160 protein-coding genes, 2 other RNA genes and 2 pseudogenes (1 of these 164 cut by a window edge) are annotated in these 179,243 nt (G+C 63.2%); 112 read left to right on the top strand and 52 right to left on the bottom strand.

Annotation, left to right across the window (positions count from 1 at the left end):
* From NKI39_RS07660 to NKI39_RS07630, 7 genes are all read right to left on the bottom strand, one after another.
* Nucleotides 1-517 (bottom strand): ABC transporter permease family protein (locus NKI39_RS07660; protein ID WP_502898550.1); only part of this gene is annotated, 517 nt, incomplete at its 3' end.
* Nucleotides 510-1,361: a sulfate ABC transporter permease subunit CysT gene (gene cysT, locus NKI39_RS07655; RefSeq protein ID WP_352473514.1), complete on the bottom strand. Its 852-nt coding sequence runs from the start codon at nt 1,359-1,361 to the stop codon at nt 510-512. The genes cysT and NKI39_RS07660, both read right to left, overlap by 8 nt.
* 18 nt (nt 1,362-1,379) lie before the next feature.
* On the bottom strand, nt 1,380-2,408 hold the full coding sequence (locus NKI39_RS07650; protein ID WP_352473515.1) for a sulfate ABC transporter substrate-binding protein: 1,029 nt from the start codon (nt 2,406-2,408) through the stop codon (nt 1,380-1,382).
* 218 nt (nt 2,409-2,626) lie between these two features.
* Nucleotides 2,627-3,313 (bottom strand): M15 family metallopeptidase, encoded by a 687-nt coding sequence (locus NKI39_RS07645; RefSeq protein ID WP_352831270.1) that lies wholly within the window; start codon nt 3,311-3,313, stop codon nt 2,627-2,629.
* A 54-nt stretch (nt 3,314-3,367) separates the two neighbouring features.
* Complete coding sequence (gene pbpC / locus NKI39_RS07640; protein WP_352831268.1) at nt 3,368-5,458, bottom strand: penicillin-binding protein 1C; 2,091 nt, start codon at nt 5,456-5,458, stop codon at nt 3,368-3,370.
* An 11-nt stretch (nt 5,459-5,469) separates the two neighbouring features.
* Nucleotides 5,470-5,649: a hypothetical protein gene (locus NKI39_RS07635; protein ID WP_352769180.1), complete on the bottom strand. Its 180-nt coding sequence runs from the start codon at nt 5,647-5,649 to the stop codon at nt 5,470-5,472.
* Nucleotides 5,650-5,659: 10 nt separating this feature from the next.
* On the bottom strand, nt 5,660-11,140 hold the full coding sequence (locus NKI39_RS07630) for an alpha-2-macroglobulin family protein (RefSeq protein ID WP_352831266.1): 5,481 nt from the start codon (nt 11,138-11,140) through the stop codon (nt 5,660-5,662).
* A gap of 273 nt (nt 11,141-11,413) precedes the next feature.
* Between NKI39_RS07630 and NKI39_RS07625 the strand changes: the two genes are divergently transcribed.
* From NKI39_RS07625 to NKI39_RS07600, 6 genes are all read left to right on the top strand, one after another.
* Nucleotides 11,414-13,339, top strand: a complete 1,926-nt coding sequence (locus NKI39_RS07625; RefSeq protein WP_352831264.1) for an autotransporter assembly complex protein TamA — start codon at nt 11,414-11,416, stop codon at nt 13,337-13,339.
* Nucleotides 13,339-19,389 carry a translocation/assembly module TamB domain-containing protein gene (locus NKI39_RS07620; protein WP_352831262.1) on the top strand — a complete coding sequence of 2,017 codons (6,051 nt, stop codon included), beginning with the start codon at nt 13,339-13,341 and terminating at the stop codon, nt 19,387-19,389. The genes NKI39_RS07625 and NKI39_RS07620 overlap by 1 nt, the downstream gene beginning before the upstream one ends.
* A 260-nt stretch (nt 19,390-19,649) precedes the next feature.
* Nucleotides 19,650-21,302, top strand: a complete 1,653-nt coding sequence (locus NKI39_RS07615; protein ID WP_352473524.1) for an ABC transporter substrate-binding protein — start codon at nt 19,650-19,652, stop codon at nt 21,300-21,302.
* A gap of 220 nt (nt 21,303-21,522) precedes the next feature.
* The gene (locus NKI39_RS07610; protein WP_352453204.1) at nt 21,523-22,557 is read left to right on the top strand and encodes an ABC transporter permease; all 1,035 of its coding nucleotides are present in this window, start codon (nt 21,523-21,525) and stop codon (nt 22,555-22,557) included.
* A gap of 12 nt (nt 22,558-22,569) precedes the next feature.
* Nucleotides 22,570-23,727 (top strand): ABC transporter permease, encoded by a 1,158-nt coding sequence (locus NKI39_RS07605; protein ID WP_352503177.1) that lies wholly within the window; start codon nt 22,570-22,572, stop codon nt 23,725-23,727.
* A 79-nt stretch (nt 23,728-23,806) separates the two neighbouring features.
* On the top strand, nt 23,807-26,215 hold the full coding sequence (locus NKI39_RS07600; protein ID WP_352769165.1) for a dipeptide ABC transporter ATP-binding protein: 2,409 nt from the start codon (nt 23,807-23,809) through the stop codon (nt 26,213-26,215).
* A gap of 14 nt (nt 26,216-26,229) precedes the next feature.
* Here NKI39_RS07600 and NKI39_RS07595 read toward each other — a convergent pair whose 3' ends face one another.
* A complete protein-coding gene (locus NKI39_RS07595; protein ID WP_352453201.1) occupies nt 26,230-26,820 on the bottom strand; it encodes a transglycosylase SLT domain-containing protein in 591 nt (196 codons plus the stop codon).
* 217 nt (nt 26,821-27,037) lie between these two features.
* On the opposite strand from NKI39_RS07595, the gene NKI39_RS07590 reads away from it, so the two are divergent.
* The 3 genes from NKI39_RS07590 to NKI39_RS07580 all read left to right on the top strand — a co-directional run bounded on the left by NKI39_RS07590 (nt 27,038) and on the right by NKI39_RS07580 (nt 32,059).
* Nucleotides 27,038-28,576, top strand: coding sequence for a trimethylamine methyltransferase family protein (locus tag NKI39_RS07590; RefSeq protein ID WP_352684725.1), 1,539 nt, complete (start codon nt 27,038-27,040; stop codon nt 28,574-28,576).
* 83 nt (nt 28,577-28,659) lie between these two features.
* Nucleotides 28,660-31,101 carry a GcvT family protein gene (locus NKI39_RS07585; protein ID WP_352831260.1) on the top strand — a complete coding sequence of 814 codons (2,442 nt, stop codon included), beginning with the start codon at nt 28,660-28,662 and terminating at the stop codon, nt 31,099-31,101.
* A 151-nt stretch (nt 31,102-31,252) separates the two neighbouring features.
* Complete coding sequence (locus tag NKI39_RS07580; RefSeq protein ID WP_352473532.1) at nt 31,253-32,059, top strand: class I SAM-dependent methyltransferase; 807 nt, start codon at nt 31,253-31,255, stop codon at nt 32,057-32,059.
* Between the two features lie 20 nt (nt 32,060-32,079).
* Here the strand turns inward: NKI39_RS07580 and NKI39_RS07575 are convergent, their stop codons facing one another.
* Both NKI39_RS07575 and NKI39_RS07570 read right to left on the bottom strand, forming a co-directional pair.
* The gene (locus NKI39_RS07575; RefSeq protein WP_352473533.1) at nt 32,080-32,472 is read right to left on the bottom strand and encodes a DoxX family protein; all 393 of its coding nucleotides are present in this window, start codon (nt 32,470-32,472) and stop codon (nt 32,080-32,082) included.
* 155 nt (nt 32,473-32,627) lie between these two features.
* Complete coding sequence (locus NKI39_RS07570) at nt 32,628-33,404, bottom strand: VOC family protein (RefSeq protein WP_352453197.1); 777 nt, start codon at nt 33,402-33,404, stop codon at nt 32,628-32,630.
* A gap of 173 nt (nt 33,405-33,577) precedes the next feature.
* Between NKI39_RS07570 and NKI39_RS07565 the strand changes: the two are divergent.
* The 6 genes and pseudogenes from NKI39_RS07565 to NKI39_RS07540 form a co-directional block, all read left to right on the top strand.
* Nucleotides 33,578-33,700, top strand: a pseudogene (locus NKI39_RS07565) (gamma-glutamylcyclotransferase); the annotation flags it as partial.
* 215 nt (nt 33,701-33,915) lie between these two features.
* Nucleotides 33,916-35,280 carry an NAD(P)-dependent oxidoreductase gene (locus NKI39_RS07560; protein ID WP_352820330.1) on the top strand — a complete coding sequence of 455 codons (1,365 nt, stop codon included), beginning with the start codon at nt 33,916-33,918 and terminating at the stop codon, nt 35,278-35,280.
* Nucleotides 35,281-35,282: 2 nt separating this feature from the next.
* The gene (preA, locus tag NKI39_RS07555; protein WP_352831257.1) at nt 35,283-36,596 is read left to right on the top strand and encodes an NAD-dependent dihydropyrimidine dehydrogenase subunit PreA; all 1,314 of its coding nucleotides are present in this window, start codon (nt 35,283-35,285) and stop codon (nt 36,594-36,596) included.
* Nucleotides 36,597-36,697: 101 nt separating this feature from the next.
* Nucleotides 36,698-37,216 carry an RrF2 family transcriptional regulator gene (locus NKI39_RS07550; RefSeq protein WP_352831255.1) on the top strand — a complete coding sequence of 173 codons (519 nt, stop codon included), beginning with the start codon at nt 36,698-36,700 and terminating at the stop codon, nt 37,214-37,216.
* 13 nt (nt 37,217-37,229) lie between these two features.
* Nucleotides 37,230-37,688, top strand: a complete 459-nt coding sequence (locus NKI39_RS07545; RefSeq protein ID WP_352708071.1) for a carboxymuconolactone decarboxylase family protein — start codon at nt 37,230-37,232, stop codon at nt 37,686-37,688.
* 58 nt (nt 37,689-37,746) lie between these two features.
* Nucleotides 37,747-38,124, top strand: coding sequence for a DoxX family protein (locus NKI39_RS07540; protein ID WP_352831292.1), 378 nt, complete (start codon nt 37,747-37,749; stop codon nt 38,122-38,124).
* A gap of 23 nt (nt 38,125-38,147) precedes the next feature.
* Here NKI39_RS07540 and NKI39_RS07535 read toward each other — a convergent pair whose 3' ends face one another.
* Entirely contained in the window at nt 38,148-38,870 is a 723-nt protein-coding gene (locus tag NKI39_RS07535; protein ID WP_352831254.1) for an SDR family oxidoreductase, read from the bottom strand.
* Nucleotides 38,867-39,718: an SDR family NAD(P)-dependent oxidoreductase gene (locus NKI39_RS07530; RefSeq protein WP_352820336.1), complete on the bottom strand. Its 852-nt coding sequence runs from the start codon at nt 39,716-39,718 to the stop codon at nt 38,867-38,869. The genes NKI39_RS07535 and NKI39_RS07530 overlap by 4 nt, the downstream gene beginning before the upstream one ends.
* Before the next feature lie 107 nt (nt 39,719-39,825).
* Here NKI39_RS07530 and NKI39_RS07525 point away from each other — a divergent pair, with 107 nt between their 5' ends.
* Nucleotides 39,826-40,698, top strand: coding sequence for a helix-turn-helix transcriptional regulator (locus tag NKI39_RS07525; protein ID WP_352750218.1), 873 nt, complete (start codon nt 39,826-39,828; stop codon nt 40,696-40,698).
* Between the two features lie 101 nt (nt 40,699-40,799).
* Here the strand turns inward: NKI39_RS07525 and NKI39_RS07520 are convergent, their stop codons facing one another.
* Entirely contained in the window at nt 40,800-41,441 is a 642-nt protein-coding gene (locus NKI39_RS07520; RefSeq protein ID WP_352503191.1) for a TetR family transcriptional regulator C-terminal domain-containing protein, read from the bottom strand.
* A gap of 241 nt (nt 41,442-41,682) precedes the next feature.
* Between NKI39_RS07520 and aptA the strand changes: the two genes are divergently transcribed.
* From aptA to NKI39_RS07495, 5 genes are all read left to right on the top strand, one after another.
* Nucleotides 41,683-43,011 (top strand): omega-aminotransferase AptA, encoded by a 1,329-nt coding sequence (gene aptA, locus NKI39_RS07515; RefSeq protein ID WP_352831253.1) that lies wholly within the window; start codon nt 41,683-41,685, stop codon nt 43,009-43,011.
* 139 nt (nt 43,012-43,150) lie between these two features.
* Nucleotides 43,151-43,570 carry an endonuclease domain-containing protein gene (locus NKI39_RS07510; RefSeq protein WP_352831251.1) on the top strand — a complete coding sequence of 140 codons (420 nt, stop codon included), beginning with the start codon at nt 43,151-43,153 and terminating at the stop codon, nt 43,568-43,570.
* 3 nt (nt 43,571-43,573) lie between these two features.
* The gene (locus NKI39_RS07505) at nt 43,574-44,824 is read left to right on the top strand and encodes a Zn-dependent hydrolase (RefSeq protein ID WP_352831250.1); all 1,251 of its coding nucleotides are present in this window, start codon (nt 43,574-43,576) and stop codon (nt 44,822-44,824) included.
* Between the two features lie 58 nt (nt 44,825-44,882).
* Nucleotides 44,883-46,334, top strand: a complete 1,452-nt coding sequence (gene hydA / locus NKI39_RS07500; protein WP_352621211.1) for a dihydropyrimidinase — start codon at nt 44,883-44,885, stop codon at nt 46,332-46,334.
* Nucleotides 46,335-46,363: 29 nt separating this feature from the next.
* Nucleotides 46,364-46,705 carry a hypothetical protein gene (locus tag NKI39_RS07495; protein WP_352831248.1) on the top strand — a complete coding sequence of 114 codons (342 nt, stop codon included), beginning with the start codon at nt 46,364-46,366 and terminating at the stop codon, nt 46,703-46,705.
* Between the two features lie 35 nt (nt 46,706-46,740).
* Here the strand turns inward: NKI39_RS07495 and NKI39_RS07490 are convergent, their stop codons facing one another.
* Complete coding sequence (locus tag NKI39_RS07490; RefSeq protein WP_352831246.1) at nt 46,741-47,145, bottom strand: cupin domain-containing protein; 405 nt, start codon at nt 47,143-47,145, stop codon at nt 46,741-46,743.
* Between the two features lie 161 nt (nt 47,146-47,306).
* On the opposite strand from NKI39_RS07490, the gene NKI39_RS07485 reads away from it, so the two are divergent.
* The 5 genes from NKI39_RS07485 (at nt 47,307) to NKI39_RS07465 (ending at nt 52,161) form a co-directional block, all read left to right on the top strand.
* Nucleotides 47,307-48,098, top strand: coding sequence for an ABC transporter ATP-binding protein (locus tag NKI39_RS07485; protein ID WP_352453396.1), 792 nt, complete (start codon nt 47,307-47,309; stop codon nt 48,096-48,098).
* A 448-nt stretch (nt 48,099-48,546) separates the two neighbouring features.
* Nucleotides 48,547-49,425, top strand: coding sequence for an ABC transporter permease (locus NKI39_RS07480; RefSeq protein ID WP_352831244.1), 879 nt, complete (start codon nt 48,547-48,549; stop codon nt 49,423-49,425).
* On the top strand, nt 49,422-50,558 hold the full coding sequence (locus NKI39_RS07475; RefSeq protein ID WP_352501093.1) for an ABC transporter permease: 1,137 nt from the start codon (nt 49,422-49,424) through the stop codon (nt 50,556-50,558). The genes NKI39_RS07480 and NKI39_RS07475 overlap by 4 nt, the downstream gene beginning before the upstream one ends.
* A gap of 40 nt (nt 50,559-50,598) precedes the next feature.
* Nucleotides 50,599-51,570: an ABC transporter substrate-binding protein gene (locus NKI39_RS07470; RefSeq protein ID WP_352471510.1), complete on the top strand. Its 972-nt coding sequence runs from the start codon at nt 50,599-50,601 to the stop codon at nt 51,568-51,570.
* Between the two features lie 147 nt (nt 51,571-51,717).
* Nucleotides 51,718-52,161, top strand: coding sequence for a CHRD domain-containing protein (locus NKI39_RS07465; protein WP_352471512.1), 444 nt, complete (start codon nt 51,718-51,720; stop codon nt 52,159-52,161).
* A 40-nt stretch (nt 52,162-52,201) separates the two neighbouring features.
* Here the strand turns inward: NKI39_RS07465 and NKI39_RS07460 are convergent, their stop codons facing one another.
* The 3 genes from NKI39_RS07460 to NKI39_RS07450 all read right to left on the bottom strand — a co-directional run bounded on the left by NKI39_RS07460 (nt 52,202) and on the right by NKI39_RS07450 (nt 56,037).
* Nucleotides 52,202-53,851: a thiamine pyrophosphate-binding protein gene (locus NKI39_RS07460; RefSeq protein WP_352831243.1), complete on the bottom strand. Its 1,650-nt coding sequence runs from the start codon at nt 53,849-53,851 to the stop codon at nt 52,202-52,204.
* Nucleotides 53,848-55,023 carry a CaiB/BaiF CoA transferase family protein gene (locus NKI39_RS07455; RefSeq protein ID WP_352571797.1) on the bottom strand — a complete coding sequence of 392 codons (1,176 nt, stop codon included), beginning with the start codon at nt 55,021-55,023 and terminating at the stop codon, nt 53,848-53,850. The genes NKI39_RS07460 and NKI39_RS07455 overlap by 4 nt, the downstream gene beginning before the upstream one ends.
* A gap of 78 nt (nt 55,024-55,101) precedes the next feature.
* Nucleotides 55,102-56,037, bottom strand: coding sequence for an alpha/beta fold hydrolase (locus NKI39_RS07450; protein WP_352831241.1), 936 nt, complete (start codon nt 56,035-56,037; stop codon nt 55,102-55,104).
* A 266-nt stretch (nt 56,038-56,303) separates the two neighbouring features.
* On the opposite strand from NKI39_RS07450, the gene NKI39_RS07445 reads away from it, so the two are divergent.
* From NKI39_RS07445 to NKI39_RS07430, 4 genes are all read left to right on the top strand, one after another.
* On the top strand, nt 56,304-57,089 hold the full coding sequence (locus NKI39_RS07445; protein ID WP_352539492.1) for an alpha/beta fold hydrolase: 786 nt from the start codon (nt 56,304-56,306) through the stop codon (nt 57,087-57,089).
* Entirely contained in the window at nt 57,086-57,535 is a 450-nt protein-coding gene (locus tag NKI39_RS07440) for a MarR family winged helix-turn-helix transcriptional regulator (RefSeq protein ID WP_352709703.1), read from the top strand. The genes NKI39_RS07445 and NKI39_RS07440 overlap by 4 nt, the downstream gene beginning before the upstream one ends.
* 120 nt (nt 57,536-57,655) lie before the next feature.
* Nucleotides 57,656-58,669 (top strand): ribonuclease T2 family protein, encoded by a 1,014-nt coding sequence (locus tag NKI39_RS07435; RefSeq protein ID WP_352709702.1) that lies wholly within the window; start codon nt 57,656-57,658, stop codon nt 58,667-58,669.
* Nucleotides 58,670-58,743: 74 nt separating this feature from the next.
* Nucleotides 58,744-59,358, top strand: coding sequence for a hypothetical protein (locus tag NKI39_RS07430; protein ID WP_352471520.1), 615 nt, complete (start codon nt 58,744-58,746; stop codon nt 59,356-59,358).
* A gap of 27 nt (nt 59,359-59,385) precedes the next feature.
* On the opposite strand, the gene NKI39_RS07425 is transcribed toward NKI39_RS07430, so the two are convergent.
* Nucleotides 59,386-60,681, bottom strand: a complete 1,296-nt coding sequence (locus tag NKI39_RS07425) for a GGDEF domain-containing protein (RefSeq protein WP_352831239.1) — start codon at nt 60,679-60,681, stop codon at nt 59,386-59,388.
* 345 nt (nt 60,682-61,026) lie between these two features.
* On the opposite strand from NKI39_RS07425, the gene ettA reads away from it, so the two are divergent.
* From ettA to NKI39_RS07395, 6 genes are all read left to right on the top strand, one after another.
* The gene (gene ettA / locus NKI39_RS07420) at nt 61,027-62,676 is read left to right on the top strand and encodes an energy-dependent translational throttle protein EttA (RefSeq protein ID WP_352453385.1); all 1,650 of its coding nucleotides are present in this window, start codon (nt 61,027-61,029) and stop codon (nt 62,674-62,676) included.
* A 58-nt stretch (nt 62,677-62,734) separates the two neighbouring features.
* Nucleotides 62,735-62,968 carry a type II toxin-antitoxin system RelB family antitoxin gene (gene relB / locus NKI39_RS07415; protein WP_352471524.1) on the top strand — a complete coding sequence of 78 codons (234 nt, stop codon included), beginning with the start codon at nt 62,735-62,737 and terminating at the stop codon, nt 62,966-62,968.
* Between the two features lie 2 nt (nt 62,969-62,970).
* Nucleotides 62,971-63,234: a type II toxin-antitoxin system RelE family toxin gene (locus tag NKI39_RS07410; RefSeq protein WP_352501113.1), complete on the top strand. Its 264-nt coding sequence runs from the start codon at nt 62,971-62,973 to the stop codon at nt 63,232-63,234.
* Entirely contained in the window at nt 63,231-64,022 is a 792-nt protein-coding gene (tam, locus tag NKI39_RS07405) for a trans-aconitate 2-methyltransferase (protein WP_352831237.1), read from the top strand. The genes NKI39_RS07410 and tam overlap by 4 nt, the downstream gene beginning before the upstream one ends.
* A gap of 109 nt (nt 64,023-64,131) precedes the next feature.
* Nucleotides 64,132-64,467 carry a hypothetical protein gene (locus tag NKI39_RS07400; RefSeq protein WP_352471527.1) on the top strand — a complete coding sequence of 112 codons (336 nt, stop codon included), beginning with the start codon at nt 64,132-64,134 and terminating at the stop codon, nt 64,465-64,467.
* A 121-nt stretch (nt 64,468-64,588) separates the two neighbouring features.
* Nucleotides 64,589-65,710: a beta-ketoacyl-ACP synthase III gene (locus NKI39_RS07395; protein ID WP_352831235.1), complete on the top strand. Its 1,122-nt coding sequence runs from the start codon at nt 64,589-64,591 to the stop codon at nt 65,708-65,710.
* 84 nt (nt 65,711-65,794) lie between these two features.
* Here NKI39_RS07395 and NKI39_RS07390 read toward each other — a convergent pair whose 3' ends face one another.
* Nucleotides 65,795-66,358 carry a methyltransferase family protein gene (locus tag NKI39_RS07390; RefSeq protein WP_352831233.1) on the bottom strand — a complete coding sequence of 188 codons (564 nt, stop codon included), beginning with the start codon at nt 66,356-66,358 and terminating at the stop codon, nt 65,795-65,797.
* Between the two features lie 207 nt (nt 66,359-66,565).
* Here NKI39_RS07390 and NKI39_RS07385 point away from each other — a divergent pair, with 207 nt between their 5' ends.
* A complete protein-coding gene (locus NKI39_RS07385; protein ID WP_352831232.1) occupies nt 66,566-67,183 on the top strand; it encodes an MOSC domain-containing protein in 618 nt (205 codons plus the stop codon).
* Nucleotides 67,184-67,474: 291 nt separating this feature from the next.
* On the opposite strand, the gene NKI39_RS07380 is transcribed toward NKI39_RS07385, so the two are convergent.
* Both NKI39_RS07380 and tsaA read right to left on the bottom strand, forming a co-directional pair.
* Nucleotides 67,475-67,786, bottom strand: coding sequence for a DUF2293 domain-containing protein (locus NKI39_RS07380; protein ID WP_352456194.1), 312 nt, complete (start codon nt 67,784-67,786; stop codon nt 67,475-67,477).
* Entirely contained in the window at nt 67,786-68,304 is a 519-nt protein-coding gene (gene tsaA / locus NKI39_RS07375; protein WP_352501079.1) for a tRNA (N6-threonylcarbamoyladenosine(37)-N6)-methyltransferase TrmO, read from the bottom strand. The genes NKI39_RS07380 and tsaA overlap by 1 nt, the downstream gene beginning before the upstream one ends.
* A gap of 142 nt (nt 68,305-68,446) precedes the next feature.
* Between tsaA and NKI39_RS07370 the strand changes: the two genes are divergently transcribed.
* From NKI39_RS07370 to NKI39_RS07355, 4 genes are all read left to right on the top strand, one after another.
* Complete coding sequence (locus NKI39_RS07370; protein ID WP_023676796.1) at nt 68,447-69,469, top strand: ArsR/SmtB family transcription factor; 1,023 nt, start codon at nt 68,447-68,449, stop codon at nt 69,467-69,469.
* The gene (metF, locus tag NKI39_RS07365) at nt 69,469-70,386 is read left to right on the top strand and encodes a methylenetetrahydrofolate reductase [NAD(P)H] (protein WP_023676795.1); all 918 of its coding nucleotides are present in this window, start codon (nt 69,469-69,471) and stop codon (nt 70,384-70,386) included. The genes NKI39_RS07370 and metF overlap by 1 nt, the downstream gene beginning before the upstream one ends.
* Nucleotides 70,387-70,990: 604 nt before the next feature.
* On the top strand, nt 70,991-71,428 hold the full coding sequence (locus NKI39_RS07360) for an antitoxin Xre-like helix-turn-helix domain-containing protein (RefSeq protein WP_352831230.1): 438 nt from the start codon (nt 70,991-70,993) through the stop codon (nt 71,426-71,428).
* Between the two features lie 84 nt (nt 71,429-71,512).
* A complete protein-coding gene (locus NKI39_RS07355) occupies nt 71,513-72,118 on the top strand; it encodes an RES family NAD+ phosphorylase (protein ID WP_352831228.1) in 606 nt (201 codons plus the stop codon).
* Between the two features lie 111 nt (nt 72,119-72,229).
* On the opposite strand, the gene NKI39_RS07350 is transcribed toward NKI39_RS07355, so the two are convergent.
* Nucleotides 72,230-73,147, bottom strand: a complete 918-nt coding sequence (locus tag NKI39_RS07350; RefSeq protein WP_352831226.1) for a DMT family transporter — start codon at nt 73,145-73,147, stop codon at nt 72,230-72,232.
* Nucleotides 73,148-73,372: 225 nt separating this feature from the next.
* Between NKI39_RS07350 and NKI39_RS07345 the strand changes: the two genes are divergently transcribed.
* On the top strand, nt 73,373-74,593 hold the full coding sequence (locus NKI39_RS07345; RefSeq protein WP_352831225.1) for an alanine racemase: 1,221 nt from the start codon (nt 73,373-73,375) through the stop codon (nt 74,591-74,593).
* A 136-nt stretch (nt 74,594-74,729) separates the two neighbouring features.
* On the opposite strand, the gene NKI39_RS07340 is transcribed toward NKI39_RS07345, so the two are convergent.
* Both NKI39_RS07340 and NKI39_RS07335 read right to left on the bottom strand, forming a co-directional pair.
* A complete protein-coding gene (locus NKI39_RS07340; protein WP_352831223.1) occupies nt 74,730-75,902 on the bottom strand; it encodes a lytic murein transglycosylase in 1,173 nt (390 codons plus the stop codon).
* A gap of 80 nt (nt 75,903-75,982) precedes the next feature.
* Entirely contained in the window at nt 75,983-76,780 is a 798-nt protein-coding gene (locus NKI39_RS07335) for a glycoside hydrolase family 25 protein (RefSeq protein ID WP_502898549.1), read from the bottom strand.
* Nucleotides 76,781-77,185: 405 nt separating this feature from the next.
* Here NKI39_RS07335 and NKI39_RS07330 point away from each other — a divergent pair, with 405 nt between their 5' ends.
* A complete protein-coding gene (locus NKI39_RS07330) occupies nt 77,186-78,565 on the top strand; it encodes a serine hydrolase domain-containing protein (protein WP_352831221.1) in 1,380 nt (459 codons plus the stop codon).
* A 24-nt stretch (nt 78,566-78,589) separates the two neighbouring features.
* Here the strand turns inward: NKI39_RS07330 and NKI39_RS07325 are convergent, their stop codons facing one another.
* The 5 genes from NKI39_RS07325 to NKI39_RS07305 form a co-directional block, all read right to left on the bottom strand.
* Complete coding sequence (locus tag NKI39_RS07325; protein WP_352820363.1) at nt 78,590-78,898, bottom strand: HigA family addiction module antitoxin; 309 nt, start codon at nt 78,896-78,898, stop codon at nt 78,590-78,592.
* 8 nt (nt 78,899-78,906) lie between these two features.
* Entirely contained in the window at nt 78,907-79,209 is a 303-nt protein-coding gene (locus NKI39_RS07320; protein ID WP_352831220.1) for a type II toxin-antitoxin system RelE/ParE family toxin, read from the bottom strand.
* A gap of 135 nt (nt 79,210-79,344) precedes the next feature.
* Complete coding sequence (locus NKI39_RS07315) at nt 79,345-80,010, bottom strand: class I SAM-dependent methyltransferase (RefSeq protein ID WP_352501072.1); 666 nt, start codon at nt 80,008-80,010, stop codon at nt 79,345-79,347.
* The gene (locus NKI39_RS07310) at nt 80,007-81,254 is read right to left on the bottom strand and encodes a BtaA family protein (protein WP_352831218.1); all 1,248 of its coding nucleotides are present in this window, start codon (nt 81,252-81,254) and stop codon (nt 80,007-80,009) included. Before NKI39_RS07310 ends, NKI39_RS07315 begins: the two co-directional genes overlap by 4 nt.
* 82 nt (nt 81,255-81,336) lie before the next feature.
* The gene (locus NKI39_RS07305; RefSeq protein ID WP_352831216.1) at nt 81,337-85,290 is read right to left on the bottom strand and encodes a hydantoinase B/oxoprolinase family protein; all 3,954 of its coding nucleotides are present in this window, start codon (nt 85,288-85,290) and stop codon (nt 81,337-81,339) included.
* 181 nt (nt 85,291-85,471) lie between these two features.
* On the opposite strand from NKI39_RS07305, the gene NKI39_RS07300 reads away from it, so the two are divergent.
* The 7 genes from NKI39_RS07300 to NKI39_RS07270 all read left to right on the top strand — a co-directional run bounded on the left by NKI39_RS07300 (nt 85,472) and on the right by NKI39_RS07270 (nt 89,468).
* Entirely contained in the window at nt 85,472-85,678 is a 207-nt protein-coding gene (locus NKI39_RS07300; RefSeq protein WP_023676780.1) for a hypothetical protein, read from the top strand.
* Between the two features lie 186 nt (nt 85,679-85,864).
* Nucleotides 85,865-86,584 (top strand): TerB family tellurite resistance protein, encoded by a 720-nt coding sequence (locus NKI39_RS07295; RefSeq protein ID WP_352471547.1) that lies wholly within the window; start codon nt 85,865-85,867, stop codon nt 86,582-86,584.
* On the top strand, nt 86,581-87,348 hold the full coding sequence (locus NKI39_RS07290) for an N-acetylmuramoyl-L-alanine amidase (protein ID WP_352471548.1): 768 nt from the start codon (nt 86,581-86,583) through the stop codon (nt 87,346-87,348). The genes NKI39_RS07295 and NKI39_RS07290 overlap by 4 nt, the downstream gene beginning before the upstream one ends.
* 184 nt (nt 87,349-87,532) lie before the next feature.
* Entirely contained in the window at nt 87,533-88,282 is a 750-nt protein-coding gene (locus NKI39_RS07285) for a lytic transglycosylase domain-containing protein (RefSeq protein WP_352471549.1), read from the top strand.
* 59 nt (nt 88,283-88,341) lie between these two features.
* An RNA gene (gene rnpB / locus NKI39_RS07280) (RNase P RNA component class A) lies at nt 88,342-88,740 on the top strand.
* Between the two features lie 153 nt (nt 88,741-88,893).
* Nucleotides 88,894-89,169: a type II toxin-antitoxin system ParD family antitoxin gene (locus NKI39_RS07275; RefSeq protein WP_352831214.1), complete on the top strand. Its 276-nt coding sequence runs from the start codon at nt 88,894-88,896 to the stop codon at nt 89,167-89,169.
* Entirely contained in the window at nt 89,166-89,468 is a 303-nt protein-coding gene (locus NKI39_RS07270; protein ID WP_352831213.1) for a type II toxin-antitoxin system RelE/ParE family toxin, read from the top strand. Before NKI39_RS07275 ends, NKI39_RS07270 begins: the two co-directional genes overlap by 4 nt.
* Nucleotides 89,469-89,476: 8 nt before the next feature.
* Here NKI39_RS07270 and NKI39_RS07265 read toward each other — a convergent pair whose 3' ends face one another.
* Nucleotides 89,477-90,592, bottom strand: coding sequence for a cystathionine gamma-lyase (locus tag NKI39_RS07265; protein WP_352831211.1), 1,116 nt, complete (start codon nt 90,590-90,592; stop codon nt 89,477-89,479).
* Nucleotides 90,593-90,996: 404 nt separating this feature from the next.
* On the opposite strand from NKI39_RS07265, the gene mraZ reads away from it, so the two are divergent.
* The 24 genes from mraZ to NKI39_RS07145 all read left to right on the top strand — a co-directional run bounded on the left by mraZ (nt 90,997) and on the right by NKI39_RS07145 (nt 119,401).
* Nucleotides 90,997-91,455: a division/cell wall cluster transcriptional repressor MraZ gene (gene mraZ / locus NKI39_RS07260; RefSeq protein ID WP_352456172.1), complete on the top strand. Its 459-nt coding sequence runs from the start codon at nt 90,997-90,999 to the stop codon at nt 91,453-91,455.
* Nucleotides 91,452-92,483: a 16S rRNA (cytosine(1402)-N(4))-methyltransferase RsmH gene (gene rsmH, locus NKI39_RS07255; protein ID WP_352831210.1), complete on the top strand. Its 1,032-nt coding sequence runs from the start codon at nt 91,452-91,454 to the stop codon at nt 92,481-92,483. Before mraZ ends, rsmH begins: the two co-directional genes overlap by 4 nt.
* 4 nt (nt 92,484-92,487) lie before the next feature.
* Nucleotides 92,488-92,865 (top strand): cell division protein FtsL, encoded by a 378-nt coding sequence (gene ftsL, locus NKI39_RS07250; RefSeq protein ID WP_352501064.1) that lies wholly within the window; start codon nt 92,488-92,490, stop codon nt 92,863-92,865.
* A gap of 14 nt (nt 92,866-92,879) precedes the next feature.
* Entirely contained in the window at nt 92,880-94,607 is a 1,728-nt protein-coding gene (locus NKI39_RS07245; protein ID WP_352471555.1) for a peptidoglycan D,D-transpeptidase FtsI family protein, read from the top strand.
* A gap of 54 nt (nt 94,608-94,661) precedes the next feature.
* Nucleotides 94,662-96,116, top strand: coding sequence for a UDP-N-acetylmuramoyl-L-alanyl-D-glutamate--2,6-diaminopimelate ligase (locus tag NKI39_RS07240; protein ID WP_352614293.1), 1,455 nt, complete (start codon nt 94,662-94,664; stop codon nt 96,114-96,116).
* The gene (locus tag NKI39_RS07235) at nt 96,113-97,546 is read left to right on the top strand and encodes a UDP-N-acetylmuramoylalanyl-D-glutamyl-2,6-diaminopimelate--D-alanyl-D-alanine ligase (protein WP_352471557.1); all 1,434 of its coding nucleotides are present in this window, start codon (nt 96,113-96,115) and stop codon (nt 97,544-97,546) included. Before NKI39_RS07240 ends, NKI39_RS07235 begins: the two co-directional genes overlap by 4 nt.
* A 24-nt stretch (nt 97,547-97,570) precedes the next feature.
* Complete coding sequence (gene mraY / locus NKI39_RS07230) at nt 97,571-98,653, top strand: phospho-N-acetylmuramoyl-pentapeptide-transferase (RefSeq protein WP_023676767.1); 1,083 nt, start codon at nt 97,571-97,573, stop codon at nt 98,651-98,653.
* A gap of 8 nt (nt 98,654-98,661) precedes the next feature.
* Nucleotides 98,662-100,062 (top strand): UDP-N-acetylmuramoyl-L-alanine--D-glutamate ligase, encoded by a 1,401-nt coding sequence (murD, locus tag NKI39_RS07225; protein WP_352831208.1) that lies wholly within the window; start codon nt 98,662-98,664, stop codon nt 100,060-100,062.
* Nucleotides 100,062-101,213: a putative lipid II flippase FtsW gene (gene ftsW / locus NKI39_RS07220; protein WP_352456168.1), complete on the top strand. Its 1,152-nt coding sequence runs from the start codon at nt 100,062-100,064 to the stop codon at nt 101,211-101,213. The genes murD and ftsW overlap by 1 nt, the downstream gene beginning before the upstream one ends.
* A gap of 1 nt (nt 101,214) precedes the next feature.
* Nucleotides 101,215-102,342, top strand: coding sequence for an undecaprenyldiphospho-muramoylpentapeptide beta-N-acetylglucosaminyltransferase (murG, locus tag NKI39_RS07215; RefSeq protein ID WP_352453155.1), 1,128 nt, complete (start codon nt 101,215-101,217; stop codon nt 102,340-102,342).
* Complete coding sequence (murC, locus tag NKI39_RS07210) at nt 102,339-103,745, top strand: UDP-N-acetylmuramate--L-alanine ligase (RefSeq protein ID WP_352471560.1); 1,407 nt, start codon at nt 102,339-102,341, stop codon at nt 103,743-103,745. Before murG ends, murC begins: the two co-directional genes overlap by 4 nt.
* Nucleotides 103,742-104,707, top strand: coding sequence for a UDP-N-acetylmuramate dehydrogenase (gene murB, locus NKI39_RS07205; protein WP_352471562.1), 966 nt, complete (start codon nt 103,742-103,744; stop codon nt 104,705-104,707). Before murC ends, murB begins: the two co-directional genes overlap by 4 nt.
* A gap of 314 nt (nt 104,708-105,021) precedes the next feature.
* Complete coding sequence (locus NKI39_RS07200) at nt 105,022-105,948, top strand: D-alanine--D-alanine ligase (protein ID WP_352471563.1); 927 nt, start codon at nt 105,022-105,024, stop codon at nt 105,946-105,948.
* On the top strand, nt 105,936-106,877 hold the full coding sequence (locus NKI39_RS07195; protein WP_352501059.1) for a cell division protein FtsQ/DivIB: 942 nt from the start codon (nt 105,936-105,938) through the stop codon (nt 106,875-106,877). The genes NKI39_RS07200 and NKI39_RS07195 overlap by 13 nt, the downstream gene beginning before the upstream one ends.
* The gene (gene ftsA / locus NKI39_RS07190) at nt 106,874-108,181 is read left to right on the top strand and encodes a cell division protein FtsA (protein WP_352471565.1); all 1,308 of its coding nucleotides are present in this window, start codon (nt 106,874-106,876) and stop codon (nt 108,179-108,181) included. The genes NKI39_RS07195 and ftsA overlap by 4 nt, the downstream gene beginning before the upstream one ends.
* A 68-nt stretch (nt 108,182-108,249) precedes the next feature.
* Complete coding sequence (ftsZ, locus tag NKI39_RS07185) at nt 108,250-109,920, top strand: cell division protein FtsZ (protein WP_254818983.1); 1,671 nt, start codon at nt 108,250-108,252, stop codon at nt 109,918-109,920.
* A gap of 279 nt (nt 109,921-110,199) precedes the next feature.
* Nucleotides 110,200-111,147, top strand: a complete 948-nt coding sequence (lpxC, locus tag NKI39_RS07180; protein WP_352471566.1) for a UDP-3-O-acyl-N-acetylglucosamine deacetylase — start codon at nt 110,200-110,202, stop codon at nt 111,145-111,147.
* A gap of 204 nt (nt 111,148-111,351) precedes the next feature.
* Complete coding sequence (locus NKI39_RS07175; RefSeq protein WP_352501057.1) at nt 111,352-112,221, top strand: outer membrane protein assembly factor BamD; 870 nt, start codon at nt 111,352-111,354, stop codon at nt 112,219-112,221.
* A 13-nt stretch (nt 112,222-112,234) separates the two neighbouring features.
* The gene (recN, locus tag NKI39_RS07170) at nt 112,235-113,908 is read left to right on the top strand and encodes a DNA repair protein RecN (protein ID WP_352471568.1); all 1,674 of its coding nucleotides are present in this window, start codon (nt 112,235-112,237) and stop codon (nt 113,906-113,908) included.
* Nucleotides 113,909-114,150: 242 nt separating this feature from the next.
* Nucleotides 114,151-116,358 (top strand): NAD-dependent DNA ligase LigA, encoded by a 2,208-nt coding sequence (gene ligA / locus NKI39_RS07165; RefSeq protein ID WP_352831206.1) that lies wholly within the window; start codon nt 114,151-114,153, stop codon nt 116,356-116,358.
* Nucleotides 116,358-117,050 (top strand): DUF2461 domain-containing protein, encoded by a 693-nt coding sequence (locus NKI39_RS07160; protein WP_352831205.1) that lies wholly within the window; start codon nt 116,358-116,360, stop codon nt 117,048-117,050. The genes ligA and NKI39_RS07160 overlap by 1 nt, the downstream gene beginning before the upstream one ends.
* A 122-nt stretch (nt 117,051-117,172) precedes the next feature.
* Nucleotides 117,173-117,901: an AzlC family ABC transporter permease gene (locus tag NKI39_RS07155; RefSeq protein ID WP_352501053.1), complete on the top strand. Its 729-nt coding sequence runs from the start codon at nt 117,173-117,175 to the stop codon at nt 117,899-117,901.
* Nucleotides 117,898-118,194 (top strand): AzlD family protein, encoded by a 297-nt coding sequence (locus NKI39_RS07150; protein ID WP_352501052.1) that lies wholly within the window; start codon nt 117,898-117,900, stop codon nt 118,192-118,194. The genes NKI39_RS07155 and NKI39_RS07150 overlap by 4 nt, the downstream gene beginning before the upstream one ends.
* 316 nt (nt 118,195-118,510) lie before the next feature.
* The gene (locus NKI39_RS07145) at nt 118,511-119,401 is read left to right on the top strand and encodes a LysR family transcriptional regulator (protein WP_352831203.1); all 891 of its coding nucleotides are present in this window, start codon (nt 118,511-118,513) and stop codon (nt 119,399-119,401) included.
* On the opposite strand, the gene NKI39_RS07140 is transcribed toward NKI39_RS07145, so the two are convergent.
* The gene (locus NKI39_RS07140; protein ID WP_352767760.1) at nt 119,391-121,235 is read right to left on the bottom strand and encodes an aminopeptidase P family protein; all 1,845 of its coding nucleotides are present in this window, start codon (nt 121,233-121,235) and stop codon (nt 119,391-119,393) included. The two genes, NKI39_RS07145 and NKI39_RS07140, sit on opposite strands and share 11 nt — an antisense overlap.
* A gap of 200 nt (nt 121,236-121,435) precedes the next feature.
* Between NKI39_RS07140 and NKI39_RS07135 the strand changes: the two genes are divergently transcribed.
* On the top strand, nt 121,436-121,615 hold the full coding sequence (locus NKI39_RS07135) for a hypothetical protein (RefSeq protein ID WP_352450114.1): 180 nt from the start codon (nt 121,436-121,438) through the stop codon (nt 121,613-121,615).
* Between the two features lie 39 nt (nt 121,616-121,654).
* Here NKI39_RS07135 and NKI39_RS07130 read toward each other — a convergent pair whose 3' ends face one another.
* Both NKI39_RS07130 and NKI39_RS07125 read right to left on the bottom strand, forming a co-directional pair.
* Nucleotides 121,655-122,527 carry a 50S ribosomal protein L11 methyltransferase gene (locus NKI39_RS07130; RefSeq protein ID WP_352767762.1) on the bottom strand — a complete coding sequence of 291 codons (873 nt, stop codon included), beginning with the start codon at nt 122,525-122,527 and terminating at the stop codon, nt 121,655-121,657.
* A gap of 11 nt (nt 122,528-122,538) precedes the next feature.
* The gene (locus NKI39_RS07125) at nt 122,539-123,117 is read right to left on the bottom strand and encodes an SCO family protein (protein ID WP_352831201.1); all 579 of its coding nucleotides are present in this window, start codon (nt 123,115-123,117) and stop codon (nt 122,539-122,541) included.
* A gap of 204 nt (nt 123,118-123,321) precedes the next feature.
* Between NKI39_RS07125 and NKI39_RS07120 the strand changes: the two genes are divergently transcribed.
* The 3 genes from NKI39_RS07120 (at nt 123,322) to NKI39_RS07110 (ending at nt 125,150) form a co-directional block, all read left to right on the top strand.
* Nucleotides 123,322-123,810 (top strand): CreA family protein, encoded by a 489-nt coding sequence (locus tag NKI39_RS07120; protein ID WP_254818969.1) that lies wholly within the window; start codon nt 123,322-123,324, stop codon nt 123,808-123,810.
* A gap of 96 nt (nt 123,811-123,906) precedes the next feature.
* Nucleotides 123,907-124,548 carry a DapH/DapD/GlmU-related protein gene (locus NKI39_RS07115; protein ID WP_352471576.1) on the top strand — a complete coding sequence of 214 codons (642 nt, stop codon included), beginning with the start codon at nt 123,907-123,909 and terminating at the stop codon, nt 124,546-124,548.
* A gap of 170 nt (nt 124,549-124,718) precedes the next feature.
* Nucleotides 124,719-125,150, top strand: a complete 432-nt coding sequence (locus NKI39_RS07110) for a low affinity iron permease family protein (protein WP_031211766.1) — start codon at nt 124,719-124,721, stop codon at nt 125,148-125,150.
* A gap of 69 nt (nt 125,151-125,219) precedes the next feature.
* Here NKI39_RS07110 and NKI39_RS07105 read toward each other — a convergent pair whose 3' ends face one another.
* On the bottom strand, nt 125,220-126,092 hold the full coding sequence (locus NKI39_RS07105) for an SDR family NAD(P)-dependent oxidoreductase (protein WP_352831199.1): 873 nt from the start codon (nt 126,090-126,092) through the stop codon (nt 125,220-125,222).
* 130 nt (nt 126,093-126,222) lie between these two features.
* Here NKI39_RS07105 and NKI39_RS07100 point away from each other — a divergent pair, with 130 nt between their 5' ends.
* A complete protein-coding gene (locus tag NKI39_RS07100; RefSeq protein WP_023676741.1) occupies nt 126,223-126,504 on the top strand; it encodes a hypothetical protein in 282 nt (93 codons plus the stop codon).
* 7 nt (nt 126,505-126,511) lie between these two features.
* Here the strand turns inward: NKI39_RS07100 and NKI39_RS07095 are convergent, their stop codons facing one another.
* A complete protein-coding gene (locus tag NKI39_RS07095) occupies nt 126,512-127,087 on the bottom strand; it encodes a TMEM175 family protein (RefSeq protein ID WP_023676740.1) in 576 nt (191 codons plus the stop codon).
* A 156-nt stretch (nt 127,088-127,243) separates the two neighbouring features.
* Here NKI39_RS07095 and NKI39_RS07090 point away from each other — a divergent pair, with 156 nt between their 5' ends.
* Nucleotides 127,244-128,452, top strand: coding sequence for an MFS transporter (locus tag NKI39_RS07090; protein ID WP_352831197.1), 1,209 nt, complete (start codon nt 127,244-127,246; stop codon nt 128,450-128,452).
* A 9-nt stretch (nt 128,453-128,461) separates the two neighbouring features.
* On the opposite strand, the gene NKI39_RS07085 is transcribed toward NKI39_RS07090, so the two are convergent.
* Nucleotides 128,462-129,934 carry an MATE family efflux transporter gene (locus tag NKI39_RS07085; RefSeq protein ID WP_352767769.1) on the bottom strand — a complete coding sequence of 491 codons (1,473 nt, stop codon included), beginning with the start codon at nt 129,932-129,934 and terminating at the stop codon, nt 128,462-128,464.
* Nucleotides 129,935-130,125: 191 nt separating this feature from the next.
* Between NKI39_RS07085 and NKI39_RS07080 the strand changes: the two genes are divergently transcribed.
* Nucleotides 130,126-130,911 (top strand): L,D-transpeptidase, encoded by a 786-nt coding sequence (locus NKI39_RS07080; protein ID WP_352501044.1) that lies wholly within the window; start codon nt 130,126-130,128, stop codon nt 130,909-130,911.
* Between the two features lie 146 nt (nt 130,912-131,057).
* Here the strand turns inward: NKI39_RS07080 and NKI39_RS07075 are convergent, their stop codons facing one another.
* Nucleotides 131,058-132,536, bottom strand: coding sequence for an esterase-like activity of phytase family protein (locus NKI39_RS07075; RefSeq protein ID WP_352831195.1), 1,479 nt, complete (start codon nt 132,534-132,536; stop codon nt 131,058-131,060).
* Nucleotides 132,537-132,783: 247 nt separating this feature from the next.
* Here NKI39_RS07075 and NKI39_RS07070 point away from each other — a divergent pair, with 247 nt between their 5' ends.
* From NKI39_RS07070 to NKI39_RS07045, 6 genes are read left to right on the top strand one after another with little or no spacing between them, the layout of a single operon-like run.
* Nucleotides 132,784-133,773: a TIM barrel protein gene (locus NKI39_RS07070; protein WP_352831194.1), complete on the top strand. Its 990-nt coding sequence runs from the start codon at nt 132,784-132,786 to the stop codon at nt 133,771-133,773.
* Between the two features lie 41 nt (nt 133,774-133,814).
* Complete coding sequence (locus tag NKI39_RS07065; protein ID WP_352831192.1) at nt 133,815-134,873, top strand: sugar ABC transporter substrate-binding protein; 1,059 nt, start codon at nt 133,815-133,817, stop codon at nt 134,871-134,873.
* A gap of 56 nt (nt 134,874-134,929) precedes the next feature.
* Nucleotides 134,930-136,456: a sugar ABC transporter ATP-binding protein gene (locus tag NKI39_RS07060; protein ID WP_352831190.1), complete on the top strand. Its 1,527-nt coding sequence runs from the start codon at nt 134,930-134,932 to the stop codon at nt 136,454-136,456.
* A gap of 16 nt (nt 136,457-136,472) precedes the next feature.
* Nucleotides 136,473-137,450 carry an ABC transporter permease gene (locus NKI39_RS07055; RefSeq protein ID WP_352831188.1) on the top strand — a complete coding sequence of 326 codons (978 nt, stop codon included), beginning with the start codon at nt 136,473-136,475 and terminating at the stop codon, nt 137,448-137,450.
* Nucleotides 137,447-138,322 (top strand): MurR/RpiR family transcriptional regulator, encoded by an 876-nt coding sequence (locus NKI39_RS07050; RefSeq protein WP_352831186.1) that lies wholly within the window; start codon nt 137,447-137,449, stop codon nt 138,320-138,322. Before NKI39_RS07055 ends, NKI39_RS07050 begins: the two co-directional genes overlap by 4 nt.
* Before the next feature lie 31 nt (nt 138,323-138,353).
* Nucleotides 138,354-139,271: a ribokinase gene (locus tag NKI39_RS07045; protein ID WP_352831184.1), complete on the top strand. Its 918-nt coding sequence runs from the start codon at nt 138,354-138,356 to the stop codon at nt 139,269-139,271.
* Between the two features lie 10 nt (nt 139,272-139,281).
* Here NKI39_RS07045 and NKI39_RS07040 read toward each other — a convergent pair whose 3' ends face one another.
* A complete protein-coding gene (locus NKI39_RS07040) occupies nt 139,282-140,307 on the bottom strand; it encodes a LacI family DNA-binding transcriptional regulator (RefSeq protein WP_023676728.1) in 1,026 nt (341 codons plus the stop codon).
* 196 nt (nt 140,308-140,503) lie between these two features.
* Between NKI39_RS07040 and NKI39_RS07035 the strand changes: the two genes are divergently transcribed.
* The 5 genes from NKI39_RS07035 to NKI39_RS07015 all read left to right on the top strand — a co-directional run bounded on the left by NKI39_RS07035 (nt 140,504) and on the right by NKI39_RS07015 (nt 145,552).
* The gene (locus NKI39_RS07035) at nt 140,504-141,538 is read left to right on the top strand and encodes a Gfo/Idh/MocA family protein (RefSeq protein ID WP_352505622.1); all 1,035 of its coding nucleotides are present in this window, start codon (nt 140,504-140,506) and stop codon (nt 141,536-141,538) included.
* Nucleotides 141,538-142,443, top strand: coding sequence for a sugar phosphate isomerase/epimerase family protein (locus NKI39_RS07030; protein ID WP_352505670.1), 906 nt, complete (start codon nt 141,538-141,540; stop codon nt 142,441-142,443). The genes NKI39_RS07035 and NKI39_RS07030 overlap by 1 nt, the downstream gene beginning before the upstream one ends.
* A gap of 165 nt (nt 142,444-142,608) precedes the next feature.
* Nucleotides 142,609-143,622, top strand: coding sequence for a substrate-binding domain-containing protein (locus NKI39_RS07025; protein WP_023676725.1), 1,014 nt, complete (start codon nt 142,609-142,611; stop codon nt 143,620-143,622).
* 86 nt (nt 143,623-143,708) lie between these two features.
* Nucleotides 143,709-144,506: an ATP-binding cassette domain-containing protein gene (locus NKI39_RS07020; RefSeq protein ID WP_352505623.1), complete on the top strand. Its 798-nt coding sequence runs from the start codon at nt 143,709-143,711 to the stop codon at nt 144,504-144,506.
* Nucleotides 144,503-145,552 (top strand): ABC transporter permease, encoded by a 1,050-nt coding sequence (locus tag NKI39_RS07015; protein WP_352505624.1) that lies wholly within the window; start codon nt 144,503-144,505, stop codon nt 145,550-145,552. The genes NKI39_RS07020 and NKI39_RS07015 overlap by 4 nt, the downstream gene beginning before the upstream one ends.
* 12 nt (nt 145,553-145,564) lie before the next feature.
* Here NKI39_RS07015 and NKI39_RS07010 read toward each other — a convergent pair whose 3' ends face one another.
* Entirely contained in the window at nt 145,565-148,288 is a 2,724-nt protein-coding gene (locus NKI39_RS07010; protein WP_352614311.1) for an ATP-dependent helicase, read from the bottom strand.
* A gap of 252 nt (nt 148,289-148,540) precedes the next feature.
* Between NKI39_RS07010 and NKI39_RS07005 the strand changes: the two genes are divergently transcribed.
* Entirely contained in the window at nt 148,541-150,853 is a 2,313-nt protein-coding gene (locus NKI39_RS07005) for a glucose/quinate/shikimate family membrane-bound PQQ-dependent dehydrogenase (protein ID WP_352815405.1), read from the top strand.
* Nucleotides 150,854-150,863: 10 nt separating this feature from the next.
* Here NKI39_RS07005 and NKI39_RS07000 read toward each other — a convergent pair whose 3' ends face one another.
* Nucleotides 150,864-151,295: a hypothetical protein gene (locus tag NKI39_RS07000; RefSeq protein ID WP_352815403.1), complete on the bottom strand. Its 432-nt coding sequence runs from the start codon at nt 151,293-151,295 to the stop codon at nt 150,864-150,866.
* Between the two features lie 9 nt (nt 151,296-151,304).
* Nucleotides 151,305-151,475, bottom strand: coding sequence for a hypothetical protein (locus NKI39_RS06995; RefSeq protein WP_352471599.1), 171 nt, complete (start codon nt 151,473-151,475; stop codon nt 151,305-151,307).
* A 253-nt stretch (nt 151,476-151,728) separates the two neighbouring features.
* On the opposite strand from NKI39_RS06995, the gene NKI39_RS06990 reads away from it, so the two are divergent.
* On the top strand, nt 151,729-152,628 hold the full coding sequence (locus tag NKI39_RS06990) for a dienelactone hydrolase family protein (RefSeq protein ID WP_352831181.1): 900 nt from the start codon (nt 151,729-151,731) through the stop codon (nt 152,626-152,628).
* Here the strand turns inward: NKI39_RS06990 and NKI39_RS06985 are convergent, their stop codons facing one another.
* Complete coding sequence (locus NKI39_RS06985; protein ID WP_352831180.1) at nt 152,629-153,531, bottom strand: EamA family transporter; 903 nt, start codon at nt 153,529-153,531, stop codon at nt 152,629-152,631.
* Between the two features lie 90 nt (nt 153,532-153,621).
* Here NKI39_RS06985 and NKI39_RS06980 point away from each other — a divergent pair, with 90 nt between their 5' ends.
* Nucleotides 153,622-154,101, top strand: coding sequence for an Lrp/AsnC family transcriptional regulator (locus NKI39_RS06980; RefSeq protein ID WP_352831290.1), 480 nt, complete (start codon nt 153,622-153,624; stop codon nt 154,099-154,101).
* 72 nt (nt 154,102-154,173) lie between these two features.
* Here the strand turns inward: NKI39_RS06980 and NKI39_RS06975 are convergent, their stop codons facing one another.
* Together NKI39_RS06975 and NKI39_RS06970 are read right to left on the bottom strand one after the other, a co-directional pair.
* Nucleotides 154,174-154,371 carry a hypothetical protein gene (locus NKI39_RS06975; RefSeq protein WP_023676715.1) on the bottom strand — a complete coding sequence of 66 codons (198 nt, stop codon included), beginning with the start codon at nt 154,369-154,371 and terminating at the stop codon, nt 154,174-154,176.
* A 147-nt stretch (nt 154,372-154,518) separates the two neighbouring features.
* Entirely contained in the window at nt 154,519-155,004 is a 486-nt protein-coding gene (locus NKI39_RS06970) for a thioesterase family protein (protein ID WP_352831178.1), read from the bottom strand.
* 119 nt (nt 155,005-155,123) lie between these two features.
* Between NKI39_RS06970 and NKI39_RS06965 the strand changes: the two genes are divergently transcribed.
* Nucleotides 155,124-156,539: an FAD-binding oxidoreductase gene (locus NKI39_RS06965; protein ID WP_352796734.1), complete on the top strand. Its 1,416-nt coding sequence runs from the start codon at nt 155,124-155,126 to the stop codon at nt 156,537-156,539.
* A gap of 94 nt (nt 156,540-156,633) precedes the next feature.
* Nucleotides 156,634-160,707, top strand: coding sequence for an AsmA family protein (locus NKI39_RS06960; protein WP_352831176.1), 4,074 nt, complete (start codon nt 156,634-156,636; stop codon nt 160,705-160,707).
* Between the two features lie 29 nt (nt 160,708-160,736).
* Here the strand turns inward: NKI39_RS06960 and NKI39_RS06955 are convergent.
* A pseudogene (locus NKI39_RS06955) lies at nt 160,737-161,024 on the bottom strand (MarR family winged helix-turn-helix transcriptional regulator); the annotation flags it as partial.
* Between NKI39_RS06955 and NKI39_RS06950 the strand changes: the two are divergent.
* Nucleotides 160,991-161,395, top strand: coding sequence for a hypothetical protein (locus NKI39_RS06950; RefSeq protein WP_352831174.1), 405 nt, complete (start codon nt 160,991-160,993; stop codon nt 161,393-161,395). The pseudogene NKI39_RS06955 and the gene NKI39_RS06950 overlap by 34 nt on opposite strands.
* A gap of 3 nt (nt 161,396-161,398) precedes the next feature.
* Here the strand turns inward: NKI39_RS06950 and NKI39_RS06945 are convergent, their stop codons facing one another.
* From NKI39_RS06945 to NKI39_RS06930, 4 genes are all read right to left on the bottom strand, one after another.
* A complete protein-coding gene (locus NKI39_RS06945) occupies nt 161,399-161,620 on the bottom strand; it encodes a ribbon-helix-helix domain-containing protein (RefSeq protein WP_352450079.1) in 222 nt (73 codons plus the stop codon).
* A gap of 20 nt (nt 161,621-161,640) precedes the next feature.
* The gene (locus NKI39_RS06940; RefSeq protein WP_023676708.1) at nt 161,641-161,844 is read right to left on the bottom strand and encodes a DUF4169 family protein; all 204 of its coding nucleotides are present in this window, start codon (nt 161,842-161,844) and stop codon (nt 161,641-161,643) included.
* An 18-nt stretch (nt 161,845-161,862) separates the two neighbouring features.
* Nucleotides 161,863-162,399, bottom strand: a complete 537-nt coding sequence (locus NKI39_RS06935; protein ID WP_023676707.1) for an SspB family protein — start codon at nt 162,397-162,399, stop codon at nt 161,863-161,865.
* A 134-nt stretch (nt 162,400-162,533) separates the two neighbouring features.
* On the bottom strand, nt 162,534-163,223 hold the full coding sequence (locus tag NKI39_RS06930) for a TetR/AcrR family transcriptional regulator (RefSeq protein ID WP_352815396.1): 690 nt from the start codon (nt 163,221-163,223) through the stop codon (nt 162,534-162,536).
* Between the two features lie 168 nt (nt 163,224-163,391).
* Here NKI39_RS06930 and NKI39_RS06925 point away from each other — a divergent pair, with 168 nt between their 5' ends.
* Together NKI39_RS06925 and NKI39_RS06920 are read left to right on the top strand one after the other, a co-directional pair.
* A complete protein-coding gene (locus tag NKI39_RS06925; protein ID WP_023676705.1) occupies nt 163,392-164,597 on the top strand; it encodes a multidrug effflux MFS transporter in 1,206 nt (401 codons plus the stop codon).
* 101 nt (nt 164,598-164,698) lie between these two features.
* Nucleotides 164,699-165,634 (top strand): LysR family transcriptional regulator, encoded by a 936-nt coding sequence (locus NKI39_RS06920; RefSeq protein WP_352831172.1) that lies wholly within the window; start codon nt 164,699-164,701, stop codon nt 165,632-165,634.
* Here the strand turns inward: NKI39_RS06920 and NKI39_RS06915 are convergent.
* On the bottom strand, nt 165,588-166,328 hold the full coding sequence (locus NKI39_RS06915; protein WP_352831170.1) for an SDR family oxidoreductase: 741 nt from the start codon (nt 166,326-166,328) through the stop codon (nt 165,588-165,590). The genes NKI39_RS06920 and NKI39_RS06915 overlap by 47 nt on opposite strands.
* Before the next feature lie 405 nt (nt 166,329-166,733).
* Between NKI39_RS06915 and NKI39_RS06910 the strand changes: the two genes are divergently transcribed.
* The gene (locus NKI39_RS06910) at nt 166,734-168,524 is read left to right on the top strand and encodes an acetolactate synthase 3 large subunit (RefSeq protein ID WP_352831168.1); all 1,791 of its coding nucleotides are present in this window, start codon (nt 166,734-166,736) and stop codon (nt 168,522-168,524) included.
* A gap of 98 nt (nt 168,525-168,622) precedes the next feature.
* On the opposite strand, the gene ssrA is transcribed toward NKI39_RS06910, so the two are convergent.
* Nucleotides 168,623-168,978, bottom strand: a transfer-messenger RNA (tmRNA) gene (gene ssrA / locus NKI39_RS06905).
* 161 nt (nt 168,979-169,139) lie between these two features.
* On the opposite strand from ssrA, the gene NKI39_RS06900 reads away from it, so the two are divergent.
* From NKI39_RS06900 to NKI39_RS06875, 6 genes are all read left to right on the top strand, one after another.
* Entirely contained in the window at nt 169,140-169,451 is a 312-nt protein-coding gene (locus NKI39_RS06900; protein WP_023676702.1) for a DUF2853 family protein, read from the top strand.
* A 113-nt stretch (nt 169,452-169,564) separates the two neighbouring features.
* Nucleotides 169,565-170,359, top strand: a complete 795-nt coding sequence (locus NKI39_RS06895) for a thymidylate synthase (RefSeq protein WP_352471610.1) — start codon at nt 169,565-169,567, stop codon at nt 170,357-170,359.
* Between the two features lie 285 nt (nt 170,360-170,644).
* Complete coding sequence (gene modA / locus NKI39_RS06890; protein WP_352831166.1) at nt 170,645-171,436, top strand: molybdate ABC transporter substrate-binding protein; 792 nt, start codon at nt 170,645-170,647, stop codon at nt 171,434-171,436.
* 15 nt (nt 171,437-171,451) lie between these two features.
* Nucleotides 171,452-172,156 (top strand): molybdate ABC transporter permease subunit, encoded by a 705-nt coding sequence (gene modB / locus NKI39_RS06885; RefSeq protein WP_352831164.1) that lies wholly within the window; start codon nt 171,452-171,454, stop codon nt 172,154-172,156.
* Nucleotides 172,153-173,265 (top strand): molybdenum ABC transporter ATP-binding protein, encoded by a 1,113-nt coding sequence (gene modC / locus NKI39_RS06880; protein WP_352831163.1) that lies wholly within the window; start codon nt 172,153-172,155, stop codon nt 173,263-173,265. The genes modB and modC overlap by 4 nt, the downstream gene beginning before the upstream one ends.
* Nucleotides 173,266-173,346: 81 nt before the next feature.
* On the top strand, nt 173,347-173,688 hold the full coding sequence (locus tag NKI39_RS06875) for a winged helix-turn-helix domain-containing protein (protein WP_023676697.1): 342 nt from the start codon (nt 173,347-173,349) through the stop codon (nt 173,686-173,688).
* A gap of 33 nt (nt 173,689-173,721) precedes the next feature.
* Here NKI39_RS06875 and cobF read toward each other — a convergent pair whose 3' ends face one another.
* On the bottom strand, nt 173,722-174,495 hold the full coding sequence (gene cobF / locus NKI39_RS06870) for a precorrin-6A synthase (deacetylating) (RefSeq protein ID WP_352539563.1): 774 nt from the start codon (nt 174,493-174,495) through the stop codon (nt 173,722-173,724).
* A 141-nt stretch (nt 174,496-174,636) separates the two neighbouring features.
* On the opposite strand from cobF, the gene NKI39_RS06865 reads away from it, so the two are divergent.
* The 5 genes from NKI39_RS06865 to NKI39_RS06845 form a co-directional block, all read left to right on the top strand.
* Nucleotides 174,637-175,647, top strand: coding sequence for a DUF4424 domain-containing protein (locus NKI39_RS06865; protein ID WP_352471617.1), 1,011 nt, complete (start codon nt 174,637-174,639; stop codon nt 175,645-175,647).
* A complete protein-coding gene (locus NKI39_RS06860) occupies nt 175,647-176,165 on the top strand; it encodes a dihydrofolate reductase (RefSeq protein ID WP_352471618.1) in 519 nt (172 codons plus the stop codon). The genes NKI39_RS06865 and NKI39_RS06860 overlap by 1 nt, the downstream gene beginning before the upstream one ends.
* 161 nt (nt 176,166-176,326) lie before the next feature.
* A complete protein-coding gene (gene hflK / locus NKI39_RS06855; protein ID WP_352471619.1) occupies nt 176,327-177,421 on the top strand; it encodes an FtsH protease activity modulator HflK in 1,095 nt (364 codons plus the stop codon).
* Entirely contained in the window at nt 177,421-178,383 is a 963-nt protein-coding gene (gene hflC, locus NKI39_RS06850) for a protease modulator HflC (protein ID WP_352471620.1), read from the top strand. Before hflK ends, hflC begins: the two co-directional genes overlap by 1 nt.
* 145 nt (nt 178,384-178,528) lie before the next feature.
* On the top strand, nt 178,529-179,243 hold the start of the coding sequence (locus NKI39_RS06845) for a DegQ family serine endoprotease (RefSeq protein ID WP_352539566.1). The gene runs 803 nt beyond the window's last position; 715 of the gene's 1,518 nt are visible here — the first part of the coding sequence; its start codon is at nt 178,529-178,531; its stop codon lies off the right edge, out of view.

Here is a 179,243-nt window from a genome sequence, read left to right as displayed (position 1 = left end):
ATTCGCGGGCGACGAAGGGGAAGGTGACGAAGACGGTGGCCAGCACGATGCCCGGCACGGCAAACAGGATGACGATGCCATGCGCTTTCAGCCAGGCGCCGAGCAGGCCTTGCGCGCCGAACAAGAGCACGTAGACAAGCCCCGAAATGACCGGCGAGACGGAAAAGGGCAGGTCGATGAGTGTGGTCAGGAACGCCTTGCCCTTGAACTCGAACTTGGCGATCGCCCAGGCGGCGGAAATGCCGAAGACGATGTTGAGCGGCACCGAGATCGCCGCGACCAGAAGCGTCAGGCGGATCGCTGAGCGCGTATCCGGTTCGCCTAGCGCCTGTGTGTAGGCCTCGATGCCCTTGGCGAAAGCTTCCTTGAAGACGATGATCAGCGGCAAGAGCAGGAAGATGGCGAGGAACGCAAACGTTACCGCCATCAGCACGGCTTGCGCAGGGCGGCTTTCGGTTACCGCCGCCGAGCGGCTTTCGTGGTGCGGCGCGTAGGATTTGATCTCCGGGTCAGCCATAGCGCTTGCGGCTCCAGGTCTGCACCAGGTTGATGACCAGCAGCATCACGAAGGACAGCGCCAGCATGATCGCCGCGATCGCGGTCGCCGCGGCATAATTATATTCCTCGAGCCGGATGACGATCAGAAGCGGTGCGATCTCGGATTTGTAGGGCAGGTTGCCGGCGATGAAGATAACCGAGCCGTACTCGCCGACGCCGCGCGCGAAGGCCAGCGCGAAACCGGTGACGATGGCCGGTGCCAGTCCGGGAAGCAGAACACGGCTGATGATCTGGAAGCGATTGGCGCCGAGCGTGGCGGCCACTTCCTCTACCTCTTTGTCGATTTCCTCCATGATCGGCTGCACAGTGCGCACGACGAAGGGCAGCCCGATGAAGATCAGCGCGATGACGATGCCGAGCGGCGTATACGCGACCTTGATGCCGAGCGGCGTCAGCAGGCTTCCGATCCAGCCATTCGGTGCGTAAAGCGTGGTCAAAGCGATGCCGGCAACCGCCGTCGGCAGCGCGAAGGGCAGGTCGACCATGGCATCGGCGATGCGGCGGCCTGGAAAGCTGTAGCGCACCAGCACCCACGCGACGATCGTGCCGAAGACGACGTTGACCGCAGCGGCAATGAAGGCGGTGCCGAAGCTGATTTCAAGCGCGTTGATGGTGCGGCGGTCGGTGACGATCGCCCAGAAGTCGGTCCAGCCGAGCGCCGCCGAGCGCCAGACCAGCCCGGACAGGGGAATGAGGATGATGAGGGTGAGGTAGGCAAGCGAGAAGCCGAGCGTCAATCCGAAACCCGGAATGACGCTCGGCTGCCTGAATCGCCACCCCGCCTTGGCGGGTGCTGTGGTCATGTCGTCCTGATCTAAATGCTACTGGGCCGGCTTGTAGATCTGGTCGAATATACCACCATCGCCGAAATGATAAGGCTGTGCTTTCTTCCAGCCGCCAAAAAGCGGGTCGTCGATGGTGACCAGCTTGATCTCGGGCAGCTTGGCCAAGTCCTCCGCCGGCACCAGTTCGGGCTTCGAAGGGCGATAATGGTTTTTGGCGATGAGCGTCTGGCCTTCCTTGGAATAGAGGTAGCTCAGATAGGCTTCGGCAACTTTGCGCGTGCCTTTGGCGTCGACATTGGCGTCGACCACGGCTACCGGCGGCTCGGCCAGGATCGAGGTCGGCGGGTAGACGATATCGAAATTGTCGGCGCCGAACTCGTCGAGCGCCAGATAGGCCTCGTTTTCCCAGGCGAGCAGCACGTCGCCCAGCCCCTTTTGCGCGAAGGTCACGGTGGCGCCGCGCGCACCGGTGTCGAGAACCGGGACATGCGCATAGAGATTGCCGACGAATTCCTTGGTCTTGGCCTCGTCGCCGCCATCCTTGGCGCTGGCATAGGCCCAGGCGGCAAGATAGTTCCAGCGCGCGCCGCCGGAGGTCTTCGGATTGGGCGTGATCACCTGGACATCGTCCTTGACCAGATCGCCCCAATCATGAATGCCCTTGGGGTTTCCCTTGCGGACGAGGAAGATGATCGTCGAGGTGTAGGGCGCCGAATTGTTTTCGAATTTCGTTCGCCAGTCGGGATTGATCTTCTTCGTTTTCGAGACAATGGCGTTGATGTCGCCTTCGAGCGCCAGCGTCACCACGTCGGCGTCGAGCCCGTCGATCACGGCGCGCGCCTGGGCGCCGGATCCGCCATGCGACTGCTGGACGGTGACGGTCTCGCCTGTCTCGGCCTTCCAGTGGGCGACAAAGGCCTCATCGAATTGCTTGTAGAGCTCACGCGTCGGGTCATAGGACACGTTGAGAATGGTGGTGTCGGCAAACGCGAAACCGAGCGTGCCGAACTGGACAGATGTGGCGACCAGTGCGCCGAGCAGTTTCCTGAAATGAGGTTTGGTCATTTCCGCCTCCGTTGAACTCGCGCCAATCTACCGAATTGATAGAATTTAGATGCATTCAATGTTGCCTTTTTTGGCCTATTGAAGCAATTTTTCGCCTAGTTTCGGCGATGCGAGAAACTATTTTCCCCGTATGGACCATGATTGCGCTCCCGACGCGATTATCTAGAGACGGCTAGCTCTTCGGCAATGGCTGTGTCGCGCCCGAAGGTTGCGGCCGGCTATTCGGCGGTAACGGGAAAGTTGAAGCGCTCTTTTGGAAACGGCTCGTTCTCCAGCGTGAAGTGCCACCATTCGCGGGCGTAATTCTTGAAGCCGCGGGCACGCATCGCCTCGACAAGTCTTTTGCGGTTAGCCGCCGCTTCACTGGCTATCGGTCGGTGAGCCGTTTCGCTCGCTGGATCGAAACAGTCGAAACCCGTGCCGAAATCGAGCGTGTCGGCATCGGTCGCGCCGCAGGCCGGTTTCGGAGCGCTCTTGCGGTCGGCTCGCGCGATCGCGACATCGACCGTCGATCCGCGCGAATGGGTGGACAGTTCGCCGATATAGCCCTTGGCGATGAGATCCTTGCGCTTGACCTTTGGGTACCATTGCGGGTCCGGTGGTCCACTCTCTTTTGTCCAGTCACGCATGTCGGAGACAGCCCGCGCAGGGCGATAGCAGTCGAACACGACCAGCGTCAGTCCTTCGGCGGCAATCGCTTTCTGCACTTCCGAAAGCGCTTGCGCCGCTTGCCTGGTGAGGACGCATACCGGCGCATCGTAGCCGCTTACCTTGCGATGCAGGAAATTTTCGAGGCCGGCATAGCGGATATCCTGCCGGATTTTGGGATCGATGTCGGCTAGCCGAACAAAGCTGGCGGGGAGGGTGTCAGCAAAGGCCGAGGAAATACCGGCGGCCGAAAGCAAGACGTAAAACCCAATCCCCTGAATCACCTGCCGGAAATTATTCAAGGGAAACTTTCACTCGACGAAAACCTTCACACTGGCCGCGCGTCCCGCCGCGTCGATCACGGTCAGGGTCGAATAACCGGCGCCGTCCGGCTGCCAGGTCGCGGTGCGCCGCCGGTCGATGCCGACCAGCGGCTTGCCGTTGGCCAGCCAGCGGAATGGTGCGCGGCCGCCTTGCAGCTTGAGCACCAGCGGCGAGGCGTCGGCCGAGGAAGTGCCGAGATCGACGCGAGCGCCGTCGGGCGGAAAGATGATGGTTGGCGCAGGTTCGGTCTGCGTCGCCTGCACCAGCCCATCGGTGCCGGCGCCGAAGCGCGTCAGCGTCACCGGCAGTTCCTCGCGTTTCGGACGCCGGACGCCGGACGGCTGGCTCGGCAGTGGTACGGCGGCCAGGCCGGAACGGACAAAACCTTCGAACAGGATGGGCGCAGCCGAGACATAGCCGGACAGGCCGGGCACCGCACCGGCGTCGGGGCGGCCGACCCAGACGCCGAGCACGTAGCGGCCGTCGAAGCCGACCGACCAGGCGTCGCGATAGCCGTAGGAGGTGCCGGTCTTGTAGGCGATGCCGCGTTGGGCGGCACCCTGGGGAGGCTTGACGCCTGACAGGATGTCGGTGATCTGCCAGGTCGCCTGCCCGTCGAGGATGGTGGTGGTCGAGCGTTCGGCATTCGCCGGCTCGGTGCCGTCATGCAGCGTGTGTGCCTTGCCGCCACTGGCAAGGCCGGCATAGAGTTGGACCAGGTCGCGCAGGGTCACCCCGACGCCGCCGAGGCCGATCGCCAGGCCGGGCGCTTCGTTGACGGGCAGGATAGGGGTCACATCGGCCTGGCGAAAGCGTGCCATCAGGCGGGCCGGGCCGACCGCGTCGAGCACGCGGATCGCCGGCACGTTGAGCGACAATTGCAGCGCCTGCCTGATGCTGACATCGCCCTGATAGCCCATGTCGAAGTTCTTCGGCCGATACCCGGAGAAATCGGCTGGGCTGTCCTCGATCAGCATCTCCTGCGCCACCAGGCCTTGTTCGAAGGCGAGGCCGTAGATGAACGGCTTCAGCGTCGAGCCAGGCGAGCGAACGACCTTGGTCATGTCGATCCAGCCGGAACGGCTGGCATCGAAGAAATCGGCAGAGCCGACCTCACCAAGAATATCGCCGGTACGGGCATCGGCCAGTACCATGGCCACCGAGAGGCGAGGGCCGAGCCTGGCGGCCGCATCCTTGGCCACCTGCTCCAGCCCTTCCTGGACACTCTTGCGGATCGTCAGTTGCAGCTTCTGGCCGGGAATGGCCTTGGACAGCATCGTATAGGCCGCATGGGCAGCGAGCGCCGGCAAGGTCCGCCGCAGCCCCGACACATCGTCGAGCGCAGCACGCGCGGCCTCACGTTCGCCGAGCAGGCCTGCCGAGACCATGCGGGTCAGCACGCGGTCGCGGGCAGCATGGGCGACGTCGAGGTTGCGGTCAGGGCGCCGCTTTTCCGGCAATTGCGGCAAAGCGACGAGCAGGGCCGCCTCCGAGACCGTCAGCCGTTTCGGCTCCTTGCCGAAATAGGCAAGCGAAGCGGCGCGCACACCTTCGAGATTGCCGCCATAGGGCGCCAGCGTCAGATAGCGTTCGAGGATCTCGCGCTTGGAAAGCCGCCGTTCGATCTGGAGGGCGCGCAGCACCTGCTTGATCTTCGAGCCGAGGCTGCGGCTGTCGCGCGGTTCGATCAGCCGGGCGAGTTGCATCGGCAGCGTCGAACCACCGGAGACGATATGGCCGCTGGTCGCGAACTGGCCGGCGGCACGCGCAAGTGCCAGCACGTCGACGCCTTGATGATCCCAGAAACGCTTGTCCTCATAGGTGACCAGCATGTCGACGAACTGCTTGTCGACCTGGTCCAGGCTGGTAGCGAGCCGCCAGTAGCCATCCGGCGTAGCGAAGGCGCGCAGCAGCTGGCCGTCTCGGTCCTGCACCTCGGTCGAGACCGTCAAAGCAGCCGGCAGCGGCGGCGGAAATGCGCGGTCGAGCTGCCAGAGGGCGACGGCGGTGATTGCCGCGAGACCGGCCAAGGAAATGCCCGTGATGGCCGCTCGGCGCAGGAATTTTCTGGAGAGCATGGCGCCGCCCCTCATCCGCCTGCCGGCACCTTCTCCCCGTTTAGTGACGGGGAGAAGCGGGCTGTCGCGACCCTTGGCGCCTTTTCTGCGACGTTAAAGTTCGGCGAAAACTTCGGCGCATGGCTCTTTCTCCCCGTCTCTATACGGGGAGAAATGCCCGGCAGGGCAATGAGGGGCAGCGCCACCGCCATATTCCTATCCTTACGGCGCCTTGACCTCCATCATGCCGGTGGCGGTGCGGGCCGAATATTGCGGCCGGTACATGTCCTCGATCGTTGCCGCCGGGTGGGCATAGGTGCCCGGCGTCACCGCGCGCACGACGTAGGCGAGCGTGATGTTGCGGTCGCCGTCGCCGTCGTTGGGATTGAAAGCCGCGACGAAACGGTCGTCGCGGAATTCGAGATGAGCGGCATCGGTCTGCGCCAGCCAGGAGAAGTTCGTCAATTGGGCGCTGGAGACCAGGCCCGGATTGTCGATCTCGAAGCCGGCCGGCAACAGGTCGGTGATCAGCAGTCGCGAAGGCCAGGTGTTCTGCTCGTAAACCTTGAGCACGACGACATAGCGTTCGTTCTGCTTGACCTCCGTCACGTTGGCCTCTGTGCCGTCTAGCTTGTAGTAGGTACGGCTGATGGTAAAGCCGTTGCCGCCGGCCGGCAGAGGCTGGATCGGCGAGGCCACGGTGGTGACGACCGCCTGCAGCGGATTTCTGCCGGTGTTGACGATGGTCAGCGGACTGTCGGCCAGGTCGCCACCAGCGATCTGGTCCGAATAGCCGCCGGCATGCGGTGCGCCGTTGACGGTCAGCGCGATCGAATCATTGCCGGCCTTCAGCGCGCGGGCCGCCAGCAGCATCCAGGACTCGTCCTGTGTGCTGGTCCACCTGGCGTCGGCGCGTTCCCTGGTCACTAGTTGGATCAGCGCCGGCACGATGGTCGGCACCGGCTTGCTTTCCGCGGCAAGCGCCAGGATCGCCGCGCCGTCGCGCAGCGGCGAGCCATAGTCGGACCGGTAATAGTCATATTCGGGCGTCGACTTGGCCAGTTGCAGCGCGGCCTGGAAGGTTGCCTCCGAGCGCTGGGTGTCACCGTAGAGCGCGAGAGACGCCGCCAACTGGGCGACGGCCATCGGGCTGGTAAAGGCTTCGAGCTGGGTGTCGGCATAATAACGCAGATCGCCGACCGAGGCCTTCTTGTTGCGGGCAAGCACATAGAGCGCATAGGCGATCTCGCTGCCGCGATCCTGGACGTCCTGATCGTAGCCGATCGCGTTCTGCAGATTGCTCAGCGCCTGGTTCATCGCCAAGGCCGGCACGTCGTATTTCTGCTCGCGCGCCCGGGTCAGGAAATCGGTGACATAGGCGTCGAGCCACAGATCGCCGGAACCCGGACCCCACAGGCCGAAGCTGCCGGCCGATGCCTGGTAGCTCAGCACCTTGTAGATAGCGTCCTGGACGCGGCCATGCAGATCGGGGTCGCTGGCCATGCCGATGCCGGAAGCCATCTCGTTGACGTAGAGAAGCGGCATGGCGCGGCTGGTGGTCTGTTCGGCGCAACCATAGGGATAGCGGTCGAGCGTCATCAGCAGCGACGGTACATCGAAGGCAGCCGCCTGCGAAACGCCGACGCTGACCGAAGCGCCATCGAGCAGGCTTGCCGCCAGCAGTTCCTTGTCGACGCGCAGCGCGCCGCCATTGCCCTTGAGGTCGACGACCATGCGGGTGGTCACCGGCAGTTGCGCTGGGCGCACCGGCACATAGAGCGTCTGCTCGACAGCGGTGCCGTCGGCATGCGCAAGCTTGATGGTGATCGAGGCGTTGCCCGCGGTCCGCGCAATCAACGGCACGGTCAGCGTCTGCCGCTTGCCTTTGGCCAGCGTCAGCTTTTCAGGCAAGGCGGCACTGCCGGTAGACAGGTCGCCCGTCGTGTCGATGGTCAGCTTGTAGTCGCCAGCAGGGCCGTCGGTGTCGGCGACATCGAGCCGCATGACGGCGGAATCGCCGGGCGCCAGGAATCGCGGCAGGCCGGCGGTGATCACCACCGGATCGCGAACGATGACGTCGGACTGGGCATGGCCGACTGCTTCCTTTGTCCAGGCGACGGCCATGACGCGCACGGTGCCGTTGAACTGCGGTATGTCGAAGTCGATCCGCGCCTTGCCGTCGGAGTCGAGCTGGACCGGGCCGGAGAAGAAGGCGACCAGCTTTTCGGTCGGCGGACTGCCTTGCGATTGCATGTTGGCGCCGTCGCCGCCGGTGCGCAGCTTACCGGTTGTGCCCAGCGAGCCGTCGATCAGCCGGCCATAGATGTCGCGAACCTCGAGACCGAGCATGCGCTGGCCAAAGAACCAGTTCTCCGGATCCGGTACCTTGTAGTTGGTCAGGTTGAGGATGCCGACGTCGACGGCCGCGACCATGACATAGGCGTTGGTGCCGGGCTGCACGCCGGCTACGGCCACCGGGATCGACAGCTGCTGGCGCGGCATGGTCTTGTCCGGCGGCGCCAAGCTGACGGCAAGCTTCCGCGAGCCGGGATCGAGCTTCAGCCATTTGACGCCGATGGCGCGCGCCGGCATACGCGTCTCTTGCGCATCGCCCGGCCTGAACAGCGTTGCCGTGACGTAGGCGCCGGCACCCCAGTCGTCGCCGACCGGGATGTCGACGGTGCTGCCGCCGGCCGGCACGCTGGCGGTGACGGTCTTCAGGAGCTTGTCGGCGCCGATGGTGACGAGCAGCTCGCCGGCAAAGTGCGGCGACACTTTGAGCTTGGCCACTTCACCCGCCGCATAGGTATCCTTGTCGAGGGCGATCTCTAGGCCGTCGGGCGTTTCGGTGGTGGTGGAACTGACATACCAGCCGGCGTCGAACTCGTAGCTGGTGGCCGGGCCTTCCGGATCCGCTGTCTCGATCTCGAGCCGGTAGCGGCCCCAGTCGACCGGCAGCGACACCGTCGCCTCGCCATCGGCGCTCAGGTCGACCTGGCCGTTGGCCACCGTCTTGGTGAAGGTGACCGGCTCATAGTTCCAGGAGTTGCTCGAGCGGTACCACTGGTAGCTGCGCTCGACCTTGACCAGCGACCACTGCGCGCCCTTCAGCGCCTCACGCTTGCCGTCTGGGTCGACAGCGATCAGGCTGAACTTGGCCGTGCCGCCTTGCGGCACCTCGTCGTCGTCGAAATCCGGGCGGATGCCGATCATGTGGCCCTGCGGGCGGATGCCGATATTCAGCGAGCGCTCGACGGCACGGCCGCCGGTTTCACGCATCCTGACAGTGACCTTTGCATCGACCAGCTTGGTGGTGGATGGCAATTGATCGACGGAGACCGGGAAGGTCGCCTTGCCGTGCTCGCCGACCACCGGCAGGCCGGTGAAGGGCGTCACAGTCGGTTCAGCCGACTGTTCGTCGGCCAGACCGAAGGAATAGCCTTTGAAGCGGTCCCAATCGCTGGCGGTCGACAGCGTCAATTCGCCTTCGAGCGCGAGGCCCGCGGCCGGCGCGCCGTAGAGAAAGCGGCCGTCGACGGTAATGTTGGCGGTCTCGTCCTGGGCGATCTCCTGCTTGTCGGAGGACAGGTCGAACTCGATGCGGTCCGGTACGAAGTCCTCGACCAGGAACATCTGGCTGGCGACCGCCGCCTGCTTGGGATCGGTATGGATCGCCACCGTCCAGGTGCCGCGCATGGCGTTGGGTTCCAGCGGCAGGTCGACTGCGTGACCGCCGGCCGATGCGCCATCGCTGACGATGCGGCGGTCCTCGACGCCGTCGGGCCGCGAAAAGATGAAGGTCAGCGGCAGGTTCTCGACCGCCTTGGCGGCACTGTCGCGGGCAAGGGCCACGACATGGACATCTTCGCCGGCGCGGTAGATGCCGCGCTCGGTCCAGGCATAGACGTCGAGCGCGCCAGGTGCCGGCCGTCCGGCGACGCCACGGTCGGACAGGTCGAAGCCGGCGCGGCCCATATCGAGGAAGACGAAATCGTCGTCGCCCTGTTTGGCCATCAGCACGGCCGGCGCCATGCCGCTGTCGCCGCGCGTCAGGCCGGGATTGAACACCGCCCGCCCTTCCGCGTCGGTGGTCGCGGTGCCGAGGATTTCATTGTTCCTGGCCAGCAGCGTCAGCTCGGCGCCGGCGATCGGCTTGGCGGTTGCGAGCGAACGGGCAAAGACGTTCAGCCCATCCTGTCCGGTATAGGTCGACAGGCCGATATCGGAGACGACGAACCATTGCGTGGCGTGCGAATCATAGTCGTCGCTGCGATCGTCGACGGCTTGTGCGGTCAGCACATAGACGCCGGGCTTGCGCTTCGGCAAAGCCTCGTCGATTGGGAAGGAGGTGGTGACTTCCTTGTTGAGGTCGTTGGCGATGTCGAGCTGGCCTTGCCAGACCGGCTCGCCCATCTGTTCGGAGATGTTCGAAATGTCGTAGCCGTCAAGCTGGCGCAGGAACTGATATCCCGACAGAAGCTGGGCCAGCGAGCGGTCGCCGATGCGGAAGAGCTTCATTTCGGCGGCATTCATGTTGACGGTGACGACCGGTATGCCGCGGCGTGCGCCTGCGGGCAGCACGAAGCTGTCGCCGGTGAAGCGGGCCGAAGGCGCGCGGTCCTGCACGTAGATCGACAGAACCACCGGTGCCGCGGTGACTTCGCCAATGGCGGCCGGCAAGCCGGCGCGGAAGGTCACGTCGTAATGTTGCCCGTGCTCGAGTCCTTCGACGCAGATCTGCTTGTCCTTGGCTTCGACGCCCTTGGGAGCGGCGTTGTCGACAGTAACGAACTGCGAGTAGTCGACGCCGGTCTTGACCAGTTCCTCGGAGAACTGCGCGCAGATGCGTGGCGCGCTGGTGTCGGCATCGACGGTATGATCGATGACGCGGAAGCCCTTGCGAGCCTTGAGATCCTGATAGGCGGCCCTGACTGCCGGCGAATTGACGAGAGCGAGGCTCGCCTCGTAGGCCTGCAGAGCCGGCCTGTAGAGATCGCGGCGATCAAGGCCGTCCCCGAGCAGCGCCAGCACGTCGGCGCGCGTCTTGGTGGTGCGCAGCAATTTGTAGGCGTTGAAGGCGGCGGAAGTGGCGTTCGCCGGCAGGGTCGACGGCTCCGAGCTGTTGGCGGTCGGATGGACGGCAAGCGTTTCGCGCGCCAGCTCGAGCCAGAGCTGGCCATCATCCGGCAGCACCGAAACCGCCGCTTCGTATTTGTGCATGGCCGAGCGATGGTCGCCCGTCAGCGCCGACCGTTCGGCGGCGGCCCTCAGCGCCGTCAGCCCCTCGGTCGGCTTGGTGTAGGTCGGGCCAGTGAGGTTGTTGCGGTATTGCTGGGCCTGGTCGGCCATCCAGTTGGGGAAGAAGGCGAGTTCGGGTGGCGCGCCGATGTCGGGATCGCCATCGATGTTGACGACCTTGCCGGCGACGGCGCCACCGAAGGGTTTCAACGAATTGTAATCGGATTTAAGGAAGCACCATTTGGCCTTGAGGTTGTAGGTGAAGGCGCGGCAGGCCGGGTCGCCGAGGCAGGTGGTCTTGCACTGGTCGAGGCTGACATTCTGGTCGGATCTGAGATCGAAACCGAAATAGTCGGAATTGTCCGATGTCACCACCCGCCGGGCTTCGGCCGCTTGCGCGACACCGCTCCAGGCAAAAAAGAGAAGGAAAAGAATCGATAGACCACGAGCCGCGCGCATTGCCATAAACCCCTCCAGACAAGTGCTTACGTCCAGAAATCTTCAAGCTTCAGTCGCGCTTGTCAACATCGGGACGCGGCAGGATCCGCCTGCCAACGGTTTGCTTTCCGGCCGGTGACCGGTAGTAGCTCCATAGGACAGGGGATCACGCTTTCTTGCGGCGACGCAGAAGGTGTGAGTTCCAAGCCCTGTCTATTTCAGCAATTGGATTGTGGCCCCTTTACGAGTGCTTCAGAACTTCATTCCAATTTTAGGTTTGCGAGCTAGGCTAGGAGCGTAATGCCGGCGTATGAAAGGCAGATGTCGGGAGGAACCGCGCCACGGCGCGCGCTTTCGCGCGCCCTGCTTTTCGCATTGTTGTGCTCTACGGCACTTGTTGCCGAAACCGGAAGTGCGGCGGCCTTCGAGATTTTCGGCATCAAGCTGTGGGGATCCAAAGACGAAGATGCCGATATCGTCGACCCGCTGCGCTATGCGGTGACGATCGAGGCGCCGGACGCCGACAAGGATCTCGCCGAGAAGCTCGAAAACGCCTCGGCGCTGAAGGCCGACGAGGAACACCCGGTATCCGGTTCTCTCGGCCTGCTGGCCAAGGCGCGCAGCGACCGTGAGCAACTTGTTGCCGCACTCTACAGTGACGCCCGCTACGAGGGTGTCGTCACCATCACTATTCAGGGCAAGCCGCTCGACGATCTGCCGCCCGATGCCGAGTTTTCGGGTCCGCAGCCGATACCGGTGGTGATAAGCATAGCAGCCGGGCCGAAATTCACGCTTGGCAACATCAGACTGGAAGGCGATGCGGCGGGGCTGGCAAGTGCCGATTTCGGTCTGATCGCCGGCGGTGACGCCAGTTCGGGCGCCGTGCTCAAGGCCGAGGCGGCGATCGTGCGGGCACTCAAGCAAGAAGGCAGGCCGCTGGCCAAGGTGACGGGCCGCGAGATCGTCGCCGAGCACGCCGGTTCGACGCTCGACGTGACGCTTGCCGTCGCGGCCGGCCCGGTCGCCGGCTATGGCGACACCACTGTCGAGGGCACGGAAAAGGTCGACCGCGACTTCACCGAATATATGACCGGCCTTAAGCGCGGTCGCCAATATTCGCCCGATGAGATCGACGATGCGCGTGACCGGCTGCTCGGGCTCGAGGTCTTCAACAGCGTGACGGTGAAGGAAGCCGACGCACTCGACGCCGAGGGCAACATCCCGATCGGTGTCCAGGTAAGCGAACGCAAGCCGCGCTATTTCGGCATTGGCGGCAGCTTCTCAAACACCGAAGGGCTGGGCCTCGAAGGCTATTGGGGGCATCGCAATCTGTTTGGCCGCGCCGAAAAGCTGCGCATCGACGGCAAGATCAGCGGCATCGGCAGCAACGACTTGACCCAGCTCAATTACAATGCCGGCGTCATGTTCGAAAAGCCGGGCGTGGTCGGGCCGGCGTCGAAATTCATTGCCAGCGTCAATACCGTGCTGGAACACCCCGACGCCTACGACCATTTCTCGGTCAAGGGCAGCACCGGCCTATCCTACGAATTGGACAAGAAGCAGACGGTTTCCGCGCAAGTCGCGCTGGATTATTCGAGGATCCACGACGCTTTCGGCAAGCACACCTATCTGATCGCCAGCATTCCACTGCAATATGTCTACGACAATCGCGACAGCAAGCTCAATCCGACCCGGGGCTTCAGGGTGCTGGCCTATGGTGAGCCGAGCTACGACATTTTGAGCGGGGCTGCGTTTGTCAAGCTGAAGGGCGAGGGGTCGGCCTACCAGTCACTCGATTCGGCCTCGAAATTCGTTTTCGCCGAACGTGTCGCCATCGGCTCCATCATCGGCGCCAGTCTTCAAGATGTTCCGGCAGATCGACGCTTCTACTCAGGCGGCGGCGGTTCGGTGCGCGGCTATGCCTATCAAGGCATCGGCCCGAAGGACAGCAATGGAGAACCGATCGGCGGGCTTTCCTTCTTCGAGACCTCGGTCGAGATGCGCATCGCCGTCACCGACAAGATCGGCGTCGTGCCGTTCGTCGATGCCGGCACGGTGTCGACCAGGCAGGTCCCCGATTTTTCGGACATGAAGGTCGGCGCGGGTGTAGGCTTGCGCTATCTGACGGCGTTCGGGCCGCTGCGCGTCGACGCGGCGGTGCCTCTCAACCGCGGTCCTGACGATCCTCATTTCGGCATTTATGCCGGCATCGGCCAGGCATTCTGATGGCAATATTCAGGCGCATCCTCCGTATTCTTTTCTACACGCTGCTCATCGTCGTGGCAGCGGCGGTGGGGGCGGTCGTCGTGCTGACCAAAACCGAGCGCGGCCGCGAAAACCTTGCCGGCATCATCTCGACCATGGCCTCGACCGGCGACCGCAAGGTGACTGTCGTCGGCATCGACGGCATCTGGTCGGGCGCGCTGAGGGTCGATCATGTCGTTCTGGAGGATCGCGAAGGCGCCTGGATGGTGGCGCGCAACGTGGCCGTCGATTGGTCGCCGCTGGCACTCCTGTCGAAGAGCTTCAGCGCCGATCGCATTGGGGCCGAGCGTATCGAGTTGGCAAGGCTGCCGGTGGCCAATACACAGCCGAGCCAAAGCGGAGCGACGACGCTGCCGGTTTCCATCGACGTCAGGCAACTCGACCTTCCCGAAATCGCGCTCGGGCAGGCTCTGGCCGGCAGCGGTGTGGCCGAACTTGCAGCCAAGGGAGCGCTCAAGGCGGACGCCTCTCCATTGGCGATCGAGACCAACCTCAACATCGTTCGCCACGACGGCAAGCAAGGCACGGTCGACGCCAAAGCCCATTTCGCGCCGGCCGACAACAAGCTCGACCTCGACCTTAAGGCATCCGAGCCGGCCGGCGGCATCATCGCCAACCTGCTCAACCTGCCGGGCGCGCCGCCGGTCAACATTGTCGTTTCCGGCACCGGACCGCTCGCCAACTGGAATGGCATCGGGACCTTCGTTGTCGACGGCCGGATCGTCACCCAGCTTACCGGTCGCCATCAGCTCACCGACAAGGGTCATTATGTCGAGGCCAACGGCGATGGCGAATTCGAGCGCTTCCTGCCCGAAACCCTGAAACCGCTGTTTGCCGGCAAGACCACCTTCGACCTCGCCGGCACGGCGACCGCGGCCGGCGGCGTCGATGTCGAGCGCGCCAATATCGACAGCGGCGCCTTGCACGCGACCGCTGCCGGCATTGTCGATCCGAACGGCGCCAGCGACCTTTCGGTGAAGCTCGCCGCAAAGGGGCCGCCGATCGTGCTCAGCCTCGGCAGCGAGGCGCAACCGATAACCGTGGCAATCAAGGATGCCACGGCCCGCGCTTTCGGCGATGGCAAGGCGCCGATGATGGATATCGGCGCGTCGCTGGTCTCGGTGGTGGCGGGCGGCACGCGGGTGGACGACCTGATCGGGCAAGTGCATTCCGATGGTTTCGACATCCAGAACCGTAGCGGGCCGGTCACCATCAAGCTGACGGCGGCCGGCCTGAACACCGACGTCGCGACTTTGGCGCCGCTGATAACGGGCAGGGTCAGCGCCGGTCTCGCCGGCTCCGTCAGCAAGGAACAGATTGTCGTCGACGAAGGGACGCTACGCAGCGACGCGCTCAATGCGTCCGTAACAGCCACAGTGGCGCTTGCCGATCTGTCGATGACGCTCAAGATGAATGCCGACGCGGCTTCGACGGCGCTGCCGCCGCAAATCAGCTCGGTTCTCGGTGAGCGCGTGCAGTTTTCCGCAACCGCGACACGCGACCCGGACGGTGCGTTCGCCGCCAACGCATTGCAACTCACCTCCGGTACGCTTAGCGCCAGCGGCACCGCCAGTGTGCAAGGCACCGATATCCGAGCCGATATCAAGGGTACGCTGGGCGACGTGTCGGTGCTGTCGCCGCTGGTCGGCGCCAACGTCGGCGGCGCCGTCGGTTTCGGGCTTACCGCAAGCGGCGCGCGCAGCGCACCGGATTTCTCGGTTTCGGCCAACAGCGACAGCCTGACGGCGTCCGGCCATACGGTGAAGCAGATCAGGCTGAGCGCGAGCGGCAAGGCCGATATCGCCAGTCCCGCCGCCGATGTCTCGCTGACCGGCTCGGTCGACGACCAGCCGCTCGACCTCAAGGCATCGCTGGTCACAACCGACGGCAAGCGCTCCATCAATGGACTTGCCGTCTCGTTAGCCGACAACAAGGTCTCCGGCGACCTCGGGCTCGACGACAACCTGCTGCCGCTCGGCACGTTGACCCTCGATGCCGCCGATATTGCTCCGCTGGCCGCACTCACAGGCCAGTCGGTAGCCGGCGACGTGCGCGGCACCATCCGCTTTGCGAACGACAACGGAGCGCCGACGGTCGCGATCGATGCGACGAGCACCGTGATTTCGCGCGGCGAACTGGCGGCGAAGACAATCGCCGTCAACGCGCTGGTCGCCAATTATCTCAAAGCACCGGCAATCGCCGGCAAGATCAAGGCCGACACGATCACCTCCGGACCCACGGTGATCAGCGGCATCGATGTCGACCTGAAGCGCGATGGCGACTGGACCGGCTTTAGCGGCGGCGCCACGGTCGCCGGCATTCCGGCCAGCGCGTCCGGGCGGGTCAGGGTTGCGAACGGCACCACCAGCATCGAGCTTGCCTCGGGCGAGGCGACCATCCGCGGCATCAAGGCAGCTGTCGCGCAGCCATCAGCGCTGACAATCGCCAATGGCAGGGTGAGCATAGAGAAATTGGCGCTCGGTGTCGGCGGTGGTTCGGTTGCCGTGTCGGGTACGGCCGGCCAGACGCTTGATCTCGCTGCCACCTTGTCGGCGGTGCCGGCAGCGCTTGCCAATGATTTTTCACCGGGTCTCGATGCCGTGGGCGTGCTCAGCGGCACCGCGCAGGTCACCGGATCGTCGGCTGCCCCAGATATTCGCTTCACCGCCCGGCTCAACGGCGCCGAAACCAGCCAGACCCGGCAGGCTGGGCTCGGGCCGCTGGATCTCGACGCAGCAGGCCGTTTCTCGTCGGCCAGCGGCCTGGCCATCGAGCAGGCGACGCTTGCCGGCGAGAAGATCTCCGGCAAGGCAGCCGGCACCATCAATCCGAACGGTGCCAGCGATTTTTCGCTCCACCTGGCCTCTACCGGTCCGAGCCTGCCGTTGTCGCTTGGCAGCAAGGAGAGCCCGATCAAGCTCGAGCTACAGGCGATATCGCTAACGGCGGCCGGGCAGGGCGCCCAGCCGAAGCTCGACATTTCCGCGACGCTGCCATCGGCCGCCACCAATCTAGCTATGATCGAGGGCATCACGCTTGCGCTGCACTCCGATCGCTTTGACGTGAAAGCCCGGAGCGGGCCGATCTCCGGCACCGTGACTGCCGAAAAAATCGGCATCGACAATCCGACTATCGCGCCGCTGATCGCCGGCAAGGTCACCGCCAAACTCGCCGGCAGCCTTGCCGCCGATGCCATCGTCATCGATAGCGGCACGGTGACCAGCGACGCATTGAACAGCGGCTTCAACGGGCGGGTCTCGCTGGCCGACGGCGCCATCGACCTCAATGTCAAGGCGGACGCCGCCTCGGCGGCGCTGCCGGCGGCGGTGCGTGGCGTGCTCGCCGAGCGAACGCAATTCAGTGCCGCGCTGAAGCGGGATGCCAACGGCAATGTCACCGCCAACGCGATCAGGCTGTCATCAGGCGCGCTGACCGCAGACGGGCAGGCGAGCCTTGCCGATAACAAGCTGAGCGCCGACGTCAAAGGCGCACTAGGCGACGTCTCGCTGCTATCCAAGGATGCCGGAGGCGCTATTTCTTTCGCGCTGAATGCGCAAGGCGCCAGTACCGCACCGGATCTATCGCTGACTGTCAACAGCGACAAGCTTTCGGTGGCCGCGCGTGAGATCACGGGATTGAAGCTCACCGCCACCGGCAAGGCTGATGCGGCCAACCCCGCCGCGAATGTGCAACTCACCGGAAACGTCGGCGGCCAACCGCTGCAGGGTAGTGCCGTGCTGGCGACATCGGACGGCAAACGCGCCATCAACGGGCTTTTGCTGTCGCTCGGCAAGAACCGTATTTCCGGCGACCTGGCGCTTGACGATGCCTTCCTGCCGGCCGGCACCGTGGCGCTCGACCTGCCCGATATCGGTCCGCTTGCGGCCCTGGCACTGGAAAAGGCCGATGGCGATGTGCGCGGCACGATCGCCTTCTCCAAGGCGGGTACCGTGCCGCAAGTCGCCGTCAAGGCGACGACGGCCTCGATCTCGCGCGGCGATGTCTCGGCCAAGGCCGTGAGCATCGATGCGCTGATCGCCAACTATCTGGCGGCACCGGTGATCTCGGGCAAAATCCGTGCCGACAGCGTAACTTCCGGCGGAACGGCTATTCGGGGCGTCAACGTCGATCTCAAGCGCGACGGCGAATGGACCGGCTTTTCCGGTGGCGCCACCGTCAAGGATATTCCGCTGAGGGCGGCCGGCCGGGTCAAGGCGGTCAAGGGCACGACGACGGTCGAACTTGCCTCCGGCGAGGCGACCATCCGCGGCATCAAGGCGGCCATCGCCCAGGCCTCGACCATCAACATCGCCAATGGAGTGACCAGCCTCGACAGGCTGGTGCTCAACCTCGGCGGCGGCACGGCGACGATCACGGGCAAGGCTGGGCAGGCGTTCGACCTCAACGCGACGCTGGCCCGCGTCCCGATCTCGATAGCCAACAGTTTTTCGCCGGGCCTCGATGCCGCCGGTTCCATCTCGGGCACGGTGAAGGTGACGGGCGCGCCGGCCAATCCGGCCGTTGCCTTCAAGATCGACGCCGCAGGCGTTCAGACGTCGCAGACCCGTGGTGCAGGTTTCGGCGGCATGGGCGTTTCATCCTCAGGTACGTATTCGGGCAACAGACTGACCTTCGACGCCAACATGAGCGATGCCGCCGGCCTCGGCCTCAAGGGCGGCGGCACGATGACGACATCAGGCGCGCCCACCCTTGATCTCAACTTTTCCGGCAAGGTGCCGTTCGCCTTCCTCACCAGGACACTCGCCGCGCAAGGCCTGTCCCTCAGCGGCACGGCCGACGTCGATGTGCAGGTGCGCGGCCCGGCGACGTCGCCGGTGATCTCAGGCACGGTCCGCACGTCGGGCGCCCGTCTGGTCGATGCGCGATCGGGGCTTGCGATCAACGACATCACTGCCGATGTCGCTATCGGCAATGGCGTGGCCAGGATCAACCGCCTGACCGGCACGCTGTCGACACGCGGCAGCCTTTCGGCCAGCGGCACCGTCGGCATCGATCCGGCAAAAGGTTTTCCGGCCGACCTGTCGGTCAAGCTCGTCGATGGCCGCTATACCGACGGCAAGGTGGTCACCGCCAATCTTGGCGGCGACCTGACCGTCAAGGGACCGCTCACCTCCGCGCCGGTGATTTCCGGTACGGTCAACCTGGCCAAGACCGTCATCACCGTACCCGAAAAGCTGCCCGGCTCGCTGGCCGAGCTCAACGTCAAGCACAAGAATGCGCCGGCCGCCGTGCGTGCGCAGGACAAGGCGTTGCGCCCGGCCGCTGCAAGCAGTGGCGGCGGCGGCAACGGCCTCAATCTCGACGTCACGGTCAATGCGCCGAGCCAGATCTTCATCCAGGGCAGGGGTGTCGACGCCGAGCTCGGCGGTTCGCTGCGGCTGACCGGCCCGGCATCGTCACCCCAGGCGGTCGGCACCTTCACCTTGCGGCGCGGACGGTTGACGATCCTTGCCAAGCGGCTGACCTTCACGGAAGGCACCGTCGGCTTTTCCGGCTCTCTGGTGCCCTACCTCAATCTCACGGCGCAATCGAAGACGACCAGCGCCACCGTGACTATCGTGGTGTCAGGCGAGGCGAACAACCCGAAATTCACCTTCTCCTCGGTACCCGCGCTGCCGGAGGATGAGGTGCTGGCGCAGCTGATCTTCGGCCGTTCGATGTCGAACCTGTCGCCGCTGCAGATCGCGCAGCTTGCCGAGGCTGCCGGACAACTGGCCGGCGTCGGCGGCTCGACCTCACTGCTGCAGAACCTGCGCAGCGCAATCGGCGTCGACGATCTCGACGTAATCACCGATGAACAGGGTGGCACCGCCGTCTCGGCGGGCAAGTATCTCAACGACCGTACCTATGTGACGATCCAGAAGGGCGACAGGCCGGGCTCGGGCAAGGCAACCGTCGATCTCGACGTTGGGCGCGGCGTCAAGCTGCGTGGCGAGGCAACCGACGCCGGCGAAGCAAAAGGCGGTGTTTTCTACGAACGGGAATATTGAAACCGGCCGTTCGCGCAGAACAACTGGTTGCCTGAGAACGAGTGGCGCAGCGGCGAATGTCCCAGTTTAATTGCCTGTGGGGATTTCGGACGAAATCCCTGGCGCAGTAGCAAATTTGCGCCAAGACTGTCGTTATCGCGCGAACCGCCCTGCTTTCAAAGTTGCACATTCCTTGGCATGTTCCCAATCCCTGCCGTCTTTGACATCATGGCGAGGATGCGGAATGTTAAAAGGCAGAAAGCCAACAATGGGAGTAAGTCATGACGATCTACAAGAGTAACGGCGACCGCGTTCCCGATCACATCCTGGCCATGGCCGAAGACGCCAAGGCAGGCAAGATGGATCGTCGCGAATTTCTAGCTCTCGCCAGCGTCTTCGGCGCGTCGACGGCGATGGCCTATGGCATGCTTGGCCTTGCAGACCCGACGCCGGCCAAGGCGGAAGAGGTCCAGGGCAAGAAAGGCGGCGTATTGAAGGTCGCGCAATGGATCAAGGATCCGAAGGATCCGCGCAAGGCCGACTGGTCGGAAATCGCCAATGCCGAGCGCCAGGCGCTCGAGCCGCTGGTCAAATACACCACCGAATACACGTTCCGCCCCTATCTGCTGGAGAGCTGGGACGTGAATGACGACGCTACCGAATACACGCTGCATGTGCGCAAGGGCGTCACCTGGAACAACGGCGATCCGTTCTCCGCAGACGACGTCATCTTCAACCTCAAGCGTTGGGCCGACAAGAAAGCCGAAGGCAATTCCATGCCCGGTCGCCTCGGTTCGCTGGTCAAGGATGACAAGCTGGATGAGAGCGCGGTTACCAAGGTCGACGATCACACGGTCAAGCTGACGCTCAGCAAGCCGGATATCGCCCTCATTCCCAACGTGTGCGACTATCCCGGCCTTATCGTCCACAAGACCTTCGACGAGAAGGGCGGCGACTTCAAGTCCTGCCCGATCGGAACCGGCCCGTTCGAGTTGGTCTCCTACGATGTCGGCCAGAAAGTGGTCTACAAGCGCCGCGAAGACAACAAATGGTGGGATGGTGACGTCTTCCTCGACGGCATCGAGTTCATCGACTACGGCACCGATCCGGCGGCGATGGTCAGCGCTTTCGAGGCAGGCGAGGTGCACACCAACTTCGAGACGTCGGCCGACTATGTGTCGATCCTCGACGGCATGGATTTGGTGAAGTCGGAGATCGTCACCGCCTCGACGATCGTCTGCCGTACCAATGTGACCAACAAGCCTTACGGCGACCAGAAGGTTCGCAACGCCCTGCAGCTCGCGGTCGACAACAATGTCGTCCTGCAACTCGGCTACGGCAATGCCGGCACGGTTGCCGAAAACCACCATGTCGCCCCGATCCATCCGGAATACTATGAATTGCCGAAGATTGCTCGCGACCCGGCCAAGGCAAAGGCGCTGATGGCCGAAGCCGGCCAGGCCGATTTCGAGCACGAACTGATCACGGTCGACGAAGACTGGCACAAGAACACAGGCGATGCGATCGCCGCGCAGATGCGCGACGCCGGCATCAAGGTCAAGCGTACGGTGCTGCCGGGTTCGACCTTCTGGAACGACTGGACGAAGTATCCGCTGTCGATGACCAACTGGAACATGCGGCCGCTCGGCGTCCAGGTTCTGGCGATCGGCTATCGCACAGGTGAGGCCTGGAACGAGACGGCCTGGTCGAATCCGGAGTGGGATGCCAAGCTCAACGCTGCGCTGGCAGTTGCCGACGCCGCCAAGCGCAAGGAAATGATGAAGGATATCGAGCAGATCCTGCAGGATTCCGGCATTATCATCCAGCCTTATTGGCGCAAGCTCTACAGCCATTCGGTCAAGGCGGTGCAGAACTACAAGATGCACCCGACCTTCGAGCGCGACTACGGCAAGGTCTGGCTCGACCAGGCCTGACCGGACGATCCGGAAGGGGGCGTCTCGCCCCTTTCCCTCGCTCTTTGCATGGTCCTTGGACCGGAAGTCGGCGCAGCAAAAAGTTGCGGACTCTTCGGCCTGGGTCTGCAATAAAAAGGGTATTGCATCTGGGACTGGTCTGAAGGCTTGTTCTGCCGCTGGCGGCAGCGCACGGCTTGCAAACCGGTTCCACCCCCAACCCGACCGGCAGGGGACCGCCATGCTTTCTTTCGTTATCAGGCGTCTCGGCACCATGGCAGTGACGATGCTGTGCCTGACGATGATCGTCTTCTTCCTGGTCAATCTCGGGCCTAATCTGAAGAAGCTCGCGATCAGCCAGACCGAAATGCACACATCCGCCGAGCAGCTTGAGGCTTGGCTGGTCAACCATGGCTATCGGCAGAATTTCTTTATCCGCTACGGTCAATGGCTGGGCATCATGCCCAAGCAGCCGGTGACCGACCCGGCGACCGGCAAGCCCGCACAGCGTTTCTCCTTCTGCAACGATCCGGTCGTGCCGACATTCTCCGGCATCCTGCAAGGCGATTTCGGTTGCTCGACCAAGTTCAAGACGACGGTCGCTTCGAAACTCTTTCCGGCGCTCAGCGCCACCGGCATCCTGATGCTCTGCGTGCTGGCCGTAATGGTGCCGATCTCGCTTTTGATCGGTATTCTCGCCGGTATGCGCGAGGGTTCACGCACCGACCGCACATTGTCGGTGGCTTCGATCGCCTCGACGGCGACGCCCGAATATGTTTCGGGCGTCATCTTCACCGTGATCTTTGCCTCCTGGCTCGGCGTGCTGAACGGTTCGGCGGCCTCGGCCAGCCAGGGCATCACCTTCTATAATTTCACCTTGCCGGTGATGACGCTGGCGATCTACGGCATCGGCTACATCGCTCGCATGACCCGCGCCTCGATGGTCGAGGTGATGACCCAGCAATATATCCGAACCGCCCGGCTGAAGGGCCTCTCCTTCGGCAGCGTGGTGATAAAGCACGCTCTGCGCAACGCCCTGATCGCGCCATTCACGGTCATCATGCTGCAGTTCCCCTGGCTGCTCACCGGCGTCGTCATCGTCGAGGTGATGTTCCGCTACCAGGGGTTCGGCTACACCCTGGTCGAGGCCGCCGGCAACAACGACATCGATCTTCTGCTCGGCTGCTCGCTGGTCTCGGTGTTTATCGTCCTGATCACACAGCTCATCTCCGATGTCGGCTACGCGTTCCTCAATCCGCGCATCAGAGTTCAATAGGAGACCGGGCGGATGCAGGTCGAATATCTCAGCGCCTTCAACGTCGTACTCGGCGTGCTTGCCCGCTTCTGGCCGGTCTGGATCGCTCTCGCCCTGGTGATGGGGGCGAGCTTCGGCTACAAGAAGAAGCTAGGCCTTTACGGCCAGCTTTTCGACAGCGGCGTCGGCATCGTCGGCGTCGGCATCTGCCTGTTCTGGCTGTTTACGGCGATCTTCGCGTCGACCATCTCGCCCTTCGATCCGCTCGCCCAAGTGCCGATCATGAAGGACGCGCTGCCGGGCGCAATCGAGCCGGGGTCGAAACTTGTATACTATTTCGGCGGCGACAAGCTCGCCCGCGACGTGTTCTCCCGCATGGTCTATGGCAGCCAGATCGTGCTGATCATCGCGCCGGCGGCGACCGGTTTTGCGCTGATGGTCGGCATTACGCTCGGCCTGCCGGCCGGCTATTATGGCGGCAAGATCGATACGGTGCTGTCCTTCCTCGCCAACCTTGTGCTGGCCTTCCCGGTGATCCTCCTGTTCTACCTGCTGGTGACGCCGGGCATCATGGACACGCCGATCCCCTACGCGATGGCAGGGCTGTTCTTCCTGTTTCCGATCATCTTCTTCAGTGTGCTGTTCTGGACGCGCTACAAGAACCGCCCCGACCGCCTCTATATCCTGCTTGGCCTGACGTTGGTACTTGGCGGCTGGATCTATGCGGGCCTTGTCTTCGATGCCGATCCGTTCAAGATCATCCACATCGATCCCAACCAGCTCAACATCTTCGTGGCGGTGGTGTTCGCCTCCAGCCCCGGCGTGTTCCGCATCGTGCGCGGCCTGGTCATGGACATCAAAACGCGCGACTATGTTGCGGCGGCACAAACGCGCGGTGAATCGCCCTGGTACATCATGCTGTGGGAGATATTGCCCAATGCGCGCGGGCCGCTTATCGTCGACGCCTGCCTGCGCATCGGCTACACCACGATCCTGCTCGGTACGCTCGGCTATTTCGGGCTGGGACTGGCGCCGGAAAGCCCGGACTGGGGCACGGCGATCAAGGATGCAAGCCGGCTGCTGCGCTCCTTCATCCACCCGGCGCTGCCGCCGACGATCGCATTGATGTCGTTCGTGCTCGGCCTCAACCTCCTGGCGGATTCGCTGCGCGAACAGTCTATGAAGGATTGATGCCGGCAAAGATTGACGCCGGGAAGATCGATGCCGGGTTCGGCCCGACATGCCTGAAGAACAAGGATTGGAGCGACCCATGAATGAGGCAGTTCGAAATCCCGCCAAGCCGACGAATGGCCCGATCATCGAGATCGAGAACCTGTCGATCTCCTTCTTCACCCGCAAGGGCGAGATCCCGGCGGTCATGGATTTTTCCTGCACGGTCATGCCCGGCGAGGCGATGGGTATTGTCGGCGAATCCGGCTGCGGCAAGTCGACCGTGTCGCTCGGCATCATGCGCGACCTCTCCAACATCGGAAAGATCGTCGGCGGAAAGATCAAATTCCAGGGCAAGGACATGGGAGAATTGTCCGACGAGGAACTGCGCGCCATCCGCGGCAACAAGATCGCGATGATCTACCAGGAACCGATGGCCAGCCTGAACCCGGCGATGAAGGTCGGCCAGCAGCTGATGGAAGTGCCACTGATCCACGACAAGGTGTCGAAGGACGAAGCTTACAAACGCGCCTTGGAAATGGTGCGCGCGGTGAAGCTGCCGGATCCCGAGCGCATGATGCGTTCCTACCCGCACCAGCTTTCCGGCGGTCAGCAGCAGCGCATCGTCATTGCCATGGCGCTGCTGTCGAAGCCGGCGCTGCTTCTGCTCGACGAGCCGACGACAGCGCTCGACGTGACGGTGGAGGCCGGCATCGTCGACCTGGTCAAGGGGCTGGGCGAGAAGTTCGGCACCTCGATGATCTTCGTGTCGCACAACCTCGGCCTGATCCTGGAGACCTGCGACCGCATCACGGTGATGTATTCGGGCGAAGCGGTGGAGACCGGCAAGATCAAGGACGTCTTCGACCGGATGCGCCATCCCTACACGCAAGGCCTGTTCCGCTCGATCCCGTTGCCGGGCGCCGACAAGAATTCGCGGCCGCTGATATCCATCCCAGGGCAGTTGCCGCTACCGCACGAGCGGCCGAAGGGCTGCAATTTCGGCCCGCGCTGCCACCATTTCGTCGAGGGCGTCTGCAACGCCGCCGAAATTCCGATGATCGCGGTCGAAGGCCATGACGGGCATTTCTCGCGCTGTGTGCGCTTCAACGAGATCGACTGGGAGGCGCTGCCACCCGGCGCCAAGAAGGTCAACGAGCGGGTGGTGCCCGGTGCGCCGGTGCTCCAGATCGAAGACCTCCGGAAGTACTACAAGGTCGGCGGCAGCGAAGTGTTCGGCTCGAGCGAGGGCCGTGTCGTCAAGGCCAACGAGACGATCTCGTTCATGGCGCGCGAATCCGAGACCGTCGCTATCGTCGGCGAATCCGGCTGCGGAAAATCGACCCTGGCCAAGGTGCTGCTCGGCCTCGAAACGGCAAGCTCCGGCCGCGTCAAGCTCGGCAACAAGGAGATTCAGTCGACCGGGATCGAGAAGCGCAGCGTCGACACGGTGTCATCGATCCAGATGGTGTTCCAAAATCCGTTCGACACGCTCAATCCCAGCCATTCGGTCGGTTCGCAGATCATCCGTACGCTGGAAAAGTTCAACGTCGGCGACACAGTGGCCGACCGCCGCAAGCGAATGCTGGAATTGCTCGACCTGGTGAAGCTGCCGAGGGCGTTCGAGTCGCGCAAGCCGCGCCAGCTTTCAGGCGGCCAGAAACAGCGCATCGGCGTTGCGCGTGCCTTTGCCGGCGACGCCAAGGTGGTGGTGGCCGACGAGCCGGTCTCGGCACTGGATGTGTCGGTCCAAGCCGCGGTGACCGAGCTCTTGATGGACATCCAGCGCAAGAACAAGACGACGATGCTGTTCATCAGCCACGATCTGTCGGTGGTGCGCTACATCGCCGACCGCGTCGTCGTCATGTATCTCGGCTATATCGTTGAGCAAGGCACGACCGACCAGATATTCGCGCCGCCCTATCACCCCTATACCGAGGCATTGCTGTCGGCGATCCCGATCGCCGACACAAGCGTGGTCAAGAAGCACATCGTGCTGGAGGGCGACATCCCTTCGGCGATGAACCCGCCGTCCGGCTGTCCGTTCCAGACGCGCTGCGGCTACAAGAAACTGGTGCCGGACAACCTTTGCGAAACCATGGTGCCGCCAGTCAAAAATCTCGGCGACGGCCATATGAGCCTGTGCTGGCTGTCCGACGACGTGCTGGCGAAAATGGAGCCGGTGATCAAATTCGACAAGGAGCACGCCGCAAATGAGGGCGTGCCGGATGATGCAAACCACGGTGTTGGCCCGGGCTTTGCCGGAGATCCGCCCAAGCGCCCGCATGGAAAGACTGGCAGCGTTGAAGCCGATGCCGAGGGCCAGGCAGTGGAGAATGCCGAAGCGGTCGCCAAAGCCCGCCGTCACGAGGTTCGCGACGAGGTTTCAGAGACCGGCACCTCAAGCTCTGCCGACAGCGCGGTGGCACCAATCATGCCGCCGACTGTCGGCGACGGCCGACAGGCCGAGGACGCCACGCGCAAGCCGCGCAAACCCAAGGGCGGCTGAGAGCCGTTAATAGGCTAGGGCGCGCATTGCCGTAGCTGCGCGGCGTAGTCCTGCGCCATCTGTTCGGTGGCATGCGCATAGCGCTGCACGTCGGCGTCGCCGCGACTGCCGCGCTTGTAGGCATTCCAGCCGAGATAGTAGGCGAGATACAGATTGTAGGTGTCGTTGCGGGCGACGCCGAGCGTGTCGGCGGTCTTGGAATGATACCAGCCGACGAAATCGACGGCATCGGCAAACCTGGTGCGGCGCGCCGCCCAGCTTCCGGTCTCGTTCTGGTATTGCGCCCAGGTGCCGTCGAGCGCCTGCGAGAAGCCGGTGGCGCTGGAGATATGTTTCCAGGGAATGAAGCCCAGCAGCTTGGTGCGCGGCGGCCTTGCGTTGCTCTTGAAGCCGGATTCCTTGCGCACCGTCGCCATCAGCACGGGAACCGGCACACCGTATTTCTGCTCGGTGCGTTGTGCCGCCGCCTGCCAATTGTCGAACCAGCCGTCATTCTGGTCGAAAACGGCGCACACATCGTTGATATGGTTCGGTGGCGTCGCGCAGGCCGAAAGCGCCAGCGGCGCGGCAATCGCTATAATTTTACTAAAACTCGACCTACGCATCGGAAGAGCATTAGGCCGAAAACATAAAAGGAATCTTGCTGTCTTCCTTAACGGCTCATCGGCGCTTTGCCTGACGCGGAACAAGTATAACCATTCCGACGTTTGTTGTCGCTTTTGCCGATGTGAAATTCCCGGAATGCCGCCTTGGCTAAAATCACGCCCGCAGGTGGCGGATTCTTGACAGCTCGATCCTCGTGCCGGCGCTTTGATGCGCGGCATGAGCGAACCAAGACGCAAGCGCGGCGCCGAGCGAACCAGCAACAGGGGACCGACCGCCATCCCGCAACTGCCGTTGCGCCGCGTCACCAATCCCTATCCGCCAATGGCGATGCTCTCGGCCGACCAGATCGAGGCGATCCACCAGGCGTCGATGCATATCTTGGAGAATTTCGGCATCGAGGTGATGAGCCCGCGGGCGCTGTCGCTGTTCGAGAAGGCCGGGGCCAAGGTCGATCATGCCACGATGAACGTCCGCATCGATCGCGGCATGATCGAGGAAGCGCTGAAGACGACGCAGTCCAGCTATACGCTGACGCCGCGCAATCCCGCCCATGCCGTCCACCTCGGCGGCAATACCATCAACTTCACGCTCGTCGCCGGGCCGCCGAATGTGCACGACATGGAGCGCGGCCGCCGTGCCGGCAATTTGCGCGATTATTCCGATCTCGTCCGGCTGGCGCAGCATTTCAACTGCATCCACATGCTAGGCAACCAGGTCTGCGCGCCGGTAGAATTGCCGGCGAATTCCCGTCATCTCGACACTTATTTCGCCAATCTGACACTGACCGACAAAAGCTTTCACGTCTCGGCCATCGGCCGCGGCAGGGCGCTCGACGGCATCGAAATGATGGCAATCGCGCGCGGACTGACGCTTGACGAGATGCGCCACGATCCCGGCGTCACCACGATCATTTCGGTCAATTCGCCGCGCCGCTTCGACGAGATGATGGCCGAGGGGCTGATGACGATGGCCGAGTTCGGCCAGTCGGTGGCGGTAACGCCATTCACGCTGATGGGAGCGATGAGCCCGGTGACGCTTGCCGGCGCGCTCGCCCAGCAGAATGCCGAGGCGCTGTTCGGCGTGGTGCTGACGCAGCTCGTCCGCCCCGGCGCGCCGGTGATGTATGGCGCCTTCACCTCCAATGTCGATATGAAATCGGGAGCGCCGGCGTTCGGCACGCCTGAAAACACCAAGGCGAATATCGCGTCCGGACAGTTGGCGCGGCGTTACAACCTGCCTTATCGCACAACGCCGGGCTCGGCTTCCAATGCCGCCGACGCGCAAGGCGCCTATGAGACGCTGATGGCGCTGTGGGGCGCGGTGCTCGGCCATGGCAACCTCGTCTACCATGCCGCCGGCTGGCAAGAGGGCGGACTGACAGCGTCGTTCGAAAAGTTCATCATCGACGTCGAGATGATCCAGCACATGATGGAGTTTTTGCGCCCGATCGAGGTCAACGAGGCCGAGCTTGCCGTCGAGGCTCTGGGTGCGGTTCCGACCGGCGGCCACTTCTTCGGCGAGCCGCACACGCTGGAGCGCTACGCCACGGCCTTCTACCAGCCGATGCTGTCCAACTGGCAGAATTTCGAGGCCTGGCAGGAGGCTGGCGGGCTCGATGCCACGGCGCGGGCGACGAGGCTTTGGAAGAAGGCGCTGGAGGACTATGTCGAGCCGGTGATGGAAGTCTCCAGGCGCGAGGCGCTTGAGGCGTACGTGGCCAAGCGCAAGGAAGCGATCGGGGCGGGCGAGCCTTAAGCGCCGCTCGTCTTGTTCGGCTTCATTCTCTTCTCCTCCAGAATCATGAAACCCATCCAACTCTTTGAAACGACGAGAATCCCATGAAATCGCATGCAAAGGTCGTGGTTATCGGCGGTGGCGTTGTCGGGTGCTCCGTGCTGTTCCATCTGGCCCGGCACGGCTGGACAGACATCGTGCTTCTGGAGCGCGATGAATTGACCTCCGGCTCGACCTGGCATGCCGCCGGCGGCATGCACACGATCAATGGCGATCCCAATGTCGCCAAGCTGCAGAAATACACAATCTCGCTCTACAAGGAGATCGAGGAACTGTCCGGCCAGGCGACCGGCGTGCATTTGACTGGCGGCGTCTTGCTGGCAGCGACGGAGGCGCGGCTCGACTGGCTGCGCGGCGTCGTCGCCAAGGGCCGCTATCTCGGCATCGAGCTCGAGGAGATATCGCCTGATGAGGCGGCCGAGCTGATGCCGTTGCTCGATCCCAAGCAGTTCGTCGGTGCCGTGCGCAACAAGGAGGACGGTCATCTCGACCCGTCCGGCGTTACCCACGCCTACGCCAAGGCGGCGAGGAAGCTTGGTGCCGAGGTCGAGCGTTTCACCAAGGTCGAGGACATTGTGCGGCGCGCCGACGGGTTGTGGCGCGTCATCACCAACAAGGGCGAGGTTGTGGCCGAACATGTCGTCAATGCCGGCGGCCTGTGGGCGCGTGAGGTCGGCCGCATGGTCGGGCTGGAGCTGCCGGTGCTGGCGATGGAGCACATGTACCTGATCACCGAGGACATGCCGGAGGTCGCCGCCTGGAACCAGAAGACCGGCACGGAGATCATCCATGCGGTCGACTTCGACGGCGAACTCTATCTGCGCCAGGAACGCGGCGGCATGCTGATGGGCACTTATGAAAAGGCCAACAAGCCATGGTCCGAATTCCAGACGCCATGGAATTTCGGCCACGAACTGCTGGAGCCCGATATCGACCGCATCGCACCGTCGCTGGAGGTTGGCTTCCGGCATTTCCCGGCGTTCCAGAACACCGGCATCAAGCAGATCATCAACGGACCCTTCACCTTCGCGCCGGACGGCAATCCGCTGGTCGGGCCGGTGCGCGGCCTGCCGGGGTTCTGGGTGGCCTGTGGTGTCATGGCGGGGTTCTCGCAGGGCGGCGGCGTCGGCCTGGCGCTGTCGAACTGGATGATCGAGGGCGATCCCGGCGCCGACATCTGGGCGATGGATGTGTCACGCTACGGTGACTGGGCCACGATGGCCTATACCAACGCCAAGGTGCGCGAGAATTATTCGCGGCGGTTTTCGATCCGCTTCCCGAACGAGGAACTGCCGGCTGGGCGACCGCTCAAGACGACGCCGGTCTATGATCTGTTGTCGGCCGAGGGCGCGCAATGGGGCGTCGCCTATGGGCTGGAAGTGCCGCTGTGGTATGCGCCCGAAGGGGTCAAGGACGAATTCTCCTGGCGCCGCTCGAGCGACTTCGAGCATGTCGCGAAAGAAGTGGAGACGGTTCGGCAACGCGTTGGTCTGTCGGAAATCTCGTCATTCGCCAAATACAGAGTCACCGGTGAGGACGCAGCAACCTGGCTCGACAGTATGCTCGCGTGCAAATTGCCAAGGCCCGGCCGCATGACGCTGGCGCCGATGCTGAAGGAAGACGGCAGGTTGATCGGCGATTTCACGCTGGCCAATCTCGGCGGTCCAAATTCTGCAAGCAAGGATTGGTTCCTGGCCGGCAGCGGTGTCGCCGAGCAGTACCACATGCGCTGGTTCGAAGCGCATCTGCCGAAGGACGGCTCTGTTAGCATCGAGGCGCTGGGAGCAAAACTCACCGGCCTGTCGATCGCCGGGCCGAGCGCGCGGAACCTTCTTGAAAAGGTCACACGATCTGACGTGTCGAATACGGCCTTTCCGTTCATGGCCATCAGCAGGATGGATATCGGCATGGCACCGTGCCTGGTCGGGCGCGTCAGCTACACCGGCGACCTCGGCTACGAAATCTGGGTGGCGCCGGAATATCAGCGTGCCGCCTATCAGGCGCTGATGGCGGCGGGCGAGGAATTCGGCATCGGCCTGTTCGGCTCGCGCGCGCTCAATGCGCTGCGGCTCGAGAAGAATTACGGCTCATGGGCGCGCGAATACCGGCCGATCTATGGGCCGCTGGAGGCCGGCCTCGACCGCTTCGTCGCCTATGGCAAAGAGGCCGATTTCATCGGCAAGCAGGCAGCGCTGGCGGAGCGCAAGCAAGGCGGCAGACTGCGGTTGCGGGCCTTTGTCGTCGATGCTGCCGATGCCGACGTCATCGGCGACGAGCCAATCTGGTATGGCGGTGCCGTGCGCGGCTGGGTCACGTCAGGCGGCTACGCACATCATTCAAAAAAATCCGTCGCCATGGGTTATGTGCCGAAAGAGATCGCCGATGAGGCCAACGGTTTCGAGATCGAGCTATTGGGCAAGCGTTACGCCGCACGTATGCAGCAGACACCGCTGTTCGACGCCAATTTCGAGCGGATGCGCGGTTGAGGAACCGAGTGGCATGGCGAAGTCGCCGTGCCGGTGGCACGATGAAAGGGGGAGGACGATTTCGCGATAGTGAAAATTCTTTCGCGCGGTGACCTTTGGTTTTATTGTCGAGCTGCGGCGGAAGGCTGGGCAATTGCTTCGGAGGTCCACCATGCCCGACGTGTATGCGCAGATCACAACCGCTGATCCGGCTGTTGTCGCGGTTCTTATCAACGCGATGGAGTTGCGGGCCGCAGACCCGCGCCAGAAGGCAATTCGCCACTCGTTTTTCTCGTCGATCGATTTTCCGGAAAGGGCACGCGTCCTCGAAGGCGGCTGCGGCTCGGGACCGATCAGTCGCGAGCTTGCGCGCTGGCCGGGGGTGAACGAGGTTGTTGGGCTCGATCCGTCGCCGATATTTCTGGCGAAGGCGCGCGAGCTTGCCGCGGATATCCCCAACCTGAACTTCGTCGAAGGGGATGCCAGGTCGCTGCCGCACGAGGACAACTCGTTCGATGTGGTCATCTTCCATACCTGCCTGACCCATGTGCCCGGTCCCGAAAAGGCCCTGACGGAATCGTTGCGCGTGCTTCGCCCAGGCGGCTGCCTGGCGATCTTCGACGGCGATTACGCGACGACGACGGTCGCCATCGGCGATCATGATCCGCTGCAGGATTGCGTGGATGCCGCAATGGCGGCGCTGGTGAATGACCGCTGGCTGACGCGCCGGCTGCCGCTGCTGGCGAAATCGGCGGGCTTTGTCGTCGAAAAATTCGACAGCTACGGCTACGCCCAAATTGCCGCGCCCGACTACATGCTGACTCTGGTCGATCGCGGCGCCGATATTCTGGCCGGCTGGAAGCGACTCGACAAGGCGCTTGGCGACGGGCTGAAGCACGAGGCGCGCCGGCGTGTCGAAGCCGGAGAGTTCTTCGGGTTCATCGCCTTCGCGGGCCTGATTGCGCGCAAGTCGGCCTGAGCGCGCGCTGATCCGCCCGGCTACGATGTTTTGCGGTTGTCCAGTGCCAGGGCGCCGGGGCCGGCGAATACCAGATAGAAGAAGATGAAGCAGAAGGAGATCGCGGCATCGCCGCCATTGTTGACCGGGAAGAAGCTCTGCGGCATGTGCGCCATGAAATAGGCGATCGCCATCTCGCCGCTGAGAAGGAATGCCACCGGCCTGGTGAAAAGCCCCAATACCAGCAGGATGCCGCCTCCGAATTCCAGGATGGCCGCGGTCAGCGATAGCGCGCTCAGGGCGCCGGCATGGTCGCCGACGGGGAAATTGAACAGTTTCTGGGTGCCGTGCTCAATGAACTGCAGCGCCGTCATGATGCGCAAGGCGGCAAGGGCGAACGGTTGATATCCGGCGAGGCCTTCGAAAAGCTTCATCTACGACTCCATTTTCACCTAGCCCGGCCATAGGTCATCGCCAAAGGCCGGACCATTCACATAGTCCGGCCTTCATTCAACTGTCGGTGAGTGAGTCGTGAGGCGTGCTGCAGCCTTGGGGCCGCACGATGGCGGCCCCCAATTGGCGCGGCCTGTTACCGCGTCGGTGCCATTAGCGCGAAATGGGCGCCTTGCGGATCCGTGCACTGTACGATCCAGCTGCCGCCGGGGACCTCCATCGGACCCATCAGGATCTTGCCGCCATTGTCGGTGACGCGCTTGGCTGCCGCGTCGATGCCGGGCACGTTGAAATAGAACTGCCAGACCGGCGCCGGGATCTGCTCGGGCTTGTTCATCATGCCGCCAACGGGCTCGCCGCCGAAGGCGAAAAGCTGGTAGACGCCCATCGGACCCATATCCATGGCGTCGCCCTTCTCCCAGCCGAACTGGCTGGAATAGAAATCGAACGCCGCCTTCCAGTCTGACGTGTAGAGCTCATGCCAGCCGATGTTGCCGGGGGTCGCCAACGGTAGCGGCGGCTGGTCGGGGCCGCTGGGCTGCAGGAAGTTGAACATCGCGCCTTGCGGGTCTGCAACGACGGCGAAGCGGCCGACGCCAGGAATGTCGTCGGGCTCGCGGTGAACCGCGCCACCAGCCTTCTTGAGGGAGGCCGTTGCGGCATCGATGTCCCTGGTGAGGATATAACCGACCCAGGCCGGCGGCATGCCCATCTTGCGCGCGTCATCGGGCAGCGTCATCATCCCGCCGACGCCGCGCTCGCCGACATTCATGACGATATAGCGCGGCATGCCCTGGGCCCCTTCGAAAGGCTGCCCCCTCCAGCCCACCACGGAGGTGTAAAACGCCTCGGCGGCGTCGAGATCGGTGGTCATCAGCTCGTACCAGAAGAAGGGCATGGGGGACTGTGGCATTGTCGTGCTCCTTGCGGTTTGTACATCGATCATGCGCGATCCATTCTAGGACGATCTTCACGACGAAAATCCGACAGCCAACCAAAAAAGATGACGGCAAATTGGAAATGTTACCGGGTTGCGCGCCCTGCGGTTTTCGACTTTGCTCGCAGTCAACGAGGGGTTGTTGATCCATGCGCCGGATGTCGCTCACTTCCGAACTTGTCGCGCTGTGCCATCGGGAGGAGGCCGATCCCGGCCCCGATGGCAGCTGGACGCAGCTGACGGACGAAGACTTCAGGGCCCTTTGCCTTCGGTGATCAAAACCAACGCTAAGCTTACCAGGCTGACCACTCAGTCCAGCAACGGCAGTGCCGCTATGGCCAAGCTTCCCTGTCGGCGGCTTTGGTAACATGAGTACACTTGTCATGTTTATTCGTGGCTTTTCAGCAGTTTGCGCCGAAAATTGACCAATTGATAAAAAAACAAAACGTGCTAGCCTTCCCCAAAACAAGAACATGGGGAACTGACGATGCCAGAAGGCCAGTTCAAGCAAGGCATTGCCGGCGGGCGGCTCTCGCCAGACCAATATGCCGACAATTTCGCCGACCTGCACCCGCCACTCGATCATCACGAGGCGCTGGTCGAGTCCGACCGCTGCTATTTCTGCTATGATGCGCCGTGCATGAATGCGTGTCCGACCTCGATCGACATCCCGCTGTTCATCCGCCAGATTTCGACGGGCAATCCGATCGGCTCAGCCAAGACCATTTTTGACCAGAACATTTTGGGCGGCATGTGCGCCCGCGTCTGCCCGACCGAGACGCTATGCGAAGAAGTCTGCGTGCGCGAGGTGGCCGAAGGCAAGCCGGTGCAGATTGGTCGCCTTCAGCGCTACGCCACCGATGTCGCCATGGCCGAAAACAAGCAGTTCTACAACCGCTCCGAACCGACCGGCAAGACGGTCGCTGTGGTCGGCGCCGGACCGGCCGGGCTTGCGGCCGCGCATCGGCTCTCCCGCTACGGCCACGACGTGACCATCCTGGAAGCCCGCCCGAAGGCCGGCGGCCTCAATGAATACGGTATCGCCGCCTATAAGAGCGTCGACAATTTCGCCCAGGCTGAAGTCGACTATGTCACGTCGATCGGCGGCATCGACATCCAGAACGGCAAGGCGCTCGGCCGTGATTACCAGCTGTCGGACCTGACCAGGAATTACGATGCGGTGTTCCTCGGCATGGGGCTTGCCGGCGTCAATGCCTTGCGAGCGGATGGCGAGGAGGCGCAAGGCGTCAGCAATGCCGTCGAGTTCATTGCCGAGCTTCGTCAGGCCAGTGATCTGGCCAGCCTGCCGGTCGGCCGGCGTGTTGTCGTCATCGGCGGCGGCATGACGGCGATCGACGCGGCGGTGCAATCGAAGCTGCTCGGAGCCGAAGAGGTGACGATCTGCTATCGGCGCGGCCCGGAGCACATGAATGCCTCCGAATTCGAGCAGGATCTGGCTGCCGCCAACGGCGTCATCATCCGGCACTGGTTGCAGCCGAAGCGGGTCATTGCCGATGCCGGCAAGGTGTCGGCGATCGAGCTCGAATACACCGCGATGGACAGCGACAGGCTCGTCGGCACCGGCGAGCGGCTGACGCTCGTCGCCGATCAGGTGTTCAAGGCGATCGGCCAGAGCTTTGTCCCGGCTGCGCTCAACGGCAGCGGTGCGGAGGTCGCGCTGGAAGCCGGCCGCATCAAGGTCGATGCGGAAGGGCGCACCTCGCTAGCCAATGTCTGGGCTGGCGGCGACTGCATTTTCGGCGGCGACGACCTGACTGTTTCAGCCGTCGCGCAAGGCCGCGATGCGGCGGAGAGCATTCATCGGGCACTGACCTCGAACGGGAGGGCATGAGCATGGCAGACATCCGCAACAATTTCGTCGGCATCAAGTCGCCGAACCCGTTCTGGCTGGCTTCGGCGCCGCCGACCGACAAGGCCTATAATGTCATTCGCGCCTTCAAGGCGGGCTGGGGCGGCGTGGTATGGAAGACGCTCGGCGAAGAGGGCCCGCCGGTGGTCAACGTCAACGGTCCGCGCTATGGCGCGATCTGGGGCGCCGACCGTCGTCTGCTCGGCCTCAACAACATCGAGCTGATCACCGACCGCGACCTGCAGGTCAATCTGCGCGAGATCAAGCAGGTCAAGATGGACTGGCCCGACCGGGCGATCGTCGTCTCGCTGATGGTGCCTTGCGAGGAGCATGCCTGGAAGGCGATCCTGCCGGTAGTCGAGGAGACCGGCGCTGACGGCATCGAACTCAATTTCGGCTGCCCGCATGGCATGTCGGAACGCGGCATGGGTGCGGCGGTCGGCCAGGTGCCGGAGTACATCGAAATGGTGGTGCGCTGGTGCAAGGCCAACACCCGCATGCCTGTCATCACCAAGCTGACGCCCAACATCACCGACATACGCAAGCCGGCACGAGCTGCCCTTGCCGGCGGCACCGACGCGGTGTCGCTGATCAACACCATCAATTCGATCACCGGCGTCAATCTCGACAATTTCGCACCGGAGCCGACGATTGACGGCAAAGGTTCGCATGGCGGCTATTGCGGTCCGGCGGTGAAGCCGATCGCCATGAACATGGTGGCCGAGATCGCGCGCGATCCGGAAACGCATGGCCTGCCGATCTCCGGTATCGGCGGCATCACCACCTGGCGCGACGCCGCCGAGTTCATGGCGCTCGGCGCCGGCAATGTGCAGGTGTGCACGGCGGCGATGACCTACGGCTTCAAGATCGTGCAGGAGATGATCGCCGGCTTGGAAAACTGGATGGACGAGAAGGGCCATGCCACGCTCGACGACATCGTCGGCCGTGCCACGCCCAACGTCACCGACTGGCAGTATCTCAATCTCAACTACGTCGCCAAGGCGCATATCGACCAGGAGGCCTGCATCAAATGCGGCCGCTGCCACATCGCCTGCGAGGACACTTCGCACCAGGCGATCACCGCAATTGTCGACGGCGTCAGGCATTTCGAGGTGATCGAGGCCGAATGCGTCGGCTGCAATCTCTGCGTCAATGTCTGTCCGGTCGAGAACTGCATCACGATGGAGGCGCTGGCGGTCGGCGTGATCGATGAGCGCACTGGTAGGCCAGTGTCGCCGATCTATGCCAACTGGACGACGCATCCCAACAATCCGATGGCCAAGGTGGCGGCGGAATAGCATTGCGAAAAAAAGCGGCGTTCATGGGCGCCGCTTTTTGACTTTCCTATTGCAGATAAAATTTATCCACGATAATCTATATCCATGAACAGGAGAGCGAAATGAAGCTGGGCGAGGGCGTCGAAGCGGCCATCCACTGCGCCGCGATGCTCGCCGGCGTTGATGGCGCCGCGACCTTGCCAGGTGCTGCCATGGCCGAGGCGTTCGGGCTGTCGCCGAGCTATCTGCTTAAGCATCTCAACGCGCTGACTGCGTCCGGCATTCTGGAATCAGTGCCGGGGCCGTCCGGCGGCTACCGGCTGGCGCGGCCGACGGAACGCATAACGCTGCTCGATATCGTGCTGGCCGTCGAGGGGCGTGAACCGGCGTTCCGCTGCGCCGAAATCCGCCAGCGCGGCCCAGCGAAGCTCGATGCCTCGGTCTATGTCAAACCCTGCGGCATCAACGTAGCCATGCTGAAGGCCGAGCGTGCCTATCGCGCCGCGCTCGCCGACGCCCGGCTGTCCGACATCGTTGCAGAATACACCGCCGATGCCGATCCCCGTTCGGTCGCCGCGAACTGCGCCTTCGTCGAGCGCCATCGGCGGCCGCAGAAATCAAGTTCAACCAAGCAAGCATGAAAGGCTACAGACGATGAAACAGAGGCTGCAATTTTTCGGCGCGGCGCCGGAGATCATGAAGGCGGTGTCGGCGCTCAACAAGGCAGTCGACGAATGCGGGCTCGAAAAAAGCCTGTTGCATCTGATCAAGCTCAGGGCGTCGCAGATCAACGGCTGCTCGTATTGCGTCGAGATGCATAGCCGCGAAGCGCGCCGCGACGGCGAAAGCGAGCAGCGGCTCTATCTCGTCTCCGCCTGGAAGGAATCGCCGCTGTTTTCAGAGCGCGAACGCGCGGCCTTGGCCTGGACCGACGCGCTGACCAGGATCGCCGACAACGGTGTTTCGGACGAACTCTATGCAAGGACGCTTGAGCATTTCTCGGAACAGGAGCTGGTCAAGCTGTCGGTTGCGCTCGGCATGATCAACACCTGGAACCGGCTTTGCGTTCCGTTCCATGCAATCCATCCGATGCCAGCGGTCTTGGCCGCCTGAGGACCAGGTGCGCGGCCTTGCGCCGCGCGCCTCTTTTCTGCCCAAGGACCCCCACAGCATGTTTTTAAACTTTGACAGTGAGATCCTTTTCGCCGCCCGCCTGCTGCTTGGCGGCGCCTTTGTCTTTGCCGGCCTGCGCAACATCCAGAATGCGGCGTTGGTGAGCCAATTGATGACGACGCGCGGCGTGCCGCAGGCACGGCCGGTGCTGTGGCTGGGGATCGTCCTGCAGATCATCGCCGGAGCACTGGTGATCGCGGGCATCTGGACCGCTGCGGCGGCGGCATGCCTGATCCTGTTCCTTATCGTCGCCACGCCGATGTTCCATAACTTCTGGGATCATCAGGGCGTGGAGCGCGCGTCCCGCATCAATGGCTTTGTCGGCAACGTCGCGCTGGCCGGAGGATTTCTGGCGCTGATCGCGCAGTCGCTTTGACACGCCTCGTGGAGGCAGCCGCCTTACGCCGCATACCGCAAGCCGCCGTCGCAGGTCAGCACCTGGCCGGTGACGAAGCTGTTCGAGACCAGGAACGCAATTGCCTCGGCGACGTCCTCGGCGCGGCCGATACGGCCGACCGGTGTCTTGCCGGCATAATCGGCAAACACCGCATGGCGCTGTTCATCGGGTAAAAAGTCCCACCAGGGCGTGTCGATGACGCCTGGCGCCACGACATTGACGCGTAACGGCTTCAGCTCCATTGCCAGGATCGGCACCACGGTCAGCAGCATGCCGTTGACGGCGGCGATGCCGGCGACACCCGGCGCCGACAATTGCGCCGACACTGCCGAGATGAAAGTCACCGAGCCGCTCTTGTTCAGCGTCGGCAAGGCGGCCTGCAGGCAGGAGAGCTGTGGCCGGACCTTCTCGTCGACGCCGCCGCCGATATCGGTCAAGTCAAGTGTTTCGAACGGGCCGAGCCCCTTGCCGCCGCTGGCGGCCAGCACCAGGTGATCGAAAGGCCCGAGTTCGTTGAAAAACCGGCGAACCTCGTCCGGCTTCGCGGCATCGAAGGCAGCTTTTTCGACCGCGCCGCCAAGGCTTTGCCATGCGTTGTCGAGCCTTTCCCGGTTGCGCCCGGTGATCGTCACCTTCATGCCCGGGCCAAGCAGCTTTTTCGCGGTGGCGAGGCCGATGCCGGAGGAGCCGCCGACGATCACGGCGTGCTGCGTTTTCTCGGTCATGAATTTTCTTTCTTCGATGTTGCGGAAACGGGTGCGAGCCCGACAAGGCCGAGACTCAATTCGCGCAACTGCTGCCTCGCCTTCACGTCATAGGCTTGCGCATCGGCACGGGATTCTCTCTGGCCGTCGAAATAGAGGCCGCTTCGCCCTTCGAGTGCCGGCGACGTGGCGAGGTTGATGATGGCTTCCGCGCCGGTTTCGACCGAGCTCCACGGCGTGATGCCCGCCTGCCGCACCATCGTGGTGTTCATGTAGCTTGCCGGATGCAGGCTGTTGACGGTCACATTGGTGCCGTGCAGCTGCTCCGCCAGGTCGATGGTGAACATGATCTGCGCCAGCTTGCTCTGGCAGTAGGCACGGACGCCGTCATAGGAGCGGGTCAGCATGACGTCGTCGAAGTCGATCGCCTGCTGGCCGGCCGAGGCGACATTGACGATGCGCGACGGCGCGCTGGACTTGAGCAGCGGCAGCAGCTCCATGGTGAGCAGGAAGCCGGCGAGATAATTGACGGCAAAGCGCAACTCGTAGCCGTCGGCGCTAACCTGTCGTTTGGAGTTGGGGCCGGCTGTGCCGACGCCGGCATTGTTGATAAGGATATCGAGCCGCTTGGTCCTTGCGCGCACCGCCTCGGCGAGGCGGCGGACTTCCGCCAGGGAGGAGAGGTCGGCGACCAGCAGCTCGGCCTTGCCGCCGGCGGCTTCGATTTCGGCCACGGTCGCCTTGCCCCTAGTCGCGTCGCGGCCATGCACCAGGATACGGGCACCGCCGGCGCCGAGCCTTTGCGCGACGACGCGGCCGACGCCGTCGGTCGATCCTGTGATGAGGATTGTCTTGTCTTTCAGTTCCATATGTTCAGAGCCTCCATGTCATCGCTCTGAACGGAAAGATGGGGCACCGGCCACTTGCCAAACAGTTCAAACTTTATCCTGGTATCGATACTGCTATAATAGCACCGATGGATTCACCGACACACTCCGCCGAAGACAGCCGCCGCCGCGAGCTTGGCGCCTTTCTGCGCTCGCGGCGCGAAAGGCTGACCCCTTCGGCCACCGGCATTTCGACCGGCCTGCGCCGGCGCACGCCCGGGCTGCGGCGCGAGGAGGTGGCGATGATCGCCGGCGTCGGCACGACCTGGTACACCTGGCTGGAGCAGGGCCGCGACGTTCGGCCGTCGGTGGAAGTGCTGACGGCGCTCAGCCGGGCGCTGCGCCTGGACACGGCCGAGCAACGGCATCTGTTCATTCTTGCCGGCCGCCCGCAGCCGGAGCGTCGCGTCGACGCGCCGGAAAAAGTCGATAGCCCGTTGCTGCACATGCTGCAGAGCCTGGTCCTGCAGCCGGCCTATGTCCTTGGGCGGCGCTGGGACGTGCTGGCCTGGAATTCTGCTGCGGCAGCCGTGTTCGGCGACTATGGCCTGCTGGAGGGCGACGCCCGCAACATCGTCCATATGGTTTTCACCAGCCCGCAGCATCGGCGCCTGCTCGTCGACTGGGAGGAACTGGCACGTGCCGTGCTGGCGTCATTCCGGGCAGAAAGCGCCAGATATGTCGGCGATCCGGATTTCGAGCGGCTGATCGCGCTGATGACGCGCTCGAGCCCGGAGTTTCGCGCCTGGTGGCCGCTGCGCGACGTGGCCCGTAACCTGTCGGGTGTAAAGCATGTCAGGCATCCGACAGCGGGTGCCATGGCGTTCGAGCATATGAGCCTGTCGATCGACGACGGCTCGGACATGAAGCTGATCGTCTACACGCCGCTCGCCGAGCAGAACTCGATCGCCAAGCTGCAGAAGCTGCTCGATGCGCTGCCGGCCGAGCGGCGCAGCGCGTGAGCCCAGCTTCGTCATCCTGGGGTCTGCGCTGCGTCGCTCCGCTCCTTGCTGCGCCCCAGGATGACGAAGCAATGGGGGAGGTTTGCGACAGCCGAGCTGCCTCAGCCCTTCGGCTTCAGCCCGTCGATGAACAGTTGCTCGAGAAATCTTGCGGCATCCTCGAAGCGGCCGTCGCCGCCGCGGTCGGGGCCGAGCACGGCGCGCACCTGGACGTCGAAATCGGCGTAATGCTGCGTTGTCGCCCAGATCGAGAAGATCAGGTGCCAGGGGTCGGTGCGGGCAATCTTGCCGGCGCGCATCCAGCCCTTGATGACGTTGGCTTTCTCGTCGACCAGCGTCTTCAACTCGCCTTCCAGCATCGGCATGATGCGCGGCGCGCCCTGCAGGATCTCGTTGGCGAACAGCCGGCTCTCGCGCGGGAAATCGCGCGCCATTTCGAGCTTGCGCCTGATGTAGCTGCGCAGTTCGGTCAAGGGATCGCCGATATCGTCGAGTTCGCGCAGCGGCGCCAGCCAGGTGTCGAGAAGCCGCTGCATCAGCGTCTTGTGGATGTCCTCCTTGCGGCGGAAATAATAGAGCAGGTTCGGCTTCGACATGCCGGCGGCTTCAGCGATCTGGTCGATTGTCGAGCCGCGAAAACCGTTGGTCGAGAAGACTTCGAGCGCCGCCTCGAGGATGAGCTCGCGCTTTTCCACCTGGATGCGGGTGCGGCGAGGAGCAGAGCTTTCGACCGCATCCGTCACCTCGAAAAACCTTCGCTGCGAGGAGTGTCTGGACCAATTCTCTGGACCAGTTTTTCTCCGCCCTGTGGAGCGCACTTCGAAAGCCGCATTTCCGCTAGTAATCCCTTGACCGCTGATAAGGCGGTGCTAACGTTTGTCCAACCGGTCAAAAATTTGCGTAGCACGAAAACGTCGCGAAGACCAAGTTGGAAAGACCAGGCGTTAGCCGCACCGAAACAGGTTACAAGGGGAAGTCTCGGTCATGTCCAACCGGCTGAAAGTCACGCCGAACGATCTCAGTGCATTCTGGATGCCGTTCACGGCAAACCGGCAGTTCAAGCAGGCGCCGCGCATGATGGTGTCGGCCAAGGACATGCATTACACGACCAGCGACGGGCGCAAGGTTCTCGACGGCACCGCCGGCCTGTGGTGCGTCAATGCCGGCCACTGCCGCCGGAAGATCACCGAGGCGATCCAGAGCCAGGCGGCCGAGCTCGACTATGCGCCGGCGTTCCAGATGGGCCATCCGATCGTGTTCGAGCTGGCGAACCGGCTGGTCGACATCGCGCCGAAGGGCATGGACCATGTGTTCTTCACCAATTCCGGCTCGGAATCGGTCGAGACCGCGCTGAAGATGGCGATCGCCTATCACCGCGTAAAAGGCGAGGGCTCGCGTACCCGCCTGATCGGCCGCGAACGCGGCTATCACGGCGTCAATTTCGGCGGCATCTCCGTCGGCGGCATTGTCACCAACCGCAAGATGTTCGGCACGCTGCTCGGCGGCGTCGATCACATGCCCCACACGCATCTGCCGGAAAAGAACTCTTTCACCAAGGGCGTGCCGGAGCATGGCGCGGAACTGGCGAACGAGCTGGAGCGCATCGTCGCCTTGCACGACGCCTCGACCATCGCCGCCGTCATCGTCGAGCCGGTGGCCGGTTCCACCGGCGTCATCCTGCCGCCGAAGGGCTATCTCGAGAGGCTTCGCGAGATCTGCACCAAGCACGGCATCTTGCTGATCTTCGACGAAGTCATCACCGGTTTTGGCCGCCTCGGCACGCCGTTTGCCGCCGACTATTTCGGCGTCACGCCGGATATCATGACCACCGCCAAAGGCGTCTCCAACGGCGTCATCCCGATGGGCGCGGTGTTCGTGAAGAAGGAAATCCACGACGCCTTCATGACCGGGCCCGAGCACATGATCGAGTTCTTCCACGGCTACACCTATTCGGGCAATCCGATCGCCTGCGCGGCAGCGCTGGGCACGCTTGACACCTACAAGGAAGAAGGGCTGCTGACGCGCGGCGAGGAACTGGCGCCGTACTGGGAGGACGCGCTGCACTCGCTGAAGGGCGAGCCGAACGTCATCGATATCAGAAACATCGGCCTGATCGGCGCGATCGAGCTGGCGCCGATCGCCGGCCAGCCAACGAAGCGGGCCTTCTCGGCTTTCGTCAAGGCGTTCGAGCGCGGTGCATTGATCCGCACCACCGGCGACATCATCGCGCTGTCGCCACCGCTGATCATCACCAAGGGCCAGATCAACGAATTGATCGACCACGTGCGCGAAGTGCTGAGGGCGGTGGATTGAGGAACGCGCTGCAGCTTTCCCTCCCCCTTGAGGGGAGGGTGGCCGCGAAGCGGCCGGGTGGGGTCGGCGCGGCAGCGCGCCAGCCTGACCTTCGGCCGCATAGGTGCCTGTGATGCCCCGGACCCGCGTGAGCTTCGAAATGCGCCAGAAGGCGTGCGCGCTTCGAGTTCATGCGACCAAAGGCGAATCGCTGCTTTGGTATGAACTGCGCGAATTGAAATCGGCCGGGATGAAATTCCGGCGCCAGTGTCCGATCGGGCCTTATATCGTTGACTTTGCCTGCCTTGCGGTAAAGCTGGTCGTTGAAGTCGATGGTGATCTGCACGAACAGGAGAAGGGCAAACGGCACGACGCCGTCCGTGATGCCTATCTGCGGTCGCTCGGGTTCGATATCTTTCGCGTCGATGAGCCCGATGTCATAAACAGCGCTTGGCATGTCGCACAGGTGGTCAAGGAGAAGGTCGCGCGCATGTCAGCCGACCCCACCCGACCGCTTCGCGGCCACCCTCCCCTCGAGGGGGAGGGGGACGCTGGCGTGCCGCAACCAATGAGGTTTTAGAATATGGCCGCCCCCGGCGAGAATCTGCGGATCAATTCAGACCGTTTGTGGGATTCGATAATGGAGATGGCGAAGATCGGCCCCGGCATTGCCGGCGGCAATAATCGCCAGACTGTTACTGACGAGGACGGCGAAGGGCGGCATCTGTTCAAGCGCTGGTGCGATGAGGCGGGGCTCGAAATGGGCGTCGACGAGATGGGTACGATGTTTGCCCGTCGCGAAGGCACCGACCCCAGCCTGCCGCCGGTCTATGTCGGCAGCCATCTCGACACCCAGCCGACCGGCGGCAATTATGACGGCGTGCTCGGCGTGCTCGGCGGCCTGGAGGTCGTGCGCTCGCTCAACGATCTCGGCATCAAGACTAAGCACCCGATCGTCGTCACCAACTGGACCAACGAGGAAGGCGCCCGCTTTGCGCCGGCGATGATGGCGTCCGGGGTGTTCGCCGGCGTGCTCGACCAGGCCGACGTCTATTCACATGTCGACAAGGACGGCAAGAAATTCGGCGAGGAGCTCGAACGGATCGGCTGGAAGGGCACCGAGAAAGTCGGTGAGCGCAAGATCCACGCCTTCTTCGAATTGCATATCGAGCAGGGCCCGATCCTCGAGGACGAGGGCATCGACATCGGTGTCGTCACCCATGGGCAAGGGTTGAAATGGCTGCAGGTGACGCTGACCGGCAAGGAGGCGCACACCGGCTCGACGCCGATGCCGAAGCGGCGCAATGCCGGGCTCGGCATGGCGCGGGTGATCGAACTGGTGCACGAGATCGCCATGGACTACCAACCCGACGCCGTCGGCGCGGTCGGCCATATGGAGGTCTATCCGAACTCGCGCAACATCATCGCCGGCCGCACCGTCTTCACCATCGACATCCGCTCGCCGGAAAAGGAAGTGCTCGACGCCATGGACGGGCGCATCCGCGAAGGCATCGACACGATCTGCGAAGCGCTCGACATCCAATATCAAATCGAGCAGGTCGGCCATTTCGATCCGGTCACTTTCGATCCGGGCTGCGTCAAGGCTGTGCGGGATGCGGCGGAGCGCCTGGGGTATACGCATCGCAATATCGTCTCGGGCGCCGGCCATGACGCTTGCTGGATCAACCGCGTCGCACCCACCGCAATGGTGATGTGCCCCTGCGTCGACGGTCTCAGCCACAACGAGGCCGAGGAAATCACCAAGGAATGGGCAGCGGCCGGCGCCGACGTGCTGTTCCATGCGGTGGTGGACACGGCGGTCATTGTCGAATGATGGGATAGCCTCGCAACGCCGCTCACAAGAAGCGCGAAGAGAATAAGGGAACAAGAAAATGTCCAAAGTCATCAAGAATGGCACCATCGTCACCGCCGACCGCACGTGGAAGGCCGACGTGCTGTTCAAGCACGGCAAGATCATCGGCATCGGCTCGGATTTGCATGGCGACCATGAGTTCGACGCCAGCGGCTGCTATGTGATGCCGGGCGGCATCGACCCGCATACCCATCTCGAAATGCCGTTCATGGGCACCTATTCGGCCGACGACTTTGAATCCGGTACCCGCGCGGCCCTTGCCGGCGGCACGACGATGGTCGTCGATTTCTGCCTGCCGGCGCCGCAGCAATCGCTGCTCGAGGCCCTGCAGATGTGGGACAACAAGACTTCGAAGGCGTCCTGTGACTATTCCTTCCACATGGCGATCACCTGGTGGGGCAAGCAGGTGTTCGACGAGATGGCCACCGTCGTCGACAGGGGCATTACCTCGTTCAAGCATTTCATGGCCTACAAGGGCGCGCTGATGGTCGATGACGACGAGCTCTATTCGTCGTTCCAGCGCTGTGCCGATCTTGGCGCGCTGCCGCTGGTCCATGCCGAGAATGGCGACGTGGTGGCGGCGCTGTCGCAGAAGCTGCTGGCGGCGGGCAACAGCGGCCCGGAGGGGCACGCCTATTCGCGCCCGCCTGAAGTCGAAGGCGAGGCGACCAACCGCGCCATCATGATCGCCGACATGGCCGGTGTGCCGCTCTATGTCGTGCATGTCTCCTGCGAGCAGGCGCACGAAGCCATCCGCCGGGCGCGCCAGAAAGGCATGCGGGTATTCGGCGAGCCGCTGATCCAGCACCTGACGCTGGACGAGAGCGAATATTTCAACAAGGACTGGGACCATGCGGCGCGCCGGGTGATGAGCCCGCCCTTCCGCAACAAACTGCACCAGGATTCGCTGTGGGCCGGCCTGCAGGCCGGGTCGCTGCAAGTGGTGGCGACCGACCATTGTGCCTTCACCACCAAACAGAAGCGCAACGGCGTCGGCGACTTCACCAAGATCCCGAACGGCACGGGCGGGCTCGAGGATCGTTTGCCGGTGCTGTGGACGACCGGCGTCAAGACCGGCCGGCTGACGATGAACGAGTTCGTCGCGGTGACCTCGACCAACATCGCCAAGATCCTCAACATGTACCCGAAGAAGGGCGCCATCGTCGAAGGCGCGGACGCCGACATCATCGTATGGGACCCGAAGCGCAAGAAGAAGATCACGGCCAAGAAGCAGCAGTCGGTGATCGACTACAATGTCTTCGAAGGTTTTGAGGTAACCGGCCTGCCGCGCTTCGTCTTCTCGCGCGGCGAACTGTCGATCGAGGAAAACGAGGTCAAGGCGAAGCCCGGCCATGGCGAGTTCGTCGCTCGCGAGCCGAACGCGGCGGTCAACCGGGCGCTGTCGACGTGGAAGGAGATTTCCGCGCCGCGCAAGGTGGAACGGACGGGCATCCCGGCGACGGGCGTTTGAGCTTGGCGAGCCACGGAGCGATTATCTCGATGGCCGCGGTGATCCTTGCCGCCGGGCCGGCGGCGGCTGACGTCCTTGCCGGCTCCTTTGGCAATGAGGTCGGTTGCGCTGATGTACGGCTCGGTTATCAGGACAGCGACGATTATGTCGTGCTGACCGCCGACGGCGTCGAAACCTATGGCAGCGGCTGCCAGTTCGCACAGCGATTGACGACGGCGCCTGGCACCCTGTTGTTGAGCTCCAGCTGTTTCGCCGAGGGCGAGGAGGGCACGACGACGGATGTCGTCAAGGTCATCAACAGAGGAGGGGACGGTTTCTTCGTGACCATTCCCGGCCTTGAGGAGATAGGGCCGCTGAAATCATGTTCGTGACGGTGCCGATGACGACCGCTGCCTCGATGCCGGCGTCAGGCGACCAACCCGTCCAGTTCCGGCAGCAGGACGACGCTTTCCTGTTCGTTGGGATCGGTGCGGGCAATGACCGCCGAGGCGGGGCCGTCGCTCAGATTGGCCGGCAGATGCGGCACGCCGGGGGGAATATAGAAAAGATCGCCGGCCTTGACCACGATATGCTGTTCGAGCCGGTCGCCATACCAGGTATGGACTTCGCCGGAGAGCACATAGATCGCGGTTTCATGGTTTTCGTGCATATGCGCCTTGGCGCGGGCACCCGGCGGCATGGTCAGCAGATGCATGCAGATGCCGGACGAGCCGACTGTTTCGGCGGCGATACCGCCGAAATAACTCAGGCCCTGCTTGCCTTCATAAGAGCTTTCAGGGCGGATAAGATGGCAAGTCGGTTTGGGCGACATCGGGGCAACTCCGGGCGTCTATCTGATGGGACAAGGGCGTGTAAAACTGGGGCGCGTAAAACTGGGGCGAGTAGGACTGGGCGAGTGGAAAGCAACATCGGGGTAAAATCAATGGGATTCCGGCCGGCGCCGCAGTGGCCGGAAGCGACAGGCTACGGCCGATGACGGGAGTATCGCCAGCCGTTGTTTCGGCAAGCAAGCTTGGCCTGACCTTCCAGACCAATGATGGTCCGGTGCAGGCGCTGTCGAATGTCGACCTGACGATCGGCAAGGGGGAATTCGTGTCCTTCATCGGGCCCTCCGGCTGCGGCAAGACGACCTTGCTGCGCGTCATCGCCGATCTGGAGAAGCCGACATCGGGAGCCATCTCCGTCAACGGCATGACGCCCGAGCAGGCGCGCCAGAGCCGCGCCTATGGCTATGTCTTCCAGGCGGCCGCACTTTATCCGTGGCGCACGATCGAGCGCAATGTGGCACTGCCGCTGGAGATCATGGGCCTGTCCAGGGCGGAGCAGGCGGCGCGCATCAAGCGCACCCTCGACCTTGTCAACCTCAGCGGCTTCGAGAAGAAATACCCCTGGCAGCTTTCGGGGGGCATGCAGCAGCGCGCCTCGATCGCGCGGGCGCTCGCCTTCGACGCCGATCTTTTGTTGATGGACGAGCCGTTCGGCGCGCTGGACGAGATCGTGCGCGATCACCTCAACGAACAGCTGCTGGAGCTTTGGGAGCGCACCAACAAGACTATCTGCTTCGTCACCCATTCGATCCCTGAGGCGGTCTATCTGTCGACGCGCATCGTCGTCATGTCGCCGCGCCCGGGGCGTGTCAGCGACGTCATAGAATCGACGCTGCCGAAAAAGCGACCGCTCGATATCCGCGAGACGCCGGAGTTCCTGGCCATCGCGGCACGCGTGCGCGACGGGCTGAGGGCAGGGCACAGCTATGATGATTGAGGGCGCGCGCGACGGGCTTGCGCGTTCGACGCAGGAGGTGCATCGCCCTCGCGAGGGACGCGCTAACCGTGCTTTCGTCATCCTAGGGCGGAGCCGCCGCGAAGCGGCGTGCGCAGACCCTAGGATCCATGCCGTGATGTCGGGCGAAACGCGCAAGCGGTCGAGAATAAGCGTTACGCAGAGCGGTGCGGAGGGAGCCATTTTCAGCACCGTTGCGGAGCGGGAAGATAATGGCATGGATCCTAGGGTCTGCGCCGCGTCGCTTCGCTCCTTGCTTCGCCCTAGGATGACGAAAGCGTGGTGGGGCGCTCCCGATACGCACGCCGCTTCGCGGCGGTTCCGCCCTAGGATGACAAAAGCGCGGTCACCCTCACCCGGCCTCCGCTTCGCTCCAGTCACCCTCTCCCCGTTGGGGAGAGGAGGGCGCTTACCCGGCGAGGCCTGCTAGATGGACTCGTTTCGCGACAAGATCGTTCCGGTGACCTCGATCCTCCTGGGCGTTGTCGTCGTCTGGTACGTCATGGCCGTCATCCTCAACACGCCGTTCCAGCGCGATCTCGACCGCCGCGCCAATCAGACGCCGGGTATTGTGGAATTCATCGGCAAGACGCTGGTACAGCCGAAGCCGACGCTGCCGGCACCGCATCAGGTGGCGGTGAATTTTTTCGAAAACACCTTTCTGCGCAGCATCACCTCGAACCGCAGCCTTGTCTACAATGCCTGGGTGACGCTGTCGTCAACGCTGCTCGGCTTTGCTTTCGGCACGGCGCTCGGCATCGTCATCGCCGTCGGCATCGTCCATGTGGCGACGCTCGACCGCAGTCTGATGCCGTGGATCATCGCCTCGCAGACCATTCCGATCCTGGCGGTGGCGCCGATGATCATCGTCGTGCTGGCGGCGGTCGGCATCACCGGGCTTATCCCGAAGGCGCTGATCTCGACCTATCTGTCGTTCTTTCCGGTGGCAGTCGGCATGGTGAAGGGACTGCGCTCGCCCGAGCTTACCCATCTCGACCTGATGCACACCTATAATGCCAGTGCCTCGCAGACCTTCTGGAAATTGCGGGTGCCGGCTTCGGTGCCGTTCCTGTTTACCTCGATGAAGGTGGCGGTGGCCGCCAGCCTGGTCGGCGCCATCGTCGGCGAGTTGCCGACCGGCGCCGTCGCCGGCATCGGCGCCAAATTGCTCGCCGGCGCCTACTACAGCCAGACCATCGACATCTGGTCGGCTCTGGTTGCCGGGTCGGTGGTCGCGGCGCTGCTGGTGATGGTCGTCGGCATCGCCGGGCGCCTTGTCGACCGCGCCATGGGCGGGAGGCCGGCATGAGCTCCATCCTGAGCCTTTCCTCAATCACGCCTCGATCCTGGCAGGGGTATGCAGCGCTTGTCCTGCTTGCCGGCGCGCTGCTTCTTTGGCCGCTCGTCAGCGCTACGCCCGGTTACGGCATGGCAACTGCGGTTTTGATTTTCATTTTGCTGCTCGTGGCAATCGAGGCCGACAACTTTCCACCGATGATCGGGGTGGTGTTGCTGTTCCTTGGCGCGCATGGCGCAGCGTGGATGCTGCTCGCCGGCATAACCGGCAATGAGGGCAGCGCTCGCGCATCCTTCTATCTGCTGCTCGTCGCGGCGTGGTTTTTGGCCTGGCGCTGCGTAACGGTCTTGTCGTCGTTTCGCCCGACGTCGCGCTGGGCGTCAACCGCCCTGCGCCTGATCATTCCGGCCATCTTCGGCGCCTGGATCCTGATCATCTGGGAGGCGGTGACGCGTGGTGCCGGCATTCCCTTCATCCTGTTGCCGCCGCCAAGCGCCATCGGTGCACGCATCGTCGGCTCGTTGCCGGTGCTGGGGGCCGATGTCAGGCAGACCATCTTCAAGGCTGTTATCTTCGGCTATGTGGTGGGGAGCAGCGCCGGCTTCCTCGTTGCCATCGCCGCCGACCGCGTGCCGTTCCTGCGGCGCGGGCTTTTGCCGATCGGCAATATGGTGTCGGCGCTGCCGATCATCGGCGTCGCGCCGATCATGGTCATGTGGTTCGGCTTCGACTGGCAGTCGAAGGCAGCGGTGGTCATCATCATGACCTTCTTCCCGATGCTGGTGAACACCGTCGCCGGGCTTGCCGCCTCCGGCCATATGGAGCGCGACCTGATGCGCACCTATGCCTCGAGCTACTGGCAGACGCTGTTCAAGCTGCGGCTGCCGGCGGCGGCACCCTTCATCTTCAATGCGTTGAAGATCAATTCGACGCTGGCGCTGATCGGCGCCATCGTCGCCGAGTTCTTCGGCACGCCGGTGGTCGGCATGGGATTCCGCATTTCGACGGAAGTCGGGCGGATGAACATCGACATGGTGTGGGCGGAAATCGCAGTTGCAGCACTTGCGGGTTCGGTCTTTTATGGCGTGGTCGCTCTTTTCGAGAGAGCAGTCACGTTTTGGCATCCCTCTGTCCGTGGTGGATAGGGGCGGTGGGTTTAGGGCGCTAACTTCAGAGGGTAAAAACATGAAAAGACTTGTTGTTTCGATGCTGGCCGGCGCGATGTCGCTTGCCGCGTTCCAGGCGATGGCCGCGGACAAGGTGACGCTGCAGCTGAAATGGGTCACCCAGGCACAGTTCGCCGGCTATTATGTCGCCAAGGCCAAGGGCTTCTATGAAGCCGAGGGCCTCGACGTCGACATCAAGCCCGGCGGCCCGGACATTGCGCCCGAGCAGGTCATCGCCGGCGGCGGCGCCGACGTCATCGTCGATTGGATGGGCGGTGCGCTGGCTGCGCGCGAGAAGGGCGTGCCGCTGGTCAACATCGCCCAGCCATTCAAGAAGGCCGGCATGGAGCTGGTCTGCCCGAAGGACGGGCCGGTCAAGACGGAAGCCGACTTCAAGGGCCACACGCTCGGCGTCTGGTTCTTCGGCAACGAGTATCCGTTCTATGCCTGGATGAACAAGCTTGGCCTCAAGACCGATGGCGGGCCGGACGGCGTCACCGTGCTCAAGCAGAGCTTTGACGTGCAGCCGCTGATCCAGAAGCAGGCGGATTGCATTTCGGTCATGACCTATAACGAGTACTGGCAGCTCATCGACGCCGGCTATAAGCCGGAAGAGCTGACCGTCTTCAACTATTCCGCCATGGGCAACGATCTGCTCGAAGACGGGCTCTATGCCCTGGAGGACAAGCTCAAGGATCCGGCCTTCGAGGACAAGATGGTGCGTTTCGTGCGCGCTTCGATGAAGGGTTGGAAATACGCCGTCGACCATTCCGACGAAGCGGCCGGCATCGTCATGGACAATGGCGGCCAGGACGAGAATCACCAAAAGCGCATGATGGGCGAAGTCGCCAAGCTGATCGACAATGCCGATGGCAAGCTCGATCCGGCGACCTACGAGCGCACCGCCAAGGCGCTGCTCGACCAGAAGATCATCAGCAAGGAGCCTACCGGCGCCTACACGACGGCGATCACCGACAAGGCCATCAAATAGGGCTGTCAAACTGGCTTGTAGCGGAAAAGGGGCGGGCGACCGCCCCTTTTTAGTGGGAGGTAAAATAAACGTTACCGGCGGAAACATCCGCTCGCAAAATCGTTGTGCCGGTGCATCCGCCTCAAGGGTGTCACAACGGAGGTTTCCATGCGCATCCAGTCCTTCACGCCGATGCTTTCGGCGCTGGCCATTTCTGCAGCCATCTTCTCTGCTTCACCGGCCTTGGCCGAAACCATGAAGATGACGGCGACGCTCGATGGTGCTCAGCAGAACCCGCCCGTCACCACGAAGGGCAAGGGCACCGCCACGCTCAGGTTCAACACCGCCACCAAGAAACTCAGCTGGACCGTGAGATATTCCGGCCTCAGCGGGCCGGCGAAGGCCGCACACATTCACGGCCCGGCGGCAAAGGGTCAAAACGCCGATCCGGTGGTGCCGTTCGAAGGCAAGCTGAAGAGCCCGATCAAGGGTTCGGCGACATTGACCGATGCCCAGGCCACCGATCTTGAGGCTGGCAAATATTACGTCAACATCCACACCGCGGCCCATGCGGACGGCGAGATCCGCGGCCAGATCGAGAAGGCCAAATAGGCAGATCACGACGACAAAACAGGGCAATCATCCTGTTTTGTCAGGCCTTGTCGCGAATCTGGGACATCGTGCGGGTCGGCGTGATGGCTTCAGGGTCGAGCCGGATCTCTACGATCGACGGCTTGCCGCTGGCCCGCGCTCGCTCGAAGGCCGCCGCGAAGTCGGCGGTCTTTTCCACCGTCTCGCCATGGCCGCCATAGGCACGAGCCAAAGCAGAAAAGTCGGGATTCTTCAAGTCCGTGGCGACGACACGGCCGGGATATTCGCGCTCCTGATGCATGCGGATGGTGCCGTAGATGCCATTGTTGACGACGATGACGATGATCGGCAGCCCGTATTGCACGGCGGTGGCGAATTCCTGGCCGTTCATCAGGAAACAGCCGTCGCCGGCGAAGGCGATCACGTCGCGGTCGGGGAAAAGCTGCTTGGCGGCGACCGCCGCCGGCGTGCCGTAGCCCATCGAGCCGGATGTGGGTGCTGCCTGCGTGCCGAAACGCCGGAAGCGATGGTAGCGATGCACCCAGGTGGCGTAGTTGCCGGCGCCATTGGTGAGGATGGCGTCGTCCGGCAGCATCGTTTCGAGATAATTCATGATCGGCCCCATCTGGACGGCGCCGGGGCCGCTCTCCGGAGGCGTCGACCAGTCGAGATAGGCGGCGTGCAGCTTCGCTGCCTCAGCCGCCCACACCGGTGTTGCGGCCGGCTTGCGTCCGGCAAAGGCTTCGACGAAAGCGGCAGGCGAGGCATTGATCGCCAGCGCCGGCCGGTAGACGCGGCCGAGTTCGCCGGCGTCGGCATGGATATGGACCAGCGTCTGGTCGGGGTAGGGACTCTTCAGCAGCGTGTAGTCGGATGACGGCATCTCGCCCATGCGGCCGCCGATCAGCAGTACAAGGTCGGCCTGCTTGATGGCGGTTGCTACCTTGGGATTGATGCCGATGCCGACATCGCCGGCATAGTTCGGGTGGAGATGGTCGAACAGCATCTGGCGGCGGAAGGAGCAGCCGACCGGCAGCGACCAGGCTTCGGCTATCGTCCGCATCCGTGCAACGGCCTGCGCGTCCCAGCGCGTACCGCCGAGGATGACGAAGGGCCGCTTTGCCTGGTTGAGCAACAGTTCCAGTGCGTCGAGCTCGACTTCGCCAGGCCGCGTCTCGACAGGGGTATAATGCCGGGCGTCCGGTGCCTCCGCGAGGCTGGTCAGCATGTCTTCGGGCAGCGAGATGACGACCGGGCCCGGGCGACCGGACGTCGCCACCGCAAAGGCGCGTGTGACGAATTCGGGTATGCGTGCGGCGTCGTCGATCTCGACCACCCATTTGGCGATATCGCCGAAGAACCTGACGTAGTCGACCTCCTGGAAGGCCTCGCGCCCCTTGGCGTGGCTGGCGACCTGGCCGATGAACAGGATGAGGGGGACCGAATCCTGCATCGCGATGTGGATGCCGGCCGAGGCATTGGTGGCGCCTGGGCCGCGGGTGACAAAGCAGATGCCGGGCCTGCCGGTCAGGCGGCCGTGGCAGTCGGCCATCATTGCGGCACCGCCCTCCTGGCGGCAGACGATTGTGCGCATCGGTGAATCATGCAGCGCGTCGAGCACCGCCAGATAGGATTCGCCAGGTACGCAATAGATACGGTCCGTTCCGTTGGCTTCGAGCGCATCGACGATGAGTTGTCCGCCGGTCTTCATTTTCCTGACCTCTCCAGTTCGGCAAGGATTTCTTCGGTGTGTTCGCCGAGACGCGGTGACGGACGTTCATAGACCAGCGGCGTGCCGGACATGACCATCGGCGCCCGCACCGAGGGCAAGAGATTGCCATGGCCGTCATCGAGGTCGAGCCGCATGCCGCGCGCGATGGTCTGCGGGTCGGCAAACATCTGGCCGATGTTGTTGATCGGGCTGGCCGGCACTCCGGCAGTCTCAAGTCTGGCCAGCAACGGGTCGCGATCGAAGGCTTTCAGCGCCTCGATCATATGCTCGCGCAGCTTTGCCCGGTTGGCGACGCGGGCGGGATTGGTGGCGAAGTCAGGGTTCGACGCCAGCTCATCGAGGCCGACGGCAGCGCAGAACTTTGCGAACTGGCCATCATTGCCGACCGCCAGGATGATGTGGCCATTTTTCACCGGCACCACTTCGTAGGGCGCGATGTTCATATGCGCATTGCCCATCTGCACCGGCGACTGTCCGGAGACGAGATAGTTGAGGTTCTGGTTGCCGAGCGTCGAGATCTGGGTGTCGTAGAGCGCCATGTCGATATGCTGGCCTTCGCCGGTCTTCTCGGCATGGCGAAGCGCCGCCTGGATGGCGATGACCGAATAAAGCCCGGTGAAAACATCTGAAATAGCGACGCCCGCCTTTTGCGGTTCGCGGCCGGCTTCGCCGGTGATCGACATCATGCCGGCCATGCCCTGGATGATGAAATCATAGCCGGCACGCGGCGCATACGGTCCCGACTGGCCAAAACCGGTGATCGAGCAATAGATCAGCCGCGAGTTGATTTTCCTCAGGCTGTCATAGTCGAGGCCGTATTTCTTCAGTCCGCCGACTTTGAAGTTTTCGATCAGCACATCCGATGTCGCGACCAGCCGGCGCACCGTCTCGGCACCCTCGGGCGTCGAGAAGTCGATGGCGATGGAGCGCTTGCCGCGGTTGCAGGAATGGTAATAAGCGGCCGAAAGGTTCTCGCCGTCATGGCCGATGACGAAGGGCGGTCCCCATTTGCGGGTGTCGTCGCCGCCGTCCGGGCTCTCGACCTTGATCACGTCGGCGCCGAGGTCGGCAAGCAGCTGTCCGGCCCATGGCCCGGCGAGGATGCGTGCGAGTTCGATGACGCGGATGCCTTTGAGCGGAGGCTCAGTCATGGATCACCGTGGTTGATCGAAAGCGCAGCCTCTATCAATCCCGCGCGCCGCTGTCACGGCCCTTGCAATGGGCCAGTATCACTGTGCCCTCAGCACGCGGTCGGCCCAGGCGGCAAAATCCTCCATGATGATGTCTCGGTTGACCTCGTTCAGGCTTTCGTGGCGGGTTTTGGCGTAAACCTTTGAAACAAGATTCGAAAAACCCATCATGTGCATCCGGCCGGCAAGATGGCTGACCGCCTTGCCGCCGTCCGAGGCCGGATCTTGCTCGCCTCCGACCAGATTGACGAACAGGTCGCGCCGCACGCCGGAAAAATTGCGGTCGCTGCCGCAATGCAGCGTCATCATGACGATGTCCTGCCACATCGACACCGATGCGTCCCAGCCGCAAAGCGGGTCGGCGATGTATTTCTCGACTTCAACGGCATCGCGCGACAGCCAGTCGAACGGCGTCCGGTGATTGGGCACCGCCTTGCCCCAGGCCCGGAACGTCAGCCGGGGCAGCAGGCGCGACGGCACGTCTGAGCCAAGCCGGAACTTTTCCCAACCAAGCATGGCCAGCGCGATTTGGCTGAGCAGTCCGGCCGAGAAATTGCCGTTCCAGATCGCGGCGGCATGGATGCGCGCCGAGTGGCGGAGGACAAAATTCAGCGCGACCGACGCGCCCAAGGAGTGGCCGAAGACGATGATCGGCAGACCAGGTTGTTCCCTGGCGATGAGATCATGGACGGCGGCGACATCGGCGATGACCTTGGCACCGCCATCCGCATCGGCGAACCTGCCAGGTGGCGCGTCGGGCGCCTTGGTGGCGCCATGGCCACGGTGGTCGTGCGCGTAGACCTGGTAGCCGCGCTCGCCAAGGAAATCGGCGAAACGGGCATAGCGCGCCGCGTGCTCGGCCAACCCGTGATTGACCTGGACAATGGCGCGCGGTTGGCCGATGGCGTGTTTCACATAAAGGTTGAGCTCGGCGCCGGTCGGCGATGCCAGCATCCTCTGCTTGTCAAATGGCATGTCTCGCTCCCGTCGGCGACTGTTGGGCGACGCAGCGATCGACGTCAAGGGACGTAGGGTACCCATTCGACGGTAGTTGACAGCATGCTGTCAATGTGATTACATGACAGCATGCTGTCAAATGGTCAGCGGCAGATTGGGGGTAAGACTATGAAAACCACCGGGCCATTTCGCGGCGTGCAATCTTGCTGGCGGGCTTCGCCTTCACGACGGCCACTCTGTTGTCAGGGATTGCTGCGTTCAGTCAGGAAACCAGGGAGATGACCATGATGACGTCCACTGTTCCAGGCCCGCAAGGCCAGCTTGCCACTTATAGGATCAACGCCGGCAATGGCCTGCCGATCATGTTCCTGCATGGAGATTGCAGCCGCGCTTCCCACTGGGACCGGGTGATGCAGCTCTCCGTCGAAGGCCGCGAGGCGGTAGCCTTCGATTTTCGCGGTCATGGCGCCTCCGCGCCGGCGCAGGACGGTGACTATGGTTATGACGGTCGTGCAATGGATGTCGGTGCCGTGGCCGACGCGTTTGGCCTGAAGCGGTTTCTCATTGTCGCGCACAGCGGCGGCGGTGGCGTGGCGCTCGCTTATGCCGCCAGCCATGCCGACCGGGTCGCCGGTGTCTTGCTCGTCGACCCGGCGACCGATCCTCGTGCGCTGCCGCAGGCGATTCGTGACGGCTTTGTCCGCGATCTGGCCGGTCCGCAAGGCCGTGATGTCCTGAACGCCTATTACACGTCGATTGCCGGCCCTAACGCGGTTGTTCGCCAGCGTGTTCTGGCCGATGCGGCAGTGGTCGATCCGGCGGCGAGGGCAGGTGTCGGCAAGGCACTGGCCGAATGGAACCCGGAGCCGGCACTCGATGCGTATCGCGGGCCTATGTTCGTATTGGCTACCGAGGCCAGTGACACTCCAGCCGCGCTCTACCGGCTGCGCACGGACATTCCGCGCCAGATCGTGGCGGGCAGCGGCCATTGGGTGATGCTTGACAAGCCCGAGGTCGTAGCCGAAGCCGTTAATAATTTCGTCGCGACCATCGAGGCCGGCCAGAAATGACGACCAGGACCGAAGCGGCAAATGTGCTCACCGAACTGGTGCTTGCCGTGTTCAGGATGAACGGCAGTTTTCTGGATGCGGCCGACCGGCTGGCCGCTCCAACCGGGCTGACGGCAGCGCGCTGGCAGGTTTTGGGTGCAGTTTTGAAGGAGCCGAAATCTGTGGCCGACATCGCCCGCGACATGGGTCTCGCCCGTCAGAGTGTACAGCGGCTGGCCGACATACTGGCTGCGGAGGGGCTTGCCGCCTACGCCGACAACCCGGCGCATCGCCGCGCCAAGCTGTTGTCGATAACCGATGCCGGCCGGGCAGCGGTCAAGAATATCGGCACACGCCAGCATGTTTGGGCGAACCGCGTTTCGGAGGGTATGGACGCCGACGTGCTGAAAGCCTCGCTTGATCTGCTGCGCACCCTGACGGAACGGGTGGAGGCGAGCGGATCCTGATCGACCACGCGGGAGCCGTCTCAATGCGCTGGCGATTGTTTTTACGGCCGGCGAAAGAAATCGTAATTCTGACATGTCGCAAGTTTCTAGCTTGCGGCGTGAATCACGAGGAGTGCCGGAATGCGGATTTGGGCGATATGGGGGGCGGTGTTTCTTGCGTTTGCTGGCGCAAGCGCGGCGCGGGCCGATGTGAAGATGACCGGCTCTTTCGTCGCCGATGCCGCCTGTCCGGCAACGCAGGCGATCAAGAGCGGCAAGAATCCCGGCAATGTCTCGACCGCGGCTGGTCAGAGTTATGATCTGCTGGCCGGCAACAAGGACGCGCCCACGCACTACCTCATTCGCGTGCCGGGCGCCGATCCGGAGCGCCGCTGGGTCAAGATCAGCTGCGGTCATGTTTCGGGCGGCAGCGCGTCGACGATGCCGGCTGCACCGGCGCCTGCCGAGCCGAACAAGCCATCGGCGTCCGGAAAGCCGGAATATGTCTTCGCGCTGAGCTGGCAGCCGGCTTTTTGTGAGACCAAATCCAGCAAGGCCGAATGCCGTGCGCAGACCGCCGCCGGTTTCGATGCGACCCACTTCACCTTGCATGGATTGTGGCCGCAGCCGAACGGAAATTTCTATTGCCAGGTCGCGGCAAGCGACAAGGCGAACGACGATCCGGCACACTGGCGGGATTTGCCGTCGGTCACTCTTGACCCGAAAACGCGAGCGGAACTCGACCAGGTGATGCCGGGCACCGCGTCCGCCCTCGAAAGGCATGAATGGATCAAGCACGGCACCTGCTACGGCAAGAGCCAGCAGGAGTATTTCGCCGACGCCTTGAACCTGATGCGCGCGATGAATGCGTCGCCGGTGCGCGATCTCTTCATCAAGAACATCGGCAAGCAACTGACATCCGATCAGATACGCAGCACCTTCGACAGTGCCTTCGGCAAAGGCGCGGGCGACCGGGTCCGCGTGTCCTGCGTGGTCGATCCCTCGAACGGCAGGCGGCTGATCGGCGAACTGACGCTCGGCCTGACCGGCCCGATCGCTTCGAACGCTTCGCTCGGTGCCCTGCTGCTTGCCTCGGCGCCGACAGCCAAGGCTGGCTGCCCGAAGGGCGCGGTCGATGCCGTCGGGTTCCAGTAAACAGGCCGTACGCGACTGTCGCTTTGCACCGGGGATGGTATGATCCCGGGGGGCATCATTCATAGGGGGTGGCGATGAGTGGTATGACGGGCGGCGCGCTGGCGCGGCTGGCGTTCTGGGCCAAGGGCATGACGGCGATCCGCGACGGCCATATGGAGTGGCCGGGCTTTTCCTACACCGAAGTGGAGTGGGCTCGCATGACCACGCTCGCCAAACCCGTCGGCGGCGGCACCTACCAATTGTTTACGCTGGTCAACGCGGCGATCTTCATCGCCATCGCCGCGCTCGGGATGTTCTGTGTCTTCCTGCCGCTGGCGGCGCTGCTGTTCCCGGTACCGGCCGAAACCAGTGCGCTCAAGTTTTCGCTGCTCCTGGCGGCATGCGCCTTCCTGATCATCGGCATCGGCCTGCCGATTTCGCTGCGTCTTTCGACCACGCTCGTGGCGCCGAAGGCAATGCGGGCCGCGCTTGTCGCCGTGCCCGGCGACCAGGCGCTTGCGGCAAAAGTGTCATGGCAGATCAATCGGATCACGCTCGTGCTCTGCGGCCTGCTGGTACCGGGCATTCTTCTGTTCATTGCCTACGATATCGAAGCCGGCCCGATTATTACCGCGTTGAAATGGCTGGCGATCGCGCTGATGGCGGTTTCGGTTGCGATCGGCGGATGGCAGCGGCGCAAACAATCCTGATTGAGCCAATCGCAGGCCTGGGCAGCGTTACGCGCCGGCGCTGCGCTCCGGCCTGGTCCATGTGTTGCGGGCGTCTGCTTCGTTGCCGCCCGGTTCCCCGACAACGCGATCGCGTCCCGTGGATTTGGCCTTGTAGAGACGCTGGTCGGCCAGCGCAAAGAGATCGGCAAGGCAACGGGTCGTCTCGCTGACCGTCGAGATGCCGGCGCTGACGGTAATGTCGAACCGGCTGGTGCTCGCGGACGTCTTGACCGCTTGCCTGACGGTTTCACCCAGCAGCCTGGCGAGCGGCTGCGGACGCCAGCCGAGGATGGCGAATTCCTCACCGCCGATCCTGAACAATTGATCTTCGGTCCCGACAAGTTCGCCAAGCAAAATCGCCAGGGCTTTCAGCACCTTGTCTCCCTCGGCGTGGCCGAAGCGGTCGTTGATCGATTTGAAGTGGTCGACATCGATGATCAGCAGGCTGAGCGGCCTGGCGGTCCGCAGGCTGGCGGCGACGGCGGCCTCGCCATCGCTGTCGAAGCGCCCCCTGTGCAGGAGGCCGGTGAGGCCGTCGCGACCAACATGCTCGACCAGCGCCTCATAGCGCTCGCGATAGGTCAGCGTGTCGAAAATGTCGGAAAGCCCGCGCGGCGCCGGCACCTGCCGCGCCTCGAACCACCTGATATAGGCGACCAGCATGGTGCTGTAGACCAGGGCCGCTGCCATCTTGGCGAACCAGCCGCCGAAGAACACCGCGACCGGCGCACCGGTGACGAAATGCAGCGCCGTGAAAAAGCCTGCCTGGTCGAAGGTGAGCACGCAGGCGACGGAGACCAGGATGCGGGTGAAAAGCGCCTCGCGCAGGTATTTGCCGAGCTTTTCATAGAGCAGAATGATCAGGATGGCATCGACGAACAGCAGCGTCGTGCCCCACACCATCAGCCAGCCCATCTCATCGATGAAGCCGATGTCGGGAAGCTTGCCGTCGGGCAGCGGTGCGATGTCGTGCAGGCGCAGGATCAGCACGAGCCCGACCATCAGGGCATTGCCGAGCAGCAGGCCGTAAATCGGCTGCCGGACAGTTGCCGCGTCCTCCTTGATGTAGAGCAGGAGAAGCATCACCAGCTTGCCGGAAAACAGCACGGCCGAACCCGGCGATACCATGCCGAACGGCAGCGCGACGTAGAAGACGCTGGCGAGATAGGTTTCCAGGAAATGCATGACGCCAAGGGCGCAAACAAAGACGCCGAGGCCGATGCGGCCCCTGAACCGGAAAAGCGTGACCATGATGCCGAAATAGAGAACCGCTTCGGCAAAAAGCAGGAAACTGTTCAACACGGCCCGATCTCTCTCCCCGAAATCGCGGCTGCCAGCGATTTCCCATCCAACATTGTTTGACGCGGAATGATTAACCGGAGCTTTCGCCTGGGCGCCGGCACGAAATGAAGCGGCTAAGCGTTTGCGGCTGCGACCAAATCCGCCTGGAGCGGGTCATCGTTTCACGGAACCGCTGAACCGCTCCATCTTTTTTGTTTTGACGCAATTCCGGACGGAAAACCGTTTCACGGTTTTTCCTGGAATTGCTTTAGGGCCAAAACTGTTTGCCGTTCGCGGCTGCATCGCTTACATAGCCCCCAACTTCCATCCAATCCGACATCAGTCGACTTTTCAGGGAAAGCGCGCGTGGCACGCCAGTTCATCTATCACATGGCCGGCCTCAACAAGGCCTACGGCACCAAGAAGGTGCTCGAGAACATTCATCTGTCCTTCTACCCGGACGCCAAGATCGGCATCCTCGGCCCCAACGGCGCCGGCAAGTCGACGATCCTCAAGATCATGGCCGGCATCGACAAGGAGTGGAGCGGCGAGGCCTGGCTGGCCGAGGGTGCTACCGTCGGTTACCTGGCGCAGGAGCCGGCGCTCGATCCGAACAAGAACGTGTTCGAAAACGTCATGGAAGGCGTCGCCGCCAAGACCGCCATCATCGAGCGCTACAACGAATTGATGATGAACTATTCCGACGAGACGGCGGACGAGTCGGCCAAGCTGCAGGACGAGATGGACCGGCTCAACCTGTGGGATCTCGAACAGCAGGTCGAGATGGCGATGGAGGCACTCGGCTGCCCGCCCAAGGAGGCCGATGTCACCAAGCTGTCGGGCGGCGAACGCCGTCGCGTCGCGCTCTGTCAGTTGCTGCTGCGCCAGCCCGACCTTCTGCTGCTCGACGAGCCGACCAACCATCTCGACGCCGAGACGACGGCGTGGCTGGAAAAGCATCTGCGGGCCTATCCGGGCGCGGTGATGATCATCACCCACGATCGCTACTTCCTCGACAATGTCACCGGCTGGATCCTCGAGCTCGATCGCGGCCGCGGTATCCCCTACGAAGGCAACTACACCAAATATCTCGAAGCCAAGGCCAAGCGGCTCAAGCAGGAAGGCCGCGAGGACGATGCGCGCCAGCGGGCGATCGGCCGCGAGCGCGAGTGGATCCAGTCCAGCCCGAAAGCCCGGCAGACCAAGTCGAAAGCCCGTATCCAGGCCTTCCAGGATCTGCTGGATGCAGCCGACAAGCGGCGTCCGAGCGATACCCAGATCGTCATTCCGCATGGCGAGCGGCTCGGCAATGTGGTGATCGAGGTCGAGGGCCTGTCGAAGGGCTTTGGCGACACGCTTTTGATAGACGATCTCGAATTCAAGCTGCCGCCCGGCGGCATCGTCGGCGTCATCGGCCCGAACGGCGCCGGCAAGACGACGCTGTTCCGCATGATCACCGGCCAGGAAAAGCCCGATGCCGGCACCATCCGCGTCGGCGAGACGGTCAAGCTCGGCTACGTCGACCAGAGCCGCGACGCACTCGACCCGACCAAGACGGTCTGGGAAGAGATCTCGGGCGGCGCCGAAGTGGTCAAGCTCGGCAAGTTCGAAGCCAACACCCGCGCCTATTGCGCGTCGTTCAATTTCCGCGGCGGCGACCAGCAGCAGAAGGTCGGCAACCTGTCCGGCGGCCAGCGCAACCGCGTGCATCTGGCAAAAATGCTGAAGACCGGCGGCAATGTGCTGCTGCTCGACGAACCGACCAACGATCTCGATACCGAAACGCTGGCCGCGCTCGAAGACGCGCTCGAGAGCTTCGCCGGCTGCGCCGTCATCATCTCGCACGATCGCATGTTCCTCGATCGCCTGGCGACGCACATCCTCGCCTTCGAAGGCGACAGCCATGTCGAATGGTTCGAAGGCAATTTCGAGGACTACGAGCAGGACAAGATCCGCCGGCTTGGGCCTGAGGCGGTCAATCCGCACAGGATGACGTATAAGCGGCTGACTCGGTAACAACGGATTGGTTGCAAGCGCCCCAGGCTGCTCGTAGAATTACCGGAAGGAGATAAACATGCTTAATGTCGAGCTTCCTACCGCGCTGGAAAAACGCCTCGAGATCGTCGCAAGGAAAACTGGCCGGACAAAACATGACGTAGTCGTTGAGGCCATTGTCGAGCAAATTCAGGATCTGGAAGACGGACTAATCGCCCTCGAGCGCCTTAACGATGGTGAAGGTGAATGGCTTTCTCTGGCCGAAGCTAAGGAACGACTGGGATTGGACGCAAGCGACCGCAGTGACGGTTGATCGTGTGGACAATTCGTGTCGAGAAGCGTGCACTGAAGGATATCTCCAGATTGCAAAGGTCCGATCAGCGTCGGATTGTGGACTTCCTGGAAAACAGGCTCGCCTCGCGCGATAATCCACGCGAACTTGGCGAAGCGCTAACAGGACCACTGGCAGGTCTCTGGAAATATCGTGTGGGCTCATTCCGAGTTCTGACAAGGATCGATGATAGCGCTGTCGCGATTTGGGTGGTTCAAGTAGGCGACCGTCGCGAGGTCTATCGATGAATACAGTCGCGAAGGTGAGGCCCGACTGGTCCGCCGCCCTCTACCTGAAATTCGAGGATGAGCGCACCCGGCCGGCGCGCGATCTCGTCGCGCAGGTGCCGGTGCCGGAACCGCGCCGGGTGGTCGACATTGGCTGCGGGCCGGGCAATTCGACCGAATTGCTGGTCGAGCGCTGGCCGCGGGCGCAGATCAGTGGCTTCGATACCTCGCCCGACATGATCGAGAAGGCCAGGGCGCGCCTGCCCGGTGTCAGCTTTGCCTTGGCGGATGCGGCGGCGTGGCAGCCGAACGAACCGGTCGACGTGATCTTTGCCAATGCGGTGTTTCAATGGCTGCCGGAGCATCCGGCGGTCTTCCAGCGGTTGATGGGATTTTTGGCGCCCGGCGGCGCGCTTGCCGTGCAGATGCCGGACAATATGGCCGAACCTTCGCACCGGCTGATGCGGGAGACCGCGGCCGAGATGCCGTTTGCCGAAAAGCTCGAGCGCGCGGCCCGCGCGCCGCTGCCGCCGGTCGCGTTCTATTACGACCTTTTGTCGCCATTCTCGGATCGGCTCGATGTCTGGCACACGATCTACAACCATCCGCTGGCCGATGCCGAGGCGATCGTCGAGTGGGTGAAATCGACGGGGCTGAAGCCGTTCCTCGATCCTCTCGACGAAAACGAGCGGCAGCTTTTCCTGAAGCACTACGCGGCCGGGATCAGCGAAGCCTATCCGAAAACGGCAAGCGGCAAGGTGTTGCTGCGCTTTCCCCGTCTCTTCATCGTGGCGCGGCGTTCCGCTTAGAAACTCTTAGCTACACCCAAAAAACAGCCAGCAGCGGATGCTTGACCGGCCTTCGCCGTCATGCGCATCTCGCTGGGGCACGGCCCTTCATGGGCCATGGGGGTGGATGATGACACTGAAAAAGATGGGTTTCGGCGGCAGCATTTGTGCGGCCGCTGTGCTTGCCTTGTCTCTATCGGCGGAGGCCAAGCGAGCGCGCTGCTTCACCAGCGACGACGGCTATTTCTCGTGCAGCTATCGGGCGCTGGACGATGCCGGCAGCTTTCGCATCTCGGCGCCGGGCTATCCGACCTACGTCCTGGAAATCGACGGACCGGGTTTTGCCTATGGCTATGTCAATCTCGGCCGCCGCAACGTGCCGCTGCCCGGGCAATTCGTGCGCAGCCGCGATGACGGTGCCTGCTGGAACAACCCGCAGACCAATACCAAGCTCTGCGCCTGGTAAAGACCCGTCCCAGGGACTTGATTTAAGCCGGCATAAACTGGCTAGGTGCAAAAGAGGTTGCGCCGAGCTTTTTGCGGCGTCGACATGAAGCCGCAACGCCTGCGCACGGGACGAACTGGAAATGCATCGCGTCATCATCAGCGGCATCGGCGTTGAAATCCCCGAAGCCTTGATCACCAATGAGGAACTCGTCGCCAGCTTCAACAGCTGGGTGGATATGGAAAACGTCCGCCGCGAGGTGTCGGGCGAGCCGCTTCTGCAGAAATCGGACAGTGCCTTCATCGTCCATGCCTCGGGCGTCCAGACCCGCCATGTCATCGAACGGGAAGGCATCCTCGATCCGACCCGCATGGCGCCGCGTTTCGCGGCGCGGCCCGACGATGCGCTGTCGCTGGAGGCCGAGTTCGGCATCGCTTCGGCCCGCAAGGCGCTCGATCATGCCGGGCTGAAGCCTGGCGACATCGACCTGGTGATCTGCTCGGCCTCGCACCATCAGCGGCCCTATCCGGCGATCGCCATCGAAATGCAGCAGGCGCTGGGCACGAAAGGCGCCGGCTTCGATATGGGGCTTGGCTGCTCTTCGGCAGCGGCGGCGTTGCACATCGCCGTCAATCTGGTGCGGGCAGGGGCGCATAAACGCGTGCTGGTGACGACGCCGGAGATCATCACCGGGCATCTCAATTTTCGCGACCGGCAGACGCATTTCATCTTCGGCGACGCTTCCGTGTCGATGATCGTCGAAGGGCTCGCCCAGGGCGAGAAGCGGCCGGGCCGCTTCGAGGTGCTGGATACGCGCGCCTGGACGCAGATGTCGAACAGCATCCGCACCAATCTCGGTTACTATACCCGCGCCACCCAGGACGATCCGTACATGATCGATCTGGAAGGCAATCTGATCAAGCAGATCGGCAACAAGGTGTTCAAGGAAGTCACCGTTGCCGGCCACAAATTCATCGTCGAGTTCCTGGCCGAGCACGGGCTGACGCCGCAAGCGATCCGGCGCTTCTGGCTGCATCAGGCCAATGCGCGGATGAACGCCATGATCCTGAAACTGTCGTTCGGCCATGACGTCGACCACGACCGCGCGCCGATGGTGCTGGAGCGCCTCGGCAACACCGCCGCCGCCGGCGCCATCATCGCCCTGTCGGAGAACCATGCCGACATGAAGGCCGGCGACTACGGCCTGCTCTGCGCCTTCGGCGCCGGCTACTCGATCGGCGGCGCGCTATTGCGCATGCTTTAGATTTTTTGTTTTACGCATGTCGTGTCCCAAAACCACTGCACACCCTCGGTTCAAGCCCGAGGGCATGCTTTTGGGCGACATGCATTAGCCCGGCGCGAACGGCACCAGCATCGGAACGCGCCTGGCATAGTCGTCGTAAGCGCTACCCAGTTCACCGCGCAGAAAACGCTCCTCCAGCCTTGCCTTCATGACGATGCCGACGGTGATGAGGATGGCGCCGGCAACGCCCCAGACAGTGCCTTTCGCCGCCATGGTGGCGAGGATCGCCAGAAGCAGGCCGGTATAGATCGGGTGGCGCACCAGCCGGTAAGGGCCGGTGTCGACGACGCGATGCGCGGCCTTGGCGGTGACCGTGGCCGACCACAGGCGGCCAAGATGCAGCCGCGCCCACCAGGCAAATGCCAGACCGGCGGCAATCAGCGCCACGCAGATCCACGCTTCGGCAAGGTTCGGCGTCCAAAGCCTCAGCGGGCCGGCATAACCGTGCGCCGGGATGAGCAGGATCGTGCCGAGCACCATGACGGCGCGGGATGGAAGCTCCACCCCGAAGCCGGCGCGTTTTTCGGCCCGGTCGGCCCAGAAGGCGGCCGCGGCCCATGAAACCACCCAGAGCAGCCAGAGCTGTGCGATTGCCGATGCGGGATGCATGATAAACCTCAGCGGGCTTGACCTGACCGATATTATCAACCGATGCAGCGCGGCAGCAATGCGGCACGCTTTTGCATGAGGCTGGTTCAACCATGACGCTGGTGGTGCCGACCCGTATCAGCCGTCTTGATTGGAGCATCAACGCTTTCGACTGGACCCTATGAATCGACTTCGGCTAACTGCATCCGGCAGCTAGGAATGAAACCAATGCCGGATATGTTTCCCGAAGCCGAAACTCCGGTCGAGATCGTCCCGTCGCGAAAACTCGCCGCCAGGGTGGCGGCGCTCTATCTCGCATCATTCGATCGTTTTGAGACACGAGCGGTGGATACGCTGCAACTCGGTTTCGACGGCATCGACGGCGATTTCCACGCCGGCACGACGCGGCGCTCCGGCGGGCGGGAACCCTGGTATCCGCGCGGCACTGAGATGCGCAACGAACGGCAATTGTCGATCGTGGCTGCGGACGAACTGGCAATCGTCGCCGAACGGATGGGCATCGCCGAGATCAAGCCGGAATGGATCGGCGCCAATCTCCTGATCGACGGCCTGCCGCGCCTCTCCATGCTGCCGTCCGGCACGCTGCTGTTCTTCAAAGGCGGCGCGACCGTCAAGATCAACGCGCAGAACGGGCCTTGCCGGATCGCCGGGCGATCGGTCGCCGAAAATGCCGGGATGGCCGACCATGAGGCCGGCGCGCTGCTGTTCCCGAAGGCGGCGAAGCGGTTGCGCGGGCTCGTCGCCTGGGTCGAGAAGCCCGGCACGATCGCGGCCGGCGAGGAGATTTCGGTGCGCGTGCCCGAGCAGTGGATTTACCGGGCCTAGTCCAGGCAAGGCGACCTCTAGTCACGGCGTATTTTGTTCTTGCTTTGTGCCGGCAGCTATGCTACTAATTTGGGTATGGTGCCAATTGGGCTCCAACGACCCGCCCGCGAGGCGGGTTTTTTATTTCAGGCTTTGAAAGTTCCGATGCTGCCGACCTGAGGTCGGCGGGACAGCGCCCCTCTGTCCTGCCGGACATCTCCCCCACGAGGGGGGAGATTGGCCGTCACCTCTCGATTTCGCTAATCACAACAGTGAAGAGCGCAGAACTCGACGCGTGTGCCTGCCGTCGCTCTACGCCTCATCCTCATCGTCGAGCAGACGGGTGGCGCGCCAGCGGGTGAGCACATTGTTGGTCTGTTCGATGACGAAGAAGCGCGCGGAATCGCGGTCATAGCCTTCGGCCAGCAGCTTTTCGTAGTCGGTGTGGGCGTGGCGAATATGCGCTATCGTCGCCAGCCACACGGCAATGCTCGGCGGCAAGGTCTTCATGTGCACGGCGCCGGCATCGGCCCGGATCTTTTCCATGTCGGCATAGGGCGCCAGCGGCAGCAGCGCTGTCAGTGCCTTGGCGATGGCGCGGCGGCGGCCGGTCGGCGCGCTCATCACTCCACCGGCCCTGGCTCGTCCCGCCCGGCGATGGTCGCATCGGCAAAGGCATCGGTCGAGGCGAAATAGGGCTTGATGTCGATGACCGGCGTGCCGTCGAGCACGTCGATGGCGTCGAGATCGATGCGGCCGGTGTCGATGTCGAGGGCAACCAGCTTGGCGACATGCAGTCCGACAGGATTCGGCCGGGCAGGGGAGCGCAGTGAAAAGACGCCTTTCGGCCCTGTGGCATGGCGGGGTTTCTGGACAATCAGTTGCCGCGGCGCATGGTGCAGCCAGGACAGGACGATCACGTGGCTGGCGCGTTCCAGCCCAAGCAGGCCATCCCGATAAAGCGGGTCGATGACCAAGTGCGCCGGCTGTTCCGTCTCCCGCGCCGCCTTCATGTTTTTGGGGCAAGTCTCCCGCGTGATCCAAGGCGAAGCGATGCGGCCGATGAAGACGACATGGCCATCCGGCGGCATCGTTGCCGGGTCGGTTTCCAGGAGCTTTTCGCCGCTGCGCGTTTCGAACATGGTTCTCGCCCCGATCATGCGTCCGTTTTTGCGCGATCCGCCACGCATGCGTCATTTTCTTGTCCGGAAGCGACATAGCGCTTGCAAGCCTATCCAAACCGACATAAACATATGTTTATATCTTTTCAAAGAGAATGCTCGCATGCATGTCGCTCTCGACACGATGGTAGATACATTGAAGGCGGCGGCGGAATCCAGCCGGCTGCGCATATTGGCGCTGCTGTCGCGCGGCGATCTGACCGTGTCCGATCTCACCGAAATCCTCGGCCAGTCGCAGCCGCGCGTCTCGCGCCATTTGAAATTGCTGCTGGAGGCCGGGCTGATCGGCCGCTACCAGGAGGGCTCGTGGGCGTTCTTCCGGCTATCGGATTCCGATGCGTCGCGCGATTTCGTGCTCAGGCTGGTCTCCGGCATCCGCGGCGCCGATCCGCAGGTCGAGCGTGATCTCGAACGGCTGGCCGCAGTCAAGCGCAAGCGGCAGGACCGGGCTGCCGAATATTTCTCGGTAAACGCCGCAAGCTGGGACCATATCCGCTCGCTGCATGTGCCGGATCGCGCCGTCGAAGCAGCTCTCATCAAGCTCGTCGGCAAACGGCCGTTCCAGTCGATGCTCGATCTCGGCACCGGCACCGGACGGCTGCTCGAGATCTTTTCGCCGCTCTATCGGCGCGGTGTCGGCATCGACATGTCGCGCGAGATGCTGACGGTGGCGCGCGCCAATCTCGACAAGGCCGGCGTTTCGAATGCGCAGGTGCGCCAGGGCGACATTTTCGCGCCGCCGGTCGAACGCGACGCCTTCGATCTCGTTACCATCCATCAGGTGCTGCACTATCTCGACGATCCCGCCCGCGCCATCCGCGAGGCGGCGCGTCTGCTGCGCCCGGCCGGCCGGCTGGTGATCGTCGATTTCGCGCCGCACGCGCTGGAGTTCTTGCGCGAGGAGCACGCGCATATGCGTCTCGGCTTTTCCGACCGGCAGATTGGCGACTGGTTTTCCGAGGCCGGCCTCGACCTCGAGGACAGTCAGGAATTCGAGCCGCGCGGCGGCAACGAGGCCAAGCTCACCGTCAAACTCTGGCTCGGCCGCGATCGGCGCATGCTGATTGCCGAGCCTTCCAACGACAGACAACCGGCCAATGCGTATCCGATAGGGGAAACCGCCTGATGAACCAGTTCCGCTTCTCCCGCCGCCCCGACATCGGCGACAAGGTCAGGGTTTCGTTCGAGTTCTTTCCGCCGAAAAACGATGAGATGGAAGCAAGGCTGTGGGACACGGTCACCCGGCTTGAGCCGCTTAAGCCGAAATTCGTCTCGGTCACCTATGGCGCCGGTGGTTCGACCCGCGAGCGGACGGCCCGCACCGTCAAGCGCATCCTCAATGAAACGACGCTGACGCCGGCGGCGCACATGACTTGCGTCGATGCGGCGCGTCACGAGGTCGATGCGGTGATCCGGGAGTTCGCCGATATGGGCGTCAAGCGTTTCGTCGCCCTGCGCGGCGATCCGGCCGAGGGCGTCGGCGCGGCCTACCGGCCGCATCCGGAAGGCTATGCCAATGGCGCCGAACTGGTTGATGCGCTGAAGGGCGCCGGCGATTTCGACATATCGGTCTCGGCATATCCGGAAAAGCATCCGGAAAGCCCGGATTTCGCCACCGACTTCGACATGCTGAAGCGCAAGGCCGACAACGGAGCGACGCGGGCGATCACCCAGTTCTTCTTCGACAACGATCTCTATGAGCGCTATGTCGAGCGGGCACGGCGGGCCGGCATCTACATACCCATCGTGCCGGGCATATTGCCGGTGCACAATTTCACCCAAGTCGCCAACTTCTCGGCGCGGTGCGGCGCCTTGGTGCCAGCATGGCTGGCCGAGCGTTTCGATGGGCTGCAGAACGATCCGCAAACGCATGCGCTGGTGGCATCTGCCGTGGCCGCCGAGCAGGTGCTGGACCTTGTCGAGCGCGGCGTCGGCGATTTCCACTTCTACACGATGAACCGAGCCGATCTGGTCTTCGCCATCTGCCACATGATCGGCATCAGGTCGCACGAAGTCGAGGCGGCGGGATCAGCCGCGGCGTAAGGCGGCAAGCTCCTTTTTAAAATGTCAAAGATCGGGGGAATGCAAAAGGCCGGGCAAAATGCCCGGCCTTTTCAAATGGTTTGGAGTATTCGGTGCTGGTCTTCCCCCGCTCAGCGGCCTTATGGAAGGACGCCCATAATGAGGGCGCCGATGAATGCAAACGCAGCACAAATCATCAATGCGTTGATCGGCCTCGTCAGTCCCATGTCATAGCCTCCTCTTAAAGAGCTATGGCGAGAGTCTAGGGTCATTTGTGCCACAGGCAAGCAGAAACTTTGCTGCAATGCGACGAGATTGTGGAATTTGCGACCTGCCGTTTGCCGTTAGGCATTGAAACTCTTTGTCAAAAGCCGGCTCGGGACCTGTGAATAATTTGTGGCAAAGCCGTGGCAGCAGCGAGAATGGCAGCGCTACCGCGGCGGAAAATCGGAATCGATTTTCGAATGGCTGAAGATTCGACGCATCCTTTGCGCATCCAACCGGATGCTGCACGCTATACGCACGCTATAGAATGCGGTGGGCAACCGGCACCGTTGTGAGATAGCCAGGACTTGAATTTTCTGCCAATTGGCAGTATATTGCCTGCCAATTGATGGAGGCCGGAATGAGTGTCGCTTATGCGGTTCGCGATCCTGCAAATCAGGCTTTGCCGGCAAATCTGGCGGATGCCTCGGTACGGGCGCGGCTCACGCCAGCGGCTGTTGCCGGCATCGTCAGGCTCGCAGACATCTGGCATCTGACCAGCACCGAGATCTGTACTTTGATCGGCGACGTGTCGGAGAGAACCTGGTTCCGCATGAAGAAAGGCGAGTGGGAGGGCGTTCTCTCCCAGGATTCGCTGACACGCATCAGCGCCCTGATCGGCATCTTCAAGGGACTGCGGCTTCTGTTCTCCGAAGCGCTTGCCGATGAATGGGTGCGGTTGCCGAACAAAGGGCCGCTTTATGGTGGCCGGCGCCCCTTGGACGTGATGATCGAGGGCGGCATTCCGAAGCTGCTGCAGGTTCGCCAACATATGGACGCTTTGCGCGGTGGACTTTGAATGCAGATCCCACCACGCGCTGACATTTCCCAGCGCGACACGATCCGGCTGATTTCGACAGGCAGGTTCAAGGAACCGGTCCTGATGCCGTTGGCCAGGAATCATGGAGATTTGGAGGACCTTGCGGAGCTCGAAGGAGCCACCAGCGGCCGCCTTCAGGCGCAGCAGGGAGGATTGCCCGACCTCGATCCGCGCGAACTGGTTTTCGGGAGACCGGGCTACACCTTCATCAATGCGGCGTTCGCTTACACCCGTCCGGGCGGCAATCGTTTCAACGATGATGCCAGGGGCGTCTGGTACTGTGCGTTCGATGCGGAAACCGCACTCGGCGAGGTCTCTTTTCATCTGACGCGCGAGCTTGCCGCAATCGAACGTTTCGAAAACGTCACCGACTACGCGGAGCTCGTTGCCGACTTCATAGGCTCGTTTCACGATCTGCGCGGTGCTGAGTTCAGCAAGGACCCGGTGCTCGATCCGGATACTGTCTTAGCCTATCCTGCCGGTCAGGCGCTGGCGAAGCAACTCCGCAAGCAAGACGCCGCGACCGGTCTTGTGTATCCTTCCGTGAGACATGTCGGCGGGACCTGCCTTGCCGCCTTCCTTCCCGATCTCGTTCAGAATCTCAGGCAAGGCGGTATCTGGCGTCTGGAATGGCAGGGTTCATCTGTTCCCGCGATCACGCCCATATAGCGCCATCTCTAAAGCGCGTCGCGTTCGACCGGCCTCGTGCGACGCGCTTTAGGTTCTTTTTCTATGCATGTCGTTACCGCAAAACCGCTGCACATCTTTGCGCGACATGCATTAGCGCCGCCCGAACAGGCGACCATCGATGGTGACGAGGCCGAGCGCGATCAGCGCCATGCCGCCGAGTTCGAACAGTTCGAGCCGCTCGCCCAGGAACAGGAAACCGAGCAGGATGGCGCTTGCCGGCACGATGAGCGTGACCAGCGAGGCATTGGTGGCGCCGGCCGAGGCGACGAGATTGAAATAGAGGATGTAGGCGAAGGCCGTCGACAGCAGCGCCAGCGCCAGCACCGCCGCCCAGACCGGCGGCGAGGCCGAAAACAGATTGGCAGCGTCATAGGTGAACAGAACGACCGGGATCATGATGATGGTCGAGCAGGTCAATTGTCCGGCGGCAATGACCGGTGACGGCACACCCTTGAGGCGGCGGGCAATCATCAGCGCAACCGCATAGGATAGCGACGCTCCGATCAGCGCGAATTTCGCCCAGACCGGACCGCCGAGCCCGGCGACGAGGCCGGGGCCGATCATCACCGCCGTTCCCGCGATACCGAGGGCGATGCCGGCAAGCTTGTTCCACGACAGCTTTTCGTCGCTGGTCAGGGCGTTGGCGAGGATCAGCGTCCAGAACGGCGTCGTCGAATTGAGCACCGAGGCGACACCGGCGCCAAGCTCGGTCTGGCCGGCAAAGATCAGCGAGAAAGGGATGACGTTGTTGGCGAGCGCCAGCAGGAAGAACAGGCCGGCATGCGGCAAGGCGAGGCGAAACGACGGGCCACGGACCGCAAGATAGAGCTGCAACGCGATCGCAGCTATGGTGACGCGGAACAGCACCAGCACCAGCGGCGGAAGTTCCGCTACCGCAATACGGGCAAAGAAGAACGAGCCGCCCCAGATGGCGCCGAGCAGCAGAAGCTGCGCCCAGTCCTTGAGCACCATCGGACCGCGCATCGTGGTGGTGGCAGCTATCGCCATTGGTCGTCCTCCCAGACGAGATGCCTTGCTCTTCAGGCGTCTGTTCACGCCATACCCGATCCGGCCGCAAGGGCCACCCGAAACCTGAGCGATGGCCTAGCTCGCTCATAACCGGCGTGCAGCACCGGCGTAGCGCCGCGAAGCCAGGGCGGCGAGACATAGAATTGTTTTCATTAGCCGCTAGCTTGGATTAATTGTGCGCAGCCTCAGTCAAGGGATTCGTCCATGCAGCGATTCGAAAATGCCCGCGAGGCAGCGCTGGCGCTTCGCCCGGACGATCCGATCTATTGCTTCCGCCCGCAGGTGCTGAAGGCGGACGCCAAACAGTTCATGGGCATGTTTCCCGGCAAGACCGCCTATGCGGTCAAGACCAATGGCGAGCAGATCGTGCTCAACGCCCTGGTCGAGGCCGGCGTCGGTGCCTTCGATGTGGCCTCGCCCGGCGAATTCGCCGCCGTGCGCGCCGTCTCGCCCGACGCCGAGATGCTCTACATGCACCCGGTCAAGGCGCAGTCGGACATCAGGCTGGCGCTGGAAAAATACGCCATCCGCGTCATTTCGCTCGACCATGAGGACGAGGTCACCAAGCTGACCAGGGTGGTGCGGGCGCTCGACATCAATCCGGGCGCCATCACCGTGTTCGTGCGCATCCAGACGAAAGGCTCGGCGGCCTACGAACTGTCGAAGAAGTTCGGCGCCGGACCGGCCAATGCGGTCGAACTGGCCGAACGGCTGAACCGAACGGGCTACAAGGTCGGGCTGTGCTTTCATGTCGGCAGCCAGATTGAGGATCCCGACACCTATGAGCGGGCGCTGGCCTCCGCCGACTGGGTGCGCAACCGCGTCGGCTTCGACATTGCCGGGCTCGATGTCGGCGGCGGCTTTCCCGCCGAATACGGTCATGATCCGAACAGCCGCAAGCCGGAAATGCCGTCGCTCGGCCAGATCATGTCGCGGCTGTCGGGCGACCTCCAGGAGTACCAGTTCGACCAGATGCCGCTGGTGGCCGAGCCCGGCCGGGTGATCGTGGCGCGCTGCCTGTCGCTGATCGTGCGCGTGCTGCTGCGCAAGGGCAAAAGGCTCTACATCAATGACGGCATCTGGGCATCGCTGTCGGATTCATGGACCGGCAAGATCACGCTGCCGGCGCGCTTCATCCCCGATCCGGCGATCCGCTCGCGCAATGGCGAGGACAAGACCATCGTGCCGTTCAAGGTCTGTGGCGCGACCTGCGATTCCGTCGACATATTGTCGCGGCCGTTCTGGCTGCCCGAAACAGTCGATACCGGCGACTGGATCGAGATCGGCCATATCGGCGCCTATTCGCTGTCGCTCAGAACACGGTTCAACGGCTTCTATCCCGACACCTTCGTCGAGGTGGCGACGCCGTTCGACGAAGGCGATGCACCGCAGGGGTTCGCCAGCCTGGAGACGATGGCGGATTAGTGGATGGTGGAATAGTGAATGGTGAATGGTGAATAGTGAATAGTGAATAAATGAATAGTGGTAATTCTGGTGCTCAATGCGGCTCCGGTGCTATTCTTTTCACCATTCACCATTCACCATTCACCATTCACCACCTTCACAGCCTGGCCAGCAACTCCGGAGTCGGCCAGCCGTCGACCGGCAGGCCCAGACGCATCTGCTCCTTACGGATGGCTTGGCGGGTGTTGGTGCCCAGGATGCCGTCGACGGTGCCCACGTCATAGCCTTTCGCTTCGAGCTTGGTCTGTAGCGCCTTCATCTGGTCGGCGTCGAGGCCGGGTTCGGGGTTGCGCGGATCGAATCGCGGCGCGCCCCCCAGTCGGGCGGCAAGATTTGCCGCGGTCAGGGCATAGGTGAAGGACTGGTTCCACTCGAGATAGACGTCGAAATTGTCGTAGGTCAGGAAGGCTGGCCCCTTGCGACCCATGGGCAGCGCCAGGCCGGCCTTCAGGCCGTTGTCGAGAAGCGGCGTACCGTCGGGCCTGGTAACGCCCCACTGGCTCCATTGCGTCAACGGCAGCTTGTTGGTGCGTCCCGTCTGCTCCCACGGCAAATCGTCAGGCACACGGACTTCCTCGATCCAGGGCTGGTCGCGCTTCCAGCCGCGCGACTGGATCTTGCTGGCCGTGCTCATGATCACGTCCGGCGCGCTGCCGCGCAGGTCGACCAGGCCGTCGCCGTCGCCGTCGACGCCGTGGCCGAGATAGTCGGAAGGCAACATCTGCGTCTGGCCGATCTCGCCGGCCCAGGCACCGGTCACGTCGGCCGGCACCACGCCGCGATCGATCAACATCAGCAGCGGCACGATCTGCGGCCGGAACAGCTGCGGACGGCGGCAGTCATGCGAGAGGCTCACCAGCGCGTTCAGCGTATGAAAATCGCCCTGCACGGCGCCAAAATCGGTCTCCAGGGCCCAGAAGGCGGCGATGACCGGCGCCTGCACGCCGTATTCGCGATCGGCGCGGACAAAGACCTCGGCATATTTTTGCAGATTGGCCGCACCTTGCTTCAGCCGATGCGACGAGATCATGCGGTTCGAGAATTCGATGAAGGTCTGGGTGAAGACGCCCTGGGCGCGGTCGCGTGCCAACGCCTTCTCATCGAGGGTGGCGTTTTCCAGCGCATCAAGGCCGGCAGCGCCGACGCCGGCCGCCCTGGCCTCCGCCGCCACGCCGTGCTTCCATGACTCGAAATCCCCGCCGCATTGCTGTGCCGCTGCCGGCACGGCGGTCAGGAGCAGCGCCGCGAGAAGTCCAAAGCGCAATCGCATCGCTATCCTTCCAAGAAGATTACCGGCGGTTGCAGGCATTCGTCGTTGGCTGTGTCGAAAAGCAGGCGGCAGGCCTGGTGTCAACGGGTGTTCTGCCGCAACCACTTCTTCCACGCGGCTTCGGAGCCGTTGAAGACGCTGATGTCGGCGTTTCCGGCCATGCCCGGCACGACACCCGTTCCGGTATACTGCCAGAAGGTGAAGGGATGGCTGCCGTATTTCTGGCGCGGGTGCCCGGCGACGGAGCGCAGCCAGTAGGGGTAATTGCGGAAGCCCGATAAACCGTTATCTTCGAAGAAATCGACAGACGTGTAGATGATTGGCTTCTTGCCGTAGTATTTTTCGACGATTTCGAGGAACGTGCTCATCTCGCTGCGTACCGTGGCGGGATCGGGCCGCAGCTTGCAGGTCGGCGATTTCGGGTTCCATTCCATGTCGAGAACCGGCGGCATCGCCGAGCTGTCTTTGGGCACGTTCTGGATGAACCAGCGCGCCTGGGTAGCGGCCGGCGTGCAAAAGTAGAAAAAATGATAGGCGGCACGGGGGATGCCCGACGCCCTGGTGCGGCTCCAATGCTCGTTGAAAGCTTCATCGAAACGGTCTCCGCCTTCGGTTGCCTTGATAAAGGCGAAGGAGATGCCGCTGGCCCTGGCCGCCGGCCAGTCGATCGATGTCTGGTATTTGGAGACGTCGGTGCCGTGGACGGCATAGCTCCACGGTGCGCCGCTGTCCCATTCATGCGGGTCGGAATCGGCAAAACGCGGCGCGCGTACCGCAACCATCGAGGCGCTGGACGACGACAGCGATGGCGTCAGATCCTCGACTGTCGAGCAGGCACCAAGCAGCGTCAGCGTGATGAGAACCGCGAAACGGCGCATCGCTACTTCCCGAGCCGGTTTCAGCCGGCCGCTGATGGGTCTTTCCGCGGGTGCCCCTCGACCGGGCGCAGCGTGTCTGAAACCGACTTACGCGGCGCACCTGGATCTTCGTTTCATGCATTCCCAAACCGTTACGCAGTTTTGGGACGCATGCATTCAAGCCCCGCCGGACGGTCACCCCACAGGATCGCCCGGTCTGTCCCAAGCGCGTCGCTTCGACGCGCTTAGCTCTTTTGTCTATGCATGTCGTTGTCCCAAAACCGCTGCGCACTTCTGGGCGACATTCACCTGTGATCGCCGATCATGGTTGATATTCGGTTGACGGCGCTCGACAAGAGCCGCGATTTTGCCGAAACAATGGCGGCAAATCGATGACATAGATCGCGCTCAGGGGAATTCGAAAAAATGCAGATCCTCCTGAAGTTCGTCAAATGGCTGCTCGGCCTGGCTGCGCTGGCCGCCGCGATACTCGCCGGCTGGCTGTATTTCGCGCCGCCGGAACTGATCCGCGTCGGTTCCGGCTATGCCGCCAAGATCGTCTGCTCGAACGTCTTCATCGCCGGGCGAGACGCCGACGACGTGCTCGCCGTCGATGTGCAGGCGCCGGGTCATCCGCTGCTGAAGCTGATGAGAGTGTCGGTGGACAAGGAGAAGGGAACGGTTTCGGCGGGCCTGTTCGGCGCGCTCGGCAAAAGTGTCGCGGTCGCCCGCGAGGGGCTCGGCTGCGCCTCGGTTCCCGACGGCGATATTGCCGCCGCCAAGGCTGTCGCCGGAGCTGCACCGACGCCGGCGTCGCTGCCCGATCTGATCTGGCCGGAGGGCGACAAGGCCGATGCCTCGCAGGATCCCGAGGTCGCGAAAGTCCTCGACGATCCAGCCATGACCGGCGCCGGGATGCGGGCGGTCGTGGTGGTCAAGAACGGCCGCATCGTCGCTGAGCGTTATGGCGACGGCTTTTCCGAAAAGACGCCGCTATTGGGCTGGTCAATGACCAAGACGGTGAATGCGGCGATCGTCGGCACGCTGGTGAAGGAGGGCAAGCTGGCGATGACCAACCAGGGTCTGTTCGGTCCCTGGAAGGGAGATGGCCGCGCCGTGATCAGCCTCGCCGACATGATGGCGATGTCGAGCGGGCTGGAATTCAACGAGGATTACGGCGACGTCGCCGACGTAACGCGCATGCTCTACCTCGAACCGGACATGGCCGGCTTTGCCGGATCCAAGCCGCTGACCGGCGAGGTCGGCAAGGTGTTTTCCTATTCGAGCGGCACGGCGGTGATGCTGTCCCGATTGTGGCAGGACGCAATCGGCGACAAGGACAAGGCACTGGCGTGGCCGAGGACCGCGCTGTTCGATCCGCTCGGTATGCACAGCGCTGTGCTTGAGGTCGACGAGCACGGCACCTTCGTCGGCTCGTCCTATCTCTATGCCACGGCACGCGACTGGGCGCGCTTCGGCCAGTTCCTGCTGCAGGGCGGCGTCTGGAACGGCAAGGAGATCCTGCCCGCCGGCTTCGTCGACTGGATGCGGGAACCGGCAACTGCCTCGAAGGTCTACGGCAAGGGGCAATTATGGATAGAAGGACCGGGCGACGAAGAAAACCCCGGCGCCGGCGTTGCCGCAGGTCTGCCGAAGGACACCTACTGGATGGAGGGACATGACGGGCAGACGGTCGCCATCATCCCCTCCGAGCAGCTGGTTGTGGTGCGGCTCGGGCTGACGCCGGCCAGGCTCGGCTATCGGCCGCAGGTGATGGTGGCGGCGCTGGTCAAGGCGCTGCACTGAGGAATGCGGCGGTCGCAGTCTTGTCTATGCGGCTGTCGTCAAAGGCTTGGCGCGATCAACACGCGCCCGCTCGTCGGGTGAATTCATAACCGTCCAAAGATCGTTACGGCGCTGGACGTTCAACCAGAAATCCGGGCTGTTGCCAAACACCCGCGCCAGAATGAGCGCGGTAGCCGCCGTCACGTTGCGGCGGCCGTTGCACAATTCGTTCACATGCTTGCGCTGGACGCTCATAGCTTCGGCCAAAGCCGCCTGTGTCAGGCCGAGTGGTTGCATGAATTCTTCCGTAAGAATTTCGCCAACCGTTGCTGGCTTGCGTGCGGTCATCAACATGTCTCACCTCACTTATATATATAGCTGTGGTCGTCGAGATAGATGTCCGACGCCTCGCCCCGGCCCCCGTCCCAGCGGAAGACCAGCCGCCATTGTTTGTTGACGCGGATCGAATGGAAGCCTTCGAGATTGCCGCGCAACTTCTCGAAATGGTTGCTGGGCGGCACACGCAAATCCTGATCGATCGCCGCGTCGTCAATCATCTGGAGCTTGCGGAACAAGCGGCTTTCGAGATCGGACGGAATATTGCGGGAATGGGTGTCGTCCACGAAGAAAGCCCGCAGCCATCCATCTCTAAATCCGATGATCATCCCATGCTTCCGGCGAGGAGATAATGTACCACTCCTTGGGTCACATGGCAATGTGTGATTTAGCCAATTAACTGATTTCAGCCACGGCCCCCATTTAGGATTGGAGCCCCAAAACCTTCCACGCCAAAATTGATGTTAGATGGCGATCTTGATCACGGCGAGCCAGCTGTAGCCGCGATAAAGTGTTCTGAATCGAAGGCTTGCACCAACTCTCGCAGATTCCGATTCCAGGACGTCGCGCAGGGCTTCACGCGGCTGGACATGGAATTTTCTCAACCAGCCGCGCAGCAGCGTGCGGAACCAGCCGGGCAGGGCCTCCTGCTGGCCGAAATCGACGACGTGCAGCGAACCGCCCGGTGACAGGGCAGCAAGAGCCGCGAACACTGTCTTCTCCCAGCCGGGAATCATCGACAGCGAATACGAGACAAAAATGCGGTCGAAACTTTTGACGCCGAACAGTGCTTTCGCGTCGAAATCGGTGGCGTCGCCGCACGCCAGGGTGACGCGGCCGGAGAGGCCTTCGCGCGCGAGGGCGGCAGTGGCCGTCTCCAGCATCTCGGCCGAAATATCGAGGCCGAAGAAGCGCGCGCCGGGATAGCGGCGGGCGGCGAGGATGATGTTGCGGCCGGTGCCGCAGCCGAGCTCGAGCACGGTGCCGCCGGCCGGCACATCCAGTCCGGCGATAAGCCGGTCGCGGCCGAGCAGATAGTATTTGCGGGTCAGGTCGTAGATATGACGCTGCCAGCGGTAGACGCCGTCCATCAGCTGGGCATGGCTGGCCGGCAATTCGGTCGTGCTCATGCGGACCGCTTCACATAGAGATGGAAGCCACCATAGATGGCCGAGCGGTCGCGCGCCGAAAACTCGCGCGAGGCGTCGTTCTCGTAGCGCCACTGGTCGAGCAGCGAATTCGAGACGCGGCCGGGCAGCAGGCTGGGTTCCGCGGCGGTACGGAAGATGACGCGGGCGCCGGTGGAGGCGGTTCGGGTGATCTCGGCCCACAAACCATTGAGCTGGTGGTCGGTCATCCAGTCCTGTGCATCGAGCAGCACGAAGCGATCCACCGAGCCGGCATCCTTGCCGGCAAGGAACTCGATCAGATTGGCGTGGTGGATGGCAACGCGATCGACATTGTTGCGGATCGTCTTGTAGTTGCGCTTTTCGAGATAGGCGGGCAGGGCGGCCTCGCCCGGATCAGGGTAGCGGCGGGCGAAAGCCTGCCAGGCGAAATAATTGGTCTTCAGCGGAAAATCGCAGGCGAGCTTTTCCAGTCGTGCCTTCAGCACGCTGGCCATGGTGCCGTCACCCGAGGTGATCAGCGAATCGTACTGGGCCGGCGGAATGCCGAGGCCGAACAGCGAAGCCTTTCGCGATGTCGCCCATTTCAGCAGCGGTTTTTCGAAGACCGGCGCCAGCTCTTCGTCGAAGAAGCGGCGCTGATCGGCGATGCTCTTGGCGTCCATGATGCCGGCCGGGTCGACGCCGAAAAATTTTGCGGTGCGATGGCCCATGGCGATGAACAGGCCAAGCAGGCCGGTCTGGTAGAAATTGCGGTCGAAGACAGCGATGCGGCGACGGCCGCGCCAGTTGCGGCGCTCCCAATAATGGCGGCTGACCGGGTCGAGATGCGGTGCGATGAAGCGATCGTAGGCCTGTGAATTGTGCCCGGTCCCAGCCGCGCCGAAGAAACGGAACAGGTCGCCCTGCGACGGCAGGTGACGGACGGCTTCGAGCTTCATGCGGTTCAGCGCGATATGGGCAGCGTTGAGGTCGACGGCATCGATCCTTTCCGGCGAGCGGGTGAGATAGGCAAGGATGTTACAGCCGCCTGAGGCAATGGTGACGATGCGGTGGCCCGTCCCGAGCTGCATCGCGTCCATGTCGATTTCGGGGTCTTCCCAGATCTGCGGATAGACGAGGCCGGAGAACAGGAAGGCGAACAGGCGCTCGGAGATGCCGGCTTTCGACAGCGGGCGGTTCTGGTAGACGGCCTTGCCGACTTCCTTGCCGCGGCGAAAAACCAGGTCCCCAGAAATGTCCGTCATGGCAAGGCGATTCCCCGTTTGCGTTGCCGCAAGCGGGTAGCGCAGGGTGATGACAGGCCGGTGACAGCCTGTTGACGCGAGTTCAGGCCTTGCCAAATCCACCTGGGGTCGGCGTCGTCACGATGACCGCCTCGCCAGCGTCGAGGATGGTCTGATCGCAGGCTTTCAGCGTCTCGATCGCGCCGGTCTTGCGGCGGACCTTGGTCGAACCGGCCTCGCCATCGCCGCCTCCGTCCAGTCCCCGCGGCGGGCGGTTGCGATGCGAGGACAGGATCGCGCATTCCATTTTTTCGAGGAAGCGGATAGTGCGCCTGGTGCCGTCGCCGGCATTCCATTTGCCTTCGCCGCCGGAGCCTTCGCGGATATGAAAATCCTCCAGCAATACCGGGAAACGCAGTTCCAGCACTTCCGGATCGGTCAGGCGCGAATTGGTCATATGGGTGTGGACGCCGGAGGTGCCGGCAAAACCGCGGCCGTCGTTCATCCGGCCGGCCGGCGAGCCCGAGCAGATCGTCTCGTAATACTGGTACTGCTTGTTGCCGAAGGTGAGATTGTTCATCGTGCCCTGCGCATTGGCCATCGCGCCCATGGCGCCGAATAGCGCGTTGGTGACGTGTTGCGAGGTCTCGACATTACCGGCGACGACTGCCGCGGGATAGGCGGGTTTCAGCATCGAGCCGTCGGGAATGATGATGTTGATCGGCCGCAGACATCCGGCATTCATAGGGATGTTGTCTTCGACCATGACGCGGAAGGCATAAAGCACAGCGGCTCGGGCGACCGGCTCTGGCGCATTGAAATTGTTCTTCATCACCGGCGACGTTCCGGTGAAGTCGACGGTCGCTTCGCGCTTCCGCCGGTCGACCGATATCTTCACCTTGATCATTTGGCCGGTGTCGGTCGGGTATTCGTATTCGGAACTGTCGGGCAGCCGCTCCAGAACGCGGCGCACGCTTTCGGCGGCATTGTCCTGGACATGGCCCATATAGGCTTCGACCACATCGAGGCCGAAATGGGCGACCATCTTGCGCAGCTCGGCGACGCCCTTTTCGTTCGCGGCGATCTGCGCCTTGAGGTCGGCGATGTTCTGGTGCGGATTGCGCGCCGGGTAGGGGTGGTCGGTGAGCAGCGTCTCCAGGTCCTTCTCGCGGAACCGGCCGCGATCGACGATGCGGAAATTGTCAAACAGCACGCCTTCCTCGTCGACGGTTGTGGCAAGCGGCGTCATCGAGCCGGGCGCGGTGCCGCCGATGTCGGCATGATGGCCACGCGAGGCGACGTAGAAGAGGATCTTCGGCGATTGGCCGATCTCCCCCCTTGTGGGGGAGGTGGCGGCGAAGCCGCCGGAGGGGGTCGTTGCGGCAGTGCTCGACGCACTTGTGGTGCCTTCTGCGAGGACCCCACCCGGCCGCTTCGCGGCCACCCTCCCCTCAAGGGGGAGGGAAAACACCGGCGTCACCACTGTGATATCAGGCAGATGGGTGCCGCCATTGTAAGGCGCGTTCAGCGCAAAGACGTCGCCGGGACGGATGTCGCCGGAGTTGAGCCGGATGATGGTTTCCACCGAGCGGTCCATCGAGCCGAGATGCACCGGCATATGCGGCGCGTTGGCGACCAGCGCGCCATTCCGGTCGAAAACGGCACAGGAGAAGTCGAGGCGCTCCTTGATATTGACCGAATAGGCGGTGTTCTGCAGCGTCACGCCCATCTGCTCGGCGATCGACATGAACAGGTTGTTGAAAACCTCCAGCATCACCGGATCGGCTTCGGTGCCGAGTGCGGCGTGTCGGCGCTTCTTCTCGACGCGCCGCATCAATACGTGGTTCTTGGCGGTGATCTCGGCCTGCCAGCCCGGCTCGACGAGGATGGTCTGGTTAGGCTCGATGATCAAAGCGGGGCCGGCGATCTTGTTACCAGGCTTCAGCGTTTCGCGAGGGAAAATGCCGGCGTCGCGCCAGACGCCGTCGACAAAGATTTTCCGGTTCCCGGAAGGATTTGCGGCCATGTATTCAACAACTGAATCGCTTTCGTCGCGGCCGGTGCCGCCGGTATCGGTACCTTCGACGCCGATCGACTCAACGATCATCGGCTTGTCGTCATAGACGAAACCGAACTGTGCCTTGTGCGCCGATTCGAAGTCCGCCTTGGCCTGCGCAATCGAGCCGTGCCCGAAGTTCACAGGCAGCGCGGTATCGGTGCCGTCGTAGCGGATCTGCAGCACCGGTCTCGAGACGACCGCGTCTTCGCTGATGCCTTGCGCGGCGAGTTCGTCGATGACGGCTTTGCGCAGCGTTGCGATGAGTTCATCGATCGCTGGCCCGGAATTGTCCGCCAGCGGCTTCAGCAGCGCCTGCTGGCGTGACGCAAATACAGAGGATAGGCCGATGCCGTATGCCGAGAGCAGGCCTGAGAAGGGATGGATCAGCACCGCCTCCATGCCGAGCGCATCGGCGACCAGGCAAGCGTGCTGGCCGCCGGCGCCGCCGAAGCAGTTCAGGAGGTATTCGGTGACATCGTAGCCGCGCTGCACCGAAATCTTCTTGATGGCGTTGGCCATGTTTTCGACGGCGATGGTGATGAACCCTTCGGCGATGGTTTCCGGGGAGCGGCCGTCGCCGATCTCGGCGGCAAGGGCCGCGAATTTTTCGCGAACCATCTGGACGTCGAGCGGTTCGTCCTGGCCCGGTCCAAAAATAGCCGGGAAGAACTCGGGCCGCAGCTTGCCCAGCATGACATTGGCGTCAGTGACGGCCAACGGGCCGCCGCGCCTATAGGCGGCCGGGCCGGGATTGGCGCCGGCCGAATCCGGCCCGGCGCGAAAGCGGCCGGCCTCGTAATGCAGGATCGAGCCGCCGCCTGCAGCGACGGTGTGGATGCGCATCATCGGCGCGCGGATGCGCACGCCGGCGACCTCGGTGTCGAAGGCGCGCTCGTAGTCGCCATCGTAATGGGCGACATCGGTGGAGGTGCCGCCCATGTCGAAGCCTATGACCTTGCCGAAACCGGCGAGTTTTGCCGTCTCGACCATGCCGACGACGCCGCCGGCCGGGCCGGACAGCAGCGCATCCTTGCCCTGGAACATGTCGGCGGCGGTGAGGCCGCCCGACGACATCATGAACATGAGGCGAGGGCTTTCCCTCCCCCTTGAGGGGAGGGTGGCGGCGAAGCCGCCGGGTGGGGTCGGCTCGACTGGGTTCGACCTACTCTCCCCCCTTGAGGGGGAGATGGCCGCAAAGCGGCCAGAGGGGGTCCTGTCAGAAGGCACCACAGGGGCGTCGAGCACTGCCGCAACGACCCCCTCTGTCGGCTCCGCCGACATCTCCCCCTCAAGGGGGGAGAGGACGCCCAGTTCCTTTGCCACTCTTTGCACATACCTAGCCAGGATCGGCGACAGGTAGGCGTCGACCACGGTGGTGTCGCCGCGGCCGACCAGCTTGATCAGCGGCGAGACCTCGTGACTGACCGAGACCTGCGAAAATCCGAGTTTTCTGCAGACCTTCGCAACTGCCTTTTCGTGATCGGGATGTTTCCAGGCATGCATGAAGACGATCGCGACCGCATCGATGCCGTCCGCCTTGGCTTGCTCAATAGCCGGGCGTACCGAAGCAATGTCGAGCAGGCGCTCGACACTGCCGTCGGCGCGAACCCTTTCGTCGATCTCGACGACGCGCTCATAGAGCTGTTCGGGAAGGATGATCTGCTTGGCAAAGATATCTGGCCTGGCCTGATAGGCAATCCTCAGCGCATCGCGGAAGCCTTTGGTGATGAGCAGCAGCACACGGTCGCCCTTGCGCTCGAGAAGCGCATTGGTGGCAACCGTGGTGCCCATCTTGACATCGCCGATCAGAGCGGAGGGGATTGGAGCGCCGGGTTGGACGCCGAGCAAATCGCGAATGCCCTGGATGGCAGCGTCGGCATAGGCTTCGGGATTCTCGGACAGCAGCTTGCGCGGGTGCAGCGCGCCTTGCGGGTCACGGCCGATGACATCGGTGAAGGTGCCGCCGCGGTCGATCCAGAAATCCCATTTTGCAGTCACAGCGGCGCTCCCGGGATTTTTCCCTGTTCGATCTGTTAGCTCGCGAGGCCCTGACCGGCAATCGTCAAGTGATTGGAATATGTTACAGGCAGAAATGCAACGTTACGAAACTCATGCGCAGCTTACGCATTGTGTCCTCGACCGCCGCCGGTAACGGAGGCGTGATTAGAGGAGAGATATCATGAAGAAACTCATTCTTGCGTCGGTGTCGGCGCTTGCGTTGCTTGGCCTTGCCGCCTGCAGCAACAGCGGCACCGACAACACCACGACGCAGAGCACCAACCCGCCGGCATCCGACCAGACGATGAAGCCGGCTGCTCCTGACGCCAACAAGCCTGCCGAGCCGGCTCCGGCACCTGCGCCTGCGCCGGCTGCTCCGGCTCAGTAGTCAATGTGACAGCCAAGGAAAGGCTGGCCTCACAGGCCGGCCTTTCTGCTGCTTACGATACCAGCGCCTGGCGGCCGAGTGCGACGACGTGAGCGCTGGCGCCAGCCGCCTCAGGCATTGCGCCAAATCGATTGGGCCAGCCCCTGCGGCTTGATAGCGATGGGTGGTTGGTCCTATGAAGCCCCCATGTCGATTTGGGACCGCCTTGGCGACTTCGTCACACGCGTTTCATCTTCAGCGTCGTCAGGCGTCGCCGAAGTGGTCGAGGCCGTGCGCACGGTTTTCTCCGGCGATGCCGATCTGCGCCGGCGCGTCGCCTTCTCGGTGGCGATGATCGCCCTGTCGGCCAAGATGGCCAAGGCAGACGGCATCGTCACGCAAGACGAGGTGCGCGCCTTCCAGGAAATATTCGAGGTGCCGAAGGAACAGAGGCGCAATGTGGCGCGGCTCTACGATTTGGCCAAACGCGACATTGCCGGTTTCGAGACCTATGCCGAGCGGATGGCGCAGCTTTGCGGTTCGGGCCATTCGAACTGCCTGATGCTCGAGGATATACTCGACGGGCTGTTCCACATCGCCAAGGCCGACGGGCTGGTGCATGAGCGCGAGGGCGAATTCCTGCATCGCATCGCCGAGATATTCCGCATCGATGAGGCGCATTACCAGAGCATCCTGGCCCGGCATGTCGATCTGGGTGCCGCCGATCCCTATGTTGTGCTCGGCATCGAGCGCGGGAAGCCGTTCGAGGAGGTCCGCAGGCGCTACCGCAAGCTGGTCTCCGACAATCATCCGGACCGGCTGATCGCACGCGGCCTGCCGCAGGAATTCATCAAGATCGCGACGACCAGGCTGGCGGCGATCAACGCGGCCTATGAAATGATCGAGCGAGGCCTGCGGCACGCATGAGCGGCTTTCCGCCCGATGAGCCGAGCGCCGAGGTCAGGGTATCGCCGAATTTCGGACCACGGCGCGGGACGCTCGGACCCGATATGATCGTGCTGCACTACACCGGCATGGCTACCGGCGCCGGTGCCGAGGCATGGTTGTGCGATCCGGCAAGCGAGGTCTCGTCGCACTACCTGGTCCATGAGGACGGCCGCATTGTTCAGATGGTAAGGGAAAGCGACCGCGCCTGGCATGCCGGCAAGAGCTCGTGGTTCGGACAGAGCGACATCAACTCCTGTTCGATCGGCATCGAGATCGTCAATCCGGGGCATACGCTCGGCTATCGCAACTTTGCAAAACCGCAGATCGGTGCGGTGATCGGCCTGTGCGCCGGCATCATCGAGCGCCATTCCATTCCGGCGCAGCGGGTGCTTGCCCATTCCGACGTGGCACCGGGGCGCAAGGTCGATCCAGGCGAGAAATTTCCATGGAAGGCCTTGTTTGCCGTCGGTATCGGCCATGTTGTGCCGGCAGCACCGATCCGGCGCGGCGCCGTGCTGAAGCCAGGCGATACCGGCGCCGAGGTAGAGGCGCTGCAGTCGATGCTGGCGCTCTATGGTTATGGCGTCGAGATCACCGGCGCCTTCGATCGGCAGACCGAAATCGTGGTAGAGGCATTTCAGCGGCATTTCCGGCAGCGCCTGGTCGATGGCATGGCTGATGGATCGACGATCCGCACGCTGGAAAGGCTGCTCGCTTCCGTAAGGATAGCCTCTCTCAAATAATCTTTTGCCAGCTTAAAAATTACAATCTGTTACTCAAAGTGACTTGCGTCGCCTTCTTTGGCGCCAATTCCGTCGTCAAAGGCGATCCGTACAGATTGTCGGACGTCTATCCCCCAAATGTTCCGATGTTGATTGAGGGTATCTGCGCGAAGTTCTTTGTGCAGATCAAACAGAACAGGATCACATGCAGAAATTGACCGTTTTAACGGCAGCCATTGCTGCCGGCGTAATGACTTTTGCCTTCAGTGCGGCAAACAGCGCACCGCTGAGCCAGCGGGCCGATCAGGGCTTCAGTGCCGCAGCCGGCAAAACCGCCGTGCCGAAAGCCACCCGTGGTGCAAAAGTAGAGAAGACCGCCACCGCAAAAGTGGAACAAGCAACCGCGGTAAGGACGAAAAAGCCGGCCCCTGCGAAAAAGCCAACCGCTGCAAGAAAGACAATCTCAAAACACTATGTGAAGCGTAACCGCAAAAGCATCGACCACATGGCAACGGCGTCAGTCGCTCCGAAGAGCAGGCCAGCGCCTCAGGCGGTGGTAGTCGGCGCCAGCGGACAGTATTCGGCGATCATTGCGCGTTATGCCGCCAGCTATGGCGTCCCGGTGTCGCTCGCCAACGCCGTCATCAAGATCGAAAGCAACTACCAACCGAACCAGGTCGGCAGCGCCGGCGAGATCGGCCTGATGCAGATCAAGCCGGCGACGGCGCGGATGATGGGCTATAGCGGTTCGGTTCAGGGCCTCTATGATCCAGATACCAACATCAAATACGGCATGAAGTACCTCGCCATGGCGCGGGATCTCGGCGGCGGCACGACCTGCGGCACGATCCTGAAATACAATGCCGGCCATGCCGCCACACGGATGAACCCGGTGTCCGCAGCCTATTGCGGCAAGGTCAAGGTCCAACTGGCTGCACTTGGAGCGCCCGCCTGACAAGCGACAACTTGCTTTTTCGTTTGCGTTTTCGGGCCTGAACCCCTTTATACGCCTTGCCAGCTGGCCGGGCGGCCGCACCCGCGAAGCCGAAAGGCTGCGGGTGAGGAAAGTCCGGGCTCCATGGAGACACGGTGCCGGTTAATGGCCGGCGGGGGCGACCCCAGGGAAAGTGCCACAGAAAGCAAACCGCCACGATCCAATCGTGGCAAGGGTGAAAGGGTGGGGTAAGAGCCCACCGCGCGACTGGCAACAGGAGCGGCACGGTAAACCCCACCGGGAGCAAGACCGAATAGGGGCGGTGCGAGGGGAAACCCTCGAGGGCTGTTTCCGGCTCACCGTCCGGGTAGGTTGCGTGAGGCGTATGGCAACATGCGCCCAAGATGAATGGCCGCCACGTTCTCGCCGTGTAAGCGGCGAGGGCCATACAGAACCCGGCTTACAGGCCAGCTGGCAGTTTTCCCCGATAAAAGGAAATCTCCTGATATCAGCAGGTTGCGTCTTCGGGCGCAGCCGTTGGTTCAGTTTTCGACCCGCAATTAAGCGCGGCATTCCTTGAAAATGGTGCGATTAAATCGTACCATTTGGATGACGGTATTCAGGAGCGCGTCATGGGACAGGTCGATAAACGCAGCATCACGCTGTCGCCGGAATTGGCGGCGGTGGTCGACGACGTGGTCGCCGCCGGCGAATATGCCTCGGCGAGCGAGGTGATCCGCGACGCGCTGCGGCAATGGAAGGACCGGCGCGACCTGCTCGGCTACACGGTCGAGGAATTGCGCAAGCTGGTGCAGGAAGGGATCGACAGCGGGCCGGGACGGTTTGCGTCGATCGACGAAATAAAGGCCGAAGCGCGGAGACGATTGAAACCCGACAGCGCGGCATGAATTTGCTGCCCATCATCCGAACCGCAAATGCGGAAGAGGATTTGATCGCGATCTGGCTTCATGTTGCGCAAGACAACGAGGCTGCAGCCGATCGATTGCTCGATCGGATCGAAGCCCGCTGGCAGCAAGTGGCCACTTATCCCTTCTCAGGTGCCCCGCGCGAAGACATCGCAACCGGAATCCGTCACCTGATCGTCGGCGAATACCTCACCTTGTATCGTGTCCGCGAAGAGGCGATCGAAATCATTCGCGTGCTGCACGGCCGGCGCAAGATCGACGCCGACGATCTAAGTTCGTGATTGCCGATTCAGCCACCGATTGCGTCCAGCGACGCCTCGATCGCCTGCCAAAGCTCTTCCACCGGCTCGCAGCCGATCGACAGGCGAACGAAGCCGGGGGGAACGGCATCTCCCCTTTTTGATCGCCGTTCGGCCGAAGTGTGTACGCCGCCGAACGAAGTCGCTGCCTGCATCAAGGCGCAGTTGTTGATGAAATCCTCGGCCTTGTCCTCCGAGGCGAGCACGAAGGAGATGAGAAAACCGAAGCGCTCCATCTGGGCGCGGGCAAGATTGTGCGATGGATCGCTCTCCAGTCCCGGAAAGCGCAAGCCGCTGATCGCGCGATGGTTTTTCAGTCGTCGCGCTATCATTTCGGCGGAAGCGCACATGCGGTCGAAGCGCACGTCCAGCGTTTCGAGGCCGCGATGCACCAGCCATGCCTCGAACGGCCCGGGGATGGCGCCCGACGTCTCGCGCCAGTCGGTCACCCTCGAGATAATGTCCGCGTCGCGGCTGGCGACATGGCCGAACAGCACATCGGAATGGCCGTTTGGTGCCTTGGTGTCGGCGGCAATGACGATGTCTGCGCCGAGATCGAGCGGGCGCTGGCCGAAAGGCGTCATCGTCGTGTTGTCGACCACAAGCCCCGCACCCGCTTTGTGCACGGCTTCGGCGACGGCTGCGATGTCGCATATATCCAGTCCCGGGTTGGCGGGCGTTTCGACGAAGGCAAGCCGGTATCCGTCGAAGCCGCCGTCGAGGAAGCTCGACGTCGGCCGGACATCATAAGCGACGCCGAAGGACTTCAGGAAGCGCTCTGCCAGCGCTCTCGTCGTGTGATAGCCGTCGGACGGCAGCAGGATACGGTCGCCGGCTTTGAGCAGGCCTAAAAATACTGCCGAGATGGCAGCCATCCCCGAGGGAAAGGCGACGCATGGGGCGTCTTCCAGATGCGCCAGCATGTGCTCGACCGCATCCCAGGTTGGATTGCTGAAGCGGCCATATTGATCGAAGCCGGTGGCGTCGCCGGGCGCATGAAAGATGGCGGCCATCGTCAGGGGCAAGGGGATCGGGTCGCCCTTGGCCAGCCCGCCGCGGCGCAGATGGGGAAGTGCCGCGGCGCGTGACTTGGCTGTTTCGGACATGGTTTCAACCTCGTTACTGACCGGAAAAGGGATGCCGAGGCTATGCGCGGCAGCGATCCGCAGCAAGTCGGCTCCGGTTGGGCCACACGGCTCTAAACGCTTCGTTAGGCTTAATAGAGGATAAAGACGGGAGTGCCGTCAAAGCTGCTCTCCCCAGTCGTGGCAGGCGCGTTTTGAAAACTGTTCCCGTTGACGCCCATAACACCCCATGATATCCCATTCCGATACTCGAGCCTTCGTTCCGTGTCAGGGTGAAGCGTACGCCAATCGGGCAGCCGCGGCGGCTGCGCGTTTGCCTGCGTTCGCCCGTCACAACGAAGCGGGTTTTGGACGTCGACCGGGCCGGGGCGGCGCGGACAGGAAGATGCAGAGGGGTGCGGCGGCGCAAGCGGCCGTAACGCGTAATGGACCGGTTTCTGTCGAACGCGGTGAACAGGATCGATGCGAAGGGACGGGTGTCCGTGCCGGCGCATTTCCGTGCCGTTGTGCAGAAACGCGGCTATTCGGAACTTTATGCGCTACGCTGCCTGGATCGCCCGGCGATGGATGTCGGTGGGCTCGACCTGCTCGATCGCTACGAGCAGCGCATCGCCCAGGAAGACCCGTTCCTGCAGACGGCGGACGACATGTCGTTCTTCTGCCATGGCGATGGAACGTTTCTGAAGCTCGACCAGGACGGCCGTATCACGATGAGCGATTTCATTCGCGAGCATACCGGCATTTCAGCGGAAGTGGCCTTCGTTGGCCGCGGCAATTTCTTTCAGATCTGGGAGCCGGGACGGCTCAGCGCCTATGGGACGGAAGCACGCGCCCGGCTTTTGCAGCTTCGGCAGGGGACGAAGCCCGAGGAGCGGCCGGAATGATGGCGGGCGACGGCGATGAAGTTCATGCCGTTGGCGGACCAGCCCGTCACATTCCGGTCCTCCTTGCCGAAGTTCTGGAGGCGCTGGCGCCGACAAAAGGCGAGGTGATCGTCGACGGCACGTTCGGTGCCGGCGGCTACACGAAGGCCATTCTGGCAAGCGGAGCCTCGGTCGTCGCCATCGACCGCGATCCGGATGCGATCGCGGCGGGGCGGGCCCTTGAACAGCAGTCCGGCGGCAAGCTCAGGCTTGTCCAGGCACCGTTCTCGACGCTCGACGAACAGGTTGAAAGTGCCGATGGCGTCGTGCTCGACATCGGCATCTCCTCCATGCAGATCGACCAGCCGGAGCGCGGCTTTTCGTTCCGGGCCGATGGGCCGCTCGACATGCGCATGGCGCAGGCGGGCCTGAGCGCCGCCGACGTCGTGAACACCTTCAAGGTGGGCGATCTTGCCCGCATCTTCGGTTTTCTCGGCGAGGAACGCCATGCCGGGCGCATCGCCCGCATGATCGAGAGCCGTCGCGAAAAACGCCCCTTCCAGCGCACGCTCGATCTTGCCGATGCCATCGAGACGCATATCGGTCGCGCGCCAAAGGACAAGATCCATCCGGCCACCCGCGTTTTCCAGGCGCTGCGCATCTTCGTCAATGACGAACTCGGTGAACTGGCCAAGGCACTGTTTGCCGCAGAGCGCGTGCTGAAACCGGGCGGGCGGCTTGTCGTGGTGACCTTCCATTCCCTGGAGGACCGCATCGTCAAGCGCTTCATCGCCGACAGAGCCGATTCAGCGACCGGATCGCGGCACCTGCCCGAGGCGCAGGCGCGCACCGCCACCTTCACCAAGAAGGGCGGCGGCGTAACGCCTGGCGATGCCGAGATAACGGCAAATCCGCGGGCGCGCTCGGCAAGGCTGCGCGCTGCGATCCGTGCAGAGGCGCCGGCGCGCGCCGGCGATTTTTCGATTTTCGGCCTGCCAAAACTGCCTGGCCCAAAGCTTCCCGGCGCCGATCGACCGGGAGAGAGGTGAGCACGTGTTTCGTACCAGCGACATAGTCCTGATCGCCGTGATGGTTTCGGCGGCCGCCCTGACCTACAAGACCAAGCGCGAGGCCGAGGAGCAACTGGCGGCAGTGCACAAGATCCAGGCGCAGATCCGTTATGAGGAGGACACGATCGACCTGCTCAAGGCGGACTGGAGCCTGCTTACCCAGCCGTCGCGCCTGCAGAAGCTCACCGAAATCTACAAATCGCAACTCGGACTCGAGCCGGTCAATGCGCGGCAGATCGTCGGGCTGGACGATCTGCCGGCGAAACCCGTCAATATCGAGGACCTTTCATCGCAGCGGCTGGGCGGCATGGCCGATATCGGCGGCAAGGATCCCGTGGTGACCGGAGGCGTCGTCCAATGATCACCGGATTTCCAATGGCTGCCAGATTTCCAAAGATTGGCAGGCTGCTGAAGCGCGGTTCGAAGCCCGGTGCAGGCGGATCAATCGTGGTCGAAGGTGCCCGCAAGGCGACCGGTGGCAAGGGCAGGACCCGCATCGTCATGACGATGGCAGTGTTCTTCGGCATCTATTCGACCATTGCCGGGCGGCTGGTCTATCTGGGTTTCCAGAATCCCGACCTGTCGGGCGGCCCGCAGAGCCGGGTGACGGCATCGCGACCCGACATCGTCGACCGTAACGGCGAAGTGCTGGCGACCGACATCAAGACCGCGTCGCTGTTTGCCGAACCGCGCCGCATCGTCGATGCCGACGAGGCGATCGAAAAGCTGTCGACGGTGCTTCCCGAGATCGACTACGAGCAGACATACAACAAGCTGAAGAGCGGCGCCGGGTTCGTCTGGCTGCAGCGGCAACTGACGCCGAAGCAGCAGGCCGACATCATGCAACTCGGCATCCCCGGATTCGGCTTTCGCACCGAAAAGCGCCGGTTCTATCCGGCCGGCGAAACCTCGTCCTACATTGTCGGCCTCACCAACATCGACAATCAGGGCATCTCCGGCATGGAGAAATACATCGACGAACAAGGCTTGAGCGACCTTCAGGCGTCGGGTCTGGCGGTGGCCAAGGATTTGAAGCCGGTGCAGCTCTCGATCGACCTGCGCGTCCAGCATATCGTGCGCGATGAGGTCGCCACCGGTATGGAAAAGTACCACGCGATCGCGGCGGGCGCCGTCGTGCTCAACGTCAAGACCGGCGAGGTGCTGGCGATGGCGTCGGTTCCGGATTTCGATCCGAACAACCCCTATAACGCGCAGGACAAGGACAGGCTCAACCGTATGTCGGCCGGCCTCTATGAAATGGGGTCGACCTTCAAGAGCTTCACCACCGCTATGGCGCTCGATTCCGGCAAGATAACGCTGCAAAGCCGCTTCGACGCGTCGCGCCCGATCAGGATCGGCCATCAAACCATCCATGATTTCCATGGCAAGGGCCGGGTACTGTCGGTGCCGGAAGTGTTCATCTACTCCTCCAATATCGGCTCTGCCAAGGAAGCCGAAGCGGTTGGCATCGACGGACACCGCGAATTCCTGCATCGCCTGGGAATCCTCGAGAAGATGCAGACCGAACTGCCGGAAGTGGCTCGGCCGACCGAGCCCAAGGTCTGGAAGCAGGTCAATTCGATCACCATCGCCTTCGGCCACGGTGTGTCGACGACGCCGCTGCAGACAGCGGTCGGCTGCGCCGCGCTGATGAATGGCGGCTATCTGATGGACCCGACCTTCCTGCCGCGCACGCAGGAGCAGGCGATGGCGGTGGCCAAGAAAGTGGTCAGCGACAAGACGGTCGAGGGCATGCGCTATCTCTATGCCCTCAATGCCGAAAAGGGATCCGGCCGCAATGCACGGGTGCCAGGATACCGGGTGGGCGGCAAGACGGGAACGGCGGAGAAGGTTGTCAACGGCCGTTACTCGAAGGAAAAGAATTTCAATGCCTTCGTTGCGGCTTTTCCGATGGACGATCCGCAATACATAGTGCTTACGATCGCCGACGAACCGAAGCCGGAAAAGCCCGGCATGGGTGGTACGGCCGCCTCGAACGCGGGCATCATGGCTGCAAACATCATCCGACGTGCGGCTTCCATGCTTGGCGTGAAGCCAGATTTCAGCCATGAAAATGGTGCAACGCTGGTTTCCTATCAGTGATTCTTGGGGCGCGCCGGCAACTGCGCGCTATTTTGTTGCGATGAACGGGGTTCGATGAAGCTGAAAAATCTAGCCGGTATCCTGCCTGTCGAGGGGACAGCTTCCTTCGACATGGAGGTTACAGGGATTTCGTCGGATTCCCGCCAGGTAACACGGGGCGTCGTCTTTTTCGCGCTCACCGGCTCCAAGGCGGATGGCGCAGCCTACGCAGCCGATGCCGCAAGCCGCGGCGCTGCAGCGATCGTGGTCGGCAAAGGCAGTGCGGTCGCCGGGCTGCCAGTCCCGGTTCTTGTCGTAGACGATCCGCGCCTTGCACTGGCGCTGAGTGCTGCACGTTTTTTCGGCATGCAACCGCAAACCATGGTCGCGGTGACCGGAACCAGCGGCAAGACCTCGGTCGCCGCATTCACCCGGCAGATATGGGAGCAGGCGGGTTTTGCCGCCGCCTCGATCGGCACGACCGGCGTGGTGGCGCCGGGCCGCAACGAATATGGCTCGCTGACCACGCCGGATCCGGTGGCACTGCACAGGCTGCTCAAGGAGCTGGCGGAGGCCGGCGTCACCCACGCCTCGATGGAAGCGTCCAGCCATGGCCTCGACCAGCGCCGGCTCGACGGCGTCAAGCTCGCGGCCGGTGGCTTCACCAATCTCGGCCGCGACCATATGGACTATCATCCGACGGTCGAGGAGTATCATCGCGCCAAATTGCGTCTGTTCGACGCGCTGCTGCCGAAGGGCGCGCCGGCGGTCATCTTTGCCGACGACCCGTGGTCGGAGCCGACGATCAAGGCGGCGCGGGCAGCGGGACTGAACGTGCTGACGGTCGGCCGCCACGGCGATTTCCTGCGGCTGAAGCGGGTCGAGCACGAGCGCCACCGCCAGCGCGCCGAGGTCGAAGCGGACGGCGTTCTCCACGAAGTCGACTTGCCGCTGGCCGGCGACTTCCAGATTGCAAATGCGCTGGTGTCGGCCGGACTCGCCATTTCGACTGGAACATCTGTTGCCAAAGCGTTGATGGCGCTGGAGAAATTGAAGGGCGCGCCGGGACGGCTCGACCTTGTCGGGACGGCCGCCAACGGCGCGCCGGTCTATGTCGACTACGCGCACAAGCCGGATGCGCTGGAAAACGTGCTGGCTTCGGTGCGCCCCTTTACCACCGGCCGCGTCATCGTCGTATTCGGTTGCGGCGGCGACCGGGACCGAGGCAAGCGGCCGATCATGGGCGAGATCGCCACAAGACTGGCCGACGTGGTCATCGTCACCGACGACAATCCCCGCTCGGAAGTACCCGAGACGATCCGCGCCGCGATCCTGGAAGCCGCACCTGGCGCCATCGAGATCGGCGACCGGCGCAAGGCCATCCACGAGGCGGTCGGGATGCTTCACGCTGGCGACACGCTGATCGTGGCCGGCAAGGGCCATGAGGAAGGCCAGACCATCGGCACCGAGACGCTGCATTTTTCCGATCATGAGGAAGTTCGCTCGGCGCTGCGGGAGCAAGCGGCGTGAGCTATCTGTGGACCTCCGAGGCGCTGGTTGCCGCCATGGATGGCCGGCCGCTCGGTCCGATGCCTGAAGCCATCGCCGGCATTTCCATCGACAGCCGCAGCCTGCAGCCGGGAGACGCTTTCTTCGCCATCAAGGGCGAGGCCATGGACGGCCATGATTTCGTCACCGCCGCTATCAAGGCGGGCGCCGGCGTGCTGGTCGTCGCCGAGGGCAAGCTGCCGTCGCTGGGGCGGCTGACGGCACCGATGATCGTCGTGGAGGACGTGCTTGTCGCTCTGGAAAAGCTCGGCGTTGCGGCGCGCGCACGCTCAAAGGCCAGGGTCATTGCCGTGACCGGATCGGCGGGCAAGACCACCACCAAGGAAGCGCTACGCCACGCTCTCTCCGCGGTCGGTACGGTGCATGCATCGGCCCAGTCGTTCAACAATCACTGGGGCGTGCCGCTGACGCTGGCGCGCATGCCGCAGGATTGCGACTATGCCGTCTTCGAGATCGGCATGAACCATCCCGACGAGATCCGGCCGCTGGTCAAGATGGTCCGGCCGCATGTCGCCATCGTCACGTTGATCGCGGCCGCTCACCTCGGCTTCTTCCGCAACCTGGACGAGATCGCCAAGGCCAAGGCAGAGGTTTTCGAGGGATTGGAGCCCGGTGGCGCCGCCCTTCTCAACCGCGACGATGCGCGCTGGAAGCTGCTGGAGAAGATGGCCAAAGAGGCCGGCGTCGAGCATGTCTACGGGTTCGGCGAGAATGCCCGGGCGACCTTCAAACTGATCAAATGCGAGCTCAATGCCGATCACTCGGTCATCACCGCCAAGATTGGCGGGCACGAGATTGTCGCCAGGATCGGCGCGCCGGGCCGCCATATGGTGCAGAACGTGCTCGCGGTGCTTGGTGCCGCGCATCTGGTCGGTGCCGACGTTAACAGGGTTGCGCAGGCGCTGGCCGATCTTTCGCCCGAACGCGGACGCGGCAAGCGCTATGTGTTGCGTCACCCCAACGGGCCGATCACACTGATCGACGAGAGCTACAACGCCAATCCGGCGTCGATGAGCGCTGCAATGGCACTGCTCAACACGACGCCGGTGTCGGGCGAGGGCAGGCGCATTGCCGTGCTCGGCGATATGCTCGAGCTCGGCAGCCATTCGGCGAAATTGCATGCCGCGCTTGCCGGTCTGATCGTCGGCACCGACACGCGCACGGTCTTTCTCGGCGGCCCGGAAATGCGGGCGCTGGCCGACGTTTTGCCCGACGAGATCAAGACGGAATACCGCGCCGGTGCGGAAGATCTGAAACCGGTTCTTCTATCGGAATTGAAGCCCGGCGACGTGGTCATGATCAAATCGTCGAAGGGCATAGGCTTTTCAAAGCTGGTCGAGGCGTTGCTCGGCAAGTTTCCGGCGGAAGCCACAACCAGCAGACAGACCTAGGATCGGTCCGGGGGACGCAAGCGCATGCTAACACTGCTCGTCGAATTTGCGGACAAGATCTCGGTCTTCAACGTCTTCCGCTACATAACATTCCGCACCGGCGGAGCGCTGATCACAGCGGCGCTGATCGTGTTCATCTTCGGACCGACCATCATCAATTCGCTGCGGCTGCGGCAAGGCAAGGGCCAGCCGATCCGTGCCGACGGGCCGCAGACGCATTTCAAGAAGGCGGGAACGCCGACAATGGGCGGACTGATGATCCTGTCCGGCATCGTCGGTTCGTCGCTGCTGTGGGCGAACCTGTCGAGCATCTACGTCTGGGTGGTCCTGCTGGTGACGCTGGGATTCGGCTCGATCGGCTTTTACGACGATTATCTCAAAGTAACCAAGCAATCGCATCTCGGCTTTTCCGGCAAGGCGCGGCTGGGGCTCGAATTCGTTATCGCCGGCATCGCCGCCTGGGTGATCATGCATAACGGCCAGGCGCCGTTCTCGTCATCGCTGACATTCCCTTTCGCCAAGGAGTTTCTCGTCAATCTCGGCTGGTTCTTCATCCCGTTCTCGTGCTTCGTCATCGTCGGCGCCGGCAATGCGGTGAACCTGACCGACGGTCTCGACGGGCTGGCGATCGTGCCGATCATGATCGCGGCCGCATCCTTCGGCGTCATCGCCTATCTCTCTGGCAACGCGGTGTTCGCCGAATATCTGCAGATCCATTTCGTGCCCGGCACCGGCGAACTTGCGGTGGTCCTTGGAGCGGTGATCGGCGCCGGTCTCGGCTTCCTCTGGTTCAATGCGCCGCCGGCGGCGATCTTCATGGGCGACACCGGCTCGCTGGCGCTGGGTGGGCTGATCGGCACGGTCGCGGTGGCGACCAAGCACGAGATCGTGCTGGTCATCGTCGGCGGTCTGTTCGTCGTCGAGATATTCTCGGTCATCATCCAGGTCGGCTACTTCAAGATGACCGGCAAGCGCGTCTTCCTGATGGCGCCGATCCACCATCATTTCGAAAAGCTCGGCTGGACCGAAAGCCAGGTGGTGATCCGCTTCTGGATCATCGCCGTCATCCTGGCGCTGGTCGGCCTGTCGACCCTGAAGCTCAGATAGGAGGCCGCTTGATCCCCGCCGCATCCTTTTCAGGCAAGCGCGTTTCGCTCTTCGGGCTCGGTGGCTCGGGGATTGCCACGGCGCGCGCGCTGATCGAGGGCGGCGCGGATGTGCTGGCCTGGGACGACAATCCCGACAGCGTCGCCAAGGCCGGCGCGGTCGGCATCACGACAGCGGACCTGCGCGGTGCGGACTGGGCGAGGTTTTCCGCCTTCGTGCTGTCGCCCGGCGTGCCGCTGACGCATCCCAAGCCACACTGGACCGTCGAGTTGGCGCGGGGCTCAGGCGTGGAGATCATCGGCGACATCGAGCTTTTCTGCCGCGAGCGGATGCTGCTGGCACCGGCAGCACCTTTCATTGCCATTACCGGCACCAACGGCAAGTCGACGACCACGGCACTGACGGCGCACATCCTAAAATCGGCTGGGCGCGACACGCAGATGGGCGGGAATATCGGCCGCGCAGTGATGACGCTCGATCCGCCGCAGCCTGAACGGCATTATGTGGTTGAGTGCTCTTCCTACCAGATCGATCTTGCCCCTTCGATCAACCCGACGGCCGGTGTGCTGCTCAACCTGACGCCGGACCATCTCGACCGCCATGGCACGATGCAACACTACGCCTCGATCAAGGAGCGGCTGGTGGCCGGCAGCGAGACGGCAATCATCGGTGTCGACGATTCCTGGTGCGCCCAGATCGCCGATCGGCTGGAGCGGGCCGGCCGGCAGGTCATCCGCATCTCCAAGCGGCTGCCGCTGACCGACGGCTATTTCGCTGACGGCACCAACTTAATGGAAGCCGTGCACGGCCGCTACAGCCGTGTCGCCTTCCTCGAAGGCATCGGCTCGTTGCGCGGCCAGCACAATGCGCAGAACGCGCTGGCCGCCGCCGCCGCCTGCCTCACGGTCGGGCTCGAGCTCGGCGAGATCCAATCCGGACTGGAGAGTTTCCCTGGGCTGGCGCACCGCATGGAGCAGGTCGGCCGCAAAGGGCATGTGCTGTTCGTCAACGATTCCAAGGCGACCAATGCCGATGCCGCTGCACCGGCGCTGTCGAGCTTTGCGCGTATCTACTGGATTGCCGGCGGCCTGCCGAAAGAGGGCGGCATCGAGCCATTACGCGGCTTCTTCCCGCGCATCGCCAAGGCCTATCTGATCGGCGAAGCCGCACCGGCCTTTTCGGCGACGCTGGGCGAAGCGGTGCGCTACGAGATATCAGGCACGTTGGCGGCGGCAGTCGAACACGCCGCCCGCGATGCGGCCAGGGATAGTAGCGGCGAGGCAGTGGTGCTGCTGTCGCCGGCATGCGCCAGTTTCGACCAGTTCAAGAATTTCGAAGTCCGCGGCGAGGCGTTCAGGCAAGCCGCAACCGCCATTGATGGCGTGAAGCCCATCGGAGGGACACGATAATGCAAAGCCGTCTCGACAAAAGCCCTGTGGCGACCTGGTGGTGGACGATCGATCGGTGGTTCCTGGCGGCGTTCCTGTCGCTGATGGGGCTCGGCATCGTTTTGTCTTTCGCCGCAAGCCCGGCGGTGGCCGAGCGCATCGGGCTAGACAGTTTCCACTTCGCGACGCGCCAGATTATCTTCACCATTCCGGCACTTGGGGTGATGCTGGCCGTCTCGTTCCTTGAATCCAGGCAGATCCGGCGCATGGCGCTGGTCATGCTGTGCATCATGCTGTTTTTGATGGTGGCCGTGCTCTATATCGGCGTCGAGGTGAAGGGCGCGCGGCGTTGGGTGTCGCTTGCCGGCCTCTCGATCCAGCCGTCCGAGTTCCTGAAACCGGCCTTCGTCATCATCTGCGCCTGGCTGTTCGCCGAGCACAAGCGCCAGCCGGACATTCCGGGCAATTTGTTCGCCATGTTGCTGCTTGCGCTGGTCATCTCGCTGCTGGTGGCGCAGCCTGACCTTGGGCAGACCATGCTGGTGCTCGGCACCTGGGGGGTGATGTTCTTCATGGCCGGGTTGCCGTGGCTGTGGATCGTCGCGCTGGGTGCTGCCGGCGTCGGCGGCGTGTTCGCTGCCTATGCGGTGTTCCCGCACGTTGCCGGCCGCATCGACCGCTTCATGACCGGCGAGGGCGACACGTTCCAGGTCGACATGGGCCGCGAGGCGCTGATCAATGGCGGCTGGTTCGGCGTCGGGCCGGGCGAGGGTACTGTCAAGCGGGTCATCCCCGACAGCCACGCCGACTTCGTCTTCTCCGTCGCCGGCGAGGAATTCGGGCTGATCATGTGTTTCTTCATCATGTCCATCTTCGGTTTCATCGTGCTGCGCGGTCTCAACACGGCGCTCAGGGAGCAGGACGATTTCACCCGCTACGCGGTTGGCGGCCTGGTCACGGTCTTCGGCCTGCAGTCGGTCATCAACATGGCCGTCAATCTGCAGCTGATGCCGGCCAAGGGCATGACGCTGCCGTTCATCTCCTACGGCGGCTCCTCGCAGATCGCGATCGCCATCTCGATGGGCATGGTGCTGGCGCTGACGCGCAAGCGCCCGGAAAAGCGCAAGCAGCTGGGCTTCATGCCGTCGCCGCGTGCGATGCCGGCGGAGTGAGATGGCGAAGGGGGTCATCCTTCTGGCGGCAGGCGGAACCGGCGGACATCTGTTCCCGGCCGAGGCGCTGGCGCACGAACTGACCGGGCGCGGCTGGGCGGTGCACCTGGCGACGGACGAACGCGCCGAGCGCTTTGCCGGGCAGTTCCCGGCGGCCGCCATCCATCCGATCCAGTCGGCGACGATGGGGTCGAAAAATCCTTTTGCCGTGCTCGCCGCATTTTGGAAAATCTGGCGCGGGGTGCGGCAGGCATCGGCCGTCATCGCCAGCGTCAAGCCCGCCATCGTGGTCGGCTTCGGCGGCTATCCGACGCTGCCGCCGCTCTATGCCGCGACCCGGCGCAAGGTGCCGACGCTGATCCACGAGCAGAACGCTGTGATGGGCCGTGCCAACCGGGCGCTCGCCGGCCGCGTCGACGCTATTGCCGGTGGTTTCCTACCGGAAGACACAAGTGCTACAGGCGTCAAGACGGTGACCACCGGCAATCCGGTCAGGCCGCAAGTGCTGGAAGCGGCGAAGACGCCTTATGCCGCATCGGCCGGTGAAGAGCCGTTCCGATTTCTGGTGTTTGGCGGCAGCCAAGGCGCGCAGTTCTTTTCCGATGCGGTGCCGGCGGCGATCGCCCGGCTTTCCGATGCACAGCGCAGGCGGCTGGCGATCACCCAGCAGGCGCGCGCCGACGATGTGGCGCGGGTGAAAGCGGCCTATGCCACGCTTGACATCGAGGCCGAGGTGTCGCCCTTCTTCACCGACATGGCGGCGCGGCTGGCGGCGGCGCATCTGGTGATGTCGCGCTCCGGCGCATCGACCGTATCGGAAATCGCGGTGATCGGCCGGCCGGCGCTGCTGGTGCCTTATCCGCACGCGCTCGACCACGACCAGGCGGCGAATGCGGCGGCCCTTGCGGCAGCGGGCGGCGCCGAGGTGCATCCGCAATCCACGCTTTCGGCGGAGCGGATCGCCGTGCTTGTCGGCGGGCTGATGGATGATCCAGGCAAGGCGGCGACAATGGCCGCGGCGGCGAAATCGTCCGGAAAACCGGATGCCGCGCGGTTGCTCGCCGATCTGACAGAGGCTATTGCGTCCAGGAAATCCGTTTCGGAATTCAGGAAGGAGACGCACGCATGAAGATGCCACAGACGATCGGCCTCGTGCATTTCATCGGCATTGGCGGCATCGGCATGAGCGGCATCGCCGAGGTGCTGCACAATCTCGGCTACAAGGTGCAGGGATCCGATCAGGCCGACAGCGCCAATGTGCAGCGGCTGCGCGACAAAGGCATCGAATGCTTCGTCGGCCATCAGGCCGAAAACCTCGGCGAGGCCGAAGTGGTCGTCGTCTCCACCGCAATCAAGAAATCCAATCCGGAGCTGAAGGCGGCGAGAGAGAAGTTGCTGCCGATCGTGCGGCGCGCCGAAATGCTGGCCGAACTGATGCGCTTCCGGCAAGCGGTGGCGATCGGCGGCACGCATGGCAAGACGACGACGACTTCGATGGTGGCGACGCTACTCGAAGCCGGCGGGCTCGACCCGACGGTAATCAATGGCGGCATCATCAATGCCTATGGCACCAATGCCCGCATGGGAGACGGCGAATGGATGGTGGTCGAGGCCGACGAGAGCGACGGCACCTTCCTCAAGCTGCCGGCCGAGATTGCCGTCGTCACCAATATCGACCCCGAGCACCTCGACCATTACGGCTCCTTCGACAAAGTGCGCGAAGCGTTTCGTCAGTTCGTCGAGAATGTGCCGTTCTACGGCTTCGGTGTGATGTGCACCGACCATCCCGAGGTGCAGGCGCTGGTCGGCCGCATCGAGGACCGGCGCGTCATCACCTATGGCGAAAATGCGCAGGCCGACGTGCGCTTCACCAATCACCGCATGGACGGCCCGACCTCGGAATTCGACGTGGTGATCCGCGACCGCAAGACGCACGGCCAGATAACGATATCAGGCCTGCGGCTGCCTATGCCCGGGCGCCACAATGTTTCCAATGCGACGGCGGCGATTGCCGTCGCGCATGAGCTCGGCCTTTCGGCTGAGGCAATCAAGAAGGGCCTGTCGTCCTTCGCCGGCGTCAAGCGCCGTTTCACCCATACCGGTTCGTGGAACGGTGTCGATGTGTTCGACGATTACGGCCATCATCCGGTCGAGATCACGGCGGTACTAAAGGCTGCGCGCAGCGCTACCAAGGGTCGCATCATCGCCGTTACCCAACCGCATCGCTTCACCCGGCTGCGCGATCTGTTCGACGAGTTTTCCGTCTGCTTCAACGATGCCGATACGGTAATGGTGGCGCCCGTCTATGCGGCCGGCGAGGAGCCGATCGACGGCGTTACGTCCGACGCACTGGTGTCGCGCATCCGCTCCGGCGGCCATCGCGACGCACGCTACATCGAAGGTCCGGCGGCGATTGCGCCGATTGTGCGCGAGGTGGCGAAGCCGGGCGATTTCGTCGTCTTCCTCGGCGCCGGCAACATCACGCAATGGGCCTATGCGCTGCCCAGGGAACTCGGCGGGACCATCTCATGATGCGCGGCCAGGCGTTGATCGAGAAGCTCGGCGACCGGCTTGCCGGACTGCGCGGCCGCATCATGCCCAATGCCGAGATGGACAAGATCACCTGGTTTCGAGCCGGCGGGCTGGCGGACGCATTGTTCCAGCCGGCCGACGAGGACGATCTTGCCACGTTCCTGAAGGCGGTGCCGGAGGAAATTCCGCTGACCATCGTCGGCGTCGGCTCGAACCTGCTTGTCCGTGACGGCGGCATTGCGGGCTTTGTCATCCGGCTTTCGGCCAAGGGTTTTGCCGAGACCGAAGTGATTGCGCCGACCACGATCAAGGCGGGCGCCGCGACACCCGACAAGCGCCTTGCGGCCGTTGCCTACGAGGCCGGCATCGGTGGCTTTCATTTCTACCACGGCATTCCCGGCGCCATTGGCGGAGCGCTGAGGATGAACGCCGGCGCCAATGGCGTTGAGACGCGCGAGCGCGTGGTCGAGGTGCGGGCACTCGACCGCAAGGGCAATGTTCATACGCTGAGCAATGCCGATATGGGCTATGCCTATCGCCATTCAGCGGCGCCGTCCGGGCTGATCTTCACGTCGGCGCTGCTCGAAGGCATTCCCGAGGACAAGGCGGCGATCAAGGCCGCGATGGATGCTGTCCAGAACCATCGCGAGACCGTGCAGCCGATCCGCGAAAAGACCGGTGGCTCTACCTTCAAGAATCCTGAGGGCACCTCGGCCTGGAAGGAGATCGACAAGGCCGGCTGCCGCGGCCTGATGGTCGGCGGGGCGCAGATGTCGCCGATGCATTGCAACTTCATGATCAACACCGGAACCGCCACGGGCTACGAGCTTGAATATCTCGGTGAGACGGTGCGTGCGCGCGTGCTCGAAAGATCAGGCATCCGGCTGCAGTGGGAGATCAAGCGCATCGGTAATTTTCGGCCGGGCCATGCCGTCCAGGAATTTCTCGGACAGTTGCTTTAGGCAAGCTGACCGCCGTTGCCTTTTGGACTCATGAATTCACATTTTGCTGCCGTTTTTGCGGAAAGTGAATCCATCGGAATCGTAAGCACTTGCCAGCGAATCAACTCTCTGATTCTCTGCCCTGAAGCGTTTCCTGATTTGAGTCGTTTCGACGCGTTACTCGCGTTTCCGTCTGGGGGGCAACCTGCCGGGAGACTCGGACTCAATGTTGCGGAAACACGGGAGCGAAGTTGCTCGGGCGCATTTGAGTGCGCGCGATGCTTTTCGGGGCATGCACGATGGTGCAGGCCTGCTGTGAGAGGAAATGACGGGGAATGACAAGCAAGCATGTGGCCGTCCTTCTGGGGGGATTCTCGTCCGAGCGGCCCGTGTCCCTGTCGTCGGGTAAGGCCTGCGCCGATGCGCTCGAGGGAGAGGGCTACCAGGTCACCCGCGTCGACGTCTCGCGCGATATCGGCTCGGTGCTCAGCGCGCTCAAGCCCGACGTCGTCTTCAACGCACTGCACGGCCCCTTCGGCGAGGACGGCACCATCCAGGGCATCCTCGAGTACCTCGCCATTCCGTACACCCATTCCGGCGTGCTTGCCTCGGCGCTCGCGATGAACAAGGAACAGGCCAAGAAGGTCGCCAAGGCGGGAGGCATTCCGGTGGCGGAATCGAAGGTGGCCAATCGCTTCGCCATCCAGAACAAGCACCCGATGAAGCCGCCCTATGTCGTCAAGCCGGTCAACGAAGGGTCGAGCTTCGGTGTCGTCATCGTCCATGAAGGCCAGTCGCATCCGCCGCAGATCATCGGCTCGTCCGAGTGGAGATATGGCGATACGGTGATGGTCGAGCGTTATGTGCACGGGCGGGAATTGACCTGCGCGGTGATGGGCGATGTGGCGCTCGGTGTCTGCGAGATCATCCCGACCGGCCATTCCTTCTACGACTATGATTCAAAATACGTCGCGGGCGGATCAAAACACGAATGCCCGGCAAAACTTTCACCGAATATTTACCAAAAAATACAGACACTGACGCTCAAGGCTCACCAAGCTATCGGCTGTCGGGGCGTTTCCCGGTCGGACTTCCGTTATGACGATCGTCACTCCGAAAACGGCGAAATTGTCTGGCTCGAGGTCAACACCCAGCCGGGCATGACGCCGACGTCTTTGGTGCCGGAAATCGCCGCGCAAGCGGGACACTCGTTCGGCGATTTGTTGAGTTGGATGGTGGAGGACGCTTCGTGTCTGCGTTGAAGTGGGGACAGGGCAAAGGGAAGGGCGCGGCCGGGCCGGCGCTGTTCGGCATGCCGTTGTCGTTCGACCATTTCGTGCTGCCGCGCCTGCTCCGCCGGCCGGTGCGTGTGCTGGCGCGCCTCGGCGAAGGCGACTTCGAAGCGCCGCCCTATTGCGCTGCCATGCTGTCGGCGGCACTGCTTGTTTCGAGCAGTGCCTATGGCGCCTATCTCGGCGGATATTCCGACGCCATCGTCCAGAGTGTCACCGCCCGCACCGGCTTTGCCGTCGACCAGGTCAAGGTCGTCGGCAACCGCGAAACGTCCGAGATCGATATTCTCGACAGGCTGGAACTCGACGGCTGGACCTCGCTGATCGGCTTCGATGCCGAAGCGGCGCGCGAACGCATCACCACGCTACCCTGGGTCGAAGCCGCGGCAGTGCGCAAGGTCTACCCGCATACGCTGGAAGTGCGCGTCGAGGAGCGCGAGCCGTTCGCGTTGTGGCAGCAAGGCAGCGCGCTTTCGGTCATCGAGAAATCCGGCACCGTCATTGCGCCGTTCTCCGGCGGCAAGCAGATATTGCTCCCGCTGATCATCGGCACCGGCGCGCCGGCCACAGCGCCGGATTTCCTGGCCAAGATCAAGAATTATCCGGAGCTCGCCGCGCGGATCAAGGGCTACATCCGCATCGGCGAACGGCGCTGGGATCTCAAGCTTGAAAACGGCATCACGATCAAGCTTCCCGAAGACGGTGAGGATCAGGCGATTGCCGACCTGGTCAGGATGGATCACGAGAACGGGCTTTTGACGCGCGACATCGCCGCCGTCGACATGCGCCTTTCCGATCGTCTGGTCGTCCAGTTGACGCCGGAAGCGGCGACACAGCGCCAAGCCGCGCTCGACGAAAAGCCCAAGATGCTGAAGCCCAAGCCGGAGACGAAGATATGAGCTGGCTTGGCGGCAATAGCGATGCCTCGTCGCGCCGGTCCGGCATCCTGACGGTGCTGGATGTCGGGTCCAGCAAGGTCTGCTGCGTGGTGGCCAAACTCAAGCCGCGCGAGGATGGCAAGCTGCTGCGCGGACGCTCGCATCGCGTCCAGGTGATCGGCATCGGCCACCAGAAATCGCAAGGCGTGAAATCCGGCGTCGTCATCGATCTCGACCGTGCCGAGCACGCCATCCGTCTTGCCGTCGACGCCGCCGAACGCATGGCGGGACTGACGGTCGATTCGCTGATCGTCAACATGACTGCCGGCCGGCTGAAGAGCGAGGCTTTTTCGGCCACCATCAATCTCGGCGGCCATGAGGCCGACGAGGCCGACATCAAGCGCGTGCTTGCCGCCGGCGCCAAGCAGGCGTTGCGGGCCGAGCGCGAGGTGATCCATTCGCTTCCCGTAGCCTTTTCGCTGGATGCCGAGCGCGGTGTGCGCGATCCGCGCGGCATGGTTGGCGACCAGCTTGGCGTCGACATGCACGTGCTGACAGGCGACGCAGCGCCCTTGCGCAATCTGGAGCTCTGCATCAACCGCTCGCATCTGTCGGTTGAACGCATGGTGGCGACGCCCTATGCCAGCGGGCTTGCTGCGCTGGTCGACGACGAGCTCGAAATGGGCGCAGCCTGCATCGACATGGGCGGCGGCACGACGACGATCTCGGTGTTTTCGGAAGGCAAGTTCGTCCATGGCGATGCCATCGCGATCGGCGGCAACCACGTCACGCTGGATATGGCCAAGGGCCTGTCGACCTCGCTCGATGCCGCCGAAAGGCTGAAAGTGATGCATGGCTCGGCGCTGCCTGGCAGTGCCGACGACCGCGACCTGGTTTCCATCCATCCGATCGGCGAGGACGGCGAGGTGCCGTTGCAGATACCGCGCTCGGTGATGACGCGCATCATCCGCGCCCGCATCGACGAGACGCTGGAATTGTTGCGCGACCGGCTGAACAAATCCGGCTACGGCAACGCCGTCGGCAAGCGTGTGGTGCTGACCGGCGGTGCCAGCCAGCTTGCCGGCCTGCCAGAAGCAGCACGCCGCATTCTCGGCCGCAATGTGCGCATCGGACGCCCGCTTGGCGTGGCAGGCTTGCCCGAGGCGGCCAAGGGGCCGGCTTTCTCGACCCCGGTCGGACTTCTGATCTATCCACAGATGGCGAGCTTCGAGAGCCGGCCGGCGAAGGGAATTTCCGGTCTTCGGATGACCGGAACAGGCGGAAAACTGCATCGAATGAGTCAGTGGTTGAGAGACAGTTTTTAATTTTGACGGGGACAGCCCCATAGGCGGCCGCGGCGGCGAAGCGGCGGGAAAGGCAAAGGACGGAGACAATGACCATCAATCTGCAGAAGCCGGACATCACCGAGCTCAAGCCGCGCATCACCGTGTTCGGTGTCGGCGGCGGCGGCGGCAATGCCGTCAACAACATGATCACCGCCGGCTTGCGCGGCGTCGAGTTCGTGGTGGCCAACACCGACGCGCAGGCACTGACGATGTCGAAGGCCGAGCGGCTGATCCAGCTCGGCGCGCATGTCACCGAAGGTCTCGGCGCCGGATCGCAGCCTGAAGTCGGGCGCGCGGCGGCGGAGGAATGCATCGACGAGATCATCGATCATCTCTCCAACACGCATATGTGCTTCGTCACTGCCGGCATGGGCGGCGGCACCGGCACCGGGGCGGCTCCCGTCGTTGCCCGCGCTGCCCGCGAAAAGGGTATCCTCACCGTCGGCGTCGTCACCAAGCCGTTCCACTTCGAAGGCCAGCGCCGCATGAAGACGGCCGACATGGGTATCGAGGAACTGCAGAAATGCGTCGATACCCTGATCGTCATTCCCAACCAGAACCTGTTCCGGCTGGCCAATGACAAGACCACCTTCGCCGATGCCTTCGCGATGGCCGACCAGGTGCTCTATTCGGGCGTTGCCTGCATTACCGACCTGATGGTCAAGGAAGGCCTGATCAATCTCGACTTCGCCGACGTCCGCTCGGTCATGCGCGAAATGGGCAAGGCGATGATGGGAACCGGCGAGGCTTCGGGCGAGGGCCGCGCAATGGCCGCGGCGGAAGCCGCCATCGCCAACCCGCTGCTCGACGAGACCTCGATGAAGGGCGCCAAGGGCCTGCTGATCTCGATCACCGGCGGCCGTGACCTGACCCTGTTCGAAGTCGATGAGGCGGCAACCCGCATTCGCGAAGAGGTCGACCAGGACGCCAACATCATTCTGGGCGCCACCTTCGACGAGGAACTCGAAGGCGTCATCCGCGTGTCGGTGGTCGCCACCGGCATCGACAAATCGGCGGCCGAAATCGCTGCCGCGCCGATCGCCATCCGCGCGGCTCCGCCGAAGCCGGTCAGCCGCCCGGCGGCCCAGGTCACGGAAATGCGCCCGGCGCCTGTCCAGCAACCAATCTATGAACCACGTGCTGCCGACCCGGTCGCCGAGGCCATTCAGCTCGCCGAAGCGAATGCGGCAGCGATGGCGCAGGCCCGCCCGGCACCGGTCGCGCATGCGGAAGACTTCCGTCCGCAGAGCAAGATTTTCCAGGCGCCTCCCGCTCAACCGCAGCCAATGATGCAGCCAGCGGTTCAGCAAGCGATGCAGCCCGCTCCGCATCGTGAAATGCCGCAGCCGGTTGCCGCGGCACCCCAGCGCATGCCGCGGGTCGAGGATTTCCCGCCGCAGGTGAAGGCCGAAGTGGAAGCCAAGGCCCGCCCCGCCGACCACGAGAACAGCGGCCCGATGGGGTTGCTCAAGCGCCTGACCAACGGCTTGACCCGCCGCGAAGAGGAGCCTGCAAGACTGCAGCCGGCGCAGCCTCGCGAACCGAAACTGCGCCAGGCGCCGGCGGAAGTGCGCCGCCTAGCCAGCCAGGATCCGCAGCTTTACGCACCGCGCCGCGGCCAGCTGGACGAGCAGGGCCGCCTGACGCCGCAGAGCCGGGCTGTCCAGGAAGACGATCAGTTGGAGATTCCCGCCTTCCTGCGCCGACAAGCCAATTGATCTGTTAACGGTTCGTAACAGTTGTTAACAGGCGAGCAGGAAACTGTTCGCCTGTTAAAATTAAAAGCAATTTCAAAACAAGGACTTATGCGGCAATCCCGCGCTGGAGCGCGGTTACAACGAGTAAGAAACCGTGATTTGGAGTCTCCCTGCGGGACCATTATCTTCGCCACCGACCAAAGTCGGTTTGCTGGGAGTCTCGGGGAAGTGGCCCTGCCTGCCGATCAATCAAGAGCCGCGCCCTCAGGGCAGATGAAGCGGACCTAGGCAGCATGGGCTATGGGGATTGTTTTGCACGACTATCAGACGACACTTAAATCGCGTGCGACGCTGACCGGCATCGGCGTTCACAGTGGCAATCCGGTCACCGTCCATTTCCTGCCGGCGGACGCCGATACGGGTGTCGTCTTCCAGCTTTCGAATGCAAGCGGAAGCCACGAATTTCGCGCGCTCGTTTCCGAGGTCGGTGCCACCGACCTCTGCACGATGCTCGGCGATCCGCAGGGCGAGCACATTGCCACGGTCGAGCATCTGATGGCGACGCTTTTCGGGCTTGGGATCGACAATCTCGTCATCGAAATCGACGGCCATGAGGTGCCTATCCTCGACGGTAGCGCAGTGATGTTCATCGAGGCCATTGACCAGGCAGGCGTCGAAACGCTGCCGGTCAAGCGTCGCTACATCAGGGTGGTCAAGCCGGTTCGCATCGAGAACGGCGCCTGCTGGGCGGAGTTCCGGCCCTATGATGGCACGCGCTTCGAGATCGAGATCGATTTCGAAAGCCCGGCGATCGGGCGCCAGCTTTTTGCATCCGACATGAACGCCGACATTTTCCGGCGTGACGTCGCGCGGGCCCGCACTTTCGGTTTCATGAAGGACGTCGAGCGGCTGTGGGCGGCCGGCTATGCGCTCGGCTCCTCGTTGGAAAACTCCCTGGTGATCGGCGACGACAACCGCGTGATCAATATGGGAGGCCTGCGCTATCCCAACGAGTTCGCGCGCCACAAGACGATGGATGCGATGGGCGACCTGGCGCTCGCCGGTGCCCGGTTCATCGGCTGCTTCCGCTCCTATCGTGGCGGCCACAGGCTGAACGCAGCTGCGCTGCGCCGTCTCTTGTCCGACCGTTCGGCTTTCGAGATCGTTGAGACGACGCGCCGCGAGCGCGGGCGTACCGCGGAGATGAGCGCCGTCAACGCACCCCTCTATGCGCCCTGGATGATCTGATTCTTAAGGTCTTGCGGCTCCCGTTGCGGTCAAGCTGTGTTGCATGGATGCATCACCGGCCTGCCAAATTACACAGCTTTCCAGGTAGCGCCAAAGCGCCACAAAAATGTGCGATTGGCCGGGGATAGCGTTGCCGGGCAAGGCAATTATGGTTTATGGCTGCTGCCGTCGACTGAAATGACGCCGAAAGGGCGGAATCCAAACATGTTTTTCAAGCGAGTTGGTCAATCGAAGGCGCCGCGGCGGGCTGTTTTCCTGGCGCTTTCGGTGGTCGTTCCATCGCTGTTTCTGTCGGCCTGCATGTCGTCCGAGAAGGACGTCGATCTGTCGACCTATGTCGATCAGACCGAGCCGGCCGACGTGCTCTACAATCAGGGTCTCGCCAATCTGAATGCCGGGCGACTGCAGGAGGCAAGCCGCAAGTTCGATGCCGTCGACCGCCAGCATCCATATTCCGAATTCGCCCGCAAATCGATGGTGATGGGTGCCTTTGCCGACTACCGTCAGGGCAATTACGATGAGGCGATCGGTTCGGCCAAGCGCTACCTGACCCTCTACCCGTCGACCGACGATGCGGCCTATGCCCAATATATTATCGGGCTGAGCTACTACCGCCAGATCAAGGACGTCACCCAGGACCAGAAGGAAGCGCGTCTTACCGCGCAGACGATGCAGGATCTGGTAACGCGCTGGCCGACTTCCGAATATGTCGACGATGCCAAGGAGAAGATCCGCTTCGCCAACGATCAGCTCGCCGGCAAGGAGATGCAGATCGGCCGCTACTATCTCGAGCGCCGCGAATACATCGCGGCCGTTAAACGGTTCCGCAACGTCGTGGAGAACTATTCCAACACACGTCATGTCGAGGAAGCGCTGGCGCGTCTGACCGAGAGCTACTATGCGATGGGGCTGACGTCGGAAGCCCAGACCGCTGCGGCCGTGCTCGGCACCAACTATCCCGACAGCCAGTGGTACAAGGACTCCTACAAGCTCCTGCAGAGTGGTGGGCTCGAGCCGCGCGAGAATGCCGGATCGTGGATCTCCAAGGCCGGGAAGCTGATCACCGGCGCCTGAGCGGCGCGTCACCATGCTCTCCAGACTGTCGATCCGCGATATCGTTCTGATCGAGAAGCTGGACATCGACTTCTCGTCCGGCCTTTCGGTCCTTACCGGCGAAACCGGCGCCGGAAAATCTATCCTGCTCGACGCCTTGTCGCTGGCGCTTGGCGCCCGCGGCGACGCTTCGCTGGTGCGGCATGGCGCGGCACAAGGCCAGATCATCGCCGTGTTCGACGTGCCGCGCAACCACGCGGCTCGCATGTTGCTTGCCGAGAATGCCATCGAGGACGACGGCGAAATCATCCTGCGCCGCGTCCAGACGGCTGACGGCCGCACGCGCGTGTTCGTCAACGACCAGCCGTCCAGCGTGACGCTGATGCGCGACATCGGCCGTGCGCTGGTCGAGATCCACGGCCAGCATGACGAGCGCGCTTTGGTCGATCCCGGCGCCCATCGCGAGTTGCTCGACAGTTTCGGCGGCCATCTCGGCGCTGCTCGGGGAACCGGCGAGGCGTGGCGGCATTGGCGTACCTGCGAGCAGGAATTTTCACGGCACCGGGCCAAAGTCGAAGCAGCTGCCCGTGAGGCCGATTATCTGCGTGCAGCGGTCGCCGAATTGACCAGGCTCGATCCGCAACCTGGCGAAGAGACCGAGCTGGCCGAATTGCGCGCCTTGATGATGCGTGCCGAAAAGATCGCCTCGGAAATCCATGATGCGCAGGATGTGCTCTCGGGTCCGTCCTCGCCCTTGCCGCAACTGGCCAGCCTGCTCAGGCGGCTGCAGCGCAAGGTCACCGAAGCGCCCGGGCTGCTCGAGGATGTCGTCAAGTCGCTCGACGAGGCGATGCTGTCGCTCGACGCGGCGCAGTCGGGCGTCGAAGCAGCACTTCGCGCCACCGAATATGATCCGCAGCGGCTGGAGAAGGCTGAGGAGCGGCTGTTTTCGCTGCGTGCCGCCTCGCGCAAGCACAGCGTCGCCGTCGATGACCTGGCGCAATTGCGTGACACCATGGCTGCCGACCTTGCCGATCTCGACGCCGGCGAAGAGCGCCTGCAGGCGCTGGAGAAACAGGCTGCGGCGGCGCGCCAGGCCTATGACATTGCAGCGGCCCAGCTGTCGTCGCTTCGCCATGCGGCGGCTGTCGGGCTGAGCAAGGCGGTGATGGCCGAACTGCCGGCGCTGAAGCTCGAACGCGCCGAGTTCATCGTCGAGATCGCTAGCGATGCCGAGAGCCGCATGGAAGAAGGCATCGACCAGGTCGAGTTCTGGGTGCGGACCAATCCCGGCACCAGGCCCGGCCCTATGATGAAGGTCGCTTCCGGCGGCGAGCTTTCGCGCTTCCTGCTGGCGTTGAAGGTCGCGCTGGCTGATCGCGGGTCGGCGCCGACCTTGGTCTTCGACGAAATTGACACCGGCGTCGGCGGCGCGGTTGCCGACGCCATCGGCCAGCGGCTGGCGCGGCTGGCAAAACGCGTGCAGGTGCTTTCGGTCACGCATGCACCGCAAGTGGCGGCGCGCGCGGCGACGCATTTCCTGATCTCCAAATCGGGCGGTGCCGACAGGGTCTCGACCGGCATCGCCGAGATGGACCGGGCGGCACGGCAGGAAGAGATCGCACGCATGCTCGCCGGCGCCACCATCACCGACGAGGCGCGTGCGGCGGCCGAGCGGCTGCTGCGGGAGAACACCGCGGCAGCGTAGAGCTGTTCATCGTTTCACCGAAACGCCGAACCGCTCTACCTCTTTGTTTCTGCGCAGTTCCGGACGGAAAACCGTTTCACACTTTTCCTGGAATTGCTCCAGGCGAGTTCGTTTCCGGCGCTCGTGACCTGAGTCAGGGTATGGCGCCATCCTGCTGTTCAGGAATGATTTTCTGTGTCTGGTCTCTCCCTCATGAGAAAATCCTGTTCTATTGTGTCGCGCCACCGTGGAGGGAGCAGTGCATGGACGAAAAACCAGTCGATTCGCTCAGCGAAAGCGAGGCGGCAAGCGAGTTGAAGCGGTTGGCGCAGGAGATCGCCGAGCACGACCGGCGCTACCATGGCGAGGACGCGCCGATAATCACGGATGCGGAATATGACGCGCTGACCCGGCGCAACCTCGCCATCGAGCAGCAGTTCCCGCATCTTGTGCGCGAGGATTCGCCCTCACGCAGGGTCGGCGCGCCGCCGGCGGAAGGTTTTGCAAAGGTGCGCCACGCGGTGCCGATGCTCAGCCTCGCCAAGGCCTATACCGACCAGGACGTCGCGGACTTCATAGAACGGGGCCGGCGATTCTTTGATCGCGACAAGGAGCTGAACATCGCCTTCACGGCTGAGCCGAAGATCGACGGGCTATCGGCTTCCCTGCGGTATGAAGGCGGTGTGTTCGTGCAGGGCGCAACGCGCGGCGACGGCGTCGTCGGCGAGGACATCACCGCCAATCTCAAGACCATCGCCGATATTCCCAAGACCTTGAAGGGACCGGACTGGCCCGAGGTCATCGAAATACGCGGTGAGGTCTATATGACCTACGCGGAATTCGAGGCGCTGAAGCAGCGTTCGGCGGCGATAGGCGGCCAGGATTACGTCAATCCGCGTAACACGGCGGCCGGATCGCTGCGCCAGAAGGACCCGTCCGTTACCGCCAGCCGCAACCTCAAATTCTTTGCCTACGCCTGGGGCTATACTTCAAAGGATCCAGCTCCGACCCAATACGATTCCGTGCAAAAATTCGCGGAGTGGGGGTTCAAGGTCAGTCCGCTGATGGTCCGGGCAAAGTCGGTCGACGAACTGATCGCGCATTATCACCTTATCGAGGCCCAGCGCTCATCGCTCGGCTACGACATCGACGGCGTCGTCTACAAGGTCGACCAATTGGAGTTGCAGCGCAGATGGGGCTTCGTCACCGGCGAACCACGCTGGGCGATCGCTCATAAATTTCCGGCCGAACAGGCGATGACGACCGTGCTCAGGATCGACATTCAGGTCGGCCGTACCGGTACGCTGGCGCCCGTTGCCCGGCTTGCGCCCGTCACGGTCGGCGGCGTCGTGGTCGAAAATGTCACGCTTCACAACGAAGACTACATCAAGGGTCTGGACAGCAACGGCCAGCCGATCCGCGACGGCAACGACATCCGTATCGGCGACACGGTGGTCATCCAGCGGGCGGGGGACGTCATTCCGCAGATCGTCAGCGTCGTCGTCGACAAGCGTCCGCCAGATGCCGTGCCCTACGAATTCCCGCACAAATGTCCGATCTGCGGCTCACCCGCAACGCGCGAGATCAACGAGAAGACCGGCAAGGAGGATTCCCGCCGACGGTGCACCGGCGAGCTGATCTGCCCCGCGCAGGCCGTGGAAGGATTACGCCACTTTGTGTCGCGCGGCGCCATGGATATCGAAGGCCTGGGCGCTGAAAACATAGACCTGTTCTTCAATGCCGGGTTGGTCAAGACTGCCGCCGATATCTTCACCCTCCGGGACCGCCGTCCCGCCGTCACCAAGGCGCTGGCGGAGCGACGGGAGGAGCAGGCCAGGCAGCGTGAGGCCGCATCGGGCAAAACGCGCAAGAATGTACGCAGCGTCGAGGAACGCAACTATGACGGCCTCGACAAGCTCTTCGCTGCCATCGACGCCCGCCGCGAACCCGAACTCGATCGCTTCATCTTTGCGCTGGGCATCCGCCATATCGGCGAAACGACGGCCGCTGTGCTCGCCCGAACCTTCTCGACGATCGAGGAGTTGATCCGCATTGGCAAGGAGACAGCAGCAGCAGCCGATCCACACACCGTTTTTCCTTCAATCAACGGCATCGGCGATACCGTGATAGGCGCGCTTCGCGATTTCTTCGGCAATGAACGCAACGACGCCGTGCTTGAAGCGCTGCTCACACAGATCCACCCGAAGCCATACATTGTGAACGTCTCAGCCGATAGTGCGGTCGCCGGCAAGACAATCGTGTTTACAGGCACGCTGGAAAAGATGACGCGCCCCGAGGCCAAGGCGATGGCTGAACGTCTCGGCGCGAAGGTCGCCGGCTCTGTTTCCGCGAAGACCGATCTCCTGGTGGCAGGCCCGGGCGCCGGTTCCAAGCTGAAGGACGCGACCAAATTCGGCATCGAGGTGATCGACGAGGACACCTGGCTGCAGCGGATTGGCAAGGGCGGGTGATGGCGGCTGCGTTCAATGGATTTGGGCAAAAGGCCATTCCCTTCCTCAAGGCGCTGGATTTTCATCAGAGCCGGGAGTGGTTTTTGGAAAACCGCGATCTTTTTGAGCGCGACCTGCGCGATCCCTTCGGCGATCTGGTCGAGACGCTCTCCGAGCGCTTCACGGCATTGGGGCTCGGCCTGCGCGGCGACCGCAAGAAATCGCTGTTCCGGATTAATCGCGACGTGCGTTTTGCCAAGGACAAACGGCCTTACAACCAGCATTTGTCGGCGATCCTTTCGCCCGACGGCACCAAGATGGAACAGGGCGTGTTTTACGTCCATATCGGGCTCGATCGCTGCTTTGCTGCCGTCGCCTGGTGGCAGCCCGGACCGGACCTATTGCTGGCGCTGCGCAACGCGATCGCGAAGCGGCCCGCTGAATTCCGCACCCTCGTCGCGGCGCTGAAGAAGAATGGTCTCGAGCTCGACCCGGACGGCTGCATGAAGCGCACGCCGCGCGGCTTCGAGCATATCGCCGAGCCCGATCTCGCTACCGCGATCCGCAACCGGCATTTTGCCGTCCGGCACGCGATCGAGCCGGCGGATATCTACGGAGCTGGATTGGTCGACGAACTCGTCGACTTCGTCATGCTGGCAAAACCGCTGCTTGACTGGGGCAGGGCGATCGAAGGCAAGGCTTCGCCGCGCTAGGCTCGGAAGCGAGCTTGCCGCGACGCTTCAGCCATCATTTCCGCTGATCGTTTGCCTCAAGCAAATTGGTGTGACAAGCCGGGCCGCTCTCTCTACATACGGCCGTTCCCAAGGAGCGATCGATGTCGGCGGAAGCAATCTCCGAAAACGGAGCGAAAAGCGATTTCTGGGACGGCGTGCGGCTCAGCATGCCCGTCGTGGTGGCGTCGGCGCCGTTTGCGTTGCTGTTCGGAGCGCTCGCAGTCGACAACGGGTTTTCCGTGCTCGAAGCGTTCCTGATGAGCGCAACGGTGTTCGGCGGCGCCAGCCAGATGGTCGGCATCGAGCTGTTCGGCCAGCATGTCGCGCCGTGGCTGATCGTGCTGTCGATCTTCGCCGTGAATTTTCGCCATGTGCTCTATTCGGCTGGCATCGGCCGGCGCATTGCGCATTGGCCGCTGGTGCAGCAGGCGATAGGCTATTTTGTGCTGACCGATCCGCAGTTCGCGGTGGCCGAGCGCAAGGCGGAGGCCGGCGAGACCGTCGGGTTCACCTGGTATATGGGCCTTGGGCTGCCGGTCTATGTGTTCTGGGTCATCGAAAGCGCGCTCGGCGCGATGTTCGGCAAGCTTATTCCCGACACCCATGCGTTGGGCATCGATTTCCTGCTGCCGATCTATTTTCTCGGCCTGGTCATGAGCTTCCGCAAGCGGCCGCTGTGGCTGCCGGTGGTCGTCGCCAGCGCTGCCGCCTCCATTATTGCATACAAAACGGTCGGCTCGCCCTGGCATGTCTCCATAGGTGCGCTGGCGGGCGTGCTGCTCGCCGTCATCCTGCCGCCCCGCCACAGCGGCGTGGGGGCACGGCCATGAGCACGACCTTGTGGATCATCATCGCCGCTTCGATCGCGACCTATCTGACCCGCATCGGCGGTCATCTGGTGATCTCCCGCTTCGATCATATCCATCCGCGCGTCGAAGCCGGGCTCAGCGCCGTTCCGGCGGCGGTGCTGACGACGCTGGTGGCGCCGGCGGCCGTGAGTGCCGGGCCGGCGGAATGGGCAGCCTTGATCGTCGCCGGCCTGGTCTCGCTGCGTGGCGGCCTGATGGCGATGTTCCTGGCGGGTGCTGCCGTGCTGATCCTCGCCCGGCAGCTCGTCGGCTGATCGACTTTTGCCTTGGCGGCGAGAGCACACATGCGCTTTACCGCAGCGACTATTGCCGCGCCGACCCGCGACAGGCTCAGCCGGACCGCCTCCGATCTCTCCTGGTGGGCGCGACGCACGGCGTCGGTATAGAGCGCTTCGTGCTGCTTCGGCGTCAATGCGCTTAGATCGGTCGGCTGGATGCCGAAGGGCTTACGCGACATTTCCATCTCCCCTGGTTTGCCGTGTTGAGCGGCAGCTACACCGGCGATTTACGGGAAAGGCATAATCAGTTAAAATGAATAATTAAGATCGTTATGTTCTCCAGGAGAGATGTATGGATTTGGCCGATCTGCGCATCTTCCGCACGGTGGTGCGCGAGGGCGGAATCACCAAGGCGGCGGAAAAACTGTTTCGCGTGCAGTCGAACGTGACCACACGCATCCGGCAGCTCGAGGAGGATCTCGGCGTGCAGCTGTTTATCCGGGAGGGCAAGCGCCTGCACGTATCGCCGGCCGGTCACAAATTGGTCGGCTATGCGGATCGGCTGCTGGCGCTTGCGGAGGAGGCGCGAATAGCGATGCTCGATCCACGCCCGCGCGGCACGCTTCGCCTAGGTGCCATGGAGAGCACGGCCGCGGCACGGCTTCCTTGTCTGCTCGCCGATTATCACGCACGTTATCCCGAAGTGGAAATCCAGTTGCGCACCGGCAATCCGCAGGTTCTCGCGACCGCCATGCTTGCCGGCGAACTCGATGCAGCCTTCGCCGCCGAGCCGATCGCCGACGTTCCGTTCGAAAAGCTGCCGGCATTCCATGAGCAGCTGGTCATTGTCTCGGCGGCATCGCGCGTTTCGGTCGAAGACCACCTGGACATGCCCAAAACCATGATAGCCTTCGAGCACGGCTGCCCGCACCGCAAGCGGCTGGAACAATGGTACGCGCGTAGAGGGTTCATGGCCGAGAAAACCATCGAGCTTGGTTCATACCATGCCATCCTTGGTTGCGTGGTGGCTGGCATGGGCATAGCGCTGATGCCGAAAAGCGTGCTTTCGGGTTTTCCGGAAAGCCGCTGGCTAAAGCTGCACGAACTGCCCGCTGACGAAGACAATGCCGTCACGGTGTTGTTCTGGCGCAAGGGAGCCGGTTCTCCCAACGTCACCGCTTTGCAGGCACTGCTTGCGGAGCAAAGCCTGTCAACCGGCGTTGCCGCCGCGGCTATTGCTTGAAGTCGTGCGGCAGCGGCGCGGTTGCCTTTTCCAGCCAGGCCAGCGTTTCGCCGTCGAGCATCGGTCCGATCTCGGCCAGTACGCGCGCATGGTATTCGTCAAGCCAATGCAACTCGTCGCGGGTTAAAAGGTCCGATCGGACCAGCCGCTTGTCGATCGGCGCCAGCGTCAGTGTCTCGAAGCCGTGCATGGCGATGTCGCCGCCCTCGATTGCCTCGGCCGGTGTCACCAGAATCAAGTTCTCGATGCGGATGCCGTAGGAACCTTCCTTGTAATAGCCGGGCTCGTTGGAGACGATCATGCCGGCCAGCAGCTTTTCGGTGCCGGTCTTGGCGATACGCTGCGGGCCCTCGTGCACGGCAAGATAGGAGCCGACACCGTGCCCGGTGCCATGGGCGAAATCGCAGCCGTGTCTCCATAGCGCCAGGCGCGCCACTGCATCGATTTCGGAGCCGCGCGTGCCCTGGGGGAAGCGCAGCATGGAGATGCCGATCATGCCTTTCAGCACCAGCGTGAAGCGCTCGCGCATCTCCTCGGTTGGCGCGCCAATCGGAACCGTGCGGGTGATGTCGGTGGTGCCGTCCTGGTACTGCCCGCCGGAATCGAGCAGGAACAGCTCGCCATCCCCCAGCTTGCGATTGGTGGCGCGGGAGACGCGGTAGTGCATGATGGCGCCGTTAGGACCAGCGCCGGAGATGGTATCGAACGATACGTCGCGCAGCGGCATCTGCGTTTCTTCGCCGGTCTGACGGCGCGTCTCCTCAAGCCTGGTGACAACGGCGATTTCGTCGAGCGTGCCGGGCTTCTGGCGGTCGAGCCAGCACAGCAGCTTGGCGACCGCGGCGCCGTCGCGGCGATGTGCGGCGCGTGCGCCGGTGATCTCAGCTTTGTTCTTTGTTGCGCGTGGAATGCGGGCCGGATCGGGCACGGCAATGACGGTGCCGCCATTATCCTCGACCAGCATCCTGAGCTTGTCCGCCGCTAGAACCGGGTCCAGCGCGATTTTTGCGCCGCCCTTGGCCCGGGTGACGATTGCCGTTTCGAATTCACCTGGGTCGTGCAATTCGGCGAGCTGCGTCAGGTAGGCCGCGACGGTGCGCGAAAACTTGCGCTGATCCATGAAAAGCAGATGCGAGCCGTCGGCGGCGAGCACGGCAAAGCCGAGCGCCAGCGGTGTGTGCGGTACGTCGCCGCCACGGATGTCGAACGCCCAGGCAATGGAGGAGGGGTCGGTCAGCACGGCATGGGTGGCGCCGTCCTTCTCGATGGCCGCTGCCAGCCGCACCAGCTTGTCCTTGGCCAGTTCGCCGGCAAAGCCGATCGGGTGGATCTCGACCGGCGCCAGTGGCGGCCCGGGCTGGTCCTGCCAGATGGCGTCGATTGGATTTTGTTCGAGCGGCTCCAAAGTCGCGCCGGACTTCTCGGCCGAGGCCTTCAGCGCCTTGACGTCACTGATCGTATGGAGCCACGGATCGAAGCCCAACCGCACGCCCTTGCCGAGATTATCCTTGATCCAGTTGGCCGGCGGGTTGTCGACAAGGCTCTCGATCGAAAAGATGTCGAGGTCGACCTCCTGGCGCACCTGCAGCGTGTAGCGCCCGTCGACAAACATGACGGCGCGCTCGCCAAGCACAATGGCGACGCCGGCCGAGCCGCTGAAGCCGGTCAGCCATTTCAGCCGTGCCGAGCGGTCGGCGACATATTCGCCCTGGTGCTCGTCGGCACGGGGCACGATGAAGCCATCCAGCCCGTTCGCCGCCAACCATTGGCGCAGCATTGCCACGCGCGGCTTGCCAACGGCCGGATCGCCGGCGGAATCGAAGGTCTGGAACATGTCGGCTCTCCTCGAATGCTGGCGCGACCGTAGCGCATGACTTCGAAAATCGGAATCGATTTTCGGACCGATCATTCCCGGTTGCTGCGTGTCTCTTTGCGCATGGACGCCATGCAGAATCGACGATTTCAAAAAGCGTCAGCGGAGCTTACCTTCTTAATGTGGAGGAAAAGTCCTGTTGCCCTGCAAAGGAGACCGTCATGTCCACGATTTCACCTAGACGCGGATTTTTCAAAAACGCTGTGAAAGCGCTGATCGAAGCTCGCCAGCGCGAAGCGAGCCGGTATGTAAGCGGCGTTCTGCTTGGCTTTGACGACGAAACGCTGAAAGCTCACGGCTACGATCGCGAACAGCTGAAGAAAGCGGCGAACTCGCGCTAAGTCCGAGCGGATTCCGGCTTGCGTTGAAGGCGTCGCGCCTCAGCGCTTGAGGTGAATCGTCACCCAGCCCTCGCGGTGCAAGGTGCGGACGTGCCGGAATTTCTGGCCGACATAGGCCGCGATTACCGCATCGCGCTGGCGCTCGAGGATGCCCGACAAAACAATCGAGCCACCGAGCGCGATATGCTCCGCCATTTGCGGCGCCAGGCGCATCAGCGGCCGCGCCAATATGTTGGCGACGATCAAGTCGAAGGGCGCGCGCGCGGCAAAGATCGGGTGGTGGAATCCGGGCGCCGTCACTGTTTCGACGAGCCCCTTGACGTGGTTCAGCCGCGCATTGGCGGCGGCCACCTTGACGGCGACCGGGTCGATGTCGGTCGCCAGCACCGGTATATGCGCGAGCCTGGCCACTGCGATCGCGAGCACCGCGCTGCCGGTGCCAAGGTCGAGCGCGTTGCGCGGATGCTCGCGCCGTACGACCTGCTCCAGCATTTCGAGGCAGCCGGCGGTGGTGCCGTGATGGCCGGTGCCGAAAGCAAGGCCGGCCTCGATCTCTATGGCGATTTCGCCGCTGTGGCGCTTCCTGCGGTCATGCGCGCCATGGACGAAGAAGCGCCCGGCCCGCACCGGCTTCAATCCCTCCAGCGAGCGCGCCACCCAGTCGATGTCGGGCAGCGTTTCGCGCGCTATAGGCTTCGACAGCGACAGTCCGGCAAGTACATCCCTGAGCCGCGCCTCGACCGCATCGACGTCGTCGCCGGCATAGAGCGACACTTCGTGGATGTCGCGGTCCTCGTCGACCTCGAGCACTGCAATCGGCAGGCCCTCATCGTCGAACGCCGCACCGAGCGCCGCGAAGATGCGATCAGCCTCGATCTTGCCCGCGGTGAAATACAAACGCGTCTGCGTCATTACCGGATGTGTCAACCTTCCGCCGCCAGCCGTTTGAGCTTGGCGATGGCGGCGTCCGGGCTTTCGCCATAGGCAATAGTGCCGGCGAAATCGCCCTTGGCATTGAGCAGCAGCACCGAAGCGGTGTGGTCCATCGTGTAGTCGCCGTCGTTCGTGTCGACTTTCTTCCAGTAGATGCCGAAGGACTTGGCCATGGCGTGGACCTTATCCGGATCGCCTGATATGCCGAGGATGCGATCGGAGAAATTGCTGACATAGGTGTTCATGATTTCCGGCGTATCGCGCTCCGGGTCGACCGTAACGAAATAGGCACGCAGGTTCTTGCCGTCGTCGCCCATCGTCTTCAGCCAGCCGGCCAACTCGAAAAGCGTGGTCGGGCAGACTTCCGGACAGTGCGTGAAGCCGAAGAAGACCACGCTGGGGTGGCCGCGAAACGCGGCTTCGGTGACCGGCGCGCCCTTCTGGTCGACCAGCGTGAACGGTGCTCCGAACGGCTCGCCGCTATAATGTCCGCGGTACCAGTCGAAGGTGAGCCAGCCGATGCCAGCGGCCATCAGGACGAGAATACCGACCAGAATTGAACGCATCATCAGTGAAGTCCGTCGTTATTTCCATCGGGCGCCGGGTTGGCGCCGTGAAGGCCCTGGCTTGGCGAACACTCTTAGCGGTTCGGTCGCGCCGACGCAAAGATGTCGCGTTGCCGCAACCGGCAATCCTGTGGGAGGCGATCTGCTTGCAAAGCGCTGCCGTTCGTCCCACCTGAGGTCGGCAAATTCGAACCGCAGGAGGCCTCTTTGCGAAAACTGATTGGCGGTGCGTTAGCCGCATGCCTGGTCATTGGCGCCGGCGCGGCCGCCGCCGAGGAAGTCGGCAAGGTCGGCGTCGATTGGCTCGGCAACGATATCATCGTCGAGGCGATCAAGGATCCGAAGGTCGAGGGCGTGACCTGCCACGTCTCCTATTTCGACCGTGGCATGATCGACCGCCTGCAGAAAGGCAACTGGTTCGAGGACCCGTCCGATTCCTCGATCTCCTGCCGCCAGACCGGGCCGATCACCATTGGCGACATCGACATGAGCGAGGCCGGCGAGGAGGTGTTCAAGCAAGGCATCAGCCTGATCTGGAAAAAGCAGGTGGTGAACCGCATCTACGACAAGGCCAACGAGACGCTGATCTACCTGTCGCATTCGCGCCAGGTGCAGGATGGCTCGGCAAAAATGTCGGTCACCACCGTGCCGCTCTACGGCCAGAACGTGGTGTGGACCAGCGGCAAGCCGAAATAGAGACTGAAGGTGCTACGGGGTCCTTGGCGCGTCCAAACGGATGCGCGGCGCTGCACTCGGCTTGCGAGACTATGCGCGCGGGCGTAAAGCGCCCGCATGGACCGTCCTGAACACCTTGTCCTAAAAGATCCCGAGCCGCGCATCCATCCGACGGCGGAGCTGAAGGCGTGCAAGCTTGGACGTTATGCGTCGATCGGCGAGCGCGTCATCCTGCGCGAGGTGATGGTCGGCGACTTTTCCTACTTCGAGCGCCACGCCGAGGCGATCTATACGACGATCGGCAAATTCTGCTCGATCGCCGCCAACAGCCGCATCAATGCGCTGGAGCATCCGGTCGAGCGGCTGACGCAGCACAAAATCAGCTATCGGCCCAACGAGTACTTCCGCTGGCTGGGTGTCGATCAGGCATTCCGCGACCGGCGGCGGGCGAGAGCCGTCAGCATCGGCCACGATGTCTGGATCGGCCATGGCGCCGTGATCATGCCGGGCGTGGCGATCGGCAATGGCGCGATCGTCGGTGCCAACTCGGTGGTGACGCGCGACGTGCCGGCCTATGCAATCGTCGCCGGCGTTCCGGCCACGCCATTGCGGCAGCGCTTCAGCGCGGGAACTGCGGCCCGGATCGAACGTCTTGCCTGGTGGGACTGGCCGGTCGAGAAACTGGCCAGGGCAGTCCCCGACATGCAGGCCTTGCCCATCGAGGCTTTCCTCGACCGCTGGGAAAACGGCGCCCCCTGACTTCGGGGCGTATCTGCAAGCGGTCCGACGGCCTGCGCGATCTGCTCCTCCAACAATGTACCCGCGATCTTCCGCCACGAGGGAACCAGGAGCGGCTGCCAACTGTTTCTGCAGACACAATGAACTCGGCTTCCGTCCGGGTTCGTCGCCCGGCTGTTGAGGGAGTTTGAATGATTGAGAAGCTTTTCACCAGGATCGCCAACAACGTCGCCCATTTTGCCGGCCTGCCGCCGACGTTTGCCGTCTGTTTCCTGATCATCGTCGTCTGGGCGGCAAGCGGGCCGATGTTCGGCTTTTCGGACACCTGGCAGCTCGTCATCAACACCGGCACGACGGTCGTCACCTTCCTGATGGTGTTTCTCATCCAGAACACCCAGAACCGCGATGGCGCCGCGATCCAGGCGAAGCTCGACGAATTGATCCGGGTCAGCACAGCCCAGAACACCTTCATCGGTATCGAACACCTGACTGAGACCGAGGTCGAAGAGATCCGCAAGAAATGCGAACAGGCAGCGAAGCGGCATGATCAGAAGCTTGCCGAGTTGGCAGCCGAGAAAGCCATGGCGAAGAAGCGGAACACGAAGAAGCACGCAGCGGCGTGATATAAAGGTCCGGCGCATACCTGCGAAGATCGGATCCGATTCTTTGCTACGGTGATCTTCGGTTCGGGATCATGCGCTGCGTGTCATGAATGCCGCGAAAGCATCCTTGTAGTCCGGATGCCAGCGCGACAGAGCAGGACGGTTCTCAATGATATCGCCGATTGCCCAGGCCATGCGCTTTTCGTCCATGGGCCGGGTCGCCTCGTTATCGGGACACAGGATGTAGAAATCGCCACGCAGCAGCGAGGCCAGCATGAAGTCGATGACCTGCTCGCCGGTCCAGGCTCCGGCCGGCTTTTCGGTGGCGCCTTCGGTCAGGCCGGTAAAAGTGAACCCCGGAATGAGCAGATGCGCCGCGACATTGGCGCCGGGCTCATTGCGCAGCGCGTGTGCAAGGCCCTCGGTATAGGTTTTCACGCCGGCCTTGGAGACGTTGTAGGCAAGGTTTCCGGGCGGCGTGGTGATGCCTTGCTTGGAGCCGGTGTTGACGATCAGGCCGGGCTTTCCCGCCGCCAGCATGCGCGGCGCGAAGGCCTCGACGCCATGGACGACACCCCAGAAATTGATGTCCAGCAGTCGCTTCCAGGCGTCACGGTTCTCCCAGGGCTTGCCGGGGTTGTTGCCGACGCCGGCATTGTTCATCAGCAGCGAGACGTCGCCGAAAGTGCCGGATGTCCGTTCGGCCAGCCGGTCGAGGTCTTGGGCCTTCGAGACATCGGTGGCGACGGCAAGCACGGCGCTCTGCCCGCCGATAGCAGCGACGGCGCGGGCAGCCTCATCAACGCGTTCGCCGCCGATATCGGCCAGCACGATCTTCATGCCCATCGCCGCCAGCCGTTTGGCAGCGGCAAGGCCGATGCCGCTGGCCGCGCCGGTGATGACGGCGACATTGCCGGAGGCAAGTGCGGGCAGGGCGGTCTGGATCTCGGCGTCGGTGGTCATGATTTTCTCCTGTTCTGGCCGCGGCGAACTTAGCGCGGAAAAAGGCTCGCGCAAGCCGGTCCCGGCATCTTCGGGTTGACCGCATCGGCGGGCGCTGCGCATGCTGATATCGAAAAAGGAGACCTGACGATTGACCGACTGGATCGAGATCCTGAAAGAACAGACCGCCACCGGCGACCAGATGAGCCGCGAAGTACCGCAGATGCTCGCCAATCCCGACATCAGCGAAGCGCAAGTTATGACGCTGTTTTCGGCGCTCGAAAAACAGGCCGAATTCGTCGAAAAGCTGCGTATGGCGCTGGAAAAATTCGGCCATGATTTTTCAGTGATCAAGGCGGCCGAGCGGCTGGAGGAGCGCTACGCCGACCTTGCCGCTTCGGTAGCGGAAAAGCTGAAAGCAATGCGAGGCTAGACGGGGCCTATTTCTCGATCAGCCGCTCGAAGCGTCTGTCCGGCACGAACCAGATCATCGCCACCAGGACATAGATCGAGACACCGATCCAGTGATTGACGAAGGTCAGCGCGATGGCGGAAAGATAGAGGACCAGCGAGATCTTTCCCTTGAGGTCATTGCCCAACGCCCTGGCGAAGAGAGTCTCGTTGCCGTGCAGTCGATGCAGGGCCATGGTGAGGATGTTGAAGCCGATGGCGCAGAGCGCCAGGTCGACGCCATAGACAGCAACCGGCACCGGCGCGAAATGGTTCTCACCCATGAAGGCTGTCGTCGCCGGCATCAGCGATAGCCAGAACAGCAGGTTGAGGTTCGCCCACAGCACGCGGCCGTCGACCCGCTGCACGGTATGGAACATGTTGTGCAAATTGTTCCAGTAGATGCCGACATTGATGAAGGACAGCACATAGCTGAGGAAGATCGGCCAGAGTGGTGCCAGCGCGGAAAAATCCTCGCCATGCGGCACCTTCAATTCCAGCACCATGATGGTGATGATGATGGCGACCACGCCATCGGTGAATGCCTCGACTCGTCCCTTGCCCATGAATCTCCCCTGACAATCCGCTGAAGTTAAAAGAGGATCTCGCTCAGCGCCATCGGCAAAGCTGCCAAACTTGTCAGGAGCAAGCCGGGGAGGGGGAACGGCTGACGCGAAAAAGGCGTTAGGATGTCAGATCCCGAACAGCAAAAGGTCGAAAAAATGACCGCTCACGCTCAAGTCATGACGCGCGATTACGAACTCGGCGGCCGCGCTGCAGCGGCCACCGTGGCCGCTATGATCGCGGCTCTTTTCGCCGGCAGCACGGCGCTGACGCCGCTTTACATCATCTACAAGCAGGTCTTCGGCTTCTCACAGATCACTTTGACGCTGGTCTACGCCGTCTATGTCATCGGCAATCTGGCGGCGCTGCTGATGTTGGGGCGTGTGTCCGATGTCATCGGGCGCCGTCCAATGGCATTGGCCGGGATGGCGGTGGCCGTGGTCAGCGCGGTGGTTTTCCTGTTCGCCGAAAATGTCGCATGGCTCGACATCGCCCGAATTCTGAGCGGACTGGGAATCGGCGTCGGCGCGGGCACCGGCACCGCCTGGCTCGCCGAATTGCTCCCGACCGACGACAAGTCACAGGCGGCGACGATTGCCACCAGCACCAATTTTCTCGGCCTCGGCCTCGGTGCGCTGGGAGCCGGGTTGCTCGCCGAATACGCGCCTTGGCCGCTCAGGCTGACATTCGTCGTCTACCTGGCGATGCTCGCGACTGTAACCCTGCTGGTCTGGCGCACGCGGGAAACCGTTTCGCGGCCGGGGAAACTGGCTGACGTTTCGATGCGGCCGCGCCTTTCCGTGCCCGATGCCATCCGCGCAAATTTCGTTGCGCCGGCGGTGACCGGCTTTGGCGCAATGGCGCTGGTCGGCTTTTATGCAGCACTCGCACCGAGCATTTTGGCGCAGCAACTGCAGGTAACCAACCATGCCGAAGCCGGCGCTCTGTTCTTTGAATTGGCGATCGTGACGGCCGCCACCATTGTAGCGACGGCACGTCTTTCGAGCCGAGCCGCGATGTTCGCGGCGCTTGCGCTGATGATCCCAACCGTCGCGCTGATTGTTGCGGCGCAGGTCTTCGCCTCGATGACCATAATGATTGCCGGCACCGCCTTGTGCGGCGTGGCGGCAGCGCTCGGCTATCGCGGCGGCTTGCAAGTGGTGAACGAGATCGCGCCGGCGGACCGGCGCGCCGAAGTCGTCTCGGCCTTCTTCATCTGCTGTTTTTGCGGCAACGCGCTGCCGGTCATCGGCATCGGCGTTCTGTCGACGGTGGCAGGTGCGACCGCGGCAAGCCTGGCCTTTGCCGGCATGATTGTCGTCTTTTCCCTGGTCGCTCTCGGGTTTGGCGCGAAATACGCGCGCTGAGCCGACCTTTCAGCCGTTCGGTGTCTCGGGCGAAAGGTGCGCGCGCTGGCGCGGTACGCCGAGGCCGGTATCCGGCGGTTCGCCGGCAGCCGGCCGGCTCTCGATCATGTGCAGGCTGCGCCAGCGGCCGAAGCGATAATAGGCCGCGGCCAGCACGAGCGAGGTTACAGAGCCAGCCGGAAAGCTCCACCACAGAGCTTCCTCGCCGATCACGCTTCGGAAGAAATAGGCGAAGCTGGTGCGCACCAGCAGCACCGAGATCACCAGGATGATCAGCGGCGGCATCACCGCGCCGGTGGCACGCACGGTGGCGAAGAGCACGATGGTGATGCCGAACAGGATGAAGGACCACGACGCGATCTTGTTAATGTGAGTGGCGATGTCGATTGCTGCACTGTCGCTGCCAAGGAAGAGGCTGAGCACCGCGCGATCGAATACGAACAGCAGCGCGACGAGCATCCCGGTGAGCACAAGGTTGAAGCCGACGCCGGAGGTGGCGATGCGTCCAATCCGGTCCCAGCGCCTGGCGCCGACATTTTGCGCCGCCATGGACGACACCGCGGCGCCGATGGCGAGCGCCGGCATCTGGATATAGGTCCAGAGCTGTGCGGCTATGCCGTAGGCAGCCGCGACCTGCGAGCCGTACGAGTTGACCATGCCCATCACCGTCAGCGCCGCGGCCGAAACGACGATCATCTGCAGGCCCATCGGCACGCCCTTGAAGACGACGATGCGCAGCAGCGCCGGGTCCGGCCGCAGCAGAGCGAGATTAGCGCCGGCCAGCCGCAGCGGGTGCTTGCGCGCATAAAGCACGATCAGGATGGCAACCACGCTTACCGTCTGGCCGATCAGCGTCGAGGTGGCCGAGCCGGCGATGCCGAGTTCGGGGAACGGGCCGATGCCGAGGATGAGCAACGGGTTCAAAACGACGTCGAGCATGACTGCCAGCGCCATAAAAAGGAAAGGCGTGCGCGAATCGCCGGCGCCGCGCAGCACCGTCATGACGAAGGACAGCAGGTTCATCATCGGCACGGCGAGGAAGATGATGCGCAGATAGGAGCGCGCCAGCGGCAACGCGTCGGCCGGCGTGCCGAGCGCATCGAGGATCGCATCGACCCAGATCCAGCCGCAGACCGCGAACACCACCGAGACGAGGAAGAAGAAGGTGGCGCTGGTTCCGACGATGCGCCGGGCTTCGGGCAGGTCACGAGCGCCGACGGATTGTGCGACCAGGATGGTCGCCGCCATGCCGATGCCGAAGACGGTGCCGAGGATGAGAAACAGCACGAGGTTGGCATTGGACGTGGCGGTCAGCGCCGCTTCACCGAGGAAACGGCCGACCCACACGGCATTTATCGAGCCGTTGAGCGACTGCAGCACATTGGAGCCGAGCACCGGCAGGGCAAACAGCAACAGGGTGCGCGGGATAGGCCCACTGGTGAGGTCGCCGGTCTGCCGGCGCGGGGGCATGTTGTCGTCCATGGCAGGCAACTCGGCGAAGGCTTGTCTGAGTCCGCAATGATTGCCGATTTAACGGGAGAGGTCGATGCGGCGCTGTAAATTCCGCCTGGCGTGCCTTGATCTAAGCATTTCTCAACCTTCCGGAATCGTATATTGATCCCGCACGCGTGGGGCCGCATTTTCCTGGATCTCATGGGTAGGCCGGGGGGCTCATGTCCGATATTCCGTTGTTTTTTGAGCGCCTGAACCGGCGCGCCTTTCTTGGTGCATCCGCTCTGGGCGCGGCCTCCGTGGCTCTTTCGTCGTGCACTACGACGGACGTGGCGGCGCCGGTGCCCGCGGCACCAAGCGATCCGGCTTTCGGCGATGCCGCAAGCATGTATGCCGCGCGCATGGACGAGGGCTATCAACTGCCGGCAATCCCGGTAGCCAAGGTCGATCCGAAATTCGTGCGTCAAATCGTGGCCGACCCGACTGGAGAAAAACCCGGCACGATCGTCGTCGATACTTCCGAGCACTTCCTCTATCTGGTGCGCGACGGCGGCAAGGCAATTCGCTATGGCGTCAGCCTCGGCAAGGCCGGTTTCGGATGGACCGGCAGCGCCGTGGTACAGGCGAGGAAGAAGTGGCCGGTCTGGACGCCGCCGCCGGAAATGATCCAACGCCGGCCGGAACTGGCGAAATACAAGGACGGCATGCCGCCCGGCCCGCAGAGCCCGCTTGGTGCCCGCGCGCTGTATCTCTTCCGTGACGGCAAGGACACGATGTATAGGCTGCACGGCACGCCGGAGTGGGATTCCATTGGGAAGAACGCTTCCTCCGGCTGTGTGCGCTTCATGAATCAGGACATTATCGACCTCTACAGCCGCGTCGACGGCGTCGCGCCGGTCTTCGTGCGCCCGAACCTGTCGGCCGCCGGGAAGATCGCCGCCGTGTCGAACAGGACGGCCGAGCCGATCGATGCCGGCGTGCCAAAGGACGCGGAGATGTTGAGGTAAGTGCCTTCGACTGGATCGTCAGTCGCAGGTTTTGCAACGCACTGGGACACCGTCCTTGCGCGGGCGAGCCGCAACTGAAGGGCACGACCGCTCAATCGCGCCAGCTCAGGCGGACGCGTTCCGCGCGTCCGCCTGTATGGGTGCCGCTACTTCTTGGCGAGGCCTGGGAGCGTGACCTGATAGACCAGGAACATGGTGTCGACATCGGCGCCATCCTCGGCCTTGTAGGCCGCGCCTACCTGGAAGCCGTCCTGCGTGAGGAAGTCATTGTCATTGGCGACGAACAGGAAATAGTCGTCGGGCAGTGTCGGATCGAGGACGCTCACCACCGACATCGCCTCCCACTTCTCCGAAAGGTTGTTGCGGTCGTTGGGCGCGCCATTGTGCAGCCCGAAGCGGCCGAGCTCGGTCTTGTCGTTGATGTCAATGAGCGGCGTCAGCTTGGCCGGCGTCACCGATGGATCGAGCTCACCCTTGGGCGCCAGCGGCTTGTCCTTGTCGAATTCTGTGCCGGCGACATCGGTTGCCGCAGACAGATCGACGACGCTGATCTCGCGGTGGAGCGAGGTGTCGCCCTTCAGCCCCTGGCCATTGCCGCTGTCGCGCGCCAGCATCAGGAAGGTCTTGTCCGACAGCGCCACGATTTCGCTCTGCGCGGCGATCTTGGTTTTGCCCTTGGCATCGGTGAACATCGGCAGCGGCACGACATATTCATGCGCGAGCTTGAGCTGGCCGGGATCCGAGGCATCGTAGACCAGCGCGCGCGTGTTCTGACGCGTCGAGGCGGAATCGCCGCCATCCTGCCTTGGGGCCGACTGCAGCACGGCAATCAGGAACTTCCCGTCCGGCGTCAGCGCCATGCCTTCGAGGCCCTGGTTGTTCTGACGGCCGGTTTCGGGATCCTTCGGATCTGGGTCTGCCGCGCCAAGTCCCGGATTGTTGGAAGCAAAGTTTGGCGTCCCGTGACGCATCGGGACAAGCGCCGCCGGCGGCTGCGTTGCCGACATCAGACGCCCATCGGCGGAGAAGCGGTAGATGTTCGGACCGTATTCGTCCGAGATGAACAGCGTGCCGTCGGGCAGCCGCGCGATCGCTTCGTTATCGAGCGCGAGCTTGCCGTTGGCTTCGGGCAGGATCGGCATGTCGTCGGTCGCGGCACGCACGCCGTTGAGCGGATCGAGGCCGGTTGCGTCGGTACCCTTGTCGTCGGTCAAAAGGATGGTGTCTGCAAGCGTCGCCTTGAGGCCCGATTGTTCCTGGCCGGTGGCCGGTGCCGCACCCGGCGCGATCGGGGCGAACTCGATGGCGATCGTGTTGAGGCGCGGACGGTAATCGGTGGTGCCGACGACATTGTAGCCGCGATCCGGCAGCAGCCATAGCGAGCCCTTGTAGCCATCGGCGCCATGTGTCCAGCCGGCAGCGTCGATCGACATGCCCGAGCCCGAGCCAAACGTCTCGCCGAACTTGTCCTTCTGGCTGGCCGGGATGCGGCCGACACCGACCATGCCCTTGTTGACGAAGCTGACGCCGCCGACGGTCGCGGCGTTTTCTGCCAAGGCCGGGGTCAAGGCGGTGAACATCGCCAGCGCGACGGCGAGGGACGCGGTTCGGTGCAGGTTTTTCATGGGTATCCTCTTTGAGACAAAGCTGCCGGGATCTGAAAAAGCGCCGCGTCGCATCAAGGATGCCGCGAAAGCCTTCGGAGAAGCGATCTAGGACGCGAACATGATACTTGCGTGACAGTGCCGCGCTTGCTTGTCCCCCGTGGTCGCAACTGGCCTGGGTATGGCGAATTCGTCGTCGCCGAGCGAGCAATTAACAACTTTACAAATAATCGTTCTAATGTAAAGTTATGACAATGAAAGGTCCCCGATGACTGCCTATCGTTTCGCCACCCGCCTCAATTCCTTTGCCTCGCGGCCACAGGCCGAGTGGCCCGATCTTGTCGGCAAACCGTCCATGCTGCAAATGGCGGCACGTGCGGCGAAGGTTGCGGAGTTGACCGATCTCGACCTCAACTTCCCCGACCATGTCGATGAAAAGCCTGCGGAAATAGCGCGCAAACTCGGCGATATCGGGCTTTCCATCAATGGTTTCGCCATGCGCTACTATTCCAATCCGGCTTTCAAGCTCGGCGCCTTCACCAACCCGGATCCTGCCATTCGCCGCGAAGCCATCGACCTGACCAAGGCCGGCATCGACGCCACGCGCGAGGCGGGCGCCAGCCTGATGACCTTGTGGCTCGGGCAGGATGGCTTCGACTATGCCTTCCAGGTGGACTACGCAGCGCTCTGGCAACACGAAATCGATGGCATTCGTGAAGTTGCGGCGCATGATCCGGGCTGCCAAATCAGCCTTGAATACAAACCCAACGAGCCGCGCTCCTACAGCCTGATGCCAGATGCGGCGACTACATTGCTGGCGATCCGCGAGATCGGCCTGCCAAATCTCGGCGTGACGCTCGATTTCGCCCATGTGCTCTATGCCGACGAGCAGCCGGCCTTTGCCGCAGCACTCGTGGCGCGACACAGCAAGCTGCTCGGCGTGCATCTCAACGACGGCTACGCCAAGCGCGACGACGGCCTGATGGTCGGGGCCGTGCATACGCTGCAGACGATCGAGCTGCTCAGGCAGATCCGTCGAGACGGCTATGCCGGCGCCATCTACTTCGACACGTTCCCCGACATGACCGGGCTCGACCCGGTCCACGAATGCGAAGTCAACATCGCGACTGTCAAGCGCATGCTGCGCTTCGTCGATCGGCTGGAAAAGGACAATCGCCTGTCCAGTGCCGTCGACCGTCAGGACGCGGTCGCCTCGCAGGCCATCATCCAGGAAGCCATGCTCGGGCCGGACAGCTGAGGCCGGCGGCATAGACCGTTTTTCAACAAGGGAGGAAGATCATGAAATTTCTACTTGCCACCGCTGCCGCTGCCCTGATGGCGCTGTCCATCGGCTCGGCTTTTTCCGCGGACCTCGCGCCGCTCAATTCCGACACCGAGAAGGATCGCATCGACTGGTCGCAGCTCGAGGCCAAGTTCGGGGCGTTCCCCAAGTTGCCCGAGGGTACCAAGGCGGGTGCGGTCTCCAAGACGCTGACCAATGAATACTGGCGCTCGCTGGGGGAGGGCTACAAGTCGTTCGGCGACCGCACCGGCGTGCCCGTCGTCTACCAGGCAGCGCAGAGCGAGGGCGACCAGCTCGGTCAGCTCACCATCGCCGAAGGCCTGGTCACACAGGGCTACAACGTGCTGCTCGTCTCGCCGCAGACCGACTCCAACCTGCAGCCGATCATGGAACAGGCCAAGGCGGCCAACGTGCCGGTGGTCAACGTCAACGACGCGGTCATCCCGCAGGCCGAGCATTATGTCGGTAATGTCCAGCGCGACAACGGCGTGCGCGTCGCCAAATGGTTCATCAAGAACCGGCCGGACGGCGGCAAGGTCGCCATCGTCGAAGGCCAGGCCGGCGTCTACGCCGCCGTCCAGCGCACCGATGGTTTCAAGACAACGATCACCGAGGCCGGCAAGTTCGACGTCGTCGCCAGCGTCCCCGGTAACTGGGATCGCCAGACCTCCTACGACGCGGCCACCAACATCCTGCAACAGCACCCCGACCTGATCGGCTTCTATGCCAACAATGACGGCATGGCGCTGGGCATCGTCGAGGCGGTCAAGGCTGCCGGGCTGCAGGACAAGGTTGCGGTCTTCGGCACCGACGGCATCTCCGACGCCTATGCCTCGATCCGCGCCGGCGAGCTGACCGGCACCGTCGATTCATTCCCGGTGCTGACCGGCGAGGTGGCGCTGGAATCTGCGCTGCGGCTGGTGGCCGGGCAGAAGCTGCCGCGCGTCGTTGCCACGCCGCAGGCGCTGATCACCAAGGACAATGCCGACCGTTACTCCGGCGGCGGCGATGCCGTGCGCAAGGCGCTGCTCGAGGACGCGGCAGCGGGCCAGTAGAGCAGGGCCGGCAGGTGCCGGCCTTGGGTCGGCACCTTGCCTGGAGAACCGAAGCAATGTCAGCGCGGCTGCAATTCGAGGGCATTTCCAAAGAGTTTCCGGCTGTGCGGGCGCTGAGCGAAGTGTCGTTTTCGGTCGGCGCCGGCGAGATCCATGGCCTGCTCGGTGAAAACGGCGCCGGCAAATCGACGCTGCTGCGCATACTGTCAGGCGTCTACCGACCGACGGCGGGAAGCGTGCTGATCGACGGCAAGCCGGTGATGCTGAACAATCCGGTCGCCGCACGCGCAGCCGGCGTGGCGATGATCCATCAGGAATTACAGCAGGTGCCACGCCTCAGCGTCGCCCAGAACATGTTCCTCGGCCATCCGTTGACGCGCGGCGGCGTCTTCGTCGCACGGCGCGAGCAGGAGAGCCGCGCTGCGGAAGCGCTGGCCGCCATCGACCCGACCATCGATCCGGCAGCCCCGCTTGGCAGCCTGAAGGTGGCGCAGCGGCAGATCGTCGAGATCGCGCGGGCGCTGCTCGACCGCGCCAGGATCGTGGCGATGGACGAGCCGACGTCGAGCCTCACGCCGAGCGAGTTCGAACGGCTGGCGGAAGTTATTGCCGGTCTGGCACGCGACGGTGTCGCCGTCGTCTATGTCTCGCACAAGCTGGACGAGGTGTTCGGCATCTGCCAGCGCGCAACCATCATGCGCGACGGCGTTGTGGTCGAAACCGTCGATCTCGCGCAGGTGTCGGAAAAGGCCGTCGTTTCGATGATGGTCGGCCGCGAGCTTGCCCAGGAACAACACCGCTCGCATGCTTCTCCCGAGATCAGGCTGAGCGTGCGTGGCCTCGCCTCGGCAACCAAGGTCCGTGACGTTTCGTTCGACCTGCATCGCGGCGAGGTGCTGGGCGTTGCTGGCCTGGTCGGCTCGGGCCGCACCGAACTGCTGCGGCTGCTGGCCGGCGCCGACCGGGCCTCATCAGGCGCAATAGAGATCGACGGCGCGGCGGTAAAGCTTTCCAGTCCGCGCGACGCGATCGCGGCCGGCATCGGTCTGGTGCCGGAGGAGCGCAAGCGCGAAGGCATCGTGCCGTTGCGGTCGATCTCCAGCAACATGGCGCTGGCCTCGATGGGCGTGTTCGCGCCGCGCGGCGTCATCGATCACAAAAGGCTGAAACGGGTCGCGGCCGAGAAGATGAAGCGGGTCAATCTCAGGCCGTTCCTGCTCGACCGGCCGATCCGCCTGTTCAGCGGCGGCAACCAGCAGAAAGCGATCATGGGCCGCTGGCTGGCGGCGGGAACGCGGATCCTTCTGTTCGACGAACCGACGCGCGGCATCGATGTCGGCGCCAAGGCGGAGATCTACCACCTGATCGAGGAACTCGCCGCCGAAGGCCATTCGGTAATCGTCGTGTCGTCCGAACTCCCCGAGGTGATCCGGCTCGCCGACCGCGTGCTGGTCATGCGCGACGGCACGGTCGCCGCCGAACTGGGCCGCGCAAGTCTCAGCGAACAGGCGATCGCCGCGTACGCCATACCCCAAACGGAGATTGAGGCCGGCAAGGCGCAAGGCCATCGGGCCGGTGCATAACGGACAGGACCAGCCGATGACCGATATAACCCAACACACAGCAGCGCGCCCAAGGGCAGATTTCCTGCACCGGTTTTCCGTGCGCGACGCCGGCACGCTGATCGGCCTGGTGGTGATCCTCGCCGTCTTCGGGGTGCTGGTCCCCGGCTTCTTTGCCGAGCGTAACCTGATCAACATCCTGCAGCAATCGAGCATCAATGCGTGCCTGGCGTTGGGCATGACGCTGGTCATCATCTCGGGCGGCATCGACCTGTCCGTCGGGCCGACGGCAGCCCTTTCGGCGGTCATCTCGGCCTCGATGCTGGTTGCCGGAGTGCCGTTTCCGCTGGCCATCGCCGCTGGCTTCGCCATCGGCCTCGCCTGCGGACTGCTCAACGGCGTGCTGGTTGCCTATGTCGGGCTGCAGCCCTTCATCGTCACGCTGGGAACGCTCAGCACCTACCGGGCGCTGGCGCTGATCTATACCGGCGGCAATCCGGTGCTCGGCCTGCCTGCCGGCTTCCGTGCCATCTTCAACGGCTCGCTGTTCGGATTGCCCTTGGCGGTCATCATCGTGGCCGTGGTCGCGCTGATTGCCTGGATCATCCTCAAGAAGACGCCGTTTGGCGAATATCTGCTCGCCGTCGGGGGCAATGAGGAGGCGGCCTACATAGCCGGCGTGCCGATCGCTCGCACCAAGATCGCCGCCTATATGATCTCGGGCCTGCTGGCAGCGCTTGCAGCGCAGATCCTGATCGGCCGGCTGGGTGCCGCCGAGCCCATTCTCGGCAATCTCTGGGAACTCGACGCCATAGCGGCGGCGGCGATCGGCGGTGCCTCGCTGATGGGCGGCAAGGGCAGCGTCGTCGGCACCATCCTGGGCGCCGTCATTCTTGGCAGCATGCGCAACGGCCTGACGCTGATGAACGTGCAGTCCTTCTATCAGCTCCTGGCAACTGGCCTTATAATCCTCGCCGCGATGCTTATCGATCGCGTGACGAGGGGACGTGGATGACCTTGACCGGGCTGGACCTGAAAGCAGTAGGACCGCGCATTCGCATGATGATGCCGCATCTGACGCCGCTCGAGGCGAAGGTGGTTGAAACCGTCTTCGGACGGCGCGGCTTCGACGAGACCATACCGCTCAAGCAGATCGCCGAGGAGGCCGGTGTGTCGGAGGCGATGGTGGTCAAGATCGCCAAGAAGCTGGGTTTTTCCGGCTATCGCGACTTTCGCACGGCGGTCTATGAATACAGTCGCCTGCCGACCGCCGAGATGCATCAGGAGCTGTCGGTGGACGACAGTTCGGCCGAGATCGTGCAGAAGGTGTTCCGCACCTCTATCCAGGCGCTGGAGGAGACGCTCGCCATCCTCGACATGGACGATTTCGACCGTGCCGCCGATCTGCTTTACCGCGCCAGGAACCGCGATTTCTACGGCGTCGGCGGTTCGGCGCAGATCGCACGCGACGTCTCGCACAAATTCCTGCGCATCGGCATCCGCACCTCTGTCTATGACGATTCGCACATGATGCTGATGTCGGCCTCGCTGCTCGGCGCCGACGACATCGCCGTCGGCTTCTCGCATTCCGGCAACACGAGCGCTGTTATCGACGCCATCCAACTTGCGCGCAAAAGCGGCGCGCGCACGCTGGCCATCACCAACTATGACAACTCGCCATTGGCAGCCATCGCCGACATCGTGCTTTGCTCGACCGCCCAAGGCTCGCCGTTGATGGGTGAGAACGCAGCGGCGCGCATTGCCCAGCTCAACATTCTCGACGCGCTGTTCGTCGCGGTCGCGCAACGCGACTACCAGGCGGCGGAGCGCAATCTCGGCCGTACCATGTCTGCGGTGACGTCGAAACGGAAAGACAAGAACTCATGAAAGGCAAGCGGCTCATGAAGGTCTGGGGCACATGACGGCTCCTCCGCCGCTGGTGACCGTATTCGGCAGCCTGCATTACGATATCCTGGTCGAAGCCCCCGATCGCCCACGCAAGGGCGAAACGGTCACCGGCCATGCCTGGCATCCGAAATGCGGCGGCAAGGGCGGCAACCAGGCGGTGTCGGCAGCGCGGGCCGGCGTGCGTGCGGCGATGATCGGAGCTGTCGGCGACGATGATTTCGGCTGCGCGCTTCTCGACAATCTCGATCGCAACGGCGTCGACCAGCGCTTCGTGGGAGTGGCTTCGGGCGCCGGCTCGGGCATGAGCGTAGCGATTTTCGACGACAGCGGCGACTATGGCGCGGTGATCGTCTCGGGCAGCAATCTCACTCTCGGCGAAAAGGACATTACTGAGGCGGCCGAGCTGATTGCGCAAACGGCGGTTCTGCTGCTGCAGAACGAGGTACCGGAAGCCGCCAACATTGCCGCGGCGCGAGCGGTGAAGGCGCATGGCGGCCGCGTCGTTCTCAATGCGGCGCCGGCGCGAAAGCTGACAGCCGAACTGATCGCGCTGACCGACATCGTCATCGTCAACGCCATCGAGGCGGAATTCCTGGCCGGCGTTCCGGTCGTCGACACGCTCGAGGGTGCTGCGAAGGCGGCCGGCATGCTCGTCGGTTCCTATCCGGCTGCAATCGTTACGGCCGGCGGCGAGGGCATTGCCTATTGCGACCGCGACGGCCAGGCATTCGCCTTGCCGGCGATGCCGGTGGAGGTGGTCAGCACCCACGGTGCCGGTGATGAATTCGTCGGCGCCTTTGCGGCGGGGCTTGCGCGTGGAGAGCCCGTCGAGGCGGCACTTGCCGCCGCCAATGCCGCCGCTGCCTCGCTGGTCGCAACGCCGGAGCGCGAGCGCGGGGGTCTTGATCAATCTGAGCCTGCTCAGTGAGCGCCGCGATTCAATCGCTGTCGCGCGCGATCAGTTCCAGCGGCCAGACTTCACGGATGATGCGTGCGCCTTCGGCGCCGGCGTAAGCCGGGATCGATGCCAGCAGCATTTCGGCCAACCGCTCGCCCATCGGCTCGAGCGCCGGGCGGAAGCCGGTCAGCGCCGGCGAAAAATAGCGGCAGAGCGGGGTGTCGACGATGACGATCACCGCAACGTCGTGGCCGGGCCTGATGCCCGCCTCGGCCAGAGCCTTGCAGCCGCCAAGCGCCATCGCATCATTGTTGAAGATGATGGCCGTCGGCGGGTCCTTGGAGCGCATGACCTTCGGCGTCACCGCGTAGCCGCCGGCCTCGTTGATGAAGCCGTCGGCGATCAACTCGGGGTCGAATTCGATGCCGTGCCGCCGCAACGCCTTGCGATAGCCGGCGAGGAACAGATAGCCGAAATTGAGGTCGAGCGACGGGCGGATGGCGGCGATGCGGCGGTGACCGCGCGCGACGAGACGATCGACCGCGTCAGCCCCGGCTTTTTCGAAATCGAGGTCGAGCGAGGGATAGGAATCGCCGCCGGAGCGGCTGCGGCCGAGCGTCGCGAACGGGAAACCGGCCTGGGTCAGATAGTCGATGCGCTCGTCCTCGCGCCGCGTCCAGGCCAGCACCACGGCATCGGCCCGCCGCGTCTCGACGACACGGCGCAGGCGCTCCTGCTGGTAGTCGCCCGGCGCGCCCATCACCACGATCAGGTCGAGGCCGCTTTCGGCGAGCTTGGCCTGCAACCCGGTCAGGAACGGAATGAAGAACGGCTCGCCATATTCCTGGTCGCCCGGATGAGGCTGCAGCATGAAGGCGATCGAATGGGTGGCGCCGCGCCGCAGGCTGCGGCCGGACTGGTTCGGCGAATAATTCAGCTTCTTGGCCGCATCGAGCACGCGCTGGCGTGTGTCGGCATTGACATCGGCGCGGCCGTTGAGCGCGCGCGACACCGTGCCGATCGAAATATTCAGGTGACGCGCAAGGTCGTGAATGCTGGACGCCAAAGGACAGTTCTCCCCCTTGCTTGGCTAGCACCGGCTGCTCTCCGGGCCAAGCCGACGCCACGATTTTTCACAGCCGGCCAATTGACATTCTACGCCATCGGGTGTGTTCTCGTAAACGTTTACGGAAGAACGTTTGCGGCTCTGCCGTGAACGCCGTGACGATCGGTCTGGAGGGGCCGAGAGGGAGGAGTGCTGGATGATCAATGTCGTCCTGGTCGGCTGCGGCGCGATGAGCAAGGCCTGGCTCGATGCGGCCAAGCAGATCGACGGGCTCGCCATTGTCGGCCTGGTTGATCTCGACGCCGAAAGGGCGCGGGCAAGGGCGCGCGAATACGAGCTTTCCGGCGCCGTCATCGGAACTGAGCTCGACGCCGTGCTCGACCAGACCAGGCCCGACGCGGTATTCGACGTCGTGGTTCCCGCCGCCCGCCGCGAGGTCGCGCTTTCCGCCTTTGCCCACCATTGCCATCTCTTGACCGAAAAGCCGCTGGCCGACAGCCCGGACAATGCGCGTGCCATTGTCGAGGCGGCCCGCAGCGCCGGCCGCATCCATGCCGTCGTGCAGAACCGCCGCTATGTCGCCAATGTCAGGCGCATCCGGCGCTTTCTCGATTCCGGCGCCATTGGTGCGCCAACCAGCATCCACGCCGATTTCTTCGTTGCGCCGCATTTCGGCGGTTTTCGCGAAGAGATGCGCCATGTGCTGCTGCTCGATATGGCGATCCACACATTCGATGCAGCCCGCTACATGGTGGCCGGCGAACCGGCCGGCGTCTATTGCCAGGAGTGGGAGCCGGCCAACTCCTGGTATCGGCAAGGGTCGTCGGCAGCCGCAAGCTTCAACCTCGGCGGCGGCAAGCTGTTCACCTATGCCGGCAGTTGGTGCGCGGCCGGCTTCCGTACAAGCTGGGACAGTACATGGCGGATCGTCGCCGAGCGCGGCAGCATTGTCTGGGACGGCGCGGACGGATTGAAGGCGGAAGTCGTGCGGCCGGTCCGTGAAGGCCTGTTCGACCGCACCGAACCGATAGCCGTGCCGCCGCTCGACCCGGCAGATCGTGTCGGCGGCCATCTCGGCATCATCCAGGATTTCGTCCGCGCCGTCGAAACCGGCACCGAGCCGGAGACGCGCGGCGCCGACAACATCAAGAGCCTGGCCATGGTTTTCGCTGCGATCGAGAGCGCCGAAACCGGGCGCCGGGTCGCTATCGCTCAACAGGAGGGGTCATGATGCCAAACCCGCTGCTCGACATCAGGATCGGCACCATGGTGCGTGCGAACCTCGACGACCCGGCCGCCTATGTCAGGCAGATCCTGCCGCTCGGCTTCGAGAGCATCCAGCCGTTCTTCTGGCAGACGCTGGGCGGCAAGGACATTCCGCGGCTGGCGGGCGAGATCCGCGAGGCGATCGGCGATGCCGATGTCATCGTCTCGTCGATCGGCGTGTTCGGCAATCCGCTGGAGAGCGGCGAGATCGATCGCGGCGTGCTCGAGGCGTGGGAAACGATCATCGACAACGCGCATCGGTTCGGCACCAACATGGTCAGCGGCTTCACCGGCCGCATCCGCGGCAAGCCGCTGCCCGACAGCCTGCCGCGCTTCCGCGAGGTCTGGGGGCCGCTCGCCAAGCGGGCCGCCGACAAGGGCGTGCGCATCGCCTTCGAGAACTGCGCCATGGACGGCAACTGGGCCAGCGGCGACTGGAACATCGCCCACAATCCGGACGCCTGGGAGCTGATATTCAACGAATTGCCAAACGACAATCTCGGCCTGGAGTGGGAGCCCTGCCACCAGCTGGTCTATCTGATCGATCCGATCCCGCAGATCCGCAAATGGGCGCAGCGTATCTTCCACGTCCACGGCAAGGACGCGACGGTGCGCTGGGACGTGATCCGCGAACATGGCGTGTTCGGCCGCCTGCCGTTCGTGCAGATGCGCACCCCTGGCTTCGGCGACAGCGACTGGACGCGGGTGATCAGCGAGCTGCGGCTGGCCGGCTACAAGGGCGCCATCGACATCGAGGGCTGGCACGACCCGGTCTATCGCGGCGATCTCGAGATCACCGGCCAGGCGCGGGCACTGGATTATCTCCAACAATGCCGGGGAGGCGCGAGCTACCTGCCGAACCCGGTGTGAGGCTAATGCATGTCGCGCAAAAGTGCCCAGCGGTTTTGCGATAACGACATGCATAAAAACAGGACAAGCCGGCGGGAGGTGCCGGCCAGCGAAAGATTGCGGCGCAATGCCGAAGCGATCGTCAAAACCCCTCGGCTAGCGAGGGAACAAAGGGAGGATAAGTGCATGAGCATTACGATGAGAAGGACAGTTCTGCGCTCGACCGTCGCGGCGGCCGCGATGGCGCTCGCCGCCGCACTCTCGACCTTGCCGGCGCAGGCGCTCGATGCCCAGTGGTGTAAGGATGTCCATATCCGTTTCTTCGTCGGCGGCGCCGAGGGCGATGCCTTCGGCACGATCGTCTATAATGGCGCGAAGCAGGCGGCGGCCGATCTCGGGCCGAAGGTCGACTACATCTTTTCCCAGTGGGATGTCGAGAAGATGGTGCAGCAATTGCGCGAGGCTGTCGCGGTCAAGCCCCAAGGCATCGCCATGATGGGCCACCCGGGCGACGCCGCGATCATGCCGCTGGCCGAACAGGCGCACAAGGACGGCATCAAGATGATGTACCAGAACGTGCCGGTGCCGACGGTCACGGCGGCGTTCGGCGGCGGCTATGTCGGTGCCCAGCAGGAGCAGCAGGGCCGCGCGCTTGGTGCCGAGGCGGTCAAGCTGGCCGGGCTCAAGGCCGGCGACAAGGCAATCATGATCGGCCCGTTCGAGAACGAGAGCCGCGGCGCGCGCGAACGCGGCACTGTCGCTGCCCTCAAGGAAGCGGGCGTCGAGGTCATACAGCTCTCCTCGCCGCCAAGCGGCGAATGGGCTTCCGACCCCAATCTGGCCCTTCCGGTGATCACCGCGGCACTGCTCAACAATCCCGACGTCAAGGCGGTTGGCTATCCCGGCGGACAGATGCTGGGCAACGTCCCGACTTACATGCAGGCGGCGGGCAGGAAGCCGGGCGATATCTTCAACTTCGGCTTCGACACCAGCCCGCAGATCGTCGAGGGCTTCAAGGGCGGCTGGGTGCAGCTGACGGCCGACCAGCAGCCGTTCCTGCAGGGCTATCTGCCGATCCTCAGCCTCTGCCAGCAGGTTGTGCTGGGTCTCGCACCGATGAATGTCGATACCGGCGCCGGCTTCGTCACGCCGCAGAATTACGAGATCGTCGCCGAGCTCGCCAAGCAGGCGCTGCGCTGACCTCCCAAGCCGTCGGCCGGGATCGAGCCCGGCCGGCGGGACCGCCGGCGAAAAGGCCGGCACGCGACAATCAAGCGAGGATCGCCATGGCCGAACGCATCATCGAACTGCGCGACATCACCAAGTCCTACGGCCAGGTCTATGCGCTGGGCGGGGTCAATCTCAGCGTCGATCGCGGCGAGGTGGTCGGTCTGATCGGCGACAATGGCGCCGGCAAGTCGACGCTGATCAAGATCCTGTCCGGCGTGGTCAAACCGACCAGCGGCGAGATTCTCGTCCGCGGCAAGCCGGTGACCGGATGGAGCCCTGCGCGCTCGCGCGACGCCGGTATCGAAACGGTGTTCCAGGACCGGGCGCTCGCCGTGCAGCAGACGATCGTACGCAATATCTTCATGGGCCGCGAACTCACCGGCTGGCTTGGCTGGCTGAAGGTCAACAAGGAGATCGCGGAGGCGAGCCGGCTGATGCGCGAGATCGGCTTCACCTCGAAAGTGTTCACGCCACAGTCGATCGTCGGCCAGCTCTCGGGCGGCGAACGGCAGGGCGTGGCGATCGCGCGGGCCATCTATAAGAAGGCGGAGCTGATAGTCCTCGACGAACCGACGACCGCGCTATCGCTGACCGAGACCGCCAAGGTCTTCCACTTCGTGCGCCAGGTGCGGGCGAGCGGTCGCTCGATCCTGTTCATCGGCCACAACATCCACCACGTCTTCGATATCGCCGATCGCTTCGTGGTGCTGGACCGCGGCAAGGTCGCGCTCACCGCCGACCGCAGCGAGGTCAAATCGGCCGAGGATCTGATCAATTTCATGGAAGACGTCGCCCACCCCAGCGGATTGCCGGGGTTGCACGACGCGGGCGATGCAGGGAGGGCGGCACGATGAGCAAGACCATGGAACCCGATCTGCAGAGCCCCCTCGGCGGCACGCATAATGAGGCCGCCGGGAAAGAGTGGAGACACCCGTCCGACAATTGGCTGCGCGGGTTCATCCTCGACAACCGCGCCGCGCTCGGCACGCTTGCCGTGTTCATCGTCATGATGGCGGTGTTCATGATCGCCAACCCGATCGTGTTCACCACCTGGAATCTCTACAGTTCCGTGCTGACCACGCTGCCGGTGGCGTTGTTCGTGGTGGTGCCGCTGGTCTTCGTCGTCACTTGCGGCGAGATCGACCTGTCGTTTCCGGCGACAATGGGCTTTGCCTCATGGGTCTTCGCGCTGGTCGTGCAGGCCGGCTACGACCCGTTCCTCGGCATCGCCGCCGCAATCGTCACCGGCATGCTGCTCGGCTTCCTGGTCGGCTCGCTGGTCGTCTATGGCGGGCTGTCGTCGCTGATCGCCACGCTCGGCATGAATTTCCTGCTGCGCGGCCTGATCCAGATCATCAACGAGGGCAGGTCGACGGCACTGACCGGTCTTGCCGACAGCTGGGCCTACAAGATCTTCTCCAGCCAGCTTTATGGCATTCCGGTGCAGATCTTCTGGGCCATCGGCTTCGTCGTGCTGTCGGCGCTGCTTTACAACCGCCATCGCTTCGGCGCGCAGGTCAAGGTGGTCGGCGACAATCCCGACAGCGCCCAGCAGATGGGTATCGACGTCAAGCGCGTGCGGGTGAAAGTGTTCGTCTTCGTCGGTATCGGCGCGGCGATCGCCGGCACGTTCTCGGTGATGATCAACTTCACCTGGTGGCCGACGGCGGGCGACGGATACCTGCTGCCGGTGCTGGCATCGGTGTTCGTCGGCGGCACCCCGACCTGGGGCGGCATCGGTACCGTCGTCGGAGGCGCCATCGGCGCGGTCACGGTCTCGTTCATCCAGACCGGCGTCGTCGCGGCAGGCCTGAGCGGCTTCTACGTCCAGTTCTTCAACGGCCTGATCATCATCCTGTCGCTGCTCGGCCACAAGTGGAACCAGGCGCGGTATCGCTAGCGCCCGGCGGCCTCACACCCCGGTGACAAACCCGTCCAGCACGCGTTTCTGGCCGGCTTTGTCGAAGTCGATGGTCAGCTTGTTGCCTTCGATGGCCGAGATGTTGCCGTTGCCGAATTTCTGGTGGAAGACGCGGTCGCCGACGCTGAAGGGGGACGGCGTGTCGGCGACGGATTTGGCGACCAGCTCGCCGTCGATAGTGCGCCCTTTGACCGAGGTGCGACCGGCGCCGTAGCCGGAGTCGGTTTCGCCATAGCCGATGCGCTCGACCTGGTGGCCGGAGCGCGTGCCCCAATTGCGGTCGGTCGCCTCGGTGCGGTTGGCCTGAGCACGCTGCCAGCCCGGTGTCGCATAGGTGCTGGAGAAAGCGCCGGATTTTTCGGCGCCGTTATTGCCGCCGATGTTGTCGAAGCGCGACGCTCCATAAGGGTTCTGCCTGCCTGCACCTTGGCCTCCACGACCGGAGGCGAACGAGCCGCCGCCATAGGCATTGCCGTAGCCGCCGTAGGAGTTGCCGCTCTCGGAAACTTCGACATGGGCTTCCGGCAGCTCGTCAAGGAAGCGCGACGGGATGGTCGATTGCCAGAGGCCGTGGATGCGGCGGTTGGAGACGAACCAGATGTGCAGGTTCTTCTTGGCGCGGGTCAGGCCGACATAGGCGAGGCGGCGTTCCTCCTCCAGCCCTGAGCGGCCGCCCTCGTCGAGCGAGCGTTGGTGCGGGAACAGGCCTTCTTCCCAGCCGGGCAGGAACACGGTTTCGAATTCGAGGCCCTTGGCCGAATGCAGCGTCATGATGTTGACGGCGTCGAGCTCGGCGTTCTGCTCGGCGTCCATCACCAGCGCGACATGTTCGAGGAAAGAGCGCAGCGATTCATACTCCTCCATGGAGCGGATCAGTTCTTTTAAGTTCTCGAGCCGACCGGGCGCTTCGACCGAGCGGTCGTTCTTCCACATGTCGGTGTAGCCGCTCTCCTCCAGAATGGTCTCGGCGAGCTCGGTGTGCGGCGTGGTTTCGAGAGCCTTTTGCCAGCGTTCGAAATTGGCCGATACCTCGCGCAGTGCCGCGCGCGGCTTGGGCTTCAGCTCGTCGCTCTCGGCAAGTTTTGCCGCCGCCTCCAGCATCGGGATGCGCAGCGCCCGTGCGGTGTCGTGGATCTGGCGGATGGTGGCCTCGCCCAAGCCGCGCTTCGGCACGTTGACGATGCGCTCGAAGGCGAGGTCGTCGGCGCCTTGCGCGACGACGCGAAAGAAAGCCAGCGCATCGCGAATCTCGAGCCGCTCGTAGAAGCGCGGGCCGCCGATGACGCGGTAATTGAGGCCGAGCGTGACGAAGCGATCCTCGAATTCGCGCATCTGGAAGGAGGCGCGGACGAGAATCGCCATGTCGTTGAGATTGTGCTTCTGGCGCTGGTAGGCCTCGATGGTCTCGCCGACGGCGCGGGCCTCCTCTTCGGAATCCCAGGCGGCATGGACATGCACCTTCTCGTCGTCCTCGGCGATCTTTTCGGTGAACAGCGTCTTGCCGAAGCGGCCCTCATTGTGGGCGATGAGGTGGGAGGCGGTGCCGAGGATGTGCGCGGTCGAGCGATAGTTGCGCTCCAGCCGGATGATGGTGGCGCCGGGAAAATCCTTGTCGAAGCGCAGGATGTTGTCGACCTCGGCGCCGCGCCAGCCATAGATCGACTGGTCGTCGTCGCCGACGCAGCAGATATTTACGGTGGACAGGCGCGGGCTTCCCTCCCCCTTGAGGGGAGGGTGGCCGGGCAAAGCCCGGTCGGGTGGGGTCCGTGCGGCAGTGCTCGACCTACCGGCGGCAGTGCTCGACGCTCTAGCGGTGCCTTCTGCGGCAACCCCCTCCGCCCGCTTCGCGGGCACCTCCCCCTCAAGGGGGGAGGATTGCGGCCGCTGCGCCAAGAGCCGCAGCCACATGTACTGGGCGGTGTTGGTGTCCTGATATTCGTCGACGAGGATGTAGCGGAAGCGCTTGTGGTATTCCTTCAGCACGTCCGGATTGGCGCGGAAGATGCGGATCGGATGGCACAGGAGATCGCCGAAGTCGCAAGCGTTCAGCGTTTTCAGCCGCTCCTGATAGGCCTTGTAGAGCTCGCGGCCCTTGCCGTTGGCGAAGGCACGGGCATCGCCCTCGGGGATGTCGGCGGGACCGAGGCCCTTGTTCTTCCAGCCGTCGATCATCTGGGCGAACTGCTTGGCCGGCCAGCGCTTGTCGTCCAGCCCTTCGGCCTGGATAAGCTGCTTGATCAGGCGCACCACGTCGTCCGTGTCGAGAATGGTGAAGTCGGATTTGAGCCCGGCCAGCTCGGCATGTCTGCGCAGCAGCTTCACTCCAATCGAGTGGAAGGTGCCGAGCCACGGCATGCCCTCGACATTGCCTTCGCCGATCAACAGGCCGATGCGCTGCTTCATCTCGCGCGCCGCCTTGTTGGTGAAGGTGACGGCGAGGATCTGCGACGGGAAAGCCTTGCCGGTGGCAAGGATGTGGGCGATGCGGGTGGTCAGGACGCGCGTCTTGCCGGTGCCGGCGCCGGCCAACACCAGAACCGGGCCTTCAGTGGTCTCAACCGCCAGCCGCTGCTCGGGGTTCAACCCCTTGAGATAGTCGGGCGCATTGTTCTGGTTGCTGCGGGCAGCCATGGCGCGCGCGGCAATGCCCGACGGGGCCACGGGCCGCGCGTTCGGTTCGTCAAAAAAAGGCATGTCTTCCGAAAAGCCGGACATCTCTCCCCGAATGTAGTGATTCGGCAGCGAAAGGCCAGAAGTGTCTCCGTTTTGTTCTCTGTCCAGTCGGTGGACTCACAATCTGGATGGGTCCGCTAACCAAAACGCCGGGCTTGCGATGGGTCGGCACCGTAAAACGCCGAGCTTGCTTGACAGGGGAAGCGGGCCGGAGAAAGTTGCGTGGGGGCAGGAGCGCAATGCCGGGTTGCCCATGGACGCGTCGCGGAGCGCACCAGTCGAAGGAGCACCGTCTTGGCTGTGGTCATTACCTCCCTGATCCTTTTCCTCATCGGCCTGGCGGTTGGCGGCGGCGGCATCTGGCTCGTGACGCTGGGCGGCAGCTGGTACTACGTCATCGTCGGTCTAGCTTTCCTTGTCGCGGCCTGGCTGCTCTACAGGCGCAGATCCACGGCGCTGTGGCTCTACGCGGCGATCGTGCTCGGCACGCTCGCCTGGGCGGTCTGGGAGATTGGCTTCGACTGGTGGGAGCTCGGCCCGCGCGGCGGCATCATCGTGCTTGTCGCGCTATGGCTGTTGACGCCATGGGCGCGGCGCGGGCTTACCGGTCCCGACGGACGCGCGCCGCTGATCCTCGCCGTGCTGGCCTCGCTTGCGGTCGCCGGCTATTCGATGACGACCGATCCAAAGGATATTGCGGGTGAACTCAACACCGACAAGGTGACGCCGACGGCCGATCTCGGCGGCAACGTGCCGGCTGGCGAATGGCACTATTACGGTCGCACGCAATATGGCCAGCGCTATTCGCCGCTCGACCAGATCACCGCCGAAAACGTCGCCAATCTGCAGCCGGCCTGGACCTATCGCACCGGCGACGTGAAAGGGCCCGACGACATCGGCGAGACGACCTATCAGGTGACGCCGCTAAAAATCGCCGACACGCTCTACATCTGCACGCCGCATAATTTCGCCATCGCCATCGATGCCGCGAGCGGTAAGGAGAAATGGCGCTTCGATCCGCAGGTCAAGCTCAACAAGGACCGCCAGCACCAGACCTGCCGCGGCGTGTCCTATTATGCCGATGCCAGGGTCGCCGCTGGCCAGCCCTGCGCCACACGCATCTACCTGCCGACATCCGACGCCCGGCTGATCGCGCTCGATGCGGCGAATGGCCAGGTCTGCCCGACTTTCGCCGAAGGCGGCACGCTGAACCTGGTCGCCAACATGCCATATCCGAAGCCGGGCTATTATTATTCGACCTCGGCGCCGCTGATCGTCGCCAACAAGATCATCGTCGGCGGCGCGGTCAACGACAATTATTCGACGCAGGAGCCGTCCGGGGTCATTCGTGCCTACGATGCCGACACCGGCGCGCTGTTGTGGAACTGGGATTCCGGCAATCCGGACCAGACGACGCCGCTGCCGCCGGGCCAGACCTACACCAACAACTCGCCCAACATGTGGTCGACGGCAAGCGCCGACGAGAAGCTCGGCCTGCTTTATGTGCCGCTCGGCAACAAGACGCCGGACCAGCTCGGCGCCGGGCGCAGCGCCAATGACGAGAAATTCTCCTCGTCGATCACCGCGCTCGATCTCAACAGCGGACAATTGCGCTGGGTGCGGCAGACCGTGCACCACGATCTCTGGGACATGGACGTGCCGGCGCAGCCGACGCTGGTCGACATCACCACGGAAAGTGGCGTGGTGCCGGCGCTGGTCGGGCCGACCAAGCAGGGCGACCTCTATGTGCTCGACCGGCGCAGCGGCGAGCCGATCGTTCCGGTCAAGGAAGTGCCGGCACCGGGCGGCGCGATCGAGGGCGACCATACCTCGCCGACGCAGCCGGTCTCGGACCTGAGCTTCAGTCCGAAACCGCTGACCGGTGCCGACATGTGGGGCATCACCATGTTCGACCAGCTGGCCTGCCGGATCGAGCTCCGGAAGCTGCGCTATGAGGGCCGCTACACGCCGCCGTCGCTGCAAGGCTCGCTGATCTATCCCGGCAATTTCGGCACCTTCAATTGGGGCGGCGTGGCAGTCGATCCGGTCCGGCAGGTGATGTTCGGCATGCCGACATACCTGGCGTTCATCTCCAAGCTGGTGCCGCGCGCCGACGTGCCGCCGCCCGGTGACACCAAGGGCAGCGAACAAGGCCTGAACCGCAATGACGGTGCGCCTTACGCAGTGATATTGAAGCCGTTCCTGTCGCCGCTCGGCATTCCCTGCCAGGCGCCGCCCTGGGGCTATGTGGCGGGTGCCGACCTTCGGACCGGCAAGATCGTCTACAAGCATCGCAACGGCACCGTCTACGACATGACGCCGCTGCCGCTGCCGTTCAAGGTCGGCGTGCCCGGCATTGGCGGGCCGATGATCACTGCCGGCGGCGTCGCCTTCCTCGGTGCGGCGGTCGATGACTATGTGCGCGCTTATGACCTGACGACCGGCAAACAGCTCTGGCAGGCGCGGCTGCCGGCCGGCGGGCAGTCGACACCGATGACCTACACGGTAGCCGACGGACGCCAGTTGGTCGTCATCGTTGCCGGCGGCCACGGCTCGGTCGGTACCAAGCCGGGCGACTATGTGATGGCCTACACGCTGCCGAAATAGAGAAGTTCCTTCAGAGCCCGGGATGCCCTTTCAGGTCGGGTACCGATGCAAGTACCTCACTGGTCAGATGCGGGCCGGCGGCTGTCTCGGCCTGCTGGACCAGCATTGTGCCGGCCTGGCTGATCTGTGCGAGCGTGAGGCCTGATGCCTTGAGTATGGCGACGCCGTTGATCAGCGCGCCGGTCTTTTCGCCGAGAGCGCCACCGAGCGCGCCCTCCAGCGAGGACAGGAGGCCACCACCGGAAGCTGCGCCGGGAGCCATGACATCATATTGCTTGGCCAGGGCGTCGGCTCCCGGGATTTTGGCGAAGAAGCTGGACAGGGTCGTGCCTTCCGCCTCGTGTTCGAGCACCGAGAAAATCGTGCCGGCGATCTTTTCCGTCAAAGCCTGGTTGAGACCAGATTTCTGGGAGACGGTGTTGATGATGTCCTGAACGTCCATGACCTTTCCTCAGGCTTTGGTGTTTGCGGGCGGGTGCCGGTTGGCGCGGATTTTGATCAACGATCGTTTGAATGCGGTGAAGGCAGTGAACCGCAGCGCCAGCAAAGCCATAGCGGCGAGGGCGAACCCACTTGCCAGAAGCGGGGAGGGAAAGGTCATGGCATATTCCTTCGTCGTCAATCAGGCATTCTTTTTCCCGCCAAATGGCCATTCTCGTTCGCCAAATGGCCCGAGTGAGGCATAGCCCGGTAACTTCTTTTTACATCGTGGTGCGTGCATTTAGCATTGCCACAAAGGACCAAAATTTAACGACAGTGCGGCGCGCGGCATCACGGCGTCGTGCAGGGACTTATGGCAGCCTCACTCAGCCGTGACTGGACCAGGCAAGCTTCGGCTCTATGTTGCCGCGGGGGGCGCCGACGAGGAGCGCGCCATGACAACACCTGCCGGACCCATTGCCGCCGAGCCTGTCATTACCCAGGCGATGATCGACGCCTATGACGAATACACGCATCTGACGCTCGACCGGCGGCGCTTCATGGAGCAATTGACCAGGCTTGCCGGATCGGGTGCGGCAGCTGCCGCGATCGCGCCGCTGCTGGCGGCGAACTCGGCCCAGGCGGCAATCGTGGCGGAAGACGATCCGCGTGTGAAAGGCGAGGACATCAGCTATCCCGGCAGCGCCGGCGAGATGAAGGGCTATCTGGTCAGGCCGGCGGAGCAGACCGGCAAGCTTGGCACGGTCATCGTGGTGCACGAGAACAGGGGTCTCAACCCGCATATTCGCGATGTGGCGCGGCGCGTGGCGCTGGAAGGGTTCGTGGCGCTTGCGCCGGACTTCATGACATCGCTCGGCGGCACGCCGGACGATGAAAACAGGGCACGTGACCTGTTTTCCCAGCTCGATCCAGCACAGGTCGCCGCCAATGCCGTGGCAACCGTCGCCTACCTCAAAGGCTACGAGGACGGCAACGGCAAGGTCGGCGCCGTCGGCTTCTGCTGGGGCGGCGGCACGGTGAACATGCTGGCCGTCAACGCGCCGGACCTCGCCGCCGCCGTCGCCTATTACGGCATGCAGCCAAAGGCCGAGGACGTGCCGAAGATCAAGGCCGCGCTCATGCTGCATTATGCCGGGCTCGACACCCGCACCAATGCCGGTATCGATGCCTTCAAGAAGGCACTCGACGCGGCTCATGTCGAATACTCGGTCTATGTCTATGAAGGCGCCAACCATGCCTTCAATAACGACACGTCGGCGGCCCGCTATGACAAGAAGGCGGCCGACCTCGCCTGGGGCCGGACGATCGCTTTCCTCAAGGAGAAGCTGGCCTGATCAGTCCGGCGCCGGCTTATGGAACGCCACGCCGGCCACCACCAGGGCGATGCCAAGGCAGTCGGTGAGGCTCGGCACCTGCCGCAGCACGATGACGCCGATCAACGTTGCGGTGACCGGCAGCAATGACAGCATCAGCGCGAAGCTGGAGCGCGGCAGCCGCGACATGGCAAGCTGGTCGCAAATATAGGGAATGACCGACGAGCAGATGCCGACGCCGACCGCCGCAAGCAGCAGCGGCGGCGCCGAGAAAGCCGGCAGAGCATCGGCGAAACCGATCGGCAGAACGACGAGAAGGGCGACCGCCATGGCGGCACCCAGCCCGGCGATGCCGTCACCAGCGCCGGCGCGCGCGACGCGGTGGCCAAGAACGATGTAGCCAACGAACAGCGTGCCGTTGAGGAAGGCCCAGAACAGGCCGACGGGATCGCTCGACCATTTGACGTCGATTAGCAGCAGGGTGCCGGCGACAGCGATTGCGAGGGCGGCGAGATTGCGCGGGCTTCTGAGGCCAACAAGCGCGACGCCGATCGTGCCGACGAATTCGATCGCTGCCACCAGGGAGATCGGCAGCCGATCGAGCGCCAGGTAGAAAGAACAGTTCATCACGCCAAGGCAGGCGCCGAAGGCCAGAAGCAGCAACTGCGTCGAGCGATCGGCGCGGGCGAAGACCGCCCATGGCCGGGTCAATGGGGCAAAGACGAGTGCCGCGGTGGCGATGCGCAGCCAAGCCATGCCGAGCACGCCGACATGCGGGAAAAGCAGCACCGCGAAGGCCGGTCCGAGATAGTGGAACACGGCGCTGACGCCGAACCAGAGATGCGGCGGGACCGCGTTTGCCAGGGTAAAGGCGGGGCCGGCGAGTGCCGGACTTGCTGCGGGGGCTTGCGTCCGATCTTGCATGGGATCAGTATCGCAGGCGATTGTTGCCATTGATATGGATAATTGCCGGGCATTTCGGCCATTTCCTTTCCGAAAGCAAGGAGTATTCCGCTGAAACGCTTTCGAAATGAAAATAGCGATCTGGATCCGGCGGACCTGAAAATTCTGCGCCTGCTGGAAAAGGACGCGCGCACCAGCACCGCCGAATTGGCGCGGTCGGTCGGCCTGTCGGCGCCGAGCGTTGCCGAGCGCATCAAGCGGCTGCAGGAAAGCGGTGTGATCGAGGCCTATACGGTGCGTATCAATCCGGCCGCGCTCGGCATGAAGCTGTCGGCATGGCTGCGGATCAGGCCGGTGCCGGGGCAACTGGCTGTCGTGGCCGAAATCATCCGCGACCTACCGGAAATCGCCCAATGCGACCGGGTCACCGGCGAGGACTGTTTCATCGCTTTGGCGCATGTCGGCTCGGTGGCCGAGCTCGAACGGGTGATCGACCGGATCATTCCGTTCGCGATGACCAATACGGCGATCATCCAGTCGTCGCCCGTGGTGCCGCGATCGCCGCTGGGGGCGGTGAAGCGCCAGCTGTGACGCTTGGGATCGTTCGTCAGCACATCATCAGAAATGCAAACCGGACGGCCGGTCTGTTTCTTCCCCCACCGTTCAGGCGTGGCCGCGTTTCATCCGCGCCTGCTTCAGGATGGCGCGCCAGCGGATCATGGCGAAAGGGATCGGCTCGTTGTTGTTGGCGATGTGGAAGATCTCGTTATTGAGGTTCTTCAGCGAGCGCCAGAAATCATAGTCGGTGATGCGTGGATCAGCCGCCAGCCTGTCCGCCTCGACCTTGATATCGGTTTTCATGCACGTTCCCCGAACCGCTGCTGCTCCGCCGCCCGTATCGCAATTCGATGCGGACGGTTTTCCAACGCCGCGCTGAGTCGTTCAACGTCTCAATTCGGCTTGTTCACGTTAAAACCTCGGTAAGGTTAACGGCGGTTGGACCGTGGTTCAAGCCGACTTACGACGAATACCGATCGAGCGGCCGGCGCGCTCCGGCATCGGCAGGGCAGCATGGGCGGCGCGCATCGCTTCCACCCTGGCCAGGACGTCGGCGGGGAAGGGCGCCACCTTCGGGCCAGCCATGTCGACATGCAGCGACAGCGTTTCGGATGTGGCGGCAAGCCAGCCGTCGAGATGGCGGATTTCTTGATAGGCCCTCAGCCGCTTGTCGTCATGGTCGAGGAGTTGGAACGAGACCGTGACCTTGTGGTCGAGATGCAACTCCTGGACGTAGCAGACATGGACTTCCGCCGTGTAGATGGTCAGCCGTCGTTCTTTCACATAATCCGGCCCCATCCCCATCATCTCGAAGGCTTCGTCGGAGCAACGATCGAAAAGCACGTTGTAGTAGGCCATGTTGAGATGGCCGTTGTAGTCGATCCAGGCCTCCTCGATGTCCATGGCGCGGGAGACGAAAGGGGCGGGGATGGGCATCGGAAACTTCCTTCTCGTCATGCCGGGATGAGCGTGGACTGGACAGAGCGTGGTTGGTGAGACTACGCATCCGTAGATGCAGAACAAGGGTGGACGCTGGTCCATTCGCGGAGGAATCGATGGCTCTAAGCGACCTCAATCCGGTCGAGCGCAACGAAGAAGGCATTGCCGCCGTACTCGGCATCCTCAAGCAGCGGCTCGGCGAGCGATTCCAGACCGGCCAGGCGATCCGCGCCCAGCACGCGCACACCACGACCTATATCCCGACGCAGGCGCCGGACGGCGTCGCCTTTGCCGAGACGACGGAGGAGGTGCAGGAGATCGTGCGCGCATGCGCGGCACATCGCGTGCCGGTGATCGCCTTTGGCGTCGGTTCCTCGCTGGAAGGCCACACCAATGCGCCGGGCGGTGGCATCTCGCTCGATACGTCACGCATGAACCGCATCATTGCGGTCAATCCGCAGGACCTCGACTGCACCGTCGAGCCCGGCGTGACGCGCGAGGATCTCAACCGGCATCTGCGCGACACCGGCCTGTTCTTTCCGATCGACCCGGGCGCCAACGCCTCGCTCGGCGGCATGGCGGCGACGCGTGCGTCGGGCACCAACGCGGTGCGCTACGGCACGATGCGCGAGAACGTCCTGTCGCTGACGGCGGTGATGGCCGACGGGGAAGCAGTGACGACCGGCAAGCGCGCCAAGAAAAGCTCGGCCGGCTATGATCTGACGCGGCTGCTGATCGGTTCGGAAGGCACGCTTGGCATCATCACCCAGCTGACCTTGAAGCTGCAGGGCATTCCACAGGCGATTTCAGGCGGCGTCTGCCCGTTTCCCAGCCTCGAGGCGGCGTGCAACACGGTGATCGCGACCATCCAGATGGGCATTCCGGTGGCGCGCATAGAATTGGTCAACGCGCTGCAGATGCGGGCGATGAAGACCTATTCGAAGCTCGACTATCCGGAGAGCCCGTGCCTGTTCGTCGAGTTCCACGGCAGCGATGCCAGCGTCGCCGAACAGGCCGAGACCTTCGGCATGATCGCCGAGGAAAATAGCGGCGGTCCGTTCCTGTGGACCAGCGTCGCCGAAGAGCGGACAAAATTGTGGAAAGCCCGGCACGATGCCTACTGGTCGTCGCTGACGCTGCGGCCGGGCGCCAAGGGCCTGTCGACCGATGTCTGCGTGCCGATCTCGCGCTTTGCCGAATGCGTCACCGAGACCGAGGCGGATATCGCCGAGATGGGCCTGATCGCCCCGATCGTCGGCCATGCCGGCGACGGCAATTTCCATGTGCTGGTGCTGATGGACGTGGATGACCCGAAAGAGATCGCACTGGCCGAAAAATTCGTGGCGCGGCTCAATATGCGCGCCATCGCCATGGACGGCACCTGCACTGGCGAGCACGGCATAGGGCAAGGCAAGATCGGCTTCCTGCGGCATGAGCTCGGCCATGGCGTCGACATCATGCGCACGATCAAGCAGGCGCTCGATCCGCTGAACATCATGAACCCGGGGAAGATACTGCCGGGAAAGGACTGACATCAGGCCGCTGCCGCGCCCCGATTTGCCTCTTTATCGACACGCTGATGCGGGTAGAGTGCCACTGACTTTACTATCAACTATCCAGGAGTTCATGCTCGCACGCCTGTTCGTGATCTTCGGTGGGCTTCTCGTGCTGGTGCTGTGTGCGGCGCTGGTGGTGCCGTACTTTGTCGACTGGACAGGTTACCGTGCCGATTTCGAGCGCGAGGCCAGTGCCGTCCTGGGCCGCAAGGTGACCGTGCGAGGCGATGCGACGGCAAGGCTGTTGCCGTTCCCCTCGGTGACCTTTTCCAACGTCGCCGTTGCCGGTGGCCCTAACGGCCAGCCGGCGATGACCGTCGAAACCTTTTCGATGGATGCAGAACTCGCGCCATTCCTGCGCGGCGAGGTGCTGATCTTCGACATGCGCCTGGTGAGGCCGAAGGCGACGATTGACATCGCCGCCGACGGCACGGTCGACTGGACGATACGGCCGTCCTCGCCCTTCGATCCCGGCCAGATCTCCATCGAGAAGCTGACGGTGACGGAAGGACAGATCGCGCTCAGCCACGCCGCTGGCGGGCGCAGCCATCTTATTTCCGAGATCAACTCGACGATCTCGGCCAAGTCGCTGGCCGGCCCCTGGCGGCTGGACGGCTCGCTGTTGCTGGACGGGTTGCGGACGACGATCGCCGCTTCCACCGGCAAGGCCGAACCGGACGGGCAAATGCGGCTCAGGCTCAAGGCCGATCCGGACGCCTATCCGCTGGTCATCGAGACCGACGGCAATGTGGGCCTCGTCGAGGGCGCCGCCGTCTATTCGGGCCAGTTCAAGATATCGGGCGCAGACCAGACTGCGGCGCGGCAGCTGGGCACCGGCGGCGAGGCGCTGAAAGTCAGCGCCGGCAAACCGGACCCGGGCTTCAGGCTGAACGGCAAGTTTTCGCTCGACCACCAGAAGCTCGGCGTCGACGAATTCCGCTTCGAGACCGGGCCGCGCGACAATCCCTACACTGCCGACGGCAAGGCTGCGGTCGACCTTGGGCTGAAGCCGCATTTCTCGATCGAGGCCGATGGCGCGCAGGTGCAGTTCGACGAGGCCGTGGGGGCGGCGGCCGGTGCCGGATTGACGCTGTCCGAGCGGGTGGCGGCGCTGGAGCAGGCGCTGCTCGACCTGCCGAAGCCGACCATACCGGGCACGGTCGAGGTGAAACTGCCGGCGGTGGTGGCAGGCGATACCACCGTTCGCGACGTGCACCTGTCCGCCGAGCCAGCCGAGGGCGGCTGGGCGGTAAAATCGCTGGCCGCCACGCTGCCCGGCCGCGCCAAGCTGGAAGCCAACGGCATGGTCAGCGTCGAGGACCATTTCGGTTTCACCGGATCGCTGCTTCTGGCGGTGGCGCAGCCCTCCGGCTTCGCCGCATGGCTGTCGAAGGACGTCGACGAGGCGATCCGCCGCTTGCCGGCCGCCGGCTTCAAGGCCAAGGTGGATTTGAGCGAGAAGCACCAGGCCTTCAGCGATCTCGAACTCATCCTCGGCAAGGCGAAGTTCTCCGGCCGCATCGATTCCAGCCAGCCCGACGACACAAGGCCATCGGTGCTGATGCAACTGGAAGGTGGCGAACTCGATGTCGACGGGCTCGCCGCCTTCGCCTCGATCTTCGTCAGCGACAAGGGCGCCAACCGCTTTTCCGACCGCGACCTCGATTTCCAGATCAAGGCCGGGCCGGTCAGCGCCGGCGGGTTGACCGCCGATAGCGTCGACACCGCGCTTAGATTGCGCGATGGGCTGCTTGAGATCGATCGCCTGTCGGTCGGCGGACTTGCCGGCGCCTCGATCAGCGCTACCGGTCGAATCAAGGATTTCCCGGCGAGCCCGACCGGCAAGCTCGACGCCTCGGTGGTCGCCGTCGACCTCAAGCCGCTGATCGACGTCGCCGTCCAGCATTATCCCGACAATGCAGTGCTGAAGGGCCTGGCGGAGCGTGCTGCTGCCTATCCCGAGCTGTTCCAGGATGCGCGTATCGATGCGGTCACGAGTGCCGCAGACAATGGCGACGGTACGACTGGACTGGCAATGAGCGCACAGGGCAAGGCCGGTGGCTCGGCCTTTTCGGCGTCGTTGTCCGGCAAAGGGGCGCTCGACCGGCCTCTCGAAGCGCCGGTGACGCTGACCTTCAACGCAAGGAACGCCGACGCCACCGCGCTTCTGGCGCTTTACGGTCTGCCGGCGCTGCCACTCGGCATGCTTGGCGAGGCGACTACCGAGGTCTCGGCCAAAGGCACGCTTGGCGGCGGCCTGGCGACACGCTTCAGCCTGGCCGGCAACGACTTCAAAGCTGGTTTCGACGGGACAATTGCCGACACGCCTCAAGGCGCGGCCGCCAAGGGCAAGGTCAGCCTTGAAACGGCCGACATCGAGCCATGGCTGATGACGACCGGCGTCGGCCTGCCCGGCATGGGCACCGGCATGTCGACGTCGCTTGCAGCCGATGCCGATTACGGCAATGGTCTCCTGGTGCTGAGCGGCCTCAGCGGCGCCGTCAACGAAGCGGCGGTTTCCGGTGACGTAAATATCGACATCAACGAGGGGCTGCCGCATCTTGCCGGCGCGCTGTCGCTGGACGAGCTGGACCTCGATCCGATGGCGGTGATGCTGTTCGGCGACCAGGCCTTCCTTGTCAACGACAGGACCTGGCCGACGGCACCGTTCAGCCAGAAATCCAGTCTGCCATTTACCGCCGATCTCGATCTGACGGCGGCGTCGCTTGCCGCCGGTCCGCTTGCCACCGCCTATAACGCTGCGCTGTCGCTGCAGCTCGACCAGGAGGGCATCCGCGTTTCCGACCTCAAGGCAAAGTTCCTCGGCGGCGCGTTGAGTGGCCTGTTCGAGCTCAAGAACAATGACGGCACCGGGCTTTTCTCCAGTCAGATGAAACTCGCCGGCGCCGATCTGGTAGCCGTGCTGCCGGAGGCCGGCATCAGCGGAAGCGGCGAGTTCTCGACGGCGCTTTCGACCAGCGGCAAATCGGTCGACGCGATGGTTGCGGCGCTGTCCGGTTCCGGCACGGCGACGCTGAAGGGCATGACTATTGCCGGCTTCAATCCCGATGCCTTTGGCGCATTCATTGCCAAGGCCGACGCGATAGGGCGCGATATCGACGCGTCGAAGACCGCCGGCTTTGTGCCGCAGATCGCCGCGGCGGGCAGTTTTCCGGCGCAGGACACCGATATTGCCTTCACCATCGCCGGCGGCACGCTAAGGGCGCCGCCGGTCAAATTCGAAAGCCCGGGCGCGACGCTGTCCGCCGACATCACCGCCGATCTGAACACCAGCACCGTCGATGCCAAGGGCGAGATCGCCTACCGGCCCGGCAATGAGGCGCTGGTCGGCTCCGAACCGATTTTGAATTTCAGCGTCGACGGGCCGTTTGGCGCCACCAAACGGCAGTTCGACAGCGAGCCGCTGGCACAGTTCCTGACCCAGCGTGCGCTGGAAAAGGAGCAGCAGCGGGTCGAAGCCATGCAAGCCGCACTGCTCGAGAAACAAAGGCTGCGGCGTGAGGTGCGCTACTACGCTGCGCTGCAAACCGAGCGTGAAAGAGCGGCGGAGGAACTGCGCAGGCAACAGGAAGCAGCGCGGCTGAAGGCCGAGGCCGACGCCAAGGCAAAGGCCGAAGCCGAGGCGAAGGCTGAAGCGGACGCCAAGGCACAGGCGGATGCGGAGGCGAGGGCGCAGGCTGAGGCCAAAGCGAAAGCTGAAGCGGACGCCAAGGCAAAGGCCGAAGCTGAGGCGCAGGCCCAAGCCGAAGCGGAGGCCAGGGCGCAGGCTGAAGCCAAGGCAAAGGCGGATGCAGCGGCGAAAGCCGAAGCCGAGGCCAGGGCGAAAGCCGAGGCGGCTGCAAAGGCCGCAGCGGATGCCGAAGCCAAAGCCAAGGCGGCGCAACAGGCTGCCGAGGAAGCAGCGCAGGCCGAAGAACAGCAACGCCAGAGGGCGGAAGAGGCGTTGCGGATCGCCTCGGAAGAGAAGGCAAGGCTCGACGCCGAACGCAAGGCCGCGGCGGAGCGCGCGGAACGGGCGCCACCGGCCGCAAACAACGTGCCACCGCCAGTGCAGCCCCCGCCAAAGCTCAAGCTCGATCCCTCGTCGATCGACGATCTGCTGAAATCGTTGAATGGCGGGTGACGGCGCATCCCATATGTGTCGCGTCCAGCAAGCAAGCGCTTCAGCATCGGCTCGATCCGCCCGAGTTCGTCGAGATGAGCGGCTGACAGATCGGCGAGACTGTCGTCGGCGCGCTCGGTCAGCCGCAGCAGCACGCGGCGGTGGTCCTCCTCGTCGTGGTCCCTCGCGACGAGCTCGGCTTCGCAAAGACGGTTGACCAATTCCACTGCGCTGTGATGGCGGATGCGCAGGCGCTCCGCGAGGTCGCCAATGGTCACTGGCCCTCCGCCGGGGAACCCTTTGATTGCAAGCAGGGCCTGATGCTGGCGTGGTGTCACCAACATCGCTCGTGCCCGCCATCCTCGGTGGCACGGCCGGCGACCCATCCGCAAGTCGGCACGCCGCCAGAAAGCAAGGTCTGCAAATGAAGTCCGATCACGCCAACCCCAGCCATCTGCGCGATTTTACCACCGATGCCCGGGTGCTGCTCATTGCCGGCATAGCGGTGGTGGTTGCGACGGCGGGGTTGTTTGCCGGCATTGCCCTCTTGAAGCTGATCCGGCTTGCCACGAACATCGCCTATTTTTGGCCAGTTCACGCTCGCCGACCTGAAACCGCAGGATACGCTGCTTGGCAGGCCGAAGAACGCGACCGCTCGGCTTTGCTGGGCTTCCGTATCCGGCGCAGGAGACAGGATAGCGTTGCCTGAAGGCTACAACTTGCCGCGCTTGGCCCAATCCAGCACATAGAGCCGGAGCGCCGAGGAGAGATTGGCATCCCGCGGGCGGCTCTCGTCGATTTCGGCGACAAGGGCGGCGAGCGTCAGTTTTCGCACGGCCGCGATGGCGACCAGGTCGTCGTAAAAAGGCTTTTCGAGCGAATAGCTGGTGCGGTGGCCGCGAATGGTGACCGAGCGCTTTTCCACCGGGCTCACGAGACGATCCTACTCACACTTCAAGCATCGGATTTGTCCGAATCGCCCGAATTTTCGCGGCGATGGCCGGCGACGAATTTATCGGCCTTGTCGGCGATCAGGCGGTCGCGATCCCGGCTGGGTTTGGAACGGCCATGCAGCGCCCGGTTCTGTTCGGCCAGGCGCTCCTTCTCGGCTCGCGCCTTCTGCTTGCGTGCCTGACGGAGATTGACGATCTCGGCCATGTCACGCCGCCCGTCGGGTCACTTCTTGCGGAAGGCGTCAAGCGACACCACGTCGGCGCCCTTGGCGCCGGCGTCGGCCGCGGCAGGCTTCTTTTCCGCCTCGGCGGTTTTCTTCTTCGTCTCGGGCTTTTTCTCGGCGACGATGGCCAGCGGTTCGGGAGCAGGCTTGGCCTTTGTCTCCTGTTCCGCCGGCGTATCGGTCTTGACGTCGAATTCGAGCTCGAAGTTGACGGACGGGTCGTAAAAGCCGCGTACGGCCGAGAACGGGATTTCCAGTTTCTCCGGCACGTCGGAAAACGACAGCCCGACCTCAAAGCCGGTGTCGCTCACCTTCAGGTCCCAATACTGGAACTGGATGACGATGGTCATCTGTTCGGGATAGCGCTCGCGCAGCCGCGACGACACGCGCACGCCCGGCGCGCCGGTGAGAAAGGTGATGAAGAAATGATGGTTGCCCGGGAGACCGGTGCGCGCGACTTCGGCCAGGACCTTGCGCATGACGCCGCGCAACGCCTCCTGGGCCAGAATGTCGTAGCGGATGTGGTCGTCGGCCATGTGGCTGTCGGGTTCCGTTGAATCGTCCTGATAGCTGTAATCAAGCTTGAGCGCGGCGTAAACCGGATATAGATCGCCGGCGTGCGGAAGCGAAGCCCATTGGCGACGATTTGATCGTCAAACGGCTTTGATCGTCAAGCGCTGGCGAGCGCGCCCTGTTTGCTCGCCCGGGCCATAGGCTGCCGCTTGCCGAAGGCGCGCAGGAAGGTGCGCACGCCATTTGTCGCCGACTGCACCACCTCGTCCTCGGTCGGTGTACCGCCGAGCATGAATGTCGTCTGCAACTCGGCATTGGCAAGCGCCATGAACTGGCGCGCTGCGACATCGGGATCGTCGATATCAAGGAAGCCCGCATGAGCGAGGCGGGCGAAGCGGGCGGCGATCGCCGGCCATGTCCTGCCCGGTCCCTCTTCGCGCCATTCGGCGAACAACTCGGGATAGCGCCCGCCCTCGGTCTGGATCAGCTTGCGCAGGAATTTGCCGTCGCGGTTGCAGATGCAGTTGTGGTTCATCCGCACAGCAAAGGCGATGAGGTCGGCCTCGAGATCCTTCGGCTGATCGGGAAAAGTGGAAATCGTGGCAAAGATGCCGGCATTGCAACGTTCGGTGAGGTCGCGGACGATGGCAACGAAGAGTTTTTCCTTGTCGCCGTGATGATTGTAGATGGTCTGGCGGGAGACGCCGGCCTCGGCGGCAATCATGTCGATATTGGCACCGGCAAAGCTTTCGCGGCAGAAGACCGAGGCGGCGGCATCGACAATCGATATGCGCTTGGCCTCGTGGCCTCGCGGCGGGAAAATGTCAGGAGAGACGTTGGCCTTCATGCAAAACTATATAGAGGTGGTTGACGAATTAGACAAGCCTGTCTAAATTTGTGGACTTGCACGAAGGGGGTTTCGTTCCGCAGAAGAGTCGGAACTCCACGGGATGGAACGTCCTAGGGTTACACGTCGGTCCTCGGCGGCAACCAGAATTCGAAAGAGCCTGCTATCATGAACGCCAAATTCCTCCGCATTGCGGTCGTGCTCGGCCTATTGTCCGCGATCGGCCCGTTTGCCATCGACATGTATCTTCCGGCCCTGCCTTCAATCGGCGAAGATCTGCATGCCGGCACTGCCGCGGTGCAGATGAGCCTGCTGATCTTCTTTCTTTCCATGGGCTTCGGCCAGATCGTCGTCGGACCGATCTCCGACATGGTCGGCCGCAAGCTGCCACTCTACGGCGGCCTGGCGCTGTTCATGGTCGGCGGCGTCGGCTCGGCGCTGGCTCCCTCGATCGAATGGCTGATCGCCTTCCGCTTCCTGCAAGGGCTCGGCGCCAGCGCCGGCATGGCCGTGCCGCGCGCGATCGTGCGCGATCTGCATACCGGCACCGAGGCCGCCAAGCTGATGTCGCTGCTGATGCTTGTGTTTTCGGTGTCGCCGATCCTGGCACCGCTGACCGGTAGCCAGATCATCGAGAATTTCGGCTGGCGCGCCGTGTTCTGGACGGTGACGGGCGCGGCCGTGCTCGCCACCATCCTGCTGGCGACCTCGCTCAAGGAGACACGGCCGGTCGAGGAGCGCGCCGGGTCGTCCTTCGGGACGGCACTTTCCGGCTACCGCTTCCTGATGGGCGACCGCAACTTCCTTGGCCTGACGGCCATCGCCGGCTTCGGCATTGCGAGCTTCTTCGTCTATCTGTCGAGCTCGTCCTTCATCCTGATCGACCATTATGGCCTGTCGCCTTCGGTCTACAGCGTGTTCTTCTCGATCAATGCGGTTGCCTTTATCGGCATGTCGCAGCTGACCGGGTTGCTGTCGGAGCGGTTCGGGCTGCAGCGCGTGGTGCGCGTCGCGGTGACCGGCTATGCGACGACGATGGTGGTGCTGTTCGCGGTGATGGCATCGGGTGTCGACCGGCTCGACGTGATGGCGGCGCTGCTGTTCATCGGCTACGGCTTTCTCGGCCTGGTCATCCCGACGACGTCGGTGCTGGCCATGGAAGAGCATGGCGAGATCGCCGGTACCGCGTCGGCGCTGATGGGCACGCTGCACTTCGCCATCGGCGCGGTCGCTATGGGCGTCGCCGGCGTGTTTTTCGACGGCACGCCGCTGCCGATGGTGGCGGGCATCACGCTCTGCGCGGCGATCTCCTTCACACTGGCCAAAATAACGCTCGGCCGCAGCCGGGACGTCGCGGAAGCGCCGGCGGAGTAAACTTCGCTTATCGAGACAAAAAGGCCGGCCGATGTTCCCGGCCTTTTCACGTTTGCGGTCCCGGTTCAAAGCAGTCTATGCCTATATGACGGGTTCAGGACATGCAGCTTCGACATCTCAAAACCTTCGTAGCGGTCGCCACCACTTTGAACATCACACGCGCCTCCGAGCGGGTTCATCTTGCCCAATCGAGCGTGACCGAACAGATCCAGGCGCTGGAAAGCGATCTAGGCACGTCGCTGTTCGACAGATCACGGCGTGGCTTGAAGCTGACGGCGGCGGGACAACGCCTGCTGGACTATGCAAACGATCTCCTCGACCTCGCGGACGAAGCCCGTTCCGCAGTCGCCGACGCGAGCGGCACGGTTGCCGGTCGCCTGACTGTCGGCGGCCTGGAGACGCTTTGCTCGACACGCTTGCCAGCTGTGCTGGCGGAATTCCATTGGCGCCATCCCGATGTGGAACTGAACCTCAGGGCGGACGATAGCAGTGGGTTGCGTGCCGGCGTGACAAGCGGGGCGCTGGACGTATCTTTCCATTTCGGAGCCGTCCCGGCGGCGGCGCCGGAGCTGCGAAGCGAGCAAGTGGCATTAGAAGAGCTCGTCACCATAATGCCGGCAAATCACCGATTGGCCGGATATTCTGCCATAACGCCCGACGATCTGGCCGACGAGGCCTTCCTCGTCACCCAGCCCGGTTGCGTCTATAGGCGGATGTTCGACGAAACGTTTGCCGCAACATTGCCTGACCGTCCAAAACTCGTTGGCGAGTTCGCCAGCATGGGCGCGATACGGAGCCTTGTTGAAGGCGGTCTTGGATGCGCGCTGGTCCCGCGTCTGGTGGCTTCCGCGGCTGACGCCAATATCGTCGTGCTGCCTTGGGTCGGAAGCAGCCCGGTGACGCCGGTCACCATGGTATGGCGCCACCGGCGCATTCAAGCGCCGGTGCTGCGGCTGTTCCTTGCAATGGTCCGCGAAATTTTGGCCATCGCTAGACCAGTCGCTGGCCACCATCGACATGAAGCACGGTTCCGGTGATGAAGCCGTTGTGCATGAGGGACGTGATGGCTTGGGCAATGTCGGCTGCCTGGCCGATCCGGCCGACGAGCAGACGCTTTGCCATGGCGTCCAGCGCGGCTGTCTTTCCGCTGCCGACGACGGCATCCCAAATCGGCGTGTCGACCCAGCCGGGCGAAACGACGTTGACGCGGATCGGCGCCAGTTCGACGGCAAGCGCGTAGGCGAGTGAGCCAAGTGCCCCATTAACGGCTGCCACCACCGAGCCTTTCACCGCCGGACGATAGGCGGCGATGCCCGAGGTCAGCGTGATCGATCCCCCGGGCGTCAGACGAGGCGCGCCATGTTTGGCAAGAAGAAGCGGTCCGACGACTTTGGAATCCATCACTTTCCGCGCCACCGAGATATCCATCTCGGGAAGCAACACATAGACGCCGGTAACGTCGGCGGCGGTCGAGACGATGTGGTCGAGCGTGCCGACATCCTGGAACAGGCGCTGGACCTCGTCCTCGCTTGTGACGTCGGCTGCGATCGTCCTCAGCCTTTCCGGGTGAGGCAAGCGCTGCCGTGCGGCCGACAACCGGTCCTCGGAGCGGCCGACGATCGTAACCTCGGCGCCGGCGGCAAGCTGCTGTTCGGCAAGCGACAGCCCCATACCGGAACTGCCGCCAACGATCAGGATGCGTTCGTGTTTTGGTGTGGTTTCCTGGTTCATCTTATCTCTCCATGAGGCAGCTCGCCGGGCATGACCACACGCGGCGAGAAACTGAGGCCTTGTCCCGCAAAGGCGTGGAAGAAGGGAAACGGGAAGAAACGAATACTGCCATCGGAGGTTCCGATGATGGGAGGCCCTTGGGCTTTCGCCTCAGCCTGAGACGCCTCAGCCTGAGACGTTGACGATGCGCGATTTTCTGTGTAGCAGCGATCATCATGAAGATCGCAATGGTTCTTGCAGTGGTAGGAAAGCGCACGGGCAGGATGGTGTAACCATCCGGCGACAGCCACCCGTGCGCGACAAACAGGCTCCCGACGGGGCCTTTTTTTATGCCCGAAATTCTTCTTACGCCCGATTTCGGCGACGCCCCGTCAACCCATCCTCATCACGCTACGGGACAGAACCATGACAAGCGATAATTCCATTCAGCATACGAGCAACCGCATGACAGGAGCGGAGATCGTTCTCCGCGCACTCAAAGACAATGGTGTGGAGCATATTTTCGGCTATCCCGGCGCGGCCATATTGCCGATCTACGACGAGATATTCCAGCAGGACGACATCAAGCATATCCTCGTGCGCCACGAACAGGGCGCCGGCCATGCCGCGGAGGGTTATGCCCGGTCCACGGGCAAGGTCGGCGTGATGTTGGTCACATCAGGCCCAGGCACGACGAATGCCGTGACGCCCCTGCAGGACGCGTTGATGGATTCAGTACCGATCGTCTGTCTGTCCGGACAAGTGCCGACAACATTGATCGGCTCCGATGCCTTTCAGGAATGTGACACGATTGGCATCACGCGATCCTGCACCAAGCACAACTCTTTGGTCAAAGACGTCAATGACCTGGCGTCAGCAATCCATAGGGCGTTCCACATCGCCCGGTCGGGGCGACCGGGGCCTGTTCTCGTCGACATGCCAAAGGACGTTCTGTTTGCGTCCGGCGTGTACACGCCGCCATCAGACGTTGTCGCGCTGAAGAACCATCGACCGAAGCTGCAGGGCGATATCGGCAAGATCGGCCAGGCGATAGAATTGATGGCCAATGCCAGCCGTCCCGTTATTTATGCCGGCGGCGGCATCGTCAATTCCGGCCCGGAAGCATCGAGATTGCTGCGGGAGTTGGTTCAACTGACCGACTTTCCGATCACCTCGACGCTTATGGGCCTTGGGGCTTACCCCGCCTCCGGCAAGAACTGGCTCAAAATGGTCGGTCTGCATGGTTCCTATGAGGCGAACATGGCGATGCACGATTGCGACGTCATGATCTGTGTCGGCGCGCGCTTCGATGACCGCGTGACCTCGCGTGTGGACGCTTTTTCGCCGAACTCCAGCAAGATCCATATCGATATAGATCCGTCCTCGATCAACAAGAACGTCCACGTCGATATCGGCATACAAGGCGATGTCGGCAATGTTCTGGATGACATGGTTCGTCTATGGCGCGCATTGTCTCAGAAACCGGATGGAGGCCGCCTCCAGGACTGGTGGAGAAGGATCGCCGGCTGGCGCGCACGCAATTCATTCTCCTACGAGATGAACAAGGATGTGATCATGCCGCAATACGCGGTGCAGCGTCTCTACGCGCTGACGAAGGATCGCGACACATACATCACCACTGAAGTGGGCCAGCATCAGATGTGGGCGGCCCAATTCTACGGCTTGGAAAAGCCGAACCGCTGGATGAGTTCGGGCGGCCTCGGGACGATGGGCTACGGCCTGCCGGCGGCGCTGGGCGTGCAGATCGCACATCCGGACAGCCTCGTCATCGATATCGCCGGCGACGCATCGGTTCAGATGACCATGAAAGAGATGTCGACGGCAGTCCAGTACGACGCGCCGATCAAGGTCTTCATCCTGAACAACGGATATATGGGCATGGTTCGCCAGTGGCAGCAAATTCTCCACGGCAACCGCCTCGCGCATTCCTATTCCGAGGCTTTGCCCGATTTTATCAAATTGGCCGAGGCGTTCGGAGCGGTCGGCCTGCGCTGCGACAAACCAGCCGACCTTGATGATGCGATCCAGGAAATGATCGATGTGGACCGGCCGGTGCTCCTTGACTGTCGTGTTGCCAAGCTCGCCAATTGTTTTCCGATGATCAGGACGGGCAGGGCGCACAATGAGATGTCACATGAGGCTGCCGACGAGACCTTTGGCAGCGCGATCGAAACGATCAGCCAGGGACTGGTATGAACGCAGCGGCGCCAGGGCGTATCAGGGCGTAAAAAGCCCAGGCCCGCAGCTGCACATATCGGGCGAGCCTGCGGCTGCGCATATCAAAAAGGGGGAGAAATGGAGGTTTCTGTTGCCAGGTACCTCCGAACCCCGCCTAGAAGTGCGAACCACTAGGGCTTGAATTGAAGCTATCGCACCGCTTACGCGGCGAGACGTGCTTCCGCATAGTTGTCGTTGGCAACTATAAGTTTAGCCCGATAACGGTGGTACAATGCCGGGCAAAAGTACGATCTTTACACCTTCGTCGATCCTATTTCGCCCCCAGCAAAAGCCGCTCCTGAGCAGCGGTTTTTGGTGGAGGCGCCGGGTACCGCCCCCGGGTCCGAACGGCTTATTTCATCGCCTGTTTATCGCCATAGTCGGTCGAGCCGACGAAGCGAATATAGAGACTGGCGGTGGAAAATGAAAGGCCGGAATGCCACTTTCGTCCGTGCCAAAGTGGATCATGAAGGGTTGACTTGCAGCCGGTCTCAACCGAAGCTTTGTGGCGGTGAGGAGACCTAGCGCATACTTGCGGCAGCGCGCCACAATCCTCATCGACCGGATCCCGTGGCGCCGACGAGGGGAATTTCGATGGCCGATTATCTCGCAGACGTAAAGAAGTATGATGCGGCGGCGGATGCCGACGCGGTCGCCAAGATCGTCAAGCATCTGGGCATCGCGCTCAGGAACCGCGATTCCTCGCTAGTGTCCTGCACCGACCCGGAGGAACTGAAGCGCGTCAGGAACAGCTGGGTCGCCGGCAAGCTCGGCGTCACCGACGGTGCCAAGGCGGATGCGGCTATCGAAAAGACCTGCAAGGCTATGGCGGCCGACAACAGCAAGAGCCGGGTGACATTCTATTACCTCGTCGCCAAGGATCTGGGCATGCTCGGCTCGCTCTGAGCAACCTCGCCGCCGGTGCTGGTGAGACTTCTGCTGGAATCGTCTCGCTTTGCTGTGTTCGGCCGACTGTCATTCGGCTATGATGGCTGACAACCCGAATCGGACCGGAGCCGATGCGCCAGTATCTCGACCTTCTGAAGCATGTGCTGGAAAACGGCGCTGATCGCGGCGACCGCACGGGCACCGGAACGCGCTCGGTATTCGGCTACCAGATGCGCTTCGACCTGGCCCGCGGCTTTCCGGTCACCACCACCAAGAAGCTGCACCTGAAGTCGATCATCCACGAACTTTTGTGGTTCCTGGCCGGCGACACCAACATCAAATATCTCAACGATCACGGCGTCTCGATCTGGGATGAGTGGGCCGACGAGAACGGCGATCTCGGCCCGGTCTATGGCAAACAATGGCGGTCGTGGCCGGACGGCCATGGCGGCGCTATCGACCAGATTGCGAATCTTCTGAAGGAGATACGCAAAAATCCTAATTCGCGGCGGCTGATCGTTTCGGCGTGGAACCCGGCCGAGGTGGAGGCCATGGCCTTGCCGCCCTGCCACTGCCTGTTCCAGTTCTATGTTTCGGAAGGCAAGCTTTCCTGCCAGCTCTACCAGCGTTCGGGCGATATCTTTCTCGGTGTGCCGTTCAACATCGCTTCCTATGCGTTGCTGACGCTGATGGTGGCGCAGGTGACCGGATTGAAACCCGGCGATTTCATCCACACGCTCGGCGACGCGCATCTTTACTCGAACCATTTCGAGCAGGCGCGCGAACAATTGCGGCGCACGCCCAAGGCGTTGCCGACGCTGTGGATCAATCCCGAGGTGAAGGATCTCTTTGCCTTCCGCTTCGAGGATTTCCAGCTCGAGAACTATTTCGCCGACGCGACGATCAAGGCGCCGATCGCGGTCTAGCACCATACCTGACCATCCATATCGAAATTGCCTACTGCGGCTGCGCCTTCGGGCCTTGTCAGCATCAATCTCGATCGGCCGACGTCGACTTGACGCGCAATCCGGGTCGCTGATTTTCATGTGAATATTTCCTTCGGCCTCGGTGCCGCTGTATCCAACGAAGATTATCGCAGGCCGGGAAAACCTCAGCTCAGAATGCCGTAGGCGGTAAAGAGCCTTTCCTTGTTATGTTCACATGGATATATCGATGGACGGCTTCGGGCGTTCCGAGACGAGGAGAGTTTCATGCTGGCGCGCAAAGGTTCGACGACGATTGCCATCGCGGGTCTCGCCGCCATGCTGATGGCCGCGGTGCCGGCGGCCCATGCCGATGACAAGGTGGTCGTGTTTGCCGCGGCGAGCCTGAAGGACGGGCTCGATGCCGTCAACAAGGCCTGCGAGGCCGATGTCGGCGAGGCGGCGACCATTTCCTACGCGGCGAGCTCGGCGCTGGCCAGGCAGATTGAAAGCGGCGCGCCAGCAGACCTGTTCATCTCGGCCGATCTCGACTGGATGAAATATCTTGCCGACAGGAAGCTGACCAAGCCCGAAACCGAAGTGAAACTGCTCGGTAACCAGATCGTTCTGGTTGCGCCACGGGATTCCAAGGTTGAAACCAGGATCGAAAAGGGTTTCGATCTTGCCAAGCTCGTCGGTGACGGCAAACTTGCCATGGGCGATGTCAAAGCTGTGCCGGCAGGCAAATACGGCAAGGCAGCCCTCGAATCGCTCGGTGCCTGGTCTTCGGTCGAAGGCAAGGTGGCGCAGGCCGAGAATGTCCGCGCCGCCCTAAAGCTGGTGTCGACCGGCGAGGCAGCACTCGGCATCGTCTACGCCACGGATGCGCATGCGGAGCCTGGCGTGAAGGTGGTCGGCACTTTCCCCGCGGGTACCCATCCGCCGATCATCTATCCAGTCGCCCAGCTTGCGGATTCGAAGAGCAGGGATACTCCGGCATTCCTGAAATGCCTGCAATCCGCCAAGGCTGGCGAACTCTTCAAGGCGCAAGGTTTTACAATCCTCGCGCCGAGCAACTGACGTACGGCACCGCACATGAACTGGCTGCTGGATCTCGCTCCCGACGAATGGAATGCGGTCCAGCTGTCGATCAAGGTGGCGACCGTGGCGATGATTGCCAGCCTGCCGCCAGGCATCCTGATCGCTCTTGTGCTTGCCCGCGGCCAGTTCTGGGGCAAGACGCTGCTCAATGGTCTGGTGCATCTGCCGCTGATCGTGCCGCCGGTGGTGACCGGCTATTTGCTGCTGTTGACTTTCGGCAAGCGTGGTCCGGCCGGCGCTTTCCTGGCCGAACATTTCGGGATCGTTTTTTCCTTCCGCTGGACTGGCGCCGCGCTCGCCTGCGGCGTGATGGGCTTTCCGCTGATGGTGCGGGCCATCCGGCTGTCGATCGAGGCCGTCGACCGCAAAATCGAGGCGGCCGCCGGCACGCTCGGCGCCAATCCGCTATGGGTATTCGGCACGATCACGCTGCCGCTGATCCTGCCCGGGCTGATCGCCGGTGCGATCCTCTCCTTCGCCAAGGCGATGGGCGAATTCGGCGCGACGATCACCTTTGTCTCCAACATTCCGAACGAGACGCAGACGCTACCGTCGGCGATCTACACTTTCACGCAGGTTCCCGGCGGCGACGCCGGCGCGCTCAGGCTGACGCTGATCTCGATCGTCATCTCGATGGCGGCACTTGTTGCCTCGGAAGTGCTGGCGCGGCGTGTCGGCCGGCGGATGGACATCGAATGACGGTTCAGGTCGACATCAGCCACCGGCTTGGCGATTTCATCGTCAATGCCCGTTTCGAAAGCGCCGGGCGGCTGACTGCGCTGTTCGGGCCTTCCGGCTCCGGAAAGACGACGCTGATCAATTTGATTGCCGGGCTGATCCGCCCCGACAAAGGTCGCATCGCGGCCGAGGGCCGCGTGCTGGTTGATAGCGATGCCGGTCTGTTCGTGCCGAAGCACAAACGGCGGATCGGCATGGTGTTCCAGGATGCGCGGCTGTTTCCGCATATGAGCGTGGCGAGCAATCTGCGCTATGGCCGCTGGTTCACGCCGGCTGCCGAGCGTTACGCCGATATCAATGCTGTGGTCGAACTGCTCGGGATCGGCCATTTGCTCGATCGGCGGCCGGCAAAACTCTCCGGTGGCGAGAAGCAGCGCGTGGCAATCGGCAGGGCGCTGCTTGCCAGTCCGAAATTGCTGCTGATGGACGAGCCGCTGGCGTCGCTCGATGAGCGGCGCAAGGCCGAGATCTTGCCTTACATCGAGCGGCTGCGCGACGAGACGAAAATTCCGATCGTCTATGTCAGCCACTCGATCGCCGAAGTGGCGCGGCTGGCGAGCGACGTCGTGGTGCTGATGCAAGGAAAGGTCGCCGCTTCCGGTCCGACCGGTGCGATCATGCAGCGTCTGGATCTATTGCCGGCCGAAGAGCGCGGCGAGGGCGGTGGCGTGCTGGATACCGCGGTTCTGCGCCACGACGAAGCCTTTGGCATGACGGTGCTAGGCTCATTGGCGGGCGAGATCCGGGTGCCGCTTCTGGCAACGCCAGTCGGTGCGCCGGTGCGCGTCCGCATCCGTGCCCGCGACGTGATGATCGCCACCGAGCAGCCGGTTGGCCTCAGCGCGCTCCACATATTGCCGGGCACGATCGTGGCGATAGAGCCGGGCGAAGGGCCCACGGTCGAGATCGGCATCGACTGCAATGGCGCAACCGTGCTTGCCCGCATCACCGAACAGTCGCGGCAGACACTGGAGCTTCGGCTTGGTCGACAGGTCTTCGCCGTGGTCAAGACGGTGAGCTTCGACCGGGCGAATACCGGCGCCGGCCTGCCCGCCGAGGCGGATGAGTGAACGGCCGATGATTCGCTATATCGTTTTGGAATAGCGGTATCGCCGCGGAACTTGTAGAATAGCGTGACCGCGGAGGAGCAAATGCCGTCGCTGAGTTTGCGGATAAATCTCGATCCAGATGGCCGCATCGGACCGGGCAAGATCGAGCTTCTGGAACAGATCGCCGCCTTCGGCTCGATTTCGGCCGCGGCACGCGGCATGGAGATGTCCTACAAGCACGCCTGGGATCTGGTCGAAGACATGAACCGCGTGTTCGGCAAGCCGCTGGTTGCGGCACAGACGGGCGGCAAAAAAGGCGGTGGCGCCCAGTTGACGTCGGTCGGGCTTGCTGTGGTCAGCCGCTTCCGCGCGATCGAGCGGGCTGCGTCTTCAGCAGCGGCGGCGCATATGGAGGCGCTGCAGGCCGAGATCGACGCAGCGTGACGCCGGCGGAATTCATGCCGCGTGTGATCCCTGTTACTTCTTAGGCTCGCCCGGCTTGCGCAGCAGATAGGTGTCCATGATCCAGCCTTTTTTCCGGCGGGCCTGCTCACGGGTGGTCACGATCTTGTCGCCGACGTCGCCAATCCGGCCCGAGATGACGATCTCGTCAGGCGTCCCGAGATAGGCGCCCCAGTGAACGGTGACGTCGTTGTCGTCCAGCGTGTTGAAGGCGCATTTGCCGTCCAGCATGACGATGGTGCTGCCGGCGTTTTCGGGCAGACCTTCCTCGGCGAGCCGGCGGCCGGTGGTGATCAAAATGGCGTCGCCGATCCGGTTCAATGCCATTTTGTGGCTGGCTGCGAGTGCCTGGATGGCGGTGATGCCAGGGACGACCTCCAGCTCGAACGCTACATTGCCTCTGAGGCGCACGCGCTCGAGGATGCGCAGCGCACTGTCGTAGAGCGACGGATCGCCCCAGATCAGGAAGGCGCCGCAGCCATCTTCAGGGAGTTCGTCGCGGATCAGGCCTTCGTAGATCGCGGCGATCGCCTCGTGCCAGTCGTCGACGGTCGAGCGGTAGGAAGGCGCCGGCTCGGCGCGCACCGGCACGTCGAATTCGACACGGCGCGAGTTCGGATTAATGACGAAGCGGTCGCAGATCTGGCGGCGCAATTCGGCGAGATCGTTCTTCTTGGCGCCCTTGTCGGGAATGAACAGCACGTCGGCCCGATTGAGACCGTTAATGGCCTGGACCGTCATGTGCTCCGGATTGCCGGCGCCGATGCCGATGACGAGAAGCTTGCGCATGGGCGAACTCCTGCCCGATCGGGACCGGCGTGTCTAGACCGACACGACATGCCGGCAGGCGCCGGCGCATTTGCCGAAAGGCTTTGAAACGCCACATTGAACAGCTAGAGTCATGTTGGCATTCTCGCCGGGGGAGTTTCCATGTTCCGTTACGTCCTGACCGCAGCCTTGGCGCTCTCGGCTACGCCCGCGCTCGCCAATGATTCGGTCGCCGAACTCGGCACCGGTGGGCTGATTCTTTCGCGCAGCGATGCGGTGGCGATGGAAAGCGAGGATCTCTACATCTCGCCGGAAAAAGTGATGGTCGATTACGTCTTCCGCAACAATACCGACAAGGATGTCGATGCGATCGTCGCCTTTCCGATGCCCGACATCGAAGGCGACCCCGAAGAAATACCAGCGATTCCGGAGGCGCAGAGCGACAATTTCCTCGGCTTCGAAGTGACGATCGACGGGGAGCCGGCAAAGCCGCAGCTCGAGCAGAAGGTGTTCGCGCTCGGCATCGACATCGGCGCTGACCTGAAGGCGCAGGGCGTGCCGTTCTATCCGTTCGGCGATGCGGCCAAGGCAGCGCTGGCAAAGCTGCCGCAAGCGGTCGCCGACGACTGGGTCAACCGCGGCATCATCATCGAGGACACTGCTGACGACGGTTCGGGCATGAAGACCGTCTATACGCCGTTCTGGCAATTGCGCTCGACCTATTGGTGGCGCTCGACGTTTCCGGCCAACAAGGCGGTCCATGTCTCGCATCGCTACAAGCCGAGCGTCGGCGGCACCTCCTCGGTCAGCTTCTTCTATGACGGCCAGTTCCAGGGTCAGTATGCCGCCTACAAGACACGCTACTGCATGGACGATGCCTTCGAGAATGCCGTGCGCAAGGCAGCCAAGGACGATCCCGACGGCTACCCCAAATATTTCGAGAACCGCATCGCCTATATCCTGACCACGGGCGGCAACTGGGCGTCGGGAAACATCGGCAGTTTCAAGCTGACCGTCGACAAGGGCGATGCGAAGAACCTGGTCTCGTTTTGCGGCGAAAACGTCAGGAAGATCGGACCGACGACGTTCGAGATGAAGGCGCAGAACTTCTACCCCGAGCATGACATCGACATATTGCTGCTGGAGCCGTCGGATGGCGGAAACGGCGGCTGATGGACCTCGCGCTTTATGTCGCCATCGCCGAGAACGGCGTGATCGGGCGCGAGGGTGGGTTGCCGTGGCGGCTGTCCACCGATCTCAAGCGGTTCAAAGCCGATACGATGGGCAAGCCCATCATCATGGGCCGCAAGACCTATGAAGGCATCGGCCGCCCATTGCCGGGCAGGCTCAACATCGTGGTGACACGAGACAAGGCATGGCGCGCCGAGGGCGTCGAAGTCGCGCACTCGATCGAGGACGCAATCGCGCTGGCGACGGTGCGCGGGCGCTGCATGGCCGGCGCCGACGAGATCTGCGTCATCGGCGGCGGCGAAATCTACGCTCAGGCGCTGCCGTTGGCCGATCGGCTGCACGTGACCCATGTTCTGGCCGCGGTCGACGGCGATGCCCATTTCCCGCCGATCGATCCGGCGCTGTGGCGGATCGTCCGCTCGCAGGAGGTGGAGGCTGGCGAAAAGGACAGCCATGCGACACGCTATTCGGTTTACGAGCGGCGCCGCGACGTGCATTGAAGGCGACAAAGGGGTCGCGACAGGTCTAGATGGACCCAAAGGCGGACAGTGGCGGCAGCCGATCGCGTTGAAAGCGTGCCGTCGCATCCCTATAGAAGAATAATATTGGATTTTGCGCCGGTGAGCCGGCGCTTGAGGGAATTCCAAGCGAAAGGACATTCATGCCCTGGAACGACAAGAGCGGCGGCGGCGGCCCGTGGGGCGGCGGCAACAATCAGGGGCCTTGGGGTCAGGGACCAAAAGGACCCAGCGGCCCGCAGGGCTCGCCTCCCGATCTCGAGGATATCATCCGGCGCGGGCAGGACCGGTTGCGGCGCGCGCTGCCGGGCGGCGGTGGCGCGAGCCCTGCCGTGTTCGGGCTGATTGCCGCGGCGCTGGTGGTGCTATGGGCGTTCAAGGCAGTGTACACCGTCCAGCCAGATGAAGTTGCGGTGGAGCTCAGGTTCGGCAAGCCGAAGGCGGAGCTGTCGCAGCCGGGCCTGCATTTCCATTGGTGGCCCATCGAAACGGTCGAGACCGCTAACATCGCCGAGCAGCTTGTCAGCATCGGCGGCGGCAGCACCAGCGGCGATGGCCTGATGCTTTCCGGCGACCAGAACATCGTCAACGTGCAATTCTCGGTGGCCTATCAGGTTTCCGACCCGAAGGCCTATCTGTTCGACGTGTCCGACCCGGGCGGCATGCTGCAGCAGGTCGCCGAAAGCGCGATGCGCGAAGCGGTCGGCCGGCGCCCGGCGCAGGATATTTTCCGCGACGACCGGCAAGGCATTGCGGCGTCGGTGCGTGAGATCATCCAGACGACGCTGGACGGCTACAAGGCCGGCCTCAACGTCAACGCAATTTCCATCGAGGACGCCGCGCCGCCGCGCGAGGTGGCAGACGCGTTCGACGAGGTGCAGCGGGCCGAACAGGACGAGGACAAGTTCGTCGAGCAGGCCAATCAGTATTCCAATCAGAAGCTCGGCCAGGCGCGCGGTGCGGCCGCACAGATCCGCGAAGACGCGGCCGCCTACAAGAACCGGGTCGTGCAGGAGGCCGAAGGCGAGGCGCAGCGCTTCATCTCGGTCTATGACGAATATGCAAAGGCGCCGGAAGTGACGCGCAAGCGGCTCTACCTGGAGACGATGGAGAGGGTGCTGAAGGATTCGAGCAAGGTCATCGTCGAGCAAGGCAACGGGCAAGGGGTGGTTCCCTACCTGCCGCTGCCGGCATTGCAGCAGAAGGCGCCGGCACCGGCCACCGGAGGAAACCAGTGATGGCCAACCGTCTTCCCGTCATTGCGGTCATCGCCGCGGTCATCCTGTTCCTGCTCTATTCGTCGGTCTTCGTCGTCAATGCGCGCCAGCAGGCGCTGGTGCTCAGGTTCGGCGAAATCGTCGACGTCAAGAACCAGCCGGGCATCTATTTCAAGGCGCCATTCTCCTTCTTCGATGCCGACACCGTCCAGCTGATCGAAAACAGGGTCCTGCGCTTCGACCTCGACAACATCCGTGTCCAGGTTTCGGGCGGCAAATTCTATGAGGTCGATGCCTTTATCGCCTATCGTATCTCGGACCCGCGTGTGTTCCGCGCCGCGGTTTCCGGTCAGATCGAACTGGCCGAGGCCCGGCTGAGGACGCGTCTCGACGCTGCCTTGCGCCGCGTCTACGGCCTGCGCGACTTCGAGGCGGCACTCTCGGAAGAGCGCGCCGTGATGATGCGCGAGGTGCGCGATCAGCTGAGGCCTGATGCCACCTCGCTTGGCCTGCAGATCGAGGATGTCCGCATCCGCCGCACCGATCTCACGGCCGAAGTCTCGCAGCAGACCTTCGACCGCATGAAGGCCGAACGTCTCGCCGAAGCCGAGCGGCTGAGGGCGCGCGGCAACGAGGCAGCGCAGCGGATCAGGGCTCGCGCCGACCGCGAAGTGGTCGAAATCGTCGCCGAAGCGCAGAAAGAGTCTGAAATCCTGCGCGGTGAAGGTGAAGCCCAGCGCAGCGCGACGTTTGCCGGGGCCTATCAGCGCGATCCGGCCTTCTTCGATTTCTACCGGTCGATGAATGCCTATGGCACGGCGCTGAACAGCGCAGGAACGACGATGGTGCTGTCGCCGAATTCCGAGTTCTTCCGCTTCTTCCGCGACCCGGACAGCAAGGAAACGCCTGCGGCACCGGCGGCACCACCGCCAGCACCTGCCGCTCCCGCGCCACCGGCGGCTCAGCCAAGCACCGGCCAGTAGGGCCGGTGCAGGGATAGCCGGCGTAACAGAGGATTTATTCTCTGGCGGTAGCCATAGCCGCAAACGTGCCTTATTTCTTGCCAACATGACGCGACGCGGCGTTTTTTGCCGAAGCGCTTTTTTCAGAACACCCGGAGGCCTTTCGATGACATCCACCACCCTTCTGCGTGCAGCGAGGCGGACGTTCATCGCCGGGGCCGCTGCGCTTCTGGTCGGCGCCATTGCCGTTCCGTCGTTCGTGGCGCCGACGATGGCAGCCGACGGGCCGCCCTCGGTTGCCGATCTCGCCGCCGGCCTGCTTGGCGCCGTGGTCAACATCTCGACGTCGCAGACTGTTAAAGGCACTGAGGGGCCGGGCGCAGTGCCGATGCCGCAGCTGCCGGAGGGCTCGCCCTTCCAGGACTTCTTCGACGATTTCTTCAAGAACCGTGGCGGCGACAAGGGCGGCGGCGGGCAAAAGGTGCAGTCGCTGGGCTCCGGCTTCGTGGTCGACGCCGAGCAGGGCATCGTGGTGACCAACAACCACGTCATTGCCGATGCCGACGACATCGAGGTGAATTTCTCCGATGGGGTGACGCTCAAGGCGACGCTGGTCGGCACCGACACCAAGACCGATGTCGCGGTGCTGAAGGTCGATCCGAAAGGGCACAAGCTGACGGCGGTGAAGTTCGGCGATTCCAACACGATGCGTGTCGGCGACTGGGTGATGGCGATCGGCAATCCGTTCGGTCTCGGCGGCACGGTGACGGTCGGCATCGTCTCGGCACGCAATCGCGACATCAATTCCGGCCCGTATGACGACTTCATCCAGACCGATGCCGCGATCAACCGCGGCAATTCCGGCGGACCGCTGTTCAACA

It is taken from the genome of Mesorhizobium sp. M0664 (assembly GCF_040320565.1).
In the GTDB taxonomy this organism is placed as follows: Bacteria; Pseudomonadota; Alphaproteobacteria; order Rhizobiales; family Rhizobiaceae; genus Mesorhizobium.
The sequence above is the reverse complement of the archived record's forward strand: the minus strand, read 5'-3'. Positions and strand labels throughout refer to the sequence as shown.

What these genes read in the sequence shown, in the direction of transcription:
- cysT (WP_352473514.1), bottom strand. Translation starts at nt 1,361, where the DNA reads ATGACCACAGCACCCGCCAAGGCGGGGTGGCGATTCAGGCAGCCGAGC.
- NKI39_RS07650 (WP_352473515.1), bottom strand. Translation starts at nt 2,408, where the DNA reads ATGACCAAACCTCATTTCAGGAAACTGCTCGGCGCACTGGTCGCCACA.
- pbpC (WP_352831268.1), bottom strand. Translation starts at nt 5,458, where the DNA reads ATGCTCTCCAGAAAATTCCTGCGCCGAGCGGCCATCACGGGCATTTCC.
- NKI39_RS07635 (WP_352769180.1), bottom strand. Translation starts at nt 5,649, where the DNA reads ATGGCGGTGGCGCTGCCCCTCATTGCCCTGCCGGGCATTTCTCCCCGT.
- NKI39_RS07630 (WP_352831266.1), bottom strand. Translation starts at nt 11,140, where the DNA reads ATGGCAATGCGCGCGGCTCGTGGTCTATCGATTCTTTTCCTTCTCTTT.
- NKI39_RS07625 (WP_352831264.1), top strand. Translation starts at nt 11,414, where the DNA reads ATGCCGGCGTATGAAAGGCAGATGTCGGGAGGAACCGCGCCACGGCGC.
- NKI39_RS07620 (WP_352831262.1), top strand. Translation starts at nt 13,339, where the DNA reads ATGGCAATATTCAGGCGCATCCTCCGTATTCTTTTCTACACGCTGCTC.
- NKI39_RS07615 (WP_352473524.1), top strand. Translation starts at nt 19,650, where the DNA reads ATGACGATCTACAAGAGTAACGGCGACCGCGTTCCCGATCACATCCTG.
- NKI39_RS07610 (WP_352453204.1), top strand. Translation starts at nt 21,523, where the DNA reads ATGCTTTCTTTCGTTATCAGGCGTCTCGGCACCATGGCAGTGACGATG.
- NKI39_RS07605 (WP_352503177.1), top strand. Translation starts at nt 22,570, where the DNA reads ATGCAGGTCGAATATCTCAGCGCCTTCAACGTCGTACTCGGCGTGCTT.
- NKI39_RS07600 (WP_352769165.1), top strand. Translation starts at nt 23,807, where the DNA reads ATGAATGAGGCAGTTCGAAATCCCGCCAAGCCGACGAATGGCCCGATC.
- NKI39_RS07595 (WP_352453201.1), bottom strand. Translation starts at nt 26,820, where the DNA reads ATGCGTAGGTCGAGTTTTAGTAAAATTATAGCGATTGCCGCGCCGCTG.
- NKI39_RS07590 (WP_352684725.1), top strand. Translation starts at nt 27,038, where the DNA reads ATGAGCGAACCAAGACGCAAGCGCGGCGCCGAGCGAACCAGCAACAGG.
- NKI39_RS07585 (WP_352831260.1), top strand. Translation starts at nt 28,660, where the DNA reads ATGAAATCGCATGCAAAGGTCGTGGTTATCGGCGGTGGCGTTGTCGGG.
- NKI39_RS07580 (WP_352473532.1), top strand. Translation starts at nt 31,253, where the DNA reads ATGCCCGACGTGTATGCGCAGATCACAACCGCTGATCCGGCTGTTGTC.
- NKI39_RS07575 (WP_352473533.1), bottom strand. Translation starts at nt 32,472, where the DNA reads ATGAAGCTTTTCGAAGGCCTCGCCGGATATCAACCGTTCGCCCTTGCC.
- NKI39_RS07570 (WP_352453197.1), bottom strand. Translation starts at nt 33,404, where the DNA reads ATGCCACAGTCCCCCATGCCCTTCTTCTGGTACGAGCTGATGACCACC.
- NKI39_RS07560 (WP_352820330.1), top strand. Translation starts at nt 33,916, where the DNA reads ATGCCAGAAGGCCAGTTCAAGCAAGGCATTGCCGGCGGGCGGCTCTCG.
- preA (WP_352831257.1), top strand. Translation starts at nt 35,283, where the DNA reads ATGGCAGACATCCGCAACAATTTCGTCGGCATCAAGTCGCCGAACCCG.
- NKI39_RS07550 (WP_352831255.1), top strand. Translation starts at nt 36,698, where the DNA reads ATGAAGCTGGGCGAGGGCGTCGAAGCGGCCATCCACTGCGCCGCGATG.
- NKI39_RS07545 (WP_352708071.1), top strand. Translation starts at nt 37,230, where the DNA reads ATGAAACAGAGGCTGCAATTTTTCGGCGCGGCGCCGGAGATCATGAAG.
- NKI39_RS07540 (WP_352831292.1), top strand. Translation starts at nt 37,747, where the DNA reads ATGTTTTTAAACTTTGACAGTGAGATCCTTTTCGCCGCCCGCCTGCTG.
- NKI39_RS07535 (WP_352831254.1), bottom strand. Translation starts at nt 38,870, where the DNA reads ATGACCGAGAAAACGCAGCACGCCGTGATCGTCGGCGGCTCCTCCGGC.
- NKI39_RS07530 (WP_352820336.1), bottom strand. Translation starts at nt 39,718, where the DNA reads ATGGAACTGAAAGACAAGACAATCCTCATCACAGGATCGACCGACGGC.
- NKI39_RS07525 (WP_352750218.1), top strand. Translation starts at nt 39,826, where the DNA reads ATGGATTCACCGACACACTCCGCCGAAGACAGCCGCCGCCGCGAGCTT.
- aptA (WP_352831253.1), top strand. Translation starts at nt 41,683, where the DNA reads ATGTCCAACCGGCTGAAAGTCACGCCGAACGATCTCAGTGCATTCTGG.
- NKI39_RS07510 (WP_352831251.1), top strand. Translation starts at nt 43,151, where the DNA reads ATGCGCCAGAAGGCGTGCGCGCTTCGAGTTCATGCGACCAAAGGCGAA.
- NKI39_RS07505 (WP_352831250.1), top strand. Translation starts at nt 43,574, where the DNA reads ATGGCCGCCCCCGGCGAGAATCTGCGGATCAATTCAGACCGTTTGTGG.
- hydA (WP_352621211.1), top strand. Translation starts at nt 44,883, where the DNA reads ATGTCCAAAGTCATCAAGAATGGCACCATCGTCACCGCCGACCGCACG.
- NKI39_RS07495 (WP_352831248.1), top strand. Translation starts at nt 46,364, where the DNA reads ATGGCCGCGGTGATCCTTGCCGCCGGGCCGGCGGCGGCTGACGTCCTT.
- NKI39_RS07490 (WP_352831246.1), bottom strand. Translation starts at nt 47,145, where the DNA reads ATGTCGCCCAAACCGACTTGCCATCTTATCCGCCCTGAAAGCTCTTAT.
- NKI39_RS07485 (WP_352453396.1), top strand. Translation starts at nt 47,307, where the DNA reads ATGACGGGAGTATCGCCAGCCGTTGTTTCGGCAAGCAAGCTTGGCCTG.
- NKI39_RS07480 (WP_352831244.1), top strand. Translation starts at nt 48,547, where the DNA reads ATGGACTCGTTTCGCGACAAGATCGTTCCGGTGACCTCGATCCTCCTG.
- NKI39_RS07475 (WP_352501093.1), top strand. Translation starts at nt 49,422, where the DNA reads ATGAGCTCCATCCTGAGCCTTTCCTCAATCACGCCTCGATCCTGGCAG.
- NKI39_RS07470 (WP_352471510.1), top strand. Translation starts at nt 50,599, where the DNA reads ATGAAAAGACTTGTTGTTTCGATGCTGGCCGGCGCGATGTCGCTTGCC.
- NKI39_RS07465 (WP_352471512.1), top strand. Translation starts at nt 51,718, where the DNA reads ATGCGCATCCAGTCCTTCACGCCGATGCTTTCGGCGCTGGCCATTTCT.
- NKI39_RS07460 (WP_352831243.1), bottom strand. Translation starts at nt 53,851, where the DNA reads ATGAAGACCGGCGGACAACTCATCGTCGATGCGCTCGAAGCCAACGGA.
- NKI39_RS07455 (WP_352571797.1), bottom strand. Translation starts at nt 55,023, where the DNA reads ATGACTGAGCCTCCGCTCAAAGGCATCCGCGTCATCGAACTCGCACGC.
- NKI39_RS07450 (WP_352831241.1), bottom strand. Translation starts at nt 56,037, where the DNA reads ATGCCATTTGACAAGCAGAGGATGCTGGCATCGCCGACCGGCGCCGAG.
- NKI39_RS07445 (WP_352539492.1), top strand. Translation starts at nt 56,304, where the DNA reads ATGATGACGTCCACTGTTCCAGGCCCGCAAGGCCAGCTTGCCACTTAT.
- NKI39_RS07440 (WP_352709703.1), top strand. Translation starts at nt 57,086, where the DNA reads ATGACGACCAGGACCGAAGCGGCAAATGTGCTCACCGAACTGGTGCTT.
- NKI39_RS07435 (WP_352709702.1), top strand. Translation starts at nt 57,656, where the DNA reads ATGCGGATTTGGGCGATATGGGGGGCGGTGTTTCTTGCGTTTGCTGGC.
- NKI39_RS07430 (WP_352471520.1), top strand. Translation starts at nt 58,744, where the DNA reads ATGAGTGGTATGACGGGCGGCGCGCTGGCGCGGCTGGCGTTCTGGGCC.
- relB (WP_352471524.1), top strand. Translation starts at nt 62,735, where the DNA reads ATGCTTAATGTCGAGCTTCCTACCGCGCTGGAAAAACGCCTCGAGATC.
- tam (WP_352831237.1), top strand. Translation starts at nt 63,231, where the DNA reads ATGAATACAGTCGCGAAGGTGAGGCCCGACTGGTCCGCCGCCCTCTAC.
- NKI39_RS07400 (WP_352471527.1), top strand. Translation starts at nt 64,132, where the DNA reads ATGACACTGAAAAAGATGGGTTTCGGCGGCAGCATTTGTGCGGCCGCT.
- NKI39_RS07395 (WP_352831235.1), top strand. Translation starts at nt 64,589, where the DNA reads ATGCATCGCGTCATCATCAGCGGCATCGGCGTTGAAATCCCCGAAGCC.
- NKI39_RS07390 (WP_352831233.1), bottom strand. Translation starts at nt 66,358, where the DNA reads ATGCATCCCGCATCGGCAATCGCACAGCTCTGGCTGCTCTGGGTGGTT.
- NKI39_RS07385 (WP_352831232.1), top strand. Translation starts at nt 66,566, where the DNA reads ATGCCGGATATGTTTCCCGAAGCCGAAACTCCGGTCGAGATCGTCCCG.
- NKI39_RS07380 (WP_352456194.1), bottom strand. Translation starts at nt 67,786, where the DNA reads ATGAGCGCGCCGACCGGCCGCCGCCGCGCCATCGCCAAGGCACTGACA.
- tsaA (WP_352501079.1), bottom strand. Translation starts at nt 68,304, where the DNA reads ATGTTCGAAACGCGCAGCGGCGAAAAGCTCCTGGAAACCGACCCGGCA.
- NKI39_RS07370 (WP_023676796.1), top strand. Translation starts at nt 68,447, where the DNA reads ATGCATGTCGCTCTCGACACGATGGTAGATACATTGAAGGCGGCGGCG.
- metF (WP_023676795.1), top strand. Translation starts at nt 69,469, where the DNA reads ATGAACCAGTTCCGCTTCTCCCGCCGCCCCGACATCGGCGACAAGGTC.
- NKI39_RS07360 (WP_352831230.1), top strand. Translation starts at nt 70,991, where the DNA reads ATGAGTGTCGCTTATGCGGTTCGCGATCCTGCAAATCAGGCTTTGCCG.
- NKI39_RS07355 (WP_352831228.1), top strand. Translation starts at nt 71,513, where the DNA reads ATGCCGTTGGCCAGGAATCATGGAGATTTGGAGGACCTTGCGGAGCTC.
- NKI39_RS07350 (WP_352831226.1), bottom strand. Translation starts at nt 73,147, where the DNA reads ATGGCGATAGCTGCCACCACCACGATGCGCGGTCCGATGGTGCTCAAG.
- NKI39_RS07345 (WP_352831225.1), top strand. Translation starts at nt 73,373, where the DNA reads ATGCAGCGATTCGAAAATGCCCGCGAGGCAGCGCTGGCGCTTCGCCCG.
- NKI39_RS07340 (WP_352831223.1), bottom strand. Translation starts at nt 75,902, where the DNA reads ATGCGATTGCGCTTTGGACTTCTCGCGGCGCTGCTCCTGACCGCCGTG.
- NKI39_RS07335 (WP_502898549.1), bottom strand. Translation starts at nt 76,780, where the DNA reads ATGCGCCGTTTCGCGGTTCTCATCACGCTGACGCTGCTTGGTGCCTGC.
- NKI39_RS07330 (WP_352831221.1), top strand. Translation starts at nt 77,186, where the DNA reads ATGCAGATCCTCCTGAAGTTCGTCAAATGGCTGCTCGGCCTGGCTGCG.
- NKI39_RS07325 (WP_352820363.1), bottom strand. Translation starts at nt 78,898, where the DNA reads ATGTTGATGACCGCACGCAAGCCAGCAACGGTTGGCGAAATTCTTACG.
- NKI39_RS07320 (WP_352831220.1), bottom strand. Translation starts at nt 79,209, where the DNA reads ATGATCATCGGATTTAGAGATGGATGGCTGCGGGCTTTCTTCGTGGAC.
- NKI39_RS07315 (WP_352501072.1), bottom strand. Translation starts at nt 80,010, where the DNA reads ATGAGCACGACCGAATTGCCGGCCAGCCATGCCCAGCTGATGGACGGC.
- NKI39_RS07310 (WP_352831218.1), bottom strand. Translation starts at nt 81,254, where the DNA reads ATGACGGACATTTCTGGGGACCTGGTTTTTCGCCGCGGCAAGGAAGTC.
- NKI39_RS07300 (WP_023676780.1), top strand. Translation starts at nt 85,472, where the DNA reads ATGAAGAAACTCATTCTTGCGTCGGTGTCGGCGCTTGCGTTGCTTGGC.
- NKI39_RS07295 (WP_352471547.1), top strand. Translation starts at nt 85,865, where the DNA reads ATGTCGATTTGGGACCGCCTTGGCGACTTCGTCACACGCGTTTCATCT.
- NKI39_RS07290 (WP_352471548.1), top strand. Translation starts at nt 86,581, where the DNA reads ATGAGCGGCTTTCCGCCCGATGAGCCGAGCGCCGAGGTCAGGGTATCG.
- NKI39_RS07285 (WP_352471549.1), top strand. Translation starts at nt 87,533, where the DNA reads ATGCAGAAATTGACCGTTTTAACGGCAGCCATTGCTGCCGGCGTAATG.
- NKI39_RS07275 (WP_352831214.1), top strand. Translation starts at nt 88,894, where the DNA reads ATGGGACAGGTCGATAAACGCAGCATCACGCTGTCGCCGGAATTGGCG.
- NKI39_RS07270 (WP_352831213.1), top strand. Translation starts at nt 89,166, where the DNA reads ATGAATTTGCTGCCCATCATCCGAACCGCAAATGCGGAAGAGGATTTG.
- NKI39_RS07265 (WP_352831211.1), bottom strand. Translation starts at nt 90,592, where the DNA reads ATGTCCGAAACAGCCAAGTCACGCGCCGCGGCACTTCCCCATCTGCGC.
- mraZ (WP_352456172.1), top strand. Translation starts at nt 90,997, where the DNA reads ATGGACCGGTTTCTGTCGAACGCGGTGAACAGGATCGATGCGAAGGGA.
- rsmH (WP_352831210.1), top strand. Translation starts at nt 91,452, where the DNA reads ATGATGGCGGGCGACGGCGATGAAGTTCATGCCGTTGGCGGACCAGCC.
- NKI39_RS07245 (WP_352471555.1), top strand. Translation starts at nt 92,880, where the DNA reads ATGGCTGCCAGATTTCCAAAGATTGGCAGGCTGCTGAAGCGCGGTTCG.
- NKI39_RS07240 (WP_352614293.1), top strand. Translation starts at nt 94,662, where the DNA reads ATGAAGCTGAAAAATCTAGCCGGTATCCTGCCTGTCGAGGGGACAGCT.
- mraY (WP_023676767.1), top strand. Translation starts at nt 97,571, where the DNA reads ATGCTAACACTGCTCGTCGAATTTGCGGACAAGATCTCGGTCTTCAAC.
- ftsW (WP_352456168.1), top strand. Translation starts at nt 100,062, where the DNA reads ATGCAAAGCCGTCTCGACAAAAGCCCTGTGGCGACCTGGTGGTGGACG.
- murG (WP_352453155.1), top strand. Translation starts at nt 101,215, where the DNA reads ATGGCGAAGGGGGTCATCCTTCTGGCGGCAGGCGGAACCGGCGGACAT.
- murC (WP_352471560.1), top strand. Translation starts at nt 102,339, where the DNA reads ATGAAGATGCCACAGACGATCGGCCTCGTGCATTTCATCGGCATTGGC.
- murB (WP_352471562.1), top strand. Translation starts at nt 103,742, where the DNA reads ATGATGCGCGGCCAGGCGTTGATCGAGAAGCTCGGCGACCGGCTTGCC.
- NKI39_RS07200 (WP_352471563.1), top strand. Translation starts at nt 105,022, where the DNA reads ATGACAAGCAAGCATGTGGCCGTCCTTCTGGGGGGATTCTCGTCCGAG.
- ftsA (WP_352471565.1), top strand. Translation starts at nt 106,874, where the DNA reads ATGAGCTGGCTTGGCGGCAATAGCGATGCCTCGTCGCGCCGGTCCGGC.
- ftsZ (WP_254818983.1), top strand. Translation starts at nt 108,250, where the DNA reads ATGACCATCAATCTGCAGAAGCCGGACATCACCGAGCTCAAGCCGCGC.
- lpxC (WP_352471566.1), top strand. Translation starts at nt 110,200, where the DNA reads ATGGGGATTGTTTTGCACGACTATCAGACGACACTTAAATCGCGTGCG.
- NKI39_RS07175 (WP_352501057.1), top strand. Translation starts at nt 111,352, where the DNA reads ATGTTTTTCAAGCGAGTTGGTCAATCGAAGGCGCCGCGGCGGGCTGTT.
- recN (WP_352471568.1), top strand. Translation starts at nt 112,235, where the DNA reads ATGCTCTCCAGACTGTCGATCCGCGATATCGTTCTGATCGAGAAGCTG.
- ligA (WP_352831206.1), top strand. Translation starts at nt 114,151, where the DNA reads ATGGACGAAAAACCAGTCGATTCGCTCAGCGAAAGCGAGGCGGCAAGC.
- NKI39_RS07160 (WP_352831205.1), top strand. Translation starts at nt 116,358, where the DNA reads ATGGCGGCTGCGTTCAATGGATTTGGGCAAAAGGCCATTCCCTTCCTC.
- NKI39_RS07155 (WP_352501053.1), top strand. Translation starts at nt 117,173, where the DNA reads ATGTCGGCGGAAGCAATCTCCGAAAACGGAGCGAAAAGCGATTTCTGG.
- NKI39_RS07150 (WP_352501052.1), top strand. Translation starts at nt 117,898, where the DNA reads ATGAGCACGACCTTGTGGATCATCATCGCCGCTTCGATCGCGACCTAT.
- NKI39_RS07145 (WP_352831203.1), top strand. Translation starts at nt 118,511, where the DNA reads ATGGATTTGGCCGATCTGCGCATCTTCCGCACGGTGGTGCGCGAGGGC.
- NKI39_RS07140 (WP_352767760.1), bottom strand. Translation starts at nt 121,235, where the DNA reads ATGTTCCAGACCTTCGATTCCGCCGGCGATCCGGCCGTTGGCAAGCCG.
- NKI39_RS07135 (WP_352450114.1), top strand. Translation starts at nt 121,436, where the DNA reads ATGTCCACGATTTCACCTAGACGCGGATTTTTCAAAAACGCTGTGAAA.
- NKI39_RS07130 (WP_352767762.1), bottom strand. Translation starts at nt 122,527, where the DNA reads ATGACGCAGACGCGTTTGTATTTCACCGCGGGCAAGATCGAGGCTGAT.
- NKI39_RS07125 (WP_352831201.1), bottom strand. Translation starts at nt 123,117, where the DNA reads ATGATGCGTTCAATTCTGGTCGGTATTCTCGTCCTGATGGCCGCTGGC.
- NKI39_RS07115 (WP_352471576.1), top strand. Translation starts at nt 123,907, where the DNA reads ATGGACCGTCCTGAACACCTTGTCCTAAAAGATCCCGAGCCGCGCATC.
- NKI39_RS07110 (WP_031211766.1), top strand. Translation starts at nt 124,719, where the DNA reads ATGATTGAGAAGCTTTTCACCAGGATCGCCAACAACGTCGCCCATTTT.
- NKI39_RS07105 (WP_352831199.1), bottom strand. Translation starts at nt 126,092, where the DNA reads ATGACCACCGACGCCGAGATCCAGACCGCCCTGCCCGCACTTGCCTCC.
- NKI39_RS07095 (WP_023676740.1), bottom strand. Translation starts at nt 127,087, where the DNA reads ATGGGCAAGGGACGAGTCGAGGCATTCACCGATGGCGTGGTCGCCATC.
- NKI39_RS07090 (WP_352831197.1), top strand. Translation starts at nt 127,244, where the DNA reads ATGACCGCTCACGCTCAAGTCATGACGCGCGATTACGAACTCGGCGGC.
- NKI39_RS07085 (WP_352767769.1), bottom strand. Translation starts at nt 129,934, where the DNA reads ATGGACGACAACATGCCCCCGCGCCGGCAGACCGGCGACCTCACCAGT.
- NKI39_RS07080 (WP_352501044.1), top strand. Translation starts at nt 130,126, where the DNA reads ATGTCCGATATTCCGTTGTTTTTTGAGCGCCTGAACCGGCGCGCCTTT.
- NKI39_RS07075 (WP_352831195.1), bottom strand. Translation starts at nt 132,536, where the DNA reads ATGAAAAACCTGCACCGAACCGCGTCCCTCGCCGTCGCGCTGGCGATG.
- NKI39_RS07070 (WP_352831194.1), top strand. Translation starts at nt 132,784, where the DNA reads ATGACTGCCTATCGTTTCGCCACCCGCCTCAATTCCTTTGCCTCGCGG.
- NKI39_RS07065 (WP_352831192.1), top strand. Translation starts at nt 133,815, where the DNA reads ATGAAATTTCTACTTGCCACCGCTGCCGCTGCCCTGATGGCGCTGTCC.
- NKI39_RS07060 (WP_352831190.1), top strand. Translation starts at nt 134,930, where the DNA reads ATGTCAGCGCGGCTGCAATTCGAGGGCATTTCCAAAGAGTTTCCGGCT.
- NKI39_RS07055 (WP_352831188.1), top strand. Translation starts at nt 136,473, where the DNA reads ATGACCGATATAACCCAACACACAGCAGCGCGCCCAAGGGCAGATTTC.
- NKI39_RS07050 (WP_352831186.1), top strand. Translation starts at nt 137,447, where the DNA reads ATGACCTTGACCGGGCTGGACCTGAAAGCAGTAGGACCGCGCATTCGC.
- NKI39_RS07045 (WP_352831184.1), top strand. Translation starts at nt 138,354, where the DNA reads ATGACGGCTCCTCCGCCGCTGGTGACCGTATTCGGCAGCCTGCATTAC.
- NKI39_RS07035 (WP_352505622.1), top strand. Translation starts at nt 140,504, where the DNA reads ATGATCAATGTCGTCCTGGTCGGCTGCGGCGCGATGAGCAAGGCCTGG.
- NKI39_RS07030 (WP_352505670.1), top strand. Translation starts at nt 141,538, where the DNA reads ATGCCAAACCCGCTGCTCGACATCAGGATCGGCACCATGGTGCGTGCG.
- NKI39_RS07025 (WP_023676725.1), top strand. Translation starts at nt 142,609, where the DNA reads ATGAGCATTACGATGAGAAGGACAGTTCTGCGCTCGACCGTCGCGGCG.
- NKI39_RS07020 (WP_352505623.1), top strand. Translation starts at nt 143,709, where the DNA reads ATGGCCGAACGCATCATCGAACTGCGCGACATCACCAAGTCCTACGGC.
- NKI39_RS07015 (WP_352505624.1), top strand. Translation starts at nt 144,503, where the DNA reads ATGAGCAAGACCATGGAACCCGATCTGCAGAGCCCCCTCGGCGGCACG.
- NKI39_RS07010 (WP_352614311.1), bottom strand. Translation starts at nt 148,288, where the DNA reads ATGTCCGGCTTTTCGGAAGACATGCCTTTTTTTGACGAACCGAACGCG.
- NKI39_RS07000 (WP_352815403.1), bottom strand. Translation starts at nt 151,295, where the DNA reads ATGGACGTTCAGGACATCATCAACACCGTCTCCCAGAAATCTGGTCTC.
- NKI39_RS06990 (WP_352831181.1), top strand. Translation starts at nt 151,729, where the DNA reads ATGACAACACCTGCCGGACCCATTGCCGCCGAGCCTGTCATTACCCAG.
- NKI39_RS06985 (WP_352831180.1), bottom strand. Translation starts at nt 153,531, where the DNA reads ATGCAAGATCGGACGCAAGCCCCCGCAGCAAGTCCGGCACTCGCCGGC.
- NKI39_RS06975 (WP_023676715.1), bottom strand. Translation starts at nt 154,371, where the DNA reads ATGAAAACCGATATCAAGGTCGAGGCGGACAGGCTGGCGGCTGATCCA.
- NKI39_RS06970 (WP_352831178.1), bottom strand. Translation starts at nt 155,004, where the DNA reads ATGCCCATCCCCGCCCCTTTCGTCTCCCGCGCCATGGACATCGAGGAG.
- NKI39_RS06965 (WP_352796734.1), top strand. Translation starts at nt 155,124, where the DNA reads ATGGCTCTAAGCGACCTCAATCCGGTCGAGCGCAACGAAGAAGGCATT.
- NKI39_RS06960 (WP_352831176.1), top strand. Translation starts at nt 156,634, where the DNA reads ATGCTCGCACGCCTGTTCGTGATCTTCGGTGGGCTTCTCGTGCTGGTG.
- NKI39_RS06940 (WP_023676708.1), bottom strand. Translation starts at nt 161,844, where the DNA reads ATGGCCGAGATCGTCAATCTCCGTCAGGCACGCAAGCAGAAGGCGCGA.
- NKI39_RS06935 (WP_023676707.1), bottom strand. Translation starts at nt 162,399, where the DNA reads ATGGCCGACGACCACATCCGCTACGACATTCTGGCCCAGGAGGCGTTG.
- NKI39_RS06930 (WP_352815396.1), bottom strand. Translation starts at nt 163,223, where the DNA reads ATGAAGGCCAACGTCTCTCCTGACATTTTCCCGCCGCGAGGCCACGAG.
- NKI39_RS06925 (WP_023676705.1), top strand. Translation starts at nt 163,392, where the DNA reads ATGAACGCCAAATTCCTCCGCATTGCGGTCGTGCTCGGCCTATTGTCC.
- NKI39_RS06920 (WP_352831172.1), top strand. Translation starts at nt 164,699, where the DNA reads ATGCAGCTTCGACATCTCAAAACCTTCGTAGCGGTCGCCACCACTTTG.
- NKI39_RS06915 (WP_352831170.1), bottom strand. Translation starts at nt 166,328, where the DNA reads ATGAACCAGGAAACCACACCAAAACACGAACGCATCCTGATCGTTGGC.
- NKI39_RS06910 (WP_352831168.1), top strand. Translation starts at nt 166,734, where the DNA reads ATGACAAGCGATAATTCCATTCAGCATACGAGCAACCGCATGACAGGA.
- NKI39_RS06900 (WP_023676702.1), top strand. Translation starts at nt 169,140, where the DNA reads ATGGCCGATTATCTCGCAGACGTAAAGAAGTATGATGCGGCGGCGGAT.
- NKI39_RS06895 (WP_352471610.1), top strand. Translation starts at nt 169,565, where the DNA reads ATGCGCCAGTATCTCGACCTTCTGAAGCATGTGCTGGAAAACGGCGCT.
- modA (WP_352831166.1), top strand. Translation starts at nt 170,645, where the DNA reads ATGCTGGCGCGCAAAGGTTCGACGACGATTGCCATCGCGGGTCTCGCC.
- modB (WP_352831164.1), top strand. Translation starts at nt 171,452, where the DNA reads ATGAACTGGCTGCTGGATCTCGCTCCCGACGAATGGAATGCGGTCCAG.
- modC (WP_352831163.1), top strand. Translation starts at nt 172,153, where the DNA reads ATGACGGTTCAGGTCGACATCAGCCACCGGCTTGGCGATTTCATCGTC.
- NKI39_RS06875 (WP_023676697.1), top strand. Translation starts at nt 173,347, where the DNA reads ATGCCGTCGCTGAGTTTGCGGATAAATCTCGATCCAGATGGCCGCATC.
- cobF (WP_352539563.1), bottom strand. Translation starts at nt 174,495, where the DNA reads ATGCGCAAGCTTCTCGTCATCGGCATCGGCGCCGGCAATCCGGAGCAC.
- NKI39_RS06865 (WP_352471617.1), top strand. Translation starts at nt 174,637, where the DNA reads ATGTTCCGTTACGTCCTGACCGCAGCCTTGGCGCTCTCGGCTACGCCC.
- NKI39_RS06860 (WP_352471618.1), top strand. Translation starts at nt 175,647, where the DNA reads ATGGACCTCGCGCTTTATGTCGCCATCGCCGAGAACGGCGTGATCGGG.
- hflK (WP_352471619.1), top strand. Translation starts at nt 176,327, where the DNA reads ATGCCCTGGAACGACAAGAGCGGCGGCGGCGGCCCGTGGGGCGGCGGC.
- hflC (WP_352471620.1), top strand. Translation starts at nt 177,421, where the DNA reads ATGGCCAACCGTCTTCCCGTCATTGCGGTCATCGCCGCGGTCATCCTG.